Source organism: Bacillus sp. ABR (assembly GCF_056172715.1).
In genome coordinates, this window is sequence record NZ_JAOYSL010000006.1 from 1 (window position 1) to 230,686 (window position 230,686).

The window sequence follows — 230,686 nt, forward strand, 5'->3', positions numbered from 1 at the left end:
TCCTGCCTCGTCAGCGTTTGACTGACTACCTATGAAGTATCATAGGATTTTTTTATAAAAACTCGAATTAACAGGTACGTTTTGTCTTGTTTAGTTTTCAAAGATCATCTTCGTTATCGCTCAGAGGCGACTTTCTTAATATAACATTTGAGCGCCGTGTGCGTCAAGCGTTTTTTAGAATTTCTTTTTGTCAGCTTTTCTTTCAAAGTAACTCAGTTGCTCGTTAGCGACGCTTAATAATATACCATCATAATATTCATGCGTCAATATCTTTTTTCACAAAATATCCTCGATGATAGATTTTTTGTCCCTTTGTCTCAATCGGCTCCACTTGAACAATTCCTTTTTCCACAAAGAAATCAATCATCACGCTGAGGTCAGGCGTGAAATACTTTAGATCAGGGTGTGCAAGAAGCTCACCAAAAAGCCATATATCCTTCTGTTCCATGACATGACGCAAATGAGCGGCACCAATTTCTGCTTTTGAATGGATCAAAAAATCATTTGCTAAAAATAAAAGTTCTAAACGCTTATGCAGACTTTCATGACTTTCAATCAGTTCTGAATAAAGTTTGTATACTTCGGGCTCCATATGACGCACTTGGTTCCAAACGGTCACTTCTGGGTGGAAGCCTTTATCAATTACTTCAATACGTGCTAAGTGGTGCAGGGCATGCACAATGGAATTATATGCATCAAGGAATTGATTTGACTCAAAAAATGCTTTTCCTTCTATATATCTGCGAATGAGCTTACCATATTCTAAACCGATTTTGAGCTTGCGGTTTGAAAACGGGAATGTACTTAGTTCATCAATTAAGTTGAAAATATATTCATTTCGATCAAACAGGACTTTTCCATTCAAGATCCAATCGATGATTCGGCGGTTAGTACCAAGGGTAATCCATTCCTTCAGTTGATCATCTGTGACAACGTTTAAAGAAGCTGTTTGGTGATCGGATTCATAGTGCTTGATAAATAACGGCTCTTCCGCTTCTTTTACGATGACTAAAAGTGCTGCATCAAAGTTATCCGTCTCAGAAGATACTTTATGTCTTCTTTCTACTATAATCACAGCTAATGTATCTGGATGGCTTGCTCTCTCTTGATAAATAGGACGGAGAAGATTTTCCATAGTGATTCCTCCAATACTCGGGTGTAAAGTTCTTCTCTAATGCTATGTATTTCTCCTCATAGAATCAAAATTCCTTCAATACATGAAAAAAGATCATTGAATCATTATAAGCAATTTATTCACAAAACTCTATAACTAATTCAAACGGAAAGGTAAAATGTGCTATATTGGAGATAAGGGGGACTAGGGATGGCGAAATACTCCAGTAAGATTAATAAAATCAGAACATTTGCACTTAGTTTGGTTTTTGTTGGCTTTCTGATCATGTATATCGGTGTGTTCTTCAAGGAATCGATCTGGCTGTCGACTTTCTTTATGCTGCTCGGCGTCTTATCGATTGGATTAAGTACAGCCGTTTACTTTTGGATTGGTATGCTTTCTACGAAGGCAGTACGTGTCGTTTGTCCAGGCTGTGAGAAGGAAACAAAAGTGCTTGGGCGTGTGGACATGTGCATGCATTGCAAGGAGCCGCTTACACTTGATCCAACATTAGAAGGTAAAGAGTTTGATGAATCCTACAATCGAAAAAAGTCATAAAAATAAGCTGACCATTTAACCGGTCAGCTTTTTCATTAATGATTTTCTTTTTTCGCACATTCTTGACAAGTTCCATAGATCTCCAAGCGATGATGACTAACTGTAAAGCCCGTCACATGGGATGCAAGCTGTTCAACTTCATCAAGGCCAGGATAGTGAAAGTCCACGATTTTTCCGCAGTTTTCACAAATCGCATGGTAGTGGTCAGATGTCGCAAAATCAAATCGGCTTGAGGAATCACCATACGTTAATTCCTTTACTAATCCAGATTCCCGGAAAACTCGTAAATTGTTGTAAACCGTTGCGACACTCATATTTGGAAATTTTCCTTCAAGTGCTTTATATATATCGTCTGCGGTTGGGTGAGTCATAGAATTTACGAGAAACTCCAAGATGGCATGGCGCTGCGGAGTAATTCGAACACCGGTTTCTTTTAGAGCATCTAAAGCGTCTTTTAGTTCGTGAGCAGCCATTTCATCATGCACCTCTCTTCAAAAATATTCTTATATTGTAATCTTTATAAATAGTGTACCCCCAGAGCCGAAACTTTGTCAATTACAATCCTCTTTTTTACCTATTCTTCTTTACAAAAAAGACCGGCATGACTGCCGATCTCATCCTGTTAGGATATTAAGCGTGAGCTTTCAATTCCTCAAGCGCTTCCTCCACGTGGTCTTTTACCTTTACTTTTCGCCATTCTTTCACAAGCGTGCCTTCTTTATTAATAAGAAACGTTGAACGCTCGATTCCCATATATTCTTTGCCAAAGTTCTTTTTCAGCTTCCATACGCCAAAGGCTTCAGACAATTTCTGTTCATCGTCTACAAGAAGCAGGAACGGCAAATCATGTTTTTCTTTAAACTTTTGGTGCTTGTCCTGACTGTCTGGGCTTACGCCGATAATGACAGCATCTAGTTCTGCAAAGCTTTGATGGCGGTCGCGGAAATCACATGCTTCTGTTGTACAGCCTGGTGTCATATCTTTTGGATAGAAATAAAGAACAATATGTTTTCCTTTAAAATCAGAAAGCTTTACTTTCTCCCCATTGTCACCGGTTAATTCAATGTCAGGTACTTGCTGCCCTACTTCGATTGTCATGACACAATCCCTCCAACCTATTTTTTAATTAGCCTATCCAATTTTGAGAGGATATTCAACTAAGGACGCTTGCATCGGCATGTTAAAATAATGATAGACGACGTGATACGTTGAGATAGGAGGCTATTTATGAAATTCACAGAATCAGAAAAATTACATCAAGAGGCGCTGGAGCACATTGTTGGAGGTGTCAACAGCCCGTCTCGTTCATATAAGGCAGTAGGCGGCGGTTCACCCGTTGCGATGGAAAGAGGAGAAGGCGCTTATTTTTGGGATGTTGACGGAAACCGCTATATCGACTATCTAGCAGCATACGGTCCAATTATTACAGGACACGCCCACCCGCATATTACAAAAGCCATCACGAAAGCGGCTGAAACAGGTGTCCTTTACGGAACACCAACGAAGCATGAAGTCACTTTTGCTAAAATGCTGAAGGAAGCCATGCCTGCTTTGGACAAAGTTCGTTTTGTCAACTCAGGTACAGAAGCGGTGATGACAACGATTCGAGTAGCTCGCGCATATACAGGCAGAACAAAAATTATTAAGTTTGCCGGATGCTATCACGGCCACTCTGATCTTGTACTAGTGGCAGCAGGCTCTGGTCCTTCCACTTTAGGAACACCTGATTCCGCGGGTGTACCAAAGAGTATCGCCAATGAAGTCATTACCGTTCCATTTAATGATATTGACAGCTATAAAGAAGCATTGGATCGCTGGGGCGATGAAGTAGCTGCTGTCCTTGTCGAGCCAATTGTCGGGAACTTCGGCATCGTGGAACCTAAGGACGGTTTCCTGCAGCAGGTCAATGACCTCACACATGAAAAAGGCGCACTGGTGATTTATGATGAAGTCATTACCGCTTTCCGCTTTATGTATGGCGGTGCACAGGACTTGCTTCAAGTAAAACCTGACCTTACTGCATTAGGAAAAATTATTGGCGGCGGACTTCCTATCGGTGCTTACGGCGGTAAAAAAGAAATTATGGAGCAAGTTGCTCCGCTTGGACCAGCCTATCAAGCTGGCACAATGGCAGGAAATCCTGCATCCATTCTTTCAGGTATTGCCTGCTTGGAAGTGTTAAAAGTAGACGGCGTTTACGAACGTCTTGATCAGCTTGGCGCTATGTTAGAAGAAGGCATTTTAGCCCATGCCAAAAAGCATCAAGTAGATATTACAGTGAATCGCTTAAAAGGTGCTCTCACAATTTATTTCACAACAGAAACGATTGTGAACTACGAGCAGGCTGAAAATACGGATGGCGAAATGTTTGCCCGCTTCTTCAAATTAATGCTCGCGCAAGGCATTAACCTCGCTCCTTCTAAATATGAAGCTTGGTTCTTAACAATCGCACATACTGAAAAAGATATTTCCGAGACGCTGCAAGCAGTAGATCATGCGTTTGCACAGCTAAAACAATCATAATGAAGTCCAAAACAGGCGTAAAAACATGCGCCTGTTTTTTTATTGACCAGCTCTTGTTTGTCAAAAGCGTGCGAATCTGTTACATTTCTTCTCAATACCTTCTTTTGATGTTTTCATGAACTTTCAAAAATCACTTGAATATTTCGGAAGACCGCTGTATATTACTTAGTTGTTTCATCAAAATATGAATGATAAATGACGAGTGATCATCTATTATCGAAAAGAAAGGAATGCAGGGACAAAACCAATGAAACTTGGAGCCCGTATTTTAAAAACTGGTATTGCCATTGTACTCGCGCTTTACCTGGCAACATGGCTTGGGTTGCCAACGCCCGTCTTCGCGGGAATTGCAGCTGTATTTGCTATCCAGCCATCTATTTATCGATCTTTTTTAACCATTGTTGATCAAGTGCAAGCCAATATTATTGGAGCAGCACTTGCCATTACGTTCGGTCTGCTTTTTGGCACAGGACCAGTCATTATCGGTTTAACCGCCGTCATGGTTATCGCCATTAATTTAAAGCTGAAGATTGAACACACCATTCCGATTGCACTTGTAACCGTCATCGCGATTTTAGAAAGTGCAGGGGATCATTTCCTTTCCTTTGCCTTAATTCGAACAGCTACTGTGGTGTTAGGAGTTCTTTCTTCATTTTTAGTGAATTTAATCTTCCTGCCGCCAAAGTATGAAACAAAGCTTGTTCATCACATTATGGAAAATACGGAGGAGATTTTAAAATGGATCCGTCTGACCTCCAGACAGTCTACTGATCATTCCACTTTAAAGGATGACATCGATCAAATAAAAGAACGCATGATCAAATTAGATCACATTTACTTGTTATACAAAGAAGAACGAAGCTATTTAAAGAAAACCACCTATGTCAAATCAAGAAAGCTTGTTTTGTTCAGGCAGGCCATTATGGCATCAAATCGCGCGCTATATTTGCTGAAAAAGCTTCATAAATTAGAAAATGAGATTCATTTGATGCCAGAGCATTTCAGGGAAAGCCTAACGGATGAAATTGATTATTTACTGTATTGGCATGAGCGCACCTTGATGAAATTCGTCGGAAAAATGAAGCCGCAGGACGATGAATTTCAAAATGAATGCTCTCTTCGCCTTGAGACGTTAACGAAATCATTTATTCAGCATCAGCAAAACCAAGAAAACGACTTACTCGATTACAATATGCTGAATGTCATGTCCAGCATCATTGAGTACCGTGATGAATTAGAGCATTTAGATACATTGATTACAAGCTTCCAGACGTATCACCCAAAAGATAGTGAAATTGAGACAGAAGAAAAAGAAGCATAAACAGAAAAGACCGATTCCTAGAATCGGTCTTAAATTGTTGACAAAGAGCTAAAATGATCTTGATTTTATCTCTTTGTCTTCTTTTCAGCGTGCTCTGAAAACCTTTGCAGTCTAGGAAGAACGAGTACTGGAGCGGAGCGAATTGAGTATTCGTGAGCACCGGCACGCAGGACTGACACCGAATGCGAGGGTTTGTCAGTGCGCTGAGACCGGTTCTGAGAATCGGTCTTATTTTATTTTCTTCATTTTAGGATCCAGTGTGTCTCTTAATCCATCCCCCATCAGGTTAAAGCCTAGAACCGTCAGCATGATTGCTATCCCTGGGAAGAATAATGTCCAAGGGGCTTGAACGAGATAAGGTCTCGCGTCGGCGAGCATTTTTCCCCATTCTGGACTTGGCGCCTGTGCACCCAATCCTAAAAAGCCTAAAGCCGCTGCCTCAATAATTGCCGTTCCGATCGCTAGCGTCGCCTGTACGATGACCGGCACCATACTATTTGGCAGAATGTGGCGCAGCACGATGCGGCGGTGTGACATCCCAACCGCCTTTGCTGCCAGCACGTATTCTTCTTGTTTAATACTCAGTACTTTTGAACGAACGAGCCGTCCAAAAGTTGGGACATTAATAATCGCAATGGCAATAAGGGCATTTTGTAAGGAGGGGCCTAGGATGGAGACAATAGCAATCGCTAAGAGAATGCTAGGAAAAGCAAGTAAAATATCAAACAATCTCGAGATCACAGCATCTAGCACTCTTCCGCCATAGCCAGCTATCAATCCAAGCAGTGTGCCTAAAATGACAGACCCGAGAACCGAGAAGAAACCGACCCATAAGGAAATCCGTGCTCCATGCACAACTCTTGAAAAGATATCTCTACCGAAATCATCTGTACCAAACCAGTGTGCAGCTGAGGGGGCACTAAATCGCTCACCAAGTGATTGTTCATTGATTCCATAAGGAGCAATGAGCGGTGCAAAGATCGCTAGGATGAGAAATAAAAAGACAATCACACTGCCAATGACCGCCAGCTTATGCTGAAAGAACTGTTTCATTGATTCAAGAATCAATGATTGAGGGCGTTCATCTTTTGGCTGAGGTGGGTCAAGCTCTTTTTGTGCTTCCATATTGTCACTCTCCTTCCCTAATATTTAATCCTTGGATCAATAACCGCATACAAGATGTCCACAATGAAATTGATCAGGACAAATATGAGCGCAACGACGAGAATGCCTGTTTGAATGACTGGGTAATCACGATAACTGATGGCGTCATATATATACCGGCCAATTCCCGGCCAAGCAAAAATGGTTTCTGTTAAAATCGCTCCACCAAGTAAGAGGCCTGTCTGAAGACCAATAATCGTCAAGATCGGAATGAGCGCATTTTTCAGACCATGCTGATAAATGATGAACAATGAACGTACCCCTTTTGCTTTTGCTGTTCGAATAAAATCTGAATGAAGCACTTCCAGCATACTTGCCCTTGTAATTCTCGCAATAATCGCTGCAGGGATTGTCGCGAGTGCTGTACTTGGTAAGATCAAATGCTTGATACTGTCAGCGAATTGATCAAACCGGCCTTGCAAAAGCGTGTCCAGTGTATGAATATACGTAATCGATTCGACTGGATTCCTTACGTTTTCTCGACCCGTTGTCGGCAAAACACCTAATTCGATCGAGAACAGCCACTGCCCCATTAAGCCTAACCAGAAAATTGGCATGGACACTCCGATGAGTGCAATAAACATTGCGGCATAATCAAAGAAAGAATGCTTAAACCAAGCACTAATGATTCCGGCATTCACTCCCACGACAATCGCCAGCACCATGGCAAAAAAGGTCAATTCTAACGTCGCAAATAAGTAAGGTTTCATTTCCTGGGCAATAGCCGCTCCTGTTCGAATGGAAGTTCCTAAATCCCCTTTTAAAAGTCCAAGCATATAATGACCGTATTGAACATACCATGGCTGATCTAAACCGAGCTGGATCGTTAATTGTTCTACTGCCTCTTTCGTTGCCCGCTGTCCTAAGATGACCTGCGCTGGATTTCCAGGTATAAAACGAATAATTGAAAACACGACCAATGTCATTCCGATCAGTACTGGGATGAGCATTCCTGCCCGCTTCATACAATAAGCAAACAAACAGCTTTCACCGCCTTCATCTTTGTTTGAATAAGGGAGATATAAGATCTCCCTTATTTGCTTATTCGAAATACACGTCAGTTAAAGCTTCTGAACCGGTTGGATGCGGCTGGTAGCCTTTTAAATCATTAGATGCGGCAAGCATTGGAATTGAATGCACCAATGGAATCCAAGGTGCTTCGTCATGAATGATTTCCTGTGCTTTTTTATACAGCTCATTTCGTTTCTTTTGATCTGTGTCTGTTTGCGCTTCAATGAGGATGTCATGCATTTTATCGTTTTCGAAGAATGTATAGTTGTTACCGCCAATGCTGTCTTTGTCCAGCAGTGTGTAAATGAAATTATCAGGATCGCCATTGTCTCCTGTCCAGCCTAATAAGAACACATCTGCTTCCCCTTTACTTGCTTTATCTAAATAGGTCGCCCAGTCATATGTCACAATTTCTGCTTTGACACCGACTTTTTCAAAATTTGACTGAATGACTTCTGCTACCTTCATCCCATCTGGCATGTATGGACGTGGTACAGGCATCGCCCAAAGTTTGATGCGAAAGCCATCAGGGAAGCCCGCTTCTTTTAATAGTTCTTTCGCTTTTTCTGGATCATACGGATATGGCTCAATGTCATCATTGTAGCCTTCTAAAGCTGGCGGCAATGGATTTTTTGCGGGCTCAGCAAGTCCGCCATAAAATGACTCAATAATCGATTCTTTATCGACCGCATAATTGAGTGCCTGACGAACCAGCTTGTTATCGAGCGGCTTTCTTGTGACGGTCAGTCCGATATACCCTACGTTCATCGATGGTCTTTCAATGAGCTGGAGTGCTTTGTCGGTTTTAATGCCATCTAAATCTGATGGATTCACGCCATCCATTAAGTCGATCTCGCCTGTTTTCAAGGCATTTAAACGAGCAGAGTTTTCTGGAATGGAGCGGAAGATGATTTGATTCAGCTTTGGTTTATCCTTCTGCCAATAATCCTCATTCTTTTCTAACACGATACGGTCGTTTTGCTTCCACTCTTTAAACTTGAATGGTCCTGTCCCCACCGGATTTTCTCTAAATGAATCACCGCTTTTTTCAATAGCCGCTGGACTGGCAATGCCAAATGGTGACATAGCGATGTTTTTAAGGAATGTTGCCTGCGGGCGCTTTAGCTGAAATTCAATTTCATGCTCGCCTTTGACGATGATGTCTTTAATGACATGCCCTTTATCTTTTTTATAGCCGCCAAACATGCCATAGTAAGGGAACTTTTCTGCGTCTCCATTCATCCAGCGGTCAAAGTTGAATTTCACTGCTTCTGCGTTAAAATCTGTGCCATCGTGAAATTTCACACCTTCTCTTAAGTAGAACGTGTATGATTTTCCGTCCTTTGCAACATCCCATTCTGTTGCGAGGCCAGGATGGATGGTCGTGTCTTTCTCACCGTAATTCAAAAGCTTTTCAAATATATTCTCTGTGACCTTGAAGGTTTCACCTTCTGTCGTTGTGATTGGATCTAGTGAAGTGGAATCTCCCCCTCTGCCAAATACGAGGGTATCTTTTGTTGCCTTTTCTTCCGATGTCGGTGAAGACGAGCATCCCCCTAAAAAGAGCGCCAGTGCCAGCACAAAAATGAAACTACTGAATAACCATGTCTTCTTCATTGTGTTCCTCCTTTTGATATAAATAACACGCGGCTGCGTGCCCCGGTTCCTTCTCATACAAAGCAGGAACGGCTTTCAGGCATGTCTCCCATCTTTTTGGACACCTTTTGTAGAAAGGACAGCCGCCGCGTTCCGTCATTGTGATCTCTTCTGCTGCCACATCTTGCGCCTCTAGTACGTGATCCATATGTGGAATGGATTTCAGAAGCAGCGACGTATAGGGATGAAGCGGGCTGTGAAACACCTCTTCGGCAGGCCCCATCTCGACAATGCGCCCAGCATACATGACGGCGATCCGGTCGCTCATATATCTGACAACCCCAAGGTCGTGAGAAATAAACAGATACGTAAGAGAAAGCGTCTTTTGCAATTCAAGCATCAAATTCAAAATTTGCGCTTGAACGGATACATCTAAAGCCGAAACTGGTTCATCGGCAATGACAAGACTTGGGTGCGTAATGAGCGCTCTAGCAATGCCAATACGCTGCCTTTGTCCGCCGCTGAATTGGTGCGCATAACGTTCCCCGTAGGAAGGATCAAATCCAACAATGTGCAGCATCTCTTTAACCCGTTTCCGTCTTTCTGCTTTCGTCCCATGATGATGAACAATCAGCGGTTCCTCTAAAATATCTTTGATTTTCATTCTCGGATTTAAAGAAGCATAAGGATCTTGAAAGATCATTTGAATATCTTTTCTTAAGGAACGCATGTCTCGTTCTTTCAGAAGGGTGATCTCCCGCCTTTTTAATTGAATAGAGCCTGACGTCGGTTCAGTCAATCTCATCAAGCTTTTGCCAAGTGTTGATTTCCCGCAGCCTGATTCACCAACAATGCCAAGCGTTTCTCCTTCCTTCACGTGAAAGGAGACTTGATTTAAAGCCAAAGTCGATTGTTTATGTTTAGAAAAAAAAGCGGCTGTGTCATACCGTTTTGTCAGTTGATTCACTTGCAAGAGTGGGTGACTCAGTGTCTTCTCCTCCTTCCATTAGAAAACATGCCACGCGGTGATTGTGTTCAATGGATTGTAAGGCTGGATCTTTTTCAAGACATTGCGCCATTTGATATCGGCAGCGTGGTGCAAATTGACAGCCGGACCGGATGGCCCCTGGCTTAGGCACATGACCTGCAATAGAGATGAGTTTTTCTTTTTTCTCTTTAAACGATGGGACTGAGGCGAAAAGACCTTTCGTGTAGGGATGCAGAGGTTTTTGAAAAATACGGTCAACGGTTCCTTCTTCTACAATTCGACCGGCATACATAATCATGACTCGCTGGCATATTTGCCGCACGACGCCTAGATCGTGAGTAATAAATAAAATAGCTGTGTCCATCTCTTCGTTCAGCTTTTTGAGCAGACGAAGGATTTGCGCTTGGATGGTGACATCAAGTGCAGTCGTCGGTTCATCAGCGATCATGAGCTTTGGGTGACAAAGCATTGCCATTGCAATCATCACACGCTGGCGCATACCGCCTGATAATTCATGTGGATATTTTTTCAGCAGCGATTCTGCTTGCTTCAACCCAACTGTTTGAAGAAGATCAATCGCCTTCGCTTTTGCTTCTTTTTGACCGATTGATTGATGTGTGAAAAGGGCTTCCGTCATTTGTTTGCCGATGGTCATCAATGGATTCAGAGAAGTCATGGGCTCTTGGAAAATCATCGAAATGTCATTTCCTCTTATCTCTCGCCACTCTTTCTCTGAAAGTGACAGCAGATTTTGCCCTTCGAAATGAACCTCGCCCGTTGTATCGGTTTGCTGATTCAATCCCATTAATGACATGCTTGTGATACTTTTCCCGCAGCCAGATTCGCCCACAATTCCTAACGTTTCTCCTTTTTGAATTGAGAACGATATGTGATGGACGATGGGCACTTTTTGTTTTTTCTGCTGAAACGCAATGGACAGCTGTTTGACATCTAGCAGCACGTCTTGTTCTTTCACATATTCACCACCCCGTCATACTTTTTAAAATTGTATTGAGACAAGCTGGGAAATATGTCATGTTTTTGACAACATAAAAAAGCCTATCCGCTAGAATCGGATAGGCTTCTACTAATTTAATGTTTGAATGGTAAATAAATGACGATAGTGGCTGTCTCGGTTCATTAATTCTTCGTGTGTTCCTTTTTCCACTATTTCGCCTTGTTCCATGACCACAATTTGGTCAGCATGTGTAATGGTTGATAAGCGGTGTGCGACAATAAAGGTTGTGCGGTCCTTCGCCAGCTTTTGCATCGCTTCTTGAATGTAATGCTCACTTTCTAAATCAAGTGCAGACGTCGCTTCGTCTAAAATCAACAGCGGTGGATTTTTAAGAAATACCCTCGCAATCGAAATTCGCTGTTTTTGTCCGCCTGATAGCTTTACGCCCCGTTCTCCTACTTTCGTGTCATATCCTTCAGGAAGAGACATAATAAAATCATGCGCATTTGCCGCTTTTGCAGCCGACACGATTTTTTCAAAAGGTGCTTCAGGGTCACCAACCGCAATATTTTCTTTAATCGTGTCACTGAATAGGAATGTATCCTGCAGCACCATTCCGACTTGATTTCGAAGACTTCTTGCTTTGTACTCTTTTATATCAATGCCGTCAATTTCAAGTGACCCGTTTGTGACATCATAAAACCTTGGAATTAAGCTCACGAGTGTCGATTTTCCTCCACCACTCATTCCTACAAGCGCAACCGTTTGTCCTTTTTCTACTTTTAAGGAGATGTTGTGCAGAATCTCTTCCTGCGTGTGTTCATAACGAAACGACACATTTTTAAACTCTACCTCTCCTTTTAAATGATTGGCTTCTTTTGCATTCGACCGGTCTGTGACCTCATATGGCTCATCAATAAACTCAAATATCCGATCCATTGACGCAACGGACTGAGTTAACGTCGTAGATGAGTTAATGAGACGGCGAATCGGGTTGTACATCCGGTCAATATAGCCGACAAAGGCGATCATGGTCCCGATCGACAGCGATCCGTTAATTACTGTGTAACCCGCAAATGCAATGATTAACAGCGGCGCAATATCGGTGATGGTATTGACGACAGCAAATGTTTTGGCGTTCCAATTCGTATGGTTGATTGCTTTGTTTAAGAAATTTTTGTTTTCATCATGAAAATTCTCTTGTTCATATTCTTCAATCGCAAAGCTTCGAATGACCGGCATTCCTTGAACACGCTCGTGCAAATGCCCTTGCACTTCTGCCAGCGCCTGTGACCGCTCTTTTGTCAGCTTACGAAGCCGTCCGTAAAAATACTTTACTGCAAAAGCGTATAGCGGAAAAATAATGACAGACACGATGGTGAGCTTCAGATCCAGTGTACACATAATAGCGATCACGATTAGTACGGTCATCATATCGAGCCAAATGTTCATAAGACCTGTGATGACAAATTCCTTTGTCTGCTCCACATCGTTGATCACTCTTGAAATAATTTCTCCTGTTCTCGTGTTGGCATAATAACGAAGACTTAGCTTTTGAATATGCGAGAACAGCTTCTCCCGAATATCAAACAATACTTTACTGCCTGTCCACTGTGCGTAGTATTGTCTATAGTATTCAACAGGCGGTCTCATCACTAAAAATAATACGAGCATGATTCCCATTATGATCAGTAGAGTTGATGTCTTTTCTTCAGGCGACCCCGAGCCTTGAATGACATCATCAATGACATACTTTAAAAGCAGAGGCAATGTTAACGGAATCGAGAATTTAATCATTCCGATGACCATTGTTAATGCAATCTGTTTTTTATACGGTGTTACAAAAGCCATGTAGCGTTTAATGACCCCCATGTAAATCTCCTTCCCAATCTATCAGTGCCTCTTATCCGTACGCAGTCAAAAACCTGTTAGCCTAAAAAGCCAAACAGGTTTTTTGATGCTCTTGCTTATTTTGTATAATGTAAAAAACGTTCATACCACATATCCACAAATTCAGGAGCAAACGGACCTTTCCGCTGGTGAATCCAATGCAGTAATGTATTTAGATGCTCTCTTAAGATACTATCGATTTCTTTTGGATAATTCATCTGCCTCTTATGATCTGCATATTCGTCCTCATCCAAAATATTGTACGTCATGTCTGGAAAGACTTTGACGTCTAAATCGTAATCAATATACTTAATTGCCTCATCATCTGTCGCAAAAGGAGAGCTGATGTTGCAGTAGTAATATACCCCATCATCTCTAAGCATCCCAATTACATTAAACCATTGTTTTGCATGGAAATAGCAAATAGCCGGTTCTCTCGTCATCCAAGTACGGCCGTCGGATTCAGTCACCATTGTACGGTCGTTTGCACCAATGATACACAATTCCGTTGCTTTCAGAATGGTGGTTTCATTCCAAATCCTGTGGATCAAGCCATTGTGTTTATAGCTTTGAATTTGGATGGTTTCTCCTTCCTTGGGATAGCCCATATTTTCTCCCCTACTTTCTATAACAAACAAACCTAACAGTCCAAAGACCTAATTTCCCAACTAAACATGTCTCTATTATATTATACCGTTACATCATTAAAAAATGAAATGAAAAAGCCATTCAACCCAATTGAACGGCACACTGATTTACATCACGCTAGAACTCTTTTCCATCTGTTTATATGAATTGATGACCTCTTCTGTCTGTTTTGTAAATAAGGTTTGCACTTTTTGCAGTTCCTCACGTTTCTGTTTGATCTGAACACAAAGCCTATGCCACTCTTCTTTTTTTTCATCCTGCAGCAATTGTTTTTCTGTTTCTAAGCATAGATCGAGTTCTCCCTGCACGTCGAGCAGCTGATCCATGAGCTGCATTTGTTCTTTTACAAGCTGATCGAAATCAGACATCTAACTCCTCCCTTTTCATCGAATCCACTTTTTGTATGTATACCATTTCTTGAAAGAAGGAGGAAATCCTTTGACTGTTTATGTAGAGGTTTTACAGGTTTTGTCGGATGGTGGTGCGAGGCAAAAAGAAAAGCACTTCATTCGTATATGAAGTGCTTTCCTTTGTTTCAGTGATTAGCTGTTTTGTTGTTTGTTTTGCTCAGCTTTTTGGTTGTATTTTTTTACATGCTGTGCGTCAGTCTCGCTAGCAAATTCAGTGCCGTATTGACCACCTTGTGCAGCAGCTTGGTTTTGTTTCTTCACTTGTTGTGCGTTTGTTTTGTTTTGTTGTTGATCCATCATTATCACCTCCACGCACATTAATTTGTGCAGAAGGTGTACATCCTATTCATGATTTTTTTAAACAAGCAAAGAACGTCCGCCATCGACAATAATCGTCTGGCCTCTAATCATGTCTGCTTTGCCTGATACAAGGAATTCCACGCTGTCGACCATGTCTTTAATTTCCACCATTCGACCGGCAGGTGTGTTTTTCTTCGCATCTTCTAAAAGCTCTTCACGGTTCGGGAAGTGCTTAAGTGCATCTGTATCGATTGCGCCGCCTGATACAGCGTTGACGACGATATTTTTTTGTGAAAGCTCAACTGAAAGGTAACGTGTCAAAGCTTCTAGTGCTGCTTTTGATACACCGACTACTGTGTAATTTTCAAGGTAGCGAATAGAGCCTAGTGAGCTAATGCTGACGATATGTCCGCCCCCGTTTTTCTCCATTAGTTTCGCCGCTTCTTGTCCGCAGAATAACAAAGCTTTCGCATTGATATTCATCGTCCAGTCCCAATGATTTTCTTCAAGGTCCATAATGGGACGCTGAACACCTGATGCCGCATTGTTCACAAATACATCTAAACGGCCAAAGGTTTCGTCAATTTGCTGAAACATGTCTTTGATTTTCTCAGGCTGGCCTACATTGGCTTTGACAACCAATGTTTTGACACCCATCGCTTCAATTTCTTCCGCTGTTTCAAGTGCGGCTTTTTTGCTTCTCGCATAGTTAATGACAATGTCATATCCTTTTTCAGCGAGGCGAAGGGCTACTTCTTTCCCTACTCCTCTGCTGCTTCCTGTAATTAATGCACATTTACGTTGACTCATTATGGTTCATCTCCTGATTTGAATAGTTTTCGTTCATTCGCTTCACACTAATAGGAAAGTTCCTATTAGGAGGTTACATTCATGTATGTCGGACGCGATTTAAGCCAGCTTGGCATGATGTCCAAGGATCAATGGAAAGATACTGAGCTTGCTTACTTTCATCATGCTTTCCAACAAATTTTACCTTATTTGAACGAAGAAGGGCAATCTAAGTATCGAGAAATCATTTCTGAAATCGAAAACCGCGGGGGATTGCACAGAAATGAAGCTGATTATACCCACGGGACAACGGTTAAATACGACTAGGCTGTTCAAGTGCCAGCTTCCAAATTTTTTGGTGTGAGACTGGCAAAGCATACGCCTCAAATTCTTCTGTTGTGACTTTTTTCAGCACCGTGTCATCAGATACAGAGCTAACTCGTCCAAAGAAAACAGAAATATTCCAGATGAGGTGGGTAAACACATGCTGAATGGTGCCTTCTAAATCACCAAGCTCCGCTTGTACACCTGCCTCCTCTTTTAAGAAATCAATCAGCTGCTCTTTTTCCGTTTTTCTTCCCTTCGTTGTTTCCATGTTAGGGAATTCCCATAAATTCGCAAGAAGGCCTGTACTTGGCCGCTTATGAATATATAGGTTGCCTGCGTCATCAAATAACACCGCTGCTGCCATTGATTTTGCAGTCGGCTTTTTCTTTTTGCTTTTCACTGGGAGCTCATGCTGAACGCCTTCCTCGAATGCCGAGCAATGCATGTTCACAGGGCAAATGAGGCAGGCAGGGGATGTTGGGGTACAAATGAGCGCACCAAGCTCCATCAACCCTTGATTAAATTCTGACGGCTTTTCCCGGGAAATGAGCTGATCGACCGCAAATTCGAAAATATTTCTCGTTTTTGGTTTTGCAATATCATCCCATACCGACAAAATACGAGAAATGACCCTCATCACGTTGCCGTCTACCGCAGGATACGGCTTGTTATAGGCGATACTCAGCACTGCGCCGCTCGTATATGGGCCTACACCTTTGAGCTTTGAAAATTGCTCTTTCGTATCAGGGACAACGCCACCGTAGGATTCATATACTTCTTTCACAGCTGCCTGTAAATTACGCACTCTTGAGTAGTAGCCAAGACCTTCCCATGCTTTCATGACCTTTTCTTCATCAGCTAAAGCGAGATCCTTTACGGTTGGGAATTGCTCCATAAACCGGTTGAAGTACGGAATGACCGTATCCACTCTCGTTTGCTGAAGCATGACTTCTGATACCCAGACGCGGTATGGATCTTGATTTTCACGCCATGGCAATGTTCGTTGTTCTTTTTCATACCAATCAATTAAATCATGCTGAAAGCCCGCAATATCTTTGCGGTCCAGCTTTTCTTGAATGTCTTTCATATCTATACTCCTTCTCATTGGACCGAGGGCTAACGTTCTGAATAGAACCTTATTTGTTGTATACTGTTTGTAGATACGTTAACATGTTACATTAAATCGGGATAAAGCAAAAGTGATTTTGCACATAGTCTTGATTGGAGACGTATACTTTGTATGATTGTTCCTAAGCATGATAACTAGGAGGTAATCAATTGGACACTGGTACTCATGTAGTAATGGGCATTTCTCTTGGGGGACTTGCACTTTTAGATCCAGCCGTCAGCGCAGATCCACACATGGCACACGCCGTAATGATCGCGACCATCGCCGGCTCCCAAGCACCAGACATTGATACTGTGCTAAAACTAAAAAATAATGCGGTTTATATAAGAAATCACCGAGGATTTACACATTCCATTCCGGCTGTACTGTTTTGGTCATTGCTGATTCCGGCTGTGATTTTTCCATTTGTGCCGGGGGCGAATTTACTTCACCTTTGGTTATGGACACTATTAGCTGTTGTGCTTCATGTGTTTGTTGATATTTTCAATGCATACGGTACGCAGGCCATTCGTCCATTTTCGAAGAAATGGGTCGCTCTTGGGATCATTAATACGTTTGATCCGTTTATCTTTTTTACACACCTTGTCGCCATAGTCGTTTGGGCGATTGGCGGGCATCCCGGCTATACGTTCATCACGCTGTATGCGGTGATTTTCTGTTACTATATCGTCAGGGTCATCATGCAGCTTCAGATTAAACGTCAGCTGCGTGCACGGTTTGATGAAATTGAAGAGATTATCATTTCGCCTACAATGAAGTTCAGACAATGGCGCATTGCCGTGAAATGTAAATCCTCTTTCCATGTTGGGCGCAGCATGAATGGAGAAGTCGTCATTTTAGACACCTTTAACCGAGTGCCGGTCCCTGATACTGAAATTATGAAAATTGCTAAGCAAGATGAAAACATTTCAGCCTTTCTCTCCTTCTCCCCTGTCTACCGGTGGGAAGTGGATAAATACAAGGATCATTATGAGGTGCGGTTCATTGATTTACGCTACCGCAGCAAAGGTCATTATCCTTTTGTCGCGATCTGCCATATCGACATGGACCACCAAATCAAAAATTCCTATACCGGCTGGATTTTCAGTGAAGAAAAACTGCAAAAAAAATTAAGACTCGGCTCTGTGTGAGCGAGTCTTTTTTTGTGTTTTACTCTTACAACTTCGTCATATATTCCACAATAAACTCCCAAAATCCAGGTCCATCTTTGTAAATTAGCCAGTCTATTTTTTCGATGAGTTTGATATAGAGTTCTTGTTCGAGGTCTTCTCTTTCTTGATATGCCGTGTTTTGTAGTCTCTTTTTGATCATGGGTGTGAAGGTTTCAATGAGTTCTTCCATTTCTCCATTGGTCATTTTGTCTTCTTGCACGGACATCTCCCCCTGTTTCTTCTTTTAGTTTGCTGAGCGCTTTTTTGTGTATGTTTGAGATGTTTTGTCTTGTTTCGCCTAACTGATCGGCTATTTCCTTCATTGTTTGGCCTTCGACATAGATTTGGGTTAGGACCATTTTTTGTTTGTCTGTGAGCTGCTGGTAGGCCTTGTACAATGTTTGATCTTGCAGATGCTCCCCTAAGTCTTGCTGGTTGAAGAGCACGGCTTCATACGTATCTGTTTGAACAGGGTCTTTCACTTCTTGTGTATCAGGATGATCGAGTATGAGTGGAAAACGCTGCTGCTTCTTTTTGACTCGTTTGTCAAAGTCGACTGAAAAGATGCGTATCATTGTGGAGATATACTTGATGATGCGGATTTTCTGATAGAACTGTTTGAACTCGGAATCTAGTTTTTTGGCATTTTCCTCGTTTGGCTCTTCCATGACTTGCCGGAGCAGCTGCTCGTTTTTCGGGTTGCTTAAAAACTGCTGAATGAGCGGGTGATCAATGATTTCTTTCCATTTTGCTTTCAATAACAGCCGATAATCCATGTGCATCCTCCCCTTTGTTCCCTCTACTAGCATTAAGTGGACAAAAGTTAAAAAAAGTAAACTTCGTGAAACGGGTCTAATGGTTCATTTTATCCCCCTCTGCTTTCCTTTTTCTTCTTTCATACCACTTATATAGAAGACGAGTATCCGCTGGGGGGTGAGACAAATGGAGACCTTTTTTTCAGAGGAATGGCTGAAGCAGCTCGGTCAGGCTGGCTTCCCTGCCATTTTGACGGTTTACTTGCTGACACGCTTTGAACGAAAGTTTGATGAATTAAGCAAGCTCATCCAACGATTAGTCGCTGCTCAAAAAAATGATGAATCAGATTGACATCTGCTTGATTCGTTTCACCTTATGAAAACGAGGGCGAAATGAAAGGCCTTTTAGTCACCTCACACAATACGATGTTGAAAGGGGATTTTATCATGAGTGAAAAGCCAAATGGAATACCACAGCCGATTCGAGGAGAAAAAGGAGCAACGGTCAAAATTCCACGTAATCTCGAGCGGGACAGACAAAATCCAGATATGCTCACGCCGCCAGAAACCGATCATGGAACGGTCTCCAACATGAAATATTCTTTTTCTGATACACACAATCGTTTAGAAAAAGGCGGCTACGCCCGCGAGGTAACAGTCCGCGAACTGCCGATCTCTAAAAGTCTTGCATCTGTTAATATGCGGCTAAAGCCTGGTGCGATTCGTGAGCTGCACTGGCATAAGGAAGCGGAATGGGCATACATGATTTATGGGGAAGCCCGGATTACATCGGTTGATGCAGAGGGGCGCAATTTTACAGAGGATGTGACTGAGGGTGATTTGTGGTACTTCCCATCTGGCCTGCCGCACTCTATCCAAGCACTTGAACCGGGAGCTGAATTCTTGCTTGTGTTTGATGATGGGTCATTCTCAGAAAATAGTACGTTCCAAGTAACGGATTGGCTTGCCCACACGCCAGAGGAAGTCGTGCTTAAGAACTTCGGTATGACAAAAGAGCAGTTTGACAAGCTGCCAGAGAAAGAGAAGTATATTTTCCAAAAAGGAATTCCTGGTTCCCTTGAATGTGACAAGGTGAAAACAGAGCAAGGAGAAGTCCCGAATTCCTTTAAATATGAGCTGTTAAAACAGGAGCCGATTACGTCAAGTGGCGGACAAGTGTGGATTGCGGACTCTACCAATTTCAAAGCGTCTAAAACGATTGCATCCGCTCTTGTGAAAGTTGATCCAGGTGCCATTCGCGAGCTGCATTGGCATCCAAATACGGATGAATGGCAATATTTCATTTCTGGAAAAGCACGAATGACGGTATTTGCTTCTGATGGACATGCGAGAACCTTCAACTATCAGGCGGGAGACGTTGGATATGTCCCATTTGCGATGGGGCATTATGTAGAAAATACAGGCGACGAACCGCTTTATTTCTTAGAAATCTTTAAGAGCGATCATTATGCAGATATCTCGCTTAATCAGTGGCTTGCGGTTACACCGAAACAGCTTGTTCTTGATCATTTAGATCAAAGCGAAGATTTCTTAAAACTGCTTGATACTGAAAAACATCCTGTGATCGCTGCACCTAAAAAAGAGGATTAACGTTTGACTTCCTGCAAAAAGGCTGTCCTTTTTGCAGGTATCTTCATGTAAAGGAGTGTTTGTTCACCTATGCAGCAATCTGTTCAAGCTTTATGGCAAGGGCTGAAATGGCTCATGGCGGCGTCGGCTGTCTTTTACATATTTTTGTTGTTTTGTGTGCTGTTCTTTCATTTAACAGGTGCTTTTTATCAATCGATTTTATCGATGCTTTTATTTATGGGCATCTATGTGGTACTTGGGATATCCTTTGAACATGTGGAGCATGTGCTCATGAGGGTTGTTAAAAAGTGCCGTTCCAAAAAACGCTCCGTCGTTTTCTATGCCATTTCAATTCATCTCTTGTTTATTTGGGGTGCTGTCTATTTATCAGATGAATTGGTGGGCGGCATTTTACTATCTACTTCTGAGGAAGTTCTCTTTGCCCTAAGCCTTTGGTTGTTTCATTTTTTGTTTGATTATGCGACGTTTTCGTTTGAGAAAGAAGCTTAGTGATTTGCTTCATATAATCGATCAGCCCTTGGAAGATAAAAAAACACCACTTATGATGAAAAGTGGTGTTTTTTGTGTTTCCTTCGTGCATATAGGATTGCACCAATCAAACTGACGAGTGAAATCAACGCGAGAATTCTGATATAAGGCGGATAGTAGGTTAGCACAATCTCGTTTTTGCCTTTTTCTATTGGAAAACTGATAAAGGCGTAATTGGCTTGTTCAATATCTGTCTGCTGTCCGTTTACTGTGAGCTCCCAGCCTTTTTCATATGGTACTGGCAAGATCATATAATCATCGCCGCGTTTGTTATCATATGAAATCGTAAAGCGGTTGTTTTCGAGCTTTACTTGCTGGCTGCCATTGTCCTGTTTTTCTTTTTCATATGCTTTTTCTAGAATGCGGTAAGGCTCTTGATACAGCCTCAGTTGATTGAGTTCATACGTCCCTTTTGGTACTCGAATAGAAAGGATTTTTTCCGCAGGGACTCGAATCGTCACTTCATTGACGCCTGTTTTGTAGATGGATGTATTGCTTTTTCGTGAGGTGACGTAGTTGTCAACGGATAACTGAAATCCTTCGTTACGGTCTGTCCGCTTCACATAAAAGCTCACATACACATCTCCAGCGCGGGCCATATCATCTGGCAGCGTGATATTCAGGCCGCCTGTTTCTCCGTATACATCAAGCACGCCATGTTCGTATACGGCTTGTTCCGTATGAATATTTGTATCCTTGACTCGATTTGGCGTAATCTCAATTTCAGCGTTTCCTTTTTTGTCTAAAATCACACCTTGCAGCATTGCATGCTCTCTATCAAGCGCTGAGGCATTTTTTAAGGATTCTTCTGAATAAATCGTGCTTGTTGTTCTTGCAAATGGCAGCGGCCGTGTATTTTCATACACTTTATAATGCTCGCTTTCCAATATTGGCTTAAAATAAGCTGGTGGTGAGTAAGGCATCGTATTGTCTCTCATATAATACTTTCCGTAGGTCAGGCTGTATAAATTCACCCTGTCCCCCATTGTTGCATAACGGCTGACACTTTCACGTCCCATATCGATTTGCAGGTCATTCCAGTAGAAATTGAGCAAATGCTGATTCAATATACTTGAATACGCACTCATGCCTTGAAAGCCTTCAAATAACGGGGTATTGTTGCGCACGCCATTCATCCAATCAATCCGGGCAAGCGGATCTTTTGAAGAGCGGCTTTGAATCTGCTGAATGAGCTTCATTTGCTCATGTCCAGCATATGCCTCACTATTCAGATACGTATCTGATACGCTCTTAATATTGCTTCTTTCAGATAAGTAGCCCTGCTGATACACGCCTGCTGTCAGTAAGCTGACAACGATGAGCACAGCTGAAAAGAGACGAAGGTGCTGGCGTTTTTCCGTATGAATCACAAGGAAAAACAAGCTGATCACAAGCAGCCCTATGCCTGTAAATACAACAACATCCATATTTCCCTTTGCTCGTTCTGAAAGGGCGACTGCTAGGAGGAACACGATCCAAGCGCCTAAGACCGCACGCTTTTTCCACTTCCACTCGATTTGCGAGAAATGCTTGATGGTGATGGCTACGGCCGCTCCAACTGTAAAGGCAAGAATGTATTCAAACCTGTACTGCGGTGCTGAAAAACCATTAAACACGCTCGCCATCTTTGGACTGTAGTGAAAAACAATGAGCAGAACGCTGATCGATGTAAACATGAAAAACCACCTGTTCCGGTAAAGCGGAACGAGGAACATACAAATGAGAAAAATCACAGGTAATAAATACACCCTGCTTGTAAACAGCAGATGATCATGCAGATCAAACCAAGGTATAGATTGATCATATGGCGGTCTTATATTATTAAGAAATCCATAGACAGACGGGACAAAAAAGGCAGCACTGATTCCAAAGGATAACAGTGTAGAGACCGCCAGCATCCAGAATACCTTCCACCCATGCTCCTCACTTCGAAGCTTGATGATATACCTGAAGACAAGATAGATCGCTAAAAAGATAAAATGAATATAAGCAAAGTAAAAATTGTTGATGAGCATCAGGCTGCACGCCGCAATAAACCAAGCCGGCTTACCTGTTTTGAAAATCCGTTCAACCCCAAGCACAAGCAGCGGGAGCCACATCATACTGTCGGTGAAAAACTCCCAAAATGTTTGATGCCGAAAATACACAATAGACAATCCGTAAATTGCGGCTCCTGTTAATGCACTCAGCCTATGCTGGACCATGGAAAGAAGCACACGGTAAGCGATGAAAAGAATAAGCGTCAGCTTCATCACACTCAGCCAAATGACGGCATTTGCCCAGAAATGAATGTCCGTTGACTGGATGACATGAAGCGCATTCATCAGCCAGACGACAGCGACTGTGACCATAAAGACAGTCGAGGTTGTGAAATAATAACCTAATTGCGTATATGTACCGCCGCCTAGACCGAATTGATAGGAATAAAAGAAGTTTCCTTTGACGTATTCATCGTAAAGCAGCTTTTTAAATGGGAGCATTTGTGAGATGCCGTCTCCATCTCCTGTCATATACCGGCCTTGCGTATATTCATATAAGAAAAAGGAGTGTCCTAATAAAGCGAGAATGAGACACATCCCTATGATTATCCATCTACGTTTCATCATCTAAATCCTTTCCACAAAAGATCCACTGTTCTTTGAAACAAAACAACCCAGCAAGCGATTCGTGCTTGCCGGTTATTTGACTCCACGTTATTTAAATAACTGCGTTAACACTCGGTCTTGTTCCTTTGAGCTTGTCTCTTGTTCCATCACATTTGATTCCTGGATTAAATAATGCGGCCTCTTTTTCGTTTCATAATAGATACGGCCAATATATTCTCCAATCACGCCTAGACTCAAAAGCTGGACACCTCCGAGGAACAGCACAGCCGATATTAAAGTAAAATAACCCGGCACCATAATGCCCGTTCTGACGATTTGAATAAAGGTGGCCACGATGTAAATCAATGAGAGAAATAAGATCAGTATGCCAGTATAAAAACAAATGCGCAGCGGGCGGTTGTTAAAAGAAATGACGCCATCTATGCCATAGTTAAATAATTTCTTCAGTGACCATTTTGTATCACCATGCTGTCTTTCTACATTTTCATAATAGATGACCTTTTCTTCAAACCCAATCCAGCAAAAAAGCCCTTTCGAAAAACGATTTCCCTCTTTCAGCTGAAGCAGTGCATCGATGGCTTGGCGTGAAATTAAACGGAAATCCCCGACGCCATCACGCAAGTCCACTTCTACTACCTTGTTCATCACCTTATAGTACATGGATGACAGGTAAGAGCGCAACTTGCTGTCACCTTTACGATTCCGTTTGGCAATGACTTGATGGTAGCCTTCTTCATACCCTCTGACAAAGTCCTGAATTAAATACGTCGGGTGCTGCAGATCGGCGTCCATAATAATCGCAGCTGCTCCTTTTGCATGTTCAAGACCTGCCAAAATAGCGGCTTCCTTTCCAAAGTTACGCGAAAAGGATATATATTTGACCTTTGCACTTTTGCGAGAGAGCTCTCTCATGTATTGAAGCGTGTTGTCTTTGCTTCCATCATTCACAAAGATGATTTCAAAGTCATAATGAAAATCGCGAAACTCTTCCTCGAGTGCCTCAAAGATTCGTCTGATGTTTTCACCTTCATTGTAAGAAGGAATTATCACAGAGAGCAATTCCCGTTCCATATCGCACCTTCTCTTCACTTTTTTCAAATAGTCTGATATGTTCATTATTCCTTTTTTGTCAGAAAACGAAACCCTTTTTTATTATCCATAAATTACATGTCTCTTCAATCGTTTCATTATATCAGAGTTTTATTTCCAGTGATTTTCAACAGGATGAATTTAATGTAATTTTAAGTTTAATCATTGTAAAAAGCCTGTAATTTCGATCACAGACTGGGTATTGTTTCATAAAGTTGTTTGTTCATTTGTATATTTTCCTAATAATTGAAAAAGATGAATGGAAGTGAAAGGGCAACCTTTTTAGTGAAGCAGCCCTCGATTGTTTTGTTGCAGATGCTCGTTTGCCTTTGATTGTTTATTTTGAAATAAATGAAGCTGCGCGCCGTAGCTCTCGATCCACTCTTGGACAATTCGTTCTGTTGTTTCCTGTCCCTTATACTTGCGGCCAGCCTTTGCATAAGTCGTTTCAAAATCACTCCAAAGCAGCTCTACCCATGTACGTGCTTCGTCATATGTCAGCATATTGTTTTTTTCCATAAGTTGTTCTGTTAATCGCTCAAAGTATTGTTCCATGCCTGTTCCTCCTTCATCTAACAGAAAGTGCCTTTTTAAAAAAACTTCTTTTTTCATATACTACCCTTACGTCTTCAAAAGACGCAAATGATTTGTATTGTTTGGAGGGATTTGATATGCGTAATAAAGCAAAAGGCTTTCCAAATCAGGTAAATCACAAGTTTGAAGGCGAACCAGGCGCTACAGATGCTTATGCGTCTAAACGGCCGAATGGTGAAACGAATACACGTCCACAGGAACGGATGAGGGCATCAGGGAAACGCTAATTTTTCCAAAGGGAGTGCTTGAGATATGAGTTCAAATGGGAAATCGTATATGGCAGACTTTGTTCAATTAAGGACAACCGCTTACCCTCAACCATGGGCAAATGCAAAGCATTCTGCCTCTCAGGTCAACGGAGAAACGCAGCAAACGCAGCACGACATCGTACTTCAGAACAACGTCCGTAAACAACGTTCGAAGTAAAGAAAAGGACTGATCTTTTAGGATCAGTCCTTCAGATTGTTGACAAAGGGCTAAAATGATTTTTATTTTAGCCCTTTGTCTTCTTTTCAGCGTGATAGAAAACCTTTGCAGCCCTAGGAAGGGTGAGCACCGGAACGGAGCGAATTTGACATTCGTGAGTACCGGCGCGCAGACCTGACAACGAATGCGAAGGTTTGTCTACACGGTGAAGGACTGATCTCTTTGGATCAGTCCTTTTGCGTCAGCATTGAAATCGGCAGGGCATCTTCCTTATTTGGAGCCGATACTCTATATCCCCATGCAAACACGCCATTTAAATATTCCACATAAAACTCTTCTTCTGTGTCTTTGATTTGATAAGTCGTTTTCGTTTGAAACGAGGCTGGATCTAATAAATAGGCTTTCGCCATATCGATTTTCCGTTCTAAAACTGCGTATTCATTCACAATGCCAAGCTGCTCAGCCTTTCGTGCTTTTTCAGAAAGGGCGGCAATCTCCTGCTTCAATTCGTATTCTGTCATCTCACTATAGCGTTTTTCCATCTGTCATTCCCCTTTGTCTAAAACGTGATCAATTGTATCGAGATCAAAGCCTTTTCTGAATAAAAATTGCTTCACTTTCATCTTCTTTTCAAATGATCCGTCATATCCTACCTTGCGTTTTGCCTTCTCCAGCATATAAAGGAGGGCCTCTTCTTCCTTTTCCTCTTCTTGTCCATCATAGGCTTCTTGAAGGGCTTTATCAATGATCTCAAACGAAAAACCCTTTCGCTGCAGCTGCAGCTTAATGCGCTGCTCGATCTCTTTTGCAGAACGATTTTTTTCTTTTTTAACAAGCTTGAGAACCTGCTTAACAGCTTCCTCTAGCTGTAAGTCATCAGGGTATTGCGATAGCGCCCGTTCAATCGTGTCATCGTCTATACCTTTGAGCTTCAATTCTTTTTTTAGGACGGACGGTCCTTTGCTGTTCGTTTTGCGATGGGTGCTGACATAGGCTTCTGCAAATTCAAGATCATTTACATACTTATAATGCTTTAATTTGTGTATAATTTCACTAATAGCAGGTGCCGGGATTTCTTTTTTCGTTAAATAATCGGTGACTTCTTTCACTGATCTCATACGGTAGGATAAATAATCAACGGCCTGCTGAAATCCTTTTTTCACCGAATCACCGAATTGAATCTCAATGATATCTGCTTCGTCCAGCTCTTTGCCTTTTTTTAAATCGTGCTGGACGAGCACATCTAAATCAACGCTAAAGGCGTACTTTTCATCAAGAAAGATGTTGACCCGCTCGGTATTGTTTTTCTGAGCAGAAATTTTTGTAATATAGGGCATCCTGTGATCACTCCTTTTCCAAAACAGTCAGGATGTTTCTTCTGATTCAAAATCGTGAAAGATATAGGTATGTATATGAGAGGAGAGATGTCAATTGAATATCGCCATTACCGGAGGAACCGGATTTATCGGCCAGCATGTTACAAAAGTGCTCGCTGCTGAGGGACATCATCTATATATTTTAACAAGAAATCCAAAGGAATCCGAACAAAATCATTTACATTATGTGCAGTGGCTTACCGAAGGTGCTGCGCCTGAGCATGAATTGCCTGCCATCGATGTATGGATTAACCTTGCTGGAAAATCCATTTTCACACGCTGGACAGACAAGGCAAAAGAAGGCATCCTCTCCAGCCGTCTCAAATCAACACAAGAGGTAAGACGCATAATAGAAGCGCAGGAATCGAAACCAACTGTGCTGATTCAAGCAAGTGCTGTCGGGATTTATGGCACATCTCAAACAGGAGATTTTACGGAGGAGTCACCTCCTGCGGATACTGATTTCTTAAGTCATACATCAAAACTTTGGGAGGCTGAGGGGCAAAAGATTGAAGCCCTCGGCATTCGTACGGTCTACACACGCTTTGGCGTCGTGTTAGGAGAAAAAGGCACACTGCCGCTGATGACACTTCCTTACAAGATGTTTGCCGGCGGGACAATTGGCGCTGGCTCGCAATGGGTTTCATGGGTGCATGTTGAGGATGTGGCACATCTCATTGCCTATGCGATTCATAATGACGACCTCTCAGGCCCGCTCAATGTGACATCACCGAATCCTGTTCAAATGAAACAGCTTGGACAAACCATTGCTTCTGCCCTTCACCGTCCCCATTGGCTGAAGGTGCCATCGTTTGTGATCAAAACGGCACTCGGTGAAATGTCATTGCTTGTTTTAGAAGGCCAGCGTGCTCTGCCAAAAAAAGCACTGCTCTCTTCTTATGACTTTTTGCACCCTGAACTAAAAGAAGCGATTTTGCATTCTGAGGAATAAATGTTGTCAAAAACATCCATCCTATTAGAAATGATATGAGGGGGCGATTTTGATGAAGAAAAAAGAACACCAGCCAACTTCGAAGCTGAAGAAAACTCAGGAAGTCCTGTATCAGCAGGAATTCAAAAAAGCGGAAAGAGCAGCAGAAAAAAGAAACAAATAAGACGGATATTCCCCTCCAACAAGCACATAACTAAAGTGATCTTGTAAAGGAGGGAAAGACTTTGAAAAAAGACCAACACAAAAAATCCAACCACGAACTCGCAGCACAAGAGACGGATGGCGAATATGTTGAATTTTCCAAAGAACTTGCAGATCCGAATGACTTAAAAGCAATGGCACGTATGAAAGCAGCCGATGAGCGCGCCAAAAAACAATAAGTAAAAAAGCAGACCTTATTCAGCGGTCTGCTTTTCTTTTATTTGATTTCAGTAAGAAGACTTGATGCTTTCTGGCGTGATTTTTCCTCAGGCACCTCTTCTGGATAACCTATATGAAGGATCGCAGCAAACCGTTCGTTTTCCTTTAATCCCATGTCTTGTTGAAAGCCTTTATCGTATAAAATACGTCCGCTCTTCCATACCATACCGATTCCTTGATCCCATGCAAGCAGCTGGAGATTTTGAATAAGCGCGCTCACGGCGGCAAAATCATCATTTCTCACCACAGGGTTCTCGTCTTCTTTTAGTACGACAAGTAAAAGCGCTGGGACCTTAGAAAAGTAATCTCTGTATTGATTGATCTTTTCTTCTTTTGCATCTGGGTTGTTGCGCTGAAAGAAAGCAATGAAGCGCTCTACAAATGTGGCTTTGGCTTCATCCGTCACCGCATATAAAAAGCGCCACGGCTCCGTGATTTTATGGTTCGGCGCATAGACTGCATCCTCTAATAGCGGCTGAAGCTGTTCAATCGTCACCGGTGTGTCTTTGAATTTGCGAATCGATCGTCTATATCTGACAGCGTCTCGAACCGTTAACGCGTCTTTTTGTTGTTTCGTTTCTGGCATATATGTCATCCTCTCAATCAACCTTAATTGAAATTGATTCTCATTCACATTATAAACATCATCGCGTGCAGTTGCAAATCAAGTATCTCTCCTCCCCGTCTGCTAAATAGTTGTTTGACTTTTTCAAGTAATGTTACAATCATATTACGTTTTAAACAAATTTTGAGAAAAAAGCCAAGATGATGAAATGATTTTCAAGTATTCCCATTTTGTCTGATTCAGTTTTTTTGTCAAAAGGCTTTCAACCATGATTGGAAGGGAGGCTTCTGGATGGAATGAAAATTAATATTGGACAAATCATTAAACTCTACCGTTATAAACAAAATATGACCCAATCTGAATTGGCAGACGGAATTTGTTCTGTCTCTCATTTAAGTAAAATTGAAAATGGCTCAAAGGAGGCCAATCAAGATACGATCAATCTGCTGCTTGAACGGCTTGGCATCAGCCAAGAAAAGCTGTCACAAAAGGCGCGTCATCTGCTATCACTTTTGGATGAGTTTCAAATGAATATGTACTTCTATGCTCTCGATCAGGCTGAACAAAATGCAGAAATGATCATTCAGCACGAGGAGCAGTTCTTTTCACTGGATTTAGGCATTCAGTATCATTTGTCTTTATTTCAATTTTATTTATTAACGGAAAAACAGCCGCTTGCCTTAAAAACACACCGCGTGCTCAAAAAATTCGAAAAAACGTTTATTGAAACGGAAAAAGAAATTTTTGAATATCTAGACGGTATTCATCAAATTAAAATTGGTCAGCTTGAGGATGGGCTGAAAAAGCTTGAAAGCTGCTTTTCCTACGCCTCAGTTGAACAAAGTGATTTGTATTATCACTATGCAAAAGCACTCGGAAACATGGGACAGCTCGGTGACGCGCTTGAAGCGACACATCAAGCGATGGATTTATATAGACAAAAGAACAATTTCAAGCGGATTATTCACTGTACACTTATTCACGGCGTGATCTCACTTGAACTAAAAGCCTATCAAACTGCGAAGAAATATATAAAGGAAGTGATTTTGCACACTTCCCTTTACCCTGATGCCTATATTAAAATGTCCGCATATTTTTATTACGGGGTGCTTTTAAAACGTGAAGGTGATTTCTCTTCAGCTGTGCCTTATTTACTAGATTCACTCAATTACTTTAATCAAGAACAGATAGAAGATCGCTACTGTGAAACGCTATATGAAATTGCGACACTATATGCTGAATATGACCGCAAAAAGGCACTTCCCTACATACATGAGCTGTTAAAACAGCCTCGTATTCAGCCAAACTGTTTATATATGATCAAAATCTATAAATTGATGATTGAGGAAAATCCTCTTGATTTGAAAACCTATTTGATCGAAGCAGCCCTTCCTTACTTTGAACACAATGAGCTGCACAGTGAATATTTGTTTGCGCTTAGAACCTTGCTTACCTATGCAGGTGCTGAGCTTGATGATCAGGCCTATAAGTTCTACACAAAGAAGCTGCTAGATCATTTAACAGTATATCTTCCCTATTACAAAAAAGCATGACCTTCTGCCGATCGAAGGTCATGCTTTTTCTATTTATTAAATAGTCTTTTGTTGATCTGTGTCATGATGGTTCATCCGTTTGACAGAATGAATATACCGTCTTTTTGCAAAAAAATCGTACGCATGCTGTCCAAAGCCAAGCCAAATACTGAGCATGATGAATGGGACCGTTCCCCATAATGCAGGGATATGGCAAGCCATACGCAGCCAAGTATAGATCCCTGAATTCTTTTGGTTTTTGGCTAGGGAAATAGACACGATTCGTTTTTCCGCCTTCTCTTCACTGATTTTATTCAGCCTGAGCAGCTGCGAGTGTCTAAAGGATTCAAAGTGAATCCGATTTTTCCAATCGAGTGATTTTAACAAATCAATCATTTTTGCACATGAAGGACTTTGTCCATCATAAAACACAAGCAGTCTCAGTGATTTGATGGAACGCTGTTCTCTTTTTTTCGATTCAGCGAGCTTCTTTTTTTCTTGATCGAGATAAATGATTTTTTTCATAAATTGATCGCCTGTCCTTTTCTGTCATTTTTTTAGTTCGTTCAAAGGAGATTACAACTAGATTACTATAGTTGCTGGGCCTCTTGTATTGGGAAAAAGCCAACCCTTGTGCGTTATATGAGCCTTTGGATAAGGGCAAAATCATTGATTTCATGGCATATATGAGGTTTTTCAACTAAAAGTGGTTGGGAAAATCGTGGTGCTTTGCGGTTTTCTGCGGTTTTTGATAGAATTCTGCGGTTTTCTACACCTTTATGCGGTGGTTTTGTAGGTAAAACGCAAAAACAAGATAAAAAAAGACTACTTCCCATTGCGGCGAAGTAGTCTTTTGGTTTATATTTTTGCCAAAACTTCTACTATTTCTTTCTCAATATCTTTCCATAAGTAACGGTCTGTCGTATAGTGATGTGCGGCTTCTTTCGCAAATACTTGAAAAGCTTCTTCATAATCAGGTGCATCTTTGTCCGGTTTTTTCTCGTCCACAAAGCGCTGTGCTTCTGCTGAGCGAGGTCCCCATTTCCCCACTTCATTCCCGTCCTGATCAATGATGACGATAATCGGAATCGATCTTGCGGTCCCGTTCGTTAAATACTGATCCATCAGGTCTAGATTCTCATCCCGAATGAAATAGCGCGCATCAATGAGTGCTTCATTTGCAATACGCATGAAAATCGGGACATTGACCATTGCATCCCCACACCAATCCGCTGTGATGACAAGTGCTCTGAGCTTTTTCTTTTGCAGCTTTTGAAGCAGCTCTTTTTCTTTTTGATGAATTGCGTACTGGTTGTACACCGTGAGTAGATTTTCCCGGTTTTTCTCCATGTTGTGTACATATGTACGTTCAGCTAATCCCTTTGTAAACCATTCATTTAATGTCATATGAACATCCCCCTTACCCTTCAACTTTACCACTTTTGCTATTCTTTTGTCTAAAAAAACCTTCACCTAGTGAAAGGTAAAGGTCTTTTGGTTTATCGACGCCGATTTCGATTTGGGTCCGTCCCAATCAGCTTGGTGACAAGCACCATTGTGACAGGCAGTGACGTATTTTTTTTATACGCTAAATATTTCCCGCGCCATTCAGGCTTATACTTCTGTTTAAACGACCGTAAACCGCTGAAACTGTACATATATCTGACATTGTTGAAAATAACACTCGCCAAACGCTCCGTGAGAAAGGACTGATGGAACGTCCCCACATTTGATAAAGGTGCCATTCCCATGTTAAACGATTTGTAGCCTCTTTCTTTCGCCCATTGAAACAGGTGGATAAACAGCGCATCCATCATCCCGTTCGGTGCATCATGCATATGACGCATTAAATCGATGGAAATCTCCCCTTCTTGATACATCGGCATCAATGATACAAAGGAAATGATTTGCCCTTGTTCATCCTTTAGAATCGCAATCGGTGCTTTTTGAAGATAGTCTTCTTGAAAATAACCGAGCGAAAATCCTTTTTCTTTCTTCTTTCCGAGCCAGCTGTCAGAGATTTGTTTTAAAGTTGAGATCAACTCATTTGAAAAGGGAGGTTCCAGCATTTCAAAGGTGTAGCCTTCTCGTTCAAATTTATTCGCCACAGCTCGTAAATTTGATTTTTTCTTACCTGACAGAGTAAACGTTTCTAAATCGACCATGGCTTCTTCCCCAAGCTTAAAGAAGTGAAAGCCTAAGTCATGATAAAGAGCCATCCCTTCTCGTTCTACTTGATAAAAAGCGACGCGGTAGCCGGCTTTTTCTGTCTCCTGTAAAAACTCTTCAAGTACAAGCGGATAAGACGCCTCACGTCCAGATGGATCTCCGAGCACAATGACGCAGCGGCCAATTCGTCCAAACTGAAGCATCGCTTCTCCATCACTTGAGAAAAATAGTTTTTTGTCGCCTAAAAAGCCAAGATGACTGAGGGCATTTCCGCCCTTTTCTTCTAAAAACGTTTTTAATTTTTCCTCATCTGCTTTTTCTCCAATCGGAAATGCTTTCTTATTAAAAATCAATTTACTAATGAAGAAGAAAAGCGGGACACCGATGAGAGCAATCATGCTTGTCATCGTGATATGCCGTTCATTGTGAACGAGATAATCCTTACTCAAGAAATGCCCGATTTTTGTCCAAATATAGTTACCAATGACATTATAGTTAAAGAGCACGAATAAATATCCAGCGGCAGCCGCCACAAACTGATTCAAAGAATAAGGTGCCTGCTGCTTCACAAATTGATTTCGAAGAGAGAAAAACACAGCCATGATGACTGGCAAAATAAAGATTAGACTGAGGTTAAACCCCTTTAACAAAGTAAACACAAAACCGCCTGCTAAAGAGATCATTGTCAGCACGTACGATCTTTTCGTTCTTTTATACACTTCAATGGACAAAATCATCAGAATGATTCCGAACATTAAAGAAAGACCATTAAATCCTGATAAAAGAAAGCGCGGAATGCTGGTAATCACACCTAATCGATCGACTGGAAGCACAACAGACGCCATGATAAGCAAGCCGCTTCCAAAGGTTAAAATCGATAAAGATCCGTACAATAACCGGATTAATAAAGCACGGTGCAAAACAATTAAGACGTTCGTTGTTTCAATGGCAGGTGCCATTTTCGGATTGCCTTCAAGACGTCTAAGCGTTGTGCCCGTTAAATCGTAAGCAGCTAGACAAAGCCCTAGGATAAACGGGAAGATTGAGTACACGAAGCGGTACAAGACGAGCGCCGTCAGCACCATCTCTTTATCAAAACCAATGTACTGCATGCTCAGTAAAAAGATGAGGTCAAACGAACCAAATCCGCCCGGAACCATACTGATTAAACCGCCAATTGATGCAATCGCAAATACACCTAATACAATTCGGACATCGACATTCATTCCCATAGAGACGACAGCCATGTACATAACAAGTCCAGCTGCCAGCCATTCTAAAAACGATGCACCGATATAAGCGTAAATTGGGTGCTTTAGTCCATTTTCACCGCTCTCAATCGAGCTTTTTCGAATGGATGCCATGACGATATATATCGGTACAATACAGGCAAAGATAATGACAAATGCCCATAGCCACGGCTCCTGGCTGATAATACTTTCAACAGGAAGCACCCTGACCAAGATCAGATCACTGAAAATAGATAAGCCCAAAAGCACAGAGGAAGTCAAAAGGGCAATGCCTTTCAGCAGTTTTTTCGTATCTGTTATGTACTCCTTATAGAGAAGCGTTCTAAGCCCTGCTCCTGATAGACCGCCAAATCCAAGAACACTGTTAAAGGAGTTTGCAATCCAGGAAATGCGAATCGTTTTCCATCCGCTGATCGGCATATTAAGGCTTTTTCGTAAAATAAAATCATATAAGGACATCGATAAAACCGCGACTAGTCCAAGAAAGACAAGAATAAACAAATCCATTCGGTTCAAGCTGTCAATAATATAAAACGTCTTTTTAATGGAAAGTCCGCTTAGCTCCTGCTTCGCGACAAAGATCAAGACAAGGATAATCACGATCGGAAAAAGCATTTTTAAGATCGTCATACCCGTTTTTTTGTTCCACATGTTTTTCCCAACTTTCTAGGTTGCTTCAATTATTTCAACTGAACATTATTATACAACAAATACCACTTGATTCATGCAGTTTAACATTCAAAAGCTTGACGAACCTTTCAATTAGAAGTGAAAATCAGTAATATAAAGAAAAAGAGCCGCTTAAAGGAAGTGAACAAGCGTGGAATATAATATTCATGACACCACCGTATTAAAAGAAGAGATTCTATCTCCAGAGGAAAAAAAGACATGGGTTCTTTATATGAAAGTGCTCACAGCTGCAGGTCTTGGAGATGTTTCTGAATGGATGAAGCTTGATATGAGTATGCCTCAAATGAAGGTACTCATGCTACTCAATAACCATGGCTCTCTCAAAGTATCCGAAATCGCTGAAAAAATGGGCGCTTCTTTGTCCAATATGACAGGTCTGCTTGACCGGTTAGAACAGTCTAACTTTGTCGTGCGAAAGCACTCTGAGCGTGACCGGAGAATCATTGTCGTAGAGCTGACAGAGGAAGCGAAAAATATTTTCAGAAGTATTTATCAAAAAGGACACGAAAAAATCAAAAATTCCCTGCAGCGGCTCAATGACGAGGAAAAAGAAAAAGTCAATGAAGGCCTTGCTATCTTAGAAAAAGCACTGCGTCCTGAACGCGGCTAAAAAAGTAAAAAAGAAAAAAGACGGTCACTTGAGGTCCGTCTTTTTTGTTTCTTCTATTTGTCGATCTGGGGTGAAAAGATTTTTACGAATGACTTCCCTGTCATCCCATAAAAGATAGGCTAAGCCGAAAATGAGAAAAAGGATACTGATCCACGTACCGCCAGGAATCAGCTGTTCAAGTTCCTCAATCGTTCTTTCTGAGCCTAAGCTGTTACTATAGCGTATCTCAAAAAGAACATACTTCGCTATATAAAACAATGCCGCCATACAGATAAACATGGCGCCGACAATTCTTCTTCCAGACATGCGTTTACTCCTTTACTTCCACTGATTTCTTTTGATTAATTCCGTGATATGGGCAAGGTGATGCTTTGAATGCCAGACGTACATTCCCGTTGCATCATATAAGGACACTGTTTGTTGATCGGCAGGGTGATAATAAGACGCGCTGAAGTCTTCCTCTGACATTCCCCGCAGTAAAGTGACCCACCTGCGATGCAGACTGCTGATCAAAGGCAGGGATAAACTGATGGGCGCCTTGCTGTCAGGAAGTGAGGCAAATCCCTCCTGATCATATGGACGTATGTCCGGTGTATCTTCTGTGAGAGCAAGCTTGAATCGTAAGTATGCATTTAGATGGCTGTCTGCTACGTGGTGAATGAGCTGACGAACAGTCCATCCTCCCGGCCGATAAGGTGTATCAAGCTGAGCATCTGTCAACGGTGCAGTCACTGCTTCATACTCTTCGGGGATTGCAGCCAGCTCATCAATCCATGCTTCCAGCTGTGCTTTCGTTTTTGTTTCTACCGGTTCATATAAGCCAATCGGATATTGTAATGACGTCATATGTTCTCTCCTCTCTCAAATCCTTCAAGCACAAATTTTCCAATCATCTTTCCTTGTTCAAGTGTTTGATGTGCCTTCTTCAAGTTAGCAGCATTGATCGGACTGAGAACCTTTGTTAAGGTATGCGTTATTTTTCCTTGCTCAAATAACTCACTCGCCTCTGTCAAAAGCTCATGCTGTTTGATCATGTCCGCTGTTTCATACATAGGACGTGTGAACATGAATTCCCATACAAATGCCGCACTTTTATTTTTGAGTAACTGAATGTCTAGGTTGTGCTTGTTCTCGACAATGGTACAGATCGTGCCTTGCGGTTTGATGGCTTCTGCCATGCCTTTGAAATGTCCATCTGTATCATTTAAGCATAAAATAAAATCCACTTCACCGATTCCTTTTTCCTCGAGCTGCGCGAGAAGCGGCTGATGATGATCAATGATATGATCGGCATCTAATGACAGACACCACTCTTTTGTTTCTGGTCTTGATGCGGTTGCGATCACAGTTGCCTTCGCTAATTTGGCTAGTTGAATGGCAATTGAACCAACCCCGCCTGCACCACCAATGATCAGCAAGGTTGAGCCTTCTGCATTCCGCTTCATATGCATCCGGTCAAATAAAGCCTCATAAGCCGTAATTGTTGTAAGGGGCATCGCTGCTGCTTCTGCAAAGGATAGATTAGCTGGCTTTTTCGCCACAATACGCTCATCCACAAGCTGGTATTCACTATTCGAGCCTTGACGCGTAATATCTCCCGCATAGTAAACGTGATCGCCTGGCTGAAATAATGTACACGCTTCGCCCACTTCAACAACCGTACCGCTTGCATCATAGCCAAGAATTTTCAGTTTTTCTTCCTTCTGATCCTTCGGTGATCTCACCTTTGTATCAACTGGATTCACGGACACAGCCTCTATCTTCACCAGTACATCCCTGCCAGAGACTTTAGGCTTTTCAACCTCTTGATCCATCAGGCTTTGCTCATGCTCAATCGGTAAATACTCCAATAGTCCAACTGCTTTCACTCGCTTGCACTCCCTTTCTCCATTCTTTCTTTCCACATTTTATCATAATTTTCTGATGTTTATGGCTGGGTCAAACGAGTGATGGCACATTTATGACCTCTTCAGGGCCTTTCGCTCTCTCGCCATGTATGAAGGACGTGCCTTTTGCAAAGAAGGAACATAAGTGAACCAGCTGTTGGATTTAAAAAACAGCTGAACGTAGTAAAACTGAATGTGCTGCAGAAAAACGATGATTAATAGAAAAAGAGTGAATGAGAGAGTAGTTAGATCTACTCTTCCCTGTATCCATTCATTGATCAAAAGAATCACAAAACCGACGATGAGGAGCTGTTCAACTCTTTGCACGAGCTGGCTAAAGACATGCCCGCGTTTTGTTAAATCACCAGACTGGTGCTTTCTGATCCTTCTCGATTTGTAGAACCAAATAATACTTTCTGTTAGGTTATGAATCATAAAAAGAGCGATGAGGACGATCAATAAAGGTGATGGGGTATAAAGGACTTGTGCAACGAACGGAAAGACTAAAAAATAACAGGCAATCAATGCGTGTCTGACTGATAAAAGAAATAGGACTTTTTCTATAGATGTTTTCATCTGTTTCACCTCCATATGTACTACGTTTCATTTGCCGAAAAGTTTCCCAAACCTATAAAAAAAGGATACCCCTAAAAAGGCATCCTTGATGAATCAAACTTAAAAAGCAGCGCTTAGTACGACTGGACCTTGCGGAAGCTTGTTATCCTTTTTTGGTTCAAGGGTAACAGCCACAGTATCCCATGATTCGTTTGCTTCTTTTTCAGATAACGCATAGGTGACGGTTCCTTCCCCGTTGTTATCTGTTTTAAAAGCACCGGCTGGCACTGGCTGATCTCCTTTAATGAGCCACACTTGATAAACAGCAGATGAATCAAGTTGACCCTTTAAGCCGTCTGCACTCACAACAAGTTCTTTTTTGCCGTTATGCTCTATCACTGAGAAAGCACCTGTCGTTTTTGGTGATGCGGCAGAAGCCAGTGATTTTGTGGCAACAACCCTGACAGATTCTTCCGCCTGCTGTTTTCCATTCGATAAGAAATACACATTTCCAGCTGATGAAATAAGAAGCAGTGCGGCAACGAGCGGTAATAGCCATTGGTTTCGTTTCTTTTGCAGCGGTTTGATTTCGTTTGGCTCAGGTGCAGCCTTTTGCTCTTTTCTATCGCTATTGTTTTCTTCGACTGTCTCTTCTTCAAACACCTGGGATAAAATACGGTCTTTCATCCCTGCCGGAGGTGTTTGGTCTTCGGCTAGAAGTGGAATGTCAGACATGAGCGCTGTCAATTCTTCAAGCTCTTCTTTGCAAGCTGGGCAGTGCTTGATGTGCTCTTCAAATTGCATTTTTTCTTCTCCTTGCAAATGCCCGTTGAAATAATCAATCACTTGATGTTTACACTGAGTCATGCCTCTTCCTCCTTTCCTCCGCGAGACAGTTTCGATCGCAAATGCTTCAAAGACAATCGAACCCTTCCCTTTACCGTACCAATAGGGATGCCCAGCTTTTCAGCGATGCTCTTTTGTGTCATTCCTTTAAAATAGACATCTTCTATGATGGTTTGCTGTTCTTTTGACAATGTAGATACTGCTTCACGTATGATCTGTTTTTCCTCTTTCCATTCCACTTCTTTTGATACATCTTCTTGATGATCGGCTAAATATTCAATATGCTCATCTTCCAAAGCCGTTTCATTCCGGTGCTTTCTTAAGAGATCAATGGCCGTGTTGCGTGACATCATGAATAACCACGAAGAGAATTTCCCTTTATCCGTATGATATTCTCCTATGCCGCGCCAGAGCTTGATAAAGACCTCTTGAAGCACTTCCTCCGCGAGCTCACGGTTTCCAGTCATTTTATAAATAAACGAATATAATACACGTTCATAGCGATCGTACAGCACTTCAAGCGAGGGCTTGTGACGATCATATTTGATCTTGTGATACAGCTCAAAATCTTTCAGTGTGTCCATGGTCATCTCCTTCCTTTTTCATGAGAAAGAGCATGCGCATCCATCATGAAATCCTTCACGTATTGCTTATCACTCGATTTACTGAAATAAGCCTACCTTGTACTTTACTCTTTTTTCAAGGAGAAAAAAAGAGCGCTGAAAAAGGAAGTGTGCTCCTCATGAGAATGTACTTACTTTACGACATAACAGACCATTTGGATCACTCATGATACAAAAGTCAAGAATCCATGTGTGACCACTCTCTAATCAGTTGATCTCTCCATTCAATTGAGGTAGAACGCATTCTTTCCGCATGTCATAATAGGGTGTAAATTGGAGAAATTGGAGTGTCCATATATGATGGTGACGATAGTTCTTTTTTTATTAGCAGGTTTAGCAGAAATTGGCGGCGGCTATTTGGTGTGGCTTTGGCTCCGTGAAGCAAAGCCTGTCAGCTTCGGGATCGCCGGCAGCCTTATCCTAGTCGCATATGGCGTCATTCCGACCTTTCAGCAGTTTCCGACTTTCGGACGGGTTTATGCTGCCTATGGCGGTGTTTTTGTCATTCTTGCTGTGTTTTGGGGCTGGTGGGTCGATCGAAAAACACCTGATCTATATGACTGGATGGGTGCTTTGATCTGTTTGGCTGGAGTTAGTGTGATGTTATTTGCGCCACGCAGTTAATTTCTAACATCAAAAAGGGCTAAAATGATGTTTATTTTAGCCCTTTGTCTTCTTTTCGAACCTTACATTCTAAATTGTGTTTCGTATAAACGACGGTACAGACCATCTATTTTGAGTAACTCTTCATGTTTTCCTTGCTCTTTTACGCCTTCTTTTGTGAGAACAATAATGCGGTCGGCATGCTGAATTGTCGCTAAACGATGAGCAATGATAAAGGTCGTTCGTCCTTCAGCCAGCTCTTCTAATGATGCTTGGATAAATGACTCTGTCTCAGTATCAAGCGAAGAGGTCGCCTCATCTAAAATGAAAATGGGCGGATTTTTCAAGAAAATACGTGCTATCGAGATACGCTGTTTTTGTCCTCCAGATAACATCATCCCACGCTCACCGATCATCGTATCAAGTCCTTTTGGCAAACTTTTGACTAAGTCCGTAAGCTGAGCCTTCTCTACTGCCTGCCAAATTTCTTCTTCAGATGCATTCAGTTTTCCGTATTGGATGTTTTCGCGTATCGTCCCATGAAATAAATAAATGTCCTGCTGTACGACACCAATTTGTGCGCGCAGCGATGCAAGTGTCATCTTTCGCGTTTCTATGCCATCAATTGTAATGCTCCCCTCCTGCCATTCATAAAAACGGGGAAGCAGATTGCAAAGGGTCGATTTCCCGGCACCAGATGGACCGACAATGGCAATTTTCTCTCCTTGCTTGACCTCAAGATTGATGTCATGCAGGACAGGTTTGTTTGGTTCATATTGAAATGATACATGCTCAAAAGTGATATTCCCTTTTAACTGATGGACTTCGATTGCATCCTCATCATCCTTTTCATCTGGTGTTTGATCGATCAGTGATGCGAATCGTTTAAAGCCAGCTGCACCTTTTGGATACATTTCAATGACTGCATTGATTTGCTGAATGGGTCCTAAGAAAATACCTGTTAAAAGGACGAATGAAACAAATTCACCATATGTCATATTTTTTTGCAGCACAAACCATGCACCGCACACGAGGCCAAATACGGTGACACTTTTAATGAGTAAATGACTCACTGCTGTATGCAGCGCCATCATTTGATATGTTGTCAGTTTTGTTTTTCTAAACTGCTCGTTATGCTCGATAAACCGATCCATTTCATGTGACTCATTCCCGAATGCTTTCACCACACGAATGCCGCTAATATTGTTTTCCACACGTGAATGGAATTGTCCAATGCTTGAAAACATTTTATCAAAAGCAGCAGACATTTTTTTCGTAAAGTAGACAGATAATCCGATCAGGAATGGAACGACAATAAATGTGAGAACCGCAAGCTGCCAGTTAATCGATAGCATGAGGCCAAACGCGCCCGTTAATGTCATGATGGCGATAAATAAATCCTCTGGGCCGTGATGTGCCATCTCTCCAATATCCATTAAATCATTGGTCATGCGGGAAACGAGCTTGCCTGTTTTCTTTTGGTCAAAGAAACGGAAGGACATTCTCTGTACATGAGAGAATAGTTGATTCCTCATATCGGTCTCAATATTGATCCCCAGCTTATGGCCAAAATAAGTCACAACGTAATGCATGGTGGAACTGATGACATATAAAATGAGCAGCAAACTGCCCCAGAACCAAATGGCTTCCCAATCACCATTTGGCAGTAAATCGTCCATCACTTTACTGATGGCTAACGGAAAGGATAGTTCGAGTAAGGCCGCTAGTACCGCACAGGAAAAATCTAATATAAACAGCCCCATATAGGGTTTGTAGTATGAAAAAAAACGTTTGAACAATTGACAGACCTCCTAATGATGAGATAAATCTGTCAATAAATCAGCAAACTTTTCAGCTTGATTCATGACTGCAATGGGATCATAAGGCCAAAAGAATTCTGCATCCAGTTGATAGGTCTGTTCCTTTTTGACAGCTTTTAAACTCTTCCAGATGGAATTATTTTTATCAAATGTCCCGCCATTGGATTCATCAATGAATATATAATCCCCTGCATATTTCGGAAGGGTTTCATAGGAGAGTACCTCATAGCCTGTTTTACTATTTAAAATTGTATCTTTGACCTCTTTTGGCGGATTCACTTTCAATTGTTGATATAGTGCTTGTCCACCTCGGTAAATTCCGTTCCCATACACAAACACATCATTTTTAAATGCGCCCATGATGGAAACTGTTTCATTCTCTTTTAATACAGATTTTACTTTTTTTCGAGCTGCTTCGATTCGTTGGTCAAAGGAGGCGAGAAACGCCTTTCCTTCCTCTTCTTTGTTTAACACCTTGGCCAAGGTTGTGATTTCTTCATGTGCGTCTTTGAATGAATTGTAAGGATATACGAGTGTTGGTGCTATTTTTTTATACACATCATAGACTTTTTCATCCTGTACTGCGGTGATAATTAGATCAGGCTTTAAGCTGAGTGCTTTTTCAGCTGAACGCTCGTCACTAATGTCCTCTATACCTTTGATCTTGTCCTTCAAGTGTACATTCTTTAAATCTTGAGTCGTTGCACCTACAGGGTGAACATCCAATGCAATTGCACTGCCTAAATATCCATCTATGAGAACGCGTTTTGGGTTTGCTGGAATGTCGATTTTTCCTTTAACAGTCTCAATGGTTTTCGTTTGCTGCTCTGTTTCTGCCGTTTTGGCTTCTTCTTTTTTGCCACAGGCTGACAATACCAGCATGAAGATGACAGCACATATCCAATATGTCTTTTTCATATGAGTATTCCTCCTTCATTTCCTAGATACAAATGAGAATAATTATCAATTACTAGTCTCATGTATTCTACCAACCTCATACGAAGTGGTCTATGGAGGATTCTCGCAACTTACATATGGACAATTGTTGGATTGGCTGCCACAGTCAATCGGGAGACAAAACGGTCAATCAAATGAAGAGCCCGCTCCCCTTCATCAAATCGAAAATCCTCTAGCTTTAATGGGTAGAAGGTTCCATTTTTCACAGCGGACAATTGACGAAGAACATCGCTTTCCTCCATCCGCTGATCCATTTGTTCATACCACCCATGTTCAACACCTACAATAAAAAACATGTGATCCGCCTCGTATTCTCTTAACCTTTCTAAAGGAATGACTGTATGTTGATTGGGGAGAAGAACTTCTTCTAGAATCGTCTTCGGAGGCTTTAAGTCAAGCGTTTCGTAAAGGTAGAAGGCACCTCTAGCATCATAGGACCACATGTACACTTTGTCATGTCCTCTCATTTCATAAATCGCGACTGTCTCTCCTTTTTCCCTAAAGGAAGATAGATCATTTCTTGCCTTTTGACTCAGATGTTCGAAGCGTTTCACCCAATCAACTGCCTCTTTCTCTCTTCCTAACAGGCGCCCTGTAGATAAGACCTCTTTTACAACATGACCACCGGCATATGGCAGAACAAGGACAGGGGCAATTCGCTCCAACCGCTTGATCAACGCAGGCTTCGAATAAAAATAGTTAGGAATAATGATTAAATCTAGTTGAAGTGATTTGAATACGTCATCAGGCGTGTGTTCATCTATGACCAGCGTACCGGCCAGCTGATCTTTGAGTATATCTGAATGGAGAAAGGTATCTTGGTCAATGCAGACAGGGCGAATGCCTAGCGCGCCCAATAACCCGACAAATTGAAAAGCAGCAATTCGCTCTGGTCTTCGAATGTTTCGGAACTGACTAGGGGACCTTCCTGTTTTCTGCCTGAATTTCCTGCTGAAATATAAACTGTCTGTATAGCCCACTTGTCGCGCAATCATTTGAATTTGATCATCTGTTTGCAGAAGCCGTTTTTTTGCTTCATCTATTCGAATTTGTGCAATATAATCACTCACACTCTGTCCCATACTTTGTTTGAAAAAGGTCGAAAAATAACTCTCATGAAAACCCATCTTATGGGCTAAGTCTTTTCTCGTAAGCTTTTTTTCATAATGCTGCGCCATATACTGCAAAATCATTTCAATTGAATAATGCACCTTCTCAGCGTATGGCTTGGATTGACGATGAAAAATGTGCATGATGTCCTCCAGCCTTTTCTCCTGTTCTCGGATGCACTGACTCACCTTCATTTGTTTGATGTAAGAAAACAGCACGGCAGAGCCTTTGACCATTGCTCCATTATCCGGCAGATCATCATAACTCATCTTAAAAACCAATTCATTTTGCGCATCATTTGTCAGGATAAACTGATCAAATGTGATCGTATAAATCGCCACCTGTTCGTTGGATAAAGATTGGAGCATGACATTGATACCTGAGCGGATCAACATACTGTCTTTTGCGTTGAGCTGATATTGCAATCCTTCCATTTCAATTCTCACAGATCCGTCGCATGTCAAGAACATAGGGAAAGATGTATGCCAGGAGACTGTTTGTTTGACAGAAAGAGATCGCTCTTTACTTTCTTTCATGCGCAGAATGGTATGAGTACGGGTTGTCATTTTCTCTTTCTCCTTCCATATAAAAAAAGTGCTAAAATTTTAGCACTTCAATGTTTGACTGGATATTCATCAGCGAGCTCCAGCTGTTTGTAATTCTTTGTTTTTCTCCTTAAAGCGTTCATTATGAGAGGAAACGTATGCCACTTTTTCGGCTTCTGGTTCGATGTAAAGCTTTGCGCTATTCAGCGCATTGACTCCATCCACAAACGTACCAGCAATTAAGCGGACCTTGCTTTTATGTGTACACAAGTCGCCTACTGCATAGACGCCCGGTAAATTGGTTTCCATTTTTTCATTAACCTCGATCAGTCCCCATTCACCTTGCTTGAGACCCCATTCTGATAGCACGCTTAAATCGCCTTTCATCCCGTGATTAACGATCACAGCATCTGTTTCGATTCGTTCTTTTTCACCTGTCTCTATGTTTTGAATGGTGACGGCATCAATTTTGTCACCTTGACCATGCAGTTCTGTCAGTTCATGCGGGGTTAAAATTCGTTTGCAAGTTGCCTTCATATTGGCGACGTTTTTCTCATGTCCGCCAAACATGTCACGGCGATGCACAACGGTGACACTTTCAGCAATTGGAGCAAGGGCATTGGCCCAGTCAACCGCTGAGTCGCCGCCTCCAGAAATCACAACCCGCTTCCCTGCAAATGTCTTGAGCTCTTGGACAGTGTAATAAAGGTTTGTCACTTCATAGCGGTCCGCATGCTCGATTTCAAGTTTCCGCTGAACTGGAATGCCGTGACCCATCGCTAATATGAGGGTCTTTGTCAAATGACGATCACCATTTTCAGCCGTCAGCAGGATATGATTATGTTCATCTCGCTCGAATGACGTGATTTTTTGATTCAGTGCAATCTCTGGTTCAAATGTTTTCGCCTGAGTTTCCAGCTGCTGTATCAGCTGTTCTCCTCTTGTTGGCGGCAAACCGCCGACATCCCAAATGACCTTTTCAGGATACAGAAGGATCTTCCCACCAAGGCTTTCGTTGTACTCAAGTACCTTCGTCTTTAAGTCCCGCATCCCACTATAAAAGGCGGTGTACATGCCTGCTGGCCCGCCGCCAATAATGGTGACGTCAAACAATTCAAGCTGATCTGTCATTTGAGTCCCTCCAGTTTTCCATCGAATGATCTATTTATCAGTGATATTGATTCTCATTATCATATGTATCTATTGTAGTCTACTCTAGTGAAGGGAATCAATAGCTTTCTGCAAAAAAGAACAGGACGAGCGCTCACTCGTCCTGCCTTTCATCACACGATCGTTAAACCAAGGTCTTTTAATTCAAGAGAAACAAGTCTTGCAATCGCATCTGCGCCTTCTTTTGTAAAGTGCGTGCGATCCTCAATTCCTGTTGACAGCATAAAGTAAGAGGTCGTTTTCTCTATGCCGGAAATTTGATAAAACTGAAGACTTGCGGTATTTAAATCGACGAGAAGAACTTCTTCTTCATCGGCTAATTCTTTCATAGCGGCACAGTAATCAGGAAAATCGTTGATATATTCTCCGTCTTTTTCATGAAAACGGCCGACTGGAGTGAGTAAAAGTGGTGTTGCCCCTTTTGCCCTTGCTCCGTGAATATATTGAGACAGGTAGCTTTTATACGTCGTGAAAGGATCTGTATGGCGCTCGGGCTTCTCCTTGGAAGCATCATTGTGCCCCATTTGTGTGAAAAGCCAGTCTCCTGGCTGAATGTCAGCCAATATGTCATCAAGGCGTCCTTCTTCAATGAATGTTTTTGAGCTTCTTCCACCAATGGCACGATTGTCGACGTGAACGCCGTGCGCTGTATAGCGGTGTAAAAACTCTCCCCATCCTCCTTGAACAGGACGATCTGGATAAGATGAAACGGTCGAATCACCAGCTAAATAGATGGTTGTCATGTTCATACGCCTCCCTTTTTCATTGAGCCACTTCACCCGAGCGATACGGGCATCCTAATGGCTGCTGAAAAGATATGAAACAATCAGCATCGCTATTTCAATTATTCTCTTTTTAATGGTCAAAACCCTGCTTACCGGTAGATGTGAATGTGTTAAATATGCGGCGGAAGTTCTATTTTTGATTCCACTGCTTGATGTAACGCCTGAAGCATATAGCCAATTCCTTTATATGGAGCCAGCGGGTAATTCGCTTTTTGATGAGGATGTAATAAAGGGTCGATCACTTTTCGATATTTCTTCCCACCTAGTACCACCAGTTCATCATATGCGAAAAGATTTTTTTGATGAAATTGCCGGCTCAGTTCTTCTCGTGTGATCTGCTTAGCATGCGGTATACCAAAAGCCACATCATAATTTTCATGTATGATATCATCTGCCTTTAAGAATCCGTGCTTCGCTGATAAGATCGTCCAGTCTGAAAAGAACGTTTGAGCATAGCTTTTCGTACGCTGATGCAGGGGACTTAAATAAACAAGGTTCGCTGGCTGGCTTCCTGCCTCTGGATCGACGTCCCAAATTTTCTTCGCGCCACATGGAATAATACAAACTCGCTTCACTCAGGTTTTCTCCTTCCTTTTTCGATAGATCTGATACACGATACAGCCTAGCGCTGTGCCAAGTGTATTTAAAAGAATATCATCAATATCGCTGCTTCTTGTAATGATACCAGATTGCGAGAACATCCATTGGAGCACTTCGATCATGGTTGACAGGAGAAAGCCGCCAAGAACCGCCTTTTGCCAGCGCATCGTTCGAAAGGCTTGATAAAGAAAAAAACCGAGTGGGACAAATAACAATATGTTCCCTGCTAAATTTAAAAAGACGAGATTTGGGTAGCCGTGATGGTAGGCGTGAAGATTTTGATAAATGGACTGCAAAGGCATGAGATTCACACTCACCTGATCCCTTGGGGCGGAAAAACGATTTGGAAAGACCGTCAAATATAATAAAACATTCGTATAAATAAACAGGCAGGCAAGGACCAATTCTGTTCGTAAATAGATAAAACGATGTTGCTTCTTTGCCTGTCTGTATCTCATATGTAAATAGAGCGGGACGAGCAGGAGAAAATAAGCAATGGAAAACATAGCACTGGATGTCATACAGAAAGCTGCCCCTTTCTCACATGATGATGCTTGACCATATTTACAGCTTATTCAGGCTTGCCTGCATCTATTCATCACTTATTCTCACATTCAATGAAGAGAAAACCATATTGACAAATCGTCATTTTCTCGCTAAACTGAATGACATTCAGTCATTTAAGGTCGGTGATGATATGTCGAAACGAGAAAAGATTATGCTTGCTGCGATTGATGCGTTTAAAGAAAAAGGCATTGAAAAGACGACCATTTCGGATATTGTGAAAGCAGCAGGAGTAGCGCAAGGAACGTTTTATTTATATTTTCCTTCAAAGCTTTCCGTCATGCCTGCGATCGCTGAACATCTGATCGCTCAGATGGTGCCTGCGATCGAAAAGGAATTCACTCAGCATGCAGATGTCCTCGATCAAGCAGATGCGCTTGTTGAATTTATTTTTGCTTTTACAAGGAAATACCGTGATGTCCTTGCCCTCACCTACTCAGGCTTAGCCGCCACCGAGCATTTAAAGGAATGGGAAGATATTTATGAGCCGATTTACAAATGGGTCGCTGCTTTTCTAGAAAAAGCAAAGCAGGATAACCGAGTCCGTGCGAATTTGAACTGTCAATACGCGGCGAAATTCATTATTGGTTTACTCGAATCGTCTGCTGAGCAAATGTACTTATTTACGGAAACAGATACAGAAGAGGTTCTGATTCAAAAGCGAGAGGTGAAGCAATTTCTTCTTTACGCACTTGGCATAGAGACACCTTAACTTAGTACAGCACTTGCTGTACGCTCTTTTTTGGCTTTAAAATGACGAATCGTCAGTTTTGAGTTTTAGGAGGAAATACAATGAAAAAAAGCTGGATGTATGTTGCACTCACTTGTTTATTCGAATTACTTTGGGTGTTTGGTTTAAATAGAGCAGATGCGTTGTGGGAGTGGGCCATCATTATCTGCCTGATCCCGGTTGATTTTTATTTTTTAATGAAGGCCTGCGAAAAGCTGCCGACAGGGACTGTGTACGCCGTGTTTGCCGGTGTTGGAACGATTGGGACATCTTTGATGGATTATGCCCTGTTTGGCGGTTCGTTTTCATTTGAAAAACTCTTATTTATGGGCATTTTAATTCTCGGGATTATTGGACTGAAAGTGTCTGATGGAGATGCACATGAGCAGAAAGGAGAAGCGGTATAACATGGGCTGGTTTTTTGTACTGTTAGCCTCTGCCTGCGAAATCGGCGGGACCATTGGCCTCAATATGTTTAGTAAGAAAAAGCAAATCACGACAGGCATTTTATTTGTCGGCGGGTTTGCGTTATCCTTTTTGTTTTTATACGCCTCGTTCTCGTCCGTTCAAGTATCCGTCGCTTATACGGTCTGGATCGGGCTTGGAACGGCGGGCTCTGTCTTGTTTAATATGATTCTATTTAAAGAGCCGAAAAACATGATTCGTATACTCAGCCTGCTGCTGATTGTGATTGGTGTGGTTGGGCTGAAGTTGTTTGCGTAATAGAAAAAGTAATGGAATTGATTTTCCATTGCTTTTTAAGTTAATTTATATACTTTTGTTGGTACGCTTTAAATTGTTTTTCGTATTTTTGCAACTTTGCCCCATCCACTTTTGAATTTAATTTCGGTTTTCGCTTTCCAATCACCATCACATCTTTATCTACAATAGGACTTGATAAAAAGATGTATGGTGCAAAACGATCACACTTCGTATTTGGGAGGGTTACGGATAATCTGGCATATTCTTCTGTCGGGAATTGGTTCGAAATGTCAAGTTCCTTGAGTCCCTCTAATTCCGATATTGGCTCTAAAGACTCGTCCTTCACTTTTATATTTGATAAGCACAGATATTTTAAATTCTTGAGGTATCTTAAAGGTTGAAGCGTATTTAAATTTAATGAATTCCAAACCCCGCCTGACAATTCTAGCAATTCTAAACCAGTGTTTTTTTGCAAAGGGGCTATGTCATTCAACTTTGAAAAATCTTTTATGGATAAAGATTTTAAAAACGTGTTTTTTGATAAATCCCATAAACTTTGTGCCTTTGTATTCCATTCAAGTGCCAATACCTCTACATCTTTAAGAGAACTTATCATTGATAAATCTTCTACTCTCAGTTCATGCACAAAGAGCATTTTTGGATTAACTAAACTCAAGATCGTATTGAATTCCTTTTGGTCCACTTTGTAAATCCACAATTTCGTCAGGTTAGAAAAAGATTTCAATTTTTCAATGTTTATTGTTTTCCCTATAATTAACAACTCAGTAGAATTTTCATCTACATCGGCTAAATCATGAACAACTTCTGGTCGTTTATCATGATGAAAAATATATTGGGGGTCTTCTTTTAGCATGCTTTTACCTCCACACCTATAATCAAGGAATATCCAAATAAATTTTATCAGTATTTAGGAGTCAACACATTATGATCTTTAGCATTTTCTACTATTTCTTATGAAGCAGTCATTGGAGACTATCTGCTAGTCAGCGGACTTCTACCAATTGATATGCTAATTTTAGTAGATAATAAAGTTAGCAAAACGCCTATATATAACAAATAAAAGAACTCTAATTCGTATACGAATTAGAGTCCTCATGATATGACTGATTTTATTTTTCTACCTTAAAATCTTTCTCGTTTAATGGGTATCTTGCTGCTCAAGCAATAGATCCATTGCGTAAATCGATTCGCCTTTCTCATCCAACAGAAAGTACACAATCAAAGGTTCTCCAAAAGCTGCTGTCTGTTGCGTGAACAAAACACATGTGAATTTTTCAATACCAACTGGCAGCTTTCTTTTTAATAAAGGGTGAAGAATAGGTGAAGCCCGAATTGTATCTACATCAACATCCCAACATTCGTTTTTTAAAGTTGGATATTGCTCTGATAACAATTGGTGTAACATGCCGGTCGTGAGCGCTGCTTTTCCATCGCATCCATCATTTATTATGTTGGTGTTATACATCCGACAGCTGTTCACCCTTTGAAGCGTTGATTCGTATTCCTTTTAAGACAAAGCGTTTCTGACCATCAAGTGTACAAGTGATCAATGTCAGTTCATTTTTCCCGCGATCCTTTAATACATCCACATCCGTCGGTTCTATCGTAGCAGAGCTGACAATTTTATATTCGTATGTTTCAGCTTGATGATGTAAGACGACTTTTTCTCCTTTAGGTACCTCTGGCAGCTGCCGGAAAAGGCGGTCGCCTCTATACCCTCTATGGCCTGCAATCGTGAAATTTCCTTCACCTGGCATTTGATGAGATTTGATTTGAGTCAATGCAATGCCTAAATTTTCTTTTGTTGTAACAGGCAGCACTTTTTCGTTTAAATCAATTGACGGGATCTCTAGCTCCATCACATCTCGCAGGTCTTCTTCTGACACAGTTAAATGTAGAATAGAAGAAAGGGCATCACTTTCATTTTCTTCAATCATCTTTAATGCCTGTTCCATTGCTGCTGTCTCTTGAGAAGTTCGCCACTCATATAGAAAAGGAACGGAGATGAGCATCAGCCCCGTGACCACCAAAAAGCTGCCTAATAAGGTTCTTTTTTTCATCAATACACTCGTTCCTTCCTCTTACTGAATGGTTCTTCTTCTAAGAACAAGAAGAACAGTTCCAGAAGCTACTAGTAAAATCCCTGCATACATCAAGTAACGCAGCCATTCTTCTCCAGTCTTTGGCAGCTCTCCGTTTGAGTCATGAGGCGGATGTTGATCCCCTTTATCTGAAGCTGGAGGATTCGTGTGGTCCTCTTCATTCTTCACTGGTGCATTTTTCACAATCATTGTCTTGATCTCCACTTCGCCCATTTGAATTGTAAAAGCGAGCGGTTTCTTTAAAGCTACATAACCATCTGGTGCTTTTGTCTCTGTGAGTAGATACTCTCCAGGTTTAAGCCCTTTGACAATGGCTTCTCCGTCTTTTCCTGTTGTCACAGATTTTATGGTTTTCCCAGCTTTTGTACGAATGTCAAAGGCTGCCCCTTTTAAGGTTCTATCTGTCTGCTGGTCTACCTTTATGATACGCAGACTTCCTAAGATCAAGTGATTCTTCGCTGTTAATTGAAGCGGCTTCTGCTGATTTTTCTCAATTGTGAACAGGATCGGCTTATTATCCAATTCATAACCATGAGGTGCTTTCGTTTCAACGAATTGATATTCTCCCGGTTTTAGATCGTTGATGTGAAGCTTTCCTTTTTGGTCCGTTACAAGTGATTTCTTCAACGTTTTTCCTTCTTTACTCAGAAGAGCAAACTCTGCATTTTCCAGCGGATGTCCCTCATCATCGATTTTGGTCAGTTCCACTGCTCCCGGCGTCAGTTTGTTGATCATTTCTACTTTTGCTGGTTTGTCTTGACCTAAACGAATCGTAAATGAGACAGGTGTCTGATCCAATTCATAGCCGGCAATGCTTGCTGTTTCGACAAATCGATAGGTTCCTGGCTTCAGTTGATCGACTGTCAGTTGACCGTTTTTGTCTGTCTTTAAGTCTTTCTGAATACGCTGATCATGCTCATCCATCAGATCGAAGGTCACCCCAGCGAGCAACTGACCATCCTCTCCTTTTTTCTGAAGCTTCACAGCACTTGTCGTCCGAATATTTTCTTTTGTCACTTTCACCAGTTGATTTGGGTTGAAATCAATTTTAAATTCTACTGGTTCTGCATCTAGTTTATGTCCAAACGGAGCCTTCGTTTCAACCAATTGGTAAGCGCCTGGTTTCAAATCGTTGACAGTGATGATGCCTTTCTCGTTTGTTGTTAAACCTGACATCATTTCTTTGCCATCGTCATTGAAAAGTGTAAATTCTGCGCCTTTCAATCTTTCTTTTTCTTCCCCTATTTTTGTGAGTTCTACAGAACCTTTCTTGAGCTGATTGATTGCCTCCACTTGAATCAATTCTTTTTGACCTAATTCAACTTCAAAGACAAGTGGTTTCGTACTCAATTCATAGCCTTCAAGACTCTTTCTTTCAACAAATTGATAGGTTCCAGGTTTTAGCCCTGTGAAGGTGATCTTTCCATCCTGATTGGTTGTAATTCCTTCTCCTCCTGCCACTATCTTTCCTTTATCATCAGATAGATCAAAGACAACCCCTTCTAATGATTTCCCATCTTCGCCTTTTTTGTGGAGCAGCACTCCGCCTGTTTTGCGGCTATTTTCTTTTGTCACACTGACCAGCTTCTCAGGGTTAAATGGAATAGCAAAAGTGACAGGTGTTTCGTCAAGCTCGTGACCGAATGGCGCCTTCGTTTCAACAAACTGATAGGTTCCAGGCTTCAGATCGTTGACGATGATCTTCCCGTTCTGATCAGTGACAAGACCTGTTTTCATCTCTTTTCCATTTGCATCTATAAGCTTGAATTCTGCTCCTTCAAGCACATCATCCTTTTCACCGAGCTTCGTGAGCTGGACAGATCCAGTTTTGAGATCATTGATCACTTTGATTTCTGCCGGTGTTTTTTGTGCGATTTCGATGGTAAAAGGATAAGATTTATTTTTCTTTTGGTAACCATCAATACTCTCTGTCTCCACGAGCTGATATTTGCCCGGTTTGAGGTTATCAACCAAAAGCTTCCCATCTTCATCTGTTGTCAAATCTTTACGCACGACTTTCTCATTTTGATCCAAGACTTCAAATCGAACACCTTGAAGCTTCTTGCCATCTTCCCCTTCTTTTATCACTTGTAATGCACTTGTTTCATAGAAGTTCTTTTGCGAAATGACGATTGGTTCCTTTGGATCAAGTGGTACTTCAAATTTGATTGGCGTTTCATCTAATACATAACCATCGGGTGCTTTTGTTTCAATGAGCTGATACGTGCCCGGCCTTAGTTCGTTTATCGTGATCTTGCCATTTTCTCCTGTGACAAGCGAACCTTTTAGCTCATGCCCATCTTGATCTAAAAGCTTGAACTGTGCACCTTCTAGTCGCTCTCCGCCTTCACCTATTTTGCTCAATTCTGCAGAGCCTTTGATGATGTCATTTACTGCAGTTACAATTGTTGTTTCTGTTTGATTTTCTTTAATGGTGAACGGCCATTTTTGCTGATTTAATTGATAGCCTTTCGGTGCGTTTGTCTCAACAAAATAATAGGAACCTGGCTCAAGTTGTTTGAAAAGGATTTCTCCTTTTTCGTCCGTTTTCAAATCGGTTTGGACGGTATCTCCAGATTCATTTTTCAGTTCAAATTCTGCATTCTCTAATGCTGCACCCGTCTCTTTGTCTTTTTTCGTTAACTTGACATGCTGGCGGATTTCTTGGTTTTGCACCGTCATGCTATTTCCTGATTTCGCTTGATCTCCAGATTCGTAAGGCTGATCAATCGTTACATGGATCGGATCCTTGGTTTTAATATAACCATCAGGTGCTTTCTCTTCTGTCACGATATAGTCACCATACAGAAGACGATCAAATCGAAGAGATCCTTCTTCATCTGTTGTCTTTGTACCAATGACGATGCCACTCGCAGCATCTGTAAGTGAGAAGGTTGCTCCTTTTAGCGCTTTTCCAGTACTCGCATCTACCTTTTTAACGGTTAAAGCACCAATCGCTCCTGTGCCGTCCCCCATGCCAGCGGTGCGTTTGACCACAATTGAGGCTTCGGATTCCTTTTTGATTTCTTTTACATTTTCACCTCTAAACGTTACTTCGTTTTGAAGTGTACTTCCCACCTTATCTAAAATGAGAGATTGGTATTCCAAAATATATGGTCTCGTGATTTCTTCTTTAAATTTGATTTGAAAAGAATCTGGGTCGAATTCAAGGTCTAGTTCGTAATCCTTCCCTTTTTCCAACTCTTCTGCTTTTGTCACTTGCCCCTTTTCATCTATTGTCGTCGAATAGAGATGAAATGAGTTTTCTATTATGGCTTGGTTACTGCTTGGATGGTCTATAATCGTCGCATCTTGGACTGTTGATTGACCAAAATTGATATTTACTTTCCAATCAATAACTTTCCCTTGTTGATTTCCTGATTTGCTCGTGTATTTCCCTCCATTTGGAATGGACACCACAGCATTCACATCTGATTCTTTTGTCTGTCCATCATAAAGGGTCGCTTTATTTTCGTAGGTTTTCTGTACTAAATCCATTCCTTCAACACTTGTTTGATACGTGATTTTGTATGGGGAATCAATGGCTTTTTTGAAGATGACTTCGAAGCCTGTTTCTCCCTTTTCATTTTCAAGGAATTTGATGTCATAATGTTCTTTCGCTAATACCTCTTTTTCTTCTGCTCCATTTTCCCCGCCTTGTAAATCAAGCGAATAGACGGTGATTGAATCTTTAAGCAAACGCTGATTTCCTTGAATGAAATCCTCGATTCTCGCCTCTTCTAGATGTTTCAAATTATAGTTCACACCGATATTCCATGTGATCTCTTTTTTCTTTGCATCATAAGTTCCGTTCTTAAAACCATTAGACTGCGTGTATGTGTCCGGTGTGAAGACAGATTGATTTTCCTTCGTCAAATCCTTGCCATCTTCATTTACCCATTCAAGCTTTACATGATTACGCAGATTCTTTTGGTCTTTATCTGCTCTTTTTTCATAATCAAAAGACGTTGTATATGTGACGATATGTTCTGTCTTAATTTCTTTTGTAAATTGAATATCAAATCCATTTTCATGTTCAATTATTAGGTAATCTGTGCCTTCTTCAAGCACTGAATTGCCTGTCGTCACTTTTAAACTATCTTTTTGCAGCGTCAATCCTTCGTTTGTAAACGTATCTTTTAATATCAAATTGTTCATCGTTTGTTGATCTTTGTTGAAGGTGATACGCCATGGAATAGTCTTGGTCTTGTAATTTGGTGTTCCATGATTTTTCGTTAGGATTTGCTGGTCAATTCTTTGCTTCCCTTGTTTGCTCTCTTTGCCAGCTGTTACGGTATTGATGATCTCTTCAGCTTCAAAAACCCGCTCGGTTGCTTTTGTTTGATAGGTGATGAGATAAGCTGATTGAATATCTTGATTGAATTGCAAGGTAAACCCGTTTTGTTCATCCTTTTTTTGAGGTTGAACTACATAATTTTCAAACGCTTTTGTCCCTGCTTCGTTGCCATTTTGATCAATTGTGACTTCTTTGACTTGAAATGAATCAGAAATCAGCGCCTGTGTACCATTAAAGTAGTCTTCTAACAAAGCATCCTTTTGAGCCAGCTTTTTTTCGTTATAGTTATATCGAATTTCCCAAGTAATCGTTTGTGTGACTGGATCGTAGTGAGCGGCTTTTTTATTTAAAGGACTGCCTCTTGTCACATTCACTGTGCCTTCTGCTGAACTGATCACTTTATCACCGGAAACTAGGGACGCTTTATTACGAAATGCAGACTGATCTTGATTTGTAATGTCCGTTTCATACATTAAACGGTAAGCTAGATGCACGTCATCTTTAAATTCAATCGTGAAATCTTGACCATCTGCTGTTTGGCCGATTGTATAGTGGTTTTCGTCAAGCAGCTGACCAATCGATGTTTCCCCATTTAGCTTTGTATCAATACGATAAAGCTTGATTGAATCTTTTTTCAATGCCTGACCTTCTTGAATCGGATCTAATAGCTTCGCTTGTTTCACATCGTCTAAGTCCATATTAAAATCTACTGTCCATTGAATGGTTTCAGCATTGTAAGATCGATTTGGTTTTCCCTTTTTAGAGACGTTTGGACCATTTGGAATGTATTGAATCGGAATAGATACCGTATCCTTGCCTTCAATCGGGGTAATGATGACTTCTTTTTCTTCAGTGATGACTGTTTGTTGATCTAATTGCGTCCAAACTTGAAGTGTTCCATGGATATTTGAATATTGTTTAATAAAATCGGTGAACTCGATGGAGGCATTTCCACTCTCATCTACAGAGAAATAACCAACGGTTGCCTGATTAAATTTCATCTCGAGACGATCGATTTTTTCGTAAATCACTAATTCCTCTGGAACCTTGAAATGGAATTCATCTCCGCCATTATAGCTATGCCCATTCGGGATGGCCCACTCATAGTTAATGGAAATCAGCGAGTTGATATCAGGTTTCTCAATTGAATTTCCTTCCGGATCTTCAAATATTAATTTCGCATCAGTGAGGAGATTTTCTTGTATCAGCGTTTGTTTTGTAACACTTTGCAGCCCTGCACGCTTAGACACGCTCACTTTATTTTTTAGTAATTCATCTTCTTCGTTTTGTTTCGTTTGAGCGGCTTCTTGATTGTTAGAAGCTTTATCTTTCTCAGATGAGGTTGAGTCATCTTTTGGAAGGCTTTCTTCACCCTCATTTTGCTTTGTTTTCTCTTCTTGCTGAGTTATACTGGTGACATCGATGTCAATTGATCCTTCTAAATTTGGATCGATCTCAACATCTTCTTTAAATTTTACCGTCACTTCATTTTGTTTTGAAACGGTATATTCGCCAACAGGTATGTCACCTACAGTAATGGGTTCCTTCTGCTCCTTCTCTACCTGGATGGCTGAAGGAAGAGTGAAAACATACGGATATTGTTTTTTTAGATCAATTCCTTTTATTGACCAATGCACAGTGGCCTTTCTTACTTGCTGATCTTCCATGCTTGATAACTTATTGCCTTCGCTATCAGCAAACTCAATATCCCCATAAATATTTTCTTGAATTTCTTTTGCTTGTGCCCCTGCTAAAGGCAAGACTCCTAATATACTAGACTGTATGACTAGCACTGTAATGAGTGCCAGCGACAATATTCTTTTCAATACATCCACCCTTTTCTAAAATTAATTTTCAACAATGATAAAAAATCAGTTGTATACTGTCAGATCAATCACTCCGCTTCTGATCAAATATTTTCTAAAAAATTGCACCTTACGACCCTATGAATAAAATGAGTTGATCAATCATGATAGTGGATTCAATAACTGGATTGGGGTCCATAGAAATGGGGAATAGTGAGAGGGATCATGAAAGAATAAATATGAATTTTTCTATTGATACTTGAATGAACAATAAACGATGTGTACATGCATATATAAGCATGTATTCACATATAGTTCGTTCATATGAAACAAGCATGTATCATATGGTATGTATGGTTAGACAGTTCAGCATCATATAGACCGCATTCCTTTCTACTCCCTTTCATATGGTAATCAAAAATCTGCTGCATTTTATTCTTTCATTTACCGTTTCAACAGCAAAAAAATAAACAAAATATCTAAAATGATCCATTTTTATAGGATTCATGGCTTACTTATCACCTTTTAAAAGAAAAATATGGAGAATTAACGAATAATATTTGTTTTCGTCTAATTTTTTTCTCTTTTATCATGAAAAGTGAAGACAAAACGATTTAGCCTAAATATTAAAATCATTTTATGCCTATTTAGAAAATCAAATGTTCTTTAAGTGAACTTCATAATATAGAGGCAAGCCAAGGGAAGGAGTTAGTTGTTTAATGGAGCTCATTGATAATAAATCAAAGAGATGGATAAAAATTTTAAAACTGCTTGTATCAAAAGATAAGTGGTGGAGCCTTCAAGAAATATCGAATGAACAAATCGGTTCGGTTCGTGCCATTCAAAGCGATTTAGAACAAATGAAGTCGTTCCAAACAGAGAACGGAGAGCCGTTAATCCACATAAAGCCAAGACAAGGCATATCCATTTGTTATACACAGACGATACGAGTCGACTACTATATCAAAGAAATTCTAAAAGATACGATTGAAATTCGATTGATTGATGGCGTTTTCTTTGAACAAAACAGGTCTTTCTATGAATGGATGGACATACTGAATATCAGTAGATCCACATTGTATAACACCATTCATAAAATCAATTCGCTTCTTATCTCGTATGACATTGAGTTACGACCAGATAGTATGCAGTTCCATGGAAATGAGAAGGAGATTCGTCAATTTTTTGTGGAATTTTTGTTTGAAGTCTATGGAAGCAGGCTTTGGCCATTCGATGATATTCAAAAGCAAGATGCAGTTGATTTTTTACAAAAGCTATTTCAGGTGCTCGAAGTCAATCTACCTGATGTGGCGATAGATAAATTTTGCCTATGGCTCGCCGTTTCCATACACCGAGTGAGGAAAAATTTTTCAATACGACGCAATTATAGGTACTCAATGGATAAGGAAAAACAAACATCTACAGCTAAAGGTATCTATAATCAAATCAAAAACTTGGAAGAACACGTTTGCCAAATGACAAAGGACACTTTTGGTGTTACGTTGGATCGTCACGAATTTGTCTTTTTACTATTGATTGAACCAGCTATTGGCCATTATAAATCAATTGAAACTGTCGAAGAAAAATTGACGTTCTTTCAATCGCATACACCACACCTCTTCGAAGCCATTCATTCCTTTATCAACCAACTGGAGTTGATATTTCATCAAGAGGTGGCTAATCGCAAGGCGATGACACTGATTCTTCTCCAATATTATGTGTATTCTAGGGAAATTACCGTAAGAGATGGATTCCTTTTCAAAAAGAAATCGAGGTATTTATCAGAGGTAAAAAAACAGCTTCCTTACTTCTATTCGAGGATTACTCATATCATCCAAGAGTTAAAAACAGACGATATACTTGCTTCTTTTGTGAAAAATGAACGAGAATTGATTCGTATCATTACTTCTAACTGGAGGGGGCTTGTTCATTTGGAAATGGATCGGAGAAACGTGTTGAACATTTTTGTCATTTCAACATTAGGTTATAATCATAGTTTGTTTATTGCGGATTTAATTAAATTAAGATTGCCTCCTCTCATTCATATTTTCACAAGTCCAGAAAATACATTAAATGAACAGACAATGGATCGACTTGGGATTGATATGATTGTGACCGATACTGAACTTCCTAATCAATTAGGACGGTCTACGCTGCTGATCAGCTCTTTTCCAACAAAGAAAGAAGTGGACAACTTGCACTCAAGATTGGTTGATATGACAAACTAAGATTCACCAAAAAAAAGCTGCTGAGGAGCTCTCTCAAGCAGCTTTTTGCTTCTGTATTAATGAAGCGCTATTTGTTCATTCATCAAATCAATAGCATAAAGCGATTGCTCATATTCATCTAATAGAAGGTAGACTTTGAGCGGTGCAGCAGTTTGATCTGTCTGCTGCGTGAATAGGACACAAGTGAATTTTTCGATTCCTTCTGGCAGCTTGCTTTTCAGAAAAGGATGAAGAATAGGAGAGATTCGAAGGGTATCAACATCTTGCAACCAAAGCTCATCTTGTAACGCAGGATAATGATCAACCAAAAACTGACGAAACACTTCCAATGTACTCAAGTTAGATATCCTCACTTTCTTCTATTTATAGCTTTAAGCTTACCTAAAACAAACATGTTCAACTCACCCTATGATCTCAGTCCGCCTATTTTCGCATACTACTAGAGACACAATGTCATTTTTTCTTCTAAAAGATTTGTAGATCAACTTTACTGTCATGAGTTTTCCATATGTATGACGTTTACTATATGAAATACGAATTCCCACCGATGGACCTATGATCATATTCTTATCTGTTTCTTTCGTGATGAAACGACAACTTCCTTCTACAAAATTCCATTTTTATTCTAAAAAGAGGAAAATGGGACAAAAAAGAACAGCTGCTCACTGTTCTTTTAGAAGTTATGAAAGGTCTGTCAAAGAGAATACTTCGCCGCTCACTGCATCAACGCCATCATGACAGTCAAGCTTGCCGCATAAAACATATTGTTTTTGCACATCGTCATAGACATAGATCGGTGTAAGTTCGAGGCGTTCTCTCAATGTTTCAAAGGCTTCTTTCTGAGATATGGTGATTTCACTAGCTGATTGAGATGGATTGAGTATCCCGCATACTTGAAACATCTCTTTTTTATCTATGTAATTAATGGCTTCAAAAGTGCTGGCATCAATGAAGACCTTGATCTTATCCATAAATCCACAGCCTTCTTGCTCATTCGTTTTTAATATCGCTTCGATATAGCCATGATCACGGTGGAGTGTTTTAAGCACCCACTTCCCTGTATCCTTTGAATATTTTTGCGCCAAAAAGGTGCGAACCGCTTTGATACACTCAGCTTGCTCCTCTTTTGAGATCGGGAATGTATCTGGTGAAGGCTCCAGTGAGAAGGCTTGTTCAGCAGTAATGTCCTCGTTTATATTGACTTCCTTTTTTTCAAAGGTTTTGGTTAAAGGTTCATTCCACTCCATGACCTGATTCATGTGTATACAATGTGTTTCTTCACGCCCAATTTCAAACGGTATCGTTCCTGTCCCATCGTTCTTGACATAAATTTCTTCTAACGCAAATATAGGGCGGATTCGATTCTGCTCGAAGGAGGGCCAATCAAACCGCTGCACTTGCTGCTGAGCTAAATCCTCGATCCTATCAATGGAAAGCACATATTCTTCAGCTCTTAGTCGTTTTTTTGCCATAAATGGCCCTCGATGTATAAAGTGAATGAGCTGCCCATGTTCATCCCATTTCACCTCGATTCTACCTGAAGGCGTCACTTTCACACCATCTATTGCTTCTTCGAAAAAAAGTTCCCCTTTCTCCTTTTGTTGCAAGTGAAAATGCTCACCATCAATCAACTCTGTTTCTTGTTCAATCCATTGAATGGCATGAGCTGGATAAGGCCTCTTAAATGTGACACCATTCTTCGCGAAGGTTTTATCCATGACAAAAATAACTGTTTCAACCTGCCCTGTATTCAAATTCACGTCAATTACGGCTGTGCCGTCCGGGTTTAGATCATCGTCCTCTGGTTCAGCTTCATGGGAGGGAAACCATTCCATATTCAATGTATACACCGTTTCATTGAACATATTGACGTAACGATGAAAATTGTGCCTTTTTAGATAGTAAAGATCTAAGCCAAATTTCGCCTTTGTCTGATCGATCAGTTGTTGTATGTTTGCATTCATTTGTTTCACCTCAAAATTCAGTTTAATGGAAGAAGAAAGATGACGATAAAGCCGAATATGACGATCACTGATAATAATCCTAATGCCATTGCCAGCATATTTGATTCCTTTGTAAAGCCTTTTAATCCGTGCGCTTCAGTCGACCGATCGATTTTTCTAAAGCGAAAGAGCATGCTTATATTGATAATGGCTAGAGCCATAACAAATAAGAAAATGAGAAACTTAAGTTCTATTTCAAAGAATGAATCTGGTATTGTTTGTAAACTAAATGATTGGAAGAACATAAGCCCGCTCAATATCAATTTCCAAATGTTCTCCACTCTTTGTTCTTTCTCCCACTCTTTTCCCAATTTTTCTTTTTCATAAATGGCTACCTGCTCAAAAATGGGAATGAAAGACTTTGTTGATCCTTTTTTGATCAAGCCGTAAATGCCTTGAAGGAGCATGAAGATTCCTAAACAAAGAAAGAAATATGTAAATTGAATCTCAACTTTTTGAATCAAAACAAAAAAAATCAAGATCATCACGCCGAATAGTAAATTAGAGATAACTACTTGTTTTGTCCTCATCTTTTTCAGTGCAGCTTGATCCATGTAATACTCCTCTCCGTTTTAAATGTTTCTTTTGAACGCTCTATCTTTATTACGATTTTACCGAAAAAATGTTTCAATATTTTCCCTTTCCATTGCAGAAATGGAAAGGGAAAGACGCCCATCATTCAATGGACGTCTCATTCTTCGTAATGAAATCATCACATCATTTCTTGAGCAGCTGTTCTGTCTTTTATTTGCTCAGCTGCCAAACGTTTAAAATCCTCAACAGACATTTGCTTTGAAGTCTTTTCTCCGTGCTGTCTAATATTTAGTGTGTTGTCTTGCATTTCTGTATCGCCAATGACAGCGATATAAGGGATTTTTTGCATTTGTGCTTCTCTCATTTTATAGCCAAGTTTTTCATCACGCTCATCGATTATTGCTCTTATTCCGATACTTCTTAATTGCTGCTGCACCTTTAAGCAGTGATCAAGGTGAACAGTTGAGACTGGGATGATTTGTACTTGTACTGGTGCTAGCCATAATGGAAAGACACCCGCAAAATGCTCAATGAGAATGCCAAGGAAACGATCTAGAGAACCAAAAATGGCGCTGTGAATCACAACTGGCCGTACCTTTTCATTATTTTCGTTGATATATGTTAAATCAAATTTCTCAGGCATTTGAAAATCCAGCTGAATTGTGGCGCACTGATGGCTCCGCTGCAGGGCATCTTTAATATGAAAATCGATCTTCGGGCCATAAAATGCCCCATCTCCTTCATTTAGCTGATAGTCGACCTTTAGACGATCAAGCACATTTTTTAGTGCTGTTTCGGATATTTCCCAAATGGCATCATCCCCTAAGGCTTTTTCTGGACGAGTGGATAGCTCGACGGAATACTCAAACCCAAATGTCCGATACACATGATCAACTAATTGGAAAATCCGTTTGATTTCAGCTTCGATTTGATCTTCTCTTAAAAAAATGTGAGCATCATCTTGGCAAAATGTCCTGACCCTGAACAATCCATTTAACGCTCCGCTAAATTCATGACGATGCACCTGGCCAAACTCAGCCATTCTGATCGGGAGGTCTCTGTATGAATATAAGCTGTTTTTGAACATGAGCATATGCCCTGGACAGTTCATCGGTTTTAAAGCAAAGCTTGTATGGTCTACTTCTGAGAAATACATATTTTCATGATAATGATCCCAGTGCCCTGACTTTTCCCAAAGCTCTTGGTTCATCATAAACGGTGTACTCACTTCTTCGTAATGCGCTTTTCCTCGCACTTCTCTTGAAAAGGCCATTAATTCATTTCTGACAATCTGACCTTTTGGTAAATAAAACGGCATGCCTGGTGCTTCTTCTGAAAACATAAAGAGGGATAACTGCTTCCCTAATTTCCGGTGATCACGTTTATTTGCTTCTTCCATGAAATGAAGATAATCAGCTAGATGATTTGGATGCTGAAACGCTACACCATACACTCGCTGCAAGACATCCTGATTGCTATCTCCCCGCCAATAAGCCCCTGCAACACGTGTTAGTTTAAATGACTTTAAGTACCCTGTAGAAGGTACATGCGGCCCGCGGCATAAATCTACAAATTCTCCTTGCTGATAAACTGTGATGGCTTCTTGAGAGGGTAACCCTTTTAAAATATCCAGCTTATATGGATCATGTGCAAACAGCGCTTCTGCTTCTTTGTAAGAGACCTCTTTTCTTTGGATGGGATGATTCTCATTTATGATGTTTTTCATCTCTTTTTCAATTTCTTCCAAATCCTCTACGCTTAATGTTTGATCGAGCTTCATATCATAGTAAAATCCATTTTCAATGACAGGTCCGATCCCCAGTGTGACATTGTCATATAACCTTTTCACAGCCTGGGCTAATACGTGTGCTGATGTATGGCGCAGCACTTCAACCCCTTCTTTTGAATCAAGTGTGACAATAGACAGCCCAGCATCGCTGTTTAGCTTTTCACTTAAATCAACCATTTGATCATTGACCTTTCCCGCCACTGCTTTTTTTCTTAAGCTCGGACTAATATGGGAGGCAACATCTGCAACAGTCGTACCTGCGGGAAACTCCTTTATCTTTCCATCTGGAAATTGAATCTTCACCATGTTTTCTCTCATAACTGACACACCTTTCCTATTTTTTGAAATAAAAAAAACACACCCATCCCTCATAGAGGGACGAATGTGTAATCCGTGGTTCCACCCAAATTCCCATAACGCGTATTCGCTTTATGGCTCTGGTGCCGTAACGCGGCATTGACGGTATTGGATACTGCAATTTTCCCCAATACAGCTCAAAGGTGGTAAGACAGCTTTTCTGCGTTAGGAAGATTTCAGCGTGACTTCCCTCTCTGGTAACCGATAAAAGCTGCTCATGTCCTTTTCAAAGCAATGATCCTATATGAGTGTACAAAAAAACACACCCATCCCTCATAGAGGGACGAATGTGTGATCCGTGGTTCCACCCAAATTCCCATAATGCGTATTCGCTTTATGGCTCTGGTGCCGTAACGTGGCGTAGACGATATTGGATACTGTAATTTCCCCAATACAGCTCAAAGGTGGTAAGACAACTTTTCTGTGTTAGGAAGATTTCAGCGTGACTTCCCTCTCTGATAACCAGTAAAAATGGCTCATGTCCTTTTCTTCGCTTTTAATTTCTCCATATCTTACATGATGATGATGGATGATGTAAAGCTTTATTTTGAGTAAAGCTAATGAAATTCATTCTTTAAAATGGCATTTTGAGTGATTTTACTCAGGCTATAATCAATTTGTCCTAAATACTCAATTAGCATCCTAATGTAGGTAGTAATCTTAAGCCAGCCATAATTCCCTTAGATTTCTCAATCCTGATAATACGTGTATAACTGTGAAATTTCTATATCAATTCCACCTTTAAGAAGTCTCTCTCTCCTACTGTGAAATAGCTTATCTAATATTTCTTTCTTGTCCTCAAATCGTCCATAATGGATTTTCTTATGACAGACTAAACAAATTGAAACAATATTAGCATGGATGTCTAAACTGTGATCAAATTGATCCTGATATTGCATTGGTATCAAGTGGTGAGCCTCTACATAATTCTCTCCATTAAACTTAGAAATAAAATGCTTATGCTGTTTATCGAACTCACATAAATAATCTGCATCAGCAACAGCTCCAACTGCATATTTAGGATTTCTACTCCATACCTTTTTATTTTTCACTAACCTATGTTTAGGCTTATCTTTTGGCTTATCCTCAATATCAGCTCTGCCGACATCAGCAGGATTTCCTATTAGGTACTTTTCAAACTCCTGCTCCTCTTTAAATAGCTCTGCTTGCAACTCAGAATCATCATAATATTCAATGTATTTTTTAAAATGATTTAAAGCTACACTATACATCCTATGTCCTTTTTCATTCTTCTTTTTGAACTCTGGATTACTAAGAATTTCATCAATAAAGGCAGCATCAGTTAAATTAAATAAATTAATCTTCTGTAATCCATAGTCTCCTAATTCTGAGGATATTGTGCCGATCGCTTTAGAGTATCTTCCAATAGAGTATGGTTTTATATTTGCATAAGTTCTCAACCAATCAGCAAAAGTATCTTGATTCATCAATGGTACGACTCACTCTCTCTGTATATTGTTTTCTTTATAGATAGGTATTCAGAAGAATTAATATGCTCTATTGAATGGTTACAAAAACAATATTTGACTCAAATAAAACTTAATTTATACCATTCTGAAGAATATATCTGCATACCTCTAAGAATTTCTCCTGAATCATTTAGATAAAAATTCCCTCAAAAAAGGAAATTTAGTTCATGTTCTTTTTCACAAATTCCCCTTCACAATCGTTCTCTTGGCTTTCTTAACAATTCTGCTTGTCGCTTTTGTATTAGAATCCTTTGACCACTGTTCGCACAGATTTCGTACCCAATCAGGCTGTGTTTTACTAGCGTCATTCAGCCAGTTTCCTACAGAATCTTGAACATATGTTGATGGATCAGATTTGAGGTGATTTAGAATTGGCAGTGCTCTTTCCGGCTCCTGCTTTAATAACTCAATATGCTTTGTCCATACACCTCTTGGACGGATCGACTCTACAGAGAATCGACGAATATTTTCATCCTCGCTTTTTGCCCATTCTGTTAAATATTCTATACTTTGATCGAGCTGATGACTTAGACTTTCTCTCACTGACATCCAAGCAATTTCGCGAACACCAAAATGGTGATCAGCTGCGAAAGGCTGAATGTACGCTAGTTTCTCTTCCAAAGAGGATGAATGCTGCTTGTTCATATAAGCAGCCCAGCAGCGGACGCTATCAGATATGTGACGGCTGCATGCCTGTATGACTTCCACTCTTTTTTCCTCATTTTCTTCCTGCAGCACTTCATCTAACAAATGACCGATAAGACGAATCGCTTTCATGCCTGACTCCGCTTTTTGTTTGGCGATTTCAGCTGAAAGATCGATTAAATGTTTGTCTAAACCAATAGACGGCAAAACATGCTGTAATAGAGTCACGTGATTGACAGCCAACCATTCAGTTAAATTGACACTCTCTAACTCTCCCTGATTCAAAAGAATCAAGACGTCATGAGGAATGTCACTCCCCTTTCGAGCGCCTTTACGATTGATGATGTCCTCGCTTATTGGCATTATGTATTCTCTCCCGTCTACCAGTACATTTTTGGCATTATTTTTTGGAGTCATTTGTTATTAACGCTTAAAAACCTTCGGATATTCACTCCCATTGTAGCAAATAAACTCCCTCAACTGGTTCTTCTTCAAATCAAAAAAAAGGAACTACCGAAATAAGTAGTTCCCTCAATACTAGTGAATCTATGTTACCTTCCTTGCTCCATTACCTTCAAACTCTTATGCTGAGAGATTCGATCAAACGCCACCATCAGAATGGTCATGAGTAAAGCGAGAAGAACCGTTCCAGCGCTGATCCAGCTGAGGTTCAATATAGATGTCCTGCTTAGTACAAGTCCTCCTAAACCAGAGCCTAAAGCAAATCCGAATTGAATAAATGATGTATTGACACTTAATGCGATATCAGGAGATTTCGGTACAAGTGTGACAAGATATAGCTGCTGAGCTGGCGATGTGCTCCATGTAGCAATCATCCATATCATGATCACCGCCACCATGACCACGAGATTCCCTGTCACAAATGCTAGCAGCATAAGCATGATGATTTGTAGAATAATTCCGGAGAAAATCGTGAATATTGGGCCTTTTTTATCTGCTGCTATCCCTCCAAGACTGGAGCCCAAAAAGCTACATATTCCCGCTAGCAATAAAATGACGCTGATTTCTGTGATGCTAAGGTTTGCTGATTCTTGCAGGAATGGCGTTAAATAGGTAAATAAAGTAGAATATCCACCTACATAAAAGAGTGTCACTGCCACCGCAAGCAAAATTCTCTTATCTTTTAATATCGATAACTGCATACCTAGCGTCACCGGTTCTTGTTCTTTCATAGAAGGGATGCGCCTATATACAACAATCAGCGGAATGAGCGTGATCAATCCAATGGCTGCAAATAATGCTTTCCATCCCATCATGCTGCTTAGAAATGTCCCGATTGGCACACCTAAAACCAAGGAACTGCTGAGTCCCATTAAAATGATGCCAATCGCTGTTCCTCTTTTTTCTCGTTCTACAAGCCGAGTGGCCACAGCCATTGCCACCACAATGGCCGTCCCTCCACTAATTCCTTGTAAAATCCTTGTCATCAGCACCATTTCAAACGAATGGCTGACACTTGTGACGATATTACTTAAAGTAAAAATGATCAGCATCCATGATAATATTTTTCTGCGGTCGATATTGATGGTTAGTGCAATGACAATCGGTGCGCCGATTGCTGCTGAGAGCGCTAAGGATGTGACCAATAAACCAGCAGCTGATGTCGTGACCTGTAAATCATCTGCGACCATTTGAATAATCCCTGTAATGATATATTCGATTGTTCCGATTAAGAAGGCTGCTAAAGCAAGTAAATAAACAACGGCTTTATTTTTCATCGTGACGTTTCTCCTTTGGGCAATGTTTACGATTTGACTTCATTTTTTATAGGAATTTGAATTTCAATGAGTCTTCCTTCTTCATTTTCAGACAATGGGTAATAAATCTCTCTTCCCGGCTGATCTTCTTTCACGCGATATCCGTTATTTTCGATCCATGTCGCCAGGTCAACACAAGCAGTTTGTGCAAATGGAGAATCTGAATGAAATAGGAGCGTCGCCATGGTTTCTTCAGCTGGTAACGTGCGCATCGTAATTCCCTGAGGAAGAGAGCCCCTTAACGCTTTAGCGGAATACCCAACCTCAAATTCGAACTCACTTTCTTTAGCAAGTGATTCCCTCCACAGCACGATTTGTGGCTCAGAGTTCAATTCTTGCGGATGTTTTTGTAACAAATGATGAAACGTTTCAAAGAATGATGGGATTTCGTCAACAGTTCCGTTGGATTGAAAAGACATGATGTGTTTGCTTTCAACCGATTTGATGATGACCTCCTGTTCTTTTTCCACACACCCCTCTCGTTTGATGAGGTGCATCCGCTCCTTAATACGCGCTAATTTCTGCTGTTCTCTCTCGATCAATTGCTGAATCTCACTCTCTTTCAAGAGAAACATGCCCTGAATCTGCTCAACAGAAATATCTTCACGAAGAAGCTGACCCATTTGCTTTAACGTAAAGCCTAATTCCTTGTATAGAAAAATCCGATTGACCTCAAGCAGCTGCTCAGCTGAATAATACCGGTATCCCGAATCTTGATCGATCTGTTTAGGTTTTAATAAATCGATCTGGTCATAATACCTTAAGGTTTTGACAGGGACTTTACTTAACATAGAAAAATCGCCAATCTTGAACATCCTGATCTCCTCCGTTTTGTTGATCTGATCAAAGTATAAACCTTTCAGTAAAGGGGAAAGTCAATAGAAGATTTTCATTTGCATAATCATTTGATGAAGTTGAATAAATTTTTCAAAAGCGCAAAAAGCCTAGATTTCTCTAAAATCTAGGCTTTGCCCATTATCCTAAAATTTTTTCTAACAATCCCATCTGCTCAACAATCTTCATATCATTCATAAATCGTTCCAAACTTACTTTATTCTCTTTTTGTAAGTCTGTTGAATAACCTAAGCATATATTAAAAATACGATCTAACCTTTCTCCGTCTCCACTATAAAAATAATTCGTCACTACTCCATTATTTTCACTTGCAAGAACCACAACTGTAGCCATCTCTAATACATATTCTATATCTTCTTTAGAAATCGTTCGATCTTTTTTCTTAGCACTCATGAATTCATGACTATGAATAGAACGAATCCTACCTTCAAGTAAATTGAGTATAGACTTCTTATAAATGACATACACACTGTGAATATGACTTTTATCAGGACAATAGGGATCTTGTAAAATGAATTTTATACGCTCATCTTCTTTTTCAATTTTTATTGCATCAAGATCATATAATAAAATTTGATCAATTTCTTCTATTTTCATAGGAGGAAAAGTATCGGCTGCATCTGTTTTATTTTTCATATGATCACTCCAATAATTGAAATAAACCGCTCTTAGTCCAAACAATCTAATCTTTCAAGACACTTCAACATGTTTCCACTTTTAAAGAAATTGAATATGGCTCCCTCACTAAATCGCTCAGCTCTCAAAGCCCCCATGATGAGAGCAAGTACACACTGCGCATTTAAATTTGAGATGTCCACATGCTCCATATCGTTCGTTCCCCAATCAATTCCATTTTCTGAGAGGATTTCACTATAGCGGGTAAGTTCCATTTCTTGATGCTGTTCTGCAAAGGTATAGACATCATCAAGAAAGCGTTGGACCGTTTCGGAATAATTCACAAAGGGCATCTGGATTGGGCGTTCAGTTGTTCCATCATTTTCCTGATCGATCACCCATTCTCCGATATGGTCCTCCTGAAGCTTCGGTATGTATTTTGTCAGTATTTCAAATTGACTCATCGTTATCCTCCTCTATTTTATGAACTTGATTTACTCAGTTGATAAAAAAATCCGTGATCATCCTACCAGTTAGCCACCAGTATTCAAATCACGGACTGTTTATTCACTTCACTTTTTACACTCTTACCATTGATACAACTGTCTCAACATGCGCCGTATGCGGGAACATATCAACTGGCTGCATGTATTCGATTTTGTAGTCTTTTGACATGTATTCAAGGTCTTTTGCTAGTGTGGATGGGTTGCAAGAGACGTAGACAAAGCGTTTTGGTTTGACTTGTTTGACGGTGTCTAAGAAGGTGCGCTCGCAGCCTATTCTTGGCGGGTCGACGACGATGACGTCAGGACGGAAGCCTTCTTTGACCCATTTTGGCAGCCAATTTTCAGCTGTTCCTGTCACATAGGTCGCGTTTTTCATGCCGTGTTTTTTGGCATTTTTCTTCGCATCATCAATTGATTCTTTGATGACATCCATTCCTCTTACTTCTTTTGCGCCATCTGAGAGCCACATCCCAATTGTTCCAACGCCGCAATACGCATCGACGACCTTTTCTTTACCAGTCAGTTTGGCCGCTTTTTTCGCTTCATCGTAAAGCTTTAGCGTCTGCTTCGGATTCAATTGGAAGAAAGCACGTGCACTTAGTTCAAAAGAGACGTCTCCTAAAAATTCTTGGATGACCATATTGCCAGCTAGGTGAGATGTTTTATGGCCGAAGATGACTGATGTTTTTTCGCCATTGATATTATGCATAATGGACATCACTTCAGGCAGACGTTTTTGAATGGCTTCGGCAATTTCTTTTTTCTTTGGAAATTCAGGTTTTGATGTGACAAGAACGACCTGTACTTCCCCTGTTTCAAAGCCGACACGCACGACAATCGAACGCACGTCGCCTTTTCTTGTCCGTTCATTGTAAACAGATACGCCGAACTTCTCTAAAATTTTGCGAACAACACCCGTTGTTTTGTTCGTTTTTGGATGCTGCACGATACATTCCTTGATCGGTACAAGCTTATGAGAATTCAGTCCGTAAAGTCCTGCAATGATGTCTCCGCTGTGAGAACGTCCTACTTGGAACTGACTTTTGTTTCGGTAATGCCACGGGTCTTCCATGCCGATCGTTGGCCTGATATCAAGCTTTTCAACCGATAGCTTTGTATGGCGCTCCATTGATTGAATGACAATATCACGCTTTTCATTTAGCTGCTGCTCATACGCCAAATGCTGAAGCTGACAGCCGCCGCACTCTTCGTATACTGGGCATGGCGGTTTGACTCGATGCTCAGAGCGCTTTCGCACTTTCCTGACCGTACCTTCTGCATATTTTGCTTGGACATTCGTTGCTTCAACCACCACTTCCTCACCTGGAAGCGCGCCTGGGACAAAGACCACTTGTTTTTTAAAATAACCGACCCCTTCTCCATTAATGCCAAGGCGTTTAATGGTAAGCGGGAACTGCTGTCCCTTTTGCAAAAGGGCACCTTGCTGTTTTTCTTTCACTTTATTCTCTCCGTTCTATTTAAACCATTGATAGGTTGTCTTCATTTTATTCCATCTCCTTAGTATATCACGTCTTGGACAAAGAGAGAAAATGCCTTTCATTTATTTATCTGTCTCAATGCTTCTCCATAAATATAAAGAAGCGTAGCTTAAATATGGGGTCCATTCCTTGCTTAGCGCTACCATCTCTTCTTTTGTCGGCTTTTCAGGCAGGTCGAAGTGCCGTTTGATTGCATTTTGAATGCCGATATCTGCCATTGGAAAGAGATTTGGTCTTCCAAGCCCATTCATGAGCACATTTTGAACCGTCCAAGGTCCAATCCCTCTAATCGGAAGCAGACGCTCTTCTACCTCCAGATCAGATAAATCGTGTAATTCCTCTAAACAAAGTGAGCCGCTCACAATTCGTTTCGATACATCGATGACATATTCTGCTTTTCGTTGACTAAATTGAAGCTTTCTCAAATCATCTGTTTCAAGAGAAGCGATGGTTTCTGGTAAAGGATCAAACCAAACACCTTCTATTTGCTCACCGTACGTATGGACAAATCGTTTCGTGAGCTCGTAAGCAAACGAAAGATTCAGCTGCTGATGAATGATGCATTTCATGAAACAATGATATAAATGAAAATCCAGCATGAGCGGCGTTCCGATATGCTCCTTAAAAATGGGCGCTAGATTGGTTTGAGAAAAGTGGTCTTGAATCATGTGTAATTGATGCTCCATGCCAAATATCCGTTTCACCTCAGAAAGAAGGGGTTCCTCTGGGCCGTTTGATCGCACCCGGAACATAGGCGCATCTATTGTTCCAGTAGCTTGAACGATGACCACATACGGTTTTTGCTCCAATCTGATCGGCACTTTGATTTCTCTTTGACTCAAATCGACTGCTTTTAATGGATCACTTGATAAGCGTCTAAGCACTTGATCGAAATGATACGGCGGCTCTATCACCAGCTGTTTTTCCCACATACATGTCCTCTTCCTTTCTGCCAACATACGCAGATGTAATTGTTTCATTTTGCATGAATGATTCTCTTTATTGAATACTTTTTAACATAAAGAGTACAAGAATTTATCAGTTATATCTTCCTTATTTGTGGTCATTCTCCTTTTGGATAGAAGAAAGTTTTTAGTCGAATTCAGCTAACATTCGACAGCAATCTTCAACATTTTAGGATCATTTTCCTTAAATTAGAAATAGAACCTCTGGGTGATATCTTCCTCCCTGAATATATTTGTATAATTATGACATATCAAGGAGGTGAACAAAGGAATTAGCGGATTAGGCAATCATTTGTTTTATCTTGCAAGAACATATTTACCTCATTGATAACCGGCTTCACCTAGTTTCACATTTTACAAAAAAGAAGACCCAAAATTAAAAAACAAAGGAGATCCGACCAATGAAAAAAACCATTCTTTCTGTTGCACTTGCCACTGCTGTTTCTTCGACACTGCCATTATTCGCTGACGCTGCTGAGCCAAAAACTTCAGCACCTGTTTCTACTACACTTCAGCAAACTGTCTTAAACAAAGCTGCTGCTGAAGGTAAAGCTGGCACTACGGCTAGCCCTAATGTTAACGTAAACTTTGATGTTCTTGGGATTGCCAATGCCATTGTAAACGCAGTAAACGCAAATGCAAACCGTTCTGGATTCGTGAAAAGCGTCATGGAAAGCACATTCTACGCTGCTGGCGGCAGATATAATGTCATGGTCTTTAACCTAAGCCAGAACTACGAAGACCGTTTTAACGGCGTCAAAACTTTCGCTACTGCTAATCTTGGTAATGTTGTTTACGGAATTTGGGTATTCGAAAGCGGTACATTTAAAAACAACGGCGATGGCGGCTGGGATAACTGGGCGTTTAGAGGCTGGTTTGACCGTCAAGATAAATTCGTTACGTTCCATCGTCCTTAATTCTCGGTTTTATCCATTAATCATACACGCACATTTAACCGATCTCTTTCTGAGATCGGCTTTTTTATGTAGAAAACGTATAAGTTCACCGGCGCTGCTTCATGATATAATGCAAGTCTGGAGGGGTGCACATGCTGAGAAAACTTGCAGTGACAAAAAACGGCGACTTGATTGAACATGCAACAATGCAGCAGCTTTCAAGCCCCGAAATCGCCTGGTATTGGATTGATTTTCATGCACCAACGGAAAAGGAAGCAGCGCTTTTGAAGGAATATTTTCAGTTCCATCCGCTTGCGATTGAGGATTGCTTCCATTATTTGCAGCGGCCGAAGCTTGATTTTTATGAAGGTTATTTATTTTTCGTGCTACATGCCCTTAATCAAAAAACGCTGCGTTCTGAGGAAGTTGATCTGTTTGTTGGTGAAAACTATATCGTGACCTTTCATTTAAAGGAAGCGCCATACATTGATCGTGTCATTCGAAAGCTCAAGGGGTCTGATAAAGAAAGAAACAGCGGACCTGAGCATATTGCCTACATGCTGATTGATCAGCTTGTTGATGATTATTTCCCTATTATTTATCAAATAGAGGACAGGCTGAATGAAATTGAGGATGAAGAAGGTCATAAAACGTATGGCACGTTGATGAACGAAGTATTCGGAATCCGATCCGATTTGCTCAAACTGCGAAGAACGATTATCCCAATGAGGGACCTTTTATATCGTATTGTGAACACAAATACGATGAAAAGCGATACAAACCGCCAAGCGTATTTTAATGATATTTACGATCATCTTTTGAAACTAACAGAGATCGTTGAGTCGAACCGGGACATGACAGCGGATTTACGAGACAGCTATCAGACGCTGAATTCCAACCGGATGAATGCGATTATGATGACATTGACCATTGTGTCGACCATTTTTATTCCACTGACCTTTATTGTTGGGGTGTACGGAATGAACTTTGACAACATGCCTGAATTACATTGGAAATACGGCTATTTTGGCGTGCTGATTTTCATGGGTCTGCTCGTCTCAGGTATGCTTTTGTGGTTTAAACATAAAGGGTGGTTTAGGATTTTTAAATAGTGTTTGTTCAGTTCATCACCCTCTTTTGTTTCAGCGTAAAATCAGAGAGGCATAATCAAAAAGCCTGCAGGTCTTCTGCAGGCTTCTTTCTATAGCTGAGGCAGATGCCATACTTTTTCAAGCATGAGATCGTCTAGGCTTTTAAAGGAATATCCTTGTTTTTTCAGAGCGGTGATGGCATCATCCAGCGCTTCGGCATTGTCTCTTGAGACGGTATGAAGTAAGTAAATGGCACCTGGGTGCGCCTGTTTCATCATTTGATCGTAAGCATACTGTTTTCCTTTTTGATGATGGATATGCCAGTCTACAAACGCTACTGACCAGAAAACAGTTTGGTAGCCGAGCTGTTTTGTTTCTTTTAGTACCCTTTCACTGAACACACCGCGCGGCGGACGAAGGTAGAGGTTATCTTGCTTTCCTGTGATTTTGTACACAGCTTCATTGACACGGTCCAGTTCTTCTTTGATTTCTTTCGTACTTTTTGTTGTTAAATCTGGATGATGATAGGAATGGTTGCCAATGATATGACCTTCTTCTGCCATACGTTTGACAAGCCCGGGCTGGTCCTTTACAAAATGACCTGTCACAAAAAAGGTGCCTGGTACTTGATGTTTTTTCAGCACGTCTAAGATCTTGGGTGTGTACCCATTTTCATATCCATTGTCGAAGGTGAAATAAATCTCTTTCTTTTTCGTGTTGCCTAAATAGAAGGCATCATACTTTTTTAAGAGTGCCGTCAATTCTTTGCCCGCATCCGGCGGCCTGTGCTCTTTGCTTTTCGCAAATCCCCAGTGGATGGGCTTATTAGACACGGCTCCTGCTTCTGAAAGAGGCATGGAAACAAAAAGCGCACATAAACAGATCAGCATGAATTTTTTCATTTACGTCACTTCCCGGTTTTTCTTCTATTGTGCAGAATAAGACCGAGACTCATACACCGATTCACCTGCCAATTTAAAGAAAAAAGCCCGCATTGCGCGAGCTATTCTTCCTTCCAATCATTTTTAAACCGTTCATATTTCGCTTCCAGGTCGTCAATCATCTGGATCAGTCTGTCTATATCCTCAACGTCTGTTGATTCGGGATCTAATGAATCAATCACATTCATAAACATATCTAATCGGTTCTTTAAATAATCAACCTGCTGCTCTTTGCTGTCTGCTGCCTTGCCCATCGATACACTCCCTTTAGCGTTTGTTTATAGCTTATCTTTTTTTCCCTTGTAAATCAATTGTGTCCCTCTTGCGTATAACCGTGATGAGGCTTAAAATTAACTGTTGGCGGGTCTACGTTTGCCCGAATGAAAAGGAGATAGATACCATGAACCAAAAAACAGCACTTCGTCCGATCACACCTGCATACGACCCTTGGGAAGCCTATCTCGATGTGCAGGATTACGGAGAAATGAAGCTGACTAATATTGAATTTACGACAACAACATTGTGTAACATGAGATGTGAGCATTGTGCAGTCGGCTATACCTTACAGCCTAAAGACCCGAATGCACTGCCGATAGATTTGTTACTTCGCCGTTTAGATGAAGTTCCGCTCCTGCGCTCACTCAGTATTACAGGCGGAGAGCCTATGCTTTCTCTTAAATCTGTACGGGAATATGTCGTCCCTTTATTAAAGTATGCCCATGAACGCGGCGTGCGTACACAAATCAATTCAAATTTAACCCTTGATTTGGCGCGCTATGAAGAAATTATTCCATACTTAGACGTCCTTCACATTTCACATAACTGGGGCACTGTTGAAGAGTTTGCAACAGTCGGTTTTGCTATGATGGATCGTAAACCAACCTTTGAGCAGCGCGAGAAATTATTTAACCGCATGATTGAAAATAGTCAGGCACTTGTCAAAGCGGGCGTAACTGTATCCGCTGAAACTATGCTGAATAAGCGCACGCTTCCATATATTGAGCACATCCACCGGCAGATCGTCGAGGAAATGAAATGCCAGCGCCACGAAGTTCACCCGATGTACCCAAGTGATTTCGCCAGCGCCCTTGAATCATTGACGCTTCCGCAAATGCGGGATGCGATTCATCAGCTGCTTGATATTCGTGATCAAAACACATGGATGCTGTTTGGCACCCTGCCATTTTATTCATGCAGCACAGATGAAGAAGACCAGCGTCTCCTTAATCGATTGCGCCAGGAGAAAAATGTCACAGTACGAAATGACCCTGACGGCCGTTCGCGGTTGAATGTGAATATTTTTGATGGGAATATTATTGTGACAGACTTTGGCGATACACCGCCGCTTGGAAACATTGCAACTGATACATTGCAATCAGCCTATACACGCTGGATGGACACGAAATTAGCAAAAGAGCTGAATTGTCATTGCCCAAGCGTGCAGTGCCTCGGTCCGAATGTTCTAGTGAAAAACAGCTATTATCAAGATGTTGATTTTACTTCTCGAACAGCCAGGGGGTAATCGATAGATGGACGATACATTTCTGACAGTGGTCAAAAACAAATACATTGAAATTCTCCTTGTTGGGCTCGTTCTTTGGCTTGCTGTCTTTATGATCAACAAAGCCCTTCAAATTTTCTTTAAACGAACTGAGTTTATAGAGGATAAAAAGAAGAAAACGATCGAGAGCTTGGTCAAATCGGTCACGAAATACACCGCTTCGATTTGCTTTGTGCTCTATGTCATTTCTCTTTTCTTTCATGACTTTGGGAAAATTCTTGCGGGTGCTGGTGTCGCTGGGATCGTCATCGGTTTTGGCGCCCAGACGCTCATTCGTGATATTTTAGCAGGCATTTTTCTCATCTATGAACGCCAGATTCATAAAGGGGATTATGTGACGGTGAATAACCTCTTTAATGGAACCATTGAAGAGATTGGTCTCCGCTCTCTGCAAATTAGAGAATGGAGCGGCAAGCTGTTAACCATTTCTAACGGGGATATCAGGCAAATCCAAAACTATAACATGCAATATATGCGGATTACGGAATCTGTGTTAATTAGCGCGAATCAAAACCCAGATATCGCCTTCCAAGCACTTGAATCAGCATGTGACAATTTAAATCAAATGCATCATGATTTACTTAAAAAAGATGAATTCCAAAATGCCATTGAACCCTTTCAAGTTCATGGAATTATGGGCTTGAATAAGCTGAATCGCGGGATTGAAATCACAGTTAAGGGAATGGTCGAAGACGAAAAATACTTCGAAGCCGCTCTCGCTGTGCGAAAAGAAATGATTAAGCAACTTCATCAGCATGATGTCAAATTGCTTGAAGATCTCGCTTATCCCCAGCCTGCAAAATAACCTCATTCTATATGGGGTTATTTTTTTATTTGTATTTTGTTAACCGGTTAATTATAATGTTATTTAGTTAATCAGTTAATAATAGAGAGGATGTATGGAATGACAAAAACAGAAGCAATTTCTTTCATCAAGGAGATGTATCAAGAGGTGTTAACCAAGTTCGATACAAAAAAGGTGGAGGCTTATTTTTCTCCTGACTATCAGCAAGTGACCGATGGGAAGGTGTCCACGCTTAATGAGTTTAAAAAACATCTATCCACATTAAAAGAAATGACAACACAGCTTGCGATCCCCGCCTTTCATGATGTGTTATTTGATGAAGAAACGCAGCAAGCGTGTTTTCGTTACACGGTACATGTTGACCTCGCAAACGGAGACGGAGGTTTAATAGATGTCACAGCTCTTTTCACCTTATCAGATGGCAGGATCATTCGGTGCGACGAGCTGACTCGGGCTCACGAAAAACATGAAATGCTTGAACAGCTGGGGCACATCAGCTAACAATTCTCTTCATTTCAGCCCTCTTACTTCTATCCTCTTGACTGATTCATGTATAATAGATAGCAGAATGATTTCATGCAGCATGGGGACCCTCATACTGTGTATTTTCTAATTGAAAGAGAGTGAATAAGATGGGTCGTAAGTGGAACAACATTAAAGAAAAGAAAGCATCAAAGGATGCCAGTACAAGTCGTATTTACGCAAAATTCGGGCGTGAAATCTATGTGGCTGCCAAACAAGGTGAGCCAAACCCAGAATCAAACCAAGCACTTCGTTTTGTCCTAGAACGTGCAAAAACATATAGTGTCCCAAAACATATTGTGGACCGTGCCATTGAAAAAGCCAAAGGCGGTGCGGAAGAGAACTTCGATGAGCTGCGCTACGAAGGATTTGGTCCAAACGGATCAATGGTCATCGTTGATGCCCTCACCAATAACGTGAACCGTACAGCTTCAGATGTTCGAGCAGCATTTGGGAAAAACGGCGGAAACATGGGCGTAAGCGGCTCTGTTGCTTACATGTTTGACGAAACAGCTGTCATCGGTGTCGAAGGGAAAAGCGAAGAAGAAACACTTGAGCTTTTAATGGAAGCAGATGTTGATGTACGTGACATCATGGAAGAAGATGAAACGGTGATTGTGTACGCTGAACCAGATCAATTCCATCAAGTACAAGAAGCATTCAAACAAGCCGGTGTTGAAGAATTCACTGTCGCTGAAATCACAATGCTACCGCAAAACGAAGTGACGTTAGATGATGAATCTAAAGCACAATTTGAAAAGCTGATCGATGTATTAGAAGAGCTTGAAGACGTGCAGCAGGTTTATCATAATGTGGATTTAGGGGAATAAAAAAATTAAGCCATAGTAGTCGTTGAGTTCATTCAACTTCTACTATGGCTTTTTTATTTTCTCAATAAAATGTAATATATGTATAATGTGTTAATGTCTACAATTTTCAAGGAGATGAGTTTCATTTTTAAAACATGGTGGTTTTCTTATTATGGATTTATGATCATCCCTTATCTTGGCCTATGTCTTATTTTCAACGACTTACCGATATTGTCTAAAGTTATCTTCTTTCTTTTTATCATTTGGTATTTATATAACGCCTTTGACTTTTACAAAAATGAACTAAAAAGAAAAGAAGAGAAACCCTATTAGCAAAAAACAGTCATCTCCTCTGTTGATAAGAGGAGATGACTGTTTTAATTCATCCCTTGAAACCCAAACGTCAGGTGATCCTGAACAGGTATCCAAGCGCCGATTCCTTGTGAAGTCACGTTTTTTACGACGAGTTTGCGTTTATTTCCTTTTAGCACAAGGTACACTTCTCCGTAAGTAACCTTACCTTTTTCGTTAATCGCTGGTGCATAGGCATGAAGCGATGCTGCTTTTTTTGGAGAGACATGGTAAGACTGATCTCGTTTTGTTCCTGCACCAATTACGGTGTCAAACGCGAGGGGCAGCTTTGTTTTTTGAATGGCTTTTTGCATCATCAATGTTTTCACATCTTCTGGGTTTGGTACTTTTGCTGTGAGTCCGCCGCTTACTTTCACTTGCTGCTTTTGAACGTATTTTCCAATGGCTGTTTTATTGCCGCCTCTGTTATCAATATGGTTCGTATTCACCTTTTTGTATTCCCAATTGGCGACTGTTTCGTTTGAATCGTAGCTCAGTGCCCATCTCCCAAGGAAAATGGTCGCGCGGTATCCAACTGCTAATGGCGTCCCTGAAATGCTGGATTCATTCAGCATTTTAATCAAATGAGTATTCTCAATCGGGACACTTGTTGTTTTGAACAATTCAGCCGTCAGCTCGCTCGGCTGGAGCAGCGGCTGATCCTGTGACGCGTTCGGATACGTATTCTCCTTTGAAATACTTGCGACAGAGGATGGCACTTTAAATGGCTTTGCCGCCTCCGCTGGAAAGCTGTATAGAAAACTTAAGGATAAGAGAACAACAAACATGATGCGGGGCATCTTTTTCATATCATCACTCTTTCTCATTCATTTTTCCATAGTATTTTCCCGAAAGACGTCCCTTATCCACAAAAGATTATAAAAGGAAAAATCCAATCGCCATAATAAAATAGGCAGCGAGTAATGTGGCGCCTTCAAACCAGTTTGTATCACCATCATTTGATAAAATGACCGTGAGCAGCACAGAGGATGCCATCGCAATGAGTTCCGGTAAGGAAAAAATGAGCGGCATCTGCTTGCCGAAAAATAGAGAGCTGATGACAAGGATTGGCGCGACCATCATGGCAACCTGAAGCGTGGAGCCAAAGGCGATTTCTACTGCTACATCCATTTTGTTTTTATACGCCATGATGACAGCTGAGGCATGTTCTGCTGCGTTGCCGACGATGGCCACAATAATGACACCGATAAACAGCTCACTCCAGCCAAATTGTTCTCCTACCGTATCAAATGTATGAACAAGACGCTCTGAAATGTACGCAACTGCGATTGTCGAAAGCAGCAAAATGACAGTGGCAAACTTTCCAGACCATTCAGGTGTTTCTTCTTCCGTCTCTGCTTCGCCTTCCATGCTCTCCTGCTTGGCAACATACACCCCGCGGTGGCTGACCAGTTTGAAATAGAGCGCCGCGACATAAAGCAAAATCATGACAATGCTAATCCCAATGCTTAAAACAAACTGTTTATTCTCTGCCATCTCCATCGAAAACACTTCTGGAATGACAAACGCTACAATAATGGCAAACATGAGCAAGCCTGAATTGTGCCTTGCATCATGGACATTAAATACTTGACGCTTATATTTTAATCCGCCAACGAAAAAAGACAAGCCAGCCACAAGCAGTAAATTTCCGATAACCGATCCTGTTAATGATGCAAGTACGATGGCCGTCAATCCTTGCTTTAAAGCAAAAAACGAAATGATTAACTCCACCGCATTTCCAAATGTAGCGTTTAAAAGTCCGCCAATTCTGGGCCCCGCAATGATGGCAAGACTTTCTGTGGCTCTTCCCATAAAACTAGCAAGACCAATAATGGCGATACAATAAACGGCAAACATGACGACCTGCGGGAAATGAAGAAAACTGCCAAGCACCGATAGCGGAACACCGATTGCGACAATCACAAGAAATAAACGATTCATACAGCCATTCTCCTTTACATATGTCTGACTGTTATTCTTTCGTGAGTGCCGGCATCATATACATTTTAGATTCGCGCGTGTGAGAAGGTGATATCAATACTTCCTTTCACGGACTGCACCATAGAGCAATGCTTCAATGCAAGGGTGATCACTTTATCGATTTGTTCATCAGATGTATTAATGTCTTCAAATAAGATATGTAAATGAATGCTGGAAATCTTGTTTACAGCTCCTGCTCTTGTCGTTTCAGGTGTGATCGTCAGCCCTTCATAGGATATTCGCTTTTTACGGCATACATGAATGAGCATTTCTCCAAAGCAGCCTGCAATGGCTGAGGTGAACAATTGAGATGGTCGGTACCCCATTTCTTCTGTTCCTGAAATAGGCAGCTGCCTGTCCTCAATATGTGCAATCCAACGATCCTTTTCGTATGTCAGCTTCATTCCTTTTCCACCTTTCTATTGAAACCCCTATGGTTCCATTGTACGATGAAAGCATGAACTTGTAAGGAGCATCTTATGTCGAGAATTCACTTTATGATTTTAATTTTACTTGTATCCGTGTCTGGTTTTTCACAGGGCGCATTACTTCCTGTCATTTCCATTATTTTCGAACATGCCGGTACATCTCCTACGTTAAACGGCCTGCATGCCACAGGCTTATATCTCGGTGTGCTGCTTGCGTCTCCTTTTATGGAAGCACCGCTTCGCCGGTTTGGATTTAAGCCGTTAATCGTCATTGGAGGCGCCGCTGTCTTTTTAAGCTTGTTTAGCTTTGTGTTTTTTGAATCTTATGTCGTCTGGTTCTTCCTCCGGCTTATGATCGGGATTGGTGACCATATGCTGCATTTCTCTACACAGACGTGGGTGACCTATGCTTCATCCTCGAGAAATCGCGGAAGAAACATTTCACTGTATGGATTATCGTTTGGACTCGGTTTTGCCGCCGGCCCTTTTTTAACGCCGCTCATTGAGATCAATCCAGCTTTGCCTTTTATTGTTTCTGGTGCCGTTAGTTTATGTATTTGGCTGCTTGTGTTTGTTTTAAAAAATACATATCCAGATACGGGCGAAGTGCAAACGTCAGAGCAGACAAACAGTTTGAAGCGCTTCAAAAAGGCCTTTCAATTTGGCTGGGTCGCCTTTATGATGCCATTTTGCTATGGATTTTTAGAAACGACGCTTAATAGTAACTTCCCTGTATATGCGCTAAGAAGCGGTGTGACAGTAGAGGCAGTTGCGTTTATTTTACCTGCGTTTGCCATTGGGAGCATTGTCTTTCAGCTTCCTCTTGGGATGCTCAGTGACCGGTTTGGCAGACGCCGCATCATTTTATGTGTGACACTCGCTGGATCATTCTTTTTCCTTTTAGCAGGGATCTTCATTCAATCCGTTTTGGCTGTCGCCATTTGTTTCTTTATCGCCGGAATGGCTGTAGGCTCTACCTTCTCACTTGGCATCAGTTATATGACCGACTTATTGCCAAAGCATTTGCTTCCCGCCGGGAATTTGATGTGCGGGATGGCGTTTAGTGCCGGCAGTATTCTCGGGCCGGTACTCGGAGGATTCTTTGTGCAAACGTTTGAAGGAATGAATTTACTTTACCTTGTCAGTATCGTGATATTATTTGTGTTTTGCTGCGTTCGGTTTGGGAGAACGACGGCAGTGGTAGAAAGTCACTAAAATGGAGGGTCAATCGTTGTTTACCTATAACATCACAAATGAGTTGACTTTGGCATCTCTACAAATAGATGATGCGGACACACTGTTTAGCCTTATTCAAAAAAATAAGGCTCATTTAGGGGAGTGGCTGCCTTGGGTTCATCACTGCAAAAGCATAGAAGCAGTCAAAACGTTTATTCAATCAACTCAAACCACCTACAATGAACAAAAAGGGTTGGAAGCTGGCATTCAGCTGAACGAGCAATTAATCGGTGTGTTCCGTCTGACGTTTGATCAACAAGTAGGAAATATCGGTTATTGGATTGATGAAGACGCTCAAGGACAAGGCATTGTGACAACCATCGTGAAATATATGACAGATACCTTTGCTCCTAAAGTCGATGGATTTGAAATTTTTTGTCCTGTTGGCCATGTCAGAAGTGAACGTGTAGCGATAAACGCAGGGTTTCAGCTTGATTCTCATTACCAGTCAAAACCTGATACAGCTTTTAACCTTAAGCGGTATATACGATTGTCGAAATAAAAACTCCCCTGCACCGCAGAGGAGTTTTTTCATTTAATGATAACCATTTTGCCCGTTCGCACTGCCGCTTGTTTTGTGCTTTGGCTGATGGCCTTTGTTTTGTTTCGTGTTGCTTCCGCCTTTTTTCGATTGTTTGGACATATGTGATTCCCCCATCCATCAAGATTGAACATGTTCGTTCTTCTTTAGGATGCCCAGATTTCTTCACACCTTGCCTGGTACGATTTTACGCTTATGTAAAAGCGCATTGAGCTCGCCGCCAAGGATAATCATGATGCCGGTTAAATAGAACCAGATCATTAAAATAATGATTCCCCCAATACTTCCGTACATCGCGCTGTAATTAGCAAACTCGCCTACGTAAAATGAGAACAGCATGCTGACCAAAATCCATCCAATCGATGCAAAAATGGCGCCTGGCAGAACAAATTTCAATTTCAGTCTGATGTTTGGGGCGAAATAGTACAAGGCTGTAAACACAATCAATAAAATCAGCGGGCTAATGATCCACCTCATGGCCGTCCAAATGGTGAGAAAGGCATCTGACTGCCCAACTAATTTAGCGACAAATAAGCCAAGTTCTTTTCCAAAGACAGGTAGCATTAAGGCAAAAATAATCGTAAGAACCATCGCTATGGTTAAGATGATTGATGTTAAACGTACGAGAATGAAGGAACGATTTTCCTCAACTTCGTAAGCATGGTTAAATGCTCTGACGACGGCATTAATCCCGTTAGATGCAGACCAAAGGGCGGCAATAATCCCGAATGACAACAATCCGCCGTTGCGGCTGTTCAGTGTCTCTTCGGCGATGGATTCAATCATCGAAAGCGCTCCTTCTGGCGCATAACCAGAAATGACGCTCAGGACATCCTTCGACGTCAGCGGCAAATATCCAACGAGTGTCAGCACGAAGATGAGAAACGGAAATAATGAAAGCAAAAAGAAGTAAGCAAGCTCAGCAGATTTTGCTGGTCCTTCATGCAGCAAAAAGCGTTCAATTAACGCTTTAATAAAACCCATACGCCTCATCTCCAATGATCAATCTTTCTATTTCGATCGAAAGTGATCCTTTGTTTCTTCAATAATCTCTAATACTTTTGGGGTTGTTTCCTTTAACTGATTGACTTGTTCATTTAAAAATGACAAATCATCTGAGACTGTTCGCATCAGCTGCTTCGTTTCTTCCATTTTTTCTTTCACGCAAGCAGAAATTCTGGCTGGCTCCTGACGGTATTCCGCCAGCTTTTCCTGACAGTCATCCCATTTGTCTTTAAGCGCAATTCTTGTTGGCCGATGAAATAATGTCAGCAGTGCGCCGCAAGCTGCTCCTATCACAGCTCCTCGAAGCATGATTTGATTTTTCTCTTCCATCTCGTCTGATCTCCTTTCAGTTAAAGGTGTTTCTCTTTCTTTACATACGTCAAAAAACGATCAATTCCTGTTTCAATTAAATCATGTACTTCCTCAAAGTTTCCAGTGTAATAAGGGTCTGGCACATCATCTCGATCATCGTCTTCAACAAAGTCAAGAAGACGGCCAATAAAGTGATGTTTCCCATAACCGGCTATACTGCGAAGTGCCCCTACATTTTCAGCATCCATCGCAATGATATAGTCGTATGCTGTGATGTCCTCCTCTATGATTTGTCTTGCGGACATCCCTTCATAGCTGATCCCTTTTTCATCAAGCAGCTTTCGTGTACCTTCATGCGGAGGACTGCCTTGATGCCAGCCGCCAATGCCTGCTGAATCAATGACAAAGTGCTCGCTTAGTCCTTCATCTTCTACTCGTTTTCTAAACATGGCCTCTGCCATCGGTGACCTACAAATATTTCCAAGACATACGAATAATACATGAATCATCCTTCATTCTCCTCCTATCTTTTCCCTAAGAACTGCTTTCGAAAACCTTTTCTCTATCATATCAAGCCCTTTTTCTTTTGAAAACTTTGCAAGAAAAACTCCCATCGGCATTGACACATTATACAAAAAAAGGGGACACTTTAGGAGAATTGCACAAATAAAGGGGGATACATATGGGATGGGTAGAACAGATTGTCAGCAATATCAATGATGTATTATGGGGACCGCCGCTTTTGTTTTTGATCGTGGGGACTGGGATTTACCTTACCTTTCGCGTACTCTTCATTCAAATTAGGCTGCTCCCCTATTCGCTGAAGCTTGCATTTTCAAAGCAAGACAAGACATCAGAAGGTGATATTTCTCACTTCCAAGCATTAATGACAGCTCTTGCTGCAACGGTTGGAACGGGAAATATTGTAGGGGTCGCCTCTGCTGTCATTGCTGGCGGACCAGGCGCTGTGTTTTGGATGTGGTTTGCAGCGTTCTTTGGAATGGCGACAAAATATGCTGAAGCTGTTCTCGCAGTGAAATACCGTGTCAAAAATGAAAAAGGTGAAATGTCCGGCGGGCCGATGTACTATTTGGAGCATGGCTTGAAGCAAAAATGGCTAGGGGTGCTGTTTGCTATTTTTGGTGCTGCGGCTGCCTTTGGAATTGGGAATCTCGTGCAGTCAAATTCGATTTCTGGTGTCATGAATTCAACCTTTCAGATTCCAACATGGATCACAGGCATTATTATTACGGCCTTTACTGCGCTCGTGATTTTAGGCGGGATTAAAAGCATTGGCCGGGTGACGGCTATTTTTGTACCGGTCATGGCTTTATTCTACGTCATTTGCGGGCTGATCATTCTTGTCATGAATGCGGATCTTGTCCCAAGTGCAGTCGGGCTCATTTTTACGGATGCATTTACAGGTCAAGCCGTTGCAGGCGGCGCGATCGGTACCGTAATCCGCTGGGGTGTGGCGAGAGGGGTATTTTCCAATGAAGCAGGTCTTGGTTCTGCACCAATCGCTGCTGCTGCTGCCAAAACAGATATGCCTGCTCGTCAAGCGCTTGTGTCAATGACGCAAGTATTTATTGATACGATGATTGTTTGTTCCATTACAGGGATCACAATTGTCATGGCCGATATGTACGTCACAGAAAAAAGTGATGCACTCACCTCGTTATCCTTTGCTCATTTTCTTGGACCAATCGGCTCAATCATTGTTGCAATCGGCTTACTTTTATTCGCTTATTCCACCATTATTGGCTGGTCCTATTACGGTGAAAAATGCTTTACATATTTGGCAAAAGATTCGTATGTGATGTATTATCGTGTTGTGTTTGTTATTGCTGTCTTTTTCGGTGCCGTGTTTAAGAATGATTTCGTCTGGGGCGTGGCGGATATGCTAAACGGACTGATGGCTGTTCCGAACTTAATCGGCCTTATCTGTTTATCAGGAGTTGTCGTGTTTGAATCTAAACGAATCATTGATAAGATCAAGCAGGAGAAAAAGGAGAAAAACATCTCCGTGTCGTCTTAATAGCCCTTTTATTCTTTTGCATTTCTGTTAAAATAGACATGTTATTCAACACATATGCAGGAAAGGACGTGCCGCCCTTGTCAGAGCAAAAAGCGGCTGAAGTCAATCAGCTGATTGAAGACATTTCGCAAAAGTTAAATATGCTGAACATTGGAGTCATCAAAGCCGAGGACTTCAGTCCAGACAAGTACGAAGATATTGAATTTCTACACCAAATGGTGATGAAAAAATCTTCATTCAGCCCAAGTGAAATGCAAGCCATCGCAAGCGAACTAAAAAACTTAAGAAAATAAACGTGCAAAGGAAACCAGATTGCGGTTTACGCCGCTTTCTTCCATCCATGCACAGAAAAAGCCAGCACCCCGCAAGGTGCTGGCTTTATTTATCCTGTAAAAAACTGCTTATTTTGCGAGCAGTTTTAATGATTCACGGTTAAATGCTGGAATGTCATCAGGTGTACGGCTTGTCACAAGCTGATCCTGACAAACAACAACTTCTTCATCTTTGAATTTGGCGCCTGCGTTTTCCATATCTACTTGAATGGATGTATAGCCAGTCGCGCCTCTGCCTTCCAGCGTCTTCGCTGTAATGAGCAATTGCGGTCCGTGACAGATCGCAAATACTGGTTTTTTCTCGTCCATAAATGCTCTTGTGAATTGGACATAGCGATCGTCTGCACGCAGAATGTCTGGTGAGAAACCGCCAGGAATCAGTAGTGCATCGAAGTCTTCAGGCTTCACGTTATCAATGGACGCATCCACTCTCACTTCTGCTTCTCCTTGCTTCCCTTTCACTGTTTTTCCTTTTTCGTTTTCAATTACTGTGACCTCATGGCCTGCATCTTTAAAGGCTTTTGCAGGCTCGGTGAATTCAACATCCTCAAAGTAATCTGTTAATACAACTGCAATTTTCTTACCCATGTAGAAACCCTCCTGCTTGATTATCGTTTACACTACACACTATACCCGGGTACATTGAAATCAAACATCCTATCCCGATCAGAAAACCCCTTATGATAAAAATAAGCATTTAGACTTATTTATATTTCCTCAACAAGGTAATTCGTATGATTTATGTTATCTTTACAATAATCTGCAAAAAATAACTACAAAAGTTAACGAAACATTTCTACAATAGGTATTGTGGTCAAAAAAATTAGAAAGGCGGAGATCAGGTGAAGAAGCAAACACATAGGTCTAAACGAAGGAAAAACCTGTCTATTCTGCTCACTTCCATTATGATGATTAGTCTCATTCTCCCAGCAGTACCTACTCATGCAGCAATAGAAAACGGCGATGCCGTAAAAGTCAGCATCTTAGCCACAACGGATGTTCATGCGAACATGATGAATTATGATTATTACAGCGACAAAGAAACAAATGAATTTGGTTTGGCAAAAACAGCCGAGCTAATTGAAAAGCACCGTTCACAAAATCCAAATACACTCCTTGTTGATAACGGAGACCTGATTCAAGGAACCCCTCTTGGAGAATACGTTTACAAAAATGAGAAAGACAGCATCATCAATCAAACAAAGGTTCACCCCATTATTCATACACTCAACAAACTAAAGTACGATGCAGGAACACTTGGTAATCATGAATTTAACTACGGATTATCATTTCTTGACGGTACTATTGCCGGGGCTAACTTCCCGATTGTCAATGCGAACGTCAAAAAGTTAAATGGAGAACACCGTTTTACGCCTTATGTGATTCAAGAAAAAACCTTTAAAGACGCAAACGGAGCCTCACAAACTGTGAAAGTCGGTTACATAGGATTCGTTCCACCACAAATTATGACGTGGGATAAGAAGCATTTAGATGGACAAGTTCAAGTGCAGGATATCGTCGAATCTGCCAATGAAACCATTCCTGAAATGAAGGAAAAAGGAGCAGATATCATCGTCGCTCTTGCCCATACAGGAATTGAAAAAACCGCTTCGCCTAAAGGATCAGAAAATATGATCTTTGACCTTGCCACGAAAACGAAAGGCATCGATGCGATCGTGTCTGGCCACCAGCACGGCACATTCCCAAGCGCTGAATATAGCGGCGTTGACAAATTCGATGTCTCAAAAGGAACCATCAACGGCATTCCAGTCGTCATGTCTAAAAACTGGGGAAGCTACCTTGGCGTCATTGATTTAACATTAGAGCCAGACGGCAGCAACTGGAAAGTCACAGATGGAACAGGAAAGATTGAATCTGTTGCAGGAGTCACCTCTCAAAACAGCACTGTAAAAGACGCTATTCTAACGACGCATCAAAACACACTTGATTATGTAAGAAAACCTGTCGGTAAAACAGAAGCAGACATTAACAGCTTTTTTGCTCAAGTGATGGATGACCCTTCTATTCAAATTGTGACAGATGCACAAAAATGGTATGCACAAGAAAAAATGAAGGATACGTCATACAAAAACTTACCGATTTTATCTGCAGGCGCCCCGTTTAAAGCCGGCGGCCGAAACGGTGTAAATTATTATACAAATATCGCAAAAGGTGATTTAGCGATTAAAAACATCGGCGATCTCTACCTTTACGATAACACCGTGCAAATTGTCAAACTGAAAGGCAGTGAAGTGAAAGACTGGCTCGAGATGTCTGCCGGACAGTTTAATCAGATCAAGCCAAACGATTCAAATGAACAGCCTATTTTAAACGAAGAATACCGCTCGTATAACTTTGATGTGATCGATGGTGTCACCTATCAAGTTGATGTGACGCAGCCTGCTAAGTACAGCACAACAGGCACTCTTGTCAATACGAATGCAAACCGCATCAAAAACCTGTCCTACAACGGAAAACCAGTCTCTGACAATCAAGAATTTTTAGTCGTGACAAACAACTATCGAGCTTCTGGCGGCGGTGGCTTCCCGCATCTGACGCAAGATAAAGTGGTGCTTGCCTCAGCCGATGAGAACCGCCAAGTGCTGATGGATTATATTATCGAACAAAAAACCATCAACCCAAGTGCGGACCAAAACTGGTCCATTGCACCAATCAAAGGCGCAACTGTCACATTCGAATCTTCTCTTTTAGCTAAGCCTTTTGCTGAAAAATCTAGCAGCGTAGACTTTGTTCGTAACGCCAGCACAGATGGTCTTGGTGTGTACAAGCTAGCCTTTAAAGAGGATGGCACAACAGAACCGCCTGCATCAGACAACTGGAATTTAACGGTGATGCATACAAACGATACACACGCCCACCTTGATGATGCGGCAAGACGTGCCACAAAGATTAAAGAAGTTCGAGCCGAAAGCAAGAACAACATTTTATTAGATGCTGGAGATGTCTTCTCTGGTGACCTATATTTCACAAAATGGCAAGGACTTGCCGACCTCAAACTGATGAACTTAATGAAATATGATGCCATGACGTTTGGTAATCATGAATTTGACAAAGGTCCTTCTGTTCTTCGTCAATTCCTGACAGGTGATGCATCAGATGTAGATGCAAAAAACCGTCATCAATTTGAAAAGCCTGCATTCCCGATTGTGTCATCAAACGTTGATGTCTCTAAGGAAAAACAATTGAGCGGCTTAGTGAAAAAGCCAGCCACATTTAAAGCTGGTGAGAAAAAAGAAGCTGGGATTTACCCATACATCCTGCTTGATGTAAACGGTGAAAAGGTGGCGGTATTCGGCTTAACCACTGAAGACACGGCCATTACATCCAGCAGCGGCCCTAACATTCAATTCAAGGATGCATACAAGAAAGCAAAGGAAACAGTCAACACCATTCAAACAGAAGAAAAAATCAATAAAATCATTGCTTTAACACACATTGGCTATAACCGTGACCTTGAGCTGGCTCAAAAAGTAGACGGTATTGATTTAATCATTGGCGGTCACACGCACACCCTTGTAGAAAAATTAAAGGTCGTCAATAAGAAAGAACCAACGATTGTCGCCCAGGTGAAAGACTACGGACAATTCTTAGGGAAAGTAGATGTGGCCTTTAATCAAAAAGGAGTCGTACAGCCAAAGAAATCTTCTTTTGACCTCATCACCATCGATGACTCTGTCAAAGAAGATGCCGATGCAAAAGCGATCCTCGATCAGTACAAGGCAGATATTCAAGATTTAAAAACGGAAAAAGTCGGGTCTACTGATGTCCTCTTAGACGGACAACGAGAGCATGTCCGGGCGAAGGAAACGAACCTTGGGAACTTTATTGCTGACGGCATGCTGAAGAAAGCGCAGGAATCTGCTGGTGCTGATCTTGCCATCACAAACGGCGGCGGTATTCGAGGCAGCATTGAAAAAGGAGATATCACTTTAGGTGATATTTTAACGGTCATGCCATTCGGAAACACACTCTATGTCGCAGATTTAAAAGGCAGCCAAATTAAGAAAGCACTCGAACAAGGGCTTTCAGGCATTGAGGAAGGCGGCGGCGCATTCCCTCATGTAGCCGGCATTGAATATACGTTTACACTGAGTAAACCAGCTGGCAGCAGACTCATTGATGTCAAACTGAAAGACAAAAACGGCAAACTAACAGACATTGATGATAAGAAAACATACCGCGTGGCAACAAACGCATTTGTCGGGACAGGCGGCGATGGCTACAGCGTCTTTACAGAAGCCTCTCACGGCGAAGACTTAGGCTATGTTGACTATGAAATCTTCAAAGAGCAAATTGAACAGGCAGACGGCGGGCATATTTCTCCTGTCATCGATCATCGAGTGAAAGAAGTGTTCCTTCCACGTGCGAAAGGAAAAGGCGCTTATGACATTCAAGATGATGAGAAATTCCAAACGTATGTGCAGCATACAAACAAAGCATTGCTCTATTTAGACAAAGCGAGCGAAGCGAAAAACGTTCAATTGTCACTATCAAAAGCACAGGTAGCCGAGCTGAAGAAAAGAGAGCAAGATCCGAACGTCACTATCTATCATGACAAAGTGGGACTCGCATTACCGCTCTCTAACTTGTCCGAGAAAAAAGCAGAAATATCGATGACAAAGACGGATAAGGTGAAAAATGCATTAACAGATACGTATGATTTCCAAATCAAACAAGATCAGAAAAAGGTTTCTACCTTTAAAGATCCAGTTACACTATCCTTTACATTAGATGAACCTCAAAAGGCAAAGAAACCTGGTGTATATTATGTAGACCGCAAGAAAAATCGTTATGCCAAAACAAGTAATGGATCATTCGAAAATGGGGTCGTTTCAGGTCAAACTGAACACTTCAGCGAATACACCGTACTCAACCAAAGCGGGGCAGCTGGAACAACGCCAGATCAAGCTGGTGGAGACGGCGGAAGTTCAGCGCCAGGCGGAGGTACAGGTACAGATCCAAACCAAGATGGAACCGGACTCCCAGGCGGCACACTGCCGAATACAGCAACAATGATGTATACAGCTGTATTGATTGGCGTACTCATGCTTGCCTCAGGCGGTATCCTCTATTACTACCAGCGTAAGCGTACAAGAAAAAATGTATCATCCTAAAAGAAAAGGACAGAGCCTATGCTCTGTCCTTTTCCCATCTCAATCCTGTGATAAATAAATCCAATTGCGTTTATCAAATTGTTTCACATCATCTGATCCTATATGACGCAGCATTCTATTGAAGAACGTGATGTCATCTTCATCATCGATGGCATATAAATCCTCTTGAACATAATCTCTCGTAATAAAATTCGTTAAATTCGTATTATTTACAAATTCAGCAAAATACGATTGGATAAGAGTTAAATCCTCTTCACTTAACTTTTCATCATTAATAATTGAAATATGAAACACATTCAAAATCGCTTGTATATCTTCTTCATCCATATAACATAATGGATTTAGTTTTCTATCTTCTTGCGTAAACGGTTTTCGAGTATCTTCAATGATGACGTAACATAATATTCGATGATCTTTCATCACGCTAAAAATTTCTAAATCCCGTAATTTTAGTGGTCGATTCAGTCTAATCATTTTTCCTCCTGTATATCAAAATTTTGTCGTTGTGTATATCCCCGTTTCTCCAAAACCTGAAAAGGACAGAGCCTATGCTCTGTCCATTTTTTCTCTTCTAGCAAAATCAACGAATCTAAAACGGTCTAACCTGTGACGGCTTTCTGTGTATTGAAATAGACTCGTATCCTCTAAGAACACATAATTCTTTACCACGACGACATGGTCAAATCCTTTCAAATCAAGGTACTTGGCGTCCTCTTCTGTACATGGCTCTACCACAAACTCCTTTTGAGCATAGCTGATTGATACACCGAGTTCTCCTTCAATATACTCGTAGATTGATCCTTCGCATATGTCTTTAGACAATACTTCAACATGCTTTTGCAAAAAGTAGTCCTTGTCTAAAATCACTTCTTCCCCGCTAATATTGCGAGAGCGAATGACTTTCCAGACGTCCGTCTGTTCGTCAATTTTTAGCTGAGACTGAATATACTGATCCGGTTTGATTAAACCAAATTCATGAACCGTTGTAACTGTCTTTCGGCCAAGCGTTTTGGAAAGCTCTTTAAAGCTGACAAGACCTGATACAGGGAACTGCATTTTCTCCCGATTCAGCAATACAGAGCCTTTCCCGCGGATTTTTTGGATATAGCCATTTTGCACAAGAATATTTAATGCCTTTCTCACCGTCTCCCGGGACGTGTCGTACATGATCGAAAGCTCATGCTCTGATGGGAGGATACCTTTATCCTGCCATTCACCTTGTTCAATTCGTCTTGCGAGCTGATCATAAATCACTCGAAACTTATTCTCTTTCATTTTCCCTCCGCCCCATTTTCTAGCGTTTGGTTAAATGATAAACGATTGACTCATATGGGCGCAACGTAAATCCCTTGATATGTGCCGGCACATCCTCATAATTGGATAACAGCACTTGACTCTCCATCTCATCAACAGCCTGCACAAGCTCATCAGGAAGCGTAAAGTCCGTCTCCCCTGCATAAAAGTGGTTGATCACGAGGAGCTTCTCATCCTTGCTTTCTCTAACATAAGCAAAAATCTTTGGATCTTCTGCTAGGAGTAAGGAGAAGCTGCCATATGTGATCACGTCAAGTTCTTTACGCAGTCTGCAAAGGGCTTGGTAATGATAGAAAATGGACGTCCGATCTTTTAATGAAGCCTCGACCGAAATGTCGTTATTGGCTGGCTCAATCCAAGGCGTTCCTGTTGAGAAACCTGCATTCTTCTCTGAGGTCCACTGCATTGGTGTTCGCGCATTATCTCTTGACTTGACCTGTAAAATGGCGAGTGCTTCTTCCTTTGATTTCCCCTTTTCAAGCATGACTTCGTACATATTGAGTGATTCGATATCACGGTAAGACGAAATGTCCTCAAAGCGAGGATTCTTCATGCCTATTTCCTCACCTTGATAAATATAAGGAGTCCCTTGCATGAGATGCATTGTGGTTGCCAGCATCTTCGCTGATTGCTGATGATACGTGTCATCGTCACCATATCTTGAGACGATACGCGGCTGATCATGATTGCACCAGAACAGCGCATTCCAGCCGCCGCCCTCATGCATTTTCGTCTGCCATTCAGACAGAATCGACTTCAATTCTTGAAAATCAAATGGCGCGATTGCCCATTTTTCACCATTTGGATAATCCACCTTTAAATGATGGAAGTTAAACGTCATATCCAGCTCCTGCCGATCAGGTCTTGTATACCGAATACAGTCTGCGATATTCGTTGAAGACATTTCTCCCACTGTCATGCTATCGTATTTCGAAAAAACCTCCTGGTTCATTTCATGCAGAAATTCATGAATTCTCGGACCATCCGTATAGTACATGCGGCCGTCGCCTTGCACAGATTGTCCGGCATCATCTAAGAAACGCTGATCCTTTGAGATGTTGTTGATGACATCCAGCCTGAACCCATCTATTCCTTTTTCAAACCAAAAGTGCATGATGTCATATACTTTCCTGCGCACCTCATCCTTCTCCCAATTGAGATCCGCCTGAGTGACATCATATAAATGAAGATAATAATCTCCTGTTACTTCGTCGAGTTCCCAGGCTGGACCGCCAAATTTCGACTGCCAATCATTCGGCGGAGATCCATCCGCTTTTGGCTCCTTCCAAATATAATAATCTCGGTAAGGATTATCCTTTGACTCACGCGAGGCTTGAAACCACTCATGAAAAATGGATGTATGGTTCACGGCTAGATCCATGATGACTCGTATGCCTCTCTCATGCGCTTCCTTCAGCATGCGTTCAAAATCTGTCATTGTGCCGTACATCTCATGGATTTTTGTATAATCACTAATATCATAGCCATTGTCATGCTGCGGGGACTCATACATTGGCGTGAGCCAAATACAATCCGCCCCAAGCTCTTTGATATAATCAAGCTTTTTCGTCACGCCATTGATATCACCTGTCCCAGAGCCTGTTGTATCTAAAAAGCTTTTCGGATAAATTTGATAGACCACCGCTTTTTTCCACCACGGTTCATTTGTTTGCTGATTCAATTTCCTTCACCACCACTAGTTAAGTTCGTCTGAAAAATCCTTCTTCTTTTTTAGTTTTGCATATAAAAGAGTACCGATGAATGGGAGGATGAGTACAATCACCATTCCGATTGCAAATGCACCCCAATATTTCGGGATAATGGAGAAGATTCCTGGAATGCCTCCAACACCAACTGAGCTTGCCAGCACCCCTTGAGAGGCGATAAACATACCGGCTAACCCTGAGCTGATCAGAGCAAATATAAATGGGAATCGATAACGCAGGTTGACCCCAAACATGGCCGGTTCAGTAATTCCTAAATAAGCAGATATACTGGATGTCAGCGAAAGTCCTTTTTGCTTTTCATCTTTTAAGACAAACATCATCGCAAGGGCAGCTGATCCTTGTGCGATATTGGACAGTGCAAGCATTGGCCAGAGGAACGTGCCGTGCAGCTTTGAGTTAATCAATTGAATATCAACAGCGAGGAACGTATGATGCATTCCTGTAATGACTAATGCTGCATACAGTCCGCCGTATAATAGACCGCCAAGTGCTGCGAATTGCTGGAATACCGCTACAAGTCCAGATGTTAAAACGTTACCGATTGCAAATGTAACAGGTCCAATGACGATAAATGATAAAAATCCAATGACTAATAACGTAATCGGTGCAACAACTAACAGCTGAATACTTTCAGGTGTCCGTTTTGTGATAAATAATTCGAGCTTTGCAAGTAAATAGGAGGCAACGAGTATCGGAAGAACCTGTCCTTGATAGCCTACCTTCTGCACTTCAAGTCCAAACAAGTTCCAAACAGGAATGTCACCGGTCTTCTCTGCCGCTCCATAGCCCCATGCGTTTAACAAGTCTGGATGTACGAGCATCAGACCGAGGACCATCCCTAAAAGTGGATTCCCCCCAAATCGCTTCACAGCTGACCAGCCAATTAATGCTGGCAGGAACGTGAAGGCAGTGCCAGCAATTAAGTTGATCATATTCGCTAAATCAGCCCATGCCGGGTACACATCCACAATCGATTTTTGATCGAAGAAAATATCAGGAGCTGTTAAAATATTATTAATCCCCATTAATAAACCGGCTGTGACGATAGCAGGAAGAATCGGTATAAAGATATCAGCAAGCGTTTTCACAGCACGCTGCAATGGATTCAATTTTTGATCAGAGGCACGCTTGACGTCCTCTTTTGTGGTTTCCCCAATTCCCGTCCTTTTGACCATTTCGGCATATACTCGATTGACGACCCCTTGGCCGATAACAACTTGGTATTGACCGTTCGCTGAGAAAGATCCCTTCACTTCATCAATTTGTTCAAGTGCTTTCTCATCCACCTTACCTTCATCTTTCAGCACAAAGCGCAGCCTTGTTACACAATGTGTCGCTTGATCGATATTTTCTTTGCCGCCGATGGCTTTCACAATCTGATCTGCTGCTGCCTGATAATCAGCCATACTATCCCCTCCGAGATCGTTTTTTTATATAAGAAAAAAGAACCAAAAACTTGTATATACATGTTTACTTCATATTTTATATTTGTATATACATGTAGTCAACAATAAAATGTAGCGCTTACATAAAAAAGCTCCCTCAATGTGCTCAGGGAGGCAGCGTGTCATCATCTTTTTTTATGCTCCGTTAATTTCTCGTAGACCTTATTTTTGTAAAAGGAGGAGGCTGGTCGGGCAAAAGTTTGACGCTTAGATGTAAGTTCATCCAGACGTTTTTGTTTTTCTTCACATATGAGAGACAGTTTCTTTCTTACCTCTCCATCTATACTCGATTGAAGTAATTCTTTGACAGTCATAAGTTCTTTTTTCAGCGCTGTTTCTTCCCTAGCAAATCCGGCATTTTTCATAATGCGGTAGCCCATTCTAAGTTCTTCTGGTACATGAGCAGCGTCATCTTTTGGCAGAGGCTTCCCAAAGCCAGATAATCCTTCAAAAGCCCCATTATCCATCGCTTTTTTGATCCGTTCTTCTGATAATCTCTGCGCAAAATCCATAGCGTTTCTCCTTTCACCGCAAGTATGTGATTAAGCATAGCAAAAAAGCTGCCTCTCTCACAAGAGCCAACTTCAGCGTCTAGACAAACCGCATTCGGTGCTCATCCCTACTTCACTGAAAAGAGAAAAAGGGCTAAAATATTTTAGCCCTTTCTCGTTATTTCTTGTCGATTTTGAAAGTTGAGACCATTTGTGCTAAGTCGTCTGACATGTCAGAGAGCTGTTCAATCGCACTTGAAATTTGCTGCATACCAGCACTTTGCTGTTCTGTTGCTGCCGCTACTTCTTGAGAGCTGGCTGCATGTTCTTCCGATACAACAGAAATTTGCTCAATCGATGTAGAAATCGTTTGATATGCTCGCTCAACTTGCTTAATAGAAGCAAGCAAATTGTTCGTTCTTCTTGAAAACTGAGATACACCGTCGTAAATCACAGCGAAGTTCTGTGACGTGCCTTCCATTTGCTCACGTCCTTCTTCCACTGCTTTACTGCTTTCCTCTACGCTTTCAAGAACACGCTGGCTGTTTTCCTGTGTACCGATAACGAGGTCTGAAACAGTTTTAGCTGCATCTGCTGATTGCTCTGCTAATTTACGTACCTCATCTGCCACAACAGCAAACCCTTTTCCTTCTTCCCCAACACGTGCCGCTTCAATGGAAGCATTCAGTGCAAGAAGATTCGTTTGTGCTGAAATGTCCGTAATAATCGAGATCACACTTTCAATCTCCGTTGAATGGGATTGTAATTCTTCTGCTGCCTGCTTCGAGTTGGTCATCTTGTCATGTAACAAGTTCAGATGATCAAGCACATGGTTCACAAGTTTTTGACCAGATTCTGACTGCTCCTGTACGTCAGATGAAACAGATTTCATTTCATCGACTTCTTTTGTGACACCTTCGATTTGAGTATCGATCTCTGCAACAGATCTCGTACAATCCGTAATATTTGCGACAGAATCATTGATTCCTTCACTCATATTCGTCATGGCTTCTGACACTTGCTGCGCACTTTGACTTGATTCGTTCGTCACCGTGCGAAGCTGTGAAGACATTTTTGATACTTCACTAGATGAGTGCGAGATCTTCGAAATGAGCTCTTTGATCCGCCCCTGCATCTTTTGGAAGGATGCAGCAAGCTGGCCGATCTCGTCTTTACTCTCAACTTCTACCATTCCAGTTAAATCACCGTCAGCAATTCGGTTCGCTGAATCCATCAATGAACGTGCTGGTTTCGCAATTCTTCTTCCCATGATAAAGGAGAAGAGCAATCCACCGATGAGCACAATAGCCGATGCAACCGTAATGTAGATTGTCAGCTTCTTCGTTGTGGCTGGAACAATTGATGCATCTAAATCAATCCCTAAAATCCCTGTCAGCTCACCGCCTGAATCTTTGATTGGCAAAAAGACTGATTTATGTGTTCCATATGAATCATGGTAAATATCACTTTTGACCATTTTATCTTCAGAGAGAGCTTGCTTCATCTCATCTGAGAATGCATAATCCTGGTCAAAATCATTGTCTTCCCCAGTTAATACGATAATTCTTTCTTTACCGCCTTTATTAGATAACACGTATAAGTTCTCAAGCGTATGATCTTTTTGAAGCTCTGTGAATTTCTTTTTGATATCGACATAAATGGGATCATCCTTCCCGCTAATGCTGAGCACGTTTCCATCGATGTTATCGATTTCTTTTTTGGCGGTATCAATATCTGTTGTTAATCGATAATCAAATTGCTTTAATAACTGGGATGATAAATCCTGGCTGACTAGATAAAATGTTAGAACGAATAATGCAACGGTTGCGAGTAATGTTACGGTAACGACTGACATGATTTTAGAGGATATCGTGTATCCTCCAAATTTCCTTTGTTTCGCCATTTTTTCCTACATCTCCACTCTCAGATTTGATTTAAGCATGTACATTTTCAAATTGTCCACAAACAGATGCAATCACATCTTTTAAATAAGATACGATATGAGGGATATGCTCTGGTAACGTATAAGGTGAGATGACAAAAAACTTACTAACACTTAGATAGAATTCTTGACCTTCTTTTGAGTTAACAAGTAAAAACTTCGTTGTATCGCCAAAGAACATCTCGTCTCTTTTCTCTCCAAGTTTTTCAAACAGCATTTTGTTCAATTCATTGTTTCGCTCAATTTCCATTGAAGTCGCTTCGCCAGAAATCTCTTCTTGAAAACGCGGTGAGCCGTCTAGGTAAATTCTAAATAATGTAGCCATTCCGACGTTGTCATCATTCACGACTTCTGCTTGCGGAATTTCCCTACTAAGTGCTTCTCTGAAGGCAAGGTTTACTTCTAAGAATTGACCGAGCAAGCGCTGGTAGCCTTCAATCCCAAACGTTAACAGCACACTCAGCATGCTGATTGAGCTTCCCATTCTTGAGCACTCAAGTGTATAACCCGTATGGTATTCCCCGTAGCCTCTATGGCCAACATATGGCGTCTCTTGTTCTTCCAGATCCAAACGCTTTAAGTCAGCAGCGTTTTTCACTAAGAATAAACTGGATGTGTAAGGTGTTTGGCCGAGCTTTTGAAAATCAAAGCACATCGAGTCTGCAAGAGAAAGATGCTGGAATTTCGCTTTGATTTCTTTTAGCATACGAAGAACACCGTCTGAGAATTGCAGCGGGTTTTCTGATACATCATACTCATTAAAGAAAGCAAAGAATCCACCCAGCGCCGAATCTGCATGAATATGCGGCACCTTCAGATCATACTTTTCAGCAATCGCTTCTGCTGTTTCACGTACCCCTTTTACATCATCAATTGCAATGGCATCTGTTGTTCCGGTTGTTGCCACAATATAAACGGGAATCCCGCCATCCTGTGCAACACGTTCCATTTGACAACGCAAATCTTCCATATCCATTGAATGATCTTTATTCGTCTTAATTCTGATTAAGTTGTTTGTGCCAAGTCCTGTTGCTTCCATTGACTTAAATAAGCTGTAATGTGCGGCATCAGAACAAAACGCATAAAGATTTTGCGGAACTCCTTTTCGCAGTGACTCCGGCGCTGCTTTGGCAATCGCTAAACGAAGTCCTGAAAAAATCGCTCCTTGACCTCCCCATGTTGTGTATCCCCCGCTCACGTTTGGATCATATCCGATGAGCTTAGACATCATTGAGACCACTCTGACCTCAGCTTCCGCACCTGCTGGCCCGTAAACATCCCATAGGTTGTTTCCGTTTACCAGCATAGCTGTCAGCATGCCTAAAATTCCTGGTGTACTTGCCATTGGCAAAATGTTCGTGAAGAAATACTTGGTGTGGTATGGATGGTTATGTAAAAGCTTCAGTAATTCTTCATTCACAAGTTCCGCTTGCTGGCCGTTCATCGGAATTTGACTTGTTTCAGTGAGCTTTTTGTAAAAGTCCTCCCCACGATTCTTTTCACCTTTAAGGTGTGCACGGTTGGGATCCTTCAGGTCATCGACCCCTGAAATGATCTGCTCCATCAATTTGACGAGTTCTTTACGCTCTCCTGCATTTCCGTCCTCACTCGGAAACCAGTTCTGAACGAGGTTCTCTGCTCGTACAGTCATATACTATCAATCCTTTCAATGGAAGATTTCCTGTCACTGTCTATATCGACCCCAATTCAGAAGTTTATAGTCTCGATATGTTCACTTAAGTATATCTAGATAATTTGTTTACTTATTAAAATAAATAAAACCCTTAAAAAACACATTAAAAGCATTATGTTGATGAAATACAAAAATATATTGATATATCGTATGAGAGGAATTTTTATCCATCATCTTGTTCCATTCCATTGTTCATTTTTTTTGCTTAACCTGCATAAACATTAATAAACAATGGAAAAACTCTCTAAATGACCATTGTAGAAATTAAATTAATTCTTTAGACTTATGCCTTTTTACCTGTTTTATTGATATAGCAACTGGAAAATTGCTGAATTTTCTGTCAATAATAGGTCGATTTTCATAAAAAGTTTTTCGATGGGCGAATATTTTCATTTTCTCTCCTTTTATTGCTCGGACAGGCTTGCAAAGGCGCCTCACCGGTTATGACTTTTCTATTTGTGCATTTCGTGGTATATTCTAATGGTTCGTTTTCTTTCGTTCCGCCTCTTCCGTGTATCGGAGAAAAGGAGTGTTTATATGAAAACATTTATTCAAAAAAGAGGTCTCGGCTTCTTTCTGATTGCAGCCATCTTACTATGGCTCAAAACGTATTCAGCGTATTTAATCGAATTTAAACTTGGTATATCAAATGTGCTTCAGCATATTTTGCTTTTCGTGAATCCTATTAGCTCCAGCTTGTTCTTTCTTGGCTTTGCTTTATTGTTCAAGAAAAAATGGCAGCCTGCCGCTATCATTGTGATTCACTTTTTCATGTCTTTTTTACTATACGCAAACATCGTGTACTATCGATTCTTCAATGACTTTATCACGCTGCCTACAGTGATGCAGGCAGGAACGAATGGCGGACAATTAGGTGATAGTGCATTTTCACTCATGCGTTGGACTGATGTGTTTTACTTTATTGATACAATCATTTTGATCGTACTTGCAGTCCGCATGAAAAGGCAGCAGCAAACAAGTACAGCCACGACTGTACCTGTACAAAAGTCAAAATCGTTTAGACTCGTCCTTGTGTCCTCTGTTGTGATCTTTGTTTTAAACTTAGTTGCTGCAGAGATCGATCGTCCAGAGCTTTTATCAAGATCGTTCGACCGCAATTATTTAGTTAAATATTTAGGTGCTTATAACTTTACTGTGTTTGATGCCATTCAAAATGTGAAATCAAACAGCCAGCGTGCTCTCGCAAATTCAAATGACGTGACAGATGTAGAGAATTATTTAAAAGCGAACAGCGCTGATCCTAACCCGGCTTATTACGGGAAAGCGAAAGGCATGAACGTGATTACAATTTCTCTTGAATCTCTGCAAAACTTTGTCATTGATTATAAAGTGAATGGAAAAGAAGTAACGCCGTTCCTTAACTCATTGGCACACGACAACAAAACGTTTTACTTTGATAACTTCTTCCATCAAACAGGACAGGGAAAAACGTCTGATGCTGAATTTATGATGGATACTGGATTATTCCCATTATCACAGGGCTCTGTTTTTATTAACAAAGCGCAAAACACATATCAAGCACTTCCTGGTATTTTAAAGAAGGATCAATATACGTCAGCAGAATTCCATGGTAATACGAAAACCTTCTGGAACCGTAATGAAATGTTTAAATCCTTTGGGTATGACAGATTTTACGATTCTGAGTACTACGATATGAACGAGCAGGATACGAAGAACTACGGACTGAAAGACAAACCGTTCTTCAAAGAATCGATGCCAATGCTTAAAAACCTGAAGCAGCCGTTTTATTCGAAATTCATTACCTTATCGAACCATTTCCCATTTGGAATGGACGAAGGTGACACTGATTTCGAACCTGGTGACTTCGGTGACTCTGTCGTCGATAACTACTTCCAATCGGCTCATTATTTAGATGAAGCGATTGAACAGTTCTTCAACGATTTGAAAAAGTCAGGTCTCTATGACAATACAGTCGTCATTATGTACGGAGATCATTACGGCATTTCTGAAAACCATAATGAAGCGATGGAAAAAGTGACAGGACAAAAAATTGGAGATTATGAAAATGCACAGCTCATGCGTGTGCCGCTCTTTATCCATGTACCTGGCGTAAAAGGTGGTCAGATTCATAAATACTCTGGTGAAGTCGACGTCGCACCAACCCTTCTGCACCTGCTTGGCGATGATACGAAGAACTATTTAATGTCTGGTTCTGATATCTTATCGAAGAACTTTAAAGAGCTTGTGCCATTTAGAAACGGTGACTTCGTGTCTAAAGACTACACAAAAGTAGGCAATAACTATTACAGCAACAAAACAGGCGAGAAAATCGAGCCAACTGACAAGGCATCACAAGAAAATGAAACGGTGAAAAAGATGCTGGAGACATCTGATAAGATTGTCACCGAAGATTTACTCCGTTTCTACAAGCCTAAAGGCTTTACACCGATTGACCGCAACGACTATGACTATACAAAGAAAGTACAGGGTGAAAAGGATTCCTCTTCCGCCAAAGATGAATCCAGCTCTTCTTCAAAATAACTTTCTCATGCTAAGAACCAGCCGATCCTTGATCAGCTGGTTCTTTTTACGTTTGATCATGATTGCACCGGGTATAGGAGAAGAAGGAGGGATTTATCATGAAGAAAACAGCAGCTTTTGTCGTGACTGCCTCGCTTGCTTCGTCCGCTTTATTCGGTTTCAGCCCTGCGGTCTCAGCACACGCCATGACCAAACCAGCAGCAGAACAATCCGTTCCTCAAGGTCCAAAAGCCGCACTTAACAGCATTTATGAGCTGGCACATAAAGGGCAGATGCCTTACTATGCAAAAGGGCTCAAAATAGGCGTTCAAACAAAAAAAGACGTTCATCATAAGCTCGGAAATCCATACCCAGAAACAGGACAAAGCAGCTTTGATCTCTATCACGCTGAAATGGGGAATCCAGGATTTGCTTTTCACTATGATGCAAAAGGCAAGATTGATGAAATCCGTTATTTCGGAACGAATGTAGAAAAAGAAACGAATATTGGTGGAATGACCCCTGCACTACTAAAGAAACAGCTCGGATCAGCGGATTCAGTGAGCACCATCCCGCAAACAAAAGAGAAAAAATATGTGTATCGAACCAGTGATTATGAACTCGAATTTATTGTAGGCCATGATCCAGATATTAGCCAGCATGAACTCACCGTGCTGCATATCAACTTGATAAAAGCCAATTCTTAAATAAAAAAGCATCCTGAGCACATGCTCTGGATGCTTTTCTTTATTATGATGCCACTTCTAATTGCGGCTTTCTTTTCAGTTTTCGTTTGAGGACTGGACCTGCTACATAATCAAGACCAAGTTTTCCGGCATTTCCTTTCGCTGCCATGATGAAGACTGCGATCAGAAGAAGCAGCGGGTTCACAGAGACGGTTCCAGCTAGTAAGAAAGAGACATTCATCACGCTTCCAAAAAAGGCTGCCGTTGTTGTGAATAATCCGACAATTAATCCTAGGCCTACTAAGATTTCACCCCACATGACCATGGCACTAAATAATCCGGCATTCGGCAAAGCGACATTTTCTAAAAACCATACATAGAATGGATACACAAGATGACCATCTTTGACGACAGGTTCAGATATCGCAAATTGCAAATAGCCTGATGCATCAAATCCACCTGTTAGTTTTCCAATACCAGATGTCAGCCAAGTCCATCCGATATAAAGTCTTGCTGCCAAAAGGATAACGGCTGCCCATACATTCGTTTGTAAGAATTTTGTAAACATGATGATGCCTCCTTTTAAATTATGTGAAATATTTCACATTTTCTTTATGATCTTATTATACTATGTTATATCTTATTTGTGATCTTTTTCACATATATATTCACAAATTGTTCATGAATATCTAATTTATGCAAATCTCAAAAGTGTGTGCAGCTTGTAGAAATAAACTTTTGGAGTGTGACGCGTTTCATGGTTTTCAAACAACTCAACTGCTGTGTCAAAGTACGATAGGGATGAGGTATTGGTTAGTAGTGATGTGTACCTTTAAAGAACCAGAAGTAATACTCTAACAACCTGTCCGGTCAGTTAATATTTTAAAATAAGCTTTCGTCTGCTGTTCGAGAAAAAAGTCCTTTACTAAGACCTTAGTCAGAGAAAATATAAGCCTCGAGCGGGTTTAATCAATTTCCTCCTCCCTTTATTATCAAAGTAAGTAACACGTCACAATTAACTAGAGAACATTAAGGGAGAGAAGACAATTGAATAAATTATGGCGTTTCATCGTGTATGTATGCGTTTTCGTTCTGGTTGTTGGAGGAACCGGAGCGATCGGTTTCATGAGCACGATGCAGGAGGCTATGTCGGTTTATGATAAGCCAGTTCCTGCTTCTCTACAAAGCATCCAAACTCCTACCTATGATTCGAAAAAGCCAACAGTGGTCGTTATTTTGGCGAATGAAGTAACCGAGGTGTTTGATTTTCTCGTACCATACGAAATGTTCTCCATGACGGGTTCGTACAATGTATTTGCGGCAGCTCCCAACAAAAACATAAAATCGTTGACGGGCGGGCTTGATGTCGTACCGCATTACTCTTTCGACGAGTTGGACAAATTGACAGGCAAAAGCCCGGATATAATTGTGATCCCTTTCATGCCGATTTTGGATGAAGCGAAATACAAACCCGTCCGCGATTGGATAAGGAAGCACTCCGGCAAGGAAACGCTATTGTTGTCCATCTGCAATGGGGCGGAAAATTTGGCGGATACCGGCCTGCTGAACAGGAAATCTGCAGCAACACATTGGGGAGATATCGGCAGATTGGAAAAGAAATATACCGAGATTACTTGGAAAAGGGATCAGCGTTACGTGCATGACGGTAACATAGTCTCCTCCGCCGGCCTGACTTCGGGGATTGATGCCACACTGTATGTTATATCCCAGCAAATGGGAGATCCTGTAGCGGAGAAAGTGGCGAAGGAAATGAATTACCCTTCCTACGATTTTGTTCAGCATCCGCAAATGGAGCCTTTCACGGCCGGATTGAGCGATATCGTCTATATTTTGAACAATGCGTTTCAATGGAGCAAGGAAAAGAACGGAGTCCTGCTGTATGACGGTGCCGACGAGCTGATGTTATCCTCGGCTTTTGACACGTACGGGGCTTCTGGAACAACAACAACATTGACGATATCCAACAAACGCGAGCCGGTTGTTACTCGGCACGGTCTGAACCTGATCGCCCGATATCAAATAGACGATGCTCCAAAACTCGACAAAATGATTTTTGTGGGACCGGACGTGAAGACGCGCGCTGCAGATGATATCCGAAACTGGAACGTGAACGGTGGAAAGGCTGAGCAGCTTTTCCTGCACAGTGATTCGCCAGAGCGGTTCGCGATGGAACCTGCGTTTGAAGATTTGGCGAAGCAAGAAGATATCTTGACGGCGAAATTCGCCGCCAAGCGGCTCGAGTACCGCGCCACAAGCCAGCTTAAGCTTAAAGGAGCACCATTTTCGTACGAAGCGTTCGGCATACCGATCGGTGTCGGCTTGTTGTCTATGTTCGTCGTATATTTGGTAGAAAGACGTTTCTTAAGGAAAAAAACTGTTCCTGCATAAAACAGGAAGCAAAAGAAACATCACAGTTTAGGAAGAAGAAGCACAATCCATTTACAATTAAGAGTAAATGAGATTGATCATGCTTTGAAAGTTGCCATAATGGTTGATTACTATAAATTTAATTAAATTCCTGATAAAAAATGATCAAACTTTTTTATAAAACCAAAACTTAAATATGCTAGAGAAGAATCCATTTTGATCATACTTTTTTCAAAATGGATTCTTCTAATTTATCGTAAAATAAGGGTTTATGAGGTATTTTTGATTAAACTTTATAAAAACACCCTCTATTAAGAGGGTGTTCTTTGAGCTGAGTCAAAACTGAACAGGTCACCACCAGAATTCATCTTATCTTGTTCTTTCTGCTTCATAGAGGTAAACTTTTCCCTTGCGAAAACCGTCTAAGTCATTTCAGACAGTAAAAAGGGGTTTAATTTTGTATGAAAACACTATTTCATTTTGCTTATTTACAGGCCATCTCATGTCTATTCCCCGTCATGATCTTTGCGGCGCTTGCCCTATCAAAGACGGTGTCTATTCCTTTTCTTCACCGGTATGATTTCATTCTACTGCTTTGCCTCGCAGCTCAAATCCTGATGCTTGCGCTGCGGCTGGAGAGTTGGGCGGAGCTAAAGGTCATTTGTCTATTTCATCTCATAGGAATCTGTTTGGAAGTGTATAAAGTACATATGGGCTCTTGGTCCTATCCAGAAGAAGCTTATACAAAAATATTTGGGGTTCCACTTTATAGCGGCTTTATGTATGCGAGTGTGGCTAGTTATATTTATCAGGCATTTTCACGACTTCATGTAAAAGTGACCGACTGGCCTCATCCATTTCTTTCAATTGGTATCAGTTTGTGCATTTATCTCAATTTCTTTACGCATCACTGGCTTTATGATGTCAGGTGGTGGCTGACATGTCTGCTTGTTCTTGTGTTTTGGAAAACGTCGGTTTCGTTTCAGGTTGGTCCATCTTCCTTTCGAATGCCGCTTGTTGTTTCATTTTTCCTGATTGGCTTTTTCATTTGGATTGCCGAAAATGTCACCACCTTTTTAGGCGCATGGCAATATCCAAATCAGCAGCATGCTTGGTCCATTGTTCATCTAGGGAAAATTAGTTCATGGTTCTTACTCGTCGTGATCAGTATTGTGCTAGTGATCGAACAGCGTAAACAAAAAAACGTTCAGCCCGTTTGACCTGGCTGAACGCTTTTTTTAATCTCGATCGACTTCCTTACGGAGATCATCTGCGACAAATTCTACATTCGTTCCAATGATAATTTGTACGGATGTTTTTCCAGAAGTCAGCACCCCTTTGGCGCCTGCTTTTTTCAATGTACCTTCATTTAATAAATTTGTATCCTCTACTGTTAAGCGAAGACGTGTGGCACAATGATCAATAGTGGTGATATTGTCTTTGCCCCCAAGTCCCTCTACGAGCATACTTGCTCCTCCTGTTGTCACCGCATCATCCGCTGCGATATCTTCCATGTCATCATCTTCCCTGCCTGGTGTTTTCAGCTTTAATAGTTTAATGAGGAAATAGAAAACGACAAAGTACACGACGCCATAAATGATTCCTACTGCAAGAAGCAAGATCGGCTTTTGCGCAATGCCGAAGCTTAAGACGTAATCAATCGCACCTGCTGAAAAGGCAAAACCGCTATGAATCCCGAGGGTGTTCACAATAAAAAGCGAAAGCCCTGTTAAAATAGCATGGACACCATATAAAAGTGGAGATAAAAACATGAAAGAAAATTCAATTGGTTCAGTGATCCCTGTAATAAATGATGTAAGTGCCATCCCAATCATCAGACCAGCTGTTGCTTTTCGCTTCTCAGGTTTTGCAGTCACAACCATGGCTAGACATGCCGCTGGCAGACCAAACATCATCACTGGGAAGAATCCTGTCATAAAGACACCCGCGCTTGGATCTCCTTTAAAGAATCGCGCTAAATCCCCTGTTGCCCCGCTGAATTCCCCGAATTGAAACCAAAATAAGTTATTCAAAACATGGTGAAGTCCTAATGGAATGAGCAATCGGTTAAAGAAACCAAACAGCCCTGCACCTGTTGCACCGAGACTTAAAATCCATTCCCCTAAATCATTGATCACACTTTGAATCGGAGGCCATACATATCCGAAAACGGCTGCTAATAGAATGGTGAAAAGTGCCGTCATAATAGGCACAAGCCGCCTTCCGCTAAAGAAACCTAAGTATTCCGGCAGTTTCGTATCCTTAAATTTATTGTAAACATAACCTGCCAAAAGCCCGCACAAAATACCGCCCAATACCCCCATATTGTTGGTGGAGTTGATCGATGTTGTACCGGCTGACAAAATAAAATAAGAAATCGCACCTGATAATGCCGCTGCCCCATTCCCATCCTTTGAAATACCAATCGCTACACCCATTGCAAAAATTAAAGCCAAGTTCGCAAAAATTGCATTCCCTGCCTCATAAATAAACGGGATATTGAATACATCCTCACGCCCAATGGCCAAAATAATCCCTGCTGCTGGAAGTACAGCGATTGGAAGCATAAATGATTTTCCTAGCTTTTGAAAAAACTGAAACACCATCTGACTTCTCCCCCCTTTGTCATCATCATGACTAAAACGTTCATGATGTTCATAAAAAATATATCATATGCACGTCTAGTTATCTATACCAATTTGTCCACATCCATTTGAATTCCGCTCTTTACTCTTTTGGCGTAAAATGTGGTAAGCTATTGAATAGAATGAAGTTATAGAAAGCGGGAATGAACAGTGATTGTCAAACATGATCATGAGTTAGAAGCCTTAAAAAAAGTCGGCCGAATTGTCGCTTTGGCAAGAGAAGAAATGAAAAGCCAAGCGAAACCAGGCATGTCTACAAAAGAATTAGATTTGATTGGGAAAAAAATATTAGAAGAGCATGGGGCCAATTCAGCACCTGAAAAGGAATATGACTTCCCTGGTACCACTTGTATCAGCGTGAACGATGAAGTGGCACACGGTATCCCTAGTGAAAAAACCATTTTACAAGAGGGTGACCTCGTAAACATTGATATCTCAGCAGAGCTTGACGGATATTATTCCGATACAGGCATTTCATTTGTTTTAGGTACAGGTGATGCTCGTCTTGAAGCATTATGTAAGTGTGCGGAGGATGCGTTCCTAGAAGGATTAAAACATGCAAAAGCCGGTAAAAGACAAAACCAAATTGGCCGTGCGGTCTACAATACAGCGAAAGAACAAGGATTTACCGTTATTAAAAACCTGACAGGACACGGCATTGGGAAGAACCTGCATGAAGCACCTAACCATATTTTGAACTACTATGATCCATTCGATAATGCTTTGTTTAAAAATGGCACAGTTATTGCCTTCGAGCCCTTCATTTCAACAAATGCTGAATCGATTTATCAGGCTGATGATGGCTGGACATTTAAAACACCAGATAAAAGTCTAGTCGCACAGATTGAACATACCATTGTGATCACTAAAGACGAACCGATTATTTTAACAAAGCTGTAAGCCAGCGGGTCCCTTCCTTTACTGGAGGGGATTTTTTCATGCCCGTTTCACGAATCTGTCACGACTAAACAAAAATGCCTGTGGTAAAATAGGCAAAGATATGCGAAAGGGGTCTTATTTGATATGTGGTTCATCATCATAGGTGTTATCTTTTTCATCGAAAGTATTATTTTAACGGTTGTAGGGATTAAGAAAAAACAATCCATGATGACCTATCTTGGTGTTATCATCATGATTATGACGGTCGGCATGATCCTCGTTACCCTCAACCCGCCAAATTCATAAATCAATATTTCCAGCATATACATGGATCATAGGCAGATAGAATCAGTTTTCATTTCTTGACACCTGCACGCTTTTCACGTCCTTTTTTGAGATGTTACAATGCAGGCAGTTTCAATTGAAAGGAGTTTTCTATCATGCATTATGGTAGCAAAGGCTGGTATGTCGAAGAATTGAAGAAGCTTGGTGTGACTAAGCATGAAGGAAGAAAGCTTCAAAGCTTAAAAACATATTTCCTTGCAAATCTTCTTGAGCAAAAGAAACGCAGCTCATAAACGCTGAAAAGCCGTACATCTTAAGCTGATGTACGGCTTTTTTTAAATGTGCTGAATTCGTTTTTCTAAAGACTTCCTCACCACATCTGCTAAAGCTTCTACTTCAAGAACGGCTTTCAGTCTCTCTGGACTTGTTTGACGATATTTGACTTCATTGACCTCATGGACCGTAATGTGATGGGACGCTTTTTCTACGAGTACAAGCGATGCATCAGGCGGCACCATGCCTTCTTTTAGTACGCGTAAATAAAAGCCTGTATACCCTGTTTTCTGCACTTCCTTTACAATCTTCATGTTGCCATGCTTAACAGATAATTTCACACAAGGCTGTCTTGGCTGACTCACCTCAACAAATGCATCTCCAAGCTGAAACACATCGCCAATATGTACATTCGTCTCGACTAGCTTGCGTACTGTTACATTCTCGCCAAAGGCAGCTTCCTGTAAAGGAATCCCTAAAAATTGCTCAAAGTAAGCATAATGATCGTACGGAAAGACGCAGACGGCTTTATCATAACCCCCATGATGAATCAAATCACCTTGGCCATCTCCCTCAAAATTGATCTGACTTAAATACACAGGCTCATGAATGCGCTTTTTGTTGATGGCTGTTTTGATTTCTTTTCCGTTCGCATAGGTGATGATAGGTTGTCCCACTTGGATTCCTTCTATGGCATATCTCTTCTGTCCCACGATGGCCATCTCCTTTGGTTGTCTACTGGCTTTTATTTTACATCGTTTGACAAACAAATCAAAGTCGAGGCGTGAAGATCAGATGCAGGCTATGGTACGATGTGAAAAAAGGAGAGATGACCATGGTTCATTATCACGCCATTGTAAAAGGACGTGTGCAAGGAGTCGGCTTTCGTTATTTTGTTCAGGGAGAAGCCGTCAATCGTGGAATGAAAGGCTGGGTACGCAACACTGATGAAGGTCATGTCGAGTTAAAGGTAGAAGGTGAGCAGCAGAAAGTGATTGATTTCTTAGAAACTGTCCGGAAAGGAAGTCCTTTTTCAAAAGTCACCGGCATGCACATGGAACCGCTCACGGAGCTGGCTCATTATCGAGATTTTCGAATACGGTCATAAAAAAAACCTAGCTCTCGCTAGGCTTTTTCTGTCCCGTGATAGGGCTTGTCCTGATAAAAATAGTTTGGTTTCACAATCGTATTGTCGTAATGCTTGTGGAATATGTGGGTAGCAGCTGGTGATACAGGGGGAATCAGCCATGTCCAGTCCCCAGTCAGCTTGCGGTCAGCCTTTTCTTCCTGCTTTTCAAACTGCTTGAATTGATGTGCTGCTGTATGGTGATCGACAATGGTTACCCCTGCTTCGCGATAAGAATGGAGAACCGCCACATTCAATTCGACAATGGCTTTATCCTTCCAAAGGGACGAATTCTTGGTCGTGTCCAGTCCTAAAAGAGAAGCAACTTTTTTTAGCATATTATAGCGGTTTTCATCCGCTAGGTTGCGTGCGCCAATTTCTGTGCCCATATACCAGCCGTTGAACGGTGCAGCATTGTAATGAATACCGCCAATCTCTAATTTCATATCAGCAATAATCGGAACCGCATACCATCTTAGTCCCAAATCACGGAATCCATCATATTCAGGATGGGTGATCTCTACCTCTTGAACGATTTCTTTCGGAAGCTCATACAGAACAGGTGGCTGATCTTTTAGCTGAAACATGAGAGGTAGAATATCAAAATGTGTGCCCTCTCCTTTCCAGCCATGGGCTTCACATAATTTTGTTAATTCAAGAGATGCCTCGTCGCCGATGATGCCATATTCCGTCTCATAGCCTGCATAACGAACGAGCTGATGATTATAAATGACGACTTCCTTCTGCTTGTGACTCTCTGGGGGAAAGATCGTGATGGACGGTTTGATTTTCCCGCCATTTGTCGCATACTCAATATGATGAAAGAGCGCCTCTTTCACCTCATCCTCTGTCTTTACATGCCGGCAGTCATGCACTTGCAGGGTCGACCAAAACAAACGGCCAATGCAGCGGTTACTGTTGCGCCATGCCATTTTCGCCCCGTGAGCTAATTCCTCTAGTGTATGCGTATAACTACCTTCAGACTCAATTTCTTTTTTTATTTCATGCAGACGTGCTGCTTTCTCTTCATTTGACTTATTTAATTCTTCATAGCATACAGAAATAAAAGCTTCTGCTTCATTCCACAACGCTTCTTGATTACTCAAACATACTCGCCTCACTTTAATACGAATATATCCATTGTAGCGGTTTCTATTGATAAATTCACTCGTTTCAAACCATTTTTTATCAAATCATCCGACCATTGTCCTTAGACCATAGATGAATCAATACGTATAAGGGTCTTTTGGAGCCAGCGGACATAGCCTTTTTCTCTTTCGATTGCCCTTGTCAGCACTAAGTAATGCCCAAATTGCGCTGAATGCAGTGATTCAGCAGAAGGGTCTTCCTCTGTCAAAGCGTGCAGCTTTTGTTCCAGCACATCTACTTTCTTGGTGCGCTCTAAAAGTTGATATGCAAAGAGGTCAGCCGCTTCTTTTTTGTCCATGGAGGAGATGAAAAATGTTTTGAGCATGAATTCATCCTTTGTTGTTTCCGGAATCGGATCTTTTGTTCTTAACCACTGACGCAATTCTTCTTTTCCTGCCGCTGTGATTTGATAGACCTTCTTCTCCAGCTTTTTTCCTTGTATGTGAATATCAAATTCAATAAACCCTTCCTCTGTGAGACGCTTCAGCTCAGGGTAAATCTGACTGTGCTTTGCACTCCAAAACTGTCCAAGGGAGTCCTTAAAATGTTTCGTAATATCGTATCCTGTCAGCTCATGCTGATCCAGCAAGCCAAGAATGGCATATTTTAGTACTCTCATGATGTGCCTCCAACGCTTATTCTTTGACAATAGTATACCATAGACTTTAAAATAAACATGTAAATCACAACATGTTTGAAAAAACATCATTCTAATGAAAGAAGGAATAAACATGGATCAATTCGTTGGACTTCATATGATTTATACGTATGAAAATGGCTGGGAATATGAGATTTACATTAAAAACGATCACACCATTGATTACCGCATTCATAGCGGAATGGTTGGAGGACGTTGGGTCCGTGATCAGGAAGTAAATATTGTAAAGCTGACAAAAGGCGTATACAAAGTCTCTTGGACAGAACCAACTGGGACAGACGTCTCTCTAAACTTTATGCCTGAAGAAAAACGCATGCATGGCGTCATCTTCTTCCCAAAATGGGTGCATGAACGTCCAGACATCACCGTCTGCTATCAAAATGACTACATCGATCTCATGAAAGAATCTCGTGAAAAATACGAAACCTATCCGAAATATGTTGTCCCAGAATTTGCGGACATTACGTATATCCATCATGCAGGTGTGAATGACGAAACCATTATCGCAGAAGCACCATATGAAGGCATGACAGATGAAATAAGAGCTGGACGAAAATAAAAAAGCGGCACGCCTAGTGCCGCTTTTACATTTGATAAAATCTTAGCCCCTTTTTATTGAATGCCTAACGTATTTTGAGGAAGCACGAAACGATAGACTGGTAGTTCATCACCTGTTTTTGAAGCGATAAACCCTGATGACATATAGCTGTCCTTTGATTCTGGTTCAAGGGCAAGTGACAGCAAATTGGTTTGCGGCTGTGCCGTGACATATACCTTTGTTCCTTTTGGCAGCTGACGTTTCTTGTCAACGAGTTTTGTTTCAAGCTGAATATCTGATTTGCTCTTTTCCTCTCGTTTTGTCACCTTGTAGGCTTGTACCGGCAACTTCATGCCAACCGGCAATGTGACACTTTTTAACCCTAATGTTCTGAGTTTCCTTTCTACTCCTTCATGCCCCGGAAGAATGAGGTAAGCTGTCGGCCGTTCTCTCGTTAAGACAGGAACAGCATCGCTCGCACTATGAAAACGTACAGGAACATTGGTGGTCTGTCCTTTCTCAATATCAACCATTTCCAGCTTGTCATCAACAGGTGATTTGAAAGCATCTTGAATGACGACTTGATCGTCATCTTTTGGATGAAGCCCTTTTTTCACAAGCTTCAGCCGCTCCGTCACCATTTGCTGCTTCACCTGCTTGGCATGTTTCACCGTGGTCTCAATGATTTTTTCATGGGTGGCTACTTGCGCAGCGACGCGGCGGGAAAAATCCTCTCTCCCAATCCCAATCCCTCTGCTTTCTACAAGAAATGACAGGGCTGGCGAAAGTGCAAGGGCATTTCGGCCAATTCGCGCATCCGTTCCACCTTCATAAATGTCGATCTTGCCATCCTTTCCTCTTGTGTTTGTATAATACGAATCGTTAGAAAACCCTTTATTCGTCAGCGTTTCACGAACTCCGTTAACATATAACTCATTTGATGTCAGCCGGATGCTTTCAGGAATGTTTAGATTCTTCCCTGATAAAATAAGCAAATCATGATATTTGAGAGCGCCTGATGAACCGATATCTTCAAACTGCTTTTGGCCCACATCGTATTCATGGGCATCAATGACCACTTCTGGCGCATACCGATTAAATTCTTGATGCAGGGCTGTCAGTTCTGGAGATTCTAATGTCATATGATCACGATTACCATCTAATCCGTTTGCCAGTCTGCGGTCAAACGCATAAGAACCATCAGGATTGATTCTTGGGACAATGATGATATTGACATGATTAAGTATACGGTCTCCTTCTTTACCTGCTAATCGTTTTGCAATGACGAGAGCAGATTCACCGGAGGCTGGTTCATTTCCGTGTATTTGTGCTTGGAGCCAGATTGTTGGCTTTTTTGAAAGTGGAGTAATCGAGCGATCCTTTGTAAAGTACAGGGCCTGGATGGACCTGCCTTCAATGGATGTTCCAATCTGTTTCTGCGTGGCGTAAGGACTTTTGTGGACAATGTCTCGTAAGAAAGTTTGAAGCTCTTCTTGTGTTGTAAATGTTTCTTCTTTTTTCTGAAAGGCAGGGGTATCAAACGTCTCGTCAGGCTCAGGGTATAGCTTTTTCACTGAAGCCGGCTGTTCATAATTCTTTCCGTAATAAGGGGTTTCTGCATGAGCTGAAGCTGGGCTCACCATCGACAAACTGCCTGCCATGAGGCATACAGCAGCAAAAAGAATCGTGCCTTTTCGTTTGGACATGCTATCCTCTCCCTTCGTTGATTTGCATTATAAAGAAAAAAACAGCAAAAGTGTCAGTATTTTTCAAAAATAAATCTTTTGGAGGAACAGGCATCTCTTTGTCTAGGGCAAATGAATGGAGCCTCCCCAGCAATATGACCTAAAAAAAGTGCCTGCTCACAGCAGACACTTTTTATTTACCAGATGGAAATAGCCCCAATGAGAACTGCCATGACAGTCATAGCGACAACTGCCAGCACAGCCCATTTCATCCCAAATTTCTGATGCTGATCCAGTGATACGCCAACAAGTCCAACAAGTAAATGAGTCGATGGAACAAGTGGACTTAACATATGAATCGGCTGACCGATAATAGAGGCTCTGGCAATCTCAATTTTATCGACACCGTAAGCTGCCGCTGTTTCTGATAGGATCGGCAGTACGCCATAAAAGTATGCATCATTCGGCATAAAGAAAGTAAAGATCCCGCTTGTTAATGCGACAATGACTGGAATAAAGCCGCCAAGCTGCTCTGGAATTGCAGATACAATCGAAATCGCCATTTCATCAACCATTTTCGTTCCAGTTAGAATACCTGTAAAAACACCTGCCGCAAAAATCATCGAGGCAATGGCTAAAACGTTTGTGGAGTGAGCCGCAATTCGCTCACGCTGCTGGTCCAAGTTCGGATAGTTCACAATAATTGCCACACAGAAAGCAAGAACAAATAGAACAGTTAAACTGACTTTACCTGATACAAGCAGCAGCACCAATAACAAAGTTAGCGCCAGGTTAAACCACCAAAGCTTCGGTCGTTTGATGTCATCTTGCAGTGCAGCTGCCATTTCATTTGCATGAATCGGCTGGTCAAGTTCAATGACACCAAGACGTTTTCTTTCGGCTTTTCCAAGAAAATAAGCAACAATAATCATACTGAGAACCCCTGCACCAATGACTGGAATCATCGGGCCAAATAAAAGTGAAGGATCGACCCCAAGTGCACTCGCTGCTCTAGGTGTGGCTCCTCCCCACGGAATTGTATTCATAATTCCCATGCCAACTCCGGCAATTCCGGCTAAAATAATTGGTCGGATGCCAAGCAGTGTAAATAGTGGAAGCATCGCTGTTGTTGTAATCATATATGTCGTTGTTCCGTCACCATCAAGTGCAACAAGCATCGTCAGGACAGCTGTTCCGACTACGATTTTTAATGGATCGCCTTTAACGATTTTTAAAATTTTCGCCACCATTGGGTCAAATAAACCCGCATCAATCATAATGCCGAAGTACAAAATCGCAAACATGATCATGACCGCTGTCGGTGCGACTTGCTGCACGCCTTTGACAATCATGTCTGAAATTTCAGTAAAATGAAAACCTGCGATAAGAGCAAATGCAATCGGTGTTAACACCAATGCCGTTAAAACAGACATACGTTTCGTCATAATCAAAACCATAAATACTATCATCATAAGAAATCCTAAGATTGCTAACATATTGTTCACCCCTTATGTTGTATACGCTTTCATTAATGTGTTGGTATCCCATTTCCAACCCTTTTTGTCATCATATCTGAGGTGAGAATTGAAGTAAATATTATGAATTTTAATTCTTTTTCGGTCGATAAATGCTTTTTGTTCATTTTGTTCAAACATTGGCCTTTTTCATTCCATGAAAAAAACAAAGGGTTTATTTTAGCCCTTTGTCTTCTTGATAGAAGTCTAGGAAAGACGAGTACTGGAGTGGAGCGAATGTGAGATTCGTGAGCACCGGCACACAGGAATGCGGGCGAATGCAAGGGTTTGTCTACATGCTGGAAGCGGTCTCACTCGACCGCTTGTTCTCCTTGTATCAATTGCTCGTATTGCCTTAATTGATCTTCCATAAAGATCTTTGCCTCTTTGCTGTTCATATAACGACTTGTCCAGCCCTTTTGCTTTAATCGCTTTTTCCAGGACTTCGTTTTCGTCATTTTTTGAAGAAGCTGATCCCATTCACGAATGTCATGCTGACTCATTTGTTTTGGGCCCATCACACCGCGCCAATGGGAAAAGATGAGCGGTATGCCCTGCTCTTTCCATGTCGGCACATCTTCAAATCCATCTAAGCGCTCGCTGGTTGTCGTCGCTACGAGCTTCAGCCTCTTTTTTTCATAATCATGACGAACCTCTGTAATAGTAGTCGTTGCTGCATCTACCTCATGGTCGATGAGCGCCTGAAATAAATCATCTGCACTGTCAAATTTCAGAAATTGAATGCGATATGGATCAATCCCTGCCATTTCTGCTGCCCGGGCGAATGAGATTTGATCATCATTTCCAAAGTCAGGGGCAAATCCAATTTTTAAGGAATCTGGTTTTTTCTTGAGTGCGTGTAACAGCTCCTTCCCATTTGCAAAAGGAGAATCTACTGGGACTGCGACGACCTGCCACTCTTCTGCAAGGATTGCCAGCGGTGTCACATCATTCATCGTCACGTTACTGCTGCCAAGCAAGTTACGGCTTAACAATAAGCTTGAATTTAAACTGATATAGTTGGCTTCTCGCTCCATCATGTATGTCCATCCTTTATCCACCGTTCCGCCTCTTTGATAAAGAATGTTCACAGGCCGGTTCACCAGCTTCTCTTGTTCAAGCACTGATTTCATCACCTGAGCCGTTTGGTCAAATCCCCCCTCTGGTACACCCGACACCACAATATATAAGGAGCTTTGCTGAAGGAAAGAATCTCCGGCCTTTTTTTCATTAAAAGTGAGCGTGATACAAAGGCAGAGCACGATAACAAAAAATATTGCTTTTTTCATCTTTTATGACTCCGCTTGTTTGGCAGGATAATATTTACGTTCAGGTCTGCCAATGATTCCGTATGCAAGCTCTGCCCGGCATTCCCCTGTTGTCACAAGGTACTCTACGTACCGTCTCGCAGTTGTACGTGATGCGCCCATCTTTTCCCCGAGTTCTTCTGCTGTAATTCCGCTATTTTCAGATGCCATCAATGTTTTCACTTTATCCAAGGTCAGTGAATTAATGCCTGTGGGGAGATCTCTGTCATCCCTTTGTTTTGGCTCTTCCTGCATTTGCCCAAAAAACAGATCGATCATCGTTTGATTGACTTCATCCTTTGAATTGATGATGTCTTTCTTTTCTTTATATTCGGTTAAAACTTGTGCAAACTTTTGTGCAGTTACCGGTTTGATTAAATAATGAACCACTCCGTAATGAAGTGCATCTCTTAAAAGCGTCGTTTCCGTTGCAGCCGTGATAATGATCACATCTACTTCAGGACAGCGTTCTCTTAAAAGCGGCAGCAAGTTTGTGCCGAGCTCATCAGGCATATAGACATCAAGTAAGATGAGATCAACTTGCTCCCTTTGGAGCGCCTCCCACATATCCTTTGCACTCTTTGCCTTTCCGGCGACCTTAAATCCTTCTATCTTTTGTATATAAGATTCATGAATGGCAGCGATTCGAAAATCATCCTCCGCAATGAGTACCTTAATCACCATCTATTCCCCCTTTGTGCCTTTCGGTATGTATACAGTAAAGATGGCACCGCCTTCTTTTTGGTTCGCAACTTCAATCCAGCCCCCAAGCTCGTCCAATACTTCTTTCACATTCGCAAGCCCGTAGCCTCGTCCTTCTCCCTTTGACGAATGGCCTCTTGTGAAAATCTGTGACATTTCCTCTTCATTCACTCCATCACCTGAATCTGACACTTCTATGATAATATCAAACCCAATATCTGTGATGAATAGGTCTACCTCGCGCTTCTCCTTATTTAATACAGCTTCAAAAGCATTATCTACGAGATTGCCAATGATGGTGATAAAGTGAGATAGACTTAAATGAGCTGGGAGCGGCTCTAGTGAGCTATTTTCATCAATGTGGAAATGGACTTTCTTCTCAGATGCTTTCCCTAGCTTGCCAAGTAAGATCGCTTGTATTTTAGGAGACCGAATCTGCTTCATGAGTAAATCGTGCTGTCGGTTTTGCAGATGATATTCTTCTTTAATCAAGTCGATGGCTTCATCGACTTGATTCAGCTCAAGCAGGCCTAAGATGGCATACAGCTTATTTGAGAATTCGTGCGTTTGTGCTCTCAGGTCTTCTGAATACTGGCTGACCTCTGTTAATGTATCCAGCAGCTTCGTCAGTTCGGTTTTCTCCCTAAAGCTCACAATCCCTCCGAATACTCGATTGTCCTGCATTACCTTTTTCACATTTAAAACATAGGTTTTATCATTGACGACGGTTTCGATGTTAGGTTCAATCGTCTCTGCCTTTAAATAGAAAAGAAGTTTGGCATTTGGTAAGACTTGATCAATATGAAGGGGCAGTTCTGATGAGACGCGCAGCATATGTTCAGCTGATGTATTCATCATCGTAATCGCGCCTTTCTGGTCAAACGCAATGATTCCTTCTTTTATAGCGAGCAGCATCGCTTCTCTTTCTCGATACAGCGAAGCAATTTCATGCGGCTCAAGCCCTAATGTATCTTTGCGAATACTCTTTGTTAAAAAAATCGCACCGAATATGCCAGGCAAGAGCACAAGAAGGGCAATATAGCTAAGCTTCAATAGCTGATGAGCTGTCGCTTGATCGATTTCCTTTTTTAAAAATTCAACGGTGACTGTCCCAATAATTTCTTCATGCCCTTCTGTTTCTTTCATAATGGGCGCACTGCCTCTGACAACGGTTTCACCATTAGAATCATCAGTGGATATAGAAGTTCCTCCAAATAAGAGGGTACTTCTTCCTTCCGATACACTGATGGTTTTTCCTACGTCCTCATGATTCGTATGAACAAGAACCTTTCCTTTTCGATTGGTAATAAAGATGGCATGTGCTCTTACTTGCTCCTTCATTTGCTCAAGCACTGCCTGTTCTTCATTTTTGGAAGCTGACACGGCCACCGATGCTTTAATGGGCGGCATATATGATATCGTTCTAGCGGTCTGCACCGCCAGCTGTTCAGCTTGTCCCTGCCTTTCCGATGTCTGCAGAAAACCAAAACAAATGGTTAATAATGCAATGACAACAAGCAAAAGCCCGATAATTAACCCCAAAATTTTCGTTTGTAAAGTAACTTTCCTTTTGCCCATCCTCACCGCTACAACCCCTAATTCAGTAGATTCACCCGAATAGACTCTAAGAAAATGATATCATTTTTTCTTACTAAGTTAAGAGAAAATTCTTTCAAACAAAAAAGGACGACTCAGAATCGAGTCATCCCTGTATGCCTATTACGTGATCGATAAACCAGCACTCGCATAGCCTGCTACGGTATTCACTAAGGATAGACCTGTAGCTGATGCAGAGAATACAACAAGCAATCGTGTTTCCGGTGTGACTGGTACATTTAGACCAGTCGCAATACCGTTTGAAATAGCACCCAGTGTTAAAACTCCAGTTAAAGCTGGGGCTAATGTGACACTCGCTACTTGTGTAAAGCTGTTATTTGGTGTCGGTGAAGCGAATAGACTAGCCGTTACGGTAACACTCGTGCCAACTAAAGAAAGAGCTGCTGTTGTGCTGAAATAGCCGGCAAATGACGTGATTGTTCCAGCTCTTGGAACTGAGAACGCCATGTTGATTAGTGTACCCGCAGCGCCTGTTAAATCAATGATTCCGCCTACAATACTGACACCTGTCGCTGAGTTACCAAATCCGATCAAACTGGATGTTCCAACAAGTCCGCCTGCAATTGTTGTCAGGACGGCAGGTGTACCTGAAGCAAACGGAATGATCGCACTCGATCCTGTCACACCTGTTGGACCTGTTGCTCCGGTCGCTCCGGTACCTGTGACGCCGGTGGCTCCGGTTACTCCTGTTGCACCTGTTAAACCTGTAGCACCAGTGGCTCCGGTTGCTCCCGTTGCTCCTGTTGCTCCGGTTACCCCAGTTACTCCTGTTAAACCTGTGGCGCCAGTGGCTCCGGTTGCTCCTGTTACTCCTGTGACGCCGGTGGCTCCGGTCGCTCCTGTACCCGTGACTCCCGTTGCTCCTGTATCACCCGTAACACCAGTGGCTCCGGTTACTCCCGTTGCTCCTGTTGCTCCGGTTACCCCTGTTGCACCTGTTAAACCCGTGGCGCCAGTGGCTCCGGTCGCTCCTGTTATTCCTGTGACGCCGGTGGCTCCGGTCGCTCCTGTACCCGTGACTCCCGTTGCTCCTGTATCACCCGTAACACCAGTGGCTCCGGTTACTCCCGTTGCTCCTGTTGCTCCGGTTACCCCAGTTGCACCTGTTAAACCCGTGGCGCCAGTGGCTCCGGTCGCTCCTGTTACTCCTGTGACGCCGGTGGCTCCGGTCGCTCCGGTCGCTCCTGTACCCGTGACTCCCGTTGCTCCTGTATCACCCGTTACCCCAGTTGCTCCGGTTACTCCTGTTGCTCCCGTTGCTCCTGTATCACCTGTTACCCCAGTTGCCCCGGTTACTCCTGTTGCTCCGGTAATACCTGCGGCGGCCAATAACGTATAGTCTGGGGACGTATCTGGTGTACCTGTTGGTGGTGTTGTATTCACAACATAGGTTCCACCTTCATATGTCACCACTTGACCTACTGGATAGGTTGGGGCTGTAGCTGGGTCAAACGCCAGGATGCCAGTTAATCCTACACCCGTTACTCCGGTGGCTCCAGTTGCTCCCGTTGCTCCCGTTGCTCCCGTTGCTCCCGTTGCTCCCGTTGCTCCCGTTGCTCCAGTAACACCTGTGACGCCGGTCGCTCCTGTATCTCCTGTGGCTCCGGTCACTCCTGTACCCGTGACTCCCGTTGCTCCTGTATCACCCGTTACACCAGTTGCTCCTGTCGCTCCGGTTACTCCTGTGACTCCAGTATCACCGGTTACCCCAGTTGCTCCTGTGACGCCGGTGGCTCCGGTAACACCTGCGGCTGCTAATAACGTATAGTCTGGAGAAGTATCCGGTGTGCCTGTTGGCGGTGCTGTATTGACCAGATATGTTCCGCCTTCATATGTCACCACTTGACCTACTGGATAGGTTGGCGCTACTGCTGGATCAAACGCTGCGACTCCGGATAAACCGACTCCAGTCGCTCCAGTCACTCCTGTTGCCCCGGTTTCACCAGTTACCCCTGTTGCACCTGTTGGTCCTGTGACGCCGGTGGCACCAGTTTCTCCTGTCGCTCCTGTGACCCCTGTTGCACCTGTTTCACCGGTGGCTCCCGTACCAGTAGCTCCCGTTGGACCAATTTCCCCCGTCGCTCCCGTAACACCAGTGGCACCGGTTGGACCAATTTCTCCTGTTGCTCCTGTGACGCCAGTGACTCCGGTTGGACCAACCTCTCCCGTTGGTCCTGTCACTCCTGTTGCGCCGGTGGAACCCGTGACTCCTGTACCGGTTGCTCCTGTAACGCCAGTCGCTCCTGCAGCGGCCAATAACGTATAATCTGGTGACGTATCTGGTGTGCCTGTTGGTGGCGCCGTGTTAACAAGGTAGGTTCCTCCTTCATATGTCACCACTTGACCTACTGGATAAGTTGGCGCTACTGCTGGATCAAACGCTGCGACTCCGGATAAACCGACTCCAGTCGCTCCGGTCACTCCTGTTGCCCCTGTTTCACCAGTTACCCCAGTTAAACCTGTTGGTCCTGTGACGCCGGTTGCTCCTGTTTCACCTGTTGCACCGGTTGCTCCTGTACCAGTGGCGCCGGTTGGACCAATTTCCCCCGTTGCTCCTGTGACGCCAGTCGCTCCCGTTTCACCTGTGGCTCCGGTTGCTCCTGTGCCGGTGGCGCCGGTTGGACCAATTTCCCCCGTTGCTCCTGTGACGCCAGTCGCTCCCGTTTCACCTGTTGCACCGGTTGCTCCTGTGCCGGTGGCGCCGGTTGGACCAATTTCCCCCGTCGCTCCTGTGACGCCGGTTGCTCCCGTTTCACCTGTTGCACCGGTTGCTCCTGTGCCGGTGGCGCCCGTAACTCCTGTCGCTCCTGCAGCAGCTAAAAGCGTATAATCTGGGGAAGTATCGGGTGTACCCGTTGGCGATGCTGTGTTTACAAGATACGTCTCGCCTTCATATGTCACCACTTGACCTACTGGATACCCTGGTGCCGCTGCCGCATCAAACGGAACAACTCCAGTTAGACCTACACCGGTAGCGCCGGTTGCCCCAGTCGGACCGGGATCTCCCGTAACACCTGTTGGTCCTGTACCTGTTGCTCCTGCAGCAGCTAAAAGCGTATAGTCCGGTGATGTATCAGGCGTCCCTAATGGCGGTGCTGAATTGACCACATACGTACTGCCATCGTATGTCACCACTTGCCCTACTGGGTAGGCTGATGCTACTGCTGGATCAAATGCCAGAATGCCTGTTAAACCTACGCCTGTTGGACCGATTGGACCTGCTGGACCTGCCGGACCCGCTGGACCCACTGCACCCGCTGGACCTGCTGGGCCTCTTCTTCCTCTCCCGCCTGGCGGACCTTGAATCACACAAACACAAGGATCTTTTCCGCAGCAAGGATTTTTCACTGATTTTCCTGGCTTCCCTGATCTTCCTTTCTTACAACTATCACATTCCCAGCCATCATCCTTATACGCATCATACCAGCTTCCTTTTTGGTAGTGGTCTGTCGAATGAGTTGGATATGTCTTTCCGCATTGTCTACATCTTCTCATAGAATCACCCCCATCCATCGTATTCATCACGACCAAGAAAGGTGTATGTACATTTTTATTTTTATTTAGAAAGATAAAAAGACCTTGCACTCTATGCACAAGGTCTTTCTTTCATTGAAGTCTCATCGTCATTTTCAAATCTTTTCCTACCATACGATAATCAATATCTACCGGACGGATGGCTTCCTTTAATGTTTTCATCCCTTCTCCTTCAAAGAAAGTAGGCGCATCTTTTCCTCCAATGAATAACGGCGCCATATAAATAATGGCTTCGTTCACAAGTGACGCTTCTAAAAAGGACGCGCTCACACTGCCCCCCGCCTCCACAAGTACCGACATGACAGAACGCTTCTTCAGCATGCGTAACACATCATGGATGTCTGTCCGATTTTCTCCGCTTGTGATAAAGACCTGATGTCCTTTTTGCACCAGTTGATGGTATTTTTTTTGATCGTACTTGTTTGAGGTACAAATAATGGTTTCTGCCATATGATCGTTTAAACATTTCGCATGAAGCGGAATCCTTAAGGTGGAATCTAAAATGACACGAATAGGCTGTGTCACGAATGAATCTTTTACAATAAGACCTGCATCATCTTGAATAATGGTTTCGACGCCTGTTATCACAGCATCTGCTTCTTGACGTAATTGCTGCACTTCATTCCTCGCTTCTGTTCCCGTAATCCATTTGCTTTCTTGGTGAGCTGTTGCAATTTTCCCGTCTAACGAAATGGCTGTTTTTAATATGACATATGGAAGATCTGATTGTATGGAATGAAAAAAAGGAAGATTTAAGCTGTCCGCTTCCCGTTTACATATCCCTTCTTCTACTTCTATCCCTGCTTGTTTCAACATCGTGACCCCTTTACCTGCTACACGCGGATTTGGATCCCCAGTGGCAATGACCACACGTTTCACCCCGCTCTTTATTATCGCTGCTGAGCAAGGCCCTGTTTTTCCATGATGCGAACAAGGTTCGAGCGTCACATACATATGAGCTCCCTTCGCCTTATCTCCTGCCATTTGCAGCGCATGAATTTCAGCATGCGGTTCGCCAGCCTTCATGTGAGCACCAATTCCAACAATCTCACCTTTTTTGACTACCACTGCCCCGACAAGCGGATTTGGTGAGGTTTGTCCTTTCATGGCCTTTGCGTTGGCAATCGCTAGCTTCATATAAAAAACATCGTCTTTCATGTAAGTCTCCTTTCCTCTCTTTCAAGGGAAAGAACTCCTTCAGGGAATGAAGGAGTTCTATTCTCATGTGCTATATTTTTTCCATCCGTTTCTTTTCAGATCGATCATAGTAAGGCAAGGAATAAAAAAGTTTATAAGATGCTCGTTGTTTACAAAAACAGCATTTGCGACATTCATATTTATTAATGAGGAGCACATGCGGACAATTGAGTACAGACAGACCTTTTTTCATATGTTCCTTGCAAACACTTATCATGAGAATCCCCCGCTTACATTCTTTTTCTTAATGAGAGATTACTTCTTTCGGAAATTGTTCAAATAAGCGTAATACTTCGGTATGCGTCCCATCTTCTCGAACGTGATAAATCCCGCCGTCGTATGAGCTTGCGTATACATCATTGCCTAATTGTCTGATGGCACTAATCCCATTTTTGGCAATTCTAATTGGGCCGGTGTTGACATCCAGCTCTGGATTCCACACTACGATATAGCCCCAATAATCGCCGCTTACAATATAGCCAGAGTCTGTGACTGTGACCGATTTAATCGAATACTGGTGTTCGTTATGCTGGTCTAAAATTCTTCCAGTATGCAAATCAAACAATCTCACATTCTTGTCACGGCTGACAATGGCGATACGATCTCGTTTACTATCAATAAAGACATCATTTAACAGCTCTGTCGCACCGATGTATTCCGCTTTTAAGGATAAACTCTTTTTATCTAAAAGACAGATGGTTCCTTCAACCGCTGCTGTGATGATATGATCTCCTTCTACCTTTAATGCTTTGACCGCACAATCGTGTGCTTTGGAACGGCCGATTTCCTTTAAGTGTTCTGTTGAAATGACATGGACATAACCGCCGTAAGTTCCAATATAAAATTGACGATCCTCCTCGTGGAAATACACGCTGTTGACCGGACCTGTGTTGAGATCAAACGAAACCATTTGCTGTAATGATTCATGAACAATATGCACCTGACTTGCATGGTCTCCCCACGCATAATAGCTTCCATCCCGTGCAACAGCTACTCCATTCGTTAAAACGCCCGTTGATTTAGCAATTTCCATTCCATTTTTTCTGAATTTTCCATCATCTGATGCGGTAATAATATCACCTGCATCAGTCAGCGCAATGTCATTGATAGATGGTGTCGCCATTTCGATCTCATCTGATATGACTTTGCCCTTTTCAATCGACCATTCACAATATGTTTTTCCAAAGCTGGCTCCTAGTATTGACTTCTCATCCTCTGTCCAGACAAGCGAGCGCTCCCACTGATATTTATGAGGCAGCAGTGTATCGACTAAATCACCTGTTTCATAATTCCACAGCTTAATTAAATGGTCGTAGCCTGCTGTCAGCAAGTAATTACCGCTTGGAGAAAAATTCACGCGCTTGACGCCCTGTAAATGGGCTTTGATGATTTTCTTCTCCTGTAAAGTCGCCGCATCGTAAATAATAACGGTGCCATCATCTCTGCCAAGTGCGAATACTTCTTTTTGATTGCTGCCGCTGATCGTATCCAGTTCATAATCAAACGGGCCAATTTCCCCTACAATTTCTCCGGTCTCATACAGCCATACAAGGACGTATCCATCATCACCTGTTGTGTAAGCTTTATCACCATGTATCCATACAGCTAATACATCTTTGCTATGACCATGGAATTCTCTTAAAATAGCACCCGTTTCGATATCCCAGACTAAGCATCTTCTATCTCTGGATACGGATACAAGCAAAGTATCCTGCTTCGCAAAAGCGACGGCTTCTACATCATCCGCATGACCAAACAACGTGCGGATTCGTGTATTTGTGCCTGTATCATATAATTGAATGGTATAGTCTGACGATGCACTCGCTAAATACTTTCCGTTTTCAGAAAGAGATATTGAGTTAATGATATGCTCGTGACTGCCAATGAACGTTCCTTCTCCTGTCTCCCGGTTCCACTGATAAATACAGCGGTCATAGCCGCCAGTGTAAACGATTTGGTCGTGCTGAGTTGATAAAACAGATGTAATTGGTCCTCTATGCATAGTTTTACACTCCCACCTTTATATGTTGTTTTTGACGAGTCACTAAACGAAAACCAGTAAATCGAAAAACGGGATCTGGGTGCTTCCCGTGTCTTCTTGCGACTCTGCATAAATCTCCACCTCTTGCGAAGGAGCCGCCTTTTAAAATGTAGTAGTCACTTCCGAGTGTTTCCGTTAAATCATCGACGACCTCGATGCCGCCTTCATATACGTGATATTTGGTGTTGACCCATTCCTCGACGTTGCCCCCCATATCATAAAGACCAAATAAGGATCTGCCCTTTTCGTAATGACGGACAGGCGTCGTTTTTTCAATATTTGATTCGTGTGTATTGCAGTAAGAAGGATCAAACTCATCTCCCCACGGGTATTGATTTCTCGTGTTTCCCCGGGCAGCATACTCCCATTCTTCTTCCGTAGGAATCGACACATCCATCCCCAGTTTCCCGCTCAGCCACTGACAGAACGAGAAGGCTTCCTCAATGTCCATGCCCCAAGCTGGATGATCTTTTCCCCCGCCAAGCTCTTCGTTCGTTAAGCTCTCTGGGTATGTCTGTCCTGTTTCATCACAATAGCTTTGATACAGTTCATTGCTGACGACCGTATCTGAGATAAAAAATTCGTTGATATACGGCTGATAGGATGGAAATTCTTTGTACAGCCATTTTTGAAATTTTTTCTCACGGCCGTAGGTTGGATTGAGCAGCTTGTCCTTCCAGTATTCTGATGCCTTTTTCATATCTTCTTCATTACTTCCAATCGTTGCATAGCCGCTTGGAATTTGAATCCAATTGATATCAGGTTTCACGCTTTTCTCCCGCCTTCTTTCAATAAACTCGTCTATTGATTAATTAATTTCTTCTCATCGACCATATGCCCTGAGGCTGCTTTTGCCTTTAAATAGGCTTCATTGTAGAGAGAGGCTTCGACCGTATGATCAAACCGCAAAACAGGAAGACCGTAAGCTGCAATAGAATCGACTTTATCTGGATTGTTCGTTAGTAAATGCAATGGTTTCCCTTTGTTTAAATAGTGCAAAACTGCTGCTGCTTCCTCGTAATGCCGATCATCATCCCCGCAGCCGATCAGGCGGTTGGCTTCAAAAGTATCCAGCTGCATTTCCTGTAATTTATACGTCAATGCTTTTGCCATCAGCCCAATAGACCGCCCTTCTTGATTGGCCATATACACCAGCATACCTTTTCCGTAATCGGTGATTTTCTTCAGTGATAATGCAAGCTGTGGACCACAGTCACATTTCAGTGACCCAAACACATCACCTGTTTGGCAGACACTATGGATTCGCACAAGCGGCGGCCGTTCATTTTCAAAGTCGCCAAATAAGAGACAAGAGGAAAAGGTTTGCTGCGCGGTACTCATTTGGACAATCGATTCGATCGTTGGTTTTGTATCCCGTTCAACAGGTGCGAAGGCATACCACTTAAATGGCACTTCTTCATGTTGAATGGAAATTGGCAAATTCACAGGCCCCACGAGCAAATAGTGTTTTTCTTGAAAGGTAAAATGATGAATCATTGATTGTAATTCATCTACAAACTTGTTCATTTGTCTCCCCCCTATTCATCACTGCACCCATAGCGCAGTGATGGAGTGATGAATATGTGTACGCACTCCCTCTGCCTGTGTGCTCCCGCAGAAGGAAATGAATGTGCAGTGTCTCTCATCGCTTTAGACCTTGTCCATTTCCAGTACAAAGGAGCAGAAATCTTGGTTCATATGCTTTTTTTGTCAGAGCAGCAAACACCCTTGATTGGCAGGCGCTCTTTCTTAACATGAACACCTCTGCTAGCTTTGAATCACTCACCTTTGTACTAGATTTTGACGGCAATGACATGATGCTGGCTTATTCCGGCCTTCGCTTGTAATGGTGATATGGATACAAGCTCAAGACCTGATGTACAAATTTTTTCGCCAAGCTGAGAATCTGAAAACGAAAAATGAAAACGGCCATCTTCTCCGATTAATCCTGTTTTCCACTCTTCTCCCCAGACAACAAGTGAAAAGACACCGCCTTCATGAAGTAAAGAAGAGACCTGTTTTAAATAACGTTCATGATCATCAGGATGTTGATGATGAAAGCAGCCATGATCTAAAATCAAATCAAACTGCATCCCGCGTCCCTGATCCATGGACCATGACATAAAATCTTGATGAACAAAGTGGACAGGAACTGTTTCTCTTTTCTGTAACCCTTCCCACTCCTCATGCTCATACAGATCGATACCGACATATGCGGAAAGCCCGCTTAAATGTTCAAGTGCACGGCCGTTGCCGCACCCGATATCCAGTACAGAAGCAAGTGCATTCTTTTCCCTTGAACGCCATGCCTTTAATGACATCACTGCTGCGTCTGTTAAGGATGGATCAGTGGACCACATATCTGTTCTTTGCTCATAATGCTCTTGGAATGCCATGCGCATCTTTTCTAAATACAATTCACTGTCTTCATGGTACAAAGCCTTTTTCATCATGAAACCTCCTTCAATTCACAATCGTCTTTTCGGGTAAAGGTGGTTTTCAAGCCAAAAACCTTATGTTAAAATGAAAGATGGATTTTTTAGGAAAATCTGTTTGTCTGAAAAAGGAGAGAAGCATCCCACATGTTCACTCTTCTTTTTCAGCATTCATCCTCCTCATATGCAGCCGTTTGAAGGCCGCCTCGCCTCAGCTTATTCTCTCTTTTTTTCATATGAGTTCACCTCCTTCACCGTTCGATCAACTCACACTCTTTATTGAAACCGCTTTCTCTTTTGTATAAGGACTTAACGCCTTTTGACTATCTCTTGCAAAGTGTTCATAGTAGAAAAACCAATCTACTGTTTAGATTGACTATCATTTTTTCTTCAAGTACATGATTCTTTGCTTTGTTTTAGTAAACCCTTTTGTAACTTAAAGGCGCTTAGGCCTTGGTTTCTGCCACCCCCTTTCACTAAGTGATGCTCCGAATAAACTCATCAGAAATTTAACAACTAATTCCATAATGACTGGAATAAGCCAAATATATTGTTTTTAGTTTATTTTGTCAACAAATTATTTCCTAAACATTAAAATGAATTTCCTAATTGAAAATACAGGTATTTTTCGTGGTTTTTTGACCTTAAAACAATTATTTCTACATAAAAATACAATTTAAACCAATAGAACTAAGAAATTTATCTACTAAATTACACAAGTTTTTTATTTAATTTTAAATCAAAATAGAAAGATACAATAATTATTTCCCGAATGGTTTTTTGTGATATTTCGACTATTTTTTTCTGATTCCCCATGTTTTTCTTTGGTATAGCGGCATTTTCAATTAGAGCGTTTACTATTTATTCCATACTTATGTATTTATTTATTATCATAAAAAAGATATATGTCTCTCCTTCAGACATGGAAGCATGAAAAAAAGCCCCTTACAAAAGTAAGAGGCTTTTTCAGTTGGCGTTTACGCCCAGTTTTTCACTTTTTCATGATCTGTGACAAAGAGAAGCACTTTCCCTTCATCTAAATGTTCTTCAAATGTCTCAGCTTCTTCTTTGGTGAAACCAATTTCATGAATTTTATTGCGGAGTTCATCTCCCTTTTTACTAAAGATGTTCCCAACCGCATGTTTAAGTCCAACTTCTCTTGAGCCTATCGTATTGGCATCTGCATTATTTGCAATACGCTCTGTTCGATCATCGTCATGGGATAGAACATAAATGTCCTCTCTTGCAACACCGATCGATTTTAATTGCTCTACATCTCTTTGAAGTGTTTCATCATTTGAATACTCTCTTACAACAGGTTTCATTTTATATTCCTCCTTTAACGTCTTACGAATCTTTTACCCGTCACTTTTGACATTAAACCTTACAAGAGCACATCCAATTTGCTTAATGAACATACCATGCCTATCGACTTATTTTTGACAAAAAGCCTGTTGAAATGACTAAATTTTCTGAAATATCGTGTTCATTCCTGTTGATTTGTTGTACAATTCTTATACTGGAGGCTAGAAATGAGGGAGAGCTGATGTATTACTTTTCAGCGGAGCAGCAGTTTAATGCTTGGGTTGTCAGTGATTTGGTGAAACAGCTTTTTCAAAAGTGGAATCCTGAAGAAGCGAATACAAAGCCGCTTACATTGTTTGCCGAACAGCACTTTCGCATCTCCATTGATTATCTCTTTTCCATCATTATTAACATTGGAGATATCGAGTCAATTGATCAAGATCCACAAGACCTGTTGTCCTCATATTTGAATATCCTTTTTCCTTTTGTGACGCGCGATATGATGAAAGCCTCCATGCAAAATGCAAACGAATATTTGTTAAAAGAACGTGATGCGGATGTGTATCAGCTGTTTGGCTGTCTCCCGCCGCTCCTCTCTGTATCTTTTCAGAAAAAGTAGTCCCCTTCGATGAGATGGCGGCTGCTTTTTTGTGTGTGTTTTGAAAAGACCGTATGTTTTGAACGAAAAGAAGCATCATGTTAATGTAAATCTAGGCTGTAAGTGAAAGGGAGGATTTGACATGAGTCAACAAAAGCAAATTCAATTAGCTAAACGTCCAAAAGGATTACCTACAAAAGATGTTTTTCATTTTGAAACAGTAGATATACCTGTACCGCAAGATGGAGAGGTCTTGGTTCAAACGAAATATGTTTCTGTAGATCCTTATATGAGAGGACGAATGCAGGATACAAAATCCTATACACCTCCGTTCAAGCTAAATGAAGTGATTCAGGGCGGTGTCGTCGGAGAAGTCGTTGAGTCGAAATCGCCTCAATTTGAAAAGGGTGATTTTGTCCTTGGATTCCTTGGCTGGCAAGAATATTCCACTGCCAAAGCTGAATCTCTGACTAAAATTGATCCGTCCATTGCGCCATTGTCCTATTATTTAGGCATCTTGGGGATGCCAGGGCAAACCGCTTACTTTGGCCTGCTTGCGATTGGTCAGCCAAAAGAAGGCGAGACGGTTGTCATTTCTGGAGCCGCAGGTGCCGTTGGTTCCGTTGTGGGACAAATCGCTAAGATCAAAGGCGCACACGTCGTGGGAATTGCCGGATCTGATGATAAACTCGCTTATTTAAAAGAATTAGGCTTTGATGAAACGATTAATTATAAAACAACGAATGATTTAGATGATGCGATTGCAAAAGCCTGTCCTAACGGCGTTGATGTGTACTTTGACAACGTAGGCGGCGAAATTTCAGATGCGGTGATGAATCATTTGAACCGTTTTGCACGCATTCCAGTATGCGGTGCCATTTCTTCTTATAATATTAGCGCAAGCGAAGATATCGGTCCGCGTGTGCAAACAAAACTCATCAAAACAAGCGCATTGATGCAGGGATTCATCGTTGCCAACTATTCAGATCGTTTTGGAGAGGCAGCGAAGGATCTCGCACAATGGGTAAAAGAAGACAAACTCACATATAAAGAAACAATCATTGAAGGCTTTGATAACATTCCTGATGCATTCCTTGGATTATTCAAAGGGGAAAATGTCGGAAAACAGCTTGTCAAAATTTCATAACAAAAAAGGACCCTCCATGTGGAAGGGTCCTTTTCTTATGCCTGCTTGGGCGCAAGCTGCAGCTGGCCTTGCTTATACACAATTTCTTCAAGCGAAAGATTTAGCTTTTTCGCCATTTTTTTCAGCATTGATTGCTCTTGAGGTGTGACAAGACTGATGACTGCGCCTTCTTTTCCAGCACGTCCGGTTCTGCCTGAACGGTGGATGTAGCCCTCTTCATTTGGCATATCTGCATGAATGACATATGGCAGGTCATCAATATCGATTCCTCTTGCTGCAATATCTGTTGCAAGGAGGAGCGGGAATTCACGCTGTTCAAATGATTTTAATATTACAGCACGCTCAGCTTTTTTTGCTTCACTATGAAGGACACCAAGGTCGACATGGTGATACGCTAATTTCTCTGCATAAATGCTTAAGTTCGTAATGTCACGCACAAAAACGAGCGCCTGCATGTCCTCAAGCCGTGATAGCTTTTGCAGTAGTTTCACTTTGTCACGCTGATCACATAACAGATAATAGTGACCCACTTTCTGCGCTTCTTCCTCACTTCTAGCAATTTTCAATACTTCTGGTTCAGATGTCATTTCTTTGATCAGCTGAACGGTTTCTTCTTTCAACGTGGCAGAAAAACAAAGGATTTGTCTTTCTTTTAATGTGGACTTAATGATCGCTTGGATCGTTTTCATATGCTCTGGCACAAGAAGTTGATCTGCTTCGTCTAATACGATCGTTTTGACTTCATGCATTTTCAGTTTCTTGATTTTGATTAATTCTTGTACTCGGCCAGGTGTCGCCACAACGATGTTCGGGTGTTTCTTTAGCTTTTCTTGCTGCTTCTTGATGTTCGCTCCACCAATCAAGGAAACCGCTTTGATGTCTGATCCTTGTTTGAACTCTTGCACGACATCAAAGATTTGCATCACAAGCTCTCTTGAAGGTGCCAAGATTAAGACTTGCGGATGCTTGATATTGACATCAATTTTATTTAAAAGCGGCAGAACATACGCAAGTGTCTTCCCCGTTCCAGTTGGCGATTCTGCGATCACATCACGCTTCTCCGTAATCCACTCTGCTGTTTTTTCTTGTATAGCTGTTGGTTTTTCGAAGCCAGCCGCTTGAAAGTTCTCTTGAATAAATGGCTTTGCTTCTTTCAAAAATGCCCAATTTTCCGTCATGTCGATCTCCTTTATCCTCATTCAATCTATCCTTTAGTATCTCAAAATCAGCTTTGAAACGCAATTTTTCTTTTGATGCTTTTATCGAGCCGGACAGTTCGATATAATCATGAGAGGCACTAGCCGTTTTGAATCTATTTGAGGTGTAAAAAATGATATTATCTGTTAAAGATTTAAGTCATGGCTTTGGCGACAGAGCCATTTTCCACGAAGTGTCCTTCCGTTTATTAAAAGGCGAGCATGTCGGCTTAATCGGCGCCAACGGTGAAGGAAAGTCAACGTTTATGAATATTATTACTGGCAAGCTGGAGCCAGATGCAGGAAAAGTCGAATGGGCGAAAAATGTCCGTGTCGGCTATCTTGATCAGCATACCGTGCTAGAAAAGGGAAGAACGATCCGTGAAGTCCTTCAGGATGCATTCCATTATTTATTTTCAATGGAAGCCGCGATGAATGACATTTATGGCAAAATGGGTGAAGCCGATCCTGATGAGCTGGAAAAGCTGTTAGAGGAAGTGGGCGTCATTCAGGATGCACTGACAAACAATGATTTCTATATCATTGATTCTAAGGTCGAGGAAATTGCAAGAGGTCTTGGCTTAACAGATCTCGGGCTGGACCGTGATGTGACGGAGCTCAGCGGCGGTCAGCGTACGAAGGTGCTGCTAGCGAAATTGCTGTTAGAGAAGCCAGAAATTCTCCTTCTCGATGAGCCGACCAACTATTTGGATGAGCAGCATATTGAGTGGCTGAAGCGTTATTTACAAGAATATGAAAATGCGTTTATCCTCATTTCACATGATATTCCGTTTTTAAACAGTGTCATCAACTTGATTTATCATGTTGAAAATCAAGAACTCACGCGCTATGTTGGCGACTACGACCAATTTAAACAAGTGTACGAAGTCAAAAAGCAGCAGCTCGAAGCAGCCTATAAAAGACAGCAGCAGGAAGTGGCTGAACTAAAGGATTTTGTCGCAAGAAACAAAGCACGTGTCAGCACAAGAAATATGGCGATGTCCCGCCAAAAGAAACTGGATAAGATGGATATGATTGAACTCGCAGCAGAAAAGCCAAAACCAGAATTCCACTTTAAACAAGCACGTACTTCTGGGAAACTGATTTTTGAAACGAAAGATTTGGTCATCGGTTATGATGAACCGCTCTCTCGCCCATTGAATTTGAAAATGGAACGCGGACAAAAAATTGCGTTGTACGGTGCTAACGGTATCGGTAAAACGACGCTGCTCCGAAGTCTTCTTGGGGAAATCACACCTATTTCTGGTGAGGTGGAACGTGGAGAATTCTTGCATATTGGCTACTTTGAGCAAGAAGTAAAAGAGCAAAACAGCAATACTTGTATTGAAGAAGTATGGAGCACCTTCCCTTCTTACACACAATATGAAGTCAGAGCCGCTCTTGCAAAATGCGGATTAACGACAAAACATATTGAAAGCCGTGTATCTGTTTTAAGCGGAGGAGAAAAAGCAAAGGTCCGTCTTTGCAAGCTGATCAACGAAGAAACCAACTTACTTGTTCTCGATGAGCCGACAAACCACTTAGATGTCGATGCAAAAGAAGAACTAAAACGCGCGTTAAAAGAATATAAAGGCAGCGTCTTATTGATTTCTCACGAACCTGAATTTTATCAAGATGTGGCAACCGAAACTTGGAATTGCGAATCTTGGACAACAAAAGTATTATAACGACAAAAAAGCCTCATATCTTCAAAAGATATAAGGCTTTTTCTCATTAATGACCTGCTTGGATATTCACCAAATGCTTACGTCCAAGGAGGAGGATGATCATGCCTAAGAGAACCACAGCAGCCCCGACATAATAAGGTGTACTTGCTGTATAGGATTCAGCGAGAATTCCGGCAATCCAAGGAGCAATCGCGCCCCCAATAAATCGTACAGCACTGTAAGAGGATGAAGCAATTGAACGTTCAACCGGTGCTGATCCCATCACAGCTGTCGTGAGCACTGTATTGATCATACCGAGAATTCCCCCAGCAATGACAATTCCGCAGATCACGACCACAGAATGAGACGTCCATACCCCAATACCGAATAAAATCACAGCAAACGAAGCAAACAGAACGACAAGCGAGGTCAATGTCCCAAGTTTGCGATGAATGACTGGCGCTGAGAAGACAGAGGTCACAGCCAAGAATAGCCCCCATCCAAAAAAGACATATCCAAGTCCATGCTCATCAAGATGGAGCACAAATGGCGAATACGCTAAAAGCACAAAGAAACCGAAATTGTATAAGAAAGCGGCAGATGCCATCGTTAAAAGTCCTTTATATTTTAACGCCCCGACCGCCTCAAATAATTTCACTTTTTTCTGCGGCTTTTGCATAGGTGGAAGCATAAAGGTAATCGCTAAAAGAGCAATAAGCATTAACACGGCAACGCCAAAGAAAGGCCCGCGCCAAGAAATTGTGCCAAGCTCACCGCCAAGTAGCGGTCCAACCGATATCCCAAGACCTAGTGCTGCCTCGTATAAAATAATGGCCTTCGCACTTCCTCCAACAGATACACCAACAATGACAGAGAGTGCAGTTGAAATAAATAAAGCATTCCCAATGCCCCATCCGCCTCTAAAGCCAATTAATTCATTAATCGTTGAAGAAGTACCACCTAAAGCAGAAAAAACAATAATAAAAATGAGTCCAACTAATAACGTCCATTTCGCACCAATCCGACTAGAAATAAAGCCGGTAAAGAACATCACAAAGCCGGTTACAAGTAAGTAGCTTGTAAATAAAAGAGAGACCTGGCTTGGAGATGCGTGTAATTGCGATGCAATGGCTGGCAGGATCGGGTCGACGAGTCCTATTCCCATAAACGAAATCACACACGCAAAGGCAACAGCCCAAACGGCTTTTGGCTGCCTAAGCAAACTTGTACGCTGTTTCAACACTTCTTCTTCCTTCATTCCATCAGAACCTTTCCTTCAAATGTTGACAAAATAAAATAAACACGCAGAGGTGTTTATTTTTGTAATTGCTCAATTGCATGAGCCGCTCTTTCTTTCATCGCTTCAAGATCCTTTTTAAAGGATTGAATCGTTTCAAGCTTTTTTGTTATCAATTGATGCTGTATGTTGAGCTGCGCATCAATATCTAAAAGCTTCTCTAATCGCTCCTTCGGATCAAGCGACAGCAAGTAGCCTTCTTTATTCAGCTCTAGCTGCTTTCCGATTTCCATAAACGATTGAAGCTCCTGTAAAGAAAAGCCGAGTACCTCTTTTGCCTGCATCACTTTCTCTAGCTCTTCCATATCGTCCTCTGAGTAAAGTCTGACACCGCCCTCAGTCCGCTTTGGTGCTGATAATAAACCAATCTCTTCATAGAAACGAATCGTCCGTTTTGTCAGTCCGCTTCTTTTCGCCACTTGATCAATTTTCATCCATTCCATCGCCAGTGCCTCCTGCTCATCAATTCATGTTTTATTATACACCTTTATAACCTTAACGTAAACGTCAAAGTTTTAACACTTGATTTATTCCATATGTTATCGCAAAATAAATAGTAATAATTACGATTTATAGGAGGTACCATATGCGCTCATTTCCACCTAAAGTAGAACGGCACCAGCTATTCGGATCTGTACCGCCAAGTCTTGGCACAAAGCCTTGGCAAAAAGAGGACATGACAGACATTCAAAAAACAGAGCAGGACTTTTATTTTCATCTTGAACAAGTCGGGGTCTGCCGCATGTCCTATCCCATACATATCGTATCTAAAACAGCACCACAGCGCCAAACAACCACTGCTGAATTCTCACTGAGTACATCCCTGCCAGCCCATCAAAAAGGCATTCATATGAGCCGTCTCACTGAACAGCTGCACTCGTTTTATGAGAGCAGCAAGCCGCTTGATGTGAATACCCTAAAAGAATGGACGGCAGCGCTCGCCCGGAAAATGAATCAATCCTCTGCTTCCATTCAAGTTTCATTTCCATGGTACATGGAAAAACAGAGTCCAGTCACCGGGCGGTCAGGCTTGATGCATGCAACTGTCAAATATGACGTCCATTTTCATGAAAAGGACGGATGGACCTGTCACGTTGGGTGCGATGCACAGGTCACGACATTATGTCCCTGTTCCAAAGAAATCAGTGAATATGGTGCCCATAATCAGCGCGGGTCTGTTTCCATCCAAGTAGAGTTGTTTGAACAAGCAGCGCTCCCTGACGACATCAAGACCGCTCTTTTACATATCATTGAGTCCAATGCGAGCGCACCGCTTTATCCCGTGCTCAAAAGACCTGATGAAAAGAAAGTGACAGAAGAGGCTTATGAAAATCCGCGCTTTGTAGAAGATATCACAAGGTTAATTGCCATTGAATTATATGAGCAGCCATGGATCAGAGGCTTTCAAGTCGAGTGTCGTAATGAGGAATCCATCCACCAGCATGATGCGTATGCCAAATGCTCCTATCAAAAAAACCTGTAGATCGCTCTACAGGTTTTTTATTTCCACATCTTTATTCATTCATTTCCTCAATCATAAGAGATAGTTCTGTCCAGCGGTCCATTGCTTGTTCTAATTCTTCCGCAACGGCTTTTTGTTCGTCCATCAGCTCTTGAATTTTCCCAAAATCACTGCCTGCCTCTGCAATGCTGGCTTCAAGCTGCTGATGTTTTTCCTCTAATGCTTGTATCCGGTCTTCAATCCCATCCCATTCAAGCTGGTCTTTATAAGAAAGTTTTTTTCTCTTTTTAGGCGCAGCTTCTACTTGTTTTTCAGCAGGCTTTGTCTCTGTCCGTTTCTGCTCTTTTTCCTGTTCCATATAATCGCTGTATGCACCTTGGAAGTGTGAGATTCGCCCATTTCCTTCAAAGACAAGCAGGCGGTGAACCACTCGGTCTAAGAAATAACGATCATGGGACACGGTGATGACGACGCCAGGGAACTGCTCTAAATAATCCTCTAAAATACTGAGGGTTTCTGTATCAAGGTCGTTCGTCGGCTCATCTAAAAAGAGAACATTCGGCTCTTCCATTAAGACCTTCAATAAATACAATCTGCGGCGTTCTCCCCCTGACAGTTTACGAATATACGTCCGCTGCATCGATCTTGGGAAAAGGAAGCGCTCCAGCATCTGCTCTGCTGTTACAATGGCGCCATCAGACGTCTTGACGATCTCAGCTGTTTCCTTGATGTACTCAATGATGGTCAGCTCATCATTCATTTCCTTGTGATCCTGCGTGTAGTAACCAATACGAACGGTTTGTCCAATGGTCAATTGTCCTGAAGTCGGTTCAATCTTACCTGCTAGACAGTTCAGTAAAGTGGTTTTGCCAACTCCATTCGGTCCGATAAATCCGATACGATCGCCCGGCACGACTAAATCTGTAAACCGCTCCACAAGAGTCTGGCCAGCAAATGAAATTGATAAGTCTTCTGCCTCTATCACTTGTTTCCCCAAGCGGTGCGAGCCGATGGCAAAATCAAGCTCTCCCTTCGCATCAGGTCCTTTTTGATCCTTCAGCTCTTCGACTCTGCCAATACGTGCTTTCTGCTTTGTCGTTCTTGCTTTCGCTCCTCGTCTTAGCCATGCAAGCTCTCGTCTAAGCAAGTTTTGACGCTTCGTTTCTTTCACCTGAGCTTCTGCTTCCCGCTCCGCTCTTTTTTCTAAAAAGACTTCATAATTTCCTTTATACGTATAAAGCTGTCCTTGATTTAACTCATAAATCCGATTGGCTACCCGATTTAAGAAATAACGATCGTGCGTCACGAGGATGACAGCACCGCTATATTGGCTTAAGTATCCTTCAAGCCATTCAATCGTTGCATTATCAAGATGGTTGGTTGGCTCATCTAAAATCAACAAACCAGCAGGCTGAATTAAATTTTTAGCAATGGCGACACGTTTTTTCTGTCCGCCTGATAATGCATGTACAGAGCGGCTTACATCTTTCACGCCAAGCTTTGTCAAAATCGTTTTGGCTGAAAGGTTCGCATCCCAAGCATCTTCTTGATCCATTCGATTTTGCATGCGCATCAGTGCCTCTTGTTTTGCCTCATTTTGCGGATCATGCTCTAAATCGGCGAGTGCCTTTTCATACGCCTTCATCGTTTGAATCATTGGTGCCGTTCCCGAAAAAATATAGTCAAGAATCGTTTCATTCCCGCTCATTTCAGGATCTTGTTCGAGAAATTCGATATCAAGTGTCCCTGCCTTCGTGATGTCACCTTCCTCAAACGATTCAAGTCCTGCAATGACCTTTAGCAGCGTTGACTTCCCTGTTCCATTTGGTCCAATCAATCCGATGCGTTCCTTTGGTTCTATATGAAAAGAAATATGATCAAACAGCGTTTTCTCGCCATAGGTTTTATATAATCCTTCAACATTCAATAAACTCATTTTATCAGCCCTTACATAGATTCTTTCTTTATTTTAAATCAGCCAGTAGCAGAAAACTAGTTTTAAAAAACCCGCTGCAGAAAAGAATGTTTCCTTTTGATGCTCGATACACTATGAAGAGGTGATCTAAAGATGATAACCATTAGCTTATGTATGATTGTGAAAAATGAAGAGGAGGTGCTGGCGGACTGCCTTTCGTCTGTTCAAGACATTGTCGATGAGATGATCATCGTTGATACAGGATCAACAGATCAAACGAAGGAAATCGCTCATTCCTTTTCAGCAAAAGTGCTGGATTTTGAATGGGTCCAGCATTTTGCAAAAGCACGCAACTTTGCTTTCTCACATGCAGCGAAAGAGTATATTTTATGGCTCGATGCTGACGATGTTCTGCTTGAAGAAGACCGCCAAAAACTGCTTCAGCTCAAGCAGACACTTGATCCCTCGGTGGATGCTGTTTCGATGTTTTATCATGTGGGATTCGATGAAAACGGTCAAGTCAATTTCAAATATAGAAGAAATCGCCTTGTGAAGCGTTCCTTGAACTTTCAGTGGTACGGGGCCGTTCATGAGTTTCTTCAAGTGTATGGAAACATCCTTCCTGCAGATATCGCCGTCACACATCAAAAACGCAAGAAAACAACTGCTGGTGAGCCTGGGCGCAACTTGCGAATTTATGAAGACATGCTGGCAAAAGGAGAGGATATGACGCCCCGTGATCTCTTTTACTTTGCCAATGAATTAAGAGACAACGGTCAGCGTGTCAAAGCGATTCGTTTTTATCATGAATTTTTAAACACAAAACAGTGCTGGATTGAGGATGAAATTCGCACATGCCAATATTTAGCGGACTGCTATTATGCGGAAGGCTATGAGGAAGCGGCCTTATCCTCCTTATTGCGATCCTTCTTATATGATCAGCCCCGTCCAGAATTTTGCTGCCGGATCGGGGATCATTTAAAAATACAAAATAAACATCAGGCAGCCATCTTTTGGTATGAGCAGGCGCTGAAGGCTCCTGAAAACGAAACAGCTTTCACACTGACACAATATAAAACGTGGTATCCTCACCTCCAGCTTTGCTACTGTTATTATCAGCTCGGCAACCTGGAACAAGCCAAAATACATCACCGTGCCTCCTCGGCCCATCATCCAACTCATCCAAGTGTGCTGTACAATGAAAAAATATTTGCTGAACAGACTTAGATTGTCTGACACCACATCCGCCTTCGATCTCCCGGCGGATGTTTCTTTTTAAAGGCTTATTCGGTTGTGAGGTTTAACACTTTAGTGATTTAAAGCGTTTTTCAACCAATTGACTAAATTATCATTTGCGCATATACTAACATTCGTCTTACGAAAAGATTTATCCATTAGGAGGTCAACATGAGTTCTTTATTTCGAAAAAAATCTCTCGACCAGCTCATGCTTGAAAGTCAAACGAAGCGGCTCAGCCGTTCTTTGAATACGTTTGATTTAATCTTGCTTGGCATTGGCTGTGTGGTCGGGACTGGGATCTTTGTCATTACGGGGGTTGCTGCGGCAAATGATGCAGGACCTGCGATTATTATATCTTTTATTTTGGCTGCGATCGCATGCGCCCTTGCTGCTTTTTGCTATGCTGAATTCTCCTCATCCATTCCTGTGTCAGGAAGCGTCTATACGTATTCCTACGCAACACTTGGAGAATTTCTCGCCTTCTTAATGGGCTGGGATCTCATGCTTGAATATGTCATTGCGCTCTCTGCTGTGGCAAGTGGATGGTCGTCCTATTTTCAATCACTGCTCAGCGGATTCGGTCTTCACATACCGAAGGCTTTATCAGCTGCACCTGGAGCCGCTGATGGGGCCGTCTTTAACCTTCCAGGCGCACTCATTATTTTGCTTATCACCTTTATCGTCTCAAGAGGCGTCAAAGAAAGTACAAAGCTGAATAACATCATTGTGCTGATCAAAATTGCCATCGTCCTACTCTTTATCATTTCAGGCTTTGCTTACGTCAAACCTGAAAACTGGACACCGTTTATGCCAATGGGCTTTAACGGCGTGATCGCAGGCGCGGCAACCGTCTTTTTTGCTTACCTCGGATTTGATGCGATCGCCAATGCATCTGAAGAGGTCAAAAATCCGCAAAAGGCGATGCCGGTTGGAATTATCGGAGCGCTCGGCGTTTGTACCATTTTATACATCGGGGTTTCCTTTGTCTTAACAGGCATGGTTCACTATACGAAGCTGAATGTCAGTGATCCTGTCGCATTTGCTCTTCAAGTAGTTGGCCTGAATAGTGTGGCGGGTATCATATCAGCCGGTGCTATTATTGGGATTACCACGGTTCTCATTGCCTTGGTTTATGCACAGGTTCGCTTAACTTTTGCGATGAGCCGCGATGGGCTTATGCCAAATATTTTCTCAAAGGTTCATCCAAAATCGCAAACGCCCGTTGCCAACACTTGGCTGACAGGTGCAGTCGCAGCGTGTATCGTAGGTTTTGTAAATTTATCGACGCTCGCGAATTTAGTCAGCATCGGTACACTGGCAGCCTTCACGGTGATTTCCATTGCGGTCATCATTTTACGGAAAAAACATCCGAATCTTAAAGCAGCATTTAAAGTACCGTTCGTGCCTGTGCTTCCGATTATCAGTGCGATCATTTGTATGACATTGGCTGCCACACTGAAATGGGAGACATGGAGAGCCTTCCTCATCTGGATCGCCATCGGTGTTGTTGTCTATTTCACCTATGCAAGACGAAAAAGCCATCTGAATGAAACAAATTAGAAAAGAGACTCGGGGATTCCCGGTCTCTTTTTTTCTTAAACCACGCTGTTTTTGACTGAATTTGAGTCCACCATATCTGGATCTAACACGCTTGAAATCGGAATGACAAGCGGTGAACAATCTCCATTGTCCTCACCAAAACCTTGATTCAATTTCATCGAGAGAAAATAATCAATCTGCTGATAAGGTCCTAGCGTCAGTGATGCACCCCGATCCATTGCATTGATTTTAAAAGCACCGACATTGACGACTGAAGGTGAGAATAACATCACACGTCACTTCCTTTGAATGGGTTTAGCTGCTGGTGAAAAAGAGGCAGGTGAGTCCACTTGATCTCGATCATCTACATGGCTTTTTGTACCGACAAAACCGCTGGCATCTCCAAAATTCTGTCCGTAACCCTGATTTTTTTTATCTGAGTTTTGCCACTCTGCTAACAAATTTTGTCCGACATTCACCGCCGACGCATTTTCAAAGGAATTAATTTTTAACATGAAAATATTAATATTGATATACGGAGTTGGTTGAACCACAGATAAACCTCCTTTTTATAGGTATATGCAAGCACCCATCAAGTATGTTAACGGGAGGTCTTCACATGGACTTCGAAAAAATGAAACAGTGGATGGATATTGCCCAGCAAATGCATGGAGATGATTTTTGGAAAATGATCTTCGACGATGAGCAAAGATCCCCCTTTATGGCAAACGGTCCATCTCCATTTACATTCACACAGCAGGATCAGCGGGGATCAGATGCGTCGTTTCCACCAATCGACATGGTGGAAACCCCTACAGAAATTCAATACTTAATTTACTTGCCTGGCTACCGAAAGGAAGATGTTCAGGTGTTATCATATGGTGAATATTTGGTTGTGAAAGGACAGCGTTTTTCCTTTTTTAACGAGCAGGACTTTCGCCAAAAGCAAGGGAAGTATGGTCCGTTTGAAAAGAAAATCCGCCTTCCAGAAATGATTCTTGGTCAAATGAATGCTGCCTTTAAAGACGGGGTACTTTACATCCGCCTGCAAAAGGATGAAGGAAAAGCGACTGCTATCATCATAGATGACGAATATTGATACTCACTGCGTCTATTTGATCACGATCATCAATTGTTTCAATTGGCAGGATCGTGATCACGCCATCAGCATTCTGTTCCCCAAATCCATTGTTTCTTTTGATCGTACTGCAATGATTGCGAACAAACGTCGAGCCAAACGTCATGGATGAACCTGTGCCAATCGAATTCGTTTTCATATGGGCAATGTGAATCTGAGTAGGCAGCATATACTTCTCCCCTTTCTTGTCATCTCTATAAGTATATATGCGATTGCTTTTCCATAGACTAGAGCAAGGCGGAAGAAAAGGTTGTGGTCTACTTGAAACATTTCATTCAATCACTCTTTAAAAAAACTGAATCCAGTCCATCCCCATCTGTCGTTGAGCTAGAAAAAAGACTCGCCGCTCTTGAGCAAAAAATGTCTGCACCAGCTGCTCCTGTCTCAGAAGATACACACATCCATATCGAATCCCTGCACGTGGACAAAATTGATTACCACTTAGAATTTGGGGAGCTTTCTATTGACCAGCTTCAAGGCAGGCTCAATATTGGGGCAACCTATTACACGCCAAAGGAAACGCGCATCAAAAAATCCACACAAACACCGAAGCCAAAAGAAACAAAAACACCGGTCGTCTCAATTCGATCAAAGCCTTCTTCTTCTTAATGCACTCAGCTTTTCAGCACAATCGGCAGCCAGAAATAGACCGCAAGAACAATCACCACAATACTGATGATATTTAACCAAAAGCCTGCCCTGACCATATCTGATATTTTCAGCACATCCGCACTAAAGACAGCGGCGTTTGGCGGTGTGGATATCGGCAGCATAAACGCGCAAGAGGAAGCCAAAGCAGCAGCGGCCATTAACCCATACGGCTCGATTCCAATCGCAAGCCCAAGCCCTACCGTTATCGGAATAATCATATTGGCAACAGCCGTATTTGACATAATTTCAGTCATAAACAGAATCGCTCCCGTTAAAATAATCAACAGCATGATATACGAAAGCCCGTTTAAATGCTGTAGATTTTCTCCGATCCATCCTGTTAGATTGGTTTCTGCAAAGCCCGTAGCGAGCGAAAGCCCTCCTCCAAACAAAAGCAAAAGTCCCCAAGGCAGTTGTTTCATATCCTGCCATTCTAATATTCTCTCTCCATTTGTTGCTGGAATGAGAAATAACAGCATGGCACCGAAAATGGCGATAGACGTATCAGATACGGTCATCCCTCCAAACAAAAAGAGCTTAAAAATCCATAAGAACGCCGTCATGAGAAAAACAACAAATACCCATTTTTCTTCTCTTTTCATTTTTCCTAAATCCTCTAATCCCTTTTGAATGAACGATGCACTCATTTCACCTGTGTGTTCTACCTTGAACTGTACCCTCGTCAAATACAAAAATAAGAGAATGAGCAGAATCAGCGCAACAGGAAAACCAAACATAAACCATTCAAAAAACATAATCTCCCGATCTAGCAGTTTTTTTGACATCGCAGCAAACACCGCATTTGGCACAGAACCGACAAGTGTCGCCAATCCTCCTATTGACGCTGAATACGCAACCGACAATAAGATGCTTTTACTGAATCGATCAAGAGATGGACCAGATAAGATTTCATTTGTCTTAACCTCTTTAATCACTGCAAGTGCCACTGGCAGCATCATGAGGGCAGTCGCTGCATTCGAAATCCACATAGATAAAAAAGCAGTCGCGATCATGACACCTAATACAATGCGGTCACTTCTTGTGCCAATCACCCTTAAAATGTGTAAAGCCATTCTTCTATGTAATTTCCATTTTTCAATGGCAATTGCGATCATAAATCCTCCCATGTACATAAAGACGATCGGATCTCCATAAGACCTTGATGTTTGTTCCATAGAAAGCCCGCCAAGTGTCGGCAGCAGGATGATGGGCAATAAAGATGTAGCAGGAATGGGAAGTGCTTCAGTCACCCACCATGTGGCCGTCCAAGCCGTAATGCCCAAGACTACCCTCGCAGCATAGGTCAATTCATCTTCAGGTATGAGAAAAAAAATGAGCAAAAATAGTGTCGGTCCAAGAACAAGTCCAATCAAATTCACCTTTTTATAAACGATAACAATTCCCCCTAATGAAAGCGCTTGTCATATTTTTTCTAATTTTTCACATTCGATGATCTTTTAAGAAATCCTTTAAATCATAAGAAAAAATGAAGATATCTTTCATTACGAAATAGCTGTTTTTTAACCCCATTCCCCAAACCTTGACATGATCCCTTGGTCTATTTTCATAGGAGAAACTATACAAATCACGACCATTCACTGTAAAATATAGAGGATCTAATCAAAAATTGAGGTGTTTTCATTGTATACGGATCAACGAAAATCATTTTGGAAACAGAAAAAAGTCATCATCCCTCTTCTTAGCATCATCGTAGTTGCTGCTGCTTTCTTTTTCTTAAAAGATACTCTTTTCTCTAAGGAAAAAGAAGCTTTAAAAGCCGCTCAAAACTTTACGGAACATATGAAGAAGAAAGACTTTACGAAGCTGGCAGATGAGGTGACAAGTGCATCTTTGAAAGCCAATGACTTTTCAAAAAAACAACTAGCCGAAAAATACGACAATATTTTCAACGGTATTGGTGCTTATGACCTGAACATTTCAAAGCTCAACGTTGAAAAACAGGACAAAGGAAATGGGTATCAATTTTCCTATGATGTCACGATGAAAACGTCTCTTGGCAAGCTGCATAAGCTGTCTTACAAGGGCGTTCTTTCCGAAGAGGACGACAAGTGGAAAGTGGACTGGAAGCCAAATCTCATCTTCCCGCAAATGGAGAAAGGAGATACCATCAAGGTCAAAGCTGACCCTGCTGTCCGCGGAAACATTGTCGACCGAAAAGGACGTACACTGGCAGAAACAACTGGTGGAAACGCACTTGGCGTCATCCCAGGAAAGCTCGGAACAGGAGAAGAAAAAGAACGCAATATCAAAAAGATCAGCAAAGCTTTTGATATAGAGGAAGAACTAATCAACAATCAATTGAAACAAGCATGGGTCACAGACGACACGTTTGTCCCGCTCAAATCGATGTTAAAACAAAAACCGATTCCAAAGGACGTAAATGGCGTTACCTATCAAACGAAGGAAATGCGCTACTATCCATATAACAAAGCCGCCGCTCATCTCACCGGGTATGTCGGAAAAGCAAATGCGGATGATATCAAAAGAAATCCAGCATTAAAGGCAGATCAAATCATCGGCAAAACCGGCCTTGAATTTACATTTGACAAAAACTTACGCGGACAAGATGGCGGAAGCATTCTCATCGTCCATGATGAAACAGGTATTGAAGAAACATTGCAAAAATCAGATCGAAAAGATGGAAAAACAGTGAAGCTGACGATTGATGCTTCTTTACAGAAAAAAGCCTATGATCAGTTGAAAGGCGAAAAAGGGGCCGTCACAATCATGAATCCATCATCAGGCGATCTATTAGCGCTTGTCAGCACCCCTTCCTACGATGTCAATCTCATGACAAACGGGATTACACCTAAGCAATATCAGGCATACAGTGAAAATCCAGACCTTCCATTCCAAGCTCGATATGCGAGCCGGTATGCGCCAGGGTCCACATTCAAAACCATTACAGCAGCCATTGGGCTGGAAACAGGTGTCACAAAGCCTGACAAAGTGCGTACCATTCACGGACTAAAATGGCAAAAGGATCAATCTTGGGGAAATTATCGCATCACACGGGTTCACGATAAAGAAAAAGTAAATATGGTCGATGCCCTTGTATACTCAGACAATATTTATTTTGGACAGGAAGCACTCGAAATCGGCAAAGACACCTACGAGCAAAAAGTGAAAGCATTTGGGTTTGGCGAAGACTTACACATGCCATTTACAATGAAGCCTGCACAAGTATCGAACGATGGCATTCAATCGGATATCTTACTGGCTGACTCGGCGTATGGCCAAGGCGAATTACTCATGTCACCAATTGAACAAGTACATGCCTATTCTCCATTTGCCACAGGAGGCAAGCTTGTCTACCCTCGAGTGATTCAAGATGAAAAAACAGCATCACCAAAACAAATCATCAAAGAAGGCACGGCAAACACAGTGAAAGACGCATTGACTAAGGTCGTGACCAGTCCAAACGGAACAGCCCACTCCTTACAAATCGAAGGAGCGGATATTGCCGCTAAAACGGGTACGGCAGAATTAAAGAGCAAACAAGGTGCAACAGACGGCACTGAAAATGGATTTTTACTTGCGTTTAATCCTAAAAAAGAAGATTACGTCCTCGTCGGCATGATCGAAGGTGTGAAAAACCGCGGCGGCAGTGGACTTGTCGTTCAAAAAATGAAGCCTGTGATTGCTTCTTTTTACAAATAACTCTTTAGAGACACAAGCTCAATCAAGCGCTTGTGTCTCTTTTTTTCTAAATCATGACAATTTGCTATTGTTTTATAGTTCACCTTATGAATAAAATGAGAAGAATGCAAAAATCAGAAAACAGATAAATGAAGGGAGGAAGTCTCATTGGCCATTGCTGCTCGTACAAAGGATAAACCTCAACATTCTGTTACCGGCTCAACGGTTTATCCCATCCTATTGATTATTGGTATTTGTCATATGCTGAACGACACACTTCAAGCCGTTATTCCTGCGATGTTCCCTATTTTGGAACGCTCAATGGGGCTGACCTTTACACAATTAGGGCTGATTGCCTTTACATTAAATATGGTCTCCTCCGTGATGCAGCCTGCTATTGGTTGGTACACAGATAAACGGCCGATGCCTTATGCACTTCCGATTGCTTTATTTTCAAGTGCTATCGGTATATTCGGACTCGCGTTTGCTCCATCTTTTGCCACCATTCTGCTTTGCGTTGTCTTTATCGGACTTGGCTCTGCGATCTTCCATCCAGAGGGCTCCCGTGTTGCGAACATGGCAGCTGGTCCAAGACGAGGACTTGCACAGTCCATCTATCAAGTAGGCGGGAATACAGGTCAAGCCTTTGCTCCGCTTATCGCTGCATTAATGCTCGTACCGCTCGGTCAGACAGGCGTGGCTTGGTTTACGATTGTTGGAATGATAGCGGTCGGTTTTCTTCTTTATATTTCAAGATGGTATGCCGGAAGACTTCAAACCATTCGGGCCCAAGCGAAAAAAACACCTGCAAAAGCTGCTAGATCTGATATTCATCGTAAATCAGCACTCATTGCACTTGGCATTATCGTCTTTCTCATCTTCGCCCGCTCTTGGTATGGAAATGCCATTTCGAATTTCTATGCGTTTTATGCGATTGAACAATACGGTTTGACGATTAAAGAATCACAGACTTATATTTTCTTATTTCTCATTCTAGGTGCAATTGGGACATTTTTAGGCGGGCCACTTGCAGACCGCTTTGGCAAGAAAAACGTGATTTTAGTTTCCTTATTGGCATCCTTCCCGCTTGCCCTGCTGCTGCCATTTGCCGGACCCGTTTTTGCTTATGTTTTACTCGGGCTGATTGGGCTAATTTTGACATCAAGCTTCTCTGTCACCGTGGTTTATGCCCAAGAACTATTTCCCGGGAAAATTGGCACAATGTCTGGTTTAACTGTTGGGCTTGCGTTTGGTATGGGTGCAATCGGATCGGTTGCCCTCGGCTCATTCATTGATGCCTTTGGCTTAACGCCTACCATGCTCGGTGTTGCCTTTTTACCGATATTAGGCATCCTAGCCTTCTTACTTCCCAGCGACCAAACCATCTCCAAATGGAATGAATCATAAAAAGAAAACCGCTCAATAATGAGCGGTTTTTTCCGATTGTTAAAATGATGTGTATTTTAGCCCTTTGTCTTCTTTTCAGCGTGATAGAAAACCTTTGCAGTCTAGGAAGGACGAGCACTGGCGCGGAGCGAATTGAACATTCGTGAGCACCAGCGCGCAGGACTGACAAAGAATGCGAGGGTTTGTCTACACGCAGAAACCGCTCAATAAATGAGCGGTTTTCATCTCTCATAAAAATGCGTGTCAGGAACATGCTTCTTTGCAATAAACCCTTGCTTAAATTCCGGAAATACCTTTTGCACCTGTTTGATTTTTCGATGAATCAAGTCAGCATAAGGAATATACAGGTGATCCACAAGCTTTTGTTCTGTCATATAGTAATACCAATTCAGATTAAAGGTCTTCTCATCAATGATCGTAAAGGCAGAAAAATGATAGAACAAAAGTGGACATTCGTCGAGATACATATCCCCTTTTACAACTGAAAGCTTGTAGTTTTCAATGTTCCAAATCGCCGCATTGGCTCCTTTAGATGTAACGATATGAACCCCTTCAAAATCATCAACCCATCTTTCCACATATCGCTGATCTCCATACGTCTTTTTTTCTGTATCCATTTCTACTGTACAATGTGCAAGACAGTTTTCTTTCCATTGCGTGACTGCCTGTTTGGCAACATCTGTGTTACGACAGCCTACAAACCCAGTATTAAAACGGCCAGACAACTCGTAATAACGATAGAACCGCTCGGAATTCATATGATCCGTTAAAAATAAATGAGCGCTTGGATTCTCTGCAAAAATCGCCTCTGGATCATGATAAAAATACAAATCTGTATCCAGATGGGCAAGATAATCCGCATCTGAGGACTCAAGAATTTTGAGCAGAAAAGCAGGCTTTAACGTCCAGCAATACTCATGGAACGTTCGATCTTCTTTTGCCTTTCGCAGCGTGTCATCTTCAATGTCCTCAAGCTGTTCATATTGAACATGCGGATGAGGGAACTCCCTTAACACCTTATAAGCCAAAGGGTCTGCACATAAAACGGACAGCTTGAAGGCATGAGCGTTTTGTTCAAGCGAATGAATCAGCGCCAAAAGCTTAAAGACATGGGTATTCGACACAATGGTTGTAAAGTGATAAGACGCCATTTACAACACATCCACTTGGAACAAATCAACGCGCAACAGCTCTTTCGTCAGCCCTTGAATGGCTTCTACAAGTACCGTGCAGCCATACTCCTGCCGTGCAAGCTGCGCGGCTTCTGCCAGCTTTTTCAAAGGAACATGCTTGGCTGTCAGCATATCTTTTTTATCGCGTTTGATGCCTACATTCCGCTCTGTGATCAAGTGAATCAGTTCTAAAAAATAAGATAACAGGTCATCAAATGCTGAATTCTCACGCAGCTGCCGAACTTCTTTCACAATATCATTTGTCACAGTATGAGAAAACGGACCGGAGAAAGCCAAATGGACATCAATAGAATCAATATTGTTGTACTTCTCACACATATACAAAATGTTGTATTTGATGTCATCAAACGACGTTAAATTACTTGGATGCTCTTGATGCACGCTCATGATATCCTCTCGCAATTCAAAGGAGAGACCAAGCTGATGCAGACGAATCCCTAAATCATAATCCTCAAATCCGTACCGAACGATATTTTCATCAAACATCCCTAGTGCCATGACATGCTTCCGTTTGACAGAGGAGTTATTTGTAATAAAAAATCGCCATGGCAGCTCATAAGAACCTAAATCATAGTGGTACGTATTTAAAATGTCTTTCAGGATATCTATAAACTCAGACTGCAAATCGAAACTTTTCTCAAGAAATGCACCATTTTCGACTTCTTCCAATGATAAAAGAGGCGTTTTGTCCTCCATTTTCCGTTTATACAGCCCTTGCTTTTTCAACCGCTTCATATGATCCTTATCAAAAGCTGTGTAAAAATAGCGATAAATCCGCTTCCAGCACACACCGCAAATAACGAGATCCTCCCTGTCAGCATGGGCCTCTGCATGCTTTTCAATAAATCTCGGTTCTGCCAGCATATCACTGTCATGGAAAATGAGCAGATCTCCCTCCGCCTCGCGAATGGCATGATTACGCCCCTTTGCAATCCCTTGATTGACAGGAATACGCACCTTTTTAAACGGAAAGTTCACTTCAATGTTCTCGAGCATTTCCATCGTGCCATCTGTTGAGCCATTATCGGCAACAATGACCTCAAATGGAATATCTGTTTCCTGAAGTGTTAAGGAAAAAAGGCTTCCTTCTAACCGCTCTTTGGCATTATAGCTTGGAATAATGACGCTCACCTTTGGCTTTTCGTTCATGCGTCATCCTCCTCCCGTTTGGCATATCCGTTAAACAGCGGATCGACCTGCTCCACAGATTCAATCACATGGCGAAGCACTTGCCGATAGGCTTCTTGGAAAAACGGCAGGTCATTTCGTCCTTTTTCATGAATTTGCTGCATCTCATCCTTGCTCACAATCCGAAAGCCGCTGAAATGATAGCAAATGAGCGGGTGCCCATCCTCCAGAAGAATACGTCCATTCTCCTCCCGATAAGAATGCTGCCCATAGTTCCAATGACCAATATTCACACCTTTTGTCTCAATATCTTCTACATTGTCAAACAGCCTCGGCATATGATCCAGATATCCTTGATCGCCAAACTTGCCTTCTCCCGGTGCATTTTTACATTCTTTTAAGCATTCTTCTTTCCACCAGCTGAGGCATTTTCGTCCGGCTTCATCTCCTTTAAAATGCAGAAAGCCTGAATTATAGCGGCCTAAAAGCTTCTGAAGCATCTTCACTTCCTCAGCATCAAAGCTTGGAATGACAATATCCCCTCTTGAAATTAAAACAGAGGCATTCGGCTGATGTTGAAAAATAACCTGAGGGCTCTCATAAAAGAATAAATCCGCATCAAGATAAGTCACGCTCTCTGCCTGCTCCTGTTCAAATAACCACTCAATCCAAATCGGCTTTAAGGTCCAGCAATATTCCGATGCATCCCGTTCCTCTTTTTTCTCTAGCAGCTCAGGTGTTTCGAGCTCCCGTACATGAACAAGATCCACATGCGGAAAATTCATTTGATGAAGCAAATCAAATGCAGCATCATCCATACATAACGTCTTGATGACAGCATCATCTTCTACTTGCTTCAACGATAAGAAAAACGCAATGGCTTGATAAAGTCTTCCACTTGAAAGAACCGTACAATATATGCTGTTCATCTTTTTACACCTCTATTTTTGAAAGAATTCGCGGTACCATTCAATCGTCTTCTCTAAACCTTCATCAATGGAGTAGTCAGGCTTCCAATCAAGCAGCTTTCTCGCTTTCTCTGCCGACAAATATTGATGCTTAATCTCATGTGTTCCTTGGTTCAAAATACGAGGCTTCAGCTCACTTCCCATTGCCTTTAAAATCTTATCCACAAGGTCAAGCACTGTCAGCTGAATTTCGTTACTAAAGTTAAAGGCTTCTCCCGCCAGCCCTTTTTCCTCCATCTTCTCAGCTAGCAGCAAATAAGCCTTCACTGCATCTTCAATGTAGAAGTAATCACGAATAAATGTCCCGTCACTTCTAATTTCCGGCGCCTTCCCTTCTAACACAAGCTGAATGGTTTGCGGAATGATTCTGTTGAAATTCAAATCTCCGCCTCCGTATAAATTACCGCAGCGTGTAATACAAACCGGAAGACCATATGTGTTGTAGTACGTATGAGAAATAAGATCTGCACAGCTCTTCGAGACATCATACGGATGTTTCCCGTTTAATGGCATGTCTTCATCATATGGAAGCTGCTCTTGATCACCGTATGCTTTGTCACTTGATGCCACGATCACTCGTTTGATCAGCGGCTGTCTTCTGCAAGCCTCCAGTACATTCCATGTCCCTAAGATATTCGCTTCAAATGTAGAAACAGGATGTCTATTCGCGACCCCAACAATGGCTTGGGCAGCCAAATGGAAGACGGTGTCAATTTCATATTCTCCTAACGCACGTTCAATCGTTTGCATATCCTCTAATGCGCCTTGCACCACATTCATTTTTTCAAATTGACTGCCTTGATATAAATTCGATCGAGGCACCTGATCACGCACAAGGCCAGTCACGTTTGCCCCTTGATCAATCAATTCCTTGACGAGATAGCTCCCTAACAGCCCTGTACATCCAGTTACAAATACGTTCTTTCCATTCCAAAATCCGCTCATGCTGTCACCAAACCTTCCATGGTTGTTTTCCATCTGTCCACATGTCGTTGATTTCCTTCAGGTTTTTATACGTATCAATTGCTGTCCAAAATCCGTGATGCTCATAAACGGCAAGCTCTCCATCATCCGCTAGGTTTTGAAGAGGCTCCGCTTCAAACACGCATTGGTCATCGTCTGTCAAATAATCAAATACCTTTGGAGACAACACAAAAAATCCTCCATTGATCATCCCGATACTGTCTGTCTTCTCAGAGAAGGATTGTGCCATCCCGTTATACACCTTCAGTGTCCCGTACTGGGACTTCTTTTCAATGCCTGTGACAGTCGCAGCTGCACCAAGATCCTGATGACGTTTCAGCAAATGAAACATATTGATATTGGCCAGTCCATCACCATACGTCATCATAAAGGTCTCATCACCGATGTAATCCTGTGCCTGCTTTAATCGTCCGCCTGTCATCGTATCTTCACCTGTATCTAAAAAGGTGATTTTCCAGTTCTCCGATTTCCCTAATAGCTTCATTTCTCCTGTCGCCATATCGAGCTGCATGCTGTGGTGCTGCCAGTCGTAGTTTAGAAAGTACTCTTTGATCTTCTCTCCTTTATAACCAAGCAATAGGATAAATTCGTCTACACCGTAATACTGATAGATTTTCATAATATGCCATAGAATAGGCCGATCTCCGATCATAGCAAGTGGTTTAGGAAGCGCTTGTGTGACCTCACTCATTCTCGTTCCCTTTCCTCCGCAGAGAATGACTGCTTTCATCTTCTCCCCTCATCTCTCTATGAAGATTTTTGATTAAAACCCTATCTTTATGCGGAAAATCAGTACATGTACCCTCATACTTTGTCCGACATCAGGTTTTGAATCTACTCTATTCATATGTCGAAATGAGAGAGTGTGCCACCTAGCATTTAACTATTTTTACAAATAAAAAAAGAGCGAGATTCATATTCTCGCTCTTTCAAAGTTTAAATTGTATATTTTCAGGGTAGATGGTATGATAAACATGTGCATAATCAGCACAAACAGCCTCTTTCTATAAAGAGACTACTAGATTTGAATGAATTCAAGTGGCAGCTTGCTTCATTCTCAATATGAATCACGGAGGTGAATTCCCATGGCACAAAACGTTCTTTGTGAAGTGAACTCTTGCCGTTTCTGGGCTGAAAACAGCTGTACCGCTTCTACCATTAAAATTGGTAAAAACACGATGACTGAAGTGACTCGCAATACTGAAACTGATTGTGAAACATTTGAAACAAAATAATCTATTTTTCTCTGAGATGAAGGAACTGGCAGGTTCCTTCTTTTCTTTTATCATTCTATCAAGAATGATAATTATTATCAAGTGTTTTTCAATAAACATTTCTCGGGAAATAATGACACGATATTTCTCCATTCGTTGACGATTTTCACTCCTTTTTCTATACTCAACATATCCGAAGAAGAAAAAGTGGTGACCAATCAATGGATTTTACGATACGTTTTCTATCATTCTTTGTCGTAGAAATCGAAGGCAAAGATGAAGAAGCAAATAAACGATTTAAACATTATCAAACACTAGATCAAGAGGAATTTGAACAAAGTGAGCTGAAGGACTTTTTAGACGGTGAGCTGAAAAAAATCGTCAAACGAAAAGTGGACAGACACCCTAAATCTGAACAAGTACCGACCAAAATTGGCCGATTTATTGTAGAACCCGGTCATGAGCTCGATTCAAACCCAAACTACAACCTATTTCATCAAACGAGATTTGCAGATACAAAAGAATTGTTTAATGAATGCAGTGAACAGTTTGTTCGCACATATTTAGATACAAGTGCTGTCAGAGGCGGCGTTTTTTTAGTGGCTTCTGCCGTTCCTAAAAAGTACTTCGACGATTCCTTTGTCTTTATTATGAAATGCGATTTCGAGCAGAAAGTGGCTTCTATCGCTGATACATCTACCTTGATCAGAAAAGTCGAAATGGCCATTACAACAAAAAACATGAAATCAATTCAATACCCGTTTATGCCAGAAGAGGGCATGACTGAGGAAGCGGAAGTGAAAATTCACCAATCCTCACACGCTCGTTATTTTGAGGACTTTTTGAAGTTCGTCGAGTACGGTGAATCCATGCCTGAAATCATGAAATCACAGGTCATGAATATGGTACAGGAACAGGTTTTTGAAACATTACAGGATGAAAGTGAAGAATTAAAGCAGTTTGAAGAGGATCTTGAAATATGGGAAGCGAGTGAAAAACGAGAAATTAGAGAAACACTCGATACAGAGCAGGTCACACAAGCAGCCTCCCATATTGTTGAACAAACTCCTGATATCACAATGAAAATGCGTCTAGGCGAGACGGAAATCAAAGGTCTTCTAGCAGACTTTGGCCACTCGATCCATATTGCAAAGCTTAACAATCGATATGTCGTGCTCGTTGAAGCAGATCAAATCGTCTTCGAAAAAGGAAGCACACCTGTTGAGTTTCATAAACCAAATGGGTTAAAAGAGGTGGTCAGCCAGCTGACGCAAAAAGCCTATGATTCAGATGTAGAATAAGAAACCATGACTGCCTCTTGCATTCAGCGCAAGAGGCAGTTTTTTTGTATAAGACCTGAATTTATTATGCTGGATCAGAAGAAACATGCAGCTCCCTGCCTCTTGCCCACATGCTGACAAGCAATAAGCTTATGATGAGCATCAGCCAAAAGACGCTGCTTGATCCAAAAAACTGAATCATCGTATATCCGAACAAGGGTCCTAAAGCAGCTCCCATATCTTGAACAAAGGAATAGCTTGCGAGGAAGCGGTTTTTATCGGTTTGAGCAGAGGCTTTTTGAAAGGCAAGCGTATCCGTTAATGTCGTTAAGACTGTTGACAGCAGCTGGATCAAAAGCAGCATCACAAGAAACCAGCCGCTGACCTTCAGCATGACCGCCAGAAGACTAAGACATCCAAATGAAAGAAACATCCAGCAAAGCGTTCGTTCCTTCATCACAAGGCCATCAAACCATCTGCCCGTTTTCGGTGCTACAAATGGTTCCCACCCCCATCTGAGCGCTTGAATGATGCCACTTAAAGCAGAAGCTCCGATGACAAAGCCGAACAGAGCAAATTCACCATCACCGATCCTTGCTTCAATGACATGACTGAGTGTTGATGCGAATAACCCTTGTATCACAAGTGCGATCAGCATACCTGTCATTAAAACTTTTACAACATCTCGTGCAAGCCACCGCTGTTTGATGACTTGATACACCTGCCCCTCTTCTCCCTTTTCAATCTCATCCAGAGAGACATAAAAAATGACCCCTAGCAATGTGAGTAAACCAAAAACAAGCGTCATGGACTGGAAGCCGATCAGGCTGGCAAATATTCCGCCAAATAACATGCCAAATAAACTGCCAAGCCGGTAAAGCCCATTGTAAATGCCCGTATAATGCCCCTGTGAGCCTTCGTCCATCTCAGCAATTAACCTCATTCCACTCATACGCAATAACGTCCATGCCAGCCCCCAAGCGCAGCGGCAAATCAGCAGCAGCCAAAAACCGCTCACACCATATAGCATCGTGGTTACTGATGCAATCAATATAGCGATCAATACACCTGTTTTCATTGGGACAAACCGATAGAGCCACCAAACGACAGGCGTTAGCGGGATGCGGATGAATCGGTTGATGGACAGTAGCAGCCCAACCTCCCAAATAGATGATAAACCAATCTCTTTCCAATAGATCGGAAGAACAATATAAAGCATTGAATCCCCAATCAGTGCAAATGCTGTGATAAGCGATATTGACACCACTTGCTTTTGACGATGATCCATTTTCCCTTCCCCCTTCGCTATCTTTACAATAAGGGATGCCTTATAATAAATCTAATGAATGTTTTTGATTGAACCATCAAAATAATTGATAGGTGGTGCAAAGTTGAATTTACATGCCCTTCGAATTTTTGCAAAGGTCGCAGAAACAAAAAGTGTTACACAAACAGCAGACGTGCTATCTTTGACACAGCCAGCTGTGACGGCTCAGCTTAGAAGCATTGAAAGTGAGATCGGGTTCCGTCTTTTTAAACGAAATGGCAGAGGGATTACACTTACGGAAATGGGGAAAATTCTATACCCTTATGCCAGGCAAGTATTCGAGGCTGAAAAGGAAGTAGAATATCAGATTGCACTTTTACAAAACGGAAAAAAGGGGCGGCTCCGCATCGCTTCTACCTATGTACCACTCAACTTTTTATTGCCAGATTGGCTCGCTGCTTTTAAAACAGCTTCATCCGAAACGGAAATTGAATTAAAAAGTGGAAACTCCGCTCAAGTTTTAGAAAGCCTGCTTCAATATGAATCAGATGTGGCCATCGCTGTGATCGAGGATTTGCACCATGAAGAGATTCTCACCTCTCATTTAACGAATTTAAGCTATGATTTTATTGTCCCGGCAGACCATCCATTGAACGGAAAAACCGTCCCGCTAGAGCGCCTGAGCCAGGAGCCTTTTTTGATGCGTGAAGAAGGCAGTTCCACAAGAGATAAACTTTTTTCTCTTTTTACCTCGAAAGGCATCAAAAAACCTACCGTAGACTTGCAGTTCAGCGGTGTTCATGAAGCGATACAAATGATCAAAGCTGGATATGGTATCACACTTGTTCCCCGTGATGCGGTTCAAGGTAGTCTCAAGCGGAAAGAAATTGGGCGCGTGTACATTGAAGGCATTGAGATCGTCAGACCAGTTGTTGTGTGCAAGCGGGCGAATGATCTTGAAGAAAATAGAACCGTGGATGCCTTCCTGCAAATGAAAGGTATCGGTCCATTCACTACGCCTGCTGCCAATTAAAAAAGTGCCTGCTCCAAAAACAGGCACTTTTTTTATTCGGCTGGCTGCACGATGTCAAACGGTACAGCCTTTGAGGCTTTCACTAATTGTTCTGGTGTGATGAGGATTTCATTTCCCCATTCTCCTGCTCCAACCCCTAATATCTCTTCCTCTAATAATGAAGCTTCAATGATCGTGCGAAATCCTTCTGGCTGCCAGCAAAACGGCGGAATCGAACCAATTCGATAGCCCGTCACTTCAAGAACCTTCTCCGGTGAAGCCATTTTAATATTACGGGAGCCGGCCGCTTTCTTTAGTTTCCCTGACTTAATATGCTGGTCAGCGCCAACCATCACAAGCAGCTGCTCCCCTTCTCCTGTTTCAAAGATCAATGTTTTGATCATTTGTCTTTCACGAAAACCAAGGGCTGCCGCTACATTTGCTGCTCCTTTTTCTGTTTCGGCAGAAAATGTTTTGATCTCATATGGGATGCCATGTTTGTCCAAAAAGTCATGTGCTGGTAATTTTCTCAAGTGATTGAACCCCTTTCCTTACAATGTCCTTCATTTAGCTTATCACAATCTTCTCATCCTTAAGATGTATTTTTCAATGGAAAGCCTCTGAACCCTTCATCACCATGCTATACTAAACTTGTTTTTGAAAAGGAGCCGGTTTAATATGGGAAACAAGTTTTGGTGTTATACAAGCAGTAAAAGCCTTCTCATGCTAAGTGATATTTTATTTGTGATGACGATCACGTTTGTCATTTATCAAGATACACAATCTGTTGCCTATGCGGCTGTCTTTCCGCTGATCAGAACGATATGCCAGCTATTAGCTGGGCTCTTCTCTCCTGTTTTAACTGATTACTTTCAAGCTGGCCGCCTATTGAAATGGGTCCCGCTTTTACGTCTTGGGATGCTCATCGTGTTTACAGCCCAATTTCATTTCTTTCAGCAGCATATGGTCTGGCTGTTTAGTGCACTCATTTTGATTTCCCTCACAGGCGGGTTCATCAGTCCTTTAATGCAGGCGATCATGCCGATGCTTGTGCCAGCAAATCAGCTTGTGAAAGCAAACAGTACAGCGTCAATATTTTATCAAATGGTTCAAATCGCCGGCTATTCGTTCACTGGAATGCTCGTCCTATGGATCGGGCCATTTTATTTAATGTGGATCACTTGTGTCATGATTGTGTTGTCTTACCTATTTTTCATCCCTGTCTTTCCTCTTCTCAAGCAAGAAGAGACGGTTCGAAAAGCAAATAAGACGAACAGCTTCAAAGATGGCTGGACGATCATTTGGACAAATAAAACGGTGCGCACCCTGACCTTTATGGATGTTTGTGAAAATATTGCGGGTGCTGTATGGATCGGGGCAATTACGCTTGCCTTTGTCACACATGATTTAAAGCAAGGTGAGGAATGGTGGGGCTTTATCAATGCCGCTTATTATATCGGCACCATTCTAGGCGGTCTCTTAGCTGCATGGATGAGTCAATTTATTCAAAAACAGCTTCTTCTCTTTATGGCAGCTGGGTCATTCATTTATGCAGTGCTGACTATTGTCTATTCACTGAACAGCCTGCCATGGCTTGCTTTGCTGCTTTGTATTTTGATGGGGCCTGCTTATCAAATTCGTGATGTTTCGCAGCAAACCATTCTTCAAACGGAAACACCTGTCCAAGATTTATCAAAGGTGTACTCAGCTCATTACGTCCTTTCTTCTGTATCTGTCGGTTTATCTATTTTCTTTGTTGGATTGATTGCGGATGCATATGGGGCGAGGTCTGTGTATTTGCTAGGCGGTCTGTTTGTGCTCGTCTGTTCTGGTATTGCCATCCTTTCTTTTATGAAGCAGAAAAAAGAGAGCAGCTGATTCATGCAGCGGCTCTTTTACTTTTCTTTTAACATCGCGAACATGTCACGGGCCATTGCTTCTAAAATATACACAACTGGCGTCTGTGTGGTGATATTGGCTCTGTGTACCCGCTCATCTGTGACGTAGTAGGCAATATTTAAATCTGAAATGCGCGAAATCGTGCAGTGCTGGTTATTCGTAATACTAATGATTGTGCTGCCTTCCCTTTTTAACTTTGAAATATGATCGATCGTAATACTGTTCTCCCCTGATACAGACAGCACAATGGTGACACTATTGTCTAAATACTGCATATTCATCGGGAAAAATGGATCATTGATGTAAAAGGAAAATTTCTCAAGACTTGAAAAGTACCTCGCCCCATACTGCGCCAAAATGCCAGAACTGCCAGTCCCGATAAACAGCACATTTTTTGCCTCAGCAATGAGTTTCGCTGCCTCCTTAATTTTCCCCTCAAAGTCTCCCTTTAATGTTCGTTCAATAAATTCATATAGAAAGTGCTGTGTGCTTTTTAAAGAAGGTGTCTGCTCTGATTCTAAATACATTTTGAGCTTCACTTTAAACTCTGAAAAGCCTTCACAATTTACTTTTCGGCAAAAACGAAGGACAGACGAGGTGGAAATATGTGCAGCATCTGCAAGGTCTCGAATTCTCATGTACACGACCTTTTCACTGTTTTCCATGATATATCGGTATAAAGCGCTTTCTAGTTCATTAAAGCTGGAAATGACCTCACTTGAAAACATCTGACTTCCCCTTTCTCCAACAACATGTCACATCGTGTTTCTTTTATGTAACAAATCTCTAAATAGGGCACCCTTGCCTAAAGACGCTGAAGTCATTTACGCATGAGATGCTCTCACGATAAGCTATAGATGTACAAAATAAAAAAGACTTTTCTCTATTATAACATTGCGCGTTACATTATTCGGAGGTGCAGAGCATGGCAAAAGGATTAAAGGTTGTCACAATTGGCGGAGGATCAAGCTATACACCAGAGCTTGTCGAAGGATTTATTAAACGATACGATGAATTTCCGATTAGCGAGCTTTGGCTCGTTGATATTGAAGCGGGAAAAGAAAAGCTTGAGATCGTAGGAAATCTTGCAAAACGCATGGTCAAAAAAGCAGGACTTCCAATCGAGGTTCATTTAACATTAGATCGTAGAAAAGCGCTTGTAGATGCTGATTTTGTTACAACACAATTCCGTGTCGGACTTCTTGAAGCACGTATGAAGGATGAACGCATTCCTTTAAAATATGATGTCATTGGTCAAGAAACAAATGGTCCAGGGGGTCTATTCAAAGGACTTCGCACCATTCCTGTCATTCTTGATATTGTCAAAGATATTGAAGAGCTTTGCCCGAATGCATGGCTTGTGAATTTCACAAATCCAGCTGGTATGGTCACTGAAGCCGTACTTCGTTATTCAAACCATCGAAAAGTCGTTGGCTTATGCAACGTGCCAATCGGCATTCGCATGGGAATCGCCAAAGGGCTTGATGTCGACGCAAGCAGAGTCGAAGTCAGCTTTGCTGGATTAAACCATATGGTCTTTGGACTCAATGTATTCTTAGACGGCAAAAGCATCATGGATCAAGTGATCGAAGACATGGCGGATCCAAACTCCAGCATGTCGATGAACAACATTCAAGCGATTCCGTGGGATGCTGATTTCTTAAAAGGGCTTGGCGTTATTCCTTGTCCATATCACCGCTACTACTACAAAACAAGTGATATGCTGGCTGAGGAAAAGAAAGCAGCAGCAAACGAAGGAACTCGTGCAGAAGTCGTTCGCGCATTAGAAAATGATCTGTTCGAGCTTTACAAAGACCCTGATCTAGACATCAAGCCGCCACAGCTTGAAAAACGAGGCGGTGCCTACTACAGTGATGCAGCTTGTAACTTAATTGCATCCATTTATAACGATAAACATGACATTCAGCCTGTGAACACAATTAACAATGGCGCCATCAGTGACATTCCAAATGATTCTGCCGTTGAACTCAACTGCGTTATCACAAAAGACGGTCCTAAACCAATCGCTGTTGGTGAAATGCCGGTCGCTGTCAAAGGACTCATTTCTCAAATTAAATCCTTTGAACGTGTAGCTGCTGAAGCAGCCGTGACAGGCGATTACAACACAGCCCTTGTCGCAATGACCATTAACCCGCTTGTCCCATCAGATGCTGTTGCAAAAAGCATCCTAGATGAAATGCTAGAAGCACACAAAGAATATTTGCCACAGTTTTTTAATAAAGTAGAAGCATAAAAAGAAACCGCACTTGTCGAAAGTGCGGTTTTTCTTATTTGGCTGCAAACAGCCGGTCCATTTGATGACGATCATAGTCTAATAGCCAGTGCTGTAAGCCTTCATAGACTGGGCGTAGACGCTCAGCATCTGCCGCAATGAGATCACAGCCTCTATCATCATATAAATGAAAAATCATTTTTTTCGAGACATTCATTAGGTAAATTTCATATCTAAGCTTCCCCTTCAAAATTTGATTCGGTGCATAGAAGTCCTCCTGGCAGATCGCATGGAGAAGCGGACGCAATCGAATGTCTTGCAGCTGGCATTTGAGTGTAAATCTCTCTAATGTCAGTGAATCTTCTATTTCTGGACGTACATAAGTCAAAAGCTCGTGGCGCAATCTGTTCCTTACTTGCCGATGCACATATTTTTGATAGACAAGGAGCTTTCGCTTCGTTAATTCAAGTTCATGATCTGTATACACATCCGTCACAAGCAGCATCTCGTCTTCTGGATCAAAAGCATATTTCACAATCTCTAAAGCACGATCTCCCGCTTTTTCTAATACAATCGATTCTTTTCCTAATGACCAATCTGCCACTTCAAACCGAAGCCCAATAGGCCACTCATAAAAAAGAGGCGGCGTGAGGACAAGATCAGGAAAATGACTTTTTAAAAAGCTATTTGTTTGATCGCTCATGTCATGTCCTTCCATTGATTTTATTTCTTATTTTACCGTTGAAACATATAGGAAAACAATTGGAAATTAACTGTCATTTCTTATATGATAGAAAGAGATGGAGGTGTGACCAATTGAAAAAATGGTTTTTACAGGTGTTCCTCACCGCATTGATCACGATGTGGATACAGACTGGACTTGATCAGGCGAACATCATTCATATCACCAATGTATGGGTCGATGCCAGCAGCTGGATCCTGATCTTCTTTGTGATCTACGCACTTTTTGAATGGACAGCTCACGTCTTAGCAAAACAGAAAACCGCTCATCGCTGAACATCTCTTTTCATAGAGATGTTTTTTCCTGAAACTTTTCTTGCACAAGTTCATGAATGACGCCCATTCCTGCCTGACTTCCAGCTGCTGCTGCGAGAACTAACTGAGCAGGACCGCCTAAATTATCACCACATGCAAAGACACCACTGACGGTTGTACGTCCAAGAATATCTGTTTCAATCCCTGCATTCTTCGTCATTTGACAGCCAAGCTTTTCAGCAAATGGGGCTGACTGCTTGAATTCACTTGCGACAAAACCGCCTTCCCTTTTTACTGTCTCCCCATTTGCAAGCTGGAGAGAGCGCAGCTCACCATTGTCATGATCAATCGATACAATAGGCACATCAATGACTTGAATAGAATGCTCCGTCAGAAGTGACTTGTCCTCTTCAGCCAAACCGTGCCCATTCGTAAACACGATCAAATCCTTTGTCCAATTGGATAGAAGCTTAGCCATATGCAAGGCTCTCTGATTCTCCGCAATAAGGGCAAGCGCTTTATCCTTTAATTCCCATCCATCACAGAAAGGGCAGCTAAACAACGTTTTTCCATACACATCATGAATTCCTTCGATCTCTGGCAATATATCCTGAAGTCCAGTTGCCAAGATGATTTTTTTCGCTTCGAATGTATCCCCTTCGTGTGTCAGTAACGTAAAGAATTCCTCTCGCTTTTGTATATCATTAATTCTACTTCGTTTGATTTGGATATTAGGGTATTTTTGAAGATCTGCCTCTCCGGTTTGTCTGATCTCAAACGGTGTCATTCCATCGTTTGTAATAAATCCATGTGATTCCTGAGTCACTCGATTTCTTGGCAGCTCGTCATCAAATACAATGACCTGCTTTCTGCCCCGGCCCACAACAAGTGCTGCACCTAATCCGGCTGGCCCGCCTCCGATAATCGCACAATCTAATAACATATCAATCTCTCCTTTTATTCAAGACTTTAAAGACTTTTAATATCTATAATTAGTTCAAAAAAATCACATCTTGAAAAATGGATTTTTTTCTGTCTGCTCAATTTGGTTCGCAATATCAATTAACCGTTTTTGACTTAACGTCTCCTGCATTTTCGTTTCCACATCCTGCATGACTTGTTCAATCAAACAGCCATCATGGGGCATGAAGGAGTCATGCTCTAAAGAGCAGCGAAATAAATTCGTTTGTCCTTCTACAGCATGAATGACATCTAAAAACGAAATGTCTTCCTTTCGTTTGATAAGGGTGTATCCTCCCTTTGCACCAGGTGTTGATTCAATCAATCCCGCCTTCACAAGCTTTGTTAAAATTTTGGATAAATAGGTTGGTGAAAGATCTTGCATCTTAGCAAGTGGCTCAACGCCAATCGCTTTACCCTTTGGCGCAATAGTTAAAAACACCATCGTATGTAGCGCATAGTTGGTCGCTTTAGAATATTTCATAAGGAAGCTCCTTTCTATCTATTATAGACCTTTTATATCTGTAATTGATCATAGATGATTCAAGAGAAAAAAGCAAGTACTGTGGATCTGCTCCTCTTTTCATTCCACATTTCACATTTCCTTCCGATAATAGAAGTAAGCACGGAATAAAGTTTTGCTTGAAAACGAGAAGGAGTGAAGAAAAATGTCAGATCAACAGCACAATGCAGCACACGAAGAAGAAGAGGAATTTAACGTATACGACATGCTACCGCCCGCAGGTACAATCATCGGAGAAGCAACAGAAGAAGAAATGGAAGCCGCAGCAGCACTAGAAGTGAGACATGTCGCGTTCATGCGCCTTCAAGATATGTACATTCAATTTGACGGCTCGTCTTACAAAGACTTATTAAAAGACTTCCAAGAATTCGAATTGGATTCCACAAAATTCTGGAGAACCATTGCTAGACGTCTTCAAATTCCATACGAATGGCCAATCCGAATCGACCACGCAAACGGCCCTATTTATATTGGTGAAACTGAGGATAGCCGTGAGGTTGAGGAGAGTGCGGAGTAAGGAATGACGGGCCCCTTTTGGTAAGGGTTCTTTTCGTCTCCATCACAATAAATAAGCAATATGAGCGCTGTCACGCCCATATTGCTTATTCTCCTGTTATGTTAATTCTGGCCAAAATGCTTGATTTGCCACAATTAAGTCGTCTAAAATATCTTTTGCTACTTTTGCACTCGGCACCGTTTTCGATAATGTGATGGCCTGCCATAGTTTTTGATAGGACCCTTCTTCAAATGCTTCTACTACTAATTTTTCTACGCCAACTTGCTGCTCCATGAGACTTTTTTGAAATCTAGGAATTTCTCCAACTACTAATTTTTCTGGACCATTGCTGCCAACGATACAAGGAATTTCGACCATTGCTGTTGGGTCAAAGTTTCTAATGGCGCCATTGTTCTCTACAATCATCAGCATCCGTTCTTTTTTATTAAAAGCAATGGCTCTTGCCAAATCAACGATATAGGAAGCGTGCTCATCAATGGTCAGCTTTGTTTCCTTTGCAGTTCCTTTATCAATGATGGCCTGACACTCACTAAAAACAAAAGCTTCCCGTCCCTCCATGACTTCATTGGCACGTGTGAATTCTATATTGGAATGTGCTACTTCTTCATCTGGAAATAGATAGTATTTCAAATACGTATTAGGGACCGTTTTTGGATCAAGCGCTTGAATATCTTTGGCCTTTTTTAATGTGCTGTTCCAGCTCTTCTGCTGTTCTAGTTCAGATGTTCCATCTGTTGCATAACCATGCTGGCTTACATGCTTAATCACCTCAGGCATTAAGCTATTTCCTGATTTATCTCGAATATCTGTCCACCAGCCAAAGTGATTCAAACCATAGTAATCTACTTCTAGTTCTTTCCGTGAAGATAAGCCTAAATTTTTTGCAATTAATTCTTCGATGCCAATTGGCATATCACATATGTTTAAAATCTTAGAATTCGGTCTTAGCTTACGTGTTGCCTCAGCTACTATCGCTGCAGGGTTCGAATAGTTTAACATCCAAGCTTCAGGTGAGTATTTTTCCATATAATCGACAAGTTCTAATACACCTGGAATAGAACGCATTCCGTAAGCTATCCCGCCTGGACCGCATGTTTCCTGTCCGACGACTCCATGCTTCAATGGAATTTTCTCATCTAATTCACGCATTGCATATTTTCCGACACGAATATGTGCCATCACAAAATCGACTTGAGTAAACGCTTCTTCTGGGTCCGTGCTTGCCAGTAATTGCACTTCTGGTGCTCGTTCTTTTAACATAATCTCACATGCATCTGCAATCGTCTTTTGTCTAGCTTCATCATTATCATAGAGTTTAATTGTATGAATTGGGAACTCCTCTAAATAGTCTAACAGCATCAAAATGATTCCCGGTGTAAATGTACTTCCGCCTCCAGCGATGGTAATATTAAATCTTTTCATGATATCCAGCTCCTTTTTCAATCTAATGAAAGTTTAGTCTCAAAGGACTCTCTTACTTGCGGTACACTTAAGCCAACAATGATTTGAATGCTTTGACCACTCTTAGCCATGCCGTGTGCCAGTTTATTCTCTGTAAAGTAGTCCCTATCTTTCACCAAGCTAGGGTCAATCACTGTAATACGCAGACGCGTGGCACAGTTTGTCACATCTTTAATGTTTTCTTTACCGCCAAGGCCTTCTAAGAAATAAACGGCTTTCTCTTCATACTCTGATGCATAAACGGGTGATTCCTTTTTGTCATGACCTTTTTTATGACTCTCATAATCTTGTTTTGTATATAGCCTCGTCTCCTCCTCATCTTTTCGTCCTGGTAATGGAATATCAAATTTCACAATCATCCATCTAAATATGACAAAATACAATGCAGTAAAGAGAAGCCCAATCATCGCTTGGATCAGATAAATCCCTCCATGATTTGAGGAGAGCGGAATCCAGTTCAATGCAGCTATTTCAATCAGCCCGGAACCCATCATTCCGACAACACCAAACATATTCATGATTGTCACCATGGTCGCTCCAAGAAGTGCATGTATCACAAATAAATAAGGCGCGAGAAATAGAAACGTAAATTCAAGCGGTTCTGTAATTCCCGCAAATATGGCTGTCAATGTGGCGGGTAATACCAAAGCCAAAACCTTTTTTCTATTTTCCTTCGGTGTAGAAAAATACATGGCTAGAGCTATCCCTAAACAGCCGAACATCTTAATGTTCCCATGTAATAAAAATCCGTATGGATAAAGATCCTTCAAATCGGAAGTTGAGGACGCAAATTCATTTAAGTGAGCAATCCAATATGGTTTTAACCCTCCATTTACAGCCGCTGGACCAAACTCAAAAGGTGTATAAATAAAATGGTGAAGTCCTGTTGGAATTAACACCCTTTCCAAGAAATGAAACAGCCAGACACCAATATAACCAGACTGTGCCATGAACCCTTGGAGAGATTGAATCCCCTGCTGAACATAGGGCCATACAAAAGCAACGATAAAAGCAATAGGAATCATCACAAAGAATCCGATGATGACAACAAATACAAGCCCCTGGAAAATCCCAAGCATTTCAGGCAGCTTTTGATCATAAAAACGATTATGGATCCAAATGACGATTCCAGATATCATCACCGCACCAATGATACTTGTATCCAGCGTAGGTATACCCGCAATTTCTTTTACTCCCGCTACATTCTCAACACCTTGCGATAAATCAACACCAAAAGCAGACGGCCAAAGTGTCAAAATAGCATGAATATAATTGTTAAATACGAGATAAATCATCAAAGCTGCGAGCGTCGCACGGGCTTGCGCTTTTTTTGCAAGTGAGATAGGCAATCCAATCACAAAGGCTAATTCCATATGATTGAAAATCGTCCATCCTCCGCTTTCAATCAGTGTCCAAACCTTATACCACATCGTACCTTCTGCAGCCATTTCCCCCATAATCGCTGGATTCTTACATAAAGTCGCGAGGCCGACAACAATACCAAAAAACGCGAATAAAAGTACAGGAACTACCATAGCACTGCCAAACCGCTTGATTGCATTCATAAGCATTACCCCTTTGCTTGATCCATAACACCACTGTAAAGGCAGCGCTTACAAAAACCAATAGGTTTGACGTATTTAGAAATCAAGTTGTAACATTAGATTATATTTTCATAGGAAGAAAATATTTTCATGTTGGAGGGCACATCGCATGATACTGGACAAGCTGGTTAATGAATACTTCGAAGATTTAAATAAGAATGACCTACACATTATTAAAACGATCCATGATCATCTTGAAGAAATGAAGACAATGAAAATTCAGGACCTTGCCCGTTATGCTCATACTTCCATCTCATCCATCCATCGGCTTGCTAAGAAAATAGGGTTCGACGGCTATAGTGACTTAAAGTCTTATGTGAAATTAAATGCTTTCACTGAAGAGACAACACAAGATTTAATGCAGCTGCTTGATCAAGATATCCGGCAGACAAGAAAATATATGGAGCAGCTGGACTTTCATCAATTAAATCAACTGATAGATCGCGCACCGTATATTTATATTTATGGTACAGGAACTGCACAACTCGATTTGGCCAATGATGTACAGCGGCAGCTATGGTCACTGCATAAAAAATCTCAAGTATTACGAAGCAAGCGGGACTTAACAGATGGAATCATTGAATTTGGTGAGGATGACCTTTTATTTATCATTTCTTTATCGGGTGAATCGAAGAATTTAGATGAAATCATTCAATTGGTGAAAACGAGACATATCAAATTTATCAGCATGACCACATTAAGGAATAACCTCCTTGCACAAAATGCCATGTTTAACATCTATGTAAGCAGCACCCCGTTTCACTTATATAACAAAGTGGACAACTCCAGCTTTCTGCCATTTTACATTGTGGCAGATATTATCGTCAGAAAATATAGTGAGTGGAAAGTGAACCAATTGAATAATAGGACTTAAACATAACAGGTACCGTTTTGGAGAGAGATTCAATGTTGCTTCGCAAAAAAAAGAGAGACTCTTTTGTCTCTCTCAAAAAACACTGTATAACAGCGGATTTAATGAAATATATCTACTTGCGGCTGCCTTTTCCTATTCAGCAGTATAATGCCCAGCAAGCAGTTCATCAAACGAATCCGCTAATTTGAAATCCGTCTCATATTCTAGATCAAAGTAATGAACCGGCGGATGTTCCTTTGTTTCTCTGTAATCCAATGCAATCCACGTATGACCATCTCCACAAATGAGCACAAGTCCCTCAGGCAATTCCCATTCTTCTATTAAATAATCACTATCCATAATGCCTTCATTTTTGGCAATTCCTCTTAAATGATCAAATGACACATGATCCTCTGCCCATCCATTCAGCTGATCCGTGGGAAAAGCGTTATGCAGGGTATACCCGCCATTTTGTTCGAGAATCAGTTTTTTATATGTATCCGGCAAGATGACGCCTAGCTTCTTTTCCGCTTTTGCAATGCCTTTCTCATTGATTTTCTTAAATGTTTCTTCGCTTTCACTGTCTTTATCCCAAAATGGTTTCAAATGAAATACCTCCAATTGTTATTTCTATCTCATTTTACCATTTAAGAGAACTAGTTTAATAGTCCTATTTAATAAAAAAAGAGAAGGGTTCGCCCCCCTCCTCTTGTTGGTCATGATTGTTCTTGATTTCTCGCTTCAAATTCATCCAGCATGGCACGCACTTCATCTGTTGATGATGTATTCATTAATTGATTTCTTAAGAAACTCGCTCCTCTGAATCCTTTTACATAAATCTTAAAGAAACGGTGCAGTGCCTTGAATGGACGCAAGCCTAGTGATGAGTATTGATCATGGAGATCAAGATGTAACCTTAACAGACCGAGCAGTTCATCACTTGTATGCTCCTTCGGCTCTTTTTCAAAAGCAAATGGGTTATGGAAAATCCCGCGCCCAATCATCACTCCGTCCACTCCATACTGTTCAGCGAGCTTTAAGCCTGTTTGACGATCAGGAATATCACCATTGATTGTCAAAAGAGTATCAGGGGCTACTTCATCACGAAGTTTTTTAATCTCAGGAATGAGCTCCCAATGCGCATCCACCTGGCTCATTTCCTTTCTTGTGCGAAGGTGGATCGATAAATTCACAATATCTTGCTCCAAAATGTGTCGAAGCCACCCGCGCCATTCATCGACCTCAGTAAAACCAAGTCTTGTTTTCACGCTGACAGGTAATCCCCCAGCTTTTGCTGCTTGAATCAGCTCTGCAGCAACATCTGGACGAAGAATTAAGCCGCTGCCCTTCCCGTTTTGCGTGACATTTGGAACAGGACAGCCCATATTAATATCAAGCCCCTGAAATCCTAATTCCGCCATTCCAATACTCATTTGTCTAAAGTTCTCAGGCTTGTCTCCCCAAATATGAGCAACAATCGGCTGCTCATCCTCTGTAAACGTTAAACGCCCCTTCACACTTTGAATACCATCAGGGTGGCAATAACTCTCACTATTCGTAAACTCTGTAAAAAACACATCCGGTCTCGCCGCCTCACTCACAACATGACGAAACACAACATCTGTCACTTCTTCCATTGGTGCTAATATAAAAAATGGCCGCGGTAAATCACGCCAGAAATTTTTACTCATCTTTCATCCAATTCCTCTCATGACATAGCGCCTAAAGGGCATGTCCTTCTATAAAGTCTTTCAGCAATTTTTATCATTATATACTTTAATATGAACCGGGCAAAATTGCAAAAAAGGTCATTTGGTAATGAATTGTGGGGGGAAAATATTGATTCCACTTCCAAATATCATTTTTTAGTGCCGATTGAACATACAAAAATAAAAACACCCCAATATCGATGTTTTTCACGAAATCGGGATGTCTCAATACATTACTAATTAATCACAAGACTTGCTACACATTCCACATGTGAGGTATGCGGAAACATATCCACAGGCTGCACTTCCTCCGTCACATACCCGCCATCTTCAAGAATGCGCAAATCACGAGCAAGCGTCCCTGGGTTACAGGAGACGTAAACAACACGGTTTGGTTTCATTTTTAAAATCGTGTCAAGCAGTGCTTCGTCGCAGCCTTTTCTTGGCGGATCGACGACGAGGGTGTCTGCTTTGATGCCTTCTTTGTACCAGTTTGGGATGACGGTTTCTGCTTCGCCGACTGCGAATTCGACGTTATTGATTCCGTTTAAGGCAGCATTGCGTTTTGCATCTTCAATTGCTTCTGGAACAATTTCAACCCCATATACTCTGCCTGCTTTTTGTGCGAGAAATAAGGAAATCGTACCGATTCCGCAGTAGGCATCGATAACAGTTTCTTCGCCTTGCAGCTCGGCATATTCAAGCGCTTTGTCATAAAGCACCTTTGTTTGGGCTGGGTTCACTTGATAAAACGAGCGGGCTGAAATGGCAAATTTGATGTCGCCAATCGTGTCATAAATGTATTCTTCGCCCCATAAAATGGTTGTTTCGTCTCCGAAAATGACATTTGTTTTCTTTGAATTCACGTTTTGTACAATTGACCGAACGTGTGGGAAGCGTGCTATAATCTGCTCAATCACCTGCTGCTTTTGCGGAAAGTCAGCCGTTCTAGTAACAAACACAACCATCATTTCACCTGTTGCAATACCGTAGCGAACCATCACATGACGCAGCCAGCCTTTGTGCCGCTCTTCGTTATATGCTTTGATGCCAAACGCATTGCATATGTCTTTTACTGCCTGTACCACTTCGTCGTTTTCTGACTGCTGAATCAAACATTTTTCCATATCAATGATTTCATGGGTACGCTGCTGATAAAACCCTGCAACAAGTCCGCCTTCGCGTTCGCCAACTGGAACTTGTGCTTTGTTTCGGTAATTCCAGGGGTCTTCCATGCCGAGTACAGGATGAACTTTTACACGGCTCATATCAAGCTTGCCGATCCGCTCTAAAACGTCCTTTACTTGTTTTTGTTTAAATAGCAGCTGGCCTTCATAGCTCATATGCTGAATTTGACAGCCGCCGCACTGCTTGTAAATGGGACATGGCGCATCTTGCCTGTGCTGACTTTCCTTTGTCAGCTCCATGAGTCGTCCAAAAGCAAATCCTTTTTTGACTCGTGTGACTTTGATTTGCCCTTGTTCGTCAGGAAGGGCATTCGGTACAAAGACAGGGAATCCTTCAATTTTCGCTACACCTGCACCTTCATGCGTTAAGTCTTCGAAGGTTACATTGTAGTATTCATTCTTTTCAACAGGCGGTTTCATTTTCACCAATTTTATCACCTCATTTGCAAAGAAAAACTTGGCCGCCATAAGGAACCAAGTTCAGTCTTCACCCTATTTTTTCAGCTGTTTCTTTTGGCACAATAAATTCGATATGGCGATACAGGTTTTCAAATTCACCTGGCAGCATGCCGCCGTATTCACCATCTAAATTCAATTGCATTTTATCTTTTACATCTACCTTCACGCGATTCGCTTTTGCGTAGATGACATTGTTATCATGAATATGCTCGCCTCTGAGAGCAAGGCTGACCACTCGAATGGCTTCTGCTAAATTGACCTTCTTTAAAATAATTAGATCAAACATCCCATCATCTAAAATGGAATCTGGCGCTAGTTTTTCAAAGCCGCCTACTGAGTTTGTGAGTGAAACAAGGAACAGCATGATTTCTCCATGAAACAATTTGCCGTCATATTCAATTTCGACTTCTGTCGGGCGGATTGAAGGAAGCATCTCCATGCCTTTTAAATAATAAGCAAGCTGTCCAAGCATGGTCTTCAGTTTACTAGGCACCTCATAGGTGAGCTCTGTTAACCGGCCGCCGCCAGCAATATTAATAAAATAATGGCCATTGACTTTACCGATATCAAGCGGCTTCGCTACACCCTCAATAATGGCATCTGTCGCTTTCAAAACACCTTCTCGTGGAATTCCAAGTGCTCTTGCGAAATCATTTGTCGTTCCAACTGGAATAATTCCTAGTTTTGGTCTTTTTTCAAGCGGTGCTAGTCCGTTGACGACTTCATTGATCGTGCCGTCTCCACCTGCTGCTACAATTAAATCAAAATCTCTCTGTGCGGCTTTTTCTGCTGCTTGCGTGGCATCTCCTGCACATGTCGTCGCATGACAAGAAGTTTCATAGCCAGCTTGTTCAAATTTTTGCAAAACCTGCGGTAAATTCTTCTTGAAGAGTTCACGCCCAGATGTCGGATTGTATATAATTCGAGCACGTTTCATTCATCATCATCCTATATTCATTATGCAATCTATTTTCACCACTAACAACCTTTAATTATACTATGAGATTTGAAAATGGCAACAAAACAACCGCCTAATATGTAAAATTTCCAAGCACATTTCCCTCAGTAAGAAAGCATTCTGATAAGATAAAAGAAAACGCTGTAAAGGATGATATGCGATGAAAAAGCCTGTCTATTTTAATCATGACGGCGGTGTTGATGACCTCGTCTCTTTATTTCTTCTCCTTCAAATGGAACATCTGGAAGTCATCGGAATGTCTGTGATTCCTGCTGATTGTTATTTAGAGCCTGCGCTCAGTGCATCTCAAAAAATCATTGATCGATTCAGCCCTTATGAAATTGAAGTCGCTGCTTCAACTTCTAGAGGCGTCAATCCATTTCCGAAGGAGTGGCGTATGCATGCTTTCTATGTAGATGCTTTGCCAATTTTAAATGAAAAAGGCAATGTTGATACAAAGGTGTCCAAGCTGCCAGCACACCTTCATCTGATTGAAACAGTTAAGAAGGCAAAAGAACCTGTCACCCTGCTCTTTACTGGTCCGCTCACAGATCTTGCACGAGCTTTAGAAGAAGATCCTTCAATCTCTAACAAAATTGAGAAATTGGTGTGGATGGGCGGCACGTTCCTTGAAAAAGGCAATGTTGAAGAACCCGAGCATGACGGGACAGCAGAATGGAATGCATTTTGGGATCCTTATGCTGTGAGCACTGTCTTTCAGGAACCGTTTCCTATTGAAATGGTCGCACTTGAAAGTACAAATCAAGTCCCGCTTACACTTGATGTACGCCAGCGCTGGGCTTCTCTTCGTTCTCATATTGGAATAGATTTTATCGGACAGTGCTACGCCTTTTGTCCGCCGCTCATTCATCATGAAACCAATTCGACGTATTACCTATGGGATGTGCTGACAACAATTACTCTTGCTTCTACATCATTATCATTTACCCGTTCAAAAGAAGTGAATGCGATCGTTTATACCGAGACGCCAAAGCAAGGACGGACAGAAGAACATCCAGATGGAAAATCAATTCAAGTGATTGACCATGTCGATCGTGATGCCTTTTTCCACGCATTTGAAGAACTTATGAGAAAAGCTGTTTGCCAGATTTCAAAATAAAAAAAAGCCCCGCCAATGAGCGGGGCTTCCTCTTATTCTTCTTCTGCGTATTTATTCTTACGTTTAAACTTGCTTAACATTTCATACACGATTGGAACGATGACCAATGTGAGAAGTGTAGAACTTGTTAAACCGCCAATTACGGTAACACCAAGTCCTTTTGATACGATCTGGCTTCCGCCTTCAAATCCTAATGCGAGTGGCAGCAGTGCACCAATTGTCGCAAGTGCCGTCATTAAGATTGGACGTAATCTTGTTGCACCTGCTTCAAGTAACGCTTCTCTTGTTGAGAGACCTTCTTGTTCTTTATGAATCACGCGGTCAATCAATACAATGGCATTTGTTACAACGATACCGATCAGCATGAGCAATCCAATCATGGCATTTAAGCTGATGGTTTCTTTTGCTATAAACAATCCAGCGAGTGCGCCAATAACCGTAAATGGAAGTGAGAAAAGAATTGCAAATGGTGCAAGACCTCCGCCAAATGTGATGACGAGAACGAGGTACACAATGGCAATCGCTGCAAGCATTGCAAGGCCAAGCTGTGTAAAGGATTCTTGGATATCCGCACTTACGCCGCCTGTGTCAATCGTTACGCCAGATTTCAGATCAAGCTTGTCAACTTTCTTCTGAACATCTTGTGTCACACTTGAGACGTCGTCTGTTGTCATGTCACCAGACACTTCTGCGTAGATTTTTCCATCACGTTTTGTCACCGTATTTGCTGTCGTCCCATCTTTTACTTTGACGACATCACCAATTCGGACTTCTTGCCCTGTTGGTGTAGTGATCTTTTTATTTTCTAAATCTTTTTTGCTCTTATATTCATCTTTTTCCGTTTGAAGCTTCACATCAAGTTCTTTGCCGTCCTCTGTGACTTTCGTCAGTGTTGTTTCACTATTTTGAGGTGCAATCGCTTGAGCGATTTGTGAAGCAGTTAGACCCAGTTTCGCCAGTTTTTCTTGATCTGCATTAAACGTATATTCGTCGTATTTCTCAGATAAGCTTGTGCTGACATTTTTCAGGTTTTTCTCATCTTTTAAGATGTTCTCAACATCTTTTACTGTGCCTTCAATATCGCTTGCTTTGTCACCGTACACATAGTACGTCACAGTATTGCTGGCGCCAGCAGATGAGAAGTCTTGTGATTTCCATTCCCCTTTAGACGCTTTGTCTTGCAGGGCTTTGACTACACGATCTTTTTCTTTATCAAAATTCGGTGTGTCCTCGTCATATTGTACGAAGAATAATGCACCGTTAGAGTTACCCCCAACACTTGCTGTCATGGCATTTGAAGAGCCAAGAGAATACTGAACTGTATTGACATGGTCACGTTTCATCAAATATTCTTCAGCTTTTTTCGTTTCATCAATTGCTTGCTCTCTCGTTTGTCCAGGTTCAGGTGTATATGTCACCATCGCCGTTTTCTCTGCTTCCTGTGGTAAGAAGCTGACACCGACAAGTGGTGCTAAGAATAAGCTTCCGACAAGCATAAGAATGGCAATTCCTGATGTGATCCATTTATGGTTGAGTGTCCAATTCAGTACACGTCTATAACCGCCAGCAAGCTTACTTGGTTTATGTTCTTTTACCTTTTTCGCTGTGCCGTACAGGTTCTTTTTAAATAGAGTGTGTGCCATCATTGGAACAATTGTAATAGCGACAAGCAGTGAAGCAAGTAACGCAAACACAATCGTTAAGGCAAATGGGATGAATAGTTCACCAATCATTCCACCTACTAATGCTAACGGTAAGAATACCGCAATTGTCACAATCGTTGAAGACATGATTGGGATAAACATTTCTTTTGTGGCTTCTCTGACGAGTGCCTTGCCTTTTAACGGTTCATCCTTTAACGCCATTCGTCGATAGATATTTTCTATGACCACTATCGAGTCATCGACAACACGCCCGATGGCGACGGTCATGGCACCAAGTGTCATGATATTTAACGTGATATCCAGCTGATTTAATAGTAAAACAGCAATCAACAGAGATAACGGAATGGAGATGACCGAGATTAATGTTGATTTGATATCTCGCAGGAACAAGAGAATGATAATGATCGCAAAGATTGCTCCGATGATCGCCTTGTTCAGCATTGTGCTGACAGACTCTTTAATCGGCTCTGCTTGATCATATGTGGTGCTTACTTTGATTCCTTTGTTGTCTTTTTTGAATTTCTCAAGCTCTTTTGTCACTTCTTCTGCAACACTCACTGTGTTGGCATCAGAGCCTTTGACAATTTGCAGACCGATACTGTCTTTCCCATTCGTTCTAGAGATCGATTCTGCCTCTTTGACGACTTTAATATCTGCAATCTCAGACAGCTTGATCGTTGGTAGCTCTACAGATTGACTGCTTGCTGCACCTGTTTGCTGCTGTGCTGCTGCTTGCTGCTGACTTGCACTTCCCGCCTGCTGCTCGGCACCTTGTGCTCCTGCGCTGCTAGATGGTGCTCCCGCTCCAGCGCTTCCCGCACCGCCGCCTGCACTTGGTGTGACTGGAATTCGCATGTTTTTCAAATCTTTGACGCTTAAAATATTGCCGTCCACGACAACTGATTTTTGTTTGTTGCCAAATGTGTATAGACCTAATGGTACATTCACATCAGAGCCTTTGATCATGTTTTGGACGGTTTCTTCATCTAAACCGTATTCTTTTAGTTTCTTTTCTTTAAACGAAAATTCAACTTCTTTGATTTGCTGTCCTGAAGCTTCCACAGAAGAGACGCCGTCTAATCCTTGAAGTGAAGGAACGAGGTCATTTTCTACTTTTTGTGTAAGGTCTTGTAATGATTCTTTATCACCTGAGACACTAAGGGCTAGGATTGGAATCGCATTAATACTAAAGCGTGCGATTTTAGGTTTTTCTGCATTTTCAGGGAAATCAATATTGCTAATCGCATCTTCAATTTCCTTTTTTGCTTCATCCATGTCTTTGCTGTAATCGTACTCGATTTGAATGGATGATGCATTTTCAAAAGAATTAGAAGTGACTACGCTGACCCCATTGAGGTTTTGAATTGACTTTTCAATTGGATCTGTCACCTTATCTGATACTTCGTCCGGCGTTGCGCCAGGGTACGTTGTAGAAACCGTAATGACTGGAGTGTTGATATTCGGGATTGATTCTTGTTTCATATTCAATCCGGCATATAGACCAGCAACTGTTACGATAATCGTCATGAGCCATACAGCGAACTTATTCTTTAATACAAAATTGATGATCGAATTCATTATATCCTCCATTTTCCTTTATGTATTGACTGACTGGTCATTCTATATCATAATAAACGGTGATATACAATGCCGTCAACCATTTCACTTGCGTTTGACGTAACATTCTAAAGCTGAAGGGGCCTTATTTCATGAACGAAAAAAAAGAAAAAATCATTAAAGCAAGCATCCAATTGTTTGCGAAAAAGGGTTTTTCTTCTACGACCATTCAGGAAATTGCAGATGAATGCGGAATATCAAAAGGCGCATTTTATTTACATTTCAAATCAAAAGAACAGCTTTTCAACCGAGCGTTTGAATATTATATCGACACTTCGATGCAAACAATCGAAACGATTCGAAAAGAGAATCAGCATCTCGCGCCGAGAGAGATCTTTCAGAAACAAATTGCTGAACAGTTTCAGCATTTTGCTGAGAACAAGGATTTTATCATTCTGATCCTCAGCGAGAACATTATTCCGGAAAACCAGCAAATTAAAAAGTATTCAAAAACTGTGAAAAAGCAAATGAATGATGAAATTCAAATTTCCATCTTGACCACTTATGGACAGGAGATCGAACCATATATAACTGACCTGTCAGTCATGATTCAAGGAATTATCCAATCGTATGTGCAGGTTCTGCTTTTACAGGATCAAATGCAATTATCATTTGATGAGCTCTCATCCTTTATACTCGAACGGTTTGATGATCTGGTTCAAGGATTGCTTCGTTCTCAGACGAAGCCGATTTTGAAGCAAACCATTTGGGACGACGAAGCGCCTAGTGCTGCTTCCCTTCAAGAGGAACTTCGTTTGTTAAAGCTGGAGCATCTGCTTTCTGATGATACCGTTGTATCCATTGAAGTGATTGAAGAAGAGCTGGCAAAAGCTGAACCTCGTAAGCCAGTCATCCAAGGAATGCTGACAAATTTAGAAAAGTGCGAGGACCCTGCTGTTCTAAGAGCAGTGGAACAATTGAGGCTGTTTCTTCAGTAACATAACGTGCTGTTTTTTGATTTAGCTCACCTTTCCCCCTTCGAATGTGCACTTTCGCTTATGCTTCATTATAAGAAAAGTATCTCTAAATTGATATACGGCTGTGGTCCGAATCTATAGTAAGACCCTGTCATTTCAATCAAAAAAAACCGCCTTTTTCACCAGGCGGTTTTTTGCTATTTAGCGTTTTTTGATTTCTTCAAGGAGAATCTTGTTCACCATCGGCGGGTTAGCTTGGCCCTTCGATGCTTTCATGATTTGTCCGACTAAGAAACCAATCGCGCGGTCTTTACCATTTTTAAAGTCTTCAATGGATTGCGGGTTGTTATCAAGTGCTTCTGTGACAAGTTTGAGCAGTGCACCTTCGTCAGAAATTTGGACAAGTCCTTTTTCTTTGACGATTGTTTCTGCATCTCCCCCATTTTCGATGAGCTCTTTGAATACCTTTTTCGCAATCTTAGAGGAAATCGTTCCTTTTTCAATCAGCTTGATCATACCAGCCAGCCCTTGCGGCGTTAGCTTTGTATCGTCCAGCTCTTTTTGAGCAGAGTTTAAGTAAGCAGATACTTCACCCATGAGCCAGTTCGATGCTTGCTTCGCCTCTGCACCTTCTGAAATGGTCGCTTCAAAGAAATCAGACATTTCTTTCGTCAGCGTGAGTACCATTGCATCGTAAGCAGGAAGGCCAAGCTCATCGATGTAGCGTTTGCGGCGCTCGTCTGGAAGCTCTGGGATGGATGCTCTTACGCGTTCTTTCCACTCGTCATCAATGTACAGCTCCACCAAATCCGGTTCTGGGAAGTAGCGGTAATCATCAGAGCCTTCTTTAACGCGCATAAGAATTGTCTTTTTAGACGCTTCGTCATAACGGCGTGTTTCCTGCTCGATCAAGCCGCCAGAAAGCAATACTTGCTCTTGACGCTTCTCTTCGAATTCAAGGCCTTTTTGTACGAAAGCAAATGAGTTCAAGTTTTTGAGCTCTGTCTTTGTACCAAACTCTTCACGGCCGATTGGGCGAAGAGAAATGTTGGCATCACAGCGAAGTGAGCCTTCTTCCATCTTACAGTCAGAAACGCCTGTATATTGAATAATGGATTTTAATTTTTCTAAGTAAGCATACGCTTCTTCTGGCGTGCGAATGTCTGGCTCAGATACGATTTCAACAAGTGGTGTTCCTTGACGGTTGAAATCGACGAGTGAGTAACCGTCGCCTGTGTGCGTTAGTTTCCCTGCATCCTCTTCCAAATGGAGACGCGTAATACCGATTCGTTTTGTTTTGCCTTCTACTTCAATTTCAATCCAGCCGTTTTCACCGATCGGTTTATCAAATTGAGAAATTTGATACGCCTTTGGGTTATCAGGATAGAAGTAGTTTTTACGGTCAAATTTTGTATCTGTTGCGATTTCACAGTTCAGCGCCATAGCCGCTTTCATCGCAAAGTTCACCGCTTCTTTGTTCAGTACAGGCAGTACGCCAGGATATCCAAGGTCGATGACACTTGTTTGCGTGTTGGCAGCTGCACCAAAAGGTGTCGGCGAGCTTGAGAAAATTTTCGATTGTGTTTTTAGCTCTACGTGGACTTCAAGTCCAATTACCGTTTCAAAGTTCATTCTGATTCACCCCTTACAGTTCAGGTTTTGCTTTATGATGATCTGTTGCTTGCTCAAAAGCGTGAGCCACGCGGTACACTGTTCCTTCGTCAAAGTGCTTGCCGATGATTTGCAGTCCTAACGGAAGGCCATTTGCAAATCCACAAGGCACACTGATTCCTGGAACGCCTGCAAGGTTAACAGGGATCGTTAAAATATCGTTTGCGTACATAGTCAATGGATCGCTTGTCTTTTCACCAATGTTAAATGCAGGAGTTGGCGTTGTCGGTCCAACAATGACATCATACTTTTCGAAAACATCTTCAAAGTCTTTTTTGATCAATGTACGGACTTTTTGCGCTTTTTTATAGTACGCATCGTAATATCCTGAGCTTAGCGCGAATGTACCAAGCATGATGCGGCGCTTCACTTCGTCTCCGAAGCCTTCAGAACGAGTATTTTTGTATAAATCAATCAGGTTGTCTGCATTATCTGTACGGTAGCCATAGCGGATGCCGTCAAAACGTGCAAGGTTTGCAGATGCTTCTGAAGAAGATAATAAGTAGTAAGTCGCAAGCGCATATTTAGAATGCGGTAGAGACACTTCTTCCCACGAAGCACCAAGTCCTTCTAATACTTTTAACGCTTGAAGAACAGACTCTTTTGCTTCCTCGCCAACGCCTTCGCCAAGATATTCTTTCGGCACAGCGATTTTCAGACCTTTGATGTCGCCAGTTAATGAAGAAAGAAAATCTGGGACATCGACATTTGCACTTGTTGCGTCCATTTGATCGACACCAGCAATCGCTTGAAGAACATAAGCGTTGTCCTCTACATTGCGTGTAATCGGACCAATTTGGTCTAATGATGAAGCAAATGCAATTAATCCGTATCTGGATACACGGCCATATGTCGGTTTAAGACCTACAACTCCGCAGAAAGATGCCGGCTGACGAATAGAACCGCCTGTATCTGATCCAAGTGAGAACGGTACTTCACCTGCTGCAACAGAAGCTGCTGATCCACCACTTGATCCGCCTGGAACGGTGTTTAAATTCCACGGGTTTTTCGTCGCTTTGAAGCCTGAGTTCTCCGTAGAAGATCCCATTGCGAATTCGTCCATATTTAATTTACCGATTGTGACTGCTTCTGCGTCTCTTAAGCGGTTCACAACGGTTGCATCATAAATTGGATCAAAGTTTTGCAGGATTTTACTTGAAGCTGTTGTACGCAGATCCTTTGTAACAATGTTATCTTTCACACCGATCGGCATACCGAACAATAGGCCAAGCTCGTCCTTTTCACCAACTGCCTCGTCCAATTCCTTTGCATACGCACGAGCTTTTTCTTCGTCCAGTGCAAGGAATGCTTGTACTTTCCCGTCTACTTCATTGATTCGTTTATAAGACTCGTCCACTAAATCAGAAACAGACAGTTCCTTTTTATGTAAAAGCTCTTTTAATTCAGAAATTTTGTGATCAAACAGTGACATGTCTCGGGCCTCCTTTAGTCCAAAATTGATGGCACACGAATATAGCCGTCTTTATGATCAGGCGCGTTTTTGACGACTGCCTCAATGGAAAGACCTTTATTCGGAACATCTTCTCTCATGACGTTTTTCATTTTTAATACGTGTGTAGTAGGTTCAACGTTTTCCGTATCTACCTCGTTTAACTGCTCTGCAAATGAAATGATGCTATCAAGCTGTTCTGTAAACATCTCAGCTTCTTCTTCTGTAATCGCAAGCCTTGCTAAATGCGCAACGTGCTTGACTTCTTCTATTGAAATTCTTGACATGCAGGTTCACCTCCAAAAATGATGCGTGATCGTGGTCATGATCATAAGTCATATACACTTTATCATATCAAATTTTACTGTTCTAAAGCAACTTTACGCAGGTGCGGTAAAAGGTCCGTTCTCTTGAAACGTCTTTATGATCAAATCGATAAAAGAAATATTCATCAGGTGACTTTTTATTTTTCAGAAAATTTTTACTTTTGATTATTTTTGTAATCGCTTACATATTGATTCTTATCATCGATCGGTACATTTTTTCTTCAAAATGAAGAGGTTTAGGCAGGTTGATCACTTGGGAATACTCTGTTAGGTTAAGTAACCATAGCAGTGAGCGGGACAGTCAAACAAAAAAGCTGCCATCGCACTTCTGTATATTTTGATTGAGGTGATGTCAAATTAATACGAAAAAGGTGAGAACACAAAATGAGTATTGAAGTTACAATTTCCTTATCTATTTATTTTATCGGGATGCTTGCCATTGGCTGGTATGCATTCAGGAAAACACATGATTTAAATGATTATATGCTTGGTGGACGCGGGCTTGGTCCATTCGTTACAGCCCTTTCAGCAGGTGCTGCGGATATGAGCGGATGGATGCTGATGGGTGTGCCAGGTGAAATGTATAAAACAGGTTTATCGACAGCCTGGCTTGCAATTGGTTTAATCGTTGGTGCTTACTTGAACTACCTCATTCTTGCACCTCGTTTACGTTCTTATACAGAAATTGCGGATGATGCGATTACGATTCCTGATTTCTTTGATAAACGATTCAAAGGATCATCTGCTTTATTAAAAGCTGTGTCAGCCGTCATCATTTTAATTTTCTTTACGCTGTATACATCGTCTGGGATGGTATCAGGCGGACGTTTATTTGAGTCAGCATTCGGTGCTAACTACATGTTTGGACTGATCTTAACATCAAGTATTGTCATTTTGTATACATTGTTCGGCGGATTTTTGGCAGTGAGCTTAACGGACTTTGTCCAAGGGGCTATCATGTTTTTAGCATTAGTGCTCGTGCCGATCGTTGCCTTTACACAATTAGGCGGACCTGTTGCTACATTCCAAGATATTCAACAGATTGATCCTAAATTGCTAGATATTTTTAGAGGAACGAGCGTCATTGGCATTATTTCCTTCCTCGCTTGGGGACTAGGTTACTTTGGACAGCCGCATATTATCGTGCGCTTTATGGCCATTACGTCTGTAAAAGATTTAAAACCAGCACGCCGAATCGGAATGAGCTGGATGATTATTTCAGTGATTGGATCACTGTCTGTCGGTTTAGTGGGTGTTGCCTATGTTCATGAAACGGGCATGAACCTTGCTGACCCTGAAACCATCTTTATCGTCTTTTCTAAAGTATTGTTCCATCCATATATCACTGGATTTTTACTTTCTGCGATTTTAGCTGCGATTATGAGTTCAATTTCGTCTCAGCTGCTTGTCACAGCAAGTGCAATGACAGAGGATTTATACAGAACGTTCTTTAGAAAAACAGCTTCAGACAAAGAGCTTGTCATGATTGGCCGGATGTCTGTACTCGTTGTCGCTGTGATTGCCTTATGCCTTTCACTTAACCCAAGTGACACCATTCTTGATCTTGTCGGTTATGCATGGGCAGGATTTGGTTCTTCATTCGGTCCAGTCATCTTGCTTTGCCTATACTGGAAACGAATGAATCATCATGGTGCCCTAGTTGGGATGATCGTTGGGGCAGTTGTGGTTCTGACATGGATTACGACAGGTCTCAACCATGTCACAGGTATTTATGAAATGATTCCAGGCTTTACGCTAAGTGGTTTAGCTGCCATTATTGTGAGCTTATTGACAAGTAAGCCGTCAAAAGCATCAAAACAGCTATTTAACAAAATGGAAGATCATCTTGAGGAAGAAACAAAATAAAGAATTGAAGAGTCATCTGCCCTATGCGGATGACTCTCTTTTTAAATAAAATAAAAAGCTTTTCTTTCTTCAGAAACTGAATAAAATAAGAGTTGTGCAGCCATATGGGCTGTGAGGAGATCATATACATGTTGTGAAACGTACATGAAGTGAAAGGAGCGATACGCATGTTTTGGACAATTGAATGGGATACAGTCTTAAAATTAGCCGTGGCCACTTTAATCGGGCTGATTATCGGGCTTGAACGAGAGCTGAAGAAAAAGCCCCTCGGCTTAAAAACGTGTATTGTCATTGCTGTCAGCTCCTGCGTCTTAACCATCATCAGCATTGATGCAGCCTACAATTTCCCTCGAGTCTCTAAGCTTCAAATGGACCCACTCAGGTTACCGGCGCAAATTATATCTGGTGTTGGTTTTATTGGAGCAGGTGTGATTCTTCGAAAAAGCAATGATGTCATCTCAGGTCTCACGACTTCTGCGATGATCTGGGGAGCAGCAGGACTTGGGGTTGCAACCGGTGCAGGATTTTATAAAGAAGCCTTCCTCAGTCTTTTCTTTATTCTAATTAGTGTCGAATTCCTGCCATGGCTCTTCCAGCGGATCGGACCGATTCGCCTGCAGGAAAAAGAAATCCGCATCAGAATGTCTCTTTCTGACCGAAACCGCATGACCGATATTTTAAAAGAAATGAAAGCCCTCAATATTCGCATTCATTCTGTACGAATTGATGATTTAAAAGAAAAAGACTATCCGATCATGGAAGTACGCGTACGTGTGCATAAAGACCGCTATACAACCGATGTGTACTTTGATATTAAAGATCTAGAAGGCGTCGTTGGCGTGAAGTGTGATACGGTGTAGTCATAAAAAAACCCCTTGCTGTTTAACACAGCAAGGGGTTTCTTTTATCGTGCCAGCTGTTGAAAGTCAAAAGGAGTAATGGGTGTTTTTTGCTCAATTTCCTTTCGAAAACATGACAGCATAGCTTTTTCGTCAGAAGTCAATGTTTGGAGATCAAATGCTTGATGTAAAAGCCCATAAATAAGCATATGACGCAGCATGAGAAAATCAGGGATTGTTGCCAGCCACGCGTCATCAAGCTCATTCTCCTGTCGATAGCCTTTTAGAAAATGACTCATAAATTCTGCCGTAAATTCAGCTTTATCATCATATGGAATCACTGGATACCAAAGAACATTGTATAGCAAAATACTAATATCATTGATAAACCAGTGATATCCAATATCATCAAAATCGAATGCGATAATCTCTCCTTGATGATAATGAAAGTTCCCGTGATGCAAATCGGCATGCACCAGCCCATACACGTCCTTCGAAATTCGGAGCTGGTGAAGCTTTTGCATCAGTTCATCTTTTCTTCGAAGCACAACCGTTTGATCAGATGGAATATATTGATCAAGCTTTAATTGCTCCTCTTCATACCACTCTTGACGCTTATAGAGAGGATCTTGTACTTGATATTGTTTTGTTATTTGATGCATTCGTCCTGTATAGGACCCTAACGCTTCAAACAGCTTCCCATTCCAATCTCCTTCATTCACTTTTCTCCCCGGTGCTTTTTCATACACACGGAGTAAAAATGCGCCTCCGGCTTGATCAGGAATGGTTTCAACGTCTTTTCCTCTTGCTGATGAAATCGGCTTTGCTACGGAAATACCATGATGAGACAGGAATCGAAGCCAGTCCATTTCTCCTAAAATATATGTGGGTGAGCGACGAATGGTATGGGTGATTTTTAATATATAATTCTCCCCATTCATTGCCTTATATTCATACACATAATTTTCTGCATCGGCTAGAAATGTCACTTGGTCAAGCTGAAAGTCATACAAGTGAGCCGCTTTCTTTAAGACTTTCTGTTCATCGTATCGTGCTTTTACTTCTTTATGCATGCTGATTCTCCTTTTATCGTCTTTTTAAATGTTCTTGACGGTAATCAGCATTATACGAGCATCAACATACCTGCCTTTCTTCTTGGTTTCTACTAATATTTTGACAAGAGTTTGGAAATCCCTCTTATTTAGTCATATATATGAACAGTCGGTTCTTTGTCCTCAGCATTTTTCGTGATCAGGGCTTCTTGTTGATCAGAAGATGTGATGTTGATTTCGATATTGGTACTCTTGTAGTAATCCATGACTTCACCGGTTAAATATTGTGTGAAGGCTACGACTTCCGTTTTTCCATAGAACTGCATTGGAATTTCGATTTTCATTTTTTGCAGGTTGCCGTTTTTGTAAAAGCCTTTTCCTACAACACCAGTGTAATTCGGGAAGTAATCTTCTACCTTTGTCTTGAAGCGGTCAAATCGCTCTGAATCATCTTTGTAGCTGCTTTTCGCACTATCTGAAGGGAAGAATACATTCTCCTCTTTGATCGTATCCCAATTTCCGATATCAGCGGAGCCTGCTTTCACATCTGTTTTGGCGATAAAGTTACCTGGAACGATAGATGATTTTGGTGCTTGCTTATAAAGGGCAATCATGACAGGCACTTTTTGCAGTCCGTCCATTTGACGAATTCGCTTGATCACTTGTTCAGCGATTTTTTCACCCTCTGCCAAAAGTTTCTTTGAATTTTTCGATGAATCGATGGTCACCTCTTGTTGCGGGTCACCGATCTTTTCACGGTAATAATAAACCGAGTTCAGCGCAAGACCAATGACAACTCCGCCAAGCTGTAAGCTGTTTTTGTCTTTTCGAATTAAGTAATTATGCTCTAGCATTGAAGCTAAGTAAATTGGACTATTTTCATTTTTAGACTTTGTTGAACCTGAGTTTGGAAGAGCAGGATTTAAGCCTAGATTCTTAAAGTCTTTATCTTCTTTTTCTGCCTTTTTCAGATCACTGCCTGTTTTTTTGCGCGCCAGCCAGCTGAGAACGGTGTCCTCATCTAAATGCTGTCCTTCTTGGAATAGATAGTCGTTTGTATTAAATGACTCTGTTGCAAGGCGCATGAGTCCTGTTTCAAATTCATCAATGTCCAAGCGTGTATTGAGACGCTCCGCTGTTAGACCTCTAGCAGCTCCTTGTTTAAACGGCAGCACCATTTTGTAATAGGAGTCTGAGATATTGTACATCGGGATGATGGCTGTTTCCTTTGTTTCCTTCGTTTCATCCGTTTTTTGTGTGACCTCTTCCTCTTCCTTTCCCCCAAAAGGTGCACACGCTGACAATACCAGTGTGAGCATTGTCAGCAGCAATAACAACTTTTTCAATAGAAAACACTCCTCTTATTTCTTTAGCTCCTCGAGCATTTTAGCTTCGTCCCAAATTTCAATATTGAGTTCTTCTGCCTTTGTCAGCTTACTTCCCGCTGCTTCTCCGGCAATGACTAGATCTGTTTTTTTACTCACACTGCCTGCCAGCTTTCCGCCTAATGCTTCGATCGCTGCTTTTGCATCGTTTCGAGCCATTTCTTCTAATTTTCCTGTCAGCACAATGGTTTTTCCTGCAAAGTAGGAATCACTTTCTTCTGCTTTTACCGGCTTTGGCCCTGTGTAGGTCATATTGACTCCGAGCTCTTTTAGTTCGTTCAGCAGATCGAGTATTTCTTCTTTCTCAAAATACGTGACGACGGCATCAGCCATTTTTTCACCAATTTCGTCGACTTCAAGTAATTGTTCTTTCGTCGCTTGCTTTAATTGATCGATGTTTTCGAAATGCATCGCCAAGGTCTTTGCCGCTTTTGAACCAATAAATCGAATACCGAGTCCAAATAGTAAACGCTCAAGAGAGTTTTCTTTCGATTGTTCAATTGAACGCAGTAAATTGTCGACAGATTTTTCGCCCATTCGTTCAAGCTGAATGAGCTCTTCTTTCGTTAATCGATAAAGGTCGGACACACGAGAAACGAGCTGTTCCTTGAAGAGCTGTGTAATGACCCGCTCGCCAAGTCCATCAATATTCATTGCATTACGGGAAACGAAGTGAATGAGTCCCTCACGTATTTGGGCAGGACATTCAGGATTGATGCATCGCAAGGCCACTTCGCCTTCGATTCGCACCAGCTCACTATGACACTCTGGACATTCAGTTGGCATGTGAAACGGTTTTTCTTCGCCTGTACGCTGATCAACAAGGACACCTGCGACTTCAGGAATAATATCCCCGGCTTTTTTCACAATCACTTGATCGAACAAGCGAATATCCTTTTCTTTGATCAAATCTTCATTATGAAGAGATGCACGCTGGACTGTCGTCCCTGCTACTTTGACAGGCTCAAGAATCGCTGTTGGTGTAATCACGCCTGTACGTCCGACACTTAGTTCAATATCAAGCAGCTTCGTTACGACCTCTTCAGCCGGAAACTTATACGCAACCGCCCAGCGCGGGCTTTTTGCCGTGAAGCCGAGTTCTTCCTGCTGAGCGAGTGAATCGACTTTAATAACGATTCCATCGATTTCATATGAAAAATCGGCACGCTTTATTTTTAATGTTTCAATGAGGTCGATGACTTCTTCGATCGTTTGGCACATCCTTCTTTCTTTGTTTGTTTTAAAGCCAAGTTCGTCGAGAAAATCAAGTCCTGCACTTTGCGTTTCAACACCAATTTCATCAAGCTCCGCTATACTGTAGACGAATATATCAAGGTTTCGTTTCGCTGCAATTTTCGTATCAAGCTGACGAAGTGAACCTGCAGCCGCATTACGCGGGTTTGCAAACGGCTCTTCTTCGTTTTGTATTCTTTTTTCATTTAATGCTTCAAAAGAAGGTTTTGGCATAAATGCCTCGCCTCTCACTTCAATCGACAGAGGGCGTTTGATTTTAAGCGGGATGGAACGAATCGTTTTGAGATTTTCAGTAATATCCTCACCCGTTGTTCCATCGCCGCGCGTCGCTCCTCGGACAAACACGCCATTTTCATAACGGAGAGAAACAGCGAGTCCATCAATTTTCAGCTCGACATTGTATGCGATATCGTCACCGACTGCTTGACGAACCCGGCGGTCAAAATCAAGAAGGTCCTGTTCATTAAACGCATTCCCAAGGCTGAGCATTGGTGTGCCGTGACGCACTTTTTGAAAGGCGTCTAAAACAGCACCGCCCACTCTTTGTGAAGGAGAATCCGCTGCTTTTAAGTCAGGGTGCTCTTCCTCCAAAGAGATCAGCTCACGCATCCGCGCATCATATTCAGCGTCAGGAACACTTGGACGATCAAGTGTATGATATTCGTAGTTGTATTGATTCAAAATCTGGTGCAGTTCCTCGATCCGGCGTTTCGCTGCTTCTTTATCCATCTGCTTCTTCCTTTCAATTCATCCGTTTTGTCAGTCCTATCAGTTTATTGCTTCTCGATTGGTGCAAATGCTGCGAGAAGACGCTTAATGCCTGTAGGGCTTGGGAACGCAATATCAAGCTCTGTGCTGTCTCCGCTGCCTTTCACACTCACAACCGTACCAACGCCCCATTTTTTATGGGCCGCTTTATCGCCCACAGCCCAGCCAATACTGCCACCGCCTGTGTTTTGAATGGTTTGTGTTTGCGGACGTGAGACAGGTCCCCGTCTTTGCGGTCTTTCTCTTGTTTGGCCAAACGGTGTTTTTGTTTCTTTTTTCTCATTTAGGTTGTCCAATAAATCGGCTGGTATTTCTCGAATAAATCTTGATTCAAGGTTCATGTTCGTCCGGCCGAAAAGTGTTCTCATTTTCGCACTTGATAAATAAAGCTCTTCTTCAGCCCGTGTGATGCCTACATAAGCGAGGCGGCGCTCTTCTTCCATCTCTGCATCTTCCATTAATGAACGGCTGTGCGGGAAGACACCCTCCTCCATTCCCATTAAGAAAACAACAGGGAATTCCAAACCTTTTGCGGCGTGAAGTGTCATTAAGATGACAGCATCCTGATCTTCTTCTTCATTTTCATCCAGCTTATCAATATCTGCGACGAGGGCAAGATCTGTCAGGAAGGTCACAAGTGACTTGTCTTCATTTTGTTCTTCAAAGTTCTTCGTGACGGATAAAAACTCGTCAATATTTTCTAAGCGGCTTTGTGCTTCAATCGTTTTTTCAAGCTTAAGCGCTTCACGATAGCCTGTTTTCTCTAAAATTTCTTCTGTTAATTCTGTGACAGATAAATAATCCTGCATGTTCGTCATTTGATCAATGAGCTGTTTGAACTCATCAAGCGCATTGGCTACTCGTGCACTCAGTCCAATGAAATCCACCTGACCAAGTGCTTCAAACATAGACAGATCATTCATCTCCGCATATGCTGCAATTTTATCAACAGATGTCGCACCGATTCCGCGCTTTGGTACGTTGACAATTCGTGCAAAACTAATATCGTCATCTGGGTTTGCCACTAGGCGTAAGTATGCCAAGATGTCCTTGATTTCTTTTCTGTCATAGAACTTCGTGCCGCCGACAATGTTGTATTGAATGTTGGCCTTCATTAACGTTTCCTCTATGACACGAGACTGGGCATTTGTTCGGTAAAGGATCGCAAAATCGGATAATTTACGCTTTCCGCTTTGATGAAGCTGACGAATCTTTCCTGCGACAAATTGTCCCTCACCGAATTCATTATCTGCACGGTAATAGGCTATCTTCGCGCCTTCATCATTTTCTGTCCAAAGATTTTTTGGCTTTCGGTTTGCATTGTTTTGAATCACCGTATTTGCAGCATGCAAAATGCGTTTCGTCGATCTGTAATTTTGCTCAAGCAGAATCACTTCACTGGATGGATAATCTTTTTCAAAGGAGAGAATGTTTGTAATATCCGCTCCGCGCCAGCGATAAATAGACTGATCCGAGTCACCGACAACACATATATTTTGAAAACGCTGCGCGAGCAGTTTCACAAGCATGTACTGCGCTCTGTTCGTATCTTGATACTCATCCACATGAATGTATTGGAATTTCCGCTGATAGTGCTCTAACACTTCAGGGATGCGCTCAAACAGACGAATCGTCATCATAATTAAATCATCAAAGTCGAGTGATTGGTTTTTGAGTAAACGCTTTTGATAATCTGTATAGACATCGCTGACAACTTGATCATAGAAATCACCGGCTGTTTTGGCGTATTCCTCTGCGTCAATGAGTTCGTTTTTTGCACTGCTGATCGATCCTAAAATGCTGCGTGGATCGAACTTTTTAGGATCGATATTCCGTTCTTTTAAAATGTTTTTAATGACTGAAAGCTGGTCAGATGTGTCTAAAATAGAGAAGTTGCGATTCACACCAATGCGGTCAATATCGCGTCTTAAAATACGGACACACATGCTGTGGAACGTAGAGATCCAGATGTCATCCGCGCCAGGTCCTAAAATAGCCTGGACACGTTCACGCATTTCACGTGCTGCTTTATTTGTAAATGTAATCGCTAAAATGTTCCACGGAGCTACATGTTTTTCTGCCATTAAGTAGGCAATTCGATGTGTGAGCACCCGTGTCTTCCCGCTTCCTGCTCCTGCCATCAACAATAAAGGACCGTCTGTTGCTTTGACTGCTTCTTTCTGTGCGTCATTCAGCCCTTCTAATAGATGATTCGATATTTCATTCATTCCATTCACCGCCAATTCGAACTTATGTTCTATTTTAACCCGTTTCGTCTTATTTGACTATGATGACTTTTTGACTGCATCCACTGTCTTTAATGCTTCTTTGAAATTGTCATAAATGACGTTTCCTACAACCACGACGTCTGCATGCTGCGAGAAGTCTTTTGCCTGCTTAGCGTTCTCGATGCCGCCGCCATAAAAAAGAACTGTTTCATCAAGCACTGCTTTTGTTTCTTTGACAAGCTCTATGTCTCCAAGCGTTCCGCTGTATTCCAGATAAAAAATGGGCAGCTTCATCAAATGCTCTGCCACTCTTGCATATGCTCTGACGTCATCGATATCCAGCGCTGTATTTGCCTCTGTGAGCTTGGCCGCTTTACAATCTTCATTTAAGATGACATAACCTTCAGGCACAATCTCTTCCATTGACATCAAATCACCGAATTCCTTCATCGCGTCCTTATGAAGCCCGACAATCCAGTCAGGGTGAGTACTGTTTAAGACAGTCGGGATGAAATACAGATCAAAGCCCGGCACAATCATCTCATGTGTGGAGATTTCGAGCACACATGGCACTAGAAAGCGGCGGACCTTTGACATCAATTGAAGCACGTTGTCCTCTGTCACATGATCACTTCCGCCAATCAATATGGCATCCGTCCCAGATTCGCAAATCGCTTCTAGCTGTTCATCGGAAATTTCTTTATTTGGATCGAGTTTAAAGACATGCTTCCACTCGGTAACATCATACATGAAAAACGTTCCTCCATTCGTTTCATTCCATTTAAATATTATAACAAAATCAAAGGCCGCAAAAAATGGGTAACCTCCTTCAGCTAAAAGTTTCATTCTTTTGAAAATGAGCGATTGTGACTTTAGATAAAATGGCTGGAGAATAGATGAAAAAATCGACTTGGAGAGGAGCTGAAAGAGGTTGATATTTTGGCACTTTGTCACATGCTATTATACAATAAAGGAATATTTTACTATAGATATAAAAAAGATCTATTGAACAGAGGTGACTCTTTTGAAAAGAACAATTACTTATGAACAAAGTATAGATATCGGATACATCTATATCACCCCGCAATCGGAGCGTTTGAAAATCAAAGAAACCATTGAATTAGATGTCAATGAATGTATCAATGTAGATATCGATAAAGAGGACCGAGTGGCTGGATTGGAGTTATTTGCAGAAGAATCCGAAGTGCTGCGGAACGCTCCGGTTTATGAGGATCATCTTTCTTTACGTTTGACGGATCAGGAAGTTCTCTCAACCTATCATCTGTCAGGCGTTGAATTCCAATTCTCGACACCTGATCAAAAAAGGCTGATCGGTTTTACCATTGTCGATCCTTTTCGCTATAACACCACAAGAAAAAAACCGTTTTGATCTTTCAAAACGATTCAGCGTGTAGACAAACCCTCGCATTCTTTGTCAGGTCTGCGCTCCGATGCTCACGAATGCTAAATTCGCTCCGCTCCGGTGCTCGCCCTTCCTAGACTTCAAAGGTTTTCTATCACGCTGAATAGAAGACAAAGGGCTAAAAGAAAACCCTTTTAGCCCTTTGTCAACAATCTGAACCGTTTTGATCTTTCAAAACGGTTTTTTTCAAACTATTGTCTCGCTTCATTAAAATAATGGACGGATGTCATGGCCCCTTCGTCGACCATCTTGTTGTCTTGGATATCTAATGGATCTGGGTGGCCGGCTTTTTCAGGAACCTTTTCATCTGACCGGAACATGCTTGCCCATTTTTTCAGATGCTGTTTATTTTTTACGGCTAATAACACAGCTCCTCCAACCCCTAATCCTGCAAGTACATACGCATTTGGACGCTTATTCATGTATGTTCCCTCCCCTTATGATCTTATTTGTAAGTTACCCCGCCTTTTCATTTCTAAACGTCACAATATGTTGATGTGGTTTCTCTTTTTATGAAAAGTGGAATAACAACAGCAATGAAAGAGAAAAGAGGGGATCTTCATGACCACAACCTTAATGATCATCGGCACATTGCTAATCATTTTTTTGATCATCCCAATCATTCTATTGATCTGGATTTGGATGAGGGATGAAAAACAAGAAGAACATTCAGTTCTACGAAATTATCCGGTCATTGGAAAGCTGCGGTTTATCTTTGAAAAAATAGGACCTGAGCTTCGCCAATATCTGTTTCTGAATGACCGAGAGGAGCTGCCCTTCTCAAGAAGAGAATACGAGCAGGCGGTCATGTCAGGAAAGTACAAAAGCCGGACGATGGGCTTTGGATCAAAACGTGATTTTGACAAGCCAGGCTATTACATTCGAAACGTCCTGTTTCCAAAGCAGCGAGATGAACTACGAATCGATCAATCTGAAAAAATCAAAACGAAAGTGTATCAAATTGATCAAGACAATTTACTGCGAAGAAGTGAACATTTCAAAGAAGTCGAAGCAAATCCTTATTTTCTCCATCAAGAGGATGTACAAGTCATTGGCGAACACACATGTCAAAAGCCTTTCCATGTGAAAGGACTGATCGGTCAATCCGCTATGAGCTACGGCTCCTTAGGCGACAGGGCTATTACAGCTTTATCCTCAGGATTAAAAATGGCCGGCGGTACGTGGATGAACACAGGTGAAGGCGGGCTTTCTCCTTATCACCTCAAAGGCGGCGCAGATATCATTTGTCAGATTGGGCCCGGTTTATTTGGCGTTAGAACAGAGGATGGCGCATTTTCCTTTGAAGAATTCAAGAAAAAAAGCGAGCATGAGGAAGTCAAAGCCTTTGAACTCAAGCTGGCACAAGGAGCAAAAACACGCGGCGGTCATATTGACGGCGAAAAAGTAACGGAAGAAATTGCGAATATCCGTAAATTACCGCCTCACCAATCCATTGACAGCCCAAACCGCTTTGAGATGTTCCACTCCATTCCTGACATGTTTGATTTCATTGAGGAGCTGCGGAGTATAGGCGGAAAGCCAGTTGGAATCAAACTTGTTGTCGGGCATAAAGAAAATATTGAAGAGCTTGCCAGCTATATGAAAAAAAGCGGGAAACACCCTGATTTCATTACAGTTGATGGCGGAGAAGGCGGTACAGGGGCGTCCTTTCATGAATTGGCGGATTCCGCAGGGCTGCCAATTTTCACGGCACTCCCTATGGTTCATCAAATTTTGAAAGAATACGGTGTCAGAGATCAGGTGAAGCTCTTTGCTTCTGGCAAGCTTCTTTCGCCTGATAAAATTGCGATTGCCCTTTCAATGGGAGCTGACTTTGTGAATATTGCTAGAGGTCTCATGTTTTCAGTCGGATGCATTCGCGCCCAAGTCTGCCACACGAATAAATGCCCAGTCGGGGTCGCCACGACTGATCCAAAGCTGCAAAAGGGTTTATCAATTGAAGAAAAAAAATACCGAGTGTGCAATTATATCCTGTCTCTTAGAGAAGGTTTGTTTAACTTATCCGCAGCTGCGGGAATAGAATCGCCTATTCATTTTAATGAGAAACATATTATTTTTAGACAAGAGAATGGCGAGACAAGCGAAGTGCCGATGTTCTCAGGCACACAGCCATCTGTCTAGCTTGAAAAGGTGCGGAAACGCACCTTTTTTTATTAACATTTTCGTATAAAGTTAGCAAACAGTAGAGTTTAAGAAAATCATCTCAAACGAAGATGACATCTCCTATGAATGAGAAAGATGGTTTATGGACGAGCTAAATTAAAAAAACAGGGACCATTTATCAGTCCCTGCCCGCTTTTCATAAAAAAACTGCAAACAAGTCCATTTTTCGTGAAAAGGATTGTTTACAGTGAAAGCTGCTTTATTTTGTTTCGTTATTTTCCTGCTGTTCGGCTACGCGGTCAAGTGCCATCGTATAGGCATCGTTGCCGTAGTTTAAGCAGCGTTTGACACGTGAGATGGTTGCAGTGCTTGCACCTGTTTCCGTCTCAATTTTATGATACGTGTTTCCCTCGCGAAGCATACGTGCTACTTCAAGACGCTGTGATAAAGATTGGATTTCATTGATGGTACACAAATCATCAAAGAATCGATAACATTCTTCCAGGTCTTTAAGGGATAAGATGGAGTTGAATAACTGATCTAAACTTTTGCCCCTTAATTTATCAATTTGCATCTTAATACATCTTCTCCTTTACTATTGCCACACCGCTTTGCACGATCTTCTTCTAAGAAAGCGGTATCTTTCCTGACTAATTTTTTTAAAACCTCAGCAATGAGCTTTGAACAGATCATGACAGGTTTGGTTCTACGCTGAAAATGCCGTCAGGTTCTTTCGTAAGCCGAAGCTTCTTTATCGTAAACAAATTCGACAAGTTCTGTCATTTTCCTTGTATGACAATCTGACAAACTTGTTTGCTTCCTGTATAAAGATGACTTCTGCTTGGTTAGGTCTTCTGCCCTAATATATAGACTTTGCGGAAAGCTCAGCGAGACCCACAAATATGCGCCCCGCCTTGCTCGATCATTCAAAATATGTTGGCCGGTCAGCGTAACCGACAGAATCATTTTACAATTAGAGTACTTCATTCGTCATGTCAAAGCCCTCTGCTTTGTCAACAGCTCCACATAAGATCATGATCACTTACATGGCAGTGAAGAGAACCATAGCTCACTTCTGCCCTATAACAGCAGTCAGAAATGCGGCAAAGATGATACAGCTCCACTCTGTTATATTTTAACGCATTATAGACGGAAAGAGTACAGTTTTTTTCATGACATCAAATATTCCTCTTGGCGTCACTCGAATATATGGCAAATGTGTACTTTGGAAAAAGACAAGTGTATCAATTGGGCAGTCAAATGGATAGCCGCGCTCAATGAGCAGCTCGCGTAATGTTTGTTCCTGCTGAAGAACAGTCTCAAATGGTTCAGCCGATGCACAGCCTGATAATTGCAGCGGGATTTCATGCAAAATTTTCCCGTTCTCTGTGAGGACGATTCCCCCGCCAATTTCTTTCATCCGCTTATGTGCCAGCATCATATCCTCTTTATTTTTCCCGATCACTAAAATGTCACCCGTGAGCGAAAATGAGCTGACAAAGCCTTGCACTTTGTTTGCGAATCCTTTTAGCATCGTATTCACACGCCACTCGCCTTTTCGGTCAATTAGGCTAAAGAAGCTTTGATCATGGTCACATGACAGCTGGTTGATTGAGTTATCAATTTCCACTGTATAAGGCTCCATGATGACGGCATTTCTCATCTTCACACCCAGTGGCATAGAGAATTGCAAATCACTCATCGTCAGGTCATACCCCAAATCTAATGGAAGAAGCCCGCCATTTTCCCATTTTGTTTCTTGGAATTGATGCTGGTTCTCGCCATCTAATTTGAGGATAACCCCTTTAGATATGACCGTTTCAGGATTTGGGTTCATTGGATCATCTAAAATATTCAAAGAAGCCAGCCGTCCAGGACCGACAACGCCTAATAAGTCATCAATTTGATGGTATTTTGCAATGTTAAATGTCGCCATATTATACGCATCAATGATCGGCACGCCTTCTTCAAGGGCAATCGAAATCAAGCGGTTAATCATGCCTTCCTCATAAAAGTGAGGAGCAGCACCATCTGTTGTATAGAAAAAGTGGTCATAGTGTCTAAAATCACGCTCATGCAATTCTCTTAAAATATTCACTAAATCTGGGCGGATGGAAGAATGCCGCAATGAAACATGATAGCCAAGGGACAATCTTTTTAACACATCGTCCGCATTCATCGCTTCATGATCACTGTCCGCGCCAAACAGCTTCATTTTTGTTAGCGTTTTCTCAGAAGCTCCGGGGAAATGCCCTTCAATTCGTTTTCTCTGCTTCTTCGTTTCTTGCATGCAATATAAAATGAGATCATCACCGTCCATCAATCTTGGCCAGCTTGTTAATTCGCCGCCTTGAAGGACGTCAGGATGATCAATCCATTCCTTCCGGTAGTTGACTGGCAGCATCTCATCTTCATATCTGACTTCCGTTTGAAGATCGTATCTGGACCACCAGAAATACTGAAATGGCTGCTTTTTTAATTCACATAGAGTGGAAAGCGCTTTCTTTTCATTGCTTTGCAAAAGAAGAAATAAGTTATCGCTGACCATTGTTGTTGTGCCAAATTGAGACACATATTCTGCAAGTGATTGGGGATTATAAATATGGAACGGGTGCGCGTGAGGCTCTATATACCCAGGCACAATGTATTTCCCTTCACAATCAATCACACGTTTAGCTGATTTATTTTGAGGAAGCTCTGCTCCGACATAAACAATTCGATCATCATGTATCCAAATATTTGCCTTCACCCATTGCTTCAAAAACGGGTTAAGCACGAGTCCATTCGTTAAAAGGAGTGTTGGAACTATTTTTGAGTCGACTACATCGATTTGTGTGCGGATGTCATTATTTCTCCAATTAAAAGTACGTTCGGACATTCACATACTCTCCTTCATTTGTATTAGCCCTATCGTAACATAACGAACCACGTTACGCATTAATGAAACGTTACAATTTCTTGAAATCACACTTAAAATAATTTAAAAAAGGAGATTCACCTTCAATGAAACCTAATCTTGGCTTAATGGAAGCGCTCATTAGAATTGCCTGCGGAATGACAATATGTACTGTAGCTGGATCCTTATATGCTAGAAAACCATGGAGTAAAATGCTGCTTTTGGGCATCATGTTTGGCGGTATGAAACTAGGATCTGGCATTCTTCGTTTTTGTCCAGTGACATATATGTGTGAGCAGCAGGACACACATAAAGAGAAGGCTGAGTAAGGCAGCCTTCTTTTTTGTGATCATTTTCATCTCATTCCGCTGCTTCACACCATTCGACCATTGTCCCTGCAATAATTTCTGCTGCTTCTATCACATGCTCAATGTCGATAGATTCATTCGGAAAATGGGCAAGCTCCGTTGTTCCAGGTCCAAACACGATAATTGGAATACCTGCTGCCTGTGACAGTAATCCGCCGTCAGTTCCCCAAGGGGCGGCTTCGATCTTCGGCGGCTGCTTCATGACCGCTTCATATTGTTCCTTCAATAAACCTAAAAGCGGATGATCCGTATCGATTGAACCCGGAAGCCATCTTGCACCAAACCATTCGACCTCAACAGGATGTTCATGGAACCATTCATCTTTTTCTCCGAGTCCTGCCATCCAATTTTCTAGTTCCTTCTCTGCCTGTTCTACTGTCTCACCCGGCATCACCCCGAGCCTGCCTTCCATTGTGACAAGGTCTGCTACAGAGGATGGCCAATCACCGCCTTGAATTTTCCCGATATTGATCGGAATCGGAATTGGGATATGCTGAAACAACGGCTCCGTGATTCGCTGATTTCTTTTTTCTTCTAGTGCCGCTATATGTGAAAGGACAATCGTACTCTTTTCTATAGCAGAAACACCGTGATATCTTGTTCCGCCATGAGCAGCCCTTCCTTTAATATGCAGTCTGAACCATTTAGATCCTTGCTGAATCGGAAAGATTTTCATATGACTTGGCTCTGGAATGATGGCTGCATCTGCTGTATATCCTCTCAGTATGGCTGCAAGGGTGCCTGCACCGCCGCTCTCTTCTTCAACAACACTATGAAACACGACATCTCCCTTCAGCGGAATCTGAAGTGCATGCAGTGCCTCAAGTGCAAAGAGTAAAGAAACGTTTCCACCTTTCATATCTGTTGCCCCGCGTCCATAAAGTCTCCCGTTTATGATATGCCCGCTGTAAGGCGGATATGTCCATTGTTTGTGATCTCCTGCTGGGACAACATCCACATGCCCATTTAATAAAATAGATTTGCCGCCGCCTTTTCCTTTCAATCGTCCGGCGACATTAGGACTTCCTTTAAAAGAACGCCTCGGGGAATAAAAATACGGATGGTTCAGCAAGTCATCTCCGCCAATGTCCCATACGTCAACATCAAAGCCAATGGCAGAAAGTTTATTTGCTACGATTTGCTGTACTTCTTGCTCATTTCCTTGTGTGCTGTCACATTGCACCATTTGCTGAAGAAGCGTTACGGCTTCCTCCTTATGCTCTTTCATCCAGTTTCTGATACGTGTGGTTGGCTGCAAGTCAGTCATCCTTTCTACACAACAGATTTGACATCAGGCGCTAAAATGAGCGGCGCCTCTGTCGCCCTCATGACATCTTCCGGCTGAAACGGCGGCATGACTTCACGCAAAATGAGCAGCTGTGATTTGACCTCAATGACTGCCATATCTGTAATAATCAGATCCACACAAGACTTAGCTGTTAAAGGCAGCGTGCAGGCGGCTTTTATCTTAGATTGTCCGTGTTTATCAAGGTGACTCATCACGACCACTACCTTTTTCGCTTTTTGCGCGAGTTCAATCGCTCCGCCCATACCCGGTACTCGTTTACCTGGTACAATCCAATTCGCAAGATCCCCCTGACTGCTGACTTCAAGTGCACCTAAAATCGTCATATCCAGCATCCCTTTGCGAATGATGCCAAAAGCGGTTGTGCTGTCCATATATGAGCCGCCTTTTGTTAACGTAATAGGGAAACCTCCGGCATTGCACAAATTCGGATCTTCTTCCCCTCGTGCTGGTGAAGCGCCTGCTCCCATAATGCCGTTTTCTGCATGCAGCCACACCTCGTAATGTGCTGGGATGTATTCAGCTGCAAGGGTTGGGATGCCGATCCCAAGATTGACGATCATCCCATCTTCAATTTCCTGTGCCGCACGTTTGGCTATGCGGTGTCTTAAATCGATGTCTCCCATGCCCATGTCCAGTTCACTCCTTTTGATTGCACGATCTGGTTCACAAATACGCCTGGTGTCACGATTTCTTCTGGATGAAGCCTGCCCACAGGTACAATCTCTTCTACTTCTGCAATGGTCCAGTCTCCTGCCATCGCCACAATCGGGTTTGTATTCCGTGCACTTTTATCAAAAATCAGGTTCCCTGCTTCATCTGCTTTGAGGGCATTCACAATCGCAATATCCGCAGTCAGTGCAGGCTCAAGAATATACTTCTTTTCACCTAGCTGAACCAATTGCTTCTCATCAAGATTGAGGCTATCCATGCCGACATCTGTCACAATGCCCGCTAAACCCATTCCGCCTGCCCTGATCTTTTCCGCTAGGATGCCCTGCGGGTAAAAAAGAACGTCTAGTGTACCCGCCTGCATTTTCTGCCCGGCAATTGGGTTAGAGCCAATATGTGAAGCAATGATTTTCTTCACTCTTCCTTCTGTGATCAGCCTGCCAACACCGATTTGCGGGAAGCCTGCATCGTTTCCGATCAATGTCAGGTCTTTGATATTGGCTTCTAGAATGGCATCGATCAATGATGGCGGTGACCCCACACCACCAAACCCACCAAACATGATAGTCATTCCGTCTCTAAAATGCGTGATGACTTCATCAAAGTTCGCTGTTTTATTCATTATCTTTCCTCCCTACATCGCAGATGGGAAAAACCCTCGATTGATGACTTCTTGTTCAACCTGCGTCATTGTCTGCCCGAATAAATGAATGAGTTCATCCATCTCCTGCTGCGCGATGGAAAGCGGTGGTGCGATCATGATTGCTGCACCTCCTACGCCATCCTCTCCAGCGCTTGCTGGGTAAACAAGCAAACCATTCTGCTTGGCCGTCTCCACAACTAAATGCGTCATTTGAGTATGGGCAGGAAATGGTGTTTTCGATAATCGGTCTGCGACAAACTCAATGCCAATAAGCAGTCCCTTTCCTCTCACATCTCCTATGATGGAATGGTTTGTTTGCAAATCCTTTAAAGCATTCATTAAATATCGGCCAGACAGATCAGCTCGTTCTGGAAGCTGGTGTTTTTTCATATATCGAATGACAGCCAGTGAGACGGCTGCTGAAAGCGGATTGCCGCTATATGTGTGGCCTGCCATCACAGAGCCCGAACCGCTGAGAATTGGTGCAATCACATGATCCGCTGAGACAGCTGCCGCAATCGGTGAATAGCCGGCACTCATGCCTTTTCCAAGCACCATAATGTCTGGGACGACGCCCCAATGTTCCATAGCAAACATTTTCCCAGTTCGTCCAAAGCCTGTCATGACTTCATCTGCAATCATTAAAATATCGTTTTCCTCACAGACACGCTTCATTGCCTCAAAATATCCATCTGGCGGTACAAGTGCCGCGCCCGCTGCTCCAACAATCGGCTCTGCAATAAAAGCCGCAATCCTCTCTTTTCCTATACGCTGAATGACCGTTTTAAATTCCTGGACATACCATTCGACCTGCTTACTTTCTTCCTTTGGTAGCCATGAACGGTAGCTGTATGGCGGAGACAGCACCGGGTGTTTTTCGAGCAGTGGTTCAAAGCGCTCTCTCCTTGCAATATGTCCTGACATCGACAGCGCACCAAGTGTAATGCCGTGATAACTCATCCATCTTGAGATGATGTGATTCTTCTCTGCCTTCCCCTGCTCCTGCCAATGCTGAATGGCAATTTTCATCGCAGTTTCCGTTGCCTCTGACCCGCTTCCGACAAAAAAAGACCAGTTCAGGTTCCCTGGGCAGAGTGTACTCAATTCATAGGCAAGTTCTTCTGCTGGTTCATTTGTGAATTGTGATCTGTACGTAAAGCTCACCTTTTTCGCTTGCTCTGTCATGGCATCAATGATGTCTCTTATGCCATGTCCAATACTTGCCGTGACAGCACCAGATGAGCCGTCTAAATATTTTTTCCCGTCCCGATCATATAAATAAATCCCCTCTCCTTTCACAGCCACAGGATAATGCTGATTCAACATTGGTTTGATTAAGTAATCCCGGGTCTCCACTTTGTCATTCCTCCCTCTCTCGTCAGCAGCTGCATCTTTCTTTTTTCATGAATCGCAAGAAAATTTTGTATACTTGTTATAAGATTAGCTTAATCAAGAGGGCAGTCATCCTCCATTCGCCACATGCCCGAATTTCACACGTATTTTTTATACATCGTGTATAAGAGTGTTCAAAAGGAGGTCATGAGTCTATGGCGATTCTCGTCAAAGATGCACTCTCGCTCGATATCATGAAGGAAACAAAGCTGCTTGCTGGAGAAAATGGACTGGATCGCCTCATTCAGTGGGTGACCATCGTGGAAATTATCGAAGATACTTCAAGGCTTTCAGAAGGAGAGCTGCTTGTCACAACCGGCTTTGGGCTTGCAGACAATAGGGAAAGGCGCGCCCGGCTTGAAGAACTGATTCAATCTGATCGTCTATCCGCCATTGCCATTTATAAAGGCGTGTACTTAACGGAAATTCCTGCATCACTGATCGAAGCTGCCAAAAACAGCGGCATTCCACTCATCGAGATTCCTTCACATGTCAACTTCTCAGACATTACAAAAGCCGTTCTAGAGCAAATCGTCAGCAGCCAGCTCCACCAGCTTAAATATTCTTCAGCCATTCACCAAAGACTGACTCATTTAAATGTCAGCAATAAAAATGTCACACAAATTACAGATGAGCTGGCACATCTCACTTCGGCAAACATCGTTGTGCTTGATGTTTTTTTACATCAAACAGCAGCTCATCTCATAAAAGATGAAGTGACGTACTCTCCTGCTTTTGGCTTTCTGACAGATCGTGAACCAATTGAAACGACGCCTCTTCTTAAGCAGGCTGAGGAGAAAGGACGGCTCGTTTATGACACGTGCGGTGCGTTTGTCCTTGCTGCATGTCCGGTGATTGCGATGGGTGATATTTTCGGGTTTATTGTGTCTTTGAAGAGAAAGGATGCGTGGCATCATCTCGACGCGATTGCCATCGAGCATGCCGGGGCCGTGTATGCGATTGAATGGCTGAAGCAAAAAGCCATTCAAGATACAGAAAACCAAATGCAAGGTCATTTGTTAGATGATATTTTGCAGCAGCAATACACAGAAGAAAGCTATGTCATCGAGCAAGCAACAAAGCTGCAATATGATATGAGCGATGAGCAGGTGGTCATCTACTTTCAATTTCAGCATCAGCACACACAGCTCGATCACCAAATGATGCAGCGCCTATCTCAATTGCTCACGTCGATATTTGAACGCAGACATATTCCTTTTTTACTTAAGACAAGGCTCGATTCCATTTTTGTTCTTACCCCCGCAGGAAAAAAAGCGTTTCAAGAAGCGGAGTGGTATCGCGCAGCAGAAGAGTGCCGGAGCACTTGGTCTTATTTTTTCCCCATCCATCCAATCGTGATTGGCATTGGGAGAGCCTATGACCAGATCGGTCTCTTTGCAAAAAGCGCGAAGGAAGCGCAGTATGCAGCAAGACTTCTTCCGCTTTTAAAGACAGACGAATGCATCATTCATTATCAGAAGCTCGGCTTATACGGGATGCTTCTTGAAATGAATGAAGCGGGTATGAATTTGCATGACTTTTACGTGGAGCTGTTAAGTCCTTTGCTTTATACGAAAAAACAGGGAGCTGACCTGATCCATACACTCGAAGTGTATTTGGCCCACAATGAAAATATTCAAAAATCTGCGGGAGAATTGTTTATTCACAGACATACATTAAGCTACCGGCTAAAACAAATTGAAACGAGAACAGGCTGCAACCTCAAATCCACGGATGATCGGATGAAGCTGCAGCTCAGTATCATGGCGTACCGCCTATCTGGTCTGCTTGATCAGATGAGAACCATTTCATGATTCATTCGGCGTTTTGACCCATAGATTCATATCTTCAATTTTGTCAAAAATATAGCAGTTGTTTTGGAATCGGCCGGTATATGTATAGCCGAGCTGATAAAACACTTGATTCATTCCATAGGACAGTGCACGTGCAAGAGAATAAAAGACATAAATGTGCATGGATTGAAGTTCTTTTTCGAGTGCTAGAATCAAATGATGCATGAATCCTAGTTTTCTGTATGCCGGAAGGGTCGCACAGTCTGTTAATTCCGCATGACCATAAGGGACATTGATTTCAGCAGATGCTGCACTCACAATGTGCCCGTCATGTTCAACGGCATAAAAAACCGTCCCTTCCTCCATCACCTTTTGGATGTAATCTGGCTCATTCATTGGCGTAGGATACGTTTCAAAGACGGTATCATAGAGCTTTGCCAGCTTGTGAATATCCTGCGTATCCGCTTTCCTCATCACATACTCATCCTGCCACATGCCTTGATCTTTTTTGAGAGGCTTTTCTTGAATAGACGCAACAATTTCATCTTCCTTCAGCCAAAACGGGCTGTTCATTCGACTCTCCGTCAGAAAGAGCGACATGCCGTACGCATCACTTCCAAGAAAATAATGAGAAAACACACCTTCAAGCCGAAAGCCTTTTTCTAAAAAAAGAGGCATATGCTCACGCCTGACTTTCACAATGACCTTAGAAGCCTTACAGTCCGCCGCTTCCTGAAGAACCGACTGAATCACATCCCGCACCCTGCCGCTATAGTCATCCAAACGGATTCGCTCATTAAATGAATCAATACAGATCGAGGCAGAAAAACGCTCGTTCGCAAGTTCCTTCAATTGCACCATATACTCATCCTCTCTTATAAATCAGCTAAAAAAAATCCAAATGGAACATGAAACAATGACGATACCAGAAAAAATCGACATGATCATATACCTAATGGCTGAGCCTTTTTTGGCTTTGTTTTGCTTTCTCGCTTCATACATGATGAGATTTGAGAACAGTATAAATAAAATAAGTAGAACGATGGCAAATAGAATGATTCCTTGAATGACCATGCTGCCTCCTCATAAATTCGTCATCCCATATTACTTCTTCATATTCGAGCATCATCCCTTCTCATGAACAAAAAACACCTTTCCATCTCGTCAGATAGAAAGGTGTTTTGATTAAACGTTTTTCCCCGCAGCCTTCAGCGCACGGGCACCAATGTCACGGCGATAAAATAGACCTGGCTGTATGATTTCTTCAACCGCTTCATACACTCTTGATCTTGCCGCTTCAAATGTGTCGTCAAATGCGGTTACATTCGCTACACGGCCGCCATTCGTGACGAATTGATTGTTTTCTTTTTTTGTTCCTGCGTGGAAGGTCACGACATCAGAGACAGTCGTTTGCAAGGTACCGATTGGTGTGCCTTTTGCATAGTCTTCTGGGTATCCTTCTGATGCAAGAACCACACTAACAGCCGCAGTGTCTTTCCACTGTAAGTCCACATCTTTTCCATCAAGAATATCGAGAAATACTTGAACTAGATCTGATTGTAGACGAGGGAGAACCACCTGCGTTTCAGGGTCGCCAAAGCGTGCATTGAATTCAATCACCTTTGAGCCTTCTGGTGTCAGCATTAAGCCTGCATATAAAATGCCTGTAAATGGACGCCCTTCCTGCACCATTGCGCGAGCTGCCGGTTTGACGACGTCCTCCACCGCTTTCTGAACCACTTCATCTGAAATCTGCGGAACTGGTGAATAAGCGCCCATTCCGCCTGTATTCGGCCCTTTGTCATCTTCAAAGGCCCGTTTGTGATCCTGCGCAATCACCATCGGGTACACATTTTCTCCGTTGACAAAGGCCATGAGTGAAAATTCCTCGCCTGTTAAAAATTCTTCGATAACAACAGATGCACTGGCATCGCCAAACTTTTCATCCTCTAAGAAATCATGCAGACAGTCGATCGCCTCTTCAAGCGTCATCGCGACTGTCACACCTTTTCCTGCGGCGAGACCGTCTGCTTTAATCACAATCGGCGCACCCTTTTCTTCCACATATGCCTTCGCTTCTTCAAACGATGTGAAGGTAGCATAAGCGGCTGTTGGGATATCATAATTTTTCATTAAGTCTTTTGCAAATTCCTTTGAGCCTTCAATGACCGCAGCTTTTGCATTCGGTCCAAATACTTTTAGACCTGCTTCTTCAAATGCATCAACGACACCTGCGATTAAAGGAACCTCTGGACCGACAATGGTTAAGCCGATTTCGTTTTCTTTTGCAAAACGAATTAATGCCTCATGATCGCCTTCGTCGATTGGTACAAGCTTCGCAGCATCTGTCATTCCATCATTGCCGGGTGCGACAAATACTTGGCTGACAAGTTCACTTTGATTCACTTTCCATGCGATGGTATGCTCTCTTCCGCCTCTGCCGATAATTAGTACGTTCACTCTGTCATCCCCTTAATGTTTGAAATGTCTAACGCCAGTGAAGACCATGGCGATGCCGTATTCATCTGCCTTTTGAATCGATTCTTCATCACGAATAGATCCGCCTGGCTGAATGATCGCTGTGACGCCTGCCTTTGCAGCAGCTTCCACTGTATCGCCCATTGGGAAGAACGCATCAGAGCCTAGTGCGCTTCCTTTTGCCTTTTCACCTGCTTGCTCAATCGCAATGTTCGCTGAGCCAACACGGTTCATTTGACCAGCACCGATCCCTGCTGTCATTTGATCTTTCGCAAGAACAATGGCATTTGATTTCACATGCTTGACCACTTTCCAAGCAAGTTTTAAGTCTTTCCATTCGTCTTCTGTTGGTTCTCTTTTCGTTGGAATAGAGATCGTTGCTTCCTCTAAGCCGTACGTATCAATATCCTGAACAAGTAATCCGCCATGGACACTTGTCAGCTGCTTTTCTTTTTTCCCAAGATCCGCTTCTACATCTAATGTTAATAGACGAAGATTCTTTTTCGACGTTAACACGTCAAGTGCTTCTTGGCTGAACGAAGGAGCGATGACAATTTCCAAGAAAATTGTATGCAGCACGTCAGCCGTTTGTTTGTCTACTTCACGGTTAAGTGCCACAATGCCGCCAAAAATAGAAGTTTCGTCTGCCTTGAACGCTCGGTCAAATGCTTCTGCAATCGTTTCTCCTGTACCAACGCCGCACGGGTTCATATGCTTCACAGCAACAGCTGCCGGCTCCGTGAATTCTCGTACAATTTGGAGTGCTGCATCTGCATCTTTAATATTGTTATAGGAAAGCTCTTTTCCATGTAATTGCTTTGCAGTAGCCAACGAACCTTTCGCTGGAAGAGCATTTTCATAGAAAGTCGCCGCTTGGTGCGGGTTTTCTCCATAACGAAGGGATTGTTTTTTCTCAAACGTGACAGTGAACTGTTCTGGCTCTGTTTCGCCCACAAAGTTTGTTAAGTAATCCGCAATCAGAGCATCGTATGCAGCCGTATGACGGAATACCTTTGCAGCGAGCTCACGCTTTTTCTCTAGTGACACGCCGCCTTCTTTGATTTGCTGAATGACTGTATCATAATCACGAGGATCGACAATCACTGTGACGTCTTGATGGTTTTTTGATGCTGCACGAAGCATTCCCGGTCCGCCAATATCAATGTTTTCAATTGCTTCTTCATATGTCACATCGGCTTTTGAGATCGTCTCTTTGAATGGATAGAGATTCACGACAACTAGATCAATCGGCTGAATGCCATGCTTTTCAATCTGTGCCATATGCTCATCGTTTTCTCTCACTGCTAAAAGTCCGCCATGAATGTTTGGGTGAAGTGTTTTGAGTCGTCCATCCATGATTTCAGGGAATCCAGTGACTTCTGAAATCCCAATGACATCAATACCGTTCTCTTGAAGAAGCTTGTGTGTACCTCCAGTTGAAATCACTTCAACACCAAGTTCTGTTAATCCTTTCACAAAAGGTACAAGATTCGTTTTATCGGAAACACTGATTAATGCGCGTTTGATCGTCATGCCTTCGTCACCTCATTAAGATAATTCTAAAAGTGATTTGATCACTTTTGGATATAGTGTGTGTTCTAGTTCATGCATTCTTTTTTCAATCGATTCAAGCTCTTCCCCTTGTTCGATGTAAATCGACGCTTGGTCAATGATCGGACCCGTATCCATGCCTTCATCGACAAAATGGACAGTGATGCCTGCCACTTTGACGCCTGCTTGATAGGCTTGGCCAATAGCATCAAGCCCTGGGAAGGCTGGCAGCAAAGACGGATGGATATTGACAATTTTCCCTCTGAATGCTTCAAGTAATGTCGGACCAATCAGTCTCATATACCCAGCAAGGAAAACCCATTCCACTTCATGCAGCCTAAGCTGTTCAATGATCGTTTGTTCAAAAGCGGCTTTATTCGGAAAAGCCTTCGGGGTAAATGCAAAGGAGGGAATGCCCTCTTTCTCAGCACGCTCCAGCACCTTTGCCCCCGGTTTATCACAAATCACAATGGCGGCCTCTGCCTGCCACTGTTCTTTTTTTAATGTATCAATAATGGCTTGAAAATTCGTCCCGCTTCCAGAGGCGAAGATCGCAAACTTCTTCATGAGAGGCTTCCACCGCCGAATGTGACACCTTCTCCTTTTTGAACACGGCCGATGAGAAAAGCTTTCTCTCCGTCTTCTTCAAGTCCTCTGATCACTTCGACAAGATCATCTTCTTTTACGGCTAAGACAAAACCAATGCCCATATTAAACACGTTGAACATTTCTTCAGCCTTTAACTGTCCTTTTTCTTGAATAAAGGAGAAAATTGGCGGTACCGGCCATGAGCCGTTATCAATCTCAACGCCAAGCCCTTCAGGCAGCATACGTGGTAAATTTTCAATAAAGCCGCCGCCTGTCACATGTGCCATACCGTCAACCTTACCGGCTTTCACTTGTTTAAGAACAGGCTTCACATAAATTTTGGTCGGTTCAAGAAGCTCTTCTCCAAGCGGTCTTGTAAAAGGTTCATACGTTTGATGAAGGTCAAGACCAGCGTCTTCAAGCAATACTTTACGAACGAGAGAGTACCCATTGCTATGAATTCCGCTTGAGCTGAGTCCAATCAGCAAGTGCCCCTCTTTGATGCTCTCTCCTGTCACGATTTCATCCTTTTCAACGACGCCTACTGAAAAACCAGCAATATCATATTCATCTTCTGTATAAAGACCCGGCATTTCTGCTGTTTCTCCGCCGACAAGCGCTGAACCAGACTGCTCACAGCCGTCAGCCACACCTTTGACAATGGATTCAATTTTCAAAGGATCTGCTTTTCCGACTGCTAAGTAATCTAAGAAAAAGAGCGGTTCTGCCCCTTGTGCAAGCACATCGTTGACACACATTGCCACGGCATCGACACCGATCGTATCGTGTTGATCCATTAAAAAGGCAAGCTTTAATTTCGTTCCGACACCATCTGTTCCTGAAACAAGAACGGGCTTTTTATATGGCAGCTCAGATAAATCAAACATACCGCCAAATCCACCTAGAGCACCCATGACGCCTGCTCTTTTTGTACGTTCTACGTGTGTTTTCATTCGTTTAACGGCTTCGTATCCTGCTTCGATGTCGACACCGGCGTTTTTATATGCTTCTGACATCCCATTCACTCCTTTTAGCTGCTTCTCTTCCATTTATTTTCAGCAGAATGAAAGAGCAGCATATCAAATCATCTTGACTGCTGCTCCTTTATTCGATTATTTCGTCAGTGCTGTTTCCTTCACATGCGGAAGAACAGTATCTTCATAAATTTCAGTCGGGTATTTCCCAGTAAAGCATGCTAAGCATTGACCGCGCTGCGGATCATCATACTTTCTGCCAATCCCGTCCATTAAACCGTCTACAGATAAAAATGCAATGGAGTCTGCACCGATTTCCTGTCTAATTTCTTCCACTGAATGAGAAGAAGCAATCAGCTCTTCATGTGTGGACGTATCAATTCCATAAAAACACGGATGTGCAATTGGCGGTGAACTAATGCGGACATGGACTTCCGTCGCACCCGCTTCTCTTAGCATCGTCACAATGCGGCGGCTTGTTGTTCCGCGTACGATGGAATCATCCACCATCACGACACGCTTTCCTTCGACGACCCCGCGCACAGCAGACAGCTTCATGCGCACGCCCTGCTCACGCAGTGCTTGAGACGGCTGGATAAAGGTTCTGCCGACATAACGGTTTTTAATTAAACCGAGCTCATATGGAATACCTGTTGCTTCGGCATATCCAATCGCTGCAGAAATACTCGAATCTGGTACACCTGTCACAACATCTGCTTCGACATGCGCTTCCTCAGCAAGCTTTTTGCCAAGGTTCTTTCTCGCACTATGCACGTTGATGCCATTGATATTGCTGTCAGGTCTTGAGAAATAAATGTATTCCATGCTGCACATGCTGCGGTTAATATTCATGGAGAAGCGCTCAGATTTGAGGCCTTCATCATTAATGATCAGCATTTCGCCAGGCTCCACATCTCGTAAATACGTGGCGCCGACAACGTCAAATGCACATGTTTCAGAAGCAACGACATAAGCGTCCCCAAGCATACCAAGTGAAAGCGGACGTAAGCCGTTCGGATCAAGTGCCACAATCATTTCAGTTTCCGTCATAATTAAGAAAGCATATGCTCCTTTAAGCATGGACAGGGCATTTTTGATCTGCTCTTTCAATTCAATATAGCCGCTGCGCTTAATTAAATGAGCGAGCACTTCAGTGTCAGAAGATGTCTGAAATATACTCCCCTGGTTCTCTAGCTGCTGCTTTAATTGCGTTGCATTCACTAAGTTCCCATTATGAGCAAGGGCAAGACTGCCGTTGTTTTGCGAGCGGAAGAAAAGGGGCTGCACATTTTCAAAGCCGCCTCCGCCTGCTGTCGCATACCGGACATGTCCGATTGCACCTTTTCCTTTCAAATCCTTTAGCTCACCGTTTTGAAAGACTTCCGTAATCAGTCCAAGGCCTTTATGTGCCGTCAGGTTTTCACCATCTGTTGCAATGATTCCCGCACCTTCTTGTCCTCGGTGCTGAAGACTATGCAATCCGTAATATGTGATTTGCGGGGCTTCTTCGTGTCCCCAAACCCCAAAGACGCCACACTCTTCGTTTAAGCCTCTGATTTCAGCAAGCATGGGATCGCTCCTTTCCATGCGCATTCAAGTTCGTTGACCGCTGCATGAATCCATTGTTGTCCTTCTTGATTTTTGACGGTGAATACACCATCATTTGTGACCGTTCCAACTTCTTTCGCATCTTTGACAGCCGCAGCAAATGCTTCACGGTGCTCTGGTTTCACTGTGACAACAAAACGTGACTGTGTTTCACTAAATAATGAAGCTTCGCTGTTTAAATCCATTTGGATATGAGCGCCAAGACCGTCTGTTCCAAATGTACTTTCAGCAAGTGCGACACCAAGACCGCCTTCAGACACATCGTGTGCTGATTGAACAAGTCCGTTTTGAATCGCAGCAAGAAGGGCTTCCTGACGCGTGAGCTCTACATCCAAATCAATTTCCGGTGCTTTTCCGTAAATACGGCCTTCTGTCATCTTTTGTAGCTCACTGCCTGCGAATTCTTCCTTCGTCTCACCAATCACGAAAATCACATCGCCAGCCTGCTGGAACGACTGCGTCGTAATATGAGCTGTATCTTCAACCAAACCAACCATCCCAATGACTGGTGTTGGGTAAATGGCTGTTCCATTTGATTCGTTATATAAAGAGACGTTACCACCGATAACTGGTGTGCTTAGCTTGCGGCACGCTTCGCTAATACCGTCAGCAGATTTTTCAATTTGCCAGAAAATTTCTGGTTTCTCTGGGTTACCGAAGTTTAAGTTATCTGTTACTGCAAGTGGACGAGCGCCTGAGCAAACAATGTTACGTGCTGCTTCTGCGACTGCGATTTTCCCGCCGACCTCTGGATCAAGGTAGAGATAACGAGCGTTACAATCGGTTGTCATCGCAAGGGCTTTTTTCGTTCCACGGATTCTTAAAACGCCCGCATCAGAGCCTGGTGCAACGACTGTATTTGTCCGAACCATGTAGTCATATTGATCATAGACCCATTCTTTACTTGCGATCGTTGGCTGCTGAAGGAGCTGCTTTAACGTGTCTGCTGCATCTGTGATAGCAGGTGCTTCAACTTTTGTTTCTAAAAACTCACGGTAGTAGGCAGGCTCACTTGACGGTTTGTGATAAACCGGCGCTTCTTCTGCAAGAGCGTCAACAGGAAGCTCACATACCACTTCACCTTGATGGAGTAAACGAAGCATTTTATCGTCTGTCACATGACCGACTGATACTGCTTCAAGATCGTATTTTTCAAAAATATCAATGATTTCTTGTTCACGGCCTTTTTCAATGACCAGAAGCATTCTCTCTTGAGATTCAGACAGCATCATTTCGTATGCTGACATGCCTGTTTCACGCTGCGGGATGAGATCTAGATTCATCTCGATACCAGAACCTGCTTTACTCGCCATTTCCGCACTTGAGCTTGTTAAGCCAGCCGCTCCCATATCCTGAATCCCAACGAGTGCATCGTTTTTGATGACTTCAAGGCACGCTTCAAGCAGCAGTTTTTCCATAAACGGATCACCGACTTGAACAGCTGAGCGTTTTTCTTCTGATTCATCAGAAAATTCCTCAGATGCAAATGTTGCACCGTGAATTCCGTCACGTCCCGTTTTGGCCCCAACGTACATGACCGTGTTGCCAACACCTTTGGCCTGCCCTTTTTTGATGTCTTCATGGTTGATTAGTCCAACACACATTGCATTCACGAGCGGGTTGCCTTCATAGCTTTGATCGAAATGAACCTCTCCGCCGACTGTTGGAATTCCGATACAGTTTCCATAGCCTGCGATCCCTGCCACTACTTCTTCAAACAAGTACTTCACGCGCGGTGAAGTCAGTTCACCAAAACGAAGAGAGTTTAATACAGCAATTGGACGCGCACCCATGGAGAATACATCACGGATAATTCCGCCGACACCTGTCGCCGCTCCTTGATACGGTTCAATCGCAGATGGATGGTTATGTGATTCGATTTTAAATACAACCGCTTGGTTGTCTCCAATATCAACGATTCCAGCGCCTTCCCCAGGACCTTGAAGAACGTGCTCTCCTTTTGTCGGGAATTTACTTAAAACAGGCTTTGAGTTTTTATAACTGCAATGCTCTGACCACATGACAGAAAAAATACCCGTTTCTGTGTAGTTTGGCAGCCTGCCAATAATGGATTCGATTAAAGCGAATTCTTCATCACTCAATCCCATTTGCTGATACAATTTCTCTTCTTTAATTTGCTTGTGACTTGGTTCAAGCAGTAGTGACATGAGTGTCCCTCCAATTTTTCACGATAGATTGAAACAATTTAAGTCCGTCTGCGCTGCCTAGTAATGAATCAACCGCGCGCTCAGGATGCGGCATCATGCCGAGTACATTGCCCTCTTCATTCGTTACACCTGCAATTCGATTCACACTGCCGTTAATATCGTCTCCGTAAGTGAAAGCGATTTGGCCGCGTTCAATGAGCTTTGCTAAAGTGTCTTCATCACAGTAGAAGTTGCCTTCACCGTGCGCTACAGGAATCGTAATGGATTCGCCTTTTTGATAACCGCTTGTAAATTGCGTTTCGTTGTTTTCTACAATGAGTTCAACTGGTCGACAGATAAACTTCAAGTCTTTATTTCGTCTCATCGCACCCGGAAGAATGCCAAGCTCCTGAAGAATTTGGAACCCGTTACAAACACCAAGAACAGGTTTTCCTTCCTCAGCTGCTTTCTTCACCGCCGGCATGATGTTTGAGAAGCGGGCGATCGCACCACATCTTAAGTAATCCCCATAAGAGAAACCGCCTGGTACGAGTACACCGTCAAATCCGTCAAGACTCGTTTCGTCGTGCCATACATATTCAACTTGTTCACCTAGCTCATCTTGAATCGCATGGTACATATCGATATCACAGTTAGAGCCAGGCAAGACGATCACTGCAAACTTCACTGTGCGACAACCTCCTCCACCTCATAGCGGTAATCTTCAATCACCGTGTTGGCAAGTAATTTTTCGCACATTTCTTTGACGACTGTGTCTAAATCACGATCTGATTTTTCAATGACAAGCTCCATGTATTTACCGATACGGACATCCTTTACTTCCTGATAAGACATGCTGTGCAAAGCGTGCTGCACGGCACTTCCTTGTGGATCAAGAACGCTCTCTTTTAAGCTGACAAAAATTTTCACTTTATACATGTTTATGGCCTCCAAGTCTTTTGAAAATTTCTTCGTATGCATTCGTTAAGCCGCCCAGGTTTCGTCTGAACACGTCTTTATCAAGCTTTTCGTTTGTATCTTTGTCCCAAAGCCTGCACGTATCAGGTGAAATCTCATCAGCTAGCAAAATACGATTCTCGTGATCTATTCCGAATTCAAGCTTGAAATCAATTAAATTCACATGGCAATCTGAGAAGATTTGCTTTAATTCTTCATTCACTTGTCTTGTGATCTGTTTCATTTCCTCTACCTGTTCAGGTGTGGCTGCATGTAAAATGCGAATATGATCTTCTGTAATGAGCGGATCGCCGAGTGCATCATCTTTGTAGTAAAACTCAATCAAAGGTGTGTCCAGTTTCGTTCCCTCTGGAATGCCAAGGCGTTTTGACATACTGCCCGCCACTACATTTCGTACAACGACTTCAAGCGGAACAATCTGTACCTTTTGAATGAGCTGTTCTGTTTCAGAGAGGCGTTTTACAAAGTGATTGTTGACCCCTTTTTCATGCAGCATTTGAAAGATTAAGCTTGAAATCTCGTTGTTCAGTCTGCCTTTGCCTTCGATTTCAGCTTTCTTTTCGCCGTTAAATGCTGTAGCTGAGTCTTTATATTCAACATATAAAATATGCTCGTCATCGGTCTGATAAATTCTTTTCGCTTTGCCTTCGTAGAGAAGTTCTTGTTTCACAGTCATTCAGGTTGGCCTCCTAATTTGAATGTTGGCAATTTTCAGGATTGGGCGCCTGGCGAGCAGGCGACCCATTTCTTACGCAAGACCTAGACGTTCGAAAATCATATCGACATTTTTCAAATGATAGTTGTAATCGAAGCAGTCAGCGATTTGTTCAGGTGTTAAACGTGACGTGATTTTTTCTTCTGCTTCTACTAATGAACGGAACGGCACTTGCTTCTCCCACGCTTCCATTGCCTTTGGCTGAACCGTGTCATATGCCTCTTCACGTGCCATGCCTGTATCGATTAAGGCAAGAAGAACGCGCTGTGAGTAAATTAAGCCAAGTGTGCGGTCCATGTTGCGTTTCATGTTCTCAGGAAAGACCGTCAAGTTTTTCACGATGTTTGAGAAACGGTTGAGCATATAGTTCAGTGCAATCGTGGCATCTGGTAAAATGATGCGCTCAGCAGATGAATGAGAAATATCACGCTCATGCCAAAGCGGTACATTTTCATAAGCTGTCAGCATATATCCTCGGATCACACGGGCAATCCCCGTCATATTCTCAGAACCGATTGGGTTACGTTTATGCGGCATCGCTGATGATCCTTTTTGTCCTTTCGCAAAGAACTCTTCTACTTCACGTGTTTCACTCTTTTGAAGACCACGGATTTCAACAGCAAATTTCTCAATGCTCGTTGCCACTAAAGCAAGAGTAGCCATGTAATCTGCATGGCGGTCACGCTGCAAGGTTTGGGTTGAAATTGGTGCAGCTTTGATGCCAAGTTTCTCACATACATATTGCTCAACAAACGGGTCGATGTTCGCATATGTGCCAACAGCTCCAGAGATTTTGCCGTATTCAATGCCAGCTTTTGCTTGTTTAAAACGTTCTAGGTTACGCTTCATTTCTTCGTACCAAAGACCAAGCTTCAGGCCAAATGTTGTCGGTTCAGCGTGTACACCATGTGTACGGCCCATCATGACGGTATATTTGTGCTCTTTTGCTTTTTCTTTTAGTATGTCAACAAATCTCTCAATGTCCTTGAGCAAGATATCATTCGCCTGTTTTAATAGATATGAAAGCGCCGTATCCACTACGTCTGTCGATGTTAATCCGTAATGAACCCACTTTCTTTCTTCTCCTAGAGATTCAGATACAGCACGTGTAAAGGCAACCACGTCGTGGCGCGTGTCTTGTTCAATCTCCAGAATACGTCCAATATCAAAGCTTGCATTTTTGCGCATTGTCACAACGTCTTCTTTCGGAATGACGCCAAGCTCTGCCCAAGCTTCACAAGCGAGAATTTCTACTTCAAGCCATGCATTAAATTTGTTTTCCTCTGTCCAGATTGCTGACATTTCTGGTCGTGCGTAACGTTCGATCATTTCCCGTTTCCTCCATCTCTTTCAGTCCATATCTTTGTGATGTTTGTCATCCATTCATCATCGAGCTTTTTCATAAACGTCATATGCCCCATTTTGCGGCCGGCTTTTACTTCATGCTTTCCATATAGATAAAGCTTCGCTTCTTTGAGAAGCTCAGGATGCTCTTTTGGAATGTCCACTTCATCGCCTAATAAATTCACCATCATTCCCTCTGATAAAAGGGCTGTACCGCCAAGCGGCAGACCACATATAGCACGGACGTGCTGTTCAAACTGACTTGTCTCACATAAATCGAGCGTATAATGGCCAGAATTATGCGGGCGTGGTGCCAGTTCATTGACGAGCAGCTTTCCGTCATTTGTCAGGAACAGTTCTACAGCAAGAGTACCAACCAGCCCCAGCTTTTCAGCCAGTGTTGTTGCAAGTTCTTTCGCCTTCTCCTGAATGCGGTTCTCTACCCTTGCAGGCACAATGCTTTGGAACAAAATATTATGCTTATGAATGTTCTCAGCGACTGGGAATACGGCGATCTCTCCATGAACAGAACGAGTGACGATCACCGAAAGCTCCATTTGGAATGGAACCCAGCTTTCTAAAATACATGTTCCATGTGTGAGCAGTGCAGCAGCTTCCGGAAGCTGTCCTTTTTCTTTGATGACGTACTGTCCTTTTCCATCGTAGCCGCCTCTGCATGTTTTCAGCACGGCTGGCAAACCGAGCGCGTTCACGGCATCTTCCAGCTCTTTTTCATCATGAATGATGCGGTAAGGTGCTACTTCACAGCCTGCGTCTACAATCCCTTTTTTCTCGGTCTCACGATTTTGAGTTAAAAGGAGAAGGTCGCTTCCTTGTGGTAAATAGGCTTCTTCCTTCAGCTGATTCAGTGCATCATAATCAATATTTTCAAACTCATAAGTCACCACATCGCTGATTTCTGCCAGCTTTCGAATCGCTTCAAGGTCACTATATGCGGCTGTGATTTCTGTATCGGCAACCTGTCCGCAAGGAGATTGTGTGACCGGGTCTAGAACTGCTGCCCGGTACCCCATTTGCTTTGCGCTGACGGCCATATATCTGCCAAGCTGTCCGCCGCCAATGATACCGATGGTTGCGTTTGGAAAAATGGTCTGCTTAGCCAAGCTGATCACTGCTTTCTAGTACAGTCTGTTTTGTCTGCTCTCTTCTTTCTTCAAGGCGAGCTGCGATTGTTTCATCAAATGCTGAAATCATTTGTGCGGCAAGAAGGCCTGCATTTGTTGCACCGGCTTTGCCAATTGCTACTGTAGCAACTGGTACACCGCCTGGCATTTGAACGATGGATAATAAGGAATCCAGCCCGTTTAGTGCTTTTGATTGTACAGGCACACCAATGACCGGCAGTGTCGTTTTTGCTGCGACCATTCCCGGTAAATGTGCTGCGCCTCCAGCACCGGCAATGATGACCTTTAGTCCTTTACCTCTTGCTTCAGTCGCATATTCAAACATCAAGTCAGGTGTCCGGTGTGCGGATACTACCTGTTTTTCATACGGAATGTTTAATTCCTCTAAGATGTCGCACGCATTTTTCATTGTTTCCCAATCAGATGTACTTCCCATGATGACACCTACAAGCGGCTTCATTTTGTCCCCACCTTTAAGCTGATATTCGATTTTGTATCGTTTGACACGCTTCCCAAACCTAAGCAGCTTGTCAAACGCCGAACAAAAAGGCCCGATTTGCATTGCATTGTTAGGAAGCAACACAAACCGGGCCATGGTAAGCGCTGTTCGCTTTTGAATTGCCATGTCAGTTTTGTTCACTATCCTGCATAGTCCAGTCATTTACGGTAACTGGGTAGAAACTTATGGGCCATATTCCCAAGATTATATGAGGCTCGTGTTTTGATTTCATGTTTATCTTAACAACGGATGTTCATGATGTCAACGGATTTATCGAACAATCTATGAAGTCGTCGTTTTAATGTTCGGATTTAGACTATTTTTCCTTCAAATACGATTTTTTTCCCAATCGGAATGATCTGAATCGACCCATTTTCCTTCTTTTCTTGAAAAATCGGTTCCTCCATTCGTCGGACAGGCGAGTAGCCTTCCGCTGCCATCTGGGACAACACTTGATCAATCGTCATGTTGTCTTCCACATAGAATTTTTTCTTCTTTGGTTTTGCGGTCATTCTTTAATTCTCCTTTTCTTCACAGCCTTCACCCAGAAGCCGCCGTGAATCGATTTGGGTTCATATGAAATGATAAACGCCTTTGAATCCAGCGTCTTAATCGTTTCATATAATTGCAGTTCATATTTTCTCGGTGTTAAAATTTGCAATGCTGTCCGGTCTCCTTCAAGACCGCCTGCTACCCAGCTGGTGACACCATATCCTTTTTCTCTCAATTGTCTTGGGAGATCGACATCCAATTCTTTTGTGATCACGTTAACAGTTGTGTAGCCAAGTGCCAGCTTCTCTTCAATTTTCATCCCGACAATGATCCCCATTCCATAACCTAGGGCATACGCAATGACATTTTGTATTTGATCTAAGTTATCTAGAACGATACTTAACCCAATGACATAAATGAGCATTTCGATCGTACCCGCAAAAGCAGCTGCGTACCGTCTGCCTTTCATTGTTAAAATTAAACGCATGGTGGAAAAAGAAACATAGACAATATTAATCACTAAAATGATTAAAACCATGGTGAACGCATTGGATAAAAGTTGTTGAAGCACGATTCGAACCCCCTGCACTAAAAAATCAAATAAAGCACCCCATATTCTACTAGAGAACATACCTTGATACAATCAAATTTACGCGATCAAAACACATATATCTTTCGACAACAAGGGTGGTGTTTGTTACCAAGAGTTTACCCGTTTTTTTCTCTTCTCAACATGAAAACCCCCTTTTTCAAAAAAGGAGGTTTTCAGGTGTGTTTTATCCGAATCGAACAGGAACAAGTGATGGAATCAAATACTCCCCGACTATGCCCCAGAGCAGCGCGATGATGACAAGCTCAACCAATAAAAAGACCCAGCCTGCATACATCAAATCTCCACGTTCGGCATCATGCTCCGATTGAATCGAGCGAAAGAGCACGACCGCAATCAACTGAAGGCCGAAAAACATCATTACGGATAATATGACGGTCACATATGGAATATTCAGCATGGCAAATACAAGCCAAAGGATGGATAAAACCAACACCGGCACAAGCGCAGCACCAAACTTCATGATCACTTCTTTCAGTGATATGTTTCCTTTTAGCATGTATTTTCCGAGCAGCCAGACAGTGAGCATCATCAATGTCAACACAATAAGTGTAAAGACTGCAACCCTCAAAAAGGCGTCACCAAAAGAATAATGAATGCCAAAGCCTAATAAACGGGTCTTTGACGCCTTTAATTGAACATAGTTGCCTAAAGCAAAAAACACACTGAATAACACAATCGAGATCCAGGCGTACTTCATACGCAATGTTTCCGCTTGATTGATGGCCTGGCTCGGTGATTTTAACATCGCCAGTCCATATGAACCATAACGCTTAAACGCGCCTCCTACACCTTGCAACATACGCTGGATGGTTGAACGCTCATCATCTGCTGATTTTGAGGTTCTTCCACGTTTTGCAGCGCTGCGGCTGAGGCGGGATTGCCTTGTTTCTTGATCTATTGATGACTCTTTATTTTTCTTTTCAGATGTCCTCTGATCTTGATCTTTCTCTAACATCTCATATCAACTCCTATCCAATCCTTACAGACTCAAGTAAATGAACTGTTCGGATGACTCCTCTTAAGGTAGCGGAGTCTCTCTATTCAGTCAAGATTCCTTGACGTTCATACGAATAGACGGATAAAAGGCAGCAGAGGTTTTAAAACGGAGAGAAAATAAGACAAAACAAAAAAGCTGACGGCCTCCATCAGCTTTTTATCAATGTTGAAATTCATGGTCAACGATAGTGACTCCGCTTTCCTTGCTGAACTCGGAGATTCTCCTGATGAGCGGGGAACCGAGTCTTTTTGGTCGTATCGACCTGTGTAATATGGCCATTATGAATGGTGATGACCACTGATCCATAGTCGATCCCTTTTAAGGCAGATAAAATATAATTCAGCTTTTGTTCATCCATCGCTCATCCCCCTATTTTTGTTTTCGCTCTTTTAAATAGAGAACCTCATTTTCCAGCTCATGAATCGTGTAATGCATGAGCGCTTCCTGCTTTTCTTCATGCCCCCATAAAAGGAGCTTTTGAATCAGCACCTGCTTTTTTCGTTCAATCACCTGTCTAAGCCAGTGTGACAAAAGACATCTCCTCCCCTTTTGAATGTATGCAAGAAAAAAAGGCACCCTGAAACCTTCTATTAAAAAAGGAAATCAAAGCGCCTTTGGTGATCCAATCAGCGAATTATGTCTTTTTATCATAAACACATAATTCCTATAAGTCAACTATGTTTTGATTTTTTTAACAAAAAAACAGCAGCCTTCATGAGCTGCTGTTTCAGATGTTCAATTAATGATTTAAGAAAGCAAAATATAGAATAAAGATGACAAACAATCCGTACATAATTGGGTGCACTTCTTTCGCTTTCCCTTTAAAGATCATCGTAATCGGGTAGAAAATAAAACCAACCGCAATCCCTGTTGCAATACTGTATGTCAGTGGCATCATAATCATCGTTAAGAACGCTGGTACCGCAATTTCAAAACGATCCCATGCAATTTTCGCCAGCGGAGCGACCATTAGTGCACCGACAATAATTAAAGCAGGTGCTGTTACATTCGATGTAACGATGGATAAAAGTGGTGAGAAGAACATCGCAAGCAAGAAGAAAATGCCTGTGACGACCGCTGCAAAACCAGAACGTGCACCAGCAGCAACACCTGAGCTAGATTCAACATAAGATGTCGTTGTAGATGTCCCAAGAACAGAACCTACAACAATAGAAGAAGAATCCGCTAGCAGTGCTCTTCCTGCACGAGGCAGCTCATTATTTTTCATTAAACCAGCCTGTGTTGCCACAGCCACAAGTGTACCAGCTGTATCAAAGAACCCAACGAATAGGAACGTCAAAATCACGACAAGCATTTGGATGGAGAAAATTTCTGGCAAGTGAATCAAGGCTTGACCAAAGGTTGGAGACAAGCTTGGAATACTTCCCACAATTTGAGATGGTACTGGCACAAGACCAAAGATCATCCCAGCAATAGCTGTCACAAGCATCCCAATGAAGACACCTGCATTCACTCGAAGAACCATTAAAATGACCGTCACAACGATACCAAACACCGTTAACAAGACAGGACCACTATGAATGTTCCCAATCGAAACGAGCGTATTATCATTATTGGCGATAATGCCAGAGCCTTGAAGACCAACAAACGTAATGAACAAACCAATACCTGCACCAACCGCCAGCTTCAGCTCAGCCGGAATGGCATTGATGATTTTTTCACGGAAACCTGTTAAAGAAAGGGCTACGAAAATCAATCCTGAAACAAACACACCCGAAAGTGCTGCTTCCCATTTAATGCCCATGCCAAGCACAACCGAAAAGGCGAAGAACGCATTCAGACCCATACCTGGTGCAATCGCAATTGGATACCTGGCGATCAATCCCATCAGGATACACCCTGCAGCAGAAGCTAACGCCGTTGCTGTAAAGACAGCGCCCTGATCAATACGTAATTTATCTGGAAAATCCGGTACCGACACTAATGCAAGTGTGATCGGATTGACAAACAGAATGTAAGCCATCGACAAAAATGTGGTTAAACCACCGATGATTTCTCTGCGGTAATTCGTTCCTAACTCATCAAACTGAAAAAACTGTTTCAAGCCAACTGACTCCCTTCATGTCCTTTTGCTTTAGCCTGCCCCATTCACTAGTCAAATAAAAAACGCCCCAACAATTTTGGGACGCTTGACTACATATGTGAATTCAGACTGTGACATAAAACAAGAACAATGCATGATTTATATCAAACGAGTGTGAATTGACGTAGTCAAGCCATTTACGGTAGCTTGGTAGAAACTTGCGGGCCATATCCCCGCGATTATACGACTTCTATCTATTTGATTTCTGTGTCTATTGTACCAACTTCATTTTTAAAACACAATACGAAAAGCGAACATTTTTCAAAGAAATGTCCGCTTCATTCGTCTTATTACACGAATTTGGAAATTCCCATCTAGTTCTTTATACACCCTTCTCCTAATCCTTCTTTTTTGGCAAATACTGTTTCGGCTACACGGAAAAACTCTTTCACTGCCGGAGAAGCTTGGGTGAGTGAAGGACAGGCGAGCGCAACTTCACGATGATGAGAGACATTCAGCTGACGAATATGCACAAGCTGCTGCGTTTTTAAAAACAACTCCGGACCAATCGTGACGCCGAGTCCTTCCCCTACCATACGAGCAATGGTCGTACAATCATGAACTTCAAATAAAACAGCCGGCTTCATTTGCGCCTCTGAAAAAATATCCTCTACATGTGATTGATACATGCCAGTCGGCATAATAAATGGTTCATCCGCCAAATCTGTTATATCTACAATGGGCTGCTGCTCATATCGGTGATTTGGATGATAGGCGACCACCATCTCATCTTTGATAAGCGGCAGTAAATCAAAGGCTTCATCCGCATGGCCTTTCACAACAAATCCAACATCAATGATGCCTGAATCCAGCCACTCCAATATTTCTTCATACGTTCCCTCATAGAATTTAAATTCGATTTTTGGATGCTTTTTCTGATAGCTCACAAGCAGTTTAGGCAATAAACAAGCAGAGGCACTGGCAAATGTGCCGATACGAATCAAGCCTGTTTCAATATTTTTCGTTAACGCAATTTCTTGCTGAATTTTCTCCACTCTATTTAACACTTCTCTAATATGCGGGAGAAGCGTTTGACCAATGTCCGTCAGCATAATGCCCTTTTTTCGGTCGCGAATGAATAAAGACACACCCCACTCTGACTCTAAATTCGCCACTGCATGACTAACAGCTGACTGCGTCATATTTAATGCTTCAGCTGCTGCTGTAAAACTGCCAAGTTCCACCACTTTTGCGATAATATCAAAACGAACAAAGCTCATGAGTATTTACTCATCTCCTCCATGAAAAACATCAATTTTACTTATGTTAGCACGGAATTTAAACTAAAGACAACGTATCAACATGAAGGAAGGGTTCAAAATGAAAAACACATCTCATCAGCTATTGATTGTTCTTTTAGCTGTCGGTTCATTTGTCACAGGCACGTCAGAATTCGTCGTGTCAGGCATTCTAGATATCATTGCTGTCGATTTACACATCTCCATTCCTGCTGCCGGACAGCTCATCACCGTCTATTCTCTTTTTTATGCAGTAGGCGCTCTCTTTTTAGTCATGGCAACGTCGAAACTGAACCGTAAAAAAGTTTTGTTAGCGGCTATTTTTGTGTTTATTTTAGGCAATATGCTCGCCTTTTTCAGCCATCATTTTGTGCTGCTCCTGCTATCTCGCGTCATCATGGCCATGAGCGGCGGCTTATATATTGTCGTTGCCACGAATTATGCAGCGCAGATCGCCCCGCCAGAAAAAAAGGGAAGTGCAATGGCGACGGTCATCACTGGATTCACCGTTTCACTCGTACTTGGTGTGCCGATTGGAACATTTCTATCAGGTCAAGTGGATTGGCACTATATTTTTCTCATCATTGCACTAGGTACGGCTTGTCTCTTCATGCTTCTTTATCAATTGCTGCCACGCATAGAGGGACATTCTCATCTGCCATTAAAGCAGCAATTACACATTCTTCAAGACCGCAGAGTGATCAGCGGCTTAGCCACAACCGTCTTTTGGATCTTAGGCTACACGATGGTCTTTGCTTATATCTCCCCATTATTACGACAGACCGCTGGCTTTTCTCTTGAAATGACAAGCATTGCCTTGCTCGTCTTAGGAATTTCTGCTTTTATTGGCTCACGTTTTGGCGGCTTCGCCGTCGATCAATGGGGACCAAACCGAACCATCTCGATCAGCATCATGATCCAGATGGTCGCTCTCTTTACCTTATTTTTTACTCAATTCTCTACAATTACCGTCTTGATCACGCTTGCCATTTGGGGCATCGCTACATGGACAACAACACCAGCGAAGCAGTTTTATCTGATCTCCCTTAAACCACAAGCATCAGAAACCGTGCTGAGCTTTAATACAGCGATTATGAACATCGGCATGATGCTCGGATCGTCTATGGGCGGCGTGATTATTCAGTATACAAATGTAACGAATTTAAGTTGGATTGGTGGGATAGCTAGTTTTGTGGCGTTGATGTTGATTCGGTATTCGTTCAATCGTCATCGACTGGTAGAACAACAGACAAAAAGCGAACATGTGTAATCATGTTCGCTCACTTATTTATTGACTAGCTTTTGAAGTTTCTTTTTTGACTGGAATGGTTACCTTTATCTCTTCCTGTGGTGCCAACATGTTCAGTTCAGTCAAATCAAGATAAAGCCCATATTCTTTAAAAGAAAAATGGTTTAATGATAAAGTCTCTAAATTCTTATCATCAAATTCAAAGGTGGATTGCATGGAAGCTGTCTTTAAATTCGTCACCTTCGCATGGTTCCCCTTCAAGTAATATCCGCTTTCATAGTCTGCTTGTGGATCGGGCCATGATTTCATCTTTTCAACATCGCCTAATCCAATGAATTCACCTATATTCTCCATCACATCCTGATCTAATTCTTTTTGATCTACTCCAGTAAATTGATAATCAACAATCACAGAACGGTCTTTTTGCTCTATCTTAATGATTTTGATTCCGATGCCATGGTGTTTTGTTTTGAACTGAACAGGCAGCTTTGTCTTGAGAGGAATGATGTGGCTGTATTCTCGTTCGTATCTCACATCTGTGTAAAATGTCAATTCAGTCGCCTTTGGATTGATCGGCTGATTCAAAATTGTCAAATGATCTTTTCTAGTTTTGTCAGAAGTCAGTTGTTTTTTTCTTAAAACGGTTCCAATCTCAAGCTCATACTCATTCCCTAAATTATCCTTCATTCTATCAATACTAACTCTATCATCTTTGGCAAAACCATTGTAATCAATGGCATATTGAATAGCAGAGCCATTCACTCCATTTTCTACCTTTACGTTTCTTATTTGATAACGTCCATTTAAAATAGACACGTCTTTTTGTCCCGCTAATAAAGTGGTTTTTTGCTTCACTACAGGTAATTCAAAACGCCAATTCCCTACAATATCTCCAATTTTTGAAATGACGAGTGGGGCTTTTTGACCTTGCTTAATTGTCTGTCCATTTGTATAGACTTCCATTTGCCCAAGATATCGGCCATCCTTTAATTTTTTCAATTCCTGATTGTCGTAACTCGGTTGGAAATTTTCATTTATATGATTTAAGTTGCTGACGATGAATGGTACAGAATCTTCCTTTGTATTCAAATGATCGACAGTAAACGTATAAACAAGACGCCCGGCATCATAGTATACACTGTTTACTTTCACAGTAATTCCTCTTGATTCAGCCCCCTCATTGACATGTTTCACCAAATCACTCTGAAAAAGAGCCATTCCTACTTTATCGTGAAACATCATATAAAATTGCCCAACAATCGGGACACGTGCCATCGCTGTATTAAGAGAAGGAAAAAGGAAACCTGATGAAAAGTAAAGGACGATGAGAACAATGGCAGAGTATATTGGCGTTCTCCAGTTCCATTTGAACCAGTGTCTTTTTTGTTCCGCTTTTACATCTCCTATTGCTTGGCGAATCGCAGAGGTTACTTCAACCATTGGTACATCAATCTCATCATAAAGCTTTTTCATTTCTTTTCGTTCCATCGACACTCTCCTCCTTCTCCAATGTTTGCTTTAATAACTTTCTTGCTCGATACAAATGAGTTTTAACCGTTCCTTCAGGCACACCCATCTGTTCAGAAATCATCGAAATCGAATAATCTTGAAAATAAAATAGCTGAATCACGAGCTGATATTGCTCATCTAACACTTCAAGTGCATTTTTTAAATCGAGCTTGTCTTCTAAAAAATCATGTCGCTCAACGCTCTCATGATGCTGTTCAAACGGAACAACATCTTGCTGCTTTTTCTTCATCGCAAAAATCGTATGAATCAAAATCCGCGTCAGCCAGGTAGAAAAATAAGCCGGTTCCTTTAATCCAGATAAATGTTTAAACGCTTTAATGACCGTCTCTTGAACAGCATCTAACGAATCCTCTTTATTTCTTGTATAGAGAAAAGCCGTTTTATATAAACGCTCTTGATACATCAGCATTAATTTCTCAAATGCCGGGACATTCCCTTTTTGTGCTTTTTTAATTAGACGCACTTGCTTCATCTCACTCACACCTCCTACACCTGTTAGAGCAAGCTTTCTCTCAAACGGTTTCAACAAACTAAAATTTCTTTTCCTTACCATATGTCGGACAAAAATAGATAAAGTGAAGAACAGGCCGCAAAGAACATGTCGAACATTTGATATAATGGAAGAAATATGTACAAAAAGGAGTAAGTCGATTGTTTCTATTTGAAGAACCCACGTGTGCTAGCTGTCAGAAAAAGATAGAAGGAAACGAAGAAGTGTACGTCAAGCTGGTCTATCCAAAAAGAAAAGGAATGACAGAGGTAAAGGCTTGGCTGAGGAATGAAGGGGTTTTTTATTGTAAGGCATGTACAGAACAAAAGACATCTCATGGAGGATAACCAAATGAACAAAATCAACTTCCCACAAACATTTCCAACAATACATACCGAAAGACTAATTTTAAAACAAGCAACGATCGAAGACGCTGAGGATATGCACATCTACTTATCCAATGAAACCGTGTGCCGCTACATGGGCATTGATGCTCATGAAACAATTGAAGACACAAAAGAAGAAATCAAGTGGTATGACAACATCTTCAAAGAACAAACAGGCATCCGCTGGGGCATTTCTCTAAAAGACAATCCAGCCATCATCGGCAGCTGCGGCTTTCTCAACCTAGAAAAACAGCACTGCCGCACCGAAATTGGCTATGAATTACACCACGATCATTGGAGAAAAGGCATCATGAGTGAGGCAATAGCTGCGGTGTTACGATATGGGTTTCAGGAGATGAACCTGAACCGGATTGAAGCCATTATTGATCCTGAAAATACATCTTCTATTAAATTAGTTGAAATGCTCTATTTTGTAAAAGAGGGGTTATTAAGAGAGTACGAATCAGGTCAAAAGGGATTTGATAATGTGTTTATGTATTCTATTCTAAAAATGGAATTCCACAGATTATACGAGATGAAGAATAAGGCAAAATCCCTCTATTAAAAAACTAGTAGAGGGATTCAGAGTCAACTTAACGTGTTTCTTGTTTTCTTAATAAATATTTATCCATTTCGAATATCTTTCATAATACCTGTTGTCATATGTATAATTGTAATTGCCCCAAAAAAAATGGTGAACAGATTATACCAAGGAGTTTCATAAAAGGTAAAATACCTTTGATATAAATCCAAATCTATAATATTTTCAATAAACGTACCATTGATCCCCCTCATGTTAGGACCAATTCCGGTTCTCTCTACAAACATAATGTATAGCTGTGATGCAATAAAAGCTAAAAAGGTGTGAAACCAACTGCGTTTGATCAAAGAACGCTGGCTGTTTTTTTTGTCCACATCTTCACACTCCCTTCTGAATTACTGCCTAGTAAGAATGTATCTTTATTCTTTCTTTTAGCTCACTTTTTTACTTACAATAAAATTTCTTACATTTGGACAAATCATCATAATGGGCTAAATTTTTTCAAAAATTCTCACAAAGAAATTAGGTTACATTACGATGCATGATTATCACAATGGTTACTCAGGAGTGAAATAAAAGTAGTGGGTATTACTGTAATTGTTGTTATTGTTGGTCCTATTTCTGGTTGCTCTTCATTGTTAAGTTGTTGTAATTCTAATACCTTTTTCATTATTATTCCTCCAAATTTTATTGATGAATAAATTCACCAGTTTTTATTCATGATTATTTTATCTATTTTAAAATTCTTTACGTTTAACAAGGGAACACGAGATTAGATATGAAATGATTAAAAAGAAAACTGATAAGCCGAAAAACACGACTGAAAATATCATGTCAGCAATTCTATTCGATTCTAGTACAAGCTTAGCCACAAAAGCTAACGAGAAAAACACACCAAAAGAAAAACCCAAACTATATATGGTTATCGAATCAGATTTTTCAATTCCTAATTTATATGTCAAAGGATATAGCATAGCACCCACACATATAATTAATCCTAATCCTCTCAATAGCTGGTTGTAATATTCAAAGGTTAAAGAAGGAAAAAATAAAAGATCAATTAAAAAAAATAAACCAAAACTTAAAAGAAAACTTAAAGTTATTAAAATTAAAAATGTAATGTACTTAGCCTTAACTAAATTTGTTCTTTTAACCGGTAACGTAAATGAAAATTTGTCCCAACCAGATTTCACATCATATTTTAATATTTCAAATGATTTTACAGGAATAATTAAAAAGGGTAACAAGACAGCTACTTTAAATACAATTTCACTTTTTGTTAATAAAAGGAATAGTATACTTAATACAGAGAGGATGATAGCGGTTTTAATTCCTTTTTGTATAATGTAAATATCGTTTAAAATTAACCCCTTCATATTCTTTTTCCTCTTAATAATATTAATGTTATTTCATTAAGTGAGGAATTTTTCCGAAAAAAGCGAACAGGAATTACTTTATCATTTGATACAAGTACTTCTATCAAATCTTTATTTTTATAAGTATAGGCAAGTGCTATCTCTTTAACCATTTCTAAGTCCTTTGATTTACATTCTAAAATAGAATAGTCATCAAGAAGTTTGCTTTTACTAATATCTAATAGAATTTCACCGGACTTTATAAATAAAAGATGATCAGCGATTAACTCTATATCACTAATAATGTGCGAAGATAGCAAAATTGAACATTCATTATTCTTTACGTAATCCTTTAAGATAGTCAAAACTTCATCTCTACTAACAGGATCTAGTCCGGAGGTTGCTTCATCTAGTAATAACAACTTTGCATTATGAGAAAGTGCTACAGAAATAGACAACTTCATAGACAT

222 protein-coding genes, 2 pseudogenes, 2 riboswitches and 2 other annotated features (1 of these 228 cut by a window edge) are annotated in these 230,686 nt (G+C 42.0%); of the genes and pseudogenes, 69 read left to right on the forward strand and 155 right to left on the reverse strand.

What is annotated here, in order from left to right; translation table 11 throughout:
* Positions 1–256 precede the first annotated feature (256 nt).
* Positions 257–1,135, reverse strand: a complete 879-nt coding sequence (locus OIT90_RS17040) for a nucleotidyltransferase-like protein (RefSeq protein ID WP_024425790.1) — start codon at positions 1,133–1,135, stop codon at positions 257–259.
* A 189-nt stretch (positions 1,136–1,324) separates the two neighbouring features.
* Between OIT90_RS17040 and OIT90_RS17045 the strand changes: the two genes are divergently transcribed.
* Positions 1,325–1,672: a YgzB family protein gene (locus tag OIT90_RS17045; RefSeq protein WP_474892763.1), complete on the forward strand. Its 348-nt coding sequence runs from the start codon at positions 1,325–1,327 to the stop codon at positions 1,670–1,672.
* A 35-nt stretch (positions 1,673–1,707) separates the two neighbouring features.
* On the opposite strand, the gene perR is transcribed toward OIT90_RS17045, so the two are convergent.
* Complete coding sequence (gene perR / locus OIT90_RS17050) at positions 1,708–2,145, reverse strand: peroxide-responsive transcriptional repressor PerR (RefSeq protein WP_003217782.1); 438 nt, start codon at positions 2,143–2,145, stop codon at positions 1,708–1,710.
* A gap of 157 nt (positions 2,146–2,302) precedes the next feature.
* Positions 2,303–2,770: a thioredoxin-dependent thiol peroxidase gene (gene bcp / locus OIT90_RS17055; protein WP_024425791.1), complete on the reverse strand. Its 468-nt coding sequence runs from the start codon at positions 2,768–2,770 to the stop codon at positions 2,303–2,305.
* Positions 2,771–2,899: 129 nt separating this feature from the next.
* On the opposite strand from bcp, the gene OIT90_RS17060 reads away from it, so the two are divergent.
* Together OIT90_RS17060 and OIT90_RS17065 are read left to right on the forward strand one after the other, a co-directional pair.
* On the forward strand, positions 2,900–4,195 hold the full coding sequence (locus tag OIT90_RS17060) for a glutamate-1-semialdehyde 2,1-aminomutase (protein WP_474892764.1): 1,296 nt from the start codon (positions 2,900–2,902) through the stop codon (positions 4,193–4,195).
* Positions 4,196–4,442: 247 nt separating this feature from the next.
* A complete protein-coding gene (locus OIT90_RS17065; protein ID WP_039177329.1) occupies positions 4,443–5,516 on the forward strand; it encodes an FUSC family protein in 1,074 nt (357 codons plus the stop codon).
* 228 nt (positions 5,517–5,744) lie between these two features.
* Here the strand turns inward: OIT90_RS17065 and OIT90_RS17070 are convergent, their stop codons facing one another.
* From OIT90_RS17070 to fabL, 10 genes and pseudogenes are all read right to left on the reverse strand, one after another.
* Entirely contained in the window at positions 5,745–6,641 is an 897-nt protein-coding gene (locus OIT90_RS17070; RefSeq protein ID WP_048240058.1) for an ABC transporter permease, read from the reverse strand.
* A 17-nt stretch (positions 6,642–6,658) separates the two neighbouring features.
* The gene (locus tag OIT90_RS17075; RefSeq protein WP_144516526.1) at positions 6,659–7,660 is read right to left on the reverse strand and encodes an ABC transporter permease; all 1,002 of its coding nucleotides are present in this window, start codon (positions 7,658–7,660) and stop codon (positions 6,659–6,661) included.
* A gap of 61 nt (positions 7,661–7,721) precedes the next feature.
* Entirely contained in the window at positions 7,722–9,308 is a 1,587-nt protein-coding gene (locus tag OIT90_RS17080; protein ID WP_172881328.1) for an ABC transporter substrate-binding protein, read from the reverse strand.
* Positions 9,283–10,260 carry an ABC transporter ATP-binding protein gene (locus tag OIT90_RS17085; RefSeq protein WP_268502642.1) on the reverse strand — a complete coding sequence of 326 codons (978 nt, stop codon included), beginning with the start codon at positions 10,258–10,260 and terminating at the stop codon, positions 9,283–9,285. The genes OIT90_RS17080 and OIT90_RS17085 overlap by 26 nt, the downstream gene beginning before the upstream one ends.
* Complete coding sequence (locus OIT90_RS17090; RefSeq protein WP_268502644.1) at positions 10,229–11,251, reverse strand: ABC transporter ATP-binding protein; 1,023 nt, start codon at positions 11,249–11,251, stop codon at positions 10,229–10,231. Before OIT90_RS17090 ends, OIT90_RS17085 begins: the two co-directional genes overlap by 32 nt.
* A gap of 111 nt (positions 11,252–11,362) precedes the next feature.
* Positions 11,363–13,105 (reverse strand): ABC transporter ATP-binding protein, encoded by a 1,743-nt coding sequence (locus OIT90_RS17095; protein WP_268475054.1) that lies wholly within the window; start codon positions 13,103–13,105, stop codon positions 11,363–11,365.
* A 95-nt stretch (positions 13,106–13,200) separates the two neighbouring features.
* On the reverse strand, positions 13,201–13,731 hold the full coding sequence (gene ntdP, locus OIT90_RS17100; RefSeq protein ID WP_024425209.1) for a nucleoside tri-diphosphate phosphatase: 531 nt from the start codon (positions 13,729–13,731) through the stop codon (positions 13,201–13,203).
* A gap of 147 nt (positions 13,732–13,878) precedes the next feature.
* Positions 13,879–14,139: a YgaB family protein gene (locus OIT90_RS17105; protein WP_047204195.1), complete on the reverse strand. Its 261-nt coding sequence runs from the start codon at positions 14,137–14,139 to the stop codon at positions 13,879–13,881.
* A gap of 174 nt (positions 14,140–14,313) precedes the next feature.
* Positions 14,314–14,463, reverse strand: a pseudogene (locus OIT90_RS17110) (gamma-type small acid-soluble spore protein); the annotation flags it as partial.
* Positions 14,464–14,538: 75 nt separating this feature from the next.
* Positions 14,539–15,291 carry an enoyl-[acyl-carrier-protein] reductase FabL gene (fabL, locus tag OIT90_RS17115; protein WP_024425211.1) on the reverse strand — a complete coding sequence of 251 codons (753 nt, stop codon included), beginning with the start codon at positions 15,289–15,291 and terminating at the stop codon, positions 14,539–14,541.
* A gap of 81 nt (positions 15,292–15,372) precedes the next feature.
* On the opposite strand from fabL, the gene OIT90_RS17120 reads away from it, so the two are divergent.
* On the forward strand, positions 15,373–15,597 hold the full coding sequence (locus tag OIT90_RS17120) for a hypothetical protein (protein ID WP_044139672.1): 225 nt from the start codon (positions 15,373–15,375) through the stop codon (positions 15,595–15,597).
* Here OIT90_RS17120 and mutY read toward each other — a convergent pair.
* Positions 15,584–16,684, reverse strand: coding sequence for an A/G-specific adenine glycosylase (gene mutY, locus OIT90_RS17125; protein ID WP_474892765.1), 1,101 nt, complete (start codon positions 16,682–16,684; stop codon positions 15,584–15,586). The two genes, OIT90_RS17120 and mutY, sit on opposite strands and share 14 nt — an antisense overlap.
* Before the next feature lie 191 nt (positions 16,685–16,875).
* Here mutY and OIT90_RS17130 point away from each other — a divergent pair, with 191 nt between their 5' ends.
* A complete protein-coding gene (locus OIT90_RS17130; protein ID WP_034623275.1) occupies positions 16,876–17,856 on the forward strand; it encodes a metal-dependent hydrolase in 981 nt (326 codons plus the stop codon).
* A gap of 25 nt (positions 17,857–17,881) precedes the next feature.
* Here the strand turns inward: OIT90_RS17130 and rsoA are convergent, their stop codons facing one another.
* Complete coding sequence (gene rsoA, locus OIT90_RS17135; protein WP_474892766.1) at positions 17,882–18,103, reverse strand: sigma-O factor regulator RsoA; 222 nt, start codon at positions 18,101–18,103, stop codon at positions 17,882–17,884.
* Positions 18,051–18,653 carry a sigma-70 family RNA polymerase sigma factor gene (locus OIT90_RS17140; RefSeq protein ID WP_474892767.1) on the reverse strand — a complete coding sequence of 201 codons (603 nt, stop codon included), beginning with the start codon at positions 18,651–18,653 and terminating at the stop codon, positions 18,051–18,053. The genes rsoA and OIT90_RS17140 overlap by 53 nt, the downstream gene beginning before the upstream one ends.
* 166 nt (positions 18,654–18,819) lie before the next feature.
* On the opposite strand from OIT90_RS17140, the gene OIT90_RS17145 reads away from it, so the two are divergent.
* From OIT90_RS17145 to OIT90_RS17155, 3 genes are all read left to right on the forward strand, one after another.
* A complete protein-coding gene (locus OIT90_RS17145) occupies positions 18,820–18,984 on the forward strand; it encodes a YvrJ family protein (RefSeq protein WP_073204399.1) in 165 nt (54 codons plus the stop codon).
* A gap of 95 nt (positions 18,985–19,079) precedes the next feature.
* The gene (locus OIT90_RS17150) at positions 19,080–20,243 is read left to right on the forward strand and encodes an oxalate decarboxylase family bicupin (protein ID WP_474892768.1); all 1,164 of its coding nucleotides are present in this window, start codon (positions 19,080–19,082) and stop codon (positions 20,241–20,243) included.
* Positions 20,244–20,312: 69 nt separating this feature from the next.
* Positions 20,313–20,732: a regulatory YrvL family protein gene (locus tag OIT90_RS17155; protein ID WP_474892769.1), complete on the forward strand. Its 420-nt coding sequence runs from the start codon at positions 20,313–20,315 to the stop codon at positions 20,730–20,732.
* Between the two features lie 50 nt (positions 20,733–20,782).
* Here OIT90_RS17155 and OIT90_RS17160 read toward each other — a convergent pair whose 3' ends face one another.
* The 3 genes from OIT90_RS17160 to OIT90_RS17170 all read right to left on the reverse strand — a co-directional run bounded on the left by OIT90_RS17160 (position 20,783) and on the right by OIT90_RS17170 (position 25,021).
* A complete protein-coding gene (locus OIT90_RS17160; protein ID WP_474892770.1) occupies positions 20,783–23,377 on the reverse strand; it encodes a YfhO family protein in 2,595 nt (864 codons plus the stop codon).
* Between the two features lie 87 nt (positions 23,378–23,464).
* Positions 23,465–24,448 (reverse strand): glycosyltransferase family 2 protein, encoded by a 984-nt coding sequence (locus OIT90_RS17165; RefSeq protein ID WP_024425218.1) that lies wholly within the window; start codon positions 24,446–24,448, stop codon positions 23,465–23,467.
* A 300-nt stretch (positions 24,449–24,748) separates the two neighbouring features.
* Positions 24,749–25,021 (reverse strand): YfhJ family protein, encoded by a 273-nt coding sequence (locus OIT90_RS17170; protein WP_024425219.1) that lies wholly within the window; start codon positions 25,019–25,021, stop codon positions 24,749–24,751.
* A 116-nt stretch (positions 25,022–25,137) separates the two neighbouring features.
* On the opposite strand from OIT90_RS17170, the gene OIT90_RS17175 reads away from it, so the two are divergent.
* Entirely contained in the window at positions 25,138–25,287 is a 150-nt protein-coding gene (locus tag OIT90_RS17175) for a small, acid-soluble spore protein K (RefSeq protein WP_003217849.1), read from the forward strand.
* Positions 25,288–25,312: 25 nt separating this feature from the next.
* Positions 25,313–25,486 carry a YpzG family protein gene (locus OIT90_RS17180; protein ID WP_008360604.1) on the forward strand — a complete coding sequence of 58 codons (174 nt, stop codon included), beginning with the start codon at positions 25,313–25,315 and terminating at the stop codon, positions 25,484–25,486.
* Positions 25,487–25,713: 227 nt separating this feature from the next.
* Here OIT90_RS17180 and OIT90_RS17185 read toward each other — a convergent pair whose 3' ends face one another.
* Both OIT90_RS17185 and recX read right to left on the reverse strand, forming a co-directional pair.
* Positions 25,714–26,028 carry a YfhH family protein gene (locus OIT90_RS17185; protein WP_039177269.1) on the reverse strand — a complete coding sequence of 105 codons (315 nt, stop codon included), beginning with the start codon at positions 26,026–26,028 and terminating at the stop codon, positions 25,714–25,716.
* A 3-nt stretch (positions 26,029–26,031) separates the two neighbouring features.
* Positions 26,032–26,823, reverse strand: coding sequence for a recombination regulator RecX (gene recX / locus OIT90_RS17190; RefSeq protein ID WP_058837445.1), 792 nt, complete (start codon positions 26,821–26,823; stop codon positions 26,032–26,034).
* Between the two features lie 94 nt (positions 26,824–26,917).
* On the opposite strand from recX, the gene OIT90_RS17195 reads away from it, so the two are divergent.
* The 3 genes from OIT90_RS17195 (at position 26,918) to OIT90_RS17205 (ending at position 28,194) form a co-directional block, all read left to right on the forward strand.
* On the forward strand, positions 26,918–27,814 hold the full coding sequence (locus OIT90_RS17195) for a TIGR01777 family oxidoreductase (protein ID WP_151284155.1): 897 nt from the start codon (positions 26,918–26,920) through the stop codon (positions 27,812–27,814).
* Between the two features lie 52 nt (positions 27,815–27,866).
* Entirely contained in the window at positions 27,867–27,977 is a 111-nt protein-coding gene (locus tag OIT90_RS17200) for a YfhE family protein (protein WP_017358836.1), read from the forward strand.
* 61 nt (positions 27,978–28,038) lie between these two features.
* Positions 28,039–28,194: a YfhD family protein gene (locus OIT90_RS17205; RefSeq protein WP_075611052.1), complete on the forward strand. Its 156-nt coding sequence runs from the start codon at positions 28,039–28,041 to the stop codon at positions 28,192–28,194.
* Between the two features lie 38 nt (positions 28,195–28,232).
* Here the strand turns inward: OIT90_RS17205 and OIT90_RS17210 are convergent, their stop codons facing one another.
* On the reverse strand, positions 28,233–28,820 hold the full coding sequence (locus OIT90_RS17210; RefSeq protein ID WP_039177261.1) for a nitroreductase family protein: 588 nt from the start codon (positions 28,818–28,820) through the stop codon (positions 28,233–28,235).
* A 275-nt stretch (positions 28,821–29,095) separates the two neighbouring features.
* On the opposite strand from OIT90_RS17210, the gene OIT90_RS17215 reads away from it, so the two are divergent.
* A complete protein-coding gene (locus OIT90_RS17215; protein ID WP_144495557.1) occupies positions 29,096–30,352 on the forward strand; it encodes a transcriptional regulator in 1,257 nt (418 codons plus the stop codon).
* Between the two features lie 36 nt (positions 30,353–30,388).
* Here OIT90_RS17215 and OIT90_RS17220 read toward each other — a convergent pair whose 3' ends face one another.
* The 3 genes from OIT90_RS17220 to mprF all read right to left on the reverse strand — a co-directional run bounded on the left by OIT90_RS17220 (position 30,389) and on the right by mprF (position 34,401).
* Positions 30,389–30,856 carry a thiol-disulfide oxidoreductase DCC family protein gene (locus OIT90_RS17220; RefSeq protein ID WP_039177256.1) on the reverse strand — a complete coding sequence of 156 codons (468 nt, stop codon included), beginning with the start codon at positions 30,854–30,856 and terminating at the stop codon, positions 30,389–30,391.
* A 333-nt stretch (positions 30,857–31,189) separates the two neighbouring features.
* A complete protein-coding gene (locus tag OIT90_RS17225; protein WP_039177253.1) occupies positions 31,190–31,738 on the reverse strand; it encodes a thioredoxin family protein in 549 nt (182 codons plus the stop codon).
* Positions 31,739–31,830: 92 nt separating this feature from the next.
* Positions 31,831–34,401 carry a bifunctional lysylphosphatidylglycerol flippase/synthetase MprF gene (mprF, locus tag OIT90_RS17230; protein ID WP_366204566.1) on the reverse strand — a complete coding sequence of 857 codons (2,571 nt, stop codon included), beginning with the start codon at positions 34,399–34,401 and terminating at the stop codon, positions 31,831–31,833.
* Positions 34,402–34,570: 169 nt separating this feature from the next.
* Here mprF and OIT90_RS17235 point away from each other — a divergent pair, with 169 nt between their 5' ends.
* Complete coding sequence (locus OIT90_RS17235) at positions 34,571–35,050, forward strand: MarR family transcriptional regulator (protein ID WP_024425228.1); 480 nt, start codon at positions 34,571–34,573, stop codon at positions 35,048–35,050.
* A 24-nt stretch (positions 35,051–35,074) separates the two neighbouring features.
* Here the strand turns inward: OIT90_RS17235 and OIT90_RS17240 are convergent, their stop codons facing one another.
* The 6 genes from OIT90_RS17240 to OIT90_RS17265 form a co-directional block, all read right to left on the reverse strand.
* Positions 35,075–35,356, reverse strand: a complete 282-nt coding sequence (locus OIT90_RS17240) for a hypothetical protein (protein WP_058837448.1) — start codon at positions 35,354–35,356, stop codon at positions 35,075–35,077.
* A 12-nt stretch (positions 35,357–35,368) separates the two neighbouring features.
* On the reverse strand, positions 35,369–35,896 hold the full coding sequence (locus OIT90_RS17245) for a YfiT family bacillithiol transferase (protein WP_390275687.1): 528 nt from the start codon (positions 35,894–35,896) through the stop codon (positions 35,369–35,371).
* Complete coding sequence (locus tag OIT90_RS17250; protein WP_474892771.1) at positions 35,893–36,918, reverse strand: zinc-binding alcohol dehydrogenase family protein; 1,026 nt, start codon at positions 36,916–36,918, stop codon at positions 35,893–35,895. The genes OIT90_RS17245 and OIT90_RS17250 overlap by 4 nt, the downstream gene beginning before the upstream one ends.
* A 90-nt stretch (positions 36,919–37,008) precedes the next feature.
* Complete coding sequence (locus OIT90_RS17255; RefSeq protein WP_224930819.1) at positions 37,009–37,512, reverse strand: hypothetical protein; 504 nt, start codon at positions 37,510–37,512, stop codon at positions 37,009–37,011.
* Between the two features lie 99 nt (positions 37,513–37,611).
* Positions 37,612–38,358, reverse strand: coding sequence for an anti-sigma factor (locus OIT90_RS17260; protein WP_059377645.1), 747 nt, complete (start codon positions 38,356–38,358; stop codon positions 37,612–37,614).
* A complete protein-coding gene (locus OIT90_RS17265; RefSeq protein ID WP_039177235.1) occupies positions 38,355–38,921 on the reverse strand; it encodes an RNA polymerase sigma factor in 567 nt (188 codons plus the stop codon). Before OIT90_RS17265 ends, OIT90_RS17260 begins: the two co-directional genes overlap by 4 nt.
* A 336-nt stretch (positions 38,922–39,257) precedes the next feature.
* Between OIT90_RS17265 and OIT90_RS17270 the strand changes: the two genes are divergently transcribed.
* Complete coding sequence (locus OIT90_RS17270) at positions 39,258–39,584, forward strand: YnfA family protein (protein WP_024425817.1); 327 nt, start codon at positions 39,258–39,260, stop codon at positions 39,582–39,584.
* 62 nt (positions 39,585–39,646) lie between these two features.
* On the opposite strand, the gene OIT90_RS17275 is transcribed toward OIT90_RS17270, so the two are convergent.
* The 7 genes from OIT90_RS17275 to OIT90_RS17305 all read right to left on the reverse strand — a co-directional run bounded on the left by OIT90_RS17275 (position 39,647) and on the right by OIT90_RS17305 (position 47,071).
* Complete coding sequence (locus OIT90_RS17275) at positions 39,647–41,362, reverse strand: ABC transporter ATP-binding protein (RefSeq protein WP_058837453.1); 1,716 nt, start codon at positions 41,360–41,362, stop codon at positions 39,647–39,649.
* 12 nt (positions 41,363–41,374) lie between these two features.
* Positions 41,375–42,301: an ABC transporter substrate-binding protein gene (locus OIT90_RS17280; RefSeq protein ID WP_048240082.1), complete on the reverse strand. Its 927-nt coding sequence runs from the start codon at positions 42,299–42,301 to the stop codon at positions 41,375–41,377.
* 110 nt (positions 42,302–42,411) lie between these two features.
* Complete coding sequence (locus OIT90_RS17285) at positions 42,412–44,016, reverse strand: helix-turn-helix domain-containing protein (protein WP_474892772.1); 1,605 nt, start codon at positions 44,014–44,016, stop codon at positions 42,412–42,414.
* Positions 44,017–44,085: 69 nt separating this feature from the next.
* Positions 44,086–45,126, reverse strand: a complete 1,041-nt coding sequence (locus tag OIT90_RS17290; RefSeq protein WP_024425818.1) for an NAD(P)/FAD-dependent oxidoreductase — start codon at positions 45,124–45,126, stop codon at positions 44,086–44,088.
* A 152-nt stretch (positions 45,127–45,278) separates the two neighbouring features.
* Positions 45,279–45,908, reverse strand: coding sequence for a rhamnogalacturonan acetylesterase (locus OIT90_RS17295; RefSeq protein WP_059377652.1), 630 nt, complete (start codon positions 45,906–45,908; stop codon positions 45,279–45,281).
* A 152-nt stretch (positions 45,909–46,060) separates the two neighbouring features.
* Positions 46,061–46,525, reverse strand: a complete 465-nt coding sequence (locus OIT90_RS17300; protein WP_474892773.1) for a DUF6884 domain-containing protein — start codon at positions 46,523–46,525, stop codon at positions 46,061–46,063.
* Positions 46,526–47,071, reverse strand: a complete 546-nt coding sequence (locus OIT90_RS17305) for a VanZ family protein (RefSeq protein WP_126681339.1) — start codon at positions 47,069–47,071, stop codon at positions 46,526–46,528.
* 176 nt (positions 47,072–47,247) lie between these two features.
* Between OIT90_RS17305 and OIT90_RS17310 the strand changes: the two genes are divergently transcribed.
* The 3 genes from OIT90_RS17310 to OIT90_RS17320 all read left to right on the forward strand — a co-directional run bounded on the left by OIT90_RS17310 (position 47,248) and on the right by OIT90_RS17320 (position 48,567).
* A complete protein-coding gene (locus tag OIT90_RS17310; RefSeq protein ID WP_126681428.1) occupies positions 47,248–47,826 on the forward strand; it encodes a TetR/AcrR family transcriptional regulator in 579 nt (192 codons plus the stop codon).
* Positions 47,827–47,906: 80 nt separating this feature from the next.
* The gene (locus tag OIT90_RS17315; protein ID WP_047202046.1) at positions 47,907–48,251 is read left to right on the forward strand and encodes a DMT family transporter; all 345 of its coding nucleotides are present in this window, start codon (positions 47,907–47,909) and stop codon (positions 48,249–48,251) included.
* A gap of 1 nt (position 48,252) precedes the next feature.
* On the forward strand, positions 48,253–48,567 hold the full coding sequence (locus tag OIT90_RS17320; RefSeq protein WP_003217878.1) for a DMT family transporter: 315 nt from the start codon (positions 48,253–48,255) through the stop codon (positions 48,565–48,567).
* Between the two features lie 40 nt (positions 48,568–48,607).
* Here OIT90_RS17320 and OIT90_RS17325 read toward each other — a convergent pair whose 3' ends face one another.
* The 4 genes from OIT90_RS17325 to OIT90_RS17340 all read right to left on the reverse strand — a co-directional run bounded on the left by OIT90_RS17325 (position 48,608) and on the right by OIT90_RS17340 (position 56,792).
* Positions 48,608–49,420, reverse strand: coding sequence for a leucine-rich repeat domain-containing protein (locus OIT90_RS17325; protein WP_339209155.1), 813 nt, complete (start codon positions 49,418–49,420; stop codon positions 48,608–48,610).
* A 285-nt stretch (positions 49,421–49,705) separates the two neighbouring features.
* Positions 49,706–50,032, reverse strand: coding sequence for a hypothetical protein (locus OIT90_RS17330; protein WP_039177201.1), 327 nt, complete (start codon positions 50,030–50,032; stop codon positions 49,706–49,708).
* Positions 50,025–50,627 carry a class D sortase gene (locus tag OIT90_RS17335; RefSeq protein WP_339209153.1) on the reverse strand — a complete coding sequence of 201 codons (603 nt, stop codon included), beginning with the start codon at positions 50,625–50,627 and terminating at the stop codon, positions 50,025–50,027. Before OIT90_RS17335 ends, OIT90_RS17330 begins: the two co-directional genes overlap by 8 nt.
* A gap of 21 nt (positions 50,628–50,648) precedes the next feature.
* Complete coding sequence (locus OIT90_RS17340; RefSeq protein ID WP_474892774.1) at positions 50,649–56,792, reverse strand: SpaA isopeptide-forming pilin-related protein; 6,144 nt, start codon at positions 56,790–56,792, stop codon at positions 50,649–50,651.
* Between the two features lie 698 nt (positions 56,793–57,490).
* Between OIT90_RS17340 and OIT90_RS17345 the strand changes: the two genes are divergently transcribed.
* Positions 57,491–58,999, forward strand: coding sequence for a helix-turn-helix domain-containing protein (locus OIT90_RS17345; RefSeq protein ID WP_058837459.1), 1,509 nt, complete (start codon positions 57,491–57,493; stop codon positions 58,997–58,999).
* Positions 59,000–59,055: 56 nt separating this feature from the next.
* Here OIT90_RS17345 and OIT90_RS17350 read toward each other — a convergent pair whose 3' ends face one another.
* The 12 genes from OIT90_RS17350 to OIT90_RS17405 form a co-directional block, all read right to left on the reverse strand.
* Positions 59,056–59,337, reverse strand: a complete 282-nt coding sequence (locus OIT90_RS17350) for a hypothetical protein (RefSeq protein WP_039177194.1) — start codon at positions 59,335–59,337, stop codon at positions 59,056–59,058.
* 342 nt (positions 59,338–59,679) lie between these two features.
* Positions 59,680–60,963 carry a hypothetical protein gene (locus tag OIT90_RS17355; RefSeq protein WP_474892775.1) on the reverse strand — a complete coding sequence of 428 codons (1,284 nt, stop codon included), beginning with the start codon at positions 60,961–60,963 and terminating at the stop codon, positions 59,680–59,682.
* A gap of 17 nt (positions 60,964–60,980) precedes the next feature.
* Positions 60,981–61,556 (reverse strand): hypothetical protein, encoded by a 576-nt coding sequence (locus tag OIT90_RS17360; RefSeq protein WP_330545997.1) that lies wholly within the window; start codon positions 61,554–61,556, stop codon positions 60,981–60,983.
* A gap of 158 nt (positions 61,557–61,714) precedes the next feature.
* Positions 61,715–63,643, reverse strand: coding sequence for a threonine--tRNA ligase (thrS, locus tag OIT90_RS17365; RefSeq protein ID WP_474892776.1), 1,929 nt, complete (start codon positions 63,641–63,643; stop codon positions 61,715–61,717).
* Positions 63,644–63,696: 53 nt separating this feature from the next.
* Positions 63,697–63,921: a binding site (T-box leader), on the reverse strand.
* A 37-nt stretch (positions 63,922–63,958) separates the two neighbouring features.
* Positions 63,959–64,182: a binding site (T-box leader), on the reverse strand.
* A gap of 189 nt (positions 64,183–64,371) precedes the next feature.
* Entirely contained in the window at positions 64,372–65,130 is a 759-nt protein-coding gene (locus tag OIT90_RS17370) for an HNH endonuclease (RefSeq protein WP_372556236.1), read from the reverse strand.
* 219 nt (positions 65,131–65,349) lie between these two features.
* Positions 65,350–66,180 carry a DNA alkylation repair protein gene (locus tag OIT90_RS17375; protein ID WP_474892777.1) on the reverse strand — a complete coding sequence of 277 codons (831 nt, stop codon included), beginning with the start codon at positions 66,178–66,180 and terminating at the stop codon, positions 65,350–65,352.
* A gap of 188 nt (positions 66,181–66,368) precedes the next feature.
* The gene (locus OIT90_RS17380; RefSeq protein ID WP_474892778.1) at positions 66,369–67,556 is read right to left on the reverse strand and encodes an MFS transporter; all 1,188 of its coding nucleotides are present in this window, start codon (positions 67,554–67,556) and stop codon (positions 66,369–66,371) included.
* A 26-nt stretch (positions 67,557–67,582) separates the two neighbouring features.
* Positions 67,583–68,410 (reverse strand): MerR family transcriptional regulator, encoded by an 828-nt coding sequence (locus OIT90_RS17385; RefSeq protein WP_144495516.1) that lies wholly within the window; start codon positions 68,408–68,410, stop codon positions 67,583–67,585.
* 160 nt (positions 68,411–68,570) lie between these two features.
* Positions 68,571–69,086 (reverse strand): hypothetical protein, encoded by a 516-nt coding sequence (locus tag OIT90_RS17390; RefSeq protein WP_059377686.1) that lies wholly within the window; start codon positions 69,084–69,086, stop codon positions 68,571–68,573.
* 32 nt (positions 69,087–69,118) lie between these two features.
* On the reverse strand, positions 69,119–69,529 hold the full coding sequence (locus tag OIT90_RS17395) for a DUF6508 domain-containing protein (protein WP_212044476.1): 411 nt from the start codon (positions 69,527–69,529) through the stop codon (positions 69,119–69,121).
* A 115-nt stretch (positions 69,530–69,644) separates the two neighbouring features.
* Entirely contained in the window at positions 69,645–71,030 is a 1,386-nt protein-coding gene (gene rlmD, locus OIT90_RS17400) for a 23S rRNA (uracil(1939)-C(5))-methyltransferase RlmD (protein ID WP_474892779.1), read from the reverse strand.
* Between the two features lie 102 nt (positions 71,031–71,132).
* Positions 71,133–72,002, reverse strand: coding sequence for a DNA-3-methyladenine glycosylase family protein (locus OIT90_RS17405; RefSeq protein ID WP_039177175.1), 870 nt, complete (start codon positions 72,000–72,002; stop codon positions 71,133–71,135).
* A gap of 434 nt (positions 72,003–72,436) precedes the next feature.
* Here OIT90_RS17405 and OIT90_RS17410 point away from each other — a divergent pair, with 434 nt between their 5' ends.
* Together OIT90_RS17410 and corA are read left to right on the forward strand one after the other, a co-directional pair.
* Positions 72,437–72,952 carry a hypothetical protein gene (locus OIT90_RS17410; protein WP_039177173.1) on the forward strand — a complete coding sequence of 172 codons (516 nt, stop codon included), beginning with the start codon at positions 72,437–72,439 and terminating at the stop codon, positions 72,950–72,952.
* A 131-nt stretch (positions 72,953–73,083) separates the two neighbouring features.
* Positions 73,084–74,043: a magnesium/cobalt transporter CorA gene (gene corA / locus OIT90_RS17415; RefSeq protein WP_048240108.1), complete on the forward strand. Its 960-nt coding sequence runs from the start codon at positions 73,084–73,086 to the stop codon at positions 74,041–74,043.
* Positions 74,044–74,132: 89 nt separating this feature from the next.
* Here the strand turns inward: corA and pdaA are convergent, their stop codons facing one another.
* Together pdaA and OIT90_RS17425 are read right to left on the reverse strand one after the other, a co-directional pair.
* Complete coding sequence (gene pdaA, locus OIT90_RS17420; protein ID WP_058837471.1) at positions 74,133–74,924, reverse strand: delta-lactam-biosynthetic de-N-acetylase; 792 nt, start codon at positions 74,922–74,924, stop codon at positions 74,133–74,135.
* 101 nt (positions 74,925–75,025) lie between these two features.
* Entirely contained in the window at positions 75,026–75,217 is a 192-nt protein-coding gene (locus tag OIT90_RS17425) for an SE1561 family protein (protein ID WP_012009274.1), read from the reverse strand.
* A gap of 146 nt (positions 75,218–75,363) precedes the next feature.
* Between OIT90_RS17425 and yfkAB the strand changes: the two genes are divergently transcribed.
* The 4 genes from yfkAB (at position 75,364) to OIT90_RS17445 (ending at position 78,681) form a co-directional block, all read left to right on the forward strand.
* Positions 75,364–76,485 carry a radical SAM/CxCxxxxC motif protein YfkAB gene (gene yfkAB / locus OIT90_RS17430; RefSeq protein ID WP_041106321.1) on the forward strand — a complete coding sequence of 374 codons (1,122 nt, stop codon included), beginning with the start codon at positions 75,364–75,366 and terminating at the stop codon, positions 76,483–76,485.
* A gap of 7 nt (positions 76,486–76,492) precedes the next feature.
* On the forward strand, positions 76,493–77,329 hold the full coding sequence (locus OIT90_RS17435; RefSeq protein WP_106025882.1) for a mechanosensitive ion channel family protein: 837 nt from the start codon (positions 76,493–76,495) through the stop codon (positions 77,327–77,329).
* Positions 77,330–77,428: 99 nt separating this feature from the next.
* Positions 77,429–77,830 (forward strand): nuclear transport factor 2 family protein, encoded by a 402-nt coding sequence (locus OIT90_RS17440; RefSeq protein ID WP_106025881.1) that lies wholly within the window; start codon positions 77,429–77,431, stop codon positions 77,828–77,830.
* Positions 77,831–77,961: 131 nt separating this feature from the next.
* Positions 77,962–78,681 carry a YebC/PmpR family DNA-binding transcriptional regulator gene (locus OIT90_RS17445; protein WP_024425262.1) on the forward strand — a complete coding sequence of 240 codons (720 nt, stop codon included), beginning with the start codon at positions 77,962–77,964 and terminating at the stop codon, positions 78,679–78,681.
* Positions 78,682–79,037: 356 nt separating this feature from the next.
* On the opposite strand, the gene OIT90_RS17450 is transcribed toward OIT90_RS17445, so the two are convergent.
* The 3 genes from OIT90_RS17450 to OIT90_RS17460 all read right to left on the reverse strand — a co-directional run bounded on the left by OIT90_RS17450 (position 79,038) and on the right by OIT90_RS17460 (position 81,398).
* Positions 79,038–79,820: a YfkD famly protein gene (locus OIT90_RS17450; RefSeq protein WP_017358796.1), complete on the reverse strand. Its 783-nt coding sequence runs from the start codon at positions 79,818–79,820 to the stop codon at positions 79,038–79,040.
* A 67-nt stretch (positions 79,821–79,887) separates the two neighbouring features.
* Positions 79,888–80,955: a calcium/proton exchanger gene (gene cax / locus OIT90_RS17455; RefSeq protein WP_474892780.1), complete on the reverse strand. Its 1,068-nt coding sequence runs from the start codon at positions 80,953–80,955 to the stop codon at positions 79,888–79,890.
* A 65-nt stretch (positions 80,956–81,020) separates the two neighbouring features.
* Positions 81,021–81,398, reverse strand: a complete 378-nt coding sequence (locus tag OIT90_RS17460; RefSeq protein ID WP_474892781.1) for an OsmC family protein — start codon at positions 81,396–81,398, stop codon at positions 81,021–81,023.
* Between the two features lie 75 nt (positions 81,399–81,473).
* Between OIT90_RS17460 and OIT90_RS17465 the strand changes: the two genes are divergently transcribed.
* Positions 81,474–82,637, forward strand: coding sequence for an MFS transporter (locus OIT90_RS17465; protein WP_064497727.1), 1,164 nt, complete (start codon positions 81,474–81,476; stop codon positions 82,635–82,637).
* A 16-nt stretch (positions 82,638–82,653) separates the two neighbouring features.
* On the forward strand, positions 82,654–83,160 hold the full coding sequence (locus OIT90_RS17470) for a GNAT family N-acetyltransferase (RefSeq protein ID WP_474892782.1): 507 nt from the start codon (positions 82,654–82,656) through the stop codon (positions 83,158–83,160).
* A 204-nt stretch (positions 83,161–83,364) separates the two neighbouring features.
* Here the strand turns inward: OIT90_RS17470 and OIT90_RS17475 are convergent, their stop codons facing one another.
* Genes OIT90_RS17475 through OIT90_RS17485 form a run of 3 tightly spaced genes read right to left on the reverse strand, consistent with a single transcriptional unit; the run spans position 83,365 to position 85,025 of the window.
* Positions 83,365–84,183, reverse strand: a complete 819-nt coding sequence (locus tag OIT90_RS17475) for a YihY/virulence factor BrkB family protein (RefSeq protein WP_039177150.1) — start codon at positions 84,181–84,183, stop codon at positions 83,365–83,367.
* A gap of 27 nt (positions 84,184–84,210) precedes the next feature.
* Positions 84,211–84,534, reverse strand: a complete 324-nt coding sequence (locus tag OIT90_RS17480) for a YtxH domain-containing protein (RefSeq protein ID WP_039177147.1) — start codon at positions 84,532–84,534, stop codon at positions 84,211–84,213.
* 20 nt (positions 84,535–84,554) lie between these two features.
* A complete protein-coding gene (locus OIT90_RS17485; RefSeq protein WP_058837477.1) occupies positions 84,555–85,025 on the reverse strand; it encodes a low molecular weight protein-tyrosine-phosphatase in 471 nt (156 codons plus the stop codon).
* Positions 85,026–85,198: 173 nt separating this feature from the next.
* On the opposite strand from OIT90_RS17485, the gene OIT90_RS17490 reads away from it, so the two are divergent.
* On the forward strand, positions 85,199–86,554 hold the full coding sequence (locus OIT90_RS17490; protein ID WP_474892783.1) for an alanine/glycine:cation symporter family protein: 1,356 nt from the start codon (positions 85,199–85,201) through the stop codon (positions 86,552–86,554).
* A 77-nt stretch (positions 86,555–86,631) separates the two neighbouring features.
* Positions 86,632–86,847 (forward strand): DUF1128 domain-containing protein, encoded by a 216-nt coding sequence (locus tag OIT90_RS17495; RefSeq protein WP_003214000.1) that lies wholly within the window; start codon positions 86,632–86,634, stop codon positions 86,845–86,847.
* A gap of 108 nt (positions 86,848–86,955) precedes the next feature.
* Here the strand turns inward: OIT90_RS17495 and OIT90_RS17500 are convergent, their stop codons facing one another.
* Positions 86,956–87,474, reverse strand: a complete 519-nt coding sequence (locus OIT90_RS17500) for a type 1 glutamine amidotransferase domain-containing protein (RefSeq protein WP_034283692.1) — start codon at positions 87,472–87,474, stop codon at positions 86,956–86,958.
* A 254-nt stretch (positions 87,475–87,728) separates the two neighbouring features.
* On the opposite strand from OIT90_RS17500, the gene OIT90_RS17505 reads away from it, so the two are divergent.
* Positions 87,729–92,021 (forward strand): multifunctional 2',3'-cyclic-nucleotide 2'-phosphodiesterase/3'-nucleotidase/5'-nucleotidase, encoded by a 4,293-nt coding sequence (locus tag OIT90_RS17505; protein ID WP_474892784.1) that lies wholly within the window; start codon positions 87,729–87,731, stop codon positions 92,019–92,021.
* A gap of 39 nt (positions 92,022–92,060) precedes the next feature.
* Here the strand turns inward: OIT90_RS17505 and OIT90_RS17510 are convergent, their stop codons facing one another.
* The 7 genes from OIT90_RS17510 to OIT90_RS17540 all read right to left on the reverse strand — a co-directional run bounded on the left by OIT90_RS17510 (position 92,061) and on the right by OIT90_RS17540 (position 100,591).
* Entirely contained in the window at positions 92,061–92,495 is a 435-nt protein-coding gene (locus OIT90_RS17510; RefSeq protein ID WP_474892785.1) for a terpene synthase, read from the reverse strand.
* Positions 92,496–92,567: 72 nt separating this feature from the next.
* On the reverse strand, positions 92,568–93,296 hold the full coding sequence (gene treR, locus OIT90_RS17515; RefSeq protein ID WP_041087239.1) for a trehalose operon repressor: 729 nt from the start codon (positions 93,294–93,296) through the stop codon (positions 92,568–92,570).
* Between the two features lie 19 nt (positions 93,297–93,315).
* Entirely contained in the window at positions 93,316–95,016 is a 1,701-nt protein-coding gene (gene treC, locus OIT90_RS17520; protein ID WP_474892786.1) for an alpha,alpha-phosphotrehalase, read from the reverse strand.
* A 15-nt stretch (positions 95,017–95,031) separates the two neighbouring features.
* Entirely contained in the window at positions 95,032–96,468 is a 1,437-nt protein-coding gene (gene treP, locus OIT90_RS17525) for a PTS system trehalose-specific EIIBC component (RefSeq protein WP_474892787.1), read from the reverse strand.
* A 164-nt stretch (positions 96,469–96,632) separates the two neighbouring features.
* Positions 96,633–97,019 (reverse strand): DnaJ family domain-containing protein, encoded by a 387-nt coding sequence (locus OIT90_RS17530; RefSeq protein ID WP_474892788.1) that lies wholly within the window; start codon positions 97,017–97,019, stop codon positions 96,633–96,635.
* Between the two features lie 157 nt (positions 97,020–97,176).
* The gene (locus OIT90_RS17535) at positions 97,177–98,901 is read right to left on the reverse strand and encodes a methyl-accepting chemotaxis protein (RefSeq protein ID WP_058837483.1); all 1,725 of its coding nucleotides are present in this window, start codon (positions 98,899–98,901) and stop codon (positions 97,177–97,179) included.
* 31 nt (positions 98,902–98,932) lie between these two features.
* A complete protein-coding gene (locus OIT90_RS17540; protein ID WP_039177127.1) occupies positions 98,933–100,591 on the reverse strand; it encodes a pyridoxal phosphate-dependent decarboxylase family protein in 1,659 nt (552 codons plus the stop codon).
* A gap of 579 nt (positions 100,592–101,170) precedes the next feature.
* Here OIT90_RS17540 and ltaS point away from each other — a divergent pair.
* Both ltaS and OIT90_RS17550 read left to right on the forward strand, forming a co-directional pair.
* Positions 101,171–103,156 (forward strand): lipoteichoic acid synthase, encoded by a 1,986-nt coding sequence (gene ltaS, locus OIT90_RS17545; protein WP_474892789.1) that lies wholly within the window; start codon positions 101,171–101,173, stop codon positions 103,154–103,156.
* A gap of 98 nt (positions 103,157–103,254) precedes the next feature.
* Entirely contained in the window at positions 103,255–103,842 is a 588-nt protein-coding gene (locus OIT90_RS17550; RefSeq protein ID WP_144490807.1) for a YjgB family protein, read from the forward strand.
* A 43-nt stretch (positions 103,843–103,885) separates the two neighbouring features.
* Here OIT90_RS17550 and OIT90_RS17555 read toward each other — a convergent pair whose 3' ends face one another.
* Positions 103,886–104,389, reverse strand: coding sequence for a DoxX family protein (locus tag OIT90_RS17555; protein ID WP_024426621.1), 504 nt, complete (start codon positions 104,387–104,389; stop codon positions 103,886–103,888).
* A gap of 479 nt (positions 104,390–104,868) precedes the next feature.
* Here OIT90_RS17555 and OIT90_RS17560 point away from each other — a divergent pair, with 479 nt between their 5' ends.
* Positions 104,869–106,230 (forward strand): DJ-1/PfpI family protein, encoded by a 1,362-nt coding sequence (locus OIT90_RS17560; protein ID WP_474892790.1) that lies wholly within the window; start codon positions 104,869–104,871, stop codon positions 106,228–106,230.
* Positions 106,231–106,670: 440 nt separating this feature from the next.
* Positions 106,671–107,429 (forward strand): DUF817 domain-containing protein, encoded by a 759-nt coding sequence (locus OIT90_RS17565; protein ID WP_474892791.1) that lies wholly within the window; start codon positions 106,671–106,673, stop codon positions 107,427–107,429.
* A gap of 18 nt (positions 107,430–107,447) precedes the next feature.
* Here the strand turns inward: OIT90_RS17565 and nagE are convergent, their stop codons facing one another.
* The gene (gene nagE, locus OIT90_RS17570; protein ID WP_064497717.1) at positions 107,448–108,815 is read right to left on the reverse strand and encodes an N-acetylglucosamine-specific PTS transporter subunit IIBC; all 1,368 of its coding nucleotides are present in this window, start codon (positions 108,813–108,815) and stop codon (positions 107,448–107,450) included.
* A 189-nt stretch (positions 108,816–109,004) separates the two neighbouring features.
* Between nagE and map the strand changes: the two genes are divergently transcribed.
* The 3 genes from map to OIT90_RS17585 all read left to right on the forward strand — a co-directional run bounded on the left by map (position 109,005) and on the right by OIT90_RS17585 (position 110,311).
* Positions 109,005–109,754: a type I methionyl aminopeptidase gene (gene map, locus OIT90_RS17575; RefSeq protein WP_024424611.1), complete on the forward strand. Its 750-nt coding sequence runs from the start codon at positions 109,005–109,007 to the stop codon at positions 109,752–109,754.
* A gap of 123 nt (positions 109,755–109,877) precedes the next feature.
* Entirely contained in the window at positions 109,878–110,039 is a 162-nt protein-coding gene (locus tag OIT90_RS17580; RefSeq protein WP_087976421.1) for a hypothetical protein, read from the forward strand.
* A gap of 134 nt (positions 110,040–110,173) precedes the next feature.
* Positions 110,174–110,311 carry a YflJ family protein gene (locus OIT90_RS17585; RefSeq protein ID WP_064497716.1) on the forward strand — a complete coding sequence of 46 codons (138 nt, stop codon included), beginning with the start codon at positions 110,174–110,176 and terminating at the stop codon, positions 110,309–110,311.
* Positions 110,312–110,353: 42 nt separating this feature from the next.
* Here OIT90_RS17585 and OIT90_RS17590 read toward each other — a convergent pair whose 3' ends face one another.
* Positions 110,354–111,004 carry an MOSC domain-containing protein gene (locus OIT90_RS17590; RefSeq protein ID WP_099663026.1) on the reverse strand — a complete coding sequence of 217 codons (651 nt, stop codon included), beginning with the start codon at positions 111,002–111,004 and terminating at the stop codon, positions 110,354–110,356.
* 122 nt (positions 111,005–111,126) lie between these two features.
* On the opposite strand from OIT90_RS17590, the gene OIT90_RS17595 reads away from it, so the two are divergent.
* On the forward strand, positions 111,127–111,399 hold the full coding sequence (locus tag OIT90_RS17595) for an acylphosphatase (RefSeq protein ID WP_268465824.1): 273 nt from the start codon (positions 111,127–111,129) through the stop codon (positions 111,397–111,399).
* 17 nt (positions 111,400–111,416) lie between these two features.
* Here the strand turns inward: OIT90_RS17595 and OIT90_RS17600 are convergent, their stop codons facing one another.
* Positions 111,417–112,523, reverse strand: a complete 1,107-nt coding sequence (locus OIT90_RS17600; protein ID WP_474253237.1) for a nitric oxide synthase oxygenase — start codon at positions 112,521–112,523, stop codon at positions 111,417–111,419.
* Positions 112,524–112,627: 104 nt separating this feature from the next.
* Positions 112,628–113,185 carry a PadR family transcriptional regulator gene (locus OIT90_RS17605; protein WP_058837494.1) on the reverse strand — a complete coding sequence of 186 codons (558 nt, stop codon included), beginning with the start codon at positions 113,183–113,185 and terminating at the stop codon, positions 112,628–112,630.
* A 112-nt stretch (positions 113,186–113,297) separates the two neighbouring features.
* Between OIT90_RS17605 and OIT90_RS17610 the strand changes: the two genes are divergently transcribed.
* Positions 113,298–113,783 (forward strand): phenolic acid decarboxylase, encoded by a 486-nt coding sequence (locus OIT90_RS17610; RefSeq protein WP_008341777.1) that lies wholly within the window; start codon positions 113,298–113,300, stop codon positions 113,781–113,783.
* A 53-nt stretch (positions 113,784–113,836) separates the two neighbouring features.
* On the opposite strand, the gene OIT90_RS17615 is transcribed toward OIT90_RS17610, so the two are convergent.
* From OIT90_RS17615 to OIT90_RS17670, 12 genes are all read right to left on the reverse strand, one after another.
* Positions 113,837–115,468 carry a M14 family metallopeptidase gene (locus OIT90_RS17615; protein WP_327842427.1) on the reverse strand — a complete coding sequence of 544 codons (1,632 nt, stop codon included), beginning with the start codon at positions 115,466–115,468 and terminating at the stop codon, positions 113,837–113,839.
* A 176-nt stretch (positions 115,469–115,644) separates the two neighbouring features.
* Complete coding sequence (locus OIT90_RS17620; RefSeq protein WP_034283666.1) at positions 115,645–116,943, reverse strand: citrate:proton symporter; 1,299 nt, start codon at positions 116,941–116,943, stop codon at positions 115,645–115,647.
* Between the two features lie 329 nt (positions 116,944–117,272).
* Positions 117,273–118,250: a tripartite tricarboxylate transporter substrate-binding protein gene (locus OIT90_RS17625; RefSeq protein ID WP_474892792.1), complete on the reverse strand. Its 978-nt coding sequence runs from the start codon at positions 118,248–118,250 to the stop codon at positions 117,273–117,275.
* 3 nt (positions 118,251–118,253) lie between these two features.
* Positions 118,254–118,949 carry a response regulator gene (locus OIT90_RS17630; RefSeq protein WP_025092679.1) on the reverse strand — a complete coding sequence of 232 codons (696 nt, stop codon included), beginning with the start codon at positions 118,947–118,949 and terminating at the stop codon, positions 118,254–118,256.
* Positions 118,950–118,952: 3 nt separating this feature from the next.
* Entirely contained in the window at positions 118,953–120,548 is a 1,596-nt protein-coding gene (locus tag OIT90_RS17635; RefSeq protein WP_474892793.1) for a sensor histidine kinase, read from the reverse strand.
* A 141-nt stretch (positions 120,549–120,689) separates the two neighbouring features.
* Positions 120,690–124,082 carry an exosporium glycoprotein BclB-related protein gene (locus OIT90_RS17640; protein WP_474892794.1) on the reverse strand — a complete coding sequence of 1,131 codons (3,393 nt, stop codon included), beginning with the start codon at positions 124,080–124,082 and terminating at the stop codon, positions 120,690–120,692.
* Positions 124,083–124,193: 111 nt separating this feature from the next.
* Entirely contained in the window at positions 124,194–125,279 is a 1,086-nt protein-coding gene (gene ribD / locus OIT90_RS17645) for a bifunctional diaminohydroxyphosphoribosylaminopyrimidine deaminase/5-amino-6-(5-phosphoribosylamino)uracil reductase RibD (protein ID WP_099663019.1), read from the reverse strand.
* Positions 125,280–125,562: 283 nt separating this feature from the next.
* Complete coding sequence (locus OIT90_RS17650; RefSeq protein ID WP_058837805.1) at positions 125,563–127,320, reverse strand: WD40 repeat domain-containing protein; 1,758 nt, start codon at positions 127,318–127,320, stop codon at positions 125,563–125,565.
* Positions 127,321–127,324: 4 nt separating this feature from the next.
* Entirely contained in the window at positions 127,325–128,128 is an 804-nt protein-coding gene (locus OIT90_RS17655) for a formylglycine-generating enzyme family protein (protein WP_039177089.1), read from the reverse strand.
* 32 nt (positions 128,129–128,160) lie between these two features.
* Entirely contained in the window at positions 128,161–128,886 is a 726-nt protein-coding gene (locus OIT90_RS17660; RefSeq protein WP_034282729.1) for a GTP cyclohydrolase II, read from the reverse strand.
* 266 nt (positions 128,887–129,152) lie between these two features.
* Positions 129,153–129,809, reverse strand: coding sequence for a methyltransferase domain-containing protein (locus OIT90_RS17665; RefSeq protein ID WP_144491769.1), 657 nt, complete (start codon positions 129,807–129,809; stop codon positions 129,153–129,155).
* A gap of 962 nt (positions 129,810–130,771) precedes the next feature.
* Positions 130,772–131,119 carry a YflT domain-containing protein gene (locus tag OIT90_RS17670; RefSeq protein ID WP_039177084.1) on the reverse strand — a complete coding sequence of 116 codons (348 nt, stop codon included), beginning with the start codon at positions 131,117–131,119 and terminating at the stop codon, positions 130,772–130,774.
* Between the two features lie 221 nt (positions 131,120–131,340).
* Between OIT90_RS17670 and OIT90_RS17675 the strand changes: the two genes are divergently transcribed.
* Positions 131,341–131,718, forward strand: a complete 378-nt coding sequence (locus OIT90_RS17675) for a YfmB family protein (protein WP_041087183.1) — start codon at positions 131,341–131,343, stop codon at positions 131,716–131,718.
* A gap of 121 nt (positions 131,719–131,839) precedes the next feature.
* Complete coding sequence (locus tag OIT90_RS17680) at positions 131,840–132,844, forward strand: NADP-dependent oxidoreductase (RefSeq protein ID WP_058837807.1); 1,005 nt, start codon at positions 131,840–131,842, stop codon at positions 132,842–132,844.
* Positions 132,845–132,879: 35 nt separating this feature from the next.
* Here OIT90_RS17680 and OIT90_RS17685 read toward each other — a convergent pair whose 3' ends face one another.
* Positions 132,880–134,022, reverse strand: coding sequence for a DEAD/DEAH box helicase (locus OIT90_RS17685; RefSeq protein WP_058837808.1), 1,143 nt, complete (start codon positions 134,020–134,022; stop codon positions 132,880–132,882).
* Between the two features lie 152 nt (positions 134,023–134,174).
* Here OIT90_RS17685 and OIT90_RS17690 point away from each other — a divergent pair, with 152 nt between their 5' ends.
* Positions 134,175–135,728, forward strand: a complete 1,554-nt coding sequence (locus OIT90_RS17690) for an ABC-F family ATP-binding cassette domain-containing protein (protein ID WP_025092670.1) — start codon at positions 134,175–134,177, stop codon at positions 135,726–135,728.
* Between the two features lie 46 nt (positions 135,729–135,774).
* Here OIT90_RS17690 and OIT90_RS17695 read toward each other — a convergent pair whose 3' ends face one another.
* Together OIT90_RS17695 and OIT90_RS17700 are read right to left on the reverse strand one after the other, a co-directional pair.
* Positions 135,775–136,965, reverse strand: a complete 1,191-nt coding sequence (locus tag OIT90_RS17695; protein WP_474892795.1) for an MFS transporter — start codon at positions 136,963–136,965, stop codon at positions 135,775–135,777.
* Between the two features lie 56 nt (positions 136,966–137,021).
* On the reverse strand, positions 137,022–137,447 hold the full coding sequence (locus OIT90_RS17700) for a MerR family transcriptional regulator (protein ID WP_041087175.1): 426 nt from the start codon (positions 137,445–137,447) through the stop codon (positions 137,022–137,024).
* Between the two features lie 143 nt (positions 137,448–137,590).
* Between OIT90_RS17700 and folE2 the strand changes: the two genes are divergently transcribed.
* Positions 137,591–138,487, forward strand: coding sequence for a GTP cyclohydrolase FolE2 (gene folE2 / locus OIT90_RS17705; RefSeq protein WP_474892796.1), 897 nt, complete (start codon positions 137,591–137,593; stop codon positions 138,485–138,487).
* Between the two features lie 31 nt (positions 138,488–138,518).
* Here the strand turns inward: folE2 and OIT90_RS17710 are convergent, their stop codons facing one another.
* The gene (locus OIT90_RS17710) at positions 138,519–140,402 is read right to left on the reverse strand and encodes an ABC-F family ATP-binding cassette domain-containing protein (protein ID WP_058837811.1); all 1,884 of its coding nucleotides are present in this window, start codon (positions 140,400–140,402) and stop codon (positions 138,519–138,521) included.
* Between the two features lie 132 nt (positions 140,403–140,534).
* Here OIT90_RS17710 and OIT90_RS17715 point away from each other — a divergent pair, with 132 nt between their 5' ends.
* Both OIT90_RS17715 and OIT90_RS17720 read left to right on the forward strand, forming a co-directional pair.
* Entirely contained in the window at positions 140,535–141,608 is a 1,074-nt protein-coding gene (locus OIT90_RS17715) for a tetratricopeptide repeat-containing glycosyltransferase family 2 protein (RefSeq protein ID WP_039177071.1), read from the forward strand.
* A 180-nt stretch (positions 141,609–141,788) separates the two neighbouring features.
* Positions 141,789–143,180, forward strand: a complete 1,392-nt coding sequence (locus OIT90_RS17720; RefSeq protein WP_039177068.1) for an amino acid permease — start codon at positions 141,789–141,791, stop codon at positions 143,178–143,180.
* A 35-nt stretch (positions 143,181–143,215) separates the two neighbouring features.
* Here OIT90_RS17720 and OIT90_RS17725 read toward each other — a convergent pair whose 3' ends face one another.
* Together OIT90_RS17725 and OIT90_RS17730 are read right to left on the reverse strand one after the other, a co-directional pair.
* The gene (locus OIT90_RS17725) at positions 143,216–143,449 is read right to left on the reverse strand and encodes a hypothetical protein (protein ID WP_024424583.1); all 234 of its coding nucleotides are present in this window, start codon (positions 143,447–143,449) and stop codon (positions 143,216–143,218) included.
* 6 nt (positions 143,450–143,455) lie between these two features.
* Positions 143,456–143,713 (reverse strand): hypothetical protein, encoded by a 258-nt coding sequence (locus OIT90_RS17730; protein ID WP_003213975.1) that lies wholly within the window; start codon positions 143,711–143,713, stop codon positions 143,456–143,458.
* Positions 143,714–143,778: 65 nt separating this feature from the next.
* Here OIT90_RS17730 and OIT90_RS17735 point away from each other — a divergent pair, with 65 nt between their 5' ends.
* Positions 143,779–144,258, forward strand: coding sequence for an Hsp20/alpha crystallin family protein (locus tag OIT90_RS17735; protein ID WP_039177065.1), 480 nt, complete (start codon positions 143,779–143,781; stop codon positions 144,256–144,258).
* On the opposite strand, the gene OIT90_RS17740 is transcribed toward OIT90_RS17735, so the two are convergent.
* Positions 144,239–144,466, reverse strand: a complete 228-nt coding sequence (locus OIT90_RS17740) for a hypothetical protein (RefSeq protein WP_039177063.1) — start codon at positions 144,464–144,466, stop codon at positions 144,239–144,241. The genes OIT90_RS17735 and OIT90_RS17740 overlap by 20 nt on opposite strands.
* An 83-nt stretch (positions 144,467–144,549) precedes the next feature.
* Here OIT90_RS17740 and OIT90_RS17745 point away from each other — a divergent pair, with 83 nt between their 5' ends.
* Positions 144,550–144,906, forward strand: coding sequence for a hypothetical protein (locus OIT90_RS17745; protein ID WP_099663017.1), 357 nt, complete (start codon positions 144,550–144,552; stop codon positions 144,904–144,906).
* Positions 144,907–144,911: 5 nt separating this feature from the next.
* Here OIT90_RS17745 and OIT90_RS17750 read toward each other — a convergent pair whose 3' ends face one another.
* On the reverse strand, positions 144,912–146,327 hold the full coding sequence (locus OIT90_RS17750; protein WP_059376762.1) for an SLC13 family permease: 1,416 nt from the start codon (positions 146,325–146,327) through the stop codon (positions 144,912–144,914).
* Positions 146,328–146,589: 262 nt separating this feature from the next.
* Here OIT90_RS17750 and pbp4 point away from each other — a divergent pair, with 262 nt between their 5' ends.
* Entirely contained in the window at positions 146,590–148,629 is a 2,040-nt protein-coding gene (gene pbp4 / locus OIT90_RS17755; RefSeq protein WP_458209869.1) for a penicillin-binding protein PBP4(5), read from the forward strand.
* 147 nt (positions 148,630–148,776) lie between these two features.
* Positions 148,777–150,015, forward strand: coding sequence for an MFS transporter (locus tag OIT90_RS17760; protein WP_126681366.1), 1,239 nt, complete (start codon positions 148,777–148,779; stop codon positions 150,013–150,015).
* Between the two features lie 221 nt (positions 150,016–150,236).
* Here OIT90_RS17760 and OIT90_RS17765 read toward each other — a convergent pair whose 3' ends face one another.
* Genes OIT90_RS17765 through rfbF form a run of 5 tightly spaced genes read right to left on the reverse strand, consistent with a single transcriptional unit; the run spans position 150,237 to position 155,018 of the window.
* Positions 150,237–151,166 carry a putative nucleotide-diphospho-sugar transferase gene (locus tag OIT90_RS17765; RefSeq protein WP_151284124.1) on the reverse strand — a complete coding sequence of 310 codons (930 nt, stop codon included), beginning with the start codon at positions 151,164–151,166 and terminating at the stop codon, positions 150,237–150,239.
* Positions 151,167–152,357, reverse strand: a complete 1,191-nt coding sequence (locus tag OIT90_RS17770; protein WP_247544691.1) for a glycosyltransferase family 2 protein — start codon at positions 152,355–152,357, stop codon at positions 151,167–151,169.
* A complete protein-coding gene (locus OIT90_RS17775) occupies positions 152,354–153,265 on the reverse strand; it encodes a putative nucleotide-diphospho-sugar transferase (RefSeq protein WP_126681368.1) in 912 nt (303 codons plus the stop codon). Before OIT90_RS17775 ends, OIT90_RS17770 begins: the two co-directional genes overlap by 4 nt.
* 12 nt (positions 153,266–153,277) lie before the next feature.
* Positions 153,278–154,249, reverse strand: coding sequence for a GDP-mannose 4,6-dehydratase (locus OIT90_RS17780; protein WP_039177044.1), 972 nt, complete (start codon positions 154,247–154,249; stop codon positions 153,278–153,280).
* Between the two features lie 4 nt (positions 154,250–154,253).
* Positions 154,254–155,018, reverse strand: a complete 765-nt coding sequence (rfbF, locus tag OIT90_RS17785; RefSeq protein ID WP_039177042.1) for a glucose-1-phosphate cytidylyltransferase — start codon at positions 155,016–155,018, stop codon at positions 154,254–154,256.
* A 355-nt stretch (positions 155,019–155,373) separates the two neighbouring features.
* Here rfbF and OIT90_RS17790 point away from each other — a divergent pair, with 355 nt between their 5' ends.
* Positions 155,374–155,523, forward strand: coding sequence for a DUF1540 domain-containing protein (locus tag OIT90_RS17790; protein WP_072367870.1), 150 nt, complete (start codon positions 155,374–155,376; stop codon positions 155,521–155,523).
* A 200-nt stretch (positions 155,524–155,723) separates the two neighbouring features.
* Complete coding sequence (locus tag OIT90_RS17795; RefSeq protein WP_058837821.1) at positions 155,724–156,803, forward strand: DUF3900 domain-containing protein; 1,080 nt, start codon at positions 155,724–155,726, stop codon at positions 156,801–156,803.
* 64 nt (positions 156,804–156,867) lie between these two features.
* Here OIT90_RS17795 and OIT90_RS17800 read toward each other — a convergent pair whose 3' ends face one another.
* Complete coding sequence (locus tag OIT90_RS17800; RefSeq protein WP_039177037.1) at positions 156,868–158,070, reverse strand: MFS transporter; 1,203 nt, start codon at positions 158,068–158,070, stop codon at positions 156,868–156,870.
* Between the two features lie 103 nt (positions 158,071–158,173).
* Between OIT90_RS17800 and OIT90_RS17805 the strand changes: the two genes are divergently transcribed.
* Positions 158,174–159,082, forward strand: coding sequence for a LysR family transcriptional regulator (locus OIT90_RS17805; RefSeq protein ID WP_039177035.1), 909 nt, complete (start codon positions 158,174–158,176; stop codon positions 159,080–159,082).
* Positions 159,083–159,114: 32 nt separating this feature from the next.
* Here the strand turns inward: OIT90_RS17805 and OIT90_RS17810 are convergent, their stop codons facing one another.
* Positions 159,115–159,594 carry an aminoacyl-tRNA deacylase gene (locus OIT90_RS17810; RefSeq protein ID WP_039177033.1) on the reverse strand — a complete coding sequence of 160 codons (480 nt, stop codon included), beginning with the start codon at positions 159,592–159,594 and terminating at the stop codon, positions 159,115–159,117.
* Between the two features lie 145 nt (positions 159,595–159,739).
* On the opposite strand from OIT90_RS17810, the gene OIT90_RS17815 reads away from it, so the two are divergent.
* On the forward strand, positions 159,740–160,939 hold the full coding sequence (locus OIT90_RS17815; RefSeq protein WP_126681369.1) for an MFS transporter: 1,200 nt from the start codon (positions 159,740–159,742) through the stop codon (positions 160,937–160,939).
* Between the two features lie 17 nt (positions 160,940–160,956).
* On the opposite strand, the gene OIT90_RS17820 is transcribed toward OIT90_RS17815, so the two are convergent.
* Entirely contained in the window at positions 160,957–161,688 is a 732-nt protein-coding gene (locus tag OIT90_RS17820; protein ID WP_039177027.1) for a MurR/RpiR family transcriptional regulator, read from the reverse strand.
* A 197-nt stretch (positions 161,689–161,885) separates the two neighbouring features.
* On the opposite strand from OIT90_RS17820, the gene OIT90_RS17825 reads away from it, so the two are divergent.
* Positions 161,886–163,214: a 6-phospho-beta-glucosidase gene (locus OIT90_RS17825; protein ID WP_039177025.1), complete on the forward strand. Its 1,329-nt coding sequence runs from the start codon at positions 161,886–161,888 to the stop codon at positions 163,212–163,214.
* A 34-nt stretch (positions 163,215–163,248) separates the two neighbouring features.
* On the opposite strand, the gene OIT90_RS17830 is transcribed toward OIT90_RS17825, so the two are convergent.
* On the reverse strand, positions 163,249–163,896 hold the full coding sequence (locus tag OIT90_RS17830; RefSeq protein ID WP_072367875.1) for a DUF3885 domain-containing protein: 648 nt from the start codon (positions 163,894–163,896) through the stop codon (positions 163,249–163,251).
* A 113-nt stretch (positions 163,897–164,009) separates the two neighbouring features.
* On the opposite strand from OIT90_RS17830, the gene OIT90_RS17835 reads away from it, so the two are divergent.
* Complete coding sequence (locus OIT90_RS17835) at positions 164,010–164,210, forward strand: hypothetical protein (RefSeq protein ID WP_064497696.1); 201 nt, start codon at positions 164,010–164,012, stop codon at positions 164,208–164,210.
* A 10-nt stretch (positions 164,211–164,220) separates the two neighbouring features.
* Here the strand turns inward: OIT90_RS17835 and OIT90_RS17840 are convergent, their stop codons facing one another.
* Both OIT90_RS17840 and OIT90_RS17845 read right to left on the reverse strand, forming a co-directional pair.
* Entirely contained in the window at positions 164,221–165,132 is a 912-nt protein-coding gene (locus OIT90_RS17840; RefSeq protein ID WP_474892797.1) for an NAD(P)/FAD-dependent oxidoreductase, read from the reverse strand.
* A 63-nt stretch (positions 165,133–165,195) separates the two neighbouring features.
* Positions 165,196–165,633: an Rrf2 family transcriptional regulator gene (locus tag OIT90_RS17845; RefSeq protein WP_072367867.1), complete on the reverse strand. Its 438-nt coding sequence runs from the start codon at positions 165,631–165,633 to the stop codon at positions 165,196–165,198.
* 184 nt (positions 165,634–165,817) lie between these two features.
* Here OIT90_RS17845 and OIT90_RS17850 point away from each other — a divergent pair, with 184 nt between their 5' ends.
* Positions 165,818–166,189, forward strand: coding sequence for a hypothetical protein (locus tag OIT90_RS17850; RefSeq protein ID WP_064497694.1), 372 nt, complete (start codon positions 165,818–165,820; stop codon positions 166,187–166,189).
* A 96-nt stretch (positions 166,190–166,285) separates the two neighbouring features.
* On the opposite strand, the gene OIT90_RS17855 is transcribed toward OIT90_RS17850, so the two are convergent.
* Both OIT90_RS17855 and OIT90_RS17860 read right to left on the reverse strand, forming a co-directional pair.
* The gene (locus tag OIT90_RS17855; RefSeq protein ID WP_064497772.1) at positions 166,286–167,611 is read right to left on the reverse strand and encodes a 6-phospho-alpha-glucosidase; all 1,326 of its coding nucleotides are present in this window, start codon (positions 167,609–167,611) and stop codon (positions 166,286–166,288) included.
* 17 nt (positions 167,612–167,628) lie between these two features.
* The gene (locus OIT90_RS17860) at positions 167,629–169,215 is read right to left on the reverse strand and encodes an alpha-glucoside-specific PTS transporter subunit IIBC (protein ID WP_039177009.1); all 1,587 of its coding nucleotides are present in this window, start codon (positions 169,213–169,215) and stop codon (positions 167,629–167,631) included.
* A 148-nt stretch (positions 169,216–169,363) separates the two neighbouring features.
* Here OIT90_RS17860 and OIT90_RS17865 point away from each other — a divergent pair, with 148 nt between their 5' ends.
* Positions 169,364–170,128, forward strand: coding sequence for a MurR/RpiR family transcriptional regulator (locus tag OIT90_RS17865; protein WP_059376692.1), 765 nt, complete (start codon positions 169,364–169,366; stop codon positions 170,126–170,128).
* A gap of 135 nt (positions 170,129–170,263) precedes the next feature.
* On the opposite strand, the pseudogene OIT90_RS17870 reads toward OIT90_RS17865, so the two are convergent.
* From OIT90_RS17870 to OIT90_RS17885, 4 genes and pseudogenes are all read right to left on the reverse strand, one after another.
* Positions 170,264–170,713 (reverse strand): annotated as a pseudogene (locus OIT90_RS17870) (SMI1/KNR4 family protein); the annotation flags it as partial.
* Between the two features lie 110 nt (positions 170,714–170,823).
* The gene (locus OIT90_RS17875; protein ID WP_017366774.1) at positions 170,824–171,798 is read right to left on the reverse strand and encodes a tRNA dihydrouridine synthase; all 975 of its coding nucleotides are present in this window, start codon (positions 171,796–171,798) and stop codon (positions 170,824–170,826) included.
* 254 nt (positions 171,799–172,052) lie between these two features.
* Positions 172,053–173,429: a 23S rRNA (uracil(1939)-C(5))-methyltransferase RlmD gene (gene rlmD / locus OIT90_RS17880; RefSeq protein WP_072367874.1), complete on the reverse strand. Its 1,377-nt coding sequence runs from the start codon at positions 173,427–173,429 to the stop codon at positions 172,053–172,055.
* 61 nt (positions 173,430–173,490) lie between these two features.
* Positions 173,491–174,399, reverse strand: coding sequence for a diacylglycerol kinase (locus OIT90_RS17885; protein WP_039177003.1), 909 nt, complete (start codon positions 174,397–174,399; stop codon positions 173,491–173,493).
* Positions 174,400–174,580: 181 nt separating this feature from the next.
* Here OIT90_RS17885 and OIT90_RS17890 point away from each other — a divergent pair, with 181 nt between their 5' ends.
* Positions 174,581–175,540: a nucleoside hydrolase gene (locus OIT90_RS17890; RefSeq protein WP_072367866.1), complete on the forward strand. Its 960-nt coding sequence runs from the start codon at positions 174,581–174,583 to the stop codon at positions 175,538–175,540.
* Positions 175,541–175,572: 32 nt separating this feature from the next.
* Here OIT90_RS17890 and OIT90_RS17895 read toward each other — a convergent pair whose 3' ends face one another.
* Positions 175,573–178,782, reverse strand: a complete 3,210-nt coding sequence (locus tag OIT90_RS17895; protein WP_064497691.1) for an efflux RND transporter permease subunit — start codon at positions 178,780–178,782, stop codon at positions 175,573–175,575.
* Between the two features lie 131 nt (positions 178,783–178,913).
* On the opposite strand from OIT90_RS17895, the gene OIT90_RS17900 reads away from it, so the two are divergent.
* Positions 178,914–179,759, forward strand: a complete 846-nt coding sequence (locus OIT90_RS17900; protein ID WP_039176996.1) for a TetR/AcrR family transcriptional regulator — start codon at positions 178,914–178,916, stop codon at positions 179,757–179,759.
* A 180-nt stretch (positions 179,760–179,939) separates the two neighbouring features.
* Here OIT90_RS17900 and gatB read toward each other — a convergent pair whose 3' ends face one another.
* From gatB to gatC, 3 genes are read right to left on the reverse strand one after another with little or no spacing between them, the layout of a single operon-like run.
* On the reverse strand, positions 179,940–181,370 hold the full coding sequence (gatB, locus tag OIT90_RS17905) for an Asp-tRNA(Asn)/Glu-tRNA(Gln) amidotransferase subunit GatB (RefSeq protein WP_024424551.1): 1,431 nt from the start codon (positions 181,368–181,370) through the stop codon (positions 179,940–179,942).
* Positions 181,371–181,383: 13 nt separating this feature from the next.
* The gene (gene gatA / locus OIT90_RS17910; RefSeq protein WP_041116096.1) at positions 181,384–182,841 is read right to left on the reverse strand and encodes an Asp-tRNA(Asn)/Glu-tRNA(Gln) amidotransferase subunit GatA; all 1,458 of its coding nucleotides are present in this window, start codon (positions 182,839–182,841) and stop codon (positions 181,384–181,386) included.
* Positions 182,842–182,855: 14 nt separating this feature from the next.
* The gene (gene gatC / locus OIT90_RS17915) at positions 182,856–183,146 is read right to left on the reverse strand and encodes an Asp-tRNA(Asn)/Glu-tRNA(Gln) amidotransferase subunit GatC (RefSeq protein ID WP_024424549.1); all 291 of its coding nucleotides are present in this window, start codon (positions 183,144–183,146) and stop codon (positions 182,856–182,858) included.
* A gap of 423 nt (positions 183,147–183,569) precedes the next feature.
* On the opposite strand from gatC, the gene putP reads away from it, so the two are divergent.
* The gene (gene putP, locus OIT90_RS17920; protein ID WP_144490778.1) at positions 183,570–185,051 is read left to right on the forward strand and encodes a sodium/proline symporter PutP; all 1,482 of its coding nucleotides are present in this window, start codon (positions 183,570–183,572) and stop codon (positions 185,049–185,051) included.
* 167 nt (positions 185,052–185,218) lie between these two features.
* Positions 185,219–185,911: an MgtC/SapB family protein gene (locus tag OIT90_RS17925; protein WP_024424547.1), complete on the forward strand. Its 693-nt coding sequence runs from the start codon at positions 185,219–185,221 to the stop codon at positions 185,909–185,911.
* A 44-nt stretch (positions 185,912–185,955) separates the two neighbouring features.
* Here OIT90_RS17925 and OIT90_RS17930 read toward each other — a convergent pair whose 3' ends face one another.
* From OIT90_RS17930 to pcrB, 5 genes are all read right to left on the reverse strand, one after another.
* Positions 185,956–186,963 carry a phosphotransferase enzyme family protein gene (locus OIT90_RS17930; protein ID WP_474892798.1) on the reverse strand — a complete coding sequence of 336 codons (1,008 nt, stop codon included), beginning with the start codon at positions 186,961–186,963 and terminating at the stop codon, positions 185,956–185,958.
* A 128-nt stretch (positions 186,964–187,091) separates the two neighbouring features.
* A complete protein-coding gene (locus OIT90_RS17935) occupies positions 187,092–188,288 on the reverse strand; it encodes a CamS family sex pheromone protein (protein ID WP_039176984.1) in 1,197 nt (398 codons plus the stop codon).
* Positions 188,289–188,303: 15 nt separating this feature from the next.
* Complete coding sequence (gene ligA, locus OIT90_RS17940) at positions 188,304–190,310, reverse strand: NAD-dependent DNA ligase LigA (RefSeq protein ID WP_039176982.1); 2,007 nt, start codon at positions 190,308–190,310, stop codon at positions 188,304–188,306.
* Between the two features lie 44 nt (positions 190,311–190,354).
* Positions 190,355–192,577 (reverse strand): DNA helicase PcrA, encoded by a 2,223-nt coding sequence (gene pcrA, locus OIT90_RS17945; RefSeq protein ID WP_474892799.1) that lies wholly within the window; start codon positions 192,575–192,577, stop codon positions 190,355–190,357.
* A 57-nt stretch (positions 192,578–192,634) separates the two neighbouring features.
* Positions 192,635–193,327, reverse strand: a complete 693-nt coding sequence (gene pcrB, locus OIT90_RS17950; protein WP_039176977.1) for a heptaprenylglyceryl phosphate synthase — start codon at positions 193,325–193,327, stop codon at positions 192,635–192,637.
* Between the two features lie 274 nt (positions 193,328–193,601).
* Between pcrB and OIT90_RS17955 the strand changes: the two genes are divergently transcribed.
* Positions 193,602–193,967, forward strand: coding sequence for a DUF2283 domain-containing protein (locus tag OIT90_RS17955; protein ID WP_474892800.1), 366 nt, complete (start codon positions 193,602–193,604; stop codon positions 193,965–193,967).
* Positions 193,968–194,191: 224 nt separating this feature from the next.
* Here the strand turns inward: OIT90_RS17955 and OIT90_RS17960 are convergent, their stop codons facing one another.
* Positions 194,192–194,422, reverse strand: coding sequence for a hypothetical protein (locus OIT90_RS17960; protein WP_039176971.1), 231 nt, complete (start codon positions 194,420–194,422; stop codon positions 194,192–194,194).
* A 139-nt stretch (positions 194,423–194,561) separates the two neighbouring features.
* Between OIT90_RS17960 and OIT90_RS17965 the strand changes: the two genes are divergently transcribed.
* Positions 194,562–196,142 (forward strand): FMN-binding glutamate synthase family protein, encoded by a 1,581-nt coding sequence (locus tag OIT90_RS17965; RefSeq protein WP_041087101.1) that lies wholly within the window; start codon positions 194,562–194,564, stop codon positions 196,140–196,142.
* Positions 196,143–196,383: 241 nt separating this feature from the next.
* On the opposite strand, the gene OIT90_RS17970 is transcribed toward OIT90_RS17965, so the two are convergent.
* Both OIT90_RS17970 and OIT90_RS17975 read right to left on the reverse strand, forming a co-directional pair.
* The gene (locus OIT90_RS17970; protein ID WP_024424524.1) at positions 196,384–196,698 is read right to left on the reverse strand and encodes a YerC/YecD family TrpR-related protein; all 315 of its coding nucleotides are present in this window, start codon (positions 196,696–196,698) and stop codon (positions 196,384–196,386) included.
* A 561-nt stretch (positions 196,699–197,259) separates the two neighbouring features.
* The gene (locus OIT90_RS17975) at positions 197,260–199,002 is read right to left on the reverse strand and encodes an adenine deaminase C-terminal domain-containing protein (RefSeq protein WP_099662993.1); all 1,743 of its coding nucleotides are present in this window, start codon (positions 199,000–199,002) and stop codon (positions 197,260–197,262) included.
* Positions 199,003–199,127: 125 nt separating this feature from the next.
* On the opposite strand from OIT90_RS17975, the gene OIT90_RS17980 reads away from it, so the two are divergent.
* A complete protein-coding gene (locus OIT90_RS17980; protein ID WP_024424522.1) occupies positions 199,128–199,349 on the forward strand; it encodes a YgaP family membrane protein in 222 nt (73 codons plus the stop codon).
* A gap of 31 nt (positions 199,350–199,380) precedes the next feature.
* On the opposite strand, the gene OIT90_RS17985 is transcribed toward OIT90_RS17980, so the two are convergent.
* The 4 genes from OIT90_RS17985 to OIT90_RS18000 are packed head-to-tail and all read right to left on the reverse strand — an operon-like array spanning position 199,381 to position 203,365.
* A complete protein-coding gene (locus OIT90_RS17985) occupies positions 199,381–200,646 on the reverse strand; it encodes a peptidase (RefSeq protein ID WP_059376564.1) in 1,266 nt (421 codons plus the stop codon).
* A 14-nt stretch (positions 200,647–200,660) separates the two neighbouring features.
* A complete protein-coding gene (locus tag OIT90_RS17990; RefSeq protein ID WP_047202795.1) occupies positions 200,661–201,326 on the reverse strand; it encodes a 3-oxoacid CoA-transferase subunit B in 666 nt (221 codons plus the stop codon).
* Entirely contained in the window at positions 201,302–201,988 is a 687-nt protein-coding gene (locus OIT90_RS17995) for a CoA transferase subunit A (RefSeq protein WP_151284111.1), read from the reverse strand. Before OIT90_RS17995 ends, OIT90_RS17990 begins: the two co-directional genes overlap by 25 nt.
* A 12-nt stretch (positions 201,989–202,000) precedes the next feature.
* Positions 202,001–203,365: an aspartate aminotransferase family protein gene (locus OIT90_RS18000; protein ID WP_151284110.1), complete on the reverse strand. Its 1,365-nt coding sequence runs from the start codon at positions 203,363–203,365 to the stop codon at positions 202,001–202,003.
* A 191-nt stretch (positions 203,366–203,556) separates the two neighbouring features.
* Here OIT90_RS18000 and OIT90_RS18005 point away from each other — a divergent pair, with 191 nt between their 5' ends.
* Positions 203,557–205,215 (forward strand): PucR family transcriptional regulator, encoded by a 1,659-nt coding sequence (locus tag OIT90_RS18005; RefSeq protein ID WP_474892801.1) that lies wholly within the window; start codon positions 203,557–203,559, stop codon positions 205,213–205,215.
* Here the strand turns inward: OIT90_RS18005 and ablB are convergent.
* The 21 genes from ablB to OIT90_RS18110 all read right to left on the reverse strand — a co-directional run bounded on the left by ablB (position 205,210) and on the right by OIT90_RS18110 (position 224,647).
* Positions 205,210–206,055, reverse strand: a complete 846-nt coding sequence (gene ablB, locus OIT90_RS18010) for a putative beta-lysine N-acetyltransferase (RefSeq protein WP_212040338.1) — start codon at positions 206,053–206,055, stop codon at positions 205,210–205,212. The genes OIT90_RS18005 and ablB overlap by 6 nt on opposite strands.
* A gap of 21 nt (positions 206,056–206,076) precedes the next feature.
* On the reverse strand, positions 206,077–206,268 hold the full coding sequence (locus OIT90_RS18015; protein WP_126681389.1) for a hypothetical protein: 192 nt from the start codon (positions 206,266–206,268) through the stop codon (positions 206,077–206,079).
* 111 nt (positions 206,269–206,379) lie between these two features.
* Positions 206,380–207,654, reverse strand: coding sequence for a phosphoribosylamine--glycine ligase (purD, locus tag OIT90_RS18020; protein ID WP_474892802.1), 1,275 nt, complete (start codon positions 207,652–207,654; stop codon positions 206,380–206,382).
* A 12-nt stretch (positions 207,655–207,666) separates the two neighbouring features.
* Positions 207,667–209,205 (reverse strand): bifunctional phosphoribosylaminoimidazolecarboxamide formyltransferase/IMP cyclohydrolase, encoded by a 1,539-nt coding sequence (gene purH, locus OIT90_RS18025; protein ID WP_461199329.1) that lies wholly within the window; start codon positions 209,203–209,205, stop codon positions 207,667–207,669.
* A gap of 15 nt (positions 209,206–209,220) precedes the next feature.
* Positions 209,221–209,790, reverse strand: a complete 570-nt coding sequence (purN, locus tag OIT90_RS18030) for a phosphoribosylglycinamide formyltransferase (protein WP_041087079.1) — start codon at positions 209,788–209,790, stop codon at positions 209,221–209,223.
* Positions 209,787–210,827 (reverse strand): phosphoribosylformylglycinamidine cyclo-ligase, encoded by a 1,041-nt coding sequence (gene purM / locus OIT90_RS18035; protein ID WP_039176942.1) that lies wholly within the window; start codon positions 210,825–210,827, stop codon positions 209,787–209,789. The genes purN and purM overlap by 4 nt, the downstream gene beginning before the upstream one ends.
* Positions 210,828–210,923: 96 nt before the next feature.
* Positions 210,924–212,354, reverse strand: a complete 1,431-nt coding sequence (gene purF, locus OIT90_RS18040) for an amidophosphoribosyltransferase (RefSeq protein ID WP_039183010.1) — start codon at positions 212,352–212,354, stop codon at positions 210,924–210,926.
* Complete coding sequence (purL, locus tag OIT90_RS18045) at positions 212,330–214,561, reverse strand: phosphoribosylformylglycinamidine synthase subunit PurL (RefSeq protein WP_474892803.1); 2,232 nt, start codon at positions 214,559–214,561, stop codon at positions 212,330–212,332. Before purL ends, purF begins: the two co-directional genes overlap by 25 nt.
* Positions 214,545–215,228 (reverse strand): phosphoribosylformylglycinamidine synthase subunit PurQ, encoded by a 684-nt coding sequence (gene purQ, locus OIT90_RS18050; RefSeq protein ID WP_024424510.1) that lies wholly within the window; start codon positions 215,226–215,228, stop codon positions 214,545–214,547. Before purQ ends, purL begins: the two co-directional genes overlap by 17 nt.
* Complete coding sequence (purS, locus tag OIT90_RS18055) at positions 215,225–215,479, reverse strand: phosphoribosylformylglycinamidine synthase subunit PurS (RefSeq protein ID WP_003214349.1); 255 nt, start codon at positions 215,477–215,479, stop codon at positions 215,225–215,227. Before purS ends, purQ begins: the two co-directional genes overlap by 4 nt.
* Positions 215,472–216,194 carry a phosphoribosylaminoimidazolesuccinocarboxamide synthase gene (purC, locus tag OIT90_RS18060; RefSeq protein ID WP_039176936.1) on the reverse strand — a complete coding sequence of 241 codons (723 nt, stop codon included), beginning with the start codon at positions 216,192–216,194 and terminating at the stop codon, positions 215,472–215,474. The genes purS and purC overlap by 8 nt, the downstream gene beginning before the upstream one ends.
* A 72-nt stretch (positions 216,195–216,266) precedes the next feature.
* On the reverse strand, positions 216,267–217,562 hold the full coding sequence (gene purB, locus OIT90_RS18065; RefSeq protein WP_024426701.1) for an adenylosuccinate lyase: 1,296 nt from the start codon (positions 217,560–217,562) through the stop codon (positions 216,267–216,269).
* The gene (purK, locus tag OIT90_RS18070) at positions 217,559–218,701 is read right to left on the reverse strand and encodes a 5-(carboxyamino)imidazole ribonucleotide synthase (RefSeq protein WP_064497674.1); all 1,143 of its coding nucleotides are present in this window, start codon (positions 218,699–218,701) and stop codon (positions 217,559–217,561) included. The genes purB and purK overlap by 4 nt, the downstream gene beginning before the upstream one ends.
* Positions 218,694–219,182, reverse strand: coding sequence for a 5-(carboxyamino)imidazole ribonucleotide mutase (purE, locus tag OIT90_RS18075; RefSeq protein WP_039183007.1), 489 nt, complete (start codon positions 219,180–219,182; stop codon positions 218,694–218,696). Before purE ends, purK begins: the two co-directional genes overlap by 8 nt.
* A 169-nt stretch (positions 219,183–219,351) precedes the next feature.
* Positions 219,352–219,453: riboswitch (purine riboswitch) on the reverse strand.
* 79 nt (positions 219,454–219,532) lie between these two features.
* Entirely contained in the window at positions 219,533–219,733 is a 201-nt protein-coding gene (locus OIT90_RS18080; RefSeq protein WP_012009137.1) for an NETI motif-containing protein, read from the reverse strand.
* Positions 219,730–220,284 (reverse strand): DUF2179 domain-containing protein, encoded by a 555-nt coding sequence (locus OIT90_RS18085; RefSeq protein ID WP_024424505.1) that lies wholly within the window; start codon positions 220,282–220,284, stop codon positions 219,730–219,732. Before OIT90_RS18085 ends, OIT90_RS18080 begins: the two co-directional genes overlap by 4 nt.
* Positions 220,285–220,489: 205 nt before the next feature.
* Positions 220,490–221,281 (reverse strand): hypothetical protein, encoded by a 792-nt coding sequence (locus tag OIT90_RS18090; RefSeq protein ID WP_474892804.1) that lies wholly within the window; start codon positions 221,279–221,281, stop codon positions 220,490–220,492.
* A gap of 220 nt (positions 221,282–221,501) precedes the next feature.
* Entirely contained in the window at positions 221,502–221,681 is a 180-nt protein-coding gene (locus OIT90_RS18095; RefSeq protein WP_047202807.1) for a YezD family protein, read from the reverse strand.
* Positions 221,682–221,692: 11 nt separating this feature from the next.
* A complete protein-coding gene (locus OIT90_RS18100) occupies positions 221,693–221,854 on the reverse strand; it encodes a hypothetical protein (protein WP_165585024.1) in 162 nt (53 codons plus the stop codon).
* 208 nt (positions 221,855–222,062) lie between these two features.
* Complete coding sequence (locus OIT90_RS18105) at positions 222,063–223,388, reverse strand: NCS2 family permease (protein ID WP_034282847.1); 1,326 nt, start codon at positions 223,386–223,388, stop codon at positions 222,063–222,065.
* Between the two features lie 144 nt (positions 223,389–223,532).
* A riboswitch (purine riboswitch) is annotated at positions 223,533–223,634 on the reverse strand.
* 107 nt (positions 223,635–223,741) lie between these two features.
* The gene (locus OIT90_RS18110) at positions 223,742–224,647 is read right to left on the reverse strand and encodes a LysR family transcriptional regulator (protein WP_474892805.1); all 906 of its coding nucleotides are present in this window, start codon (positions 224,645–224,647) and stop codon (positions 223,742–223,744) included.
* Positions 224,648–224,747: 100 nt separating this feature from the next.
* Between OIT90_RS18110 and OIT90_RS18115 the strand changes: the two genes are divergently transcribed.
* Complete coding sequence (locus OIT90_RS18115; RefSeq protein WP_474892806.1) at positions 224,748–225,935, forward strand: MFS transporter; 1,188 nt, start codon at positions 224,748–224,750, stop codon at positions 225,933–225,935.
* Between the two features lie 18 nt (positions 225,936–225,953).
* Here the strand turns inward: OIT90_RS18115 and OIT90_RS18120 are convergent, their stop codons facing one another.
* Positions 225,954–227,402 carry a DUF4179 domain-containing protein gene (locus tag OIT90_RS18120; RefSeq protein WP_474892807.1) on the reverse strand — a complete coding sequence of 483 codons (1,449 nt, stop codon included), beginning with the start codon at positions 227,400–227,402 and terminating at the stop codon, positions 225,954–225,956.
* Positions 227,371–227,916, reverse strand: coding sequence for a sigma-70 family RNA polymerase sigma factor (locus OIT90_RS18125; protein WP_041087054.1), 546 nt, complete (start codon positions 227,914–227,916; stop codon positions 227,371–227,373). Before OIT90_RS18125 ends, OIT90_RS18120 begins: the two co-directional genes overlap by 32 nt.
* A gap of 179 nt (positions 227,917–228,095) precedes the next feature.
* On the opposite strand from OIT90_RS18125, the gene OIT90_RS18130 reads away from it, so the two are divergent.
* A complete protein-coding gene (locus tag OIT90_RS18130) occupies positions 228,096–228,281 on the forward strand; it encodes a Fe3+ hydroxamate ABC transporter substrate-binding protein (protein WP_070326836.1) in 186 nt (61 codons plus the stop codon).
* A gap of 4 nt (positions 228,282–228,285) precedes the next feature.
* A complete protein-coding gene (locus tag OIT90_RS18135; protein ID WP_268465625.1) occupies positions 228,286–228,885 on the forward strand; it encodes a GNAT family N-acetyltransferase in 600 nt (199 codons plus the stop codon).
* A 59-nt stretch (positions 228,886–228,944) separates the two neighbouring features.
* Here the strand turns inward: OIT90_RS18135 and OIT90_RS18140 are convergent, their stop codons facing one another.
* The 4 genes from OIT90_RS18140 to OIT90_RS18155 form a co-directional block, all read right to left on the reverse strand.
* Positions 228,945–229,235, reverse strand: a complete 291-nt coding sequence (locus OIT90_RS18140) for a YfzA family protein (protein WP_107164003.1) — start codon at positions 229,233–229,235, stop codon at positions 228,945–228,947.
* 158 nt (positions 229,236–229,393) lie between these two features.
* The gene (locus OIT90_RS18145; RefSeq protein ID WP_181286159.1) at positions 229,394–229,531 is read right to left on the reverse strand and encodes a class III lanthipeptide; all 138 of its coding nucleotides are present in this window, start codon (positions 229,529–229,531) and stop codon (positions 229,394–229,396) included.
* Positions 229,532–229,598: 67 nt separating this feature from the next.
* Entirely contained in the window at positions 229,599–230,237 is a 639-nt protein-coding gene (locus OIT90_RS18150; RefSeq protein WP_268465622.1) for an ABC-2 transporter permease, read from the reverse strand.
* Positions 230,234–230,686, reverse strand: partial view of an ABC transporter ATP-binding protein gene (locus OIT90_RS18155; protein WP_474892808.1) — the 3' portion only. 405 nt of this gene lie beyond the right edge of the window; only the last 453 of its 858 coding nucleotides appear in the window; its start codon lies beyond the right edge, outside the window — the gene reads right to left on this strand; its stop codon occupies positions 230,234–230,236. Before OIT90_RS18155 ends, OIT90_RS18150 begins: the two co-directional genes overlap by 4 nt.

Coding starts and splice junctions, on each gene's coding strand:
- OIT90_RS17040 (WP_024425790.1), bottom strand. CDS start 1,135: ATGGAAAATCTTCTCCGTCCTATTTATCAAGAGAGAGCAAGCCATCCA.
- OIT90_RS17045 (WP_474892763.1), top strand. CDS start 1,325: ATGGCGAAATACTCCAGTAAGATTAATAAAATCAGAACATTTGCACTT.
- perR (WP_003217782.1), bottom strand. CDS start 2,145: ATGGCTGCTCACGAACTAAAAGACGCTTTAGATGCTCTAAAAGAAACC.
- bcp (WP_024425791.1), bottom strand. CDS start 2,770: ATGACAATCGAAGTAGGGCAGCAAGTACCTGACATTGAATTAACCGGT.
- OIT90_RS17060 (WP_474892764.1), top strand. CDS start 2,900: ATGAAATTCACAGAATCAGAAAAATTACATCAAGAGGCGCTGGAGCAC.
- OIT90_RS17065 (WP_039177329.1), top strand. CDS start 4,443: ATGAAACTTGGAGCCCGTATTTTAAAAACTGGTATTGCCATTGTACTC.
- OIT90_RS17070 (WP_048240058.1), bottom strand. CDS start 6,641: ATGGAAGCACAAAAAGAGCTTGACCCACCTCAGCCAAAAGATGAACGC.
- OIT90_RS17080 (WP_172881328.1), bottom strand. CDS start 9,308: ATGAAGAAGACATGGTTATTCAGTAGTTTCATTTTTGTGCTGGCACTG.
- OIT90_RS17095 (WP_268475054.1), bottom strand. CDS start 13,105: ATGGGGGTCATTAAACGCTACATGGCTTTTGTAACACCGTATAAAAAA.
- ntdP (WP_024425209.1), bottom strand. CDS start 13,731: ATGGGCTATCCCAAGGAAGGAGAAACCATCCAAATTCAAAGCTATAAA.
- OIT90_RS17105 (WP_047204195.1), bottom strand. CDS start 14,139: ATGTCTGATTTCGATCAGCTTGTAAAAGAACAAATGCAGCTCATGGAT.
- fabL (WP_024425211.1), bottom strand. CDS start 15,291: ATGAGTCAACGTAAATGTGCATTAATTACAGGAAGCAGCAGAGGAGTA.
- OIT90_RS17120 (WP_044139672.1), top strand. CDS start 15,373: ATGTATGTCGGACGCGATTTAAGCCAGCTTGGCATGATGTCCAAGGAT.
- mutY (WP_474892765.1), bottom strand. CDS start 16,684: ATGAAAGACATTCAAGAAAAGCTGGACCGCAAAGATATTGCGGGCTTT.
- rsoA (WP_474892766.1), bottom strand. CDS start 18,103: ATGTCCGTGCAAGAAGACAAAATGACCAATGGAGAAATGGAAGAACTC.
- OIT90_RS17140 (WP_474892767.1), bottom strand. CDS start 18,653: ATGGATTATCGGCTGTTATTGAAAGCAAAATGGAAAGAAATCATTGAT.
- OIT90_RS17145 (WP_073204399.1), top strand. CDS start 18,820: ATGGAGACCTTTTTTTCAGAGGAATGGCTGAAGCAGCTCGGTCAGGCT.
- OIT90_RS17150 (WP_474892768.1), top strand. CDS start 19,080: ATGAGTGAAAAGCCAAATGGAATACCACAGCCGATTCGAGGAGAAAAA.
- OIT90_RS17155 (WP_474892769.1), top strand. CDS start 20,313: ATGCAGCAATCTGTTCAAGCTTTATGGCAAGGGCTGAAATGGCTCATG.
- OIT90_RS17160 (WP_474892770.1), bottom strand. CDS start 23,377: ATGATGAAACGTAGATGGATAATCATAGGGATGTGTCTCATTCTCGCT.
- OIT90_RS17165 (WP_024425218.1), bottom strand. CDS start 24,448: ATGGAACGGGAATTGCTCTCTGTGATAATTCCTTCTTACAATGAAGGT.
- OIT90_RS17170 (WP_024425219.1), bottom strand. CDS start 25,021: ATGGAACAATACTTTGAGCGATTAACAGAACAACTTATGGAAAAAAAC.
- OIT90_RS17175 (WP_003217849.1), top strand. CDS start 25,138: ATGCGTAATAAAGCAAAAGGCTTTCCAAATCAGGTAAATCACAAGTTT.
- OIT90_RS17180 (WP_008360604.1), top strand. CDS start 25,313: ATGAGTTCAAATGGGAAATCGTATATGGCAGACTTTGTTCAATTAAGG.
- OIT90_RS17185 (WP_039177269.1), bottom strand. CDS start 26,028: ATGGAAAAACGCTATAGTGAGATGACAGAATACGAATTGAAGCAGGAG.
- recX (WP_058837445.1), bottom strand. CDS start 26,823: ATGCCCTATATTACAAAAATTTCTGCTCAGAAAAACAATACCGAGCGG.
- OIT90_RS17200 (WP_017358836.1), top strand. CDS start 27,867: ATGAAGAAAAAAGAACACCAGCCAACTTCGAAGCTGAAGAAAACTCAG.
- OIT90_RS17210 (WP_039177261.1), bottom strand. CDS start 28,820: ATGCCAGAAACGAAACAACAAAAAGACGCGTTAACGGTTCGAGACGCT.
- OIT90_RS17215 (WP_144495557.1), top strand. CDS start 29,096: ATGAAAATTAATATTGGACAAATCATTAAACTCTACCGTTATAAACAA.
- OIT90_RS17220 (WP_039177256.1), bottom strand. CDS start 30,856: ATGAAAAAAATCATTTATCTCGATCAAGAAAAAAAGAAGCTCGCTGAA.
- OIT90_RS17225 (WP_039177253.1), bottom strand. CDS start 31,738: ATGACATTAAATGAATGGTTTACAAAGGGATTAGCTGAACGTACATAT.
- mprF (WP_366204566.1), bottom strand. CDS start 34,401: ATGTGGAACAAAAAAACGGGTATGACGATCTTAAAAATGCTTTTTCCG.
- OIT90_RS17240 (WP_058837448.1), bottom strand. CDS start 35,356: ATGTCTGGAAGAAGAATTGTCGGCGCCATGTTTATCTGTATGGCGGCA.
- OIT90_RS17245 (WP_390275687.1), bottom strand. CDS start 35,896: ATGACGTCATTACAATATCCGATTGGCTTATATGAACCGGTAGAAACA.
- OIT90_RS17255 (WP_224930819.1), bottom strand. CDS start 37,512: ATGAAAACATCTATAGAAAAAGTCCTATTTCTTTTATCAGTCAGACAC.
- OIT90_RS17260 (WP_059377645.1), bottom strand. CDS start 38,358: ATGACTCAGTGTAAACATCAAGTGATTGATTATTTCAACGGGCATTTG.
- OIT90_RS17265 (WP_039177235.1), bottom strand. CDS start 38,921: ATGGACACACTGAAAGATTTTGAGCTGTATCACAAGATCAAATATGAT.
- OIT90_RS17270 (WP_024425817.1), top strand. CDS start 39,258: ATGATGGTGACGATAGTTCTTTTTTTATTAGCAGGTTTAGCAGAAATT.
- OIT90_RS17280 (WP_048240082.1), bottom strand. CDS start 42,301: ATGAAAAAGACATATTGGATATGTGCTGTCATCTTCATGCTGGTATTG.
- OIT90_RS17285 (WP_474892772.1), bottom strand. CDS start 44,016: ATGACAACCCGTACTCATACCATTCTGCGCATGAAAGAAAGTAAAGAG.
- OIT90_RS17290 (WP_024425818.1), bottom strand. CDS start 45,126: ATGACAGATCAGCTTGAATTGTTTGACGTCACCATTATTGGCGGCGGG.
- OIT90_RS17295 (WP_059377652.1), bottom strand. CDS start 45,908: ATGACAACCATCTATTTAGCTGGTGATTCGACCGTTTCATCTTATCCA.
- OIT90_RS17305 (WP_126681339.1), bottom strand. CDS start 47,071: ATGACATCCAGTGCTATGTTTTCCATTGCTTATTTTCTCCTGCTCGTC.
- OIT90_RS17310 (WP_126681428.1), top strand. CDS start 47,248: ATGTCGAAACGAGAAAAGATTATGCTTGCTGCGATTGATGCGTTTAAA.
- OIT90_RS17315 (WP_047202046.1), top strand. CDS start 47,907: ATGAAAAAAAGCTGGATGTATGTTGCACTCACTTGTTTATTCGAATTA.
- OIT90_RS17320 (WP_003217878.1), top strand. CDS start 48,253: ATGGGCTGGTTTTTTGTACTGTTAGCCTCTGCCTGCGAAATCGGCGGG.
- OIT90_RS17325 (WP_339209155.1), bottom strand. CDS start 49,420: ATGCTAAAAGAAGACCCCCAATATATTTTTCATCATGATAAACGACCA.
- OIT90_RS17330 (WP_039177201.1), bottom strand. CDS start 50,032: ATGTATAACACCAACATAATAAATGATGGATGCGATGGAAAAGCAGCG.
- OIT90_RS17335 (WP_339209153.1), bottom strand. CDS start 50,627: ATGAAAAAAAGAACCTTATTAGGCAGCTTTTTGGTGGTCACGGGGCTG.
- OIT90_RS17345 (WP_058837459.1), top strand. CDS start 57,491: ATGGAGCTCATTGATAATAAATCAAAGAGATGGATAAAAATTTTAAAA.
- OIT90_RS17355 (WP_474892775.1), bottom strand. CDS start 60,963: ATGAATGCAAACATACAACAACTGATCGATCAGACAAAGGCGAAATTT.
- OIT90_RS17360 (WP_330545997.1), bottom strand. CDS start 61,556: ATGGATCAAGCTGCACTGAAAAAGATGAGGACAAAACAAGTAGTTATC.
- thrS (WP_474892776.1), bottom strand. CDS start 63,643: ATGAGAGAAAACATGGTGAAGATTCAATTTCCAGATGGAAAGATAAAG.
- OIT90_RS17370 (WP_372556236.1), bottom strand. CDS start 65,130: ATGAATCAAGATACTTTTGCTGATTGGTTGAGAACTTATGCAAATATA.
- OIT90_RS17375 (WP_474892777.1), bottom strand. CDS start 66,180: ATGCCAATAAGCGAGGACATCATCAATCGTAAAGGCGCTCGAAAGGGG.
- OIT90_RS17380 (WP_474892778.1), bottom strand. CDS start 67,556: ATGAAAAATAAAGCCGTTGTTTATTTACTTGCTTTAGCAGCCTTCTTA.
- OIT90_RS17385 (WP_144495516.1), bottom strand. CDS start 68,410: ATGTTCAAGATTGGCGATTTTTCTATGTTAAGTAAAGTCCCTGTCAAA.
- OIT90_RS17390 (WP_059377686.1), bottom strand. CDS start 69,086: ATGAAAAATAAAACAGATGCAGCCGATACTTTTCCTCCTATGAAAATA.
- OIT90_RS17395 (WP_212044476.1), bottom strand. CDS start 69,529: ATGAGTCAATTTGAAATACTGACAAAATACATACCGAAGCTTCAGGAG.
- OIT90_RS17405 (WP_039177175.1), bottom strand. CDS start 72,002: ATGTGGGAAAAACAGCTGGTGATAGAGCCGCCGTATCATTTCGATCAA.
- OIT90_RS17410 (WP_039177173.1), top strand. CDS start 72,437: ATGAAAAAAACCATTCTTTCTGTTGCACTTGCCACTGCTGTTTCTTCG.
- corA (WP_048240108.1), top strand. CDS start 73,084: ATGCTGAGAAAACTTGCAGTGACAAAAAACGGCGACTTGATTGAACAT.
- pdaA (WP_058837471.1), bottom strand. CDS start 74,924: ATGAAAAAATTCATGCTGATCTGTTTATGTGCGCTTTTTGTTTCCATG.
- OIT90_RS17425 (WP_012009274.1), bottom strand. CDS start 75,217: ATGGGCAAGGCAGCAGACAGCAAAGAGCAGCAGGTTGATTATTTAAAG.
- yfkAB (WP_041106321.1), top strand. CDS start 75,364: ATGAACCAAAAAACAGCACTTCGTCCGATCACACCTGCATACGACCCT.
- OIT90_RS17435 (WP_106025882.1), top strand. CDS start 76,493: ATGGACGATACATTTCTGACAGTGGTCAAAAACAAATACATTGAAATT.
- OIT90_RS17440 (WP_106025881.1), top strand. CDS start 77,429: ATGACAAAAACAGAAGCAATTTCTTTCATCAAGGAGATGTATCAAGAG.
- OIT90_RS17445 (WP_024425262.1), top strand. CDS start 77,962: ATGGGTCGTAAGTGGAACAACATTAAAGAAAAGAAAGCATCAAAGGAT.
- OIT90_RS17450 (WP_017358796.1), bottom strand. CDS start 79,820: ATGAAAAAGATGCCCCGCATCATGTTTGTTGTTCTCTTATCCTTAAGT.
- cax (WP_474892780.1), bottom strand. CDS start 80,955: ATGAATCGTTTATTTCTTGTGATTGTCGCAATCGGTGTTCCGCTATCG.
- OIT90_RS17460 (WP_474892781.1), bottom strand. CDS start 81,398: ATGAAGCTGACATACGAAAAGGATCGTTGGATTGCACATATTGAGGAC.
- OIT90_RS17465 (WP_064497727.1), top strand. CDS start 81,474: ATGTCGAGAATTCACTTTATGATTTTAATTTTACTTGTATCCGTGTCT.
- OIT90_RS17475 (WP_039177150.1), bottom strand. CDS start 84,183: ATGGGTTTTATTAAAGCGTTAATTGAACGCTTTTTGCTGCATGAAGGA.
- OIT90_RS17480 (WP_039177147.1), bottom strand. CDS start 84,534: ATGGAAGAGAAAAATCAAATCATGCTTCGAGGAGCTGTGATAGGAGCA.
- OIT90_RS17485 (WP_058837477.1), bottom strand. CDS start 85,025: ATGATTCATGTATTATTCGTATGTCTTGGAAATATTTGTAGGTCACCG.
- OIT90_RS17490 (WP_474892783.1), top strand. CDS start 85,199: ATGGGATGGGTAGAACAGATTGTCAGCAATATCAATGATGTATTATGG.
- OIT90_RS17500 (WP_034283692.1), bottom strand. CDS start 87,474: ATGGGTAAGAAAATTGCAGTTGTATTAACAGATTACTTTGAGGATGTT.
- OIT90_RS17510 (WP_474892785.1), bottom strand. CDS start 92,495: ATGATTAGACTGAATCGACCACTAAAATTACGGGATTTAGAAATTTTT.
- treR (WP_041087239.1), bottom strand. CDS start 93,296: ATGAAAGAGAATAAGTTTCGAGTGATTTATGATCAGCTCGCAAGACGA.
- treP (WP_474892787.1), bottom strand. CDS start 96,468: ATGGCTGATTATCAGGCAGCAGCAGATCAGATTGTGAAAGCCATCGGC.
- OIT90_RS17530 (WP_474892788.1), bottom strand. CDS start 97,019: ATGGATTTTGCGCAGAGATTATCAGAAGAACGGATCAAAAAAGCGATG.
- OIT90_RS17535 (WP_058837483.1), bottom strand. CDS start 98,901: ATGGCGAAACAAAGGAAATTTGGAGGATACACGATATCCTCTAAAATC.
- OIT90_RS17540 (WP_039177127.1), bottom strand. CDS start 100,591: ATGACTGTACGAGCAGAGAACCTCGTTCAGAACTGGTTTCCGAGTGAG.
- ltaS (WP_474892789.1), top strand. CDS start 101,171: ATGAAAACATTTATTCAAAAAAGAGGTCTCGGCTTCTTTCTGATTGCA.
- OIT90_RS17550 (WP_144490807.1), top strand. CDS start 103,255: ATGAAGAAAACAGCAGCTTTTGTCGTGACTGCCTCGCTTGCTTCGTCC.
- OIT90_RS17555 (WP_024426621.1), bottom strand. CDS start 104,389: ATGTTTACAAAATTCTTACAAACGAATGTATGGGCAGCCGTTATCCTT.
- OIT90_RS17565 (WP_474892791.1), top strand. CDS start 106,671: ATGAAAACACTATTTCATTTTGCTTATTTACAGGCCATCTCATGTCTA.
- nagE (WP_064497717.1), bottom strand. CDS start 108,815: ATGGTGTTTCAGTTTTTTCAAAAGCTAGGAAAATCATTTATGCTTCCA.
- OIT90_RS17580 (WP_087976421.1), top strand. CDS start 109,878: ATGTGGTTCATCATCATAGGTGTTATCTTTTTCATCGAAAGTATTATT.
- OIT90_RS17585 (WP_064497716.1), top strand. CDS start 110,174: ATGCATTATGGTAGCAAAGGCTGGTATGTCGAAGAATTGAAGAAGCTT.
- OIT90_RS17595 (WP_268465824.1), top strand. CDS start 111,127: ATGGTTCATTATCACGCCATTGTAAAAGGACGTGTGCAAGGAGTCGGC.
- OIT90_RS17605 (WP_058837494.1), bottom strand. CDS start 113,185: ATGAGAGTACTAAAATATGCCATTCTTGGCTTGCTGGATCAGCATGAG.
- OIT90_RS17610 (WP_008341777.1), top strand. CDS start 113,298: ATGGATCAATTCGTTGGACTTCATATGATTTATACGTATGAAAATGGC.
- OIT90_RS17615 (WP_327842427.1), bottom strand. CDS start 115,468: ATGTCCAAACGAAAAGGCACGATTCTTTTTGCTGCTGTATGCCTCATG.
- OIT90_RS17620 (WP_034283666.1), bottom strand. CDS start 116,943: ATGTTAGCAATCTTAGGATTTCTTATGATGATAGTATTTATGGTTTTG.
- OIT90_RS17625 (WP_474892792.1), bottom strand. CDS start 118,250: ATGAAAAAAGCAATATTTTTTGTTATCGTGCTCTGCCTTTGTATCACG.
- OIT90_RS17635 (WP_474892793.1), bottom strand. CDS start 120,548: ATGGGCAAAAGGAAAGTTACTTTACAAACGAAAATTTTGGGGTTAATT.
- OIT90_RS17640 (WP_474892794.1), bottom strand. CDS start 124,082: ATGAGAAGATGTAGACAATGCGGAAAGACATATCCAACTCATTCGACA.
- ribD (WP_099663019.1), bottom strand. CDS start 125,279: ATGAAAGACGATGTTTTTTATATGAAGCTAGCGATTGCCAACGCAAAG.
- OIT90_RS17650 (WP_058837805.1), bottom strand. CDS start 127,320: ATGCATAGAGGACCAATTACATCTGTTTTATCAACTCAGCACGACCAA.
- OIT90_RS17660 (WP_034282729.1), bottom strand. CDS start 128,886: ATGAACAAGTTTGTAGATGAATTACAATCAATGATTCATCATTTTACC.
- OIT90_RS17665 (WP_144491769.1), bottom strand. CDS start 129,809: ATGAAAAAGGCTTTGTACCATGAAGACAGTGAATTGTATTTAGAAAAG.
- OIT90_RS17670 (WP_039177084.1), bottom strand. CDS start 131,119: ATGAAACCTGTTGTAAGAGAGTATTCAAATGATGAAACACTTCAAAGA.
- OIT90_RS17675 (WP_041087183.1), top strand. CDS start 131,341: ATGTATTACTTTTCAGCGGAGCAGCAGTTTAATGCTTGGGTTGTCAGT.
- OIT90_RS17680 (WP_058837807.1), top strand. CDS start 131,840: ATGAGTCAACAAAAGCAAATTCAATTAGCTAAACGTCCAAAAGGATTA.
- OIT90_RS17685 (WP_058837808.1), bottom strand. CDS start 134,022: ATGACGGAAAATTGGGCATTTTTGAAAGAAGCAAAGCCATTTATTCAA.
- OIT90_RS17690 (WP_025092670.1), top strand. CDS start 134,175: ATGATATTATCTGTTAAAGATTTAAGTCATGGCTTTGGCGACAGAGCC.
- OIT90_RS17695 (WP_474892795.1), bottom strand. CDS start 136,965: ATGAAGGAAGAAGAAGTGTTGAAACAGCGTACAAGTTTGCTTAGGCAG.
- OIT90_RS17700 (WP_041087175.1), bottom strand. CDS start 137,447: ATGGAATGGATGAAAATTGATCAAGTGGCGAAAAGAAGCGGACTGACA.
- folE2 (WP_474892796.1), top strand. CDS start 137,591: ATGCGCTCATTTCCACCTAAAGTAGAACGGCACCAGCTATTCGGATCT.
- OIT90_RS17710 (WP_058837811.1), bottom strand. CDS start 140,402: ATGAGTTTATTGAATGTTGAAGGATTATATAAAACCTATGGCGAGAAA.
- OIT90_RS17715 (WP_039177071.1), top strand. CDS start 140,535: ATGATAACCATTAGCTTATGTATGATTGTGAAAAATGAAGAGGAGGTG.
- OIT90_RS17720 (WP_039177068.1), top strand. CDS start 141,789: ATGAGTTCTTTATTTCGAAAAAAATCTCTCGACCAGCTCATGCTTGAA.
- OIT90_RS17725 (WP_024424583.1), bottom strand. CDS start 143,449: ATGTTATTCTCACCTTCAGTCGTCAATGTCGGTGCTTTTAAAATCAAT.
- OIT90_RS17735 (WP_039177065.1), top strand. CDS start 143,779: ATGGACTTCGAAAAAATGAAACAGTGGATGGATATTGCCCAGCAAATG.
- OIT90_RS17740 (WP_039177063.1), bottom strand. CDS start 144,466: ATGCTGCCTACTCAGATTCACATTGCCCATATGAAAACGAATTCGATT.
- OIT90_RS17765 (WP_151284124.1), bottom strand. CDS start 151,166: ATGGCGTCTTATCACTTTACAACCATTGTGTCGAATACCCATGTCTTT.
- OIT90_RS17770 (WP_247544691.1), bottom strand. CDS start 152,357: ATGAACGAAAAGCCAAAGGTGAGCGTCATTATTCCAAGCTATAATGCC.
- OIT90_RS17775 (WP_126681368.1), bottom strand. CDS start 153,265: ATGAACAGCATATATTGTACGGTTCTTTCAAGTGGAAGACTTTATCAA.
- OIT90_RS17780 (WP_039177044.1), bottom strand. CDS start 154,249: ATGAGCGGATTTTGGAATGGAAAGAACGTATTTGTAACTGGATGTACA.
- rfbF (WP_039177042.1), bottom strand. CDS start 155,018: ATGAAAGCAGTCATTCTCTGCGGAGGAAAGGGAACGAGAATGAGTGAG.
- OIT90_RS17790 (WP_072367870.1), top strand. CDS start 155,374: ATGGCACAAAACGTTCTTTGTGAAGTGAACTCTTGCCGTTTCTGGGCT.
- OIT90_RS17795 (WP_058837821.1), top strand. CDS start 155,724: ATGGATTTTACGATACGTTTTCTATCATTCTTTGTCGTAGAAATCGAA.
- OIT90_RS17800 (WP_039177037.1), bottom strand. CDS start 158,070: ATGGATCATCGTCAAAAGCAAGTGGTGTCAATATCGCTTATCACAGCA.
- OIT90_RS17815 (WP_126681369.1), top strand. CDS start 159,740: ATGGGAAACAAGTTTTGGTGTTATACAAGCAGTAAAAGCCTTCTCATG.
- OIT90_RS17820 (WP_039177027.1), bottom strand. CDS start 161,688: ATGTTTTCAAGTGAGGTCATTTCCAGCTTTAATGAACTAGAAAGCGCT.
- OIT90_RS17825 (WP_039177025.1), top strand. CDS start 161,886: ATGGCAAAAGGATTAAAGGTTGTCACAATTGGCGGAGGATCAAGCTAT.
- OIT90_RS17830 (WP_072367875.1), bottom strand. CDS start 163,896: ATGAGCGATCAAACAAATAGCTTTTTAAAAAGTCATTTTCCTGATCTT.
- OIT90_RS17840 (WP_474892797.1), bottom strand. CDS start 165,132: ATGTTATTAGATTGTGCGATTATCGGAGGCGGGCCAGCCGGATTAGGT.
- OIT90_RS17845 (WP_072367867.1), bottom strand. CDS start 165,633: ATGAAATATTCTAAAGCGACCAACTATGCGCTACATACGATGGTGTTT.
- OIT90_RS17850 (WP_064497694.1), top strand. CDS start 165,818: ATGTCAGATCAACAGCACAATGCAGCACACGAAGAAGAAGAGGAATTT.
- OIT90_RS17855 (WP_064497772.1), bottom strand. CDS start 167,611: ATGAAAAGATTTAATATTACCATCGCTGGAGGCGGAAGTACATTTACA.
- OIT90_RS17860 (WP_039177009.1), bottom strand. CDS start 169,215: ATGAATGCAATCAAGCGGTTTGGCAGTGCTATGGTAGTTCCTGTACTT.
- OIT90_RS17865 (WP_059376692.1), top strand. CDS start 169,364: ATGATACTGGACAAGCTGGTTAATGAATACTTCGAAGATTTAAATAAG.
- OIT90_RS17875 (WP_017366774.1), bottom strand. CDS start 171,798: ATGAGTAAAAATTTCTGGCGTGATTTACCGCGGCCATTTTTTATATTA.
- OIT90_RS17885 (WP_039177003.1), bottom strand. CDS start 174,399: ATGAAACGTGCTCGAATTATATACAATCCGACATCTGGGCGTGAACTC.
- OIT90_RS17890 (WP_072367866.1), top strand. CDS start 174,581: ATGAAAAAGCCTGTCTATTTTAATCATGACGGCGGTGTTGATGACCTC.
- OIT90_RS17895 (WP_064497691.1), bottom strand. CDS start 178,782: ATGAATTCGATCATCAATTTTGTATTAAAGAATAAGTTCGCTGTATGG.
- OIT90_RS17900 (WP_039176996.1), top strand. CDS start 178,914: ATGAACGAAAAAAAAGAAAAAATCATTAAAGCAAGCATCCAATTGTTT.
- gatB (WP_024424551.1), bottom strand. CDS start 181,370: ATGAACTTTGAAACGGTAATTGGACTTGAAGTCCACGTAGAGCTAAAA.
- gatA (WP_041116096.1), bottom strand. CDS start 182,841: ATGTCACTGTTTGATCACAAAATTTCTGAATTAAAAGAGCTTTTACAT.
- gatC (WP_024424549.1), bottom strand. CDS start 183,146: ATGTCAAGAATTTCAATAGAAGAAGTCAAGCACGTTGCGCATTTAGCA.
- putP (WP_144490778.1), top strand. CDS start 183,570: ATGAGTATTGAAGTTACAATTTCCTTATCTATTTATTTTATCGGGATG.
- OIT90_RS17925 (WP_024424547.1), top strand. CDS start 185,219: ATGTTTTGGACAATTGAATGGGATACAGTCTTAAAATTAGCCGTGGCC.
- OIT90_RS17930 (WP_474892798.1), bottom strand. CDS start 186,963: ATGCATAAAGAAGTAAAAGCACGATACGATGAACAGAAAGTCTTAAAG.
- ligA (WP_039176982.1), bottom strand. CDS start 190,310: ATGGATAAAGAAGCAGCGAAACGCCGGATCGAGGAACTGCACCAGATT.
- pcrA (WP_474892799.1), bottom strand. CDS start 192,577: ATGAATGAAATATCGAATCATCTATTAGAAGGGCTGAATGACGCACAG.
- pcrB (WP_039176977.1), bottom strand. CDS start 193,327: ATGTATGATGTTACCGAGTGGAAGCATGTCTTTAAACTCGATCCAAAT.
- OIT90_RS17960 (WP_039176971.1), bottom strand. CDS start 194,422: ATGAATAAGCGTCCAAATGCGTATGTACTTGCAGGATTAGGGGTTGGA.
- OIT90_RS17965 (WP_041087101.1), top strand. CDS start 194,562: ATGACCACAACCTTAATGATCATCGGCACATTGCTAATCATTTTTTTG.
- OIT90_RS17970 (WP_024424524.1), bottom strand. CDS start 196,698: ATGCAAATTGATAAATTAAGGGGCAAAAGTTTAGATCAGTTATTCAAC.
- OIT90_RS17975 (WP_099662993.1), bottom strand. CDS start 199,002: ATGTCCGAACGTACTTTTAATTGGAGAAATAATGACATCCGCACACAA.
- OIT90_RS17980 (WP_024424522.1), top strand. CDS start 199,128: ATGAAACCTAATCTTGGCTTAATGGAAGCGCTCATTAGAATTGCCTGC.
- OIT90_RS17990 (WP_047202795.1), bottom strand. CDS start 201,326: ATGGGCATGGGAGACATCGATTTAAGACACCGCATAGCCAAACGTGCG.
- OIT90_RS17995 (WP_151284111.1), bottom strand. CDS start 201,988: ATGAATAAAACAGCGAACTTTGATGAAGTCATCACGCATTTTAGAGAC.
- OIT90_RS18005 (WP_474892801.1), top strand. CDS start 203,557: ATGGCGATTCTCGTCAAAGATGCACTCTCGCTCGATATCATGAAGGAA.
- ablB (WP_212040338.1), bottom strand. CDS start 206,055: ATGGTGCAATTGAAGGAACTTGCGAACGAGCGTTTTTCTGCCTCGATC.
- OIT90_RS18015 (WP_126681389.1), bottom strand. CDS start 206,268: ATGGTCATTCAAGGAATCATTCTATTTGCCATCGTTCTACTTATTTTA.
- purH (WP_461199329.1), bottom strand. CDS start 209,205: ATGACGATCAAACGCGCATTAATCAGTGTTTCCGATAAAACGAATCTT.
- purN (WP_041087079.1), bottom strand. CDS start 209,790: ATGAAGAAGTTTGCGATCTTCGCCTCTGGAAGCGGGACGAATTTTCAA.
- purM (WP_039176942.1), bottom strand. CDS start 210,827: ATGTCAGAAGCATATAAAAACGCCGGTGTCGACATCGAAGCAGGATAC.
- purF (WP_039183010.1), bottom strand. CDS start 212,354: ATGCTTGCTGAAATCAGAGGCTTAAACGAAGAGTGTGGCGTCTTTGGG.
- purL (WP_474892803.1), bottom strand. CDS start 214,561: ATGTCACTACTGCTTGAACCAAGTCACAAGCAAATTAAAGAAGAGAAA.
- purS (WP_003214349.1), bottom strand. CDS start 215,479: ATGTATAAAGTGAAAATTTTTGTCAGCTTAAAAGAGAGCGTTCTTGAT.
- purC (WP_039176936.1), bottom strand. CDS start 216,194: ATGACTGTGAAACAAGAACTTCTCTACGAAGGCAAAGCGAAAAGAATT.
- purB (WP_024426701.1), bottom strand. CDS start 217,562: ATGATCGAACGTTACGCACGACCAGAAATGTCAGCAATCTGGACAGAG.
- purE (WP_039183007.1), bottom strand. CDS start 219,182: ATGAAGCCGCTTGTAGGTGTCATCATGGGAAGTACATCTGATTGGGAA.
- OIT90_RS18080 (WP_012009137.1), bottom strand. CDS start 219,733: ATGACCGCAAAACCAAAGAAGAAAAAATTCTATGTGGAAGACAACATG.
- OIT90_RS18090 (WP_474892804.1), bottom strand. CDS start 221,281: ATGTTAGAGAAAGATCAAGATCAGAGGACATCTGAAAAGAAAAATAAA.
- OIT90_RS18095 (WP_047202807.1), bottom strand. CDS start 221,681: ATGGATGAACAAAAGCTGAATTATATTTTATCTGCCTTAAAAGGGATC.
- OIT90_RS18110 (WP_474892805.1), bottom strand. CDS start 224,647: ATGAGCTTTGTTCGTTTTGATATTATCGCAAAAGTGGTGGAACTTGGC.
- OIT90_RS18115 (WP_474892806.1), top strand. CDS start 224,748: ATGAAAAACACATCTCATCAGCTATTGATTGTTCTTTTAGCTGTCGGT.
- OIT90_RS18120 (WP_474892807.1), bottom strand. CDS start 227,402: ATGGAACGAAAAGAAATGAAAAAGCTTTATGATGAGATTGATGTACCA.
- OIT90_RS18125 (WP_041087054.1), bottom strand. CDS start 227,916: ATGAAGCAAGTGCGTCTAATTAAAAAAGCACAAAAAGGGAATGTCCCG.
- OIT90_RS18135 (WP_268465625.1), top strand. CDS start 228,286: ATGAACAAAATCAACTTCCCACAAACATTTCCAACAATACATACCGAA.
- OIT90_RS18145 (WP_181286159.1), bottom strand. CDS start 229,531: ATGAAAAAGGTATTAGAATTACAACAACTTAACAATGAAGAGCAACCA.
- OIT90_RS18150 (WP_268465622.1), bottom strand. CDS start 230,237: ATGAAGGGGTTAATTTTAAACGATATTTACATTATACAAAAAGGAATT.